Here is a 226,156-nt window from a genome sequence, read left to right on the forward strand (position 1 = left end):
GCTGGACGAAAGGGAGCGAAGTAGGCGATATCTGAAGATGCGAGTGTCACCCATGTGACTGAACTCGTTTGTTACCTATGTGGTTGTCTCCTACAGCCCCTCCATCCGGTTTTTCGCCTAGGCGAAAAATTCCCTCGTTGAATCGAAGTTTCAGGGGCACGCCACGAAGGGCCATCCCTGGCCCATCGTGGCTCTCGCGACATCCATGTCGCTCAACCCCTGAAACTCCGATCCAACGAGGCCTCCTGAAAGGGGCACTCCGGAGCTCGCGGACGTTTTTCTGGAAGACTTTCAGAGCCAGAGCCAGAGCCAGAGCCAGAGCCAGAGCCAGAGCCAGAGCCAGAGCCAGAGCCAGAGCCAGAGCCAGAGCCGAGGCGGGGTGGGGATCAGGCTCTTCGTAGGAGCGAGCTTGCTCGCGAACCCGCCCAACTCGGTGCCACCCCGTAGGAGCGGACCTTGTCCGCGAATTCCCCCGCGGCGTACTCCGGGGCTATGGATTGCAACAACAGCCCAAAGCATACGTAGGGCGAATAAACCCGGAACGGGTTATCCGCCGCCCCTCACCGGCGGATAACGCCTGGGGCGTTATGCGCCCTACGTTGGTGACGCCCGGTTGGCACCATCGACCTCCTGCACTCCACCCACCCGGCAAGCCTGCCGCCAACGGTTCGGCGTGCAGCCCACCAGCTTGCGGAAGCTGCGGCCGAAGTGCGACTGGTCGGCGAAGCCACATTCCTGGCTGACCTGGGAAATCGGCGCGTCGCCGCTGGCCAGCAGCTCGCGGGCGCGGTCGATGCGCAGGCGCAGCGCCCACTCCCGTGGTGCGACCCCGGTGGCCTGCTTGAAGGCGCGGGAGAAGTGGCTGCGCGACATGCCGCATTGTTCGGCGACGTCGGCGATGTACAGGCGGCTGAGCAGGCTGCCGGCGAGGATGTCCTTTGCCTTGCGTTCCTGCCAGGGGGCGAGGGCCAGGCGTTCACCAGTGTCCGCCCCGTCGTTGCAGGGCTCGGGCAACCGGTAGTGCTCCAGCAGGTGCTGGCAAAGGCGCTGACTGGCCTGGTGGAGGCCGTCTCCCTGGCTTTCCAGCTCCTCCATGAGCTGCAGGACCAGGCGGTGGGTCTGGGGGGCGAGCATGGTCGCTACCTGGTGGGCAGGTGCGGGCATGGCGTCTCTCTTCTCGTTCTGGTGGCGGCCGAAATGCCGCTCTGGAATGTAAAAAATTCAAGGTAAATCAAGGTGATCCGATGCTCAATCGGATTAAGCCAAACGGTGCGCGGATGAGCACACACGTCCAAGAAAAATGCCCGGTTTCATGATCGACTGGCGCGTCCCTTGTCTTGTGCAAAGATGCCGACTCCCACAGCCCCGAGCGACCAGCCATGAACCGAAACGACCTGCGCCGCCTGGACATGAACCTGCTGGTGATCTTCGAATCCCTGATGCTGGAGCGGAACCTCACCCGCGTCGGCGAGAAGCTGTTCATCACCCAGTCCACCGTCAGCGCCGCCCTGGCGCGCCTGCGCGACCTGTTCGACGACCCGCTGCTGGTGCGCGCCGGCCGCGCCATGGAGCCCACCAGCCGGGCGCTGCACATCTTCGAAGAGCTGCGCCCGGCGATGGACGTGATCTCCGCCGCGGTCAGCCGCGCCAAGACCTTCGAGCCCGAGAGCAGCTGCAACATCTTCCGCCTGGGGCTTTCCGACGACGCCGAATTCGGCCTGTTCCCTGCGCTGCTGGCACGCTTGCAGCAGGAGGCGCCGAACATCACCGTGGTGGTGCGCCGCGCCAACTTCCTGCTGATGCCGGCGCTGCTGTCTTCCGGCGAGATCACCGTGGGGGTGAGTTACACCACCGACCTGCCGGCCAACGCCAAGCGCCGCAAGCTGCGCGATATCGGCGTGAAGGTGCTGCGCGGCGACGACCGTCCCGGCCCGCTGACCCTCGACGAATACTGCTCGCGGCCGCACGTGATGGTGTCTTTCTCCGGCGACCTGAACGGCGCCATCGACCTGGACCTGGAGCGCATCGACCGCCGCCGTCGCGTGGTGCTGGCCGTGCCGCAGTTCGGCAGCCTGCGCGCGCTGCTGCGCAACACCGAGATGATCGCCACTGTCCCCGACTATGCCGCCTGCGCGCTGGTGGAAGACAGCTGCCTGCGCGCCGAGGACCCGCCGCTGGAGATCAAGCCCGCGGAGCTCTCGCTGGTCTGGAGCGCTGCCCACGACAACGACCCGGCCGAGCGCTGGCTGCGCGAGCGGATGGTCGAGTACATGAGCGCGCCGGTGCCCTGAGCCCCGCACAAGGCCATTCGTGGGGTGGGTGGAGTCCTTAGCGATACCCAGGCTGCGGGTGCAGGGGATTGATGGGTATCGCTGCGCTCCACGCCATCCTGCGAAGCGTTTTTCCGGATGGCCTAACGGCTGGGGGATCGATTACGTAGGGCGCATAACCTGGAACAGGTTATCCGCCGGCTCGGTAACGGCCGATAACGCTGGCGCGTTATGCGCCCTGCAGGGAAGCAGCCTGATGGTTTCAGCGCTGGGCGGGTTCGCGAGCAAGCTCGCTCCTACAAGGGGCTTTGGAGTGCTCTTCGTAGGAGCGAGCTTGCTCGCGAACAGAGCTGTGCGCCGACGCTTCCCGAGCACTCAGAACACCCCCTTGAGCGGGTACTCGACAATCACGTAGAGGCGGTCGATATCCGCGCCACCCTGGGCGTCGTTGGCGCGGTGCGAGACCTGCGCGAAGCTCAGCGCCAGGTCCCTGGCCGGGCCGGACTGCACCACGTAGCGCACGTCCAGGTCGCGCTCCCAGTGGCGGCCGCCGTCGCCGTAGGCGGGCTGGCAGGTGCCGCCCTCCACGGGGTTGTAGGCGCCGCCGCATGGGGCGTGGGTGCCGTCGATGCCGCTGCCGCGCACGTAGCGCGTGGAAAAGGTCAGGCCGGCGAGGCCGGCGCTGGCGCCGTCCCACTGGTAGCGCGCCTGCCAGGAGTGCTCGCCGGGGCCGTTGAAGTCGGCGTACTTGATCGAGTTGGCGAGGTAGATGGAATCGCCGCCGACGAAGTCGAACGGCGTGTCGCCGTCGATCTTCTGGTAGGCGAGGCTCAGCGCATGGCTGCCCAGGGCGACCTTGCCCAGCAGGCTCCAGGCCAGGGTGTCGATCTCGCCGGCGCGGGCGCTGCCGGTGTCGCCGGTCTTGTACAGGTTGGCGTCCAGCGACCAGCGGCCGAAGTGGCCGTTGAGGTTGGCGTAGGCCTGGCGCCAGACGTCATCCAGCTGGCTGGCGTAGAGTGCGCCGCCCCAGTTGGCGTCGGTTGCGCTCCAGCTGGCGCCGGCCAGGCTGAGGCCGCCGAAGCGGGTGCTGGCGCCGTAGCCTTCGAATTCGCCGTGGCTGGAGCTGGAGTCCTGGTTCTTGAAGGCGGTGAAGCGCCCGGCCTGCAGGCGCAGGTTGGGCAGGCTGTGGTCGTCGAGGAACCAGCCGGTGGCGTATTCGGGCTGCAGGCGCTTGTCGCCGGTGTCGAATACCGGGGTTTCCACTTCCATCTCGCCCCAGGCGACAGTGGTTTTCTCATGCACCAGGCGCAGCGCGGCGCCAGCGTCGGAATACTCGGCTTCGCTGCGGCCGTCGCTGTCCAGTGGCAGCAGGCCGGTCCCCGCGTGGCCGCGCCCGCCGTCGAGCTTCAGGCCGAGGAAGGCGTGGGCATCGATGCCCAGGCCGACGGTGCCGGGCGTGACGTCACTGCTGAACCTGCCGATGAAACCCTGCGCCCATTCGCGGCGCAGGCTCTGGCCGTTTGGGCCGGGGCTGCGGTAGTCGTTGTCGAGAAAGTAGTTGCGTGACAACAGCGACCAGTCGGCGGCGTGGGCCTGGACGCAGGCGAGTGCCAGTGCGCAGGGGAGCAGGAGGTTTTTCACGGTCGGGGCTCCGTCCGAAGTTCACCCAGGCGGCGAGGCAGGGCGAAGCGATAGCGGCCGGGACCGGCAATCGCCAGGCCGGCGAAGAGGATCAGCATCCACCAGGCGAACTGGCCTTCCTCCAGCGACCATTGCGGGTGCACGAACAGCAGCGCCACCAGCAGCACGGCAATCACCGGCAGGCAGGCGAGGCGGGCGAACACGCCGAGGATCAGCAGGATCGGGCAGAGCACTTCGGCGAACACCGCCAGCGCCAGGGTCGGCGAGGCGCCGAGGCCGAAGGGGTCTTCGATGTGCTGTAGCTCGCTGTGCCAATGCAGCAGCTTGGGCAGCCCGTGCACCTGGAGCAGCAGGAGGGCGGCGGCTACGCGCATGAACAGCAGCGCCAGGGCGCCGGAGCGGTCGTGGGTCGGCATGGTGGGTATCCCGGGAATGAAAAGGGGCGGCCATGCCGCCCCTTTCTGCTGCTCAGGCTCAGTGGCCTTCGCTGGCGTTGAACATTGTCTTGGCGTAGATCAGGCCCAGGCCGTAGGCGCCGCCGTGCTCGATGGAGGTTTTCACGGTCGCCTCGTAGGTTTCGCCACGGGCCCAGTCGCGTTGCAGTTCCAGCAGGTACTGCAGGGAGGTCATGGGACGTGCGCCCAGCTGGATCATTCGTTGCAGGGCCATTTCGTGAGCTTCGTCGGAGACGTCGCCACAGGCGTCGGCGATCACGTAGACCTCGAAGCCCTGGTCGATGGCCGAGAGCGCCGGGCCGACGATGCACACCGAGGTCCACAGGCCGGCGAGGACGATCTTCTGCTTGCCGAACTTGTTCACCTCCACGGCGATGCGCGGGTCCTCCCAGGTGTTCATGCTGGTGCGGTCGATGACGTTGTGCTCGGGGAAGACCGACTTGATTTCGTCGAAGATCGGCCCGGAGAAGCTCTTCTCGGCAACAGTGGTGAGGATGGTGGAAACGTTGAACTCCCTGGCTGCCTTGGCCACCAGCGCGGCGTTGTTGCGCAGGGTCACCGCGTCGATGGACTTGGTCGCGAAGGACATCTGCGACTGGTGGTCGATCATGATCAGGGTGTGGTCGGTGGGGTTGAGCAGGGTCTTGCCGGGAACGGCTTTGGCGATGGCGGTCATGGTCGGATTTCCTGGTGGATTGCGTGGGGTGGGAAGAGGGCGTCTGGCGTGTCTTTTCGGTCTGCAGGACCTGGCTGCAAAGCGTGGACACATCTTTGCCGAACGCTGCGAGGCGCGGAACAGACAGCCCTGCAGGGTGGCTTTGCAGTTCTGCAAGGGCGTCCGGGGCGCTTCGATGGGCAGACTATGGTTTCGCCGCCACGGCATTTATTGGACCTGTGTGCTCGGCCCGCCTGGCGGAGAATGATGCAAACGTGCGATTCGCCGGCGCGGCGAATGGGTACAGTGGTTTTTTCCTATACCGGGGCACGCGAGACCGCCAAGCCCCGTTTGCGTGCGAGTAGAAGAATGAAAACAGTGGCCATGGTGCTGTATGACGATGTGCTGGCGCTGGATGTGACGGGGCCGATGGAGGTGTTCTCCATGGCCAACCGTTACCTGCCGCCGGAGCGGCATTACCGCTTGCTGACGGTGGCGGCGAAACCCGAGGGCGTGCGCGCCTCCAGCGGCCTGAAGATGAGCGCCGACCTGCCACTGGAAGCACTGCTGGCGGGCGTGGACCTGCTGCTGGTGCCCGGTGGGCCCGGCGCCTACAACGGCAACAACGAGGCGCTCGACGCCTGGTTGCCGGCGGCGGCGCGCGCGGCGAAACGTTATGGCGCGGTGTGCACCGGCGCCTTCCTGCTCGGCGCCGCCGGGCTGCTCGACGGCTACCGCTGCACCACCCACTGGAACTACCTGGACCGCCTGGCGCAGCTGTATCCCCGTGCCGAGGTGCAGGCCGAGCGCATCTACGTGATCGACCGCAACCTGATCACCTCCGGCGGCGTCACCGCCGGCATCGACATGGCGCTGGCAGTGGTCGCCGAGGACCACGGCAAGGACGTCGCCCTCGAGGTCGCCAAGGTCCTGCTGGTGGTACTCAAGCGCCAGGGCGGGCAGACGCCCTTCGGTCCGCTGCTGGTCTCGGTGGTGCGCGATGGCTCGGTGATCGCTCGCGCCCAGGCCCACGTGGTGGACCACATCGACGAGCCGCTGACAGTGAATCGCCTGGCCGAACTGGTGGCCATGAGCCCGCGCAACTTCGCCCGCGCCTTCCAGCGCGAGACGAGCATGACACCCATGCAGTACGTGCAGAGCGCGCGCATCGACCACGCGCGCAAGTTGCTGGAAAGCAGCGACCTGCCGCTCAAGCAGGTGGCCAGCCGTAGCGGCTTTGGCAGCCCCCGGCACATGCGCACGGTGTTCGGCGAGCGGATCGGCATGACGCCGAGCCAGTACCGCGAGCAATTCGGCTTCGCCTGATGGCAGTGCGCCGCATTTTCAGCCGGTTGACCGTCCGGCGCACCCAAGTTGGCCGAATCCTTCCCCCCGCGGGAATTGCGCTGTCACGCGAGGGCGGGAAAATACCCTGACCAATCATCAGGGGCGCGTCACCTCGGTACTGGCCAGATCGCCTGGAGGACCCGTTGTAGAGCGATCCGTCAGATCCGCAGACGTGAGCAGGACATGAGCGCAAGCACGGAAAACCGCACCGAGACCATCCTGCAGTTCGGTCGCTTCCAGTTCCACCCCTACAAGCGCCAGTTGCTGCAGGGGGATCGCCCGGTGCGCATCGGCAGCCGGGCGCTGGACATTCTCCAGGTGCTGATCCGCCAACCCGGCGAGATCATCGGCAAGGACAGGATCATCGCCCAGGTCTGGGGCGATACCGTGGTCGAGGAGATCAACCTGCGGGTGCACATCGCCGCGCTGCGCCGGGCCCTCGGCGAGGGCCGCACGGGTGAGCGCTACATCGCCAACGTGCCGTTGCGCGGCTACGGCTTCGTCGGCGTGGTGGAGAGCGTGGTCGCTCCGGCGCAGGCAGCAGCGCTGCCGTGCGAAGTGCGCGCGAGCAACCTGCCGGTCCTGCTGATGGGGCTGGTCGGCCGGCAGGCGCTGCTCGAACGGGTGGTGAAGCAGATGCCCGCCACGCGCCTGATGACCCTGGTCGGCCCTGGCGGCATGGGCAAGACCTCCCTGGCGATCCACGCCGCCGAGCAACTCGGCAGGCACTTCAGCGAGGTACGCTTCCTCGACCTGTCCGCCGACCCGGACGGCATCTCCCTCAGCCAGAGCCTCGCCGTTCTCCTGCGCGAGCCGGCCCATGAGCCGACCCTGCTGTTGCTGGACAACTGCGAGCACCTCGCCGACCGCTGCGCCGAGGCGGTGGAGCACCTGCTGCGGCTGCATCCGGCACTGAGCATCCTCGCCACCAGCCGCGAGCCGCTGCGGGCGGAAGGGGAGCGTGTGGTGCGCCTGCCGCCTCTGGAAGTGCCCGCGCAGGACGATGCGCCGCTGGCATTGGCGATGTGCAGTTCGGCGGTGCAACTGTTCGTGATGCGCGCGCGGGAGGTCTGTGACCGTTTCGAGCTCAAGTCCGGCCAGGTGCGCGCGATCATCGACATCTGCCGGCGCCTGGACGGCATTCCCCTGGCCATCGAGATGGCCGCTCGGCAGGTGGGTATCCTCGGCCTCGCCGGGCTGCCGGCGCTGCTGGACACGCCCATGCAACTGCTGATGCCCGGTCGCCGCACCGCACCGGCGCGCCAGCAGAGCCTGCGGGCGACCTACGACTGGAGCTATGGTCTGCTGGATGCGGACGAGCAACGCTGCCTGGGGCTGCTCGCGCAGATGGCGGATGGCTTCACCCTGGATGCGGCCGTCGCCTCGCTGGACGACAAGCGCTGGTGCCGTGAGTGCGTGTTCGCCGCCGTGCGGCAGCTGGCGGACAAGTCCCTGCTGTGGGTGGAGCAGGGCGAGAGTGAAGTGCGCTACCGCGTGCCCCATACCGCCCGCGCCTACATGCGCCAGGTGACCTTGCCCGAGTTCACCATCACGGCGGCCTGATAGCCGGTAACGTGCATGTGCCCGACGATGCACGAACCCTGTAGGAGCGGGCCATGCCCGCGATCTGCCGGCAGGGGCCGGCGCTTTCTTTTGCTCTGGTGGTACGGGTCTGCTGCCTGGGCTTGGTTGTTTCAGCGCCGCATTGGCGTGTGCGTGGATTCTGTGTTTCGCCCCCTCGGGCGAGTCACTTTTCCAAACGACGGAAGGCCGCCCCCCAAAAAGTAACCAAAAGGCTTGCCCCGGACATCCGGTTTTTCGCTTAGGCGAAAAATACCCTCGTTGAAGCGAAGTTTCAGGGGCACGAACTAGGCGTCCCCCTGACGAAGGGCCATCCCTGGCCCATCGCAGCTCTCGCGACATCCATGTCGCTCAACCCCTGAAAATTCGCTTCAACGAGGCCTCCTGAACGGGGCGTTCGGCGTGCTCGGACATGTCGCTGGAAGTCTTCAGAGAGCAAAGAGCTAAGAGCGATTGTAGGAGCGAGCTTGCTCGCGAACTGCCCAACGCCGACGTTTCCCTGTAGGAGCGGGCCATGCCCGCGATCGCGCGCATGGCGCGCTCCTGCAGGTGACGCCGGTGCCGGGGGCGTAGGGCGCATAACGCGCCAGCGTTATCCGCCGCCATGGCCGGCATCGATCCAGCACATGCGTCCAATAGGCAGACCGCAGCCGCCGCCATAGTGACCGGACCTCAAGCATGAGTCCGGAACACCCATGAGCGCCGAAACCATCGATCTGAACAGCGTGGTGACGCTGGTGGTCCACCACAAGGTGCGTTGCGCAGCCCTGCCCAGTTACGAGGCCTGGCTACGCCGCACCGTTTCGGCCGCGCGCCGGCAGCCGGGGCACCTGGGCGTGAATGTGATCCGCCCGGACGGCGAAGGCGCGATGTACACCACCGTGGTGCGTTTCGCCGCCGCCGCGCAGCTGCAGGCCTGGATCGACTCCCCCGAGCGCGCCGAGCTGATCGACGAGGTTTCGCCGTTGCTGGAAGAGGGCGACCACCCGCTGATCCACAACGACGCCGAATTCTGGTTCACCCCCGCACACGGCAACGTGCGCCAGCCGCCGAAGTGGAAGCAGGCGCTGCTCACCTACCTGGTGATCAGCCCGCTGACCATGGTCATCCCGCCGCTCTGGGGGCCCGCGTTCGAACGCTTCCCGGTGCTGGCCGGGGTGGTGCCGAGCAACCTGCTGGTGACCCTGTGCATCGTCCTCCCGGTGGTCTACCTGATCATGCCCTGGGTGACCCGGCGCTGTGCCGGCTGGCTCAACGCCGATTGAAACTGAGCCTGACTTTCCCTCCCGCGGCGCCCGCAGGGCGCCCGTTCCCACATCGTCCTGCATGGCAGGCAGAGGAGTTTCCATGAGCACTTTCGTTACCCGCGACGGCACCGAGATCTATTACAAGGACTGGGGCAGCGGCAAACCCGTGCTGTTCAGCCACGGCTGGCCGCTGGACGGCGACATGTGGGAATACCAGATGCAGTACCTGAGCAGCCGCGGCTACCGCACCATCGCCTTCGACCGCCGCGGCTTCGGTCGTTCCAGCCAGCCGTGGAACGGCTACGACTACGACACCTTCGCCGATGACATCGCCGGTCTGATCGAGCACCTGGACCTGCGTGACGTCACTCTGGTCGGCTTCTCCATGGGCGGTGGCGACGTCAGCCGCTACATCGGCCGCCACGGCACCTCCCGCGTCGCCGGCCTGGTGCTGCTGGGCGCCGTCACGCCGATCTTCGGCAAGGCCGCCGACTTCCCGCAGGGTGTGGACACCGCCGTGTTTGACGGCATCAAGGCCGGCCTGCTGCAGGACCGCGCGCAGTTCATCGCCGACTTCGCCGCGCCGTTCTACGGCACCAACCACGGCCAGAAGGTCTCCGACGGCGTACTCACCCAGACCCTCAACATCGCCCTGCTGGCGTCGCTCAAGGGCACCGTGGACTGCGTCAGCGCCTTCTCGCAAACCGACTTCCGCACGGACCTGGCCAAGGTCGATGTGCCGACCCTGGTGATCCACGGTGACGACGATCAGATCGTCCCGTTCGAAACCACCGGCAAGCTGGCTGCCGAGCAGGTCAAGGGCGCCGAGCTCAAGGTCTACGCCGGCGCTCCCCATGGCTTCGCCGTCACCCACACGCAGCAACTCAACGAAGACCTGCTGGCCTTCCTGCAGCGCTGAGGGGCCCGAGCATGAGCAACGCAGAAAGAAACGCAGACCTGATCCTGTTCAACGGCAAGCTGCACACCGTCGACCCGGAACGCCCCCACGCCACCGCCGTGGCCATCGCCGACGGCAAGTTCCTGGTCGTCGGCACCGACGCCCAGGCGATGGCCTACCGCGACGCCTCGACCCAGCTGGTCGACCTCAATCGCCGCACTGTCATCCCCGGCCTCAACGACTCGCACCTGCACCTGATCCGCGGCGGCCTGAACTACAACCTCGAACTGCGCTGGGAGGGCGTGCCGTCGCTCTCCGACGCGCTGGAAATGCTGCGCCTGCAGGCCCAGCGCACGCCCTCGCCGCAGTGGGTGCGGGTGGTGGGTGGCTGGAACGAATTCCAGTTCGCCGAGCGCCGCCTGCCGACCATCGAGGAGCTGAACAAGGCGGCGCCGGACACCCCGGTATTCGTCCTGCACCTGTATGACCGCGCGCTGCTCAACCGCGCCGCGCTGCGCGTCGTTGGCTACACGAAAGACACGCCGAACCCGCCCGGCGGCGAGATCGTTCGTGACAGCAACGGCGAACCCACCGGCATGCTGATCGCCCGGCCCAACGCGATGATCCTCTACGCCACCCTGGCCAAGGGGCCGAAGCTGCCGCTGGAATACCAGGTCAACTCGACCCGCCAGTTCATGCGCGAGCTGAACCGCCTCGGCCTGACCAGCGTGATCGACGCCGGCGGCGGCTTCCAGAACTACCCGGACGACTACCAGGTGATCCAGCAACTGGCCGACGCTGACCAGCTCACCGTACGTATCGCCTACAACCTGTTCACCCAGAAGCCCAAGGAAGAACTCGCGGACTTCAAGAACTGGACCTCCAGCGTGACCTACGGCCAGGGCACCGACTTCCTGCGCCACAACGGCGCCGGCGAGATGCTGGTGTTCTCGGCGGCCGACTTCGAGGACTTCCTCGAACCGCGCCCGGACCTGCCCGGCACCATGGAAGCCGAGCTGGAGCCGGTGGTTCGCCACCTCGTCGAGCAGCGCTGGCCGTTCCGCCTGCACGCGACCTATGACGAGTCCATCTCGCGCATGCTCGACGTGTTCGAGAAGGTCAACCTGGACATCCCGTTCAACGGCCTGCCGTGGTTCTTCGACCACGCCGAGACCATCACGCCGAAGAACATCGAGCGGGTGAGGGCGTTGGGCGGCGGGATCGCCATCCAGGACCGCATGGCCTTCCAGGGCGAGTACTTCGTCGATCGCTACGGCAAGCAGGCCGCTGAGGCCACGCCGCCGATCAAGCGCATGCTGGCCGAGGGCGTGCCGGTGGGCGCCGGCACCGATGCCACCCGCGTCTCCAGCTACAACCCGTGGACCTCGCTGTACTGGATGGTCAGCGGCAAGACCGTGGGCGGCCTGAGCCTCTACCCGGAGGGCCTGTCCCGCGAGGTGGCGATCCAGCTGTTCACTCACGGCAGCGCCTGGTTCTCCAGCGAGCAGGGCAAGAAGGGCATGCTCAGGGCCGGCCAGTTGGCGGACCTGGCGGTACTCTCGGAGGACTTCTTCAGCGTCGAGGAAGAGGCGATCAAGACCATCGAGTCGGTGCTCACCGTGGTGGGCGGCAAGATCGTCCATGGCGACCGCGAGTTCGACAAGCTGGCCCCGCCGAGCATCCCGGTGGTGCCGGAGTGGTCCCCGGTGGCCATGGTCCCCGGCCACTGGCGGCCGCAGGCGCCGCTGCAGCAGGCCGTGCACCAGTGCGTCGGCTCCTGCGGCGTGCATGGCCACAGCCATGAGCGTGCGCGTACCAGGGACGTTCCGGTGAGCGACTTCGCCGGGTTCTGGGGCGCGTTCGGCTGTTCCTGCTTCGCGTTCTGATGCTGACCTGGAGCCTGCCTTGCCGTTCGGCATGAAGGGCTTTTCGTAGGACCGAGGGGGACGCCTAGTCCTTGCTCGCGAACAGTGTTTCCGGATGCTTCGGTTCCGGACCGTTCGCGAGCAAGCTCGCTCCTACAGTTCCGATTCCCGCCGATTCCCGCCGATTCCCGTGGTGCGCCCGGCCCATCCCCCGCATCGATAGCCTTTTACCGCTTCAGCCGATCAATAACTGCAATAGCAGCCTGCCCCAGTTGATCTATCTTCTGATGGGTTGTGCGTATACGAAGCGCCGCGCCAGGCGCTCACAAGGAGCCTGCAATGAGTGAAGAAAAGAAAGGTAGCTGCCCCTTCCACCAGACCGCCGGTGGTGGTACATCGAACCGTGACTGGTGGCCGAACCAGCTGCGGCTGGACCTGCTGCACCAGCATTCTTCCAAGTCCAACCCCATGGGCGAGGACTTCAACTACGCCGAGGCCTTCAAGACCCTCGACCTGGAAGCGGTCAAGGCCGACCTGCGCGCCGTGATGACCGACTCCCAGGACTGGTGGCCGGCCGACTTCGGCCACTATGGCCCGCTGTTCATCCGCATGGCCTGGCACGCCGCCGGGACCTACCGCATCGGCGATGGCCGTGGCGGTGCCGGCCGTGGCCAGCAGCGCTTCGCACCGCTCAACAGCTGGCCGGACAACGTCAGCCTGGACAAGGCCCGCCGGTTGATCTGGCCGATCAAGCAGAAATATGGCGCCAAGCTGTCCTGGGCCGACCTGATCGTCCTCACCGGCAACGTCGCCCTGGAATCCATGGGCTTCAAGACCTTCGGCTTCGCCGGCGGTCGCGAGGACGTCTGGGAACCGGACATGGACGTGTACTGGGGCGAGGAAACCACCTGGCTGGGCGGCGACAAGCGCTACACCGGCGAGCGTGACCTGGAGAACCCCCTGGCCGCGGTGCAGATGGGCCTGATCTACGTGAACCCCGAAGGCCCCAACGGCAACCCTGACCCGGTGGCTGCCGCCCGCGACATCCGCGAGACCTTCGCCCGCATGGCCATGGACGACGAGGAAACCGTCGCCCTGATCGCCGGCGGCCACACCTTCGGCAAGACCCACGGCGCGGGCCCGGCGGACAACGTTGGCGCCGACCCGGAAGCCGGCGGCCTGGAAAGCCAAGGCCTGGGCTGGGTCAGCACGTTCGGCACTGGCTCCGGTGGCGACGCCATCACCAGCGGCCTGGAAGTCACCTGGACGTCCACGCCGACGCGCTGGAGCAACAACTTCTTCTGGAACCTGTTCGGTTACGAATGGGAGCTGACCAAGAGCCCGGCCGGCGCCCACCAGTGGCAGCCGAAGAACGGCGCGGGTGCCGGCAGCATTCCCGATGCCCACGACAAGTCCAAACGCCGCGCGCCGTCGATGCTCACCACCGACATTTCGCTGCGTGTCGACCCGATCTACGAGAAGATTTCCCGCCGTTTCTACGAAGATCCCGACGCGTTCGCCGACGCCTTTGCCCGCGCCTGGTTCAAGCTGACCCACCGTGACATGGGCCCGCTGGCTCGCTACCTGGGGCCGGAAGTGCCGAAAGAGGAGCTGATCTGGCAGGACCCGATCCCGGCGGTCAACCACCCGCTGGTGGAGGAGCAGGACATCGCTGCGCTCAAGGCCCAGGTGCTGGCCTCGGGCCTGTCGGTCTCCGAGCTGGTGTCCACTGCCTGGGCCTCGGCCTCGACCTTCCGTGGCTCCGACAAGCGGGGCGGCGCCAACGGCGCGCGCATCCGCCTGGCGCCGCAGAAGGACTGGCCGGTGAACCAGCCGGAGCAGTTGGCCAAGGTGCTCGGCGTGCTGGAGGAAATCCAGGCCGAGTTCAATGCCTCCGCTACCGGCGGCAAGAAGATATCCCTGGCCGACCTGATCGTCCTGGCCGGCGATGCCGGCGTGGAGGAGGCCGCGCGCAAGGGTGGCCACAAGGTCAGCGTGCCGTTCGCCCCGGGGCGCATGGATGCCAGCCAGGAGCAGACCGACGTGCACTCGGTGGGCATGCTGGAGCCGGTGGCCGATGGCTTCCGCAACTTCCAGAAGTCGAAGTTCGCCGTGCCGGCCGAAGCCCTGCTGATCGACCGCGCGCAGCTGCTGACCCTGAGCGGGCCGGAAGTCACCGCGCTGATCGGCGGCCTGCGTGTGCTGGGGGCCAACACCGGGGGCTCGCAGAACGGCGTGTTCACCGCGCGCCCCGGCACCCTCAGCAATGACTTCTTCGTCAACCTGCTGGACATGGGCACCGTGTGGAAACCGACCTCGGCGGACAACACCGAGTTCGAAGGCCGCGACCGCAAGACCGGTGAGGCGAAGTGGACCGGCAGCCGCATCGACCTGCTACTGGGTTCAAACTCTCAGCTGCGGGCGCTGTCGGAGGTCTATGGTTGCTCGGACGGCGAACGCAGGTTCGTCCATGACTTCGTCAAGGCCTGGACCAAGGTGATGAACCTCGACCGCTTCGACCTGCCGCGCTGATCGGGCAGACAGGAGCAAAGGCCCGCGGACGAGCGATCGTCCGCGGGCCTTGTCGTTCGTGAGGGGGCTGGCCGTCGCAAGAGTTTCACAGGCCGCCGGCAGACTGGGCCGCTTATCCGTTACCCAGCCAAAGGGGTTTCGCACATGCGCCGTCGCATCATCGCTGTACTGGGCACCATCGCACTGGCCGCCGCCAGTTTCACCGCCAGCGCCGAGGAGTCCCCCGGCCGCGCCCTGAGCGCAGCGGCCGGCGTTCCCTGGCCGACGGTGATCGCCCACCGCGGTGCATCCCATGACGCTCCGGAGGAAACCGCAGCGGCCTACCTCGCCGCCCGTGACCTGGGCGCGGACTACCTGGAGGCGGATCTCCAGCGCACCAGCGACGGCGTGCTGGTGGCCGTGCATGACGACACCCTGGAGCGCACCAGCAACATTGCCAAGGTCTTTCCCGGCCGCGAGAAGGACCCGGTGAGCAAGTTCACCCTGGCCGAACTCAAGCGCCTGGACGCCGGCAGCTGGTTCAACGCCACCTATCCCGAGCGCGCCCGCTCCAAGTACGCGGGGCTACGCATCCTCACCCTCGACGAGCTGATCGACATCGCCGAAGGCGGCGGCGAAACCCCGGGCCTGTACCTGGAAACCAAGGCGCCGGGGCAGTTCCCCGGCATCGAGGAAGACCTGCGCAAGGCCCTGGAGAACCGCGGCTGGCTCAATGCCGAGGGCGAGCCGCAAGGCAAGATCGTCCTGCAGACCTTCGAGAAGAGCAGCCTCGAACTGCTGCAGAAGAGCATGCCGAAGGTGCCGAAGATCCTGCTGCTGTGGACCGGCGATGGCTACATGGCGGCGAAGAGCCCGACCACCTTTGCCCAGTCCGGCGAGAAGATCAAAGCCGACTTCTATGCCGGGCAGGAAGTGAAATCCAAGGAAGAATTCTTCGCCTGGCTGGACTGGGCCAAGGCCCATGGCGCGCTGGGCACGGGCCCCTCGGCGACCCTGACCGCCCGTGGCGACCAGAGCTACATGGACCTGGTGCAACCGTGGATGAACCAGGCCGCCCATGAGCGCGGCCTGTTCGTGCATGCCTACACGGTCGACGACTCGGTGGACTTCGACAAGCTCACCAAGGCCGGCGTGGACGGCTTCTTTACCAACCGCACCGATCAGCTGCTGCTGTTCCTCGGCCGGCCGCCGAGCCGGGATGTGGACGAGGTGCTGAAGTCGGTGGGCTACTGAGTTGGCGTGCGCAAGGCATGTCTACACTCGCAGTGGCGCTCCGTGTTGTGTCGCCCGCAACCGGGAGAGCCCCATGAACAGGAGAGTCCCATGAAGGCCCGCAAACTGATTCCCAGCGTTTTCGCCGCCGCCTTGCTGCCCTGGTCGCTGGCCCAGGCCGCCTCCCTCGGCGACGTTGCCGGCCAGCTCGGTGGCCTCGGCAACATGTCGTCGGTGTCTTCCAGCAGTAGCGGCAACGTCGCCGGGTTGCTGGAGTACTGCGCGAAGAACAACTACCTCAATGCCGACGCCGCGACCCAGGTCAAGGACAAGCTGCTGGGCAAGCTGCCGGGCAACACCACCACCAGCGACAGCGGCTACAAGGACGGTGCCAAGGGCATCCTGACCGGTACTGACGGCAAGAGCCTCGACCTGTCCGGCAGCGGCATCAAGGAAAAGGTCACCAAGCAGGTGTGCGACAAGGTGCTCAGCCAGGGCAAGTCGCTGCTCTGACGGCGTTTCCTGTCAGCCACGTGGTTTCCTGCAGGAGCGGGATTTTTCGTAGCGCACATCCCGCTCATCCACGCGTCCGGCCAATTGCCAGCCGTGGCGGCGGTAGAAGGCGTTGGCGCGAATGCCGTCGCTGCCATCGGTCACCAGCCAGATGTCCCCGTGCTCGCGGAACAACTGCTCCTCGGCCGCCGCCAGCAACCGGCGACCCATGCCCAGCCCTTCGCACTCCGGACGCACGAACAGGGCGAAGAGTTCTCCTTCCTCCCTATCCACCATGGCGAAGCCGCCGGCAACGCCGTCGATCTCGGCGATCCACGCGCAGGGTGCAGATTCGATCGCCTCGGCCAGCACCTGCGGGGTGATGCCCAGCTCGGCCATCTGCTCGCGGCTCAGGTGGTTCTCCCGCACGCTGGTGCGGATGTCGAAGAGGATGTCGATGTCCGCCGGGGTGGCGGGGCGGATCGATACGGTGCGGATCGATGGAGACATGGAGACTGTTCTCGTGGTCAGGTGGCAGAGAAGCCGATGTGGTAGGCAACCTGTCCGACAGCCTTCGAACCGTCCAGCGACAGCGCCATGAAGTATTCCGGCGGCACGCCCGAATACTGGATCGCCGGGTCCTGACGGAAGCCGAAGCGCGGGTAGTAGGCCGGGTCGCCGAGCACCACGCAGCCTTTCGCGCCCAGGGCGCTCAGGCGCTGCAACCCGGCGCGAATCAATGCCGCACCGATGCCCCGGCCGTGCAGGTTGGGTCGCACCGAGACTGGCCCCAGCCCGTACCAGCCGAGGTCCGCGCCGTCCAGGGTGACGGGCGAGAAAGCCACGTGGCCGACCACTTCGCCTTCCACCGTGGCGACCAGGGAAACGCTCAGCGCGCCGCCCGCGCGCAAGGCGTCGACGATGGCGGCTTCGGTGCCGCTGCTGTGTTCGGCCACGGCGAAGGCGGCGGTGGTCACTTCGCGAATGGCTGGCAGGTCTTCCGGGCGCTCGGGGCGAATGCTGTGCTGCATGCTGTTTTCCTCCTGAAAGGCCGGCAAGCCGGCCTCGGATGGTTCTGTCGGAATCGGGTAGAACGGACCTTTGCAGTCCGATTGACCTCGAAATGGCCGGGTCATTCTGACATCGGTTGCCCGCAATGCCGCGAATCTTCCGGGCCCTGCGGCTGGCACGGAGCTTGGAATGCCAGGTGTGCAGGCGCATTCGCCTGCACCGAGGCGCGCTGCGCCGCAGCGCCCGTCACCTGTCATCGAAGGAGAAGGACAGATGCCCAGCAGTGAAACCAGAACTCCCCTTGCCGTAATCACCGGAGCCGGCTCCGGCATCGGGCTGGCCGTGGCCCGGCGACTGTTGCGCGAGGGTACCCGCGTACTGGCCATGGCGCGACGCAGCGAGGCGCCGGCAGCGTTACAGGACATTGCCGGCGACCGCCTGCATTGGCTGGCCGGCGACGTGACGCACCGCGAAGACCTCCAGCGCCTGGCCGAACTGGCACGCGAGCTGGGTCCCGTCGACTATCTGCTGCCCAATGCCGGCATCGCTCAACTGGCCGATGGGCTCGACGAATCCGCCTTCGCGCAGCAGTGGGCGGTGAACGGCGCCGGCGCGCTGAACACCCTGCGCGCACTGCGTGAGCAACTGGCGCGCCCGGCGTCCGTGGTGTTCATCGGCACCTTCCTGTCCCAGGTGACCTTTCCGGGGCTGGCGGCCTACATCGCCTCGAAGTCCGCACTGCGGGCCCAGGCGCGAACGCTTGCCGTGGAACTGGCGGGCGAGGGCGTGCGCATCAACATGGTCTCGCCGGGGCCGACCGCCACGGCCATCTGGGGCACCCTGGGGCTGGAGGCCAGCGCCCTGGAAAGCGTCGCCGCCAGTGTCAACCAGCGCTTGCTGGGCGGGCAGTTCCTCGAAGCGGAGAGCGTCGCGGATGCCATCGTCTTCCTGCTCTCGGACCAGGCACGCGGCATCTACGGCCAGGACCTGATCGTCGACAACGGCTATACCCTGCGCTGACGCCGGACCCGTCCACCGATGGGGCCCGCCAGCTGGCGGGCCGCGTCGTCTCAGCGCTTCCAGAACCCGCGTGGGCCCTTGGGTTTGTCGCCGACGCGGGTGAAGGTCGGCAGATCTTCCAGCGGCACCCAGACTTCACCCTGCCAGTCGAGCACGGTGACGAAGCCATCCAGCCAGGTCATGCGCATGCGCCGTGGCTGGTGCGGGCATTGGGTGTGCTCGTCGCGCAACTGCGGGATCACCTCGTGGCTGAACCACTGGCGAAGGGTGCGGTTTTCCGGGTGGCTGTGGCGGTAGAACGCCATGTACAGCGCCGCTTCACTGATGACTTCGACTCGCTCCTCGTTGCCGCTGTTGTGCAGCAGGCGCACGGTCCTGGCTTCGCCTTCCTCCAGGCGGCGGGCGAGGACGGTGGGGTGGTGCAGGCCGAGCAGGCGGGCGACGTCGGTGCCGACGAACCAGGGCTGGTTGTCGATCATCACGCCGCGTACAGGGCGGTTGTGGCGCAGGAAGGTGGTGGCGGTGACGCTAATCAGGGCATCCATGGCAGGTACTCCGGTTCAAGGAGAAAACCGCCGTCCTCAAGAGGGAGGCGGACCGCGTGGGGGTGAAGAACCGGAACCGAAGGCCGGCAGGCCCGAAAGCCTCCCCACGCGATCCGCCATATCAGCGCTGCAGTTTCCTGCAGTTGCGTGGGGGCCTACAAAAACGATTCGCTGTTTTCGCATGCATTGTCGACGCAATCGCGTCGGTTAGCAGGTCTTCACACCCGACCACGGGATTGACCGTGGCGGGTTGGAATCTAGCGACGGCCCGTGTAGGCCCACAAGTCGGTTGGCGGGTGGGAATATTCGTGGTTTGTCCCGGATATCGAGGGGATTTCAGCAGCGCCTTACAGGCGCTATTCACGGGCATGGCCCGTTCCTACAACAGCACACCAGACCCAACCTGTAGGAGCGGGCCGCGCCCGCGATCCGCCGGCAGGGCCGACGTCTGGGCCAAACCGCAGGACGGATAACGAGTCAGCGCTATCCGCCGCGCGGCGACCAGCGCGGACGTCGCCCGCCCCGAGCCAAGCACATGTCGCACCGCGCGATGCGGTAAGCTCCGCAGCTTTCCCAGCGTTCCATGCGGAGAACGATCCATGGAAGACCTCAACACCCTCTATTACTTCACCCAGGTGGTGGAGCAGGGTGGTTTCGCCGCGGCCGGCCGGGCGCTGGACATCCCCAAGTCCAAGCTCAGCCGGCGCATTGCCCAGCTGGAGGAACGCCTCGGCGTGCGCCTGCTGCACCGCACCAGCCGGCACTGCTCGCTGACCGAGATCGGCCAGGAGTACTACCAGCGCTGCGTGGCCATGCGCGTCGAAGCGGAAGGGGCGTCCGAGGTCATTGAGCGCAACCGTGCCGAGCCGCGCGGCCTGGTGCGGCTGGCGTGCCCGACGACGCTGCTCAACTCCTGGGTCGGGCCGATGCTCACCCGCTACATGCTCAAGTACCCGCTGGTGGAGCTGTTCATCGAGAGCACCAACCGCCGCGTCGACCTGCTCCACGAGGGCTTCGACATCGCCCTGCGGGTGCGCTTCCCGCCGCTGGAGAACACCGACATGGTGATGAAGGTGCTGGGCAACAGTACCCAGTGCCTGGTAGGACGCCCGGACTTCCTCGAACGCATGGCCGGCGACAGTTCACCCCTGGGCTTCGGCCAGCTGCCCAGCCTGCACTGGGGCGGCATGCAGCGTGAGTACCAGTGGGAGCTGTTCAACGAGGAGGGCGAGCGCCTGCTGATCTCGCACAAGCCGCGCATGGTCACCGACGACCTGCTGGCCCTGCGCAACGCCGTGATCGCTGGCGTCGGCATCGCCCACGTGCCGCGCGTGGCGGTGCGCGAGGACCTGGCCGCCGGCAGGCTGGTGGAGCTGCTGCCGGGCTGGTCGCCCAAGTGCGGCATCGTCCATGCGATCTTCCCCTCGCGCCGTGGCCTGCTGCCCTCGGTGCGCACGCTGATCGACTTCCTCGCCGAGGAGTTCGGCGCGAGCGACATGGCCTGACGGCCCGGCGAATCAGGCTTCAGTGACTGTCTGCACTGGGCTGAGTGGGCGGGGCGATCCTGCGCATCAACGGTACCAGCAGCAGGGTCACCGCGAAGCAGGCGCCGACCAGCAGGAAGGCATCGGCGAAGGTCAGCGTCTGCGCCTCGCGCCAGGTCAGGTCCCACAGGTGTTTCAGCGCCTGTTGCGAAGGTTCGCCGTTGAGGTCCAGGGACGGCGCCAGCCAGTGGTTGAGCGCTTCGTTGCCGCTGTTCAGGTGTTCGGCCAGGCGCAGGAAGTGCAGGTTGGCGCGGTCGTTGAGCACCGTGGCACAGGCGGCGATGCCGATGGCGCCGCCCAGGTTGCGCATCAGGTTGAACAGCCCGGAGGCGAGCTTCAGGCGCTCCGGTGGCAATGAGCCCAGCGCCAGGGTCACGGTCGGCGCCACGCAGAACTGCTGCGCCATGCCGCGCAGGGCCTGCGGGAACATCAGCTGGGCCGCGCCCCAGTCGTGGGTCAGCGGGGCGAATTCATACATCGACAGGGTGAACATCAGCATCCCCAGCAACAGTATCCAGCGCAGGTCGACGCGCCGGGCAAGGGCGGCATAGAGCGGGATGCTCATGATCTGGAAGACACCGGTGGAGAAGATCGCCAGGCCGATGTCCAGCGCGCCATAGCCGCGCACCCGGCCGAGGAACAGCGGGGTCAAGTAGATGGTGGCGAAGATGCCGATGCCGGTGACGAAGCTGAACAGGCAGCCTAGGGCGAAGTTGCGTTCCTTCAGTGCGCGCAGGTCGACGATGGGGTTGGCGACAGTCAGGCTGCGGTAGATGAAGGCAATGCCGCACAGCGCGGAAACCCAGGCGGTGATGACGATGATGTCGTCGCTGAACCAGTTCCAGCGCGGGCCTTCCTCCAGGGTGTATTCCAGGCAGCCGAGGAACAGCGCCATCAGCACGATCGCCGGGTAATCGGCGCCCTTGAGCAGCGACAGGTCGGGCTTGTCGATGCGCACCATGACCGGTACCACGATGGCGACGAACAGCCCCGGCACCAGGTTGATGTAGAACAGCCAGGGCCAGGAGGAAATGTCGGTGATCCAGCCGCCGACCACCGGTCCGAGGGTCGGCGCCAGGGAGGCGATGGCGCCGATGGTGGCGGCGACTATCACCCGCTGCTTGCCGTCGAAGTAGAGGAAGCCGGTGGTGAACACCATGGGGATCATCGAGCCACCGAGGAAGCCCTGCAGCGCGCGGAAGGCGATCATGCTCTGGATGTTCCAGGCCATGGCGCAGAGCAGGCTGGTGAGGGTGAAGCCCAGGGCCGAGGCGGCGAACAGCCAGCGCGTGGAGAGCACCTTGGACAGCCAGCCGGAGAGCGGGATGACGATGATCTCGGCAATCAGGTAGCTGGTCTGCACCCAGGCCAGTTCATCGGCGCCGGCCGAGAGCCCGCCACCGATGTCGCGCAGCGAGGCGGAGACGATCTGGATGTCCAGCAGGGCGATGAACATGCCCAGGCACATGCAGGCGAAGGAGATGACCTTGCGTCTGGTGGAAAGGCTCTCCACCGGCACCACCTCGCTGCTCCAGTGCCTTTCGATCCAGCGCTTGCTGGCGGAGAGGTTCACGGCTGGTTGCTCAGGGCGACGCGCGGGTCGGCGTCGCCATGCTCGTGGGCGCGGGTGTCCACTTGCACCAGCACGGAAAGGCCGGGGCGCAGGTTGCCGAGGCGGCCGTCGGCGTCGTCCAGGTGCACGCGCACCGGCACGCGCTGGACGATCTTGGTGAAGTTGCCGGTGGCGTTCTCCGGCGGCAGGATGCTGAACTGCGCGCCGGTGGCCGGGGCGAGGCTGTCGAGGTGGCCGTGGAAGACCTTGCCGGGCAGGATATCGGCTTCGATGGTCACCGCCTGGCCGGGTTGCATGCGCGCCAGCTGGTCTTCCTTGAAGTTGGCGTCCACCCACAGGCCCTGCGCGGGCACCACGGCGAGCAACTGGGTGCCGGCCGCAACGTAGCTGCCGACCCGCGCGCGGCGGTTGCCGATGTAGCCGTCCACTGGGGCGCGCAACTCGGTGTAGCTCAGGTCCAGGCGCGCCAGGTCGCGGGCGGCGACGGCCTGCTCCAGCGCGGCCTGGGCCTGCTGCCGCTGACTCTGGATCACGTCCAGCTGGCGGCGCGCGGCCAGCAGGCTGGCACGGGCCTTGTCGCTGTTGGCGCGGGCGGATTTGAAGCTGGCGTCGGCGCGCTGCGCGGCCTCCACCGATACGGCGTTGGTGCGCACCAGGGTGGCGTAGCGGCGCTGGTCGTCGCGGGTGCGCACTTCCTCGGCGCTGGCTGCATCGATCTCCGCCTGGCTCTGGCGGATCAGCGCGTCCTGCAGCGAGGCCTGGGCGTCGACATTGCCCAGCGCCGCTTCTTCGGCATGCACCGCGCCCTCGGCTTTTGCCAGGGCGGCGCGGTAGTCGCGGTCATCGATGCGCGCCAGCAGGTCGCCGGCATGCACCAGCTGGTTGTCGTTCACCTTCAGCTCGGCGATGTAGCCGGCCACGCGCGGGCTGATGACGGTGACATCGCCACCGACGTACGCATCGTCGGTCTTCTCCAGGAAGCGCCCGTCGAGCCACCAGTGCCCGGCGTAGGCGCCCGCGCCGAGAAGGGCCGCCATGACGATGCTCAACTTGAGCACCTTGCGTGATTTCGCTCTGGCCGTGTCGACGGCGGGCGTGGCGGGGAGGGTGACGGGCTGGTTCATGGTGGCCTCGCTCAGGCGTGATCGGCTGGGGGGATGTTCTGAGGATTTGCTGGTGGGAACACGGGGACGAGCAGGCCGCCCTCGCGACGGTGAATCTGGTGCTGCGGGCCGATGGGCTCGCCGCTGTCGGCATCCACCAGGGCGATACGCACGGGGCGGCCGTTGCGGGTGTCCACCAGCTCGGCGGCGCTGGCCATGCCGGCGTGGCGCTTGCCCCACTGCAGCAGGGTCAGCAGGACGGGGCGCAGGTCGCGGCCGCGCTCGGTGAGCTGGTAGTCGAAGCGCGGCGGGTGGTCGCTGTACGGGTGGCGCTGCAGCAGGCCGCTGTCCACCAGGGCGCGCAGGCGGCGGGTGAGCACGTTGCTGGCGATGCCCAATCGTGCGAGGAACTGGTCGAAGCGGGTGGAGCCGTAGAAGGCTTCACGCAGGATCAGCACGTTCCAGCTGTCACCGATCAGGTCCAGCGCCTGGGCCACGGGGCAGGGCAGGTTTTCGAAGCGGGTTCTGCGCATGCTGCACCTCTTTACATGAGTAGTGTCATCTAATGGGGCCGCCTTGTCACGGGCCTGGCAAGGCTGCAGGCAAGGTCGGGCCGGAAAGAATTATGGTCGTAATCTAATGCGGTGGCTTGCTTTGCGCAAGTGACTCGGTGGGGGGAGGAAGGGCGCAGGGGATGAACGGTGTGCGAGGCAAGTTTTCGGCTGGCGAACTAGTTGCCCGATCCTGCGCAACTTGCCTGGCAAAGTTAAGTGAAGTTACTGGGAAGTACCGGCTGAATAACTTGGGAAGTGGCCGGGATAGTTATCCGGGAAATGGTCTGGAACGGATGTTCCATAACTTTCCTTCAGGCAAAAAAAGGCCGCCTGGGGAGGCGGCCAAACCAAAGGATGATGAAGTGGAGCAATCCTCCGGACGCTCTGGAGCGGGCATCCGGGACTCATGTTCTTCATCGGGGCGCAAGCTTAATGGCGCGGCGGGAAAATGCTTAATCATTCGTCTCGATATCGACTATCGACACTGCTGGTTGGAGACGCAGACGGCGGATTGTTATCTCTTCGCTCGCTCTGCCTAGGGCGGGGAAACATAAGAAAGTTGTTCAGAACTCACTCGATACACCTGCCAAGACAAATCCAACAAAGGGGTAGCAGATGTCCGCGTTCCGTCTTTCCGTGCTCGGTGCCTGTGTCAGTGCATCGCTGGCCGGCATTCCGTTCCAACTGGCGCAAGCCGCCGCCGTTTCCGACCAATCCGAAGCCACCGGCTTCATCGAAGGCAGCACCGCTTCGCTGCTGATGCGCAACTACTACTACAACAGCGACCGCAAGTCCGGCGCCAGTGACCGCAAGGACTGGACCCAGGGCTTCACGCTGAACTACAGCTCCGGCTTCACCCAGGGCACGGTCGGCTTCGGTGTCGAGGCCTTCGGCAACTGGGGCATCCGCCTGGACGGCGGCGCCGGCACTTCCGGCACCGGCAACCTGCCGGTGCGTGACGACGGCTCGCCGGAAAGCGAATACGGCCGCGCCGGTGGTGCGGTGAAGCTGCGCGTGTCGAAGACCGAACTGCGCTGGGGCGACCTGCAGCCTACTGCGCCGGTATTCGCCGCTGGCGGTACCCGGCTGTTCCCGCAGACCGCCACCGGCTTCAACGTGCTCAGCAGCGAGATCGCCGGGCTGGACCTGGACGGCGGCCACTTCACCGGCGGCAACGGCCCGGTGACCACCAACGGCGACCATGGTATCTGGGCCTCCTATGCCAACGTCGAGGCCAGCAGCATCGACTACGTGGGTGGCAAGTACGCGGTCAACGACGCGCTGAATTTCTCCCTCTATGCCTCCAAGCTCGAAGACGTGTGGCGCCAGTACTACGGCAACGCCAACTACACGCTGCCGCTGGCGGACGACCAGTCGCTGAACGTCGACTTCAATATCTACCGCACCAACGACGACGGCAGCGCCAAGGCCGGCGAGATCAGCAACACCACCTGGTCCGCCGCCGCCGCGTATACCTTCCTTACCGCCCACACCCTGACGCTGGCCTACCAGAAGGTCCACGGCGACACGCCGTTCGACTACGTGGCCTTCGGCGTCAACGGCCCCGGCGACACCGGCGACTCGATCTTCCTCGCCAACTCCATCCAGTACTCGGACTTCAATGGCCCGGAGGAGAAGTCCTGGCAGCTGCGCTACGACCTGGCGATGGCCACCTACGGCATCCCCGGCCTGAGCTTCATGGCCCGCTACGTCAACGGCCACGGCATCGACGGCAGCAAGATGGCCGCCGACAGCCCTTACCGCGGCTATGGCTATGGCGATGACGGCAAGCACCACGAAACCAACCTGGAGGCGAAGTACGTGGTGCAATCCGGGCCGGCGAAGGACCTGTCCTTGCGCCTGCGCGAGGCGATCCACCGCGGCAACGCCGACCAGGCCGAGGGCGACGTCAACGAGTTCCGCCTGATCGTCGACTACCCGCTGTCGATCCTGTAACGCCTGGCGGGTTCCGCTGCATACCCGTAGGGCGCATAACGCGCCAGCGTTATCCGCCGCAAGCCTTCCAGCTGCGTGGCGGATAACCTGTTCCAGGTTATGCGCCCTACGGGTGCTGCCTTCTGCAAGCCTGGAATGCGAGCGGGGCGCTACAATCGGCGCTCCGTACCCGTTCCGCGAGAAGAGTCGATGTCCAAAGAACAGCGCAGCACGCAACTGATCAATGGCCCGGTGGGCAGGCTGCACTTGCTGATCGACCGGCCGGGCGTGCCGGCAAAAGGCATCGCGCTGATCAGCCACCCGCAGCCGCTGCTCGGCGGCAGCCCGAAGCATCGCGTGCCGCTGACCCTTTCCCGCCAGCTCTGTAGTGCCGGTTGGCTAACGGTGCGGCCGAGTTTCCGTGGCGTGGACGGCAGCGAGGGCGAGTACGCCGAAGGCATCGGCGAGGCGCAGGACATGCTCGCGGTGATTGCGCACCTGCGCAGCGAATTCCCCGATCTGCCGCTGGCGCTGGTCGGTTTTTCCTTTGGCTCGTACGTGTTCGCCCGCGTTGCCAGCGAGCTTTCGCCGCCAGCCGCCGCCATCGCCCTGATGGGCTTGCCGGTAGGGACGGTCCCCGGCGGCCGCGACTACGAGGCACAGGACCTGCCGGCCGATTGCCTGCTGCTGCACGGCGAGGCGGACGAGATGGCGCCACTGAGCAACCTGCTGGACTGGGCGCGCCCGGCGCAGCGCGAGGTGGTGCTCTACGCCGGCGCCGACCACTTCTTCAAGGGCTGCCTGGAGCGCGCGGTGGAGCGGGTGCTGGAGCACCTGGCCCGCGCGATCAGCTGAGTGTTCTGAGATAGGACCAGGGGTAGATTCCCCGGTCGTGGCCGTCGTCGAACACCAGCTGCACGCCGTAGCCCTGCAGGTTCAGTTCCTGCAGGACGACCCCGGCCGCGACCAGCTCGATGCGCCCCTGAAGGCGCGCTGCCCGGCACTGCGAACAGGGGCAGGCGCCGCGCAGGCGGGTGAAGGCGATGCCCTGTTCGACGCCGTCGTCCCAGCGGATGCGCAACTCGCCGTCGGCGCTGGAGCGGTGCAGCGCGACCGGTGTGTTCATGTCGATTGGCCCAGTTGTGCGAGCGCGATGCGCACGGCCTTGCGCACTTCCGGGTCGCCGTCGTGCTCGGCGTTGCGCAGTGCGTCGATGGCATCCGCGCTACCCAGTTCGCCCAGCGCAAGCGCAGCTTCCTTGCGCAGGTTGCTGATGCCGTGGCCGAGCACGACCTTCAGGCCTTCCAGCGCCGGCAGGTAGCGCAGCCTGCCCAGCGAGCGCGCGGCGCGCAGGCGCACCTGCCAGAAGTCGTCTTCCAGTGCCTGCACCAGGGCTTCGCCGGCTTCCGGCAGGGCCAGCTTGCCGAGGGTGGCGGCGGCTTCCTCGCGCACCTGCCACGCCGGGTCAGCGAGCGCCGATTGCAAGGCCGGCAGCACGCTGGCGTCGATGGCCAGGCCGAGGGCGCCGGCCGCTGCACGGCGGACTTCGGCGTCCGGGTCGTCACGGGTCAGGCGCGCCAGGTGCGGCAGGGCGTCGGTGCGCTTGAGCCAGCCGAGGATGCCCACGGCCTCGCGGCGCACGCCGGAGTCGCTGTCGTCCAGCGCCGTCAGGGCCGGTTCGGCAGCTTCTTCCAGGCGCAATTCGCGCAGGGCGCGCAGGGCACTGCGGCGGACGAAGACGTCGGCGTGGGTCGTCCAGGGCAGCAGGCGCACGCCGGCTTCGGCGGTCTTCAGCTCGCTCAGGCTCTGGGCGGCGGCTTCGCGCACGTCGTCATCACGGTCGGCCAGGGCCTGGCAGAGGGCGTCCACCACCTCGGGCTCTTCCCAGGCCTCCAGCAGGCGCGCGGCCTCGGCGCGGACGCTGGCGGCGGCGTCATGGTTCAGCGCGTGGGCGAGCCAGGGCAGGCCGTCGGGCTCTTCCAGGTCGGCCAGCTCGATCAGGGCGATGCGGCGCACGCCGGCGTCGGCGTCCTGCAGGCGAGGCTGCAGGTCGAGGATGTCGGGGTTGTCGGTGCTGATGTTGGATGGGGGATTGAAGTCGGTCATATGGCGAATCGCGGTATCCGTTGGGGGGTGGGCAGGCCCAGGGGCGTCAGGCGGGGCAGCTGGCGGCCGTCTTCGTGGCGCAGCAGTTCCAGGCAGTGGCGCTTGAGCCGGGAGAATTCCGGGCTGGTGAGCAGGTCGGCGTGGCGCGGGCGCGGGAAGTCGAGGCGGATGTCTTCGAGGATGCGTCCGGGGCGGGGGCTCATCACCAGGATGCGGTCGGCGAGGAACAGCGCCTCGTCGATGTCGTGGGTGATGAACAGCACGCTGGTGCGCAGGCGCGTCCAGATGTCCAGCAGCAGCTCCTGCATCATCATCCGTGTCTGCGCGTCGAGGGCGCCAAAGGGTTCGTCCATCAGCAACAGGCGCGGCTGGTTGATCAGCACGCGGGCGATCTCCACGCGCTGCTGCATGCCACCGGAAAGCTGCGACGGCCAGCGGTTGGCGAAGCCGTTCAGGCCCACCAGCTGGAGCATTTCGTCCGCCTGGCGATGGCGTTCGGCGCGGGGCACGCCGCGCATCTTCAGGCCAAAGGCGACGTTGTCGCGCACCCGCCGCCAGGGCAGCAGGGTGTGGTGCTGGAACACCATGCCGCGCTCGGGCGAAGGGCCGGCAACACGGGTGCCGTCCACTTCCAGCTGGCCGGCACTGGGTGTCAGATGCCCGGCCAGGGCGCCGAGCAGGGTGGACTTGCCGCAGCCGGAGGGGCCGAGCACGCAGACGAACTCGCCCGGCTCGATGGCGAAACTCAGGGACTGCACGGCCTCGAAGGCGTCACGGCCGCGGCCCAGGTGGATCGACAGGCCGTCGACGCGCACGCGCCCCGGTGCGCTGGCGGGCAAGGTCATGGCTTGCCCCCGGCCTGGCGCTGCCAGGGCGTGACCAGCGCGCCGAGCTGGCGCACCAGCAGGCTGCTGGCCATGCCGAGCACGCCGATCAGCAGCATGCCGACGACGATGTCGGGGTAGTTCTGCAAGGTGTAGGACTCCCAGGTGTAGTAGCCGATGCCCCATTGCCCGGAGATCATCTCGGCGGTCACCAGGCAGAACCACGAGGTGCCCATGCCGATAGCCAGGCCGGTGACGATACTCGGCGCGGCGCCCGGCAGCACCACTTCGCGCAGCAACGCCAGGCGACCGGCGCCGAGGCTGCGGGCGGAGGCGAGCAGGCGCGGGTCGACTGCTTCGACGCCGTGGATGGTGTTGAGCAGGATGGGGAACAGCGCGCCGGTGAAGGTGATGAAGATCATCGACAGTTCGGAGCTGGGGAACATCAGGATCGCCAGCGGAATCCACGCCACCGCCGGGATCGGTCGCAGCACCTCCAGTGGTGGCAACAGGCTGTCGCGCGCCCAGCGGCCACGGCCAATCACAAGCCCGAGGAGGATGCCGGCGCAGGCCGCCAGCAGGTAGCCGGCGAGCACCCGCAGCAGGCTGCTGCCCAGGTGGCGGCCGAGCTTGCTCGATTGGACGAGGTTCCAGGCGGCGTCGAGCACATCGCGTGGGCCGGGCACGTTGGCGAAGGTGACCACGCCGAGGTTGACGTGGCGCGCGCTGAGCACCTGCCAGAGCGCGAGGCAGGCCAGCAGCGAGGCCAGGCGCAGGCTCCAGCGGGTGAGGGTGGTGGTGTTCATCGGCTTGTCTCCGACAGTCCCGGCGCTGGCCGGGACCGGCTTTCGGTTCAGCGGCTGGCCACGGCCTGCTGGCTGGCGGCGGCGAAGTCGGCGACCTCGCCACCATGCTGGCGGGCGAAGGCGTCGGCCTGTTCACGCAGCAGGAAGGCATCCAGTGCGCCGTCCTTGCCGCGCACGAACCAGGCCTGCCCGGCGAGCAGCTTGATGCCGCTGTCGCTGGCCTGGGCGTATACCGCGCGGATGTCCTTGCCCTGTTGCTTGAGTTCGGCCAGCTGACCCAGCGCCTCTTTTGCGGTCGCGTAGCTGCGCACCTTCGGCTCGCCGCGCACCCAGATCTGCGCGACCTTGCGGGTATCGCTGATCGGCTTGTGGGTCAGGGCGTCATTGCCCAGCAGCGGCTGTTGCGCGTAGTTCTTCAGCGCGGCGTCGTAGTCGGCACCGGAGGCCTTGAAGGCGGCGCGGATATAACGGTCGTCGACGAACTGCTCGACGTTCAGCCCACGGTCGGCCTTCTTCAGCAGCTTCAGGGTGTCGATGGCGGTGGCCACGGCCTGGCGGTACTCCGGCTTCCAGGTCAGGTCGCGGGTCTGCAGGCCGAGCGGGCCGTGGAACAGGTAGTTCACCTCGGCGGGAATGCCGGCGACCTTCTCGATCAGCTCGCTGTACTTCTCCGGGTCCTGCGCCAGCAGTTGGTTGGCCTCGTAGGTGGCGCGGAGGTAGGCCTCGACGATTTCCGGGTACTTCTGCGCGTAGTCGGCTTCCACCAGCGCGCCGTGGAAGGTCGGCGCCTTGGCCTGGGAGCCGTCGTAGATCTTGCGGGCGATGCCACGGCTTTCGAACAGCTCGGCGAAGGGCACGAAGTCGGCGTGGGCGGCGATCTTGTTGGCCTGCAGCGCGGAGCCGGCGACTTCCGGCGGCTGCGCGATGATGGTGACGTCTTTCTCCGGGTCCCAGCCTTGCGCGGCGATGGCGCGCAGCAGCAGGCCGTGGGCGGTGGAGGCGAAGGGCACGGAGATGGTCTGGCCCTTGAGTTCGGCCAGCGACTGCACCCTGGACGCGGCGGGGACGACGATGCCGTTGCCGCTGCCGTCGATGCTGCCCGAGAGCACGCTGATGAACAGGCTGCGCTTGCCGGCGGCCTCGTGGGCGACGCCGTTGAGCGAGCCGGGGAAGTCGGCCATGGCGCCGAAGTCGAGCTTGCCGGCGACCATCTCATTGGTCAGCGGCGCGCCGCTGGTGAAGTTCTTCCACTGCACGTCGTACTGCGCGTCCTTGTACGCGCCGTCGTGGGGCAGGTACTTGTCGAGCAGGCCGAGTTCGCGGATCAGCAGGCCGCCGGCGGCGCAGTTGATGGTGGTGTCCTGGGTGCCGATGGCGACGCGGATGGTTTCGCCGTGGGCAGTGATGCTGGCGATGGCGAGCGCGAGGCCGGCCAGGGTAGTGCGCAAGGTCATGGGTGTTCCCCTCGAATCATGAGTGTTGGAATCGTCTCCGCCGCAGGCCTTGCGGTGGGAAACGAGGGGCGGTGCATCAGGCGTCCGGTCGTTGGCCGGGTAGCGTTTCTTATGGTGTGCTTGGGGCTTTTCGTAGGTGCGAGCTTGCTCGCGAACAGCCCCTCTGCCGGCCCTGGTTCGCGAGCAAGCTCGCTCCTACAAGAGCACGGTACGACTCACCGAAGCAGGTACGGAATCTCGACCCGCACGGCGCCAGTCGGGCAGTCCTTCTCGCAGGGCATGCAGTACCAGCATTCGTCGAAGGCCATGTAGGCCTTCCGGGTGGCGGGGTTGATCGCCAGCAGGTCCATCGGGCAGACCTCGACGCAGACGGTGCAGCCCTTGTCGGCGATGCACTTGTCCTCGTCCACCGTCACCGGGGCGCTGGAGCGGAAGAAGATTTCCTGGGGTTGGTAGGCCATGGCACGCGGTCCTCATCGTGTTGCTTGCCGGCCGTCGTGGCGGCGGGCTGGTTGTTCAGGTCGAAGGTTCGGCGCGGTGGCTCGTTACCCTCTCCCCAGCCCTCTCCCTGAAGGGAGAGGGGGCTTGATCGTGCCGGCGGATGGCGATGAGCTCGCCGGGCAGATCTGTTTTGTTCGATGTTGCGGGCATTGCTGTGCTCGCCGGCTGAATCCGTGGTTGCCGCTCGCGCCGGACAGCTCCCTCTACCGCTTGCGGGAGAGGGCGGGGGGAGAGGGGCTCTTCGGCCAGCCGAAAACTCTCAAGCCGCCTCGCTCTTCACCCGCAGCTTCTCGTAGGCCTGTTGCTCATCCTCATCCAGCGCGATCACGTACGGCTCGATGGGCTTCTTGAAACTGCTCATCGCACCGTCCGCGTCCTTCTTCAGGTGCGCATGGCAGAACCACTCGGCGTCGTTGCGCAGCGGGTAGTCGACGCGGTGGTGGTACAGGCCCCAGCGGCTCTCGGTACGGAACAGCGAGGCGCGGGCGGCCATCTCGGCGCAGTCGCGGATCACGCTGACTTCCATGGCGCGCATCAGCTCGTGGGGGTTGCTGGCCTTCATCTGGTCGAGGTCGCGGGCGATCTCGGCGAAGCGCTGCAGGCCGATCTCCATCTTCTTGGTCACCTTGGGCGGCTGCAGGTAGTCGTTGACCATCCGCCGCAGCTTGTACTCGACCTGCGCCGGTGGCAGGCCGTGCTCGCGCTTGAGCGGGGCGAAGACGCGTTCGCGCTCGCGCTCGACCTGGGTGGCATCGATTTCACTGAAGTCGCGCCCGGCCACGTACTGCGCGGCGTTGGCGCCGGCGAACCAGCCGTAGGTGAAGGCGCCGAGCATGTAGTTGTGCGGCACGGCGGCCATGTCGCCGGCCGAGTACAGGCCCCTGACGCTGGTCTCGGCCTTCTCGTTGACCCACACGCCGGAGGCCGAATGGCCGGAGCAGAAGCCGATCTCGGAGATGTGCATCTCCACCATCTGCTGGCGGTAGTCGGTGCCACGGCCGGCGTGGAACTGGCCACGGCTGGGGCGTTCGTTGCTGTGGAGGATTTCCTCGATGGTCTGGATGGTTTCTTCGGCCAGGTGGTCGAGCTTGAGGAATACCGGGCCGTTGCCGCCTTCGAGTTCCTGGTGGAACTCCCACATCATCTGGCCGCTCCAGTAGTCGCACTCGATGAAGCGCTCGCCCTTGCTGTTGGCGGTGTAGCCGCCCAGCGGGCCGGTGACGTAGGCGCAGGCCGGGCCGTTGTAGTCCTTGATCAGCGGGTTGATCTGGAAGCACTCCAGGTTCGAGAGCTCCGCCCCCGCGTGGTAGGCCATGGCGTAGCCGTCGCCGGCGTTGGTGGGGTTCTCGTAGGTGCCCATCAGGTAGCCGGACGAGGGCAGGCCCAGGCGGCCGGCGGCGCCGCAGGCGAGGACCACGGCCTTGGCGCGGATCACCTGGAACTGCGCGGTGCGGCAATCGAAGCCGAGCAGGCCGTTGACTGCGCCGTCCGCATCGGTGAGCAGGCGGGTGACCACCAGGCGGTTGGTGATCTCGATGCGTGCGCGCTTGAGCTGGCGGTACAGCACCTTCTTGATGTCGTGGCCCTCGGGCATCGGCAGCACGTAGGCGCCCATGTGGTGAACCTTCTTCACCGCGTAGTCGCCGACTTCGTCCTTCTCGAACTTCACGCCCCAGCGGTCCAGTTGCTGCAGGGTCTCGAAACTGTGGGTGGCGTAGGCGTAGACCGCCGCCTGGTTGACGATGCCGTCGTTGGCGACGGTGATTTCCTTGGTGTACTGCTCGGGCGTGGCGTGGCCGGGAATGATCGCGTTGTTCAGTCCGTCCATGCCCATGCTGATGGCGCCGCTGCGCTTGACGTTGGCCTTGTCCACCAGCAGCACGCGCAGCTCGCGGTTGGCTTCCTTGGCCTTGATCGCGGCCATCGGGCCGGCGGTGCCGCCGCCGATCACCACGATGTCGTAGGCGAGTTCCTTGTCCGCGGGAACCTGGGAGAGGTCGAACTGGCTCATTGCTGCTGTCCCTTGTGGCGGTCGATGCGCAGGCGGTACTGGAAGGCATCGCCGCGGTAATAGAGGTGTTCGTAGTCCAGAGGGGCGCCGTCGGCGGTGTGGGTCAGGCGCTCGATGCGCATCACCGGCGAGCCTTCTTCCACCTCCAGCGCGCTGGCCAGTTCGGCATCGGCGAGGATGGCGTCGATGGCCAGGTCGGCATGGCCCAGGGGCAGGGCGCAGTCGTTCTCGAGGATCAGGAAGATGTCGCGGCTGACCAGATCGGCCTTCTCCAGGCGCTTGCCGACGTGCTCGGGCAGCCAGGTGATTTCCAGCGATACCAGCTCGCGGTTGACCAGGCGGGCACGCTTGATCTGCACCACGTTGTCGCCCTCGGCGACCTGCAGGCGCGCGGCGACCTGGGCGCTGGCCGGTACGCTCTTGAAGCTGCGCAGTCGGTTGATCACCTCGTAGCCGCGCTGGGTCATGGATTCACCCAGGCCCTGCAGCGTGCTGACGTTCTGGAACGCCTTGGGCTTGGCGACGAAGGTGCCCTTGCCGTGGATCTTGAAGATCAGCCCTTCCTTCTGCAGGTCGCCCAGGGCCTGGCGCACGGTGATCCGGCTGACCTCGAAGGCCTTGCCCAGCTCGGCCTCGGAGGGCATGCGGCTGAGCGGCGGATAGCTGCCATCGAGGATGCGCGTACGCAGGACTTCCTTGAGCTGGCTGTAGAGGGGAACCGGGGAGAGGGGGAGGAGTTGGGTCATAGTTCATAACTTGTTATGACGAGTTGGTGAAACTATAAAAGGAATAATTGATCCAGGACAAGAAACAATTTGGCATAAGCATAGAGAGCGTTGTCTTCATAGTGGCACACGGCTTTTTGTAGGAGCGAGCTTGCTCGCGAACCTGCTGGTTGCCGGCGCGGCCGGATAATCCGTTCGCGAGCAAGCTCGCTCCTACAGGGTCTCGCGGGGGAACACGGTATTTTCCGGCGGGGTCAGTTCCGTAGGGCGGATAACGCGCCAGCGTTATCCGCCGTAGATGGGCCGGCGGATAACCTGTTCCAGGTTATGCGCCCTACGGTGGCTCAGAACGGCCGGCTGCCCGACAGGCTGATGCGCTTCAGGCGCCGCTTCTCGCTCGCCGGGAAGGCGTTGCGGCCATGCAGCACGGCCTGGTTGTCCCACCAGACGATGTCGCCGGCCGACCACTTGTGGCTGTAGATCAGCTCGGGCTGCTGCAGGTGTTCGCGCAGTTTCTCCACCAGCGCGGCGCCCTGTTGCGGATCGGCGCCGGGGATTTCCACCTCGGTGTGCACGGAGAGGAAAAGCACGCGCTTGCCGTTCTCCGGATGGGTGCGCACCAGCGGGTGTTCGGTGCCCTGGATCGGCTCGATGTCCGGGGTGCGGTAGCGCACGAAGGTGCCGTTGTAGCCGCCGCTCTTCAGGCGGATGAACGGGTTGTAGTTGATCAGGCGCAGCGGGTCGATCTCGGCGCGGGTCGCCTCATCCAGCGTCTCGTAGGCGCGGGCGAGGTTGGTGAACTGGGTTTCGCCGCCGGTCTTCGGCACCTCCAGCGCGTAGAGGAAGGAGCCGGAAGAGGGCACCGGGGTCCACTGGTGATCGACGTGGGCCGGCAGGGCGAAGTTGCCCAGCTCGCCGTCCTCGGTGTTGGCCACCTTGACGATGTCCGGGGCCTTGCCGTCGGCGCCGGAGGACAGCACCGGGAAGTCCGCCGGTGGCTGGAACACCGCGCCGAACAGGGTGGCGAAGCGCAGGTACTGCTGATCATCGAGCTGCTGGTCCTTGAAGATCAGGATGTGGTGCTCGCGGTGGGCCTGCCGGATCGCCAGGATCTGATCCGGCGTCAGTGGCTCGCGGGCGTCGAGGCCGCGTACTTCGGCGCCCAGCGGGGCGTCGAGGGGGATGATGGCGAAGGGTTCCGGGGTAGATTTCTGCAGGGCGGATTGGGTCATGTTGGGGGTCCTTGTGTTGGGCGTTCCCTCTCCCCAGCCCTCTCCCTGAAGGGAGAGGGGGTATGCGAGTGAGGCATGCCAGCCGTGCTTTCCTGACACGTTCGTATCAGGAGAGAACCATGGCCGCGCTTCACACCGACCCAGTCCCCTCTCCCGCTTGCGGGAGAGGGTTAGGGAGAGGGGCTCCTGGCTTTTGTGGTTAAGGCTCAAACCTTCTTGATGGTCCGGCTGCGCTGCCCGTCGACGCCTACCGGCACGTCACCGTCGAGGGTCACGCGGCGCACGATGCGCGGCTGGGTGCCGTAGTCGTCCACGGCGTAGTGCTGGGTCGCGCGGTTGTCCCAGATGGCCACGTCGCCCGGCTGCCAGCGCCAGCGCACGGTGTTCTCCAGACGGGTGACGTGGCTCTGCAGCACGGCGAACAGGTGCGCCGAATCCTGTTGCGAGAGCCCCTTCAGCCGCTTGACGAAGTGCCCCAGCAGCAGCGTCTTCTCGCCGCTGACCGGATGTACGCGCACCACCGGGTGTTCGGTCTCATAGACAGTGGAGGTGAACACCTTGCGGTACTCCTCCAGACGCGCCGGGTCGACGTTGGGCTTGATGCTCGCGTAGTCGTACTCATTGCTGTGCACCGCCCAGAGCGAATCGGCCAGGGCCTTCAGCTCCGCCGTCAGGTCGTCGTAAGCGCTGGCGGTGTTGGCCCAGACGGTGTCGCCGCCGTGCTCGGGGGCCACCACGTTGCGCAGGATCGAGGCCTTGGGATAGGCGTCGACGAAGGTCACGTCGGTGTGCCAGGAGTTGGCGCGGCGGCCCTGGGCGCCGTCCAGTTCCAGCAGATAATGGGTGCCTTCCTGCACCGGCACGGTGGGATGCGCCACCGGATTGCCGAGCAGCTTGGCGAAGGCCTCCTGGCCCTGATCGTCGAGGTGTGTCTGGTCGCGGAAGAAGATCACCTTGTGCTTCACCAGCGCGGCCTGGATGGCGTCGGTGGTGGCGGCGTCCAGCTCGCCGGACAGCTTCACGCCGCGAATTTCGGCGCCGATGCGGCCGGCAACCGGGTGGATGTCGATGCCTACTGCGTGCTGCTGGAGTGCTTGTGCTGCATTGCTCATCTCATCGTCCTCTTGCTGTGGCAATAGAGCCGCGCGCCCGGGCGCGGCGGATGGGGATCAGAAGTCGTAGCGAACCGAGGCGCCGAGGGTGCGGGGCTGCCCCACCGAGGCGGTGTAGGAGCCATTGATGCTGGCGAAGGCGGCCAGGTAGTAGTCCTTGTCGAAGGCGTTCTTCAGCCACACCGAGGCGTCCAGCTGGCCGTCACCCAGGTCCTTGCGCAGGCCGACGGAGAAGTTGGCCAGGCCGTAGCCGTCGATCTTCGAGAGGTCGGAGTTGTCCAGCGTGCCTTCGGCCTCGGAGCGGTAGGAGTAGCTGCCGGTCACGTAGGGACGGATGCCGTCGTCGAGGTTCCAGGCGTACTCGCCGTTGAGGTTGGCGATCCACTTCGAGGCGCCGACCACGCGCTGCCCGGTGAGGTCGCAGCTCGCCGGTGCGCCGGGCTGGGTGGAGACTTCCGCCGGGCACGGGGCGTCCTTGAACGACAGGTAGGTGACGTCGTTGTAGGAGCCGTTGAAGTTCAGCGTCAGGCCGCGAATCGGCAGCGCCGTGGCTTCGAACTCCAGGCCGCGCGAGCGCACGCTGCCGGCGTTGGAGAGCACCGAGACCAGCTGGGTCGAGCCCGGCGGCTGGTACAGGGTGGTCGCCTGGTAGCCGTGGATGCCGGTCCAGAAAATGTTGGTGTTGAGCTGCAGGCGGTTGTCGAACAGGGTCGTCTTGATCCCCAGTTCGGCATCGTTGGCGCGTTCCGGGCCGACCAGCAGCGAATCCGCGCCCGCGGTTGGCGCGCTGGCCACGGCCAGGTTCACGCCGCCGGATTTCTCGCCGTGGGACAGCGAGGCGTAGCCCAGCAGGTCGTCGGTGAACTGGTAGCTCAGGCTCAGCAGTGCCGAAGGGGCGAAGCTGTAGAGGCTGAGGTCACCCGAGTCGTAGGCGCCCAGCTGGTTGTTGCGCACCACGGCGCCGACGCCGGTGACCGGCGCGCCACCGGACGGGGAGAAGCGCTGCACATTGGCGTCCTTCTCCTCGTAGGTGCCGCGGATGCCAGCGGTGAAGTCCAGCTTGTCGGTGAGGTGCCAGGTACCCTGGGCAAACAAGGCGAAGCTGTCGGTCTCGATCTTGCCGTTGGCCTTGGAGTAGGTGTTGTTCAGCGCATTCAGGTCGGTGCCCAGCAGGTAGCGGTCGGCCAGCGGGCCATAGCTGGTGAAGGTCTTGTTGCCCAGGTTCTGGTTGAACGCATAGGCGCCCAGCACGTAGTCGAAGAAGCCGCCGGTGGGCGAGGCCAGGCGGATTTCCTGGGAGAACTGGCGGTCGTGGACTTCCACGCCGGTGTTGTTGATCGCCGAGACGTCGAGCTGCTCGTCGTTGGCCGGGGTGAAGTGCCAGTAGCGGTAGGCGCTGATGGACGTCAGCTTGTAGCCACCGTTGAGGTTCCAGTTGGCCTCCACCGAGCTGCCGCCCTGGTGCACGCTGACGTGCTGGCGGGCGTTGATGTTGACCTTGTGTCGGTCCGGGTCGCGGATCGGCGAGGCGCCCACCGAGGCGGCGCGCTGCCAGAAGCGGTCGGCGGCGCCGTACACCACCATGCTGCCGTTGCTGGAGTCCTCCTCGTTGTAGTCATTGATCCATCGCAGGTCGAAGTCCTCGTTGGGCTTGAACAGCAACTGCCCGCGGATGCCCTGGCGCTCGCCGCCATTGAGGGTGTTGTCGTCGTGGATGTTCTTGATGTAGCCGTCATCGCGGGTGCGATAGGCCGAGACGCGACCGGCGAGGGTGTCGGTCAGCGCGCCGGAGACGGTGCCCTTGCCCTGGAAATAGCCATCCTGGCCACCGGAAACCTCCACGCTGCGTTCGGGGCTGAAGGTCGGTGCACGGGTGCTGATGTTCAGCACGCCGGCCGTGGTGTTCTTGCCGAACAGCGTGCCCTGCGGGCCGCGCAGCAGTTCCAGCTGCTCGATGTCCAGCAGGTCGAACACCGCCATGCCCGGGCGGCCGAGGTAGACGTTGTCCAGGTAGACCCCGGCGCTGCCTTCCAGGCCGTCGCTGGCCGGGTTGTTGCCGATGCCGCGCACGGCGATGCTCGACTGCCGCGCGTGGATGAACGCGACGTTCACGCTGGGCAGGATCTGCTGCAGGTCCTGCACCTTGTAGACGCGCTGGGTTTCCAGGGTCTCGCCGCCGACCACGGTGATCGGCGTGGGCACCTTCTGCGAGTCTTCCTCGCGGCGGCGGGCGGTCACGGTGACTTTGCCCAGGGTGGCATCGGCCTTGGCCGGCGCCGCGCTTACAGGTTTGGCGGTCTCACTGGCCGTGCTGCCGTCCTCGGCTTCCTCGGCGAATACCGGCAGGGTGCCGCCCAGGGCCAGCAGAAAAATAGCCGAGCGCAGCCGGCTTGGCTTGAACGGGAAGGGCGAATGTCTCGAAGTCATGCTGTGTCCTTATTTGCCTGCGCCAATCGCAGGCAAAACGGGGCCGCGCCAGGCAAAAGTGGCGAACGACGTTTTTCGGTAGGGGTGGGTGCGGCTTTGGCTGTCAGCGACAGCGGGACAGGCACATTCGCGAGCAAAGGAGGTGCAGGGCTGGCATCGGGCGACTCCTGGTCTGAGCTATATTCTTAGTTCATAAAAGAATAGATGTTTGTTTTATTCTTCATTGACGGAATAAGAGCTTGCATTTAAAACCAGCGCATACCCAGCGGCAAATGCCTTTGCCCTCTATTTTCAATGCCGGAAATGCATCATGGATCTGCGCCAACTCCGCTACTTCATCGCCCTCAACGAACACCGCAGCTTCGTTCGCGCGGCCGACGCCATGGGCATCACCCAGCCGGCGTTCAGCCGCAGCATCCAGGGCCTGGAACAGGAGCTGGGCTGCCGCCTGGTGGACCGTGGCAGCAAGGACCTGCGCCCGACCCCCGAAGGGCAGGTGGTGCTGCAGCACGCGCTGAGCCTGGTGCAGGGCGCCAACAACCTGAGCCACGCGGTGGCCCGGCTGAACAAGCTGGACTCCGGCGAGCTGCGTTTCGGCAGCGGGCCGGCACCGGCGCAGAAGCTGGTGTCCGATGCGGTGTCGCGTTTCGTCCAGCGCTACCCGCGCATCCACATCCAGTTCGGCGTGGACAACTGGGAGCGCTTGGCGCGCAGCCTGAGCCGCGAAGAGATCGAGTTCTTCGTCGCCGACATCCGCCATTTCGAGGCCGACCCGAACTTCCAGACCCGCGCGCTGAAGCCGCGCAGCGGGCTGTTCTTCTGCCGCCAGGGGCACCCGCTGCTGGCCAAGGAGAGTCTCTCCACCAACGACATGTTCGCCTACCCGCTGGCGGCCACGCTGATCCCGCCCAGCGCGCGGAAGATGCTCGCCAACCTCAGCGGCAAGATCGACATCACCACCAATGTGCAGTGTGAGGACATGGCTTCGCTGGTGCGCATCGTCAGCCAGACCGACGCCATCGGCATCGCCGTGGAAGAGGCGCTGAGCGAACCGATGGCGCGCGGCGAACTGGTGCGCCTGCACTTCCGCAACCTGCCTACCAACATCGACATCCTCCAGGCCCGCTGCGGCATCGTCACCCGCAGCGGCGACCGTCTCTCGGCGGCGGCGCGGGCGATGATCGAGTTGCTGGTGGACCTGGATGCGGGGGTGGAGAGCGCGGTGGCGTAAGCCGAGCTTGCTCGCGAACCACCGGCAATGCCGGCGTATGTCCTTGCCGGCGAACCGCCCGACCCATTCTTCCCCTGCAGGAGCAACTGTCTGCGTCTGAAAGTCCGTGCCTGAGGTTCCCCCTCTCCCTAACCCTCTCCCTGAAGGGAGAGGGGACCGTATGGTGCAGGTTGAGACCAAGGCGTCAGTTGGCACGGGCGGCTCCCTCTCCCTTCAGGGAGAGGGCGGGGGAGAGGGTAGGCTGGCACGATATCTCATGCAGGAGCGGGGCCATGCCCGCGAACCGCCGGCAATGCCGGCGTATGTCCTTGCCAGCAAACCGCCCTGGCTGCGGCGCTGAGCGGGCACTGAAACACAACCGGCGCGCACGGCGCCGGTTCTCGGGCCGCAGGGGCGGAGCTCGGATCGCCCGTCAGCCAGCGCCGACCGTGCCGGCCGGTATTTACCGATCCTTTACAGAGCGCCGAAGAACTCGCCGAAACAGCGCATGTCAATCTGATGGCAATCCCAAGGGTCCTGTTTACAGGCAAACCAATGGAGTGGTCAGGAGCATTGCATCATGCGCTTCCCATTCGTCGTGGTCCTTCTGGCCGCGCTGGGTTTCAACACCGCGCAAGCCGAGATCTACAAGTGCACTGTCGAAGGTCGAACGACTTTTTCCCAACATCCCTGCTCCGCCGATGCAATCCTCGTCAAACCCGCTATTTCTCCCCAGCCGACCGACGAAGAGCTCACGCAGCAGGAGGCCGCCAACCAGTCTGTTCGTGTCGCAGCAATGGGGCGCTGGAAATTCCACAAGGTGACGTTCCTGCGCAAGAGACTCAGCAGCCTCGATGGCCGCATTGCCGCATTATCAAGGGAGCGGAGCGCGCGCCTGGATAATCTGCAGCAGGATGCGCTGGCTGAAATTGACGTCGTTAACCTGCAATACAACGTGGACCTGCAGCGCTTGATGGAGGAGCGAGCGGACGTCAAATCACGCCTGGAAGGTATGCTGAGTGCGCCGAAATGAGATTCGGTCGATTCTGCCAGTTGCCACCGGGATCTGACGGATGCGATGGTCAGGTCGTACAGCTTGCTCCTGCCATGGAAACTGCAATGAGCCTCTCGCTCCGACCCGCCCGCATCACCGATGTCCCCTTCGTCCAGCGCGGCGAAGAGGCCTATATCCGCCAGTGGGAGCCTGCCCATGAGGCGCGCTGGCGAGACGACTTCGACCGCCACCTGGCGCGCTGGCTGGAGCACTTCGAGCGGCTGACCATCGCCGAGCTCGATGGCGAGAGCGTCGGCTACAGCCTCTGGTTGCCCGAAGCGGGCACTGCGGAGCTCTGCACCCTGGGCGTCAGTGTGGTGTGGCGGGGAAAGGGCGTCGGTGCTGCGCTGTTGCAGCGCTACATCGCCGATGCCCGGCAGGAAGGCTACACGCGGCTGACGCTCAGCGTGCGCCCCGACAACCCGGCGCGGCGTCTGTACGAACGCGCCGGATTCGAACCGCAGGGCAGCGACGCCCTGGGTTACCGGCAGTACGAATTGCGCATCGACTGAAGCGTCAGACCCACTCGGTGCTGCGTTTGCGGCGCACGCGCAGCATGGTCGGCAGGATCAGCCCGGCGAGCAGGCCGGCGCCGGCGATGCTGCCGCCATAAGCCATGTAGCGCATCAGCACCTGCTTGTTCTCGTCACCCAGTTGCGCCTGGGTATCGCGCAGTTGCGAGCGCGCCTGGTTCAGCTCGGCGTCCAGCGCGCTGCGCGCGGCCTGCAGCTCGTCGATCAGCTTCTTGCGCGCGTCCAGGGTTTCCTGCATGCCCTGCACGCGGTTCTTCCAGGAGTCGTCGATGGTCTGCAGCTGGGTGGTCAGTTCGGTGACCTTCTGCTCCAGCGAGGGCAGGCGCTCGGCCTGGCCCGGCTTCTCCTGCAGGTCCTTGCTGGCAATCCACACGCTGTTGCCGCTGTCGCTGCGCACCTGGCTGTAGTCGCCGGAAGTGCTGACCAGCTGGACCTTCTGCCCGGAGGTGAGGGTGCCGACGATGCGGTAGCCGTCAGTGGGGCCGCTGCGCACATAGGTACTCAGGCTGTCGTTCACCCAGCGCGCGTTGCTGGCGGGCTCCTCGGCCTGGGCCGGGGCGCCGGCGGCCAGCAGGCTGGCGAACAGGCAGGCACCGAGGGCGCGGGGCTGGAGGGGAGAAACTCGTGCGGGGAAGCGACGCGATAGGGACATGGGCAATCTTCACATGACTTGGAACGAAACCCGTCTTGCGGGAGCGAAAACGTCGGCCGGGCAACTTGTTGAGAACTGGCCGGGTGGCCAATGGCCAGAAAACCCACCCGGGGGGCCGACAGCACACAGACAGTTGTCGGACGCTGAGAGTTCACCGCTGGGAAATTGCACGGATGAGTGGTGGGAAATTGCCTGCGCTACCGCGGTAGCTCCTGCCCCGGATAACCGAATCGTCATCCTTGCCTCAGCTTCCCGTTAGCGGCGGCCGCTTAAGGTGGAGTCACTTTCAACCACCACGAGGTGACTGCCATGAAACTCTCCCGCATCTTCCTGAGCGCCGCCCTGCTGGGCGCTTCCTCCCTGGCCCTGGCCGACGGTGGCGGCGACATCACCTTTGCGCGGATGGAACAGGCCCGCCAGCAGGCCATGCTGGCGCGCCAGAGCGCACTGTCGCCGACGCAGATCGCCGAGGCGAAGCAGTACACCTACGGGATGAATCTGGACATCGCCGAAGTCGTGGCGGTGACGCCGATGAGCGCCGACTGCGGCGTGGTGCCGGTACAGCTGCGCTACAGGGACTCCCTCGGCGACGAGCAGGCCATCGAGTACCGCGCCGAGCGCGTTGCCTGCCGCGCCACTCGTTGATTCAGTCGGATGCCGCCGGAAATGTCAGGAGGAAGCGCGTCGGCCCTTCCTCCGAACGCTGCGCGCTGGCCGACCCCATTTGCCTCGGTACAGGGTTTGCTCCCAAGGGCAGGACGGTTGGTGACCGCCTGCTGTTGTTGTTTTTGCTCAGGCGTGGCGAGGGCTACGGGCATCGTGTGGGAGCGTGGATAACGGCGACGTGAGCGGCGGATGACAAATCTGTCAGCAAGGGATGGGAGAAGGGTGGAGCAGCGCTGGCAGACATACCGATGTCGAATCCAGGCAACTCGCTGCGGCGGTTCATGGCTAGGGTGGCGAACCTTCACTGCAACGACCTGGAGCTGTCATGTCCGATTTCATCACCGTGCTGCGCGACACCTGCCCGACGCCCGTGCTGGACGCCACCAAGTGGCAGCGTATCGGCGGCGACCCGCATACCGTCAACCTCAACGCCTACCTGTCGGCGGACGGCAGCAAGATCATGGGCACCTGGATCTGCACCCCCGGAAAGTTCGAGGTGAACTACGAGAAGTGGGAGTACTGCCATTTCCTCGACGGCTACTGCGTCATCACCCCCGAGGGCGAACAGCCGATCCACCTGCGCGCCGGCGATGTTTTCGTCATCGAACCGGGCATGAAGGGCACCTGGGAAGTGGTAGAGACGGTGCGCAAGTACTTCGTCTTCGCCTGACATCGGGCGCTGACGAAAAGGGGAGCCCAGGGCTCCCCTCTGTCGTTTCAGCGTGCCGGGTAGATGTTCTCGAACCACCAGCGGCGGCGCACCGCGTAGGGATCTTCCAGCAGCGTCGGCTGCTGATCCAGGCTGAGCAGGGTGCGCTGCCCGGCGTCATACAGCGGCCAAGGCGGCAGCTTGTCGCCAGGGGCTTCGCTGGCGCCCGCATAGTCCAGCAGCATGCCTTGCATCAGCCGTGACAGGCGATCGCGCTCTGCAGCGTCGGCCGCGTCTTGCGGCTTGCCCGCCAGCAAGCGGCCGACGTAGGTGTCCAGCTTGCCGAAGAAGTAGACCTGGTCGGCAGCGTGCTGGGCGCGCCGGCGCGGGTCGGTTTCGCGGTCGAAACGGTAGACCTGCACCCGGTTCTGCGCCGCCAGGCCCTCTGCGGCCCAGAGTGCGGGCATGACGAAGGCGCAGTCGCCCAGCAGGTGCATGGCGCGGGCGCCGTCGTGTTCCTCGGGGAATTGCTCGCGGTACAGGGCCTTCGCGGAGTCCCTGAGCCGCGGCGGAATGATCGCCAGGCGCTCCACCAGCGCATCGAGGCCGAGGCGGTCGAGGCTGTCGTCCCAGTTCAGCCACAGCCCCATCTCGTAGTGGGTGAAGCCGATCAGGATATCGATGCCGGTGGCGGCGCCGCGCCGGGCGAACTCGATGGGGTCCAGCGCCGCCCTGGCGTGGGTCTTCGGCCAGAACAGCGAGTCCATGTGGAACAGCATGTCGGTGCTTTCTGCCAGGGCATGCACCTTGGTCATCAGGGCGTTGGTGTCCAGTTGCTGCAACTGCCCGAGGCTGTCGATGCCACAGTCGGCGAAGAAGCCGCGCGCGAGTTCCTTCGCCGAGGCGTCGCTGAGGCCGTGGCCGAGGTCGCCGCTCAGGCCCGGCAGGCCGGCATAGCCGCTCATCATCACCACGCGCCGCACCAGCCCTTGCAGATGGCCGCCGGCGAGCAGCCAGCTGATGTCGATGCTGCCGGCGGACTCGCCCATCAGGGTGATGTTGTCGGCGTTGCCGCCGAACCGGGCGATGTTCTGCCGGATCCAGCGCAGCGCCTGGAGCTGGTCGAGCAGGCCGTGGGAATGCGAGCCGGCGAACTCCTCACCACCGAGCACGCTGATGTCGAGGAAGCCGAACAGGCCGAGGCGGTAGTTCAGCGAGACGAACACCACGTCGCCGTGCTTCGCCAGTACGTCGCCGTGGTAACACTTCAGGCGGCTGCTCTCCAGCCAGTTGGCGCCGCCGTGAATCCATACCACCACTGGCTTATCCGTGGCGCCGGGGTCGCGGGTCCAGACGTTCAGCGTCAGGCAGTCCTCCGAGCCCACCCAGGGACGCCCCGGCACTGGAGCGTGGTCGCTGAACTCCGCGTACTCGCCCTCGGTTTCATCGAACAGCTGCGCGGCCGCCGAGCCGAAACGCTCGGCGCTGCGCACTTCCTTCCAGGAACCATGGGGTTGCGGTGCGCGGAAGCGCAATTCGCCCAGGGGCGGCTCGGCATAGGGAATGCCGAGATAGCGGTACAGCCCGCTGGCTGGGTCGAAGGCGCCGCGCAGCGGGCCCTGGGCGGTGTGGACGAGGGTCTGGTCGGTCATCGCGAAGTTCCTGGGACGGGCGCAGGCACCCGTCGTTGCAGCGGAAAAGGGGAATCAGAGGCCGCTCTTGAAGCGGTTCCAGGCACGGGTCATCAGGCGCAGGTCTTCCGGCGTCGGGTTGGACTGCCAGAACATCTTCTGGCGCACCGCTTCTGGCGGGAACACCGTGGGGTTGTGCGCCACCTCTTCGGGCAGCAGCGCCTGGCTGGCGGGCACTGCGGTGGCATAGCCGACGGTGGCGGTGAAGTCGGCGCTGACCTTGGGTTCGAGTATCTGGTTCATGAAGCGGTAGGCGGCTTCGGGGTTGGGCGCGTTGCGCGGCATGGCCATGAAGCCGAACCAGGCGACCGTGCCTTCCCTGGGCGCGATGTAGCGGATCTCGTCGGCCTTGCCGGCTTCCTGGGAACGGCGGCGGGCGATTTCGACGTCGCCGGACCAGCCCAGGACCAGGCAGACGTTACCGTTGGCCAGGTCGTTGATGTAGCTGCCGGAGTTGATGTAGCGCAGGCTCGGCTTGATCCCGTCGAGCAGTTGGTTGGCCTTGTCGAGGCTCTCCCGGGTGGGTTTCTGCGGGTCGAGGCCGAGGTAGTTGAGGACGATGGGGTAGACGTCCTCGGGGCTGTCGATCAGGCCGACGCCGCAGTCCTTGAGCTGGCTGGCGTTGGCCGGCTTGAACAGCAGGTCGTAGGAGTCCAGCGGAGCATTGGGCAGGCGCTTGGCGACCTGCGTCGCGTTCACTCCCAGGCCGGTGGTACCCCAGTCGTAGATGAAGGCGTGGCGGTTGCCCGGGTCCTTGCCCTCGACGAATTTCATCAGTTGTGGGTCGAGGTTCTTCCAGTTGGGCAGCTTGCTGCGGTCCAGCTCCTGCAGGGCACCGGCTTTTGTCAGTTGCTCCAGCGAGGTGCCCGAGGGCACGACCACGTCATAGCCGCTATTGCCGGTGAGCAGCTTCACCATCAGCGTCGACTCGTTGTCGAAGGTGTCGTACTGCACGCTGATGCCGGTGGCGGCCTGGAAATCCTTGATGGTGTCCTGGCCGATCAGGTCGGACCAGTTGTACACGCGCACCTGCTGCTGGGCGGCGCCCGCAGCGGGGATCGAGAGCGCGGCGAGCATGCCGAGCGCCAGCTTGATGCCATTCATCTTCGGTGGACCTCAGGAGTTCTTGTTGTCGTGAAAACTGTATTTTTCTACAAAGTTGTAGTCAACTACAATTTTGTTGCCGTGCCCGGGTGGCTTTCCCGATGCCATGGCTTGAGTAGAATGCATCCCTGAACAAGAACCGACACGGAGCCGCCATGCCCGCCCGCAAGCCCGCCGCCGAGACCTCGCTGCGTGAACGCAAGAAGGAAAAACAGCGCCAGGCGCTGATCGACACCGCCACCGAGCTGTTTCGTGAGCGAACCTTCGCCAACACGCGGATGGAGGACATCGCCGCGGTGGTCGAGGTGGGGGTGACCACGGTCTACAACTACTTCCCCAGCAAGCACGAGCTGCTGGTGGCGATCATCGACAACCAGGTGACGCTGGCGCAGCACAAGGTCGGACGGGTGCTGGATGCGTTGCCGGAGGAGCCGGTGGAAGGGCTGGCGAAGATGATCGGCGCCGACTACGGCAACATGGACCGCATCGAGGACAAGCGCCTGTGGCGCGAACTGCTGGCGGTGATGCTGTTCGCCAGCGCCGAGCACGGCGAGATCGAGCAGTCACGCAATCGCTTCCGCGAGGCCCTGGGCCGGGCGCTGGTGACTTACATCGAGCGCGGCAGGCTGCGCGCCGAGTGCGAGGTGGAGGCGGTGGTGGACATCGTCTATGCCATCTACGCCTACCACTTCCGCAGCCTCGCCTGTGCCGACAAGGCGCGTACGCGCGACGCACTCAGGCTGGTGCGCCGGGACATCGAGGTGCTGCTGCGAGCACACCTCGTCTGAGCCGAATTACTGCGGCCCGTCGCTGACCGACCAGCTGGCCGCCGACACGTAGGGCGCCAGGGCGAGCTCGCCGACCAGGGCTTCCAGCAGGCTGTCCTTGTCGGCGGGGGCCAGCACGAGGGCGGCGACTTCCACCTCGCCGCCAGTCTTGCGCGCGTGGCTCTCCAGGCTTTGCAGGGCGAGGCCATTGGCGCTGAGGCGGCGCAGCAGGGTGGAGCGCACCAGGGCTTCCTGATGGCCTTCGGTGACGGCCTCGATGGTGTAGTAGCGCTCGCTGCTCGGCTCGATGGGCGCGTGGCGCTGGATCCAGCGGGTCACCGAGGGCAGGGTCAGGTTGCACAGGACGATCAGCAGGGTGGCGGTCAGCGCTGCCGCAAGGAACCCGCTACCCGCCAGCACGCCCACTGCGCCGGTACACCAGACCGTGGCCGCGGTGCTCAGGCCGCGCACGCTGAGGCCGTCGCGCATGATCACGCCGGCGCCGAGGAAGCCGATGCCGGTGACCACCTGGGCGGACATGCGCACCACCTGATCCTCCGCACCCATGAGGAAGGGCAGGGTGGCGAAGGTGGCCGCGCCGAGGGCGACCAGGCCATGGGTAGCGACGCCAGTGAAACGCTGGCGCCACTGGCGCTCCATGCCGATCAGCGCGCCGAAGCAGAGCGCCGCGAAGAGGTCGAGGAAGATGTCGAAGGACATGCCTTTGTACTCCGCGCCGGCCTCGTGCCGGCGCTCGTGGAATGGGGCTTCGTGCCCCCGGTGGATAGGAAGGTGCGGTCAGTCTAACGGGCTGGCCAGATAACCGGGGTGATATGTGGCAGCCCCGCCCGGACTGGACCTGTAGGAACGAGCTTGCTCGCGAACGGGCCTCCCGGCACCTCCGCCGTCAAGCGGTTTGCGAGCAAGCTCGCTCCTGCGGCGCATGGCGTTGCGAACAATGCGTGAGGCGCCCGGCCCTTGTCCGCGATCGTGCGCATGGCGCGCTCCTGCACGAGCGCCCGCGCAAGGTCGAATCCCTGTACCGATGACCGGCTTTGCCCGGTACAGTGGCCGTCCCTTTCACCGGAAGAGAGTCGGCAAGATGGTTACCTGTTACCTGCGTTATGTGCTGGATCCATACAAGCTCAAGGAATTCGAACACTACGGCCGGTTGTGGATCCCGCTGGTGGAGCGCTTCGGCGGCCAGCACCACGGGTACTTCCTGCCTTCGGAAGGCGCCAGCAACATTGCCCTGGCGATGTTCACCTTCCCCAGCCTGGCCGACTACGAACGCTACCGGCAGGCGTCCATGGACGATCCCGAATGCCAGGCGGCGTTCCGTTATGCAGAGGAAACCCGCTGCATCCTCAGCTACGAGCGCAGCTTCTTCCGGCCGGTGTTTGGCGGCTGACTTTCGTGCACCAGTGCGGCGGATAACCCGTTCCGGGTTATGCGCCCTACACGTCGCGTCGACCTGGCCGGTAATGCGCAGGGCGAATAACGCCTTGGGCGTTATCCGCCGTTGCAGGGCAGAAGATCATCGTTGCGCCGTGACGTCACCGCTCCAGCCGCCGCCGAGGGCGCGGAACAGGTCCACCAGGGCGATCTGTCGCTGGGTGCTGGTCTCGATGTAGGCCGACTCGTTGACGAAGTTGCTGCGCTGCGCGTCGAGGTAGCGCAGGTGACTGTCGACGCCGCCCTCGTAGCGTGCCTTGGCCAGCTTCAGGGTTTCGCTGGTGGTGTCGGCCAAGGCCCGGCGTGCGGCTTCCTCGCGGCGCAGGGTGTCGGTCGCGGCGAGCGCATCGGCCACTTCGCGGAACGCCGTCTGGATGGTGCCTTCGTAGGCGGCCACCGCCGAGTCCTTGCGTACCTTGGCGAGGTCGAGGTTGGCGCTGTTGCGGCCGGCATCGAAGATCGGCAGCGACAGGGTCGGCACGAAGCTCCACGAACGCGAGCCACCGTCGAACAGCCCGGACATCTCTGCGCTGGAGGTGCCGAAGCTGCCGGTCAGGCTGATGCGCGGGAAGAACGCCGCGCGGGCCGCGCCGATATCGGCATTGCGCGCCTTGAGCACGTGCTCGGCGGCGAGGATGTCCGGGCGTCGCTCGATCAGTTCCGACGGAGTACCCGGCGCGATGTCCTGGATCAGCATGGGCTTGTCCTGCGGCACCTGCGGAATGCGCTTGGCCGCATCGCTGGTGCCGAGCAGCAGCACCAGGGCGTTGAGCGCCTGCTGTTTCTGCCGGGAATTGCTTTCCAGCTCCGCGCGGGACTGTTCGACCAGCCCCAGCGCTTCCTGATAGTCCAGCGCCGTGGCCGCGCCGGCGCTGCGCCGCTGGCTGATCAGGCTCAGCGAATCCTCGCGGCTGGCCAGGGTCTGCTCGGTCAGCAGGTGGCGGCGCTGGGCGCCGTCATAGGTGAGGTAGGCCTGGCTGACTTCGGCGATCAGCGCGATGCGCGCACTGCGGGCGGCTTCCTCGGTGGAGAGGTACTGCTCCAGCGCGGCGTCGGTCAGGCTCTTCACCCGGCCGAACAGGTCCAGTTCGTATTCAGGCAGCGCCAGGCCGACCTGATAGCTGCTGCTCACCGCCGAGCTGCCGCTGTTGGACAGGTCCGCCGGCAGCCGCTGGCGATTGCCGTTGGCGGCGCCACTCAGGCCAGGCACGCGCTCCGAGCGCTGGATGCGGTACTGCGCGCGGGCCTGTTCGATGTCCAGCAGGGTCTGGCGCAGCGAGCGGTTGTTGTCCAGGGCGACGTTCACCAGCTTGCGCAGTTCGCTGTCGACGATGAAGGTCTGCCAGTCGAGGTTGCTGGCCGTGGTACCGGGCTGGGCGGCGGGGCCGCTCCAGCTCTGTGCCACCGGTGCTTCGGGGCGCTCGTAGGTGGGTGCCATGGAGCAACCGCCCAGAATTATCGCCAGCAGCAGCGCGCTGGCGGCAAAGGCGGGTTTGCGCAGGGAAGTCATTGCGCGGCCTCCGTGGGTTGATGCGCAGTTTTGGGTTGGCGACGCAGCAGCGACAGCATCCAGACGAAGCAGATGGGCACGAAGATCACCCCCAGCAGCGTGGCGCTGAGCATTCCGCCGATCACCCCGGTGCCGATGGCGCGCTGGCTGGCGGCGCCGGCGCCGCTGGCGACCACCAGGGGCACCACGCCGAGGATGAACGCCATGGAGGTCATGATGATCGGGCGGAAGCGCAGGCGCGCGGCCTGGATCGCGGCGTCGCGCAGGCTGTGGCCCTGTTCCCAGAGCTCCTTGGCGAACTCGACGATGAGGATCGCGTTCTTTGCCGCAAGACCAATGATGGTGATCAGGCCGACCTTGAAGTACACATCGTTGGGCAGCCCGGTGACTGTCACCGCGAGCACCGCGCCGAGGGCGCCGATGGGCACGATGAGCATCACCGACAGCGGGATCGCCCAGCTTTCGTAGAGCGCCACCAGCAGCAGGAACACCACCAGGATCGCCAGGGCGAACAGCTGGGTGGCCTGGCCACTGGCGACCTTCTCCTGGTAGGAGAGGCCGGTCCACTCGTAGCCGATGCCGGCCGGCAGCTCGCTCACCAGACGCTGCATTTCGGCCATGGCTTCGCCGGTGCTGACGCCGGGTGCGGCGTCGCCGGAGATGCGGATCGACGGGTAGCCGTTGTAGCGCGCCAGCTGCACCGGGCCTTCTTCCCAGCGGGTGCTGACGAAGGCGGACAGCGGCACCAGCTCGCCGGCGCTGTTGGGCACGTAGAGCCTGAGCACGGCTTCCGGGGTCATCCGGTCGCCCTGTTCGGCCTGCACCACCACGCGCTGCTGGCGACCGGCGTTGGCGAAGTCGTTGATCACCGAGGAGCCGAAGGCGGTGGACAGCGCGCTGCTGATGGACTCGAAGCTGACGCCCAGGGTGCGCGCCTTCTCGCGGTCGATCTCCAGGCGCAGCTGGGGTGCCTCGGCGAGGCCTTCCATCATGGCGTAGAGGATTTTCGGGTTGCCATTGGCTTTGCCGAGCAGCTGGTCGCGGGCTGCCAGCAGCGCCTCGCGGCCAAGGCCGGCGCGGTCCTGCAGGCGCAGCGAGAAACCACCGGAGTTGCCCAGGCCGTCGATGGGCGGCGGGGTGACGGCCATGATCGCTCCGTCGCTGATGCCGGCGAAGCGTTCGTTGATCGCCGCGGTTTCCGCTTCGGCGGACTGCGATTGGTCACGTACGGACCAGTCCTTCAGGGTCGGGAAGGCCAGCGCGGCGTTCTCGCCCATGCCGGAGAAACTGAAGCCCATCACCAGGAAGGACGAGGCCACTGCTTCGCGGGACTTGAGGAACTGCTCCAGCTCCTGGCCGGTGATGTCGGCGCGTGCACGGGTGGCGCCCGGCGGTAGCTGGATGTCGACGATCATGTAGCCCTGGTCTTCCACCGGCACGAAGGATTCCGGCAGGCGCAGGTAGCTGTAGCCGAGCAGGGCGACGATGCCGGCGTAGATCAGCATGTAGCGCCCGGCGCGCTTCACCAGCGCGGTATTGAGCAGGGTGTAGCGCTCGGTCAGGCGGTTGAAGCCACGGTTGAAGGCGCCGAAGAAACCGCGCTTCTCGTGGTGACCTTCGGGGATCGGCTTGAGCAATGTTGCGCACAGTGCCGGGGTGAAGGTCAGGGCGAGGAAGCCGGAGAACAGGATCGACACTGCCAGCGACAGGGAGAACTGCTGGTAGATCACGCCGACTGAGCCGGCCATGAACGCCAGCGGCATGAACACCGCCGACAGCACCAGGGTGATGCCGATGATCGCGCCGGACACCTGGCCCATCGCCTTGACCGTGGCGGCGGGCGGGGAGAGGCCTTCCTCGGCCATGATCCGCTCGACGTTCTCCACCACCACGATGGCATCGTCCACCAGGATGCCGATGGCCAGCACCATACCGAACATGGTCATCATGTTCACCGAGAAGCCCAGCAGGTACATCATGGTCAGCGTGCCGAGCAGGCACACCGGCACCACGATGGCCGGGATCAGCGTGTAGCGCACGTTCTGCAGGAACAGGAACATCACCAGGAACACCAGCACCATGGCCTCGAGCAGGGTGTGGATGACCTTCTCGATGGCCACGTCGACGAAGCGCGAGGTGTCGTAGGGCACCGAGTACTCGACGTCGTCGGGGAAGTTCACCGACAGCTCGGCCAGGCGTTCCTTCACCAGCGCGGCGGTCTGCAGCGCGTTGGCGCCGGGGGAGAGCTGGATGGCGCCGGCCACGGTGGGCTTGCCGTCCAGGCGCGCGGTGAAGTTGTAGCTTTCGCTGCCCACTTCCAGGCGCGCCACGTCGGCGAGCTTGACGGTGGAGCCGTCCGGGTTGGCGCGCAGGACGATGCGGCCGAACTCCGCCGGGTCGTCCAGGGTGCCTTTCACCGCGAGGGTGGCGGTCAGCTCCTGCTCGCTGCTGCCGGGGGAGGCGCCGAAGCTGCCGGCCGGCACCTGCACGTTCTGCCCGCGAATGGCGTTGCCCACGTCATCGATGGACAGCCCGTAGCCGACCAGCTTCTGCGGGTCGATCCACACGCGCATGGCAGCTTCGGAGGAGAAGAACTGCAGCTTGCCGACGCCTTGTACACGGCGCAGCTCGTTGTTGATGTTGCGCGCGGCGTAGTCGCCCAGGGCGGTGGTGTCCGTGCGCGCGGAGCCTTCCTTGTAGTTGAGCGCGTAGATCAGCAGGAAGCCGGCGCTGGTCTGCTCGACCTCCAGGCCCTGGGTGAGCACGGCCTGCGGCATGCGCGCCTCGGCTTTCTTCAGGCGGTTCTGCACGTCCACCTGGGCCAGCTCCGGGTTGGTGCCGGGCTGGAAGGTGACCACCACTTCGGCCATGCCGTTGGAGTTGCTGGTGGATTCGAAGTAGAGCAGGCCCTTGGCGCCGTTGAGCTCCTCCTCGATCACACTGGTGACCGAGTCCACCAGCACCTGCGCCGAGGCGCCGGGGTAGGTGGCGGTGACGGTGATCTGCGGCGGCGCCACGCTGGGGTACTGGGCCACCGGCAGCAGCGGAATGGCCAGCAGGCCCGCCAGGGAAATGAACAGCGCCACCACCCACGCAAAGTTGGGGCGCTTGATGAAGAACAGTGACATGGGGAATTCCTCGCGGCGACTTTCGCCTTACTGGCGCGACGCCTGCTGTTGCTGCTGGGCTTGACGGGCTTCGACCTTGGTGCCCGGCTGCAGGCCGGTGAGGCCGCCGACGATCACCTGGTCGCCGCTGGCCAGGCCCTGGCTGATCTGCCAGCGCGAACCCTGCATGGCGCCGGTCTGCACCGGGCGGGTCTCGACACGGCTGCCTTCGCCGATCACCAGCACGTGGGCGGTGCCGTCGGTAGCGCGCTGCACGGCGCGTTGCGGCACCAGGATGGCCTTGGCGTCGGTGCCTTGCGGGGCGGTGACACGCACGTACATGCCCGGCAGCAGCAGGCCGTCGGCGTTGTCGAACTTGCCGCGCAGCGAGACCTGGCCGGTGCCACGGTCCACCGAGATATCGGTGAACAGCAGCTCGCCCTGGCGCTCGTACTGCGTGCCTTCGACGCGCAGGCTCAGGGCCTGGCTCTGGCCGGCGGGGAGGTTGCCGCTTTTCAGTGCCTCACGCAGGCGCAGGGCGTCGGCCACCGGCTGGGTGAAGTCGGCGTAGATCGGGTCGAGCTGCTGGATGCGCGCCATCAGCGTGGCGTCGCCCTGGCCGACCAGCGCGCCTTCGGTTACCAAAGCCCGGCCGATGCGCCCGGAGATCGGCGCCTTGACCGAGGCATAGCCCAGGTTCAGCCGCGCGGTTTCCAGGTCGGCCTGGGCCGAGCGCACCGAGGCCTGGGCGCTGCGCAGGTCGGCGGTGGCGGTGTCGAAGTCCTGCTGGCTGACCGCTTCGATCTTCACCAGCGGCTCATAGCGCTTCACCCGTGCCTGGGCTTCCTGCTGTGCGGCCTGGGCGCGCGCCAGTTCGCCTTCGGCGCGGGACACAGCGGCCTTCAGCGGCGCCGGGTCGATCTGGAACAGCAGGTCGCCGGCCTTGACGTCGGCGCCTTCCTCGAAGCGCTTCTGCATCACGATGCCGGCGACCCGTGCACGCACTTCGGCGACGCGCATCGGCTCGATACGCCCCGGCAACTCCGAGGTCAGGGTGAGGGGTTCGGTCGAAACCGCCACCACATCCACCGGGCGAGCCGTCTCGGCGGCTGCCTGCGGCTCGGCGGATGGTCCGCAACCCGCCAGCGCCAGCGCTGTCACCAACGCACTGATTGTCCCTACTGCACGCAACCTGCCCATGTTTCACCCGGGGTCTGTCTTTCTAAGAGGTTGCGTATGATCTTTCCGAAGTTAAAATGAGTCAATATTGACTCATGTGAATCAAGTGTGAACAAAGATGTCATTTCCTTTGGTGGGTTGGGACTTTTTCTGCACAATGCACCCCATCCCACCTTTCCCTTGACCCTCTGACCGGTCACCGACCCGAGGCCCGCTGATGTCCCTGACTGCCCACGATGAAAGACTCCTCAAGGCGCTCGCCGCCGCTATCGTCGACCGCCCCCGGGCGACGCTGAAGGAACTCGCAGAGTCGGCAGGGGTGAGCAAGGCGACGTTGCACCGCTTCTGCGGCACACGCGACAACCTGGTGGAAATGCTGATGGGGTATGGCGAGCGGGTGCTCAACCAGGTGGTCAGCAATTGCGAGCTGGAGAGCGCCGAGCCCCTGACGGCATTGCGCAAGCTGATCCAGGAGCACCTGACGCATCGCGAAGTGCTGATTTTCCTGATGTTCCAATACAGCCCCGATAGCCTTGACCCCTGCATGGACGGTCGCTGGCAGTCCTACAGTGATGCGCTGGATGCCTTCTTCCTCCGTGGCCAGCAAGCCGGCGTGCTGCGCATCGACGTGACGGCGGCGGTGTTCACCGAACTCTTCCTTTCGATGATCTACGGCATGGTCGATGCGGAGCGTCGCGGGCGGGCGGCCAGTTCCAGTTCGGCGACCGTGCTGGAACAACTGTTCCTGAACGGCGCAGCGGCGCCCGCCAAGGCCTGACGCACTTCCATGCGGGATTAGCGGGTGGTGGCTGGGAGCGGTTTTCCGTACCATTGCCGGCCCTTCGTGATCCCCGCTTCCGAGTAGAAAAATGAAACCCGCCCGCCTGCGTGCCGATGTCCTGGCCGGACTCACCACGTCCTTCGCGCTGGTGCCCGAGTGCATCGCCTTCGCCCTGGTCGCCCACCTCAACCCGCTGATGGGGTTGTACGGCGCCTTCATCCTCTGTACCCTCACCGCGCTGTTCGGCGGCCGTCCCGGCATGGTCTCCGGCGCCGCTGGCTCGATGGCGGTGGTAATTGTCGCGCTGGTGGTCCAGCACGGTGTGCAGTACCTGCTGGCGACCGTGCTGCTGGGCGGTGTGGTGATGATCCTGTTCGGCCTGCTGCGTCTGGGCAAGCTGGTGCGCATGGTGCCGCACCCGGTGATGCTGGGCTTCGTCAACGGTCTGGCCATCGTCATCGCCATGGCCCAGCTGGAGCACTTCAAGGACGGCGAGCACTGGCTCAGCGGCAACCCGCTGTACGTGATGCTGGGCCTGGTGGCGCTGACCATGGCGGTGGTCTATCTGCTGCCGAAGCTGACCCGCGCGGTGCCGCCGGCGCTGGTGGCGATCCTCGGCGTCGGGCTGGCGGTCTACCTCCTGGGCCTGCCGACCCGCACCCTGGGTGACATGGCGCACATCGCCGGCGGCCTGCCGCAGTTCGCCTTGCCGGACATCCCGTGGAACCTGGAAACCCTGCGGATCATCGCGCCCTACGCTTTCCTGATGGCCATGGTTGGCATCCTGGAAACCCTGCTGACCCTCAACCTTACTGACGAAATCACCGAGACCCGCGGCTTCCCGGACCGCGAGTGCGTGGCCCTGGGCGCGGCCAACATGGTCTCCGGCGCCTTCGGCGGCATGGGCGGCTGCGCGATGATCGGGCAGACCGTGATCAACCTCAGCTCCGGCGGTCGCGGCCGGCTCTCCGGCGTGGTGGCGGGGGTGATGATCCTGCTCTTCGTGCTGTTCCTCTCGCCGCTGATCGAGCGCATCCCGCTGGCGGCGCTGGTGGGGGTGATGTTCGTGGTGTCCCAGCAGACCTTTGCCTGGGCTTCGCTGCGAGTGTTGAACAAGGTGCCGGTGAGCGACGTGCTGGTGATCATCGCGGTGACCGCCATCACCGTGGCGACGGACCTGGCCACTGCGGTGTTCTGCGGGATCATCCTGGCGGCGCTGGATTTCGCCTGGAAGCACGCCCGCGAGCTGTACGCGGACATCCATGATGAGGCCGATGGCAGCAAGCTGTACCGCGTCCACGGTACGCTGTTCTTCGCCTCCACTACGCCGTTCCTCAACCAGTTCGACCCGGCGGGCGATCCGCAGCAGGTCACCCTGGACTGCGCGCACCTGAGCTTCGTCGACTACTCGGCGATCGCCGCGCTGATGACCCTGCGCGAGCGCTACAGCAAGGCCGGCAAGCACCTGCGGGTGGTGCACCTGTCGGAGCGCTGCAAGCAGTTGCTCAAACGAGCCGGGGCGCAGCACGCCTGAGTGCTCCTGCAACAGAAAAAAAGCCCCGCGTCCGCGGGGCTTTTTCATGTCGATGCAAACCTGCAGGTTGGCCTCAATGCTGCGGCGAAGCCATCTGCTGGTAGGCATCTTCCAGCGCATCGGCGTCGCGCATCAGCTGGCGGGCGGCGCAACGCAGCCGGCGGTTGAGCTCGGCGCTGGCGATGAAGGGAGCGAGTTCGCGCAGCAGTTGCGCGGCCAGTTCGTTGTTGTAGGCGGTGGAGCGCACGCAGCGCAGCGCCTGGATATCCGGGTCTTGCATGGCGGTAGCCTCCGGTTGGCGGCGGCCGATATGCCCGGCCGCCGGTTAGCAGCTCAAAAGAGCTTGAGGAAGTTCAGGTAGAAACGCGGTGCCTTGCCGTTGTCGTCGTCCAGTTCCTTGGCGGATACCGAACGGGTCAGCGGGAAGGCGACTTCCGGCGAGACGTAGGTGTCCTTGAACACCTGCAGGTGGGCGCCGACACCGGTGGAGGACAGACTTTCGCTGCTGATCCAGCTGGGGTCTTCGCTCCAGACCTTGCCGAAGTCCCAGAACGCGTAGTACTGGGTAGGCACCGCATGGTCTCCGAAGGTGTGGAGGCGGTTGTACTGCACCTCCGTTTTCATCGCGAAACCCTTGTCGCCGGTGATTTCCGACGGGTCGTAGCCACGGCCGAACTCGCTGCCGCCGACGCCGAACTGTTCCGGCGAAAGCAGCGCCTGGCCGAACGAGGTCTGCGCGGTGCCGGCAATGTACAGGTTCATGCCGTCGATGATCTTTGAAAGGTCCTGCAGCCGCTGGGCGTCGACCTGCAGCTTGGTGAAGTCGGTCCTGCCGCCTTCGCGTGAGGGGTTGGCGCGGTCTTCCTGGCTGGCGCCCATGATCTTCAGGCCCTTGCTCAGCTCGGCCTTGACCAGGTTCGTGCCGCCGAAGTCGTCGAAGAAGTCGTAGCTGGCGCCCAGGCGGATGGCGCGGATGCGGTCGTCGCTGGACGGCGGGTTGTGCGGATCGTCGAGGTACTCGGACTTGCCGTTGTACCAGGTGAAGGCCGCCGAGGTCTTGAAGGTCTGGTCGCGCTGGCGGATCCACGGCCGGGTGATGCGCACCGCGAGCGTGTCGCCGGAGCTGTTGGCGTCGAGGAAGGAGTAGGTGTCGGCCTGGCCGTCGTTGTGCTGGGCGAGGAAGCTCAGCACATCGCCCTGGCCGCCCACCGGCAGGTCGTACTGGCCTTCGAAGAAGGTCATCTTGTCGCCCTCCACCGATTTCCCCGCGCGCACGCCCAGGTGGTCGCCACGGCCGGTGAGGTCGTTTACGCCAACCCCGCCGTAGACCTGCCAGGGGCCGAAGTAGCGGCTGTCGCGGTTGTCGAAGCCGAAGAAGCCTTCGTACTTGCGAACCTGGTTGTCGACGATCAGGTCGGTGCCCTGTGCCACCGGTGAGGCGGCGAGGGTGGCACGGCTCTGCTGGCCGGACAGGTCGTTCATCAGCAGCAGGTTGCGTTCGAGGGTGGCGCTTTTCGGCGGCACTTCCTGGCGGATGTTGTCGGCGTAGCGCTGCACGGCCTTGTTGCTGTCACCCTGCAGTTTCACATCGTTGACCCGGCCCTCGAAGACCTGGATCAGCAGCTCGCCGTTCTCCAGGCGCTGCTCTGGCAGATAGGCGCGGGCCAGCAGGAACCCGGCCTGGCGATAGCGCTGGGTGATCTGCGCAACCACCGCGTCGACCTCGCCGAGGGTGACCCGGCGGCCTTCGATCCTCGCGGTGAGTGCTGCAAAGGCTTGCGGCGCGTAGAGCGTGGTGCCGCGGATGATCACCTTGTCGACCTGGAAGCGTGTGGTGTCGTTGGGGTTCACCTGCATTTCGGCTGGCGGGGCTTCTTCGCCGGGGACTACCACGGTGTCGGGCAGTTGCAGGGTCGAAGGCATCTGCGTGGAGCTTTCACGGCCGCCGTCGGGGCGGGGGATCTCCACCCGGCCGGGGTCGAGCTGGGCGCGCGGCCCGGCGAACGCCGGAGCCTGGGCCAGCAACAGGGCGGAGCACACGGCAACCGCCAGGATGTGCAGTTTCGAAGGAATGCCTTTCATGGCTATTTCCCTCCCTTGGTTGTGCTGCCAGTGGGTTTGAGGTCGTGGGGAATCACGCTGCGGTTCCCCTCCGGAATGATGAAGTGGCCGTCCCTGAGCAGGCTGTTGGCGTAGGTCAGTACGTCGGTGAGGTCGGCAGCGGTGCTGGCCTTGCCTTCGTACGAGCGCGGTTTGCACACCAGCTGCACGGCGTAGCTGCGCACCACGGCGGGGGAGACCGAGTAGTTGGCCGCGGCCGCCGAGGGCGATTCCAGCGCGGTGCAACGGGCGTTGCCGGGGGACTGTGCGGTCATCGGCAGCGACGGCAGGCCGGGCTGCGCCGGCGGCACCACAGGGGCGAGCGGACCGGTGATGGTCAACGCGCCGTCCCTGAAGCTGACGCTGTAGTTGTTGCCGGCGCTGAAGGACTGGTTCTGGCTGATGGCGTAGCTGCCGGCGTCCTCGCCGGGGGCGCGCAGCAGCGAGCCCTGGGCGATGGACGCCTGGTCATGGCCCTTGAGGCCGCTGACGCTCCAGGTCAGTGTCGGATCGGCCGCTCCGTGGGCCTTGCTCTGGTTGTCGGCGCTGACCACCAGCGGGGCCGGGGTGACCTGCAGGTTGCCGTCCCTGAACACCATGCGGTAGTTGCCGCTGGTGAGGGTCACGTTGCCCTGGGTGATGGCATAGCCCTCGGGCGTGACGTTCTCGCCGGCGACCCGTGCCAGGCTGCCGCTCACGGTGGAGGCGGCGCTGTCGCCATTCTTCAGGCCGTTGACGCTGTAGCTGAGCGTCGGGTCGAGATCGCCATAGACCTTGGTTTGATCATCGGCCTTGACGGTCAACGTGGCGGGAGTGATGGCCAGGTTGCCATTGACGAAGGAGAGGACGTAGTTGCTGTCCCCACCTACCGAAAGGTTGCCTTGGTCAATGCTGTAGTTGCCAACGTTCTCGCCGGTAGCCCGAGAAAGGTCACCGCTCAGGCCCAGATTTGCTTCGCTGTCAGAACCCTTGAATCCGGTCACGGTGTAGCTGAGGGTCGGGTCTAAATCGCCATAGACCTTGGTGTGGCTGTCAGCAGTCACTTCGAGGGTGGCCGGGGTCACTGTGAAGGTGCCGTTGGCGAAGCTCAGTACGTAGTTCTGACCCTTGCCGCTGGTGAGGTCGACGTCACCCTGGCGGATGGTGTAGCTGCCGACATTCTCGCCAGCATCTCTGACCACACTGCCTGCAACCAGCTGATCCTCGGTGTCACCGTTCCTCATGCCGGTCACGGAGTAAGTCAGTTTGGGGTCAAAGTCGCCATAGACCTTGGTGCTGCCATCTGCAGTGACCACCAGAGTCGCCGGGGTGATCGAGAAGGTGCCTGCCTCGTAGTGCAGGACATAGTTTTTCCCGGCCCCGCCATTGAGGTCTACCGAGCCCTGGTGGATACCGTAAGTACCGACGTCCTCGCCAACCTGGCGAACCAGGGAGCCGCTGTTCATCACATCAGCTTCGACATCATTGCCCTTCAGGCCATCGACACGGTATCTGAGGGTCGGATCAGCCTCACCATAGACCTTGGTTTTGCCCTCTGCGGTGACGGTCAGCGTGGCGGGTGAGATGGTGAACACGCCATCCTTGAAGTCCAGGATGTAGTTCGAGCCAACACCGCCATTGAGATCCAGAGTGCCTTGGCCGATGCCGTAGCTCCCCACGTTCTCGCCAGCCTGACGGGCCACGGAACCACCGTTGAGTACGGAAGACTCTGTATCAGTACCCTTAAACCCAGTGACCACATGAGAGAAGGTCGGATCGGCATCGCCATAGACCTTTCCATCGTCCTTGGCGTGTACGGTCAACTTGGCCGGGATGATTGCCAACTGGCCATCGACGAAGGTGAAGATGTAGTTGCCTGATGCTGCATCTGTCAGGCCTACGTTGCCCTGCCCAATGCCATAGTTGCCGACATTCTCCCCAGCCTGGCGGGTGAGGGCGCCTTTGACCACATCAGCTTCCTGGTCGCCGTTTTTCAGGCCGCTGATCTTGTAGGTGAGCTCTGGGTCAACGTCTCCATAAACCTTGGTATGCGAGTTGGCCTCAACCTGCAAGGAGACAGGAGTGATGACGAAGTCTCCGCCTGTGTACTGGAGGATGTAGTTCTGCCCGGCGGCACCCGTGAGGCCCACGGTTCCCTGGTTGATGGCATAGGTTCCAGCGTTCTCACCCGCGTCGCGGACGACCTGGCCACTAACCAGATCCTCTGCCTTGTCATTTCCTTTGTTGCCGGACACCTGATAAGTCAGTTTCGGATCAAGATCGCCGTAGACCTTGGTAATGCCATCAGCTTGCACTTTCAAAGTCGCCGGAGTAATAGTGAATACCCCGTCGTCAAAGTGCAGGATGTAGTTCTGGGCAAGCTCTCCCGTCATTCCAAGAGTGCCTTTGTTTATTCCATATGAACCGACGTTCTCACCAGATTCTCTGGAAATGGCGCCACTCAGGATATTGCTCAGGCTATCAGTTTGCGCAAGCCCTGATACAGAGTACTCAAGGAGAGGATCAGCATTGCCGTAAGTCTTGCCGGCATCCAGTGCTCGAACCCGAAGTTCAGCTGGCGTGATGGTAATTACACCATTCATTAACGAGACTGAGTAGTTGTGCGCTATCGAAGGATCTAGATTGAAACTTTCAATCTGATTGACATAAGACCCCACGTTGGTTCCTTGACCAGAGGTTTTTACCGAATCATTTCTGATCGTGTCGCCATTCATGAGACCTTGAGCAGTGAACCATGGGGCGGCGTGCGACATGCCATCGTAGGCGTATTGCGCGCTACCGGCCGTGAGAGTCAGCGGAGCAGGAGTGATAGTAAGCAGGCCATCCAAAATCCGGAGGGTGTAGTTTGCTGATTTCGAAGGATCCAATGTCACATCATTGATCCTGGTTACATATGATCCTACGTCTCTGCCCTGTCCCGACAGGACTACATTCTTAATGACGGCTTCGTCACCAGGAATTAGTCCATAGTAAACATAACCAGTAACAGACTGAGTGGTTCCGTTATAGACGTAGTGTTCATTGCCGGCTTGCATGACAAGTTCGGCAGGCACTATTTCAAGCTTCCCGTCAACGAACTTAAGGGTATAGTTTCCACCTGGCCCGTTGTTTAAGCCCAACCCACCCTGGTTGATGGCGTATCCACCAGGAATCACATCCTCGCCAGCCTCCCTGGCTAGTGCTCCGCCATTTAAGATATCAGCACCAGTCTGACCAAGCTTCTCGCCGGATACCTCATACTCTAAAGTCGGGTCTCCAGTGCCATACGTTTTGGCTTTGTCTTTAGCAGTGACAGTCAATTCAGCAGGGGTGACTGTCAGCTTCCCAGTGCCACTGTTGAGTTCATATCGTTTTTGCGCAAACGATCCGGCAGCCAGGCCACCCTTGATGTCGTACTGCCCGACATTCGATTGCTGGGTAGCTGCAGTAGTGGGCTCAGACTGAGTGATGCCGGTACGCCCGAGCATCCGGTCGACGTAGTTGTCGATGCCGCTGACTTTCGAGGCCTGGGCGTTCTCGCTCAGTGTTTGCGAGAAGTTCGGATTGGCATCGCCATAGGTGCGGCTGGCGTCGGCCGGGGTGGCGGTAACGGCCGCCTTGTTTGAGGTGATCTGGACGTTCTGCGCAGTCCGATCCTGTGTCTTGAGGAACTGGACCTTGGCGTTCTCGTAAAGGGGATTTTGGGTTGTCCCATCGTTCATCAGCCAGCCGATCTGCGCCAGCACCGAGGTGGTGGTGGAGCCCAGCTTGATCGCCAGTTGCTGAGAGGACTGTGTCTGCTCGTTGTACTGGATTTCCGACTGCAGTTGAGCGCCGGGGATGTAATCGCCGAACACACCCCAATACGGCTTTTTCTGGGCATCCGTTGTGGTTCCGGCGACTGCTACACCGCCAACGCCAGTGAGGGAGAATCCGACGGGAGTGTCCACCACGACGCCATTGCGCAGTATTTGGGTCAGCCCATCCTTGGTGCCATCGGGAATGAACTGCCATTTCACACCGCTGGTATCGGTAAAGCTGAGTCCGTTGACCAGGTAGTCCGAACTGTCCAGATAGTTGAGCAGCGTAGCTGGGGATATTGTCTGCCCATTACGCCCGGTGTAGCTGGTGGCCTCGAAGATGATGTAGTCGAATTGTGCTCCACCAGCACTAAGGGTTACGTCCCGGTAAGTTTCATTGGCGTGCTGATAGGAGGTGATAGCCTGCGAGCCGACGACTGACAGGGTGTAGGCCTTCACCCCGGTCAGCTGCTCTCCGGTGTAGGGTGCAGTGACGGTATCGGTGGTGTTCGGCAATGAGCCTGCAGCATTCGTTTGGGTGAAACGGAATATCCCGTTGCTTGCCTGGCCTGCCAGCGTGCCGGCGTAGTTGAGACCACTTTCCATGCGCACACTCGCACCGTCCAGGGCTACCTTATCCCCGATCAGCGCAGTGTTGTTGTCCTGGAAGATCGACGCAGTGTCGCCGGTTTTCAGCCAGGCCACACCTGAGCCGACGTCGATGATTGCGCGCTTCTCGTAAGCTGCGTCCCCGGTTGCGGTGCCGGCGTTGTCGATCAGGCGGATGTCACCCGTGGCGGTGATGTAGAGGTTGCCATCCTTGAGCAGGATCGGTGCGCGGATATTGACAGCGCCATCAGTGCGGGTCTTGTCCGTCCCGGTATAGGCGGAGACCGTACCTGCGTTGCCTGAGGAAATCAGGGCGAGAGTGGATTTGCTGGTTCGCCCGTCGTTGTTAACGGTCGCGAAGTTGGTGGCAATGATCGGGGCGTTGACGTTCAGGGTGTCAGTTGCATAGATCGTCACATTGCCTTGAGCCAGGCCGGTGACGATGGCGCTGGCGGCGACTGAACCTTCGCCACTCCCATCAGTGTCCGTGGCTTCGATGTTGACCGTAGCCGGGTCAAGCAGCCATGTGCCGTCAGCCTTGCTGCCCTTGGTGGAGACGTTGGCGTCAGAGGTGACAGTCAGTTGCTTGCCGGATGTCTCGACGATCCCGCCGCGCTCGCCACCCTTGGCGCTGGCATTGCTGGCGAAGTGAGTCTTGCCATCGCTCCAGACCACCACCTGGCCGCCATCGGTCTTGCCGTCGGCTTTGAGCTGAGCGCCCTTGGCGACACTGGTGGCCTTCGCGGCCTGCTCGCTGCCCTGGCCCTGGAAGCTGCCGCCAACCAGCACCTTGCCGCCGTTGCCCTGGGAGCCGCTGGCGTCGATCTTCGCGGAACCGGCGACATTCACCTCGTCGCCCAGCACCTTGATCTGCCCGCCATTGACGCCGGTGGCGCTGATGTTGCCGGTGACGCTGGTTTTCGCCGAATTGCCCAGCACCACGGTGCCGCCATCGGTGGAGACGGAGTCGGCCAGCACGTTGCCGCCGACGTTGATCACCGAGTCCAGGTGCTTGGCTGCGCGGGCGGCGCTCATGGCCACGGTGCCGTTGCCGACATCGATCTCGCCGCTGTTGTGGACGCCGCCGGTAACGTCGGAATTGACGCTGTCCTGCTCGCCGGGGGTGCCGGTCACGGCGATGTTCAGCAGGCCGTCACCGTGGAAGTCCAGGGTGGCCTGCGGGCCGGTGGCCAGCTGCACCATGCCCTTGCGCGCCTGGATCACCCCGGCGTTGTTCACCTGGGCGCCGAGCAGGGCCACCATGCCGTTGTCGTGCACGGTGATGCGGCCCTGGTTGGTCACGCTGCCGGTGAGCTGGATATCCAGCTTGCCGCTCTCGGCGAACTGTTTGGCCTGTTCCTCGGTGAGGAAGCCGGCGCTGGCAACCAGGGCGCTGGAGCTGATGTGCGCCTTCGGACCGATCCACACGCCGTTGGGGTTCACCAGGATCAGCTGGCCGTTGGAGGTGACCGCGCCGTAGATCTTCGACGGGTCGCTGCCGATCACCCGGTTGAGGGTGACGGACTTGCCATCGGGCTGGTTGAAGGTGATGCGGTTGTCCGCGCCGACGTTGAAGCGCTGCCAGTTGATGGCGGTGCGCGCACTTTGGGTGTTCACCGTCATCTCGGCGCCGTTCTGGCTGATGTTGCCGCTGCCGGAGATGATGCTGCCACCCTGGGGCAGGGCGTCGCTGGCCATGACGGTCAGTGGCACGCCTGCACTGGCCAGCGCCACGGCGATGCACAGGATGCGCAGGCGGCTGGGGCAGGAGGTGTGGGAGTGGGGGAATGAGGGTAGGGGATTCATGATGCTGCTCCATAGCAAGTAGGCTATGGAGCAAGCATCGGATCAGCCTGGCGGCGCCCCCATCATGGGCGCCTGAAAGCCATGTAGTGCTCGCACTAGTGCGGCGAACTACTGCGCACGAGCTTGAGCTGGATCAATCCGGCGCTGGGCGGATCGCCCGCCTGCCCGGATTGGAAACTGCCGGCGAACACATCGCACAGCAGGCGCACCAGTTGCAGGCTGGGGCGATCTTCGAGGCTGGCCAGGTGTTCCGCCAGGTGCTCCTGCGGTGCCAGCAGGAAATTCAGGCGCCAGAGCAGTTCGCCGTGTGGCAGGTTTTCCACGCTGGCCTGCGCCTCCTGTACGATCAGCGCGGAGCGCTCGAACGAGAACAGCAGTGCCTTGAGCAGGTTGCGGTAGCGCGCGGAGTCGACCCAGGCGAACTGCGCTGTCGCGGTGGCTTGCAGGGGCAGATCAGCCAGCAGGCTGGCGGTCAGCTGGTTCATCTCGTACACCTGCGGCACCGTCGGCTCGCTGCCCGACTCGATACGCAGCAGCTCGCGCAGGATCAGTAGCTTCTCCTCGATCCGCCCGATGCCGATCGCCAGGTGGTCCGGATCGGTATTGCGCTGGCTGCTGGCGGGAAGCAATTGCTGCAGATGGCGAGCTTCTTCCAGCAGGTCGTCGAAGCTGTACTGCAGGTAGCGCGCCCGGGTGGCGCGCAGGCCGTCGAGATAGGCCTTGGCCTCCTGCAGGCGCTGCACTTCGAGTTCGCGCTCGGTGATGTCGACGAAGGAGCAGACCACCCCGATGGATTCGCCGGAGTCTTCGCACAGCGGTACACCGATCAGGCGGATGATGCGGTGCCTGCCGCGCAGGTTGCCGGCGATCACCTGGGTGAACGGCTTGTCACCCGCCGCGCCGGTGAGGAACTCGCGGCGCGCCAGCACGGCGTCCTCTTCGCTGACCACGCCGAGCTCGAACATGCGCGCCCCCAGCAGTTGTTCTTCGCTCTTGCCGTAGGCCTGCAGGAAGTAGCGATTGCACGCCAGCAGCTCGCCTTCGCGGCTCCACAGGCTGATGGGGCTGGGCAGGATGTCGAACAGCCGCGCCAGGTCGCGGGTCTTGCTGGAGGGTTCTGCCGGCGCGCGCACCAGGCTTTCCACCACGTTGTTGTTGAGCAGGCCCTTCACCTTGGCGGCCTGCACCAGGTCCACCAGCGAATCGGTCTGGGTCTTCTCCAGCAGGCGCGCCTTGTAGGTGCTGACGGTGCGGTCGCTGATCGCCAGCTCCTCGGCGATGTCCTTGACCCGGTAACCCTGGGACAGATAGCGCAGGACAGTCAGTTCGCGCGGAGTGATGTGGTCTTCCGCCCCCGGCGTCTCGCTGCCCGGATGCGGCGGTTGCGCGGCGAACACCTTGCGCCCGCCCAGCACCAGGCGCACGGCGTCGTCCAGTTCCTCGGGCCGCTCGTCCTTGTGCACGAAACCGCGGGCGCCGGCCTCCAGGCTCAGGCCCTGGTAGTGCGCGGCGGGCAGGTGGGTGAAGACCAGGCTCTTCTGCTGCGGCCAGTCGTGGTGCAGGCGGCGCAGCAACTCCATGCCGCCCAGGCGTGGCAGGTCCAGTTCGAGGATCAGCAGGTCCGGGTGCAGGCGCTTGACCCGTTCCAGCGCCTCGCGGCCGTCGCCCGCCTCGCCGATCACCTCATGGCCGGCCTCCGCCAGACGCTGGCGCAGGGCCGCACGCATGAAGGGCTGTGGATCGGCTATGAGGATACGGCTCATCCTGGAAGATTCCTGCGCTCGAAAATGCTGGAAGGGTAGTCCAGTTGTCGGGGATTCAGCCGGCACAAGTCAAGGGAGTCAGCAGAAGGGCGCTCAGGTACAGCCCGGCCCCGAAGATCCCATGGGTAATCAGGCTATGCAGGCGGGCCCTGGCCGGGTTTGCGGTTTTGCTCGCGGCGACGCCCAGGCCGAAAGCCGGCTGCATCAGCAGGAAGGGCAGCGCCACGGTCAGCAGGCCGAAGAGCAGCGCGGGCAGCAGGCTCGGTGCGCACAGCCAGCCGTTGCCGGTCAGCGCGACCAGGGCGAGGGCGAAGACGATGCCGGTCAGGTAGTGCGCTACCCAGCCCAGCGGCCGCTCGCCGGGCACCGTGGCGGCCTTGCCGATGGCCGCATGGCGGAAGCGCCCGCGCGGCATATGGCCGACCCAGCGGCCGAGCAGGGCATAGTCCAGTGCGGGCACACCGAGCAGGCGCTGGCGCAGGAGGGTCCAGCCGTCCATCAGCAGGGTGGCGCCGATGCCAATGGCGATTGTGAGGAGAAGGGTCGAGAGTGGCATGGCGGGTTCCTTCGAGTGGGGTCGATGGAACCAGCATCCCGGTTCAAGTGGACTTGAGGTCAAGCCTCGCTGGCGATGCGCCGGCTCAGGTTCGAGCCCAGCACGTAGAACACCCCGCCGCCGACGATGAAGGCCGCAAGCATGACGAACACCCAGTGCGGCGCGAACAGCGTGAGGAAGTAGCCCACCAGGATCGGCCCGAAGGCGCCGCCGAGGTTGGCCAGGTTCTGCGTGCCGTAGTACACGCCGCGCAGGTGGGCTGGGGCGATGCGGTCGATGAACATGTACTCGGCGGGGATCACGATGATCTCGCCCAGGGTGAACACCACCATCGCCAGCCCCCAGTGGACGAGGCTGTGGGACAGGCCGAAGCCGACGATGCCGAGCACGAACATGCCCAGGCCGACGATCAGCCAGCGTTGCAGGTGCTCGTTGCCGATGCGCTTGCCCAGCAGGTACTGCAGCGCGATCACCGTCACCGCGTTGATCCCGAGCAGGGTCTGGATCACCTGGTAGGCATGTTCCGCCGTGCCGGTGGCCACCAGGTACTGCGAGAGGTAGGCGGAGAACTGGCCGAACACCACGGCGGTGAGCACGCCGCCGATGGTGAAGTACATCAGTCGGTGGTCCTTCGCCAGCACGCCCATCACCGCGATGAACGACGGCGGCGCCACCCCTTCGGCCGGACGCATGCCACGGTCGCCGTAGCGCGCGAAGGCGAGCAGGAACAGCGCGCCCAGGCTCGCCGAGAGCACGAAGGGCAGGTGCTGGCTCCAGTGCGCCAGGGCCGCGCCGATGAAGGGGCCGATGGCATAGGCGAGGTTGATCAGGGTGTAGCGGATGGAAAACGCACGGCCCTGCTCGGCGGCCGGCAGCAGGCGGCCGAAGATGGTCTTCACCACCACGTCGGTCACCGAATAGGCGAAGTTGAAGCCCAGCAGGAACAGGAAGAACAGCCACAGCTGGGTGCTCAGTAGCATGCCGGCAAAGGCGGCGACGAAGCAGGTGCCGAAGCCGAGGATCAGGCGGAAGCCGGGCAGGCGATCGATCAGGAAGCCGCCGTAGAGGCTCAGCAACGAGCCGCCGAACAGCGCGCCGCCGAGGATCAGGCCGATGCGGCTGACGGGCAGGTCGAACTGGGTCGAGAGGTAGATCACCAGGTAGGGCAGGGTGATGGCGCGGCCCAGGGTGAGCAGGAAGGTGCCGCTGAGCAGCAGGTTGACCTGTAGCGGATAGCGTCTGAGCGCGGCGAGCATTCCATGCCTCGGCTGTCGGTAGGAGCGGATGGGCTCCCGATCCTAGCAGCACCAGCTTGGTGCATGGCAAGCGCCGGAGACTCGTTCGAGTCCCCGGCGTGCCCGCTGGGTCAGCTGTTGCCGGGCTTGCCCTTGGCCTTCAGCTCGGCGACGGTCTTGCCGCCCACGCCCCAGGAGTCGGTGGCGATTTCCTGGATCACCACGTAGGTGGTGGACGGCGGCTTGCGCAGCACGCGCTCGAGCAGTTCGGTGACGCCTTCGATGAGCTGGCGGCGTTCGTCGGCGGTGACGCCTTCGTCGGTGACCTGGATGTTCACGTAGGGCATGGAGGTTCTCCGTTGTTGTTGTGAGGGTTGGCTTACCAGACGCCGGTGGTGGAGCCACCGTCGACGTTGAGGACGGTTCCGCTGACGAAGGTCGAGTCGGTCAGGTAGAGCACCGCGTCGACGATATCCTGCGGGCTGCCGATCTCGCCACTGGGCGATAGGCCGCGCAGGAACGCATGGGTGCCTTCGTCACTGGCGTGCAGCGGTGTATCGATGATGCCCGGCGCCACCGCGTTGACCTGCACGTGGGAGGCTGCCAGCTCCAGAGCCAGGCCGCGCACGGCGCTGTTCAGACCGCCCTTGATCAGCACCGGCAGCAGCGCCGGGACTTTCACGTTGGGCTGGATGGCGATGGAGGCGGTGATGGTCACGATGTGCCCCGCGCCGTTGGCCACCATGTGCCGGGCGGCGGCCTGGGAGGGGTAGAAGAAGCCCATCAGGTTGGTGCTGACGATGGCGTTGACCTCTTCCTCGGTGTAATCGGTGACTGGCTTGGGAATGAAGATGCCGGCGTTGTTGATCAGGATGTCCACCTGGCCGAAGGCCTCGATGGCCTGGGCGAACAGGCGCCTGGCGGTGTCCGGCCGGGCGATGTCGCCGGCCACGGCAAGGAAGTTCTGCGGGTTGCCCAGCCGTGCCGCGGCTTCTTCCAGACGGGCTGCGGTGCGGGCGTTGCCGACTACGTTGTAGCCACGTTCCAGGTAGGCGCGGGCGATGGCGAAGCCGAGGCCGCTGGAGGCGCCGGTGACGATGACGGTCTTGCTCATGGTGCTGTCTCCGAGAGTGGGGCGGGGCGGTGTGCCCGCGTCTTGGAGGCCAATCTAGGCTGCAATCACGGCTTGAAAAATAAGGCTGGTGGCATTTGAATTGATACGTTGTGTAATTAATCGAGCCATGCCATGACCCGCCATTTCGACGACCTGCAACTGGGCAGCATCGAGCTGTTCTGCCTGGCGGCGGAAACCGGCAGCTTCACCGCCGCCGCCAACGAGGCTGGCATCACTCCGGCGGCGGTGAGCCGCACGGTGGCGCGTCTGGAGGAGCGCCTGGGCGTGCGCCTGTTCGTCCGCACCACGCGGCAGATGCGCCTGACCGATGACGGCCGCAATTACTTCGAGCAATGCCGTCAGGCGCTGACCCTGCTGGTGGACGCCGAGCGCGCCGTCAGCGGTGGCCAGAGCATCGCCTCCGGGCGCCTGCGCATCAGTGTGCCCACGCCCTTCGCGCATTACCGGCTGTTCCCGCGGCTGCCGGAGTTCCGCCGGCGTTATCCGCAGGTGCAGGTGGAGGTGCATGTCAGCAACCGCAATATCGACTTCGCCGGCGAAGGCTACGACCTGGCGATCCGTGGCCGCGACCCGGCGGACTCCAGCCTGGTGGCGCGGCGGCTTGAAGAGGTGGAGAACGTGGTGGTCGCAACCCCCGAATACCTCGCGCGAGCCGGAACACCGCAGACACCGGGCGATCTCGCCGGGCACGAGTGCATCCAGTTCGAACTGCCCAGCAGCGGGCGGCGCGTGCCCTGGTCCTTCCGTATCGACGGCGAGGAGGTGGAGATCGAGACCTCCGGCAGCCTCACCGTGCTGGAGGACTACCTGGCCACCGCGACCCTGGCCAAATGCGGCGGCGGGTTGATGCAGGCGTACCGCTTCACCGTGCAGGAGGAGCTGGAGCGGGGCGAACTGGTGGAGGTGCTGAAGGATTTCGGCCAGACCACGCGGCCCTTTCTGCTGATCTACCCGCATGCGCGCCATGTGCCGTCGCGGGTGCGGGCGTTCATCGAGTTCATGCTGGAGACGCGTCCCGCCCTGGCTTAGGAGTGGACTTTGTCACGATTGAATCACCGCTGCTCAGGTCTGCCAGGGAGTTGGGCGTAGCCATCGCGGACGGAGTCCGCTCCTGCGCCACCTTCAAGTTTCGCGCAGGCGCTCCTATTCGAGAAATAAGATACGAAGTATTCGCATTTACAAAGAATTTACATCTGCATACACTTTGGCTCCCCGCCGGCGTCCACCACGCTGGCATTCGCCAACCCGAGTCATTGCGCCGTCAGAGCGCAAACCTCGTACCGAAGGATCCTCCAGCAGATGAAAGACGTAGCCTCAGGCGCGCTCCTGCTCAGTCTCTCCACCTTTGCTCTCTCCGCAGTCGCCGCCCCCGTGGCTATCGACCTGCCCAAGCAGCCCCTGGCCGCTTCACTGGAGCAATTGCAATCCGCGACCGGAATGCGGATTTCCTATGACCGTGTCCAGATCGCCAAGGTTGGCGCGCCGGCACTCAAGGGCAACATGGAGCCGGGCGAAGCACTCGATCGTCTGCTGGCGGACAGCGGCCTGCAGGGCACGGTCAATGGCAACAGCGCGCAGGTCGGCGGTGCCGTGCGCAGCGGCGCCGCGGGCAACGACAGCGTCGACCTGGGGGCCACCGAGGTCGTCGGCGCCGCCCCTGTGGCGCCGGGTACCACCGAAGGCACCGGCTCCTATACCACCGGCGTGATGCAGACCTCCACCAAGCTGAACATGACCGTCCGCGAGACGCCGCAGTCGGTCAGCGTGGTTACCCGCCAGCAAATGGAAGACCAGAACATGCAGGACCTGGACGACGCGATCCGCGGCGTTACCGGCATGACCGTCCAGCAGTACGGCCCGGCGCGTGTGAGCTATGCCGCGCGCGGTTTCGACGTCGACAACATCATGTACGACGGCCTCGCCACCAGCATTTCCACCTACACCCAGGACGTGATTTCCGCCGCGGACCTAGCGATGTTCGACCGCGTCGAAGTGGTGCGCGGCGCCACCGGCCTGATGCAGGGCGCGGGCAACCCGGCCGCCGCCGTCAACATGGTGCGCAAGCGCCCGACCCGGGACTTCCACATGAGCCTGGAAGGCAGCGCCGGCACCTGGGACCGCTACCGCAGCCAGGTCGACGTGTCCGGCCCGCTGAACAGCGAAGGCACCCTGCGCGGCCGTGCGGTAGCCGCCTACGAGACCCGCGACAGCTTCCAGGACGTGGTCAGCGGCGAGCGCGGCGTGCTCTACGGCATCACCGAGGCCGACCTGAACCCGGACACCACCCTGACCCTGGGCGCGTCCTACCAGAACGACAACAAGAACGACAACTGGGTGGGCCTGCCGGCGCCGCTGGGCGGTCGTCACCTGGACCTCAAGCGCTCCGACTACTACGGCGCCGACTGGTCCTACTGGGATACCACCACCACTCACCTGTTCGGCGACGTGGTGCACCGTTTCGACAACGGCTGGCAGATGAAGGTCGCCGCCGACAAGCTGTGGGCGCGCATCGACATGCTCGGCCTGTACAACAGCTGCTACTACACCGAAGGCTGCCCGACCATGATCCAGGGGCCGGGCCAGTACGCCTACACCGATGACCACCAGAGCTACGACGCCTTCGCCAACGGCCCGTTCCAGGCCTTCGGCCGCGAGCACGAGCTGGTGTTCGGCGGCAGCTACCGCGAAGAGCGCTTCGACGGCCACGGCGGCTGGGGCGACCTGACCTACAACGACGGCTCGCCGGTGACCCCGTTCGACCCGACGAAGTGGGACCCCAGCTCGGTGCAGAAGCCGAACATCGACATGAGCCTCTGGAACATGAAGCTCGACCAGGAGCAGAAGGGCGCCTACGTCACCACCCGCCTGAACGTCGCCGACCCGCTCAAGGTCATCCTCGGTGGCCGCCTGGACTGGTACGAGGCCGACCCGCACAACGACACCGGCACCCAGAAGGTCACCCGCAACGTCACCCGCTACGCCGGCGTGGTCTATGACCTGAACGACGTCTATTCGGTCTATGCCAGCTACACCGACATCTTCAAGCCGCAGAGCAACTTCGATTCCAGCGGTAGCCTGCTCGACCCGATCACCGGCAAGAACTACGAGATCGGCCTGAAGGGCGAGCACTTCGGCGGCACGCTGAACACCCAGCTCGCGCTGTTCCAGATCGACCAGGAAAACCGCGCCACCGACGACACCAGCGGTCCCTCGCCGTGCCCCAGTTCGCCGACCTCGATCTACTGCTCGCGTGCTTCGGGCAAGGTCCGCAGCCAGGGTGTGGACATGGAAGTCAGCGGTGCGCTGACCGAGAACTGGCAGGCAATGGCGGGTTACACCTACGTCGATGCCAAGTACAAGCACGACAGCAACGAGGACAACGTCGGCAAGCCGTTCGACCCGAGCAAACCGCGCCACCTGTTCAAGCTCGCCACCAGCTACACCCTGCCGGGCGAGCTGCACAAATGGCGCGTAGGCGGCAACCTGGTGACCCAGAGCCAGACCGAGGACACCACCACCGGCTTCCAGCAGGGCGGCTACACGGTGACCAACGCCATGCTCGGCTACAAGGTCAACGAGAACATCGACACCCGGGTGAACTTCAACAACATCTTCGACAAGTACTATTACAGCGGCATCAGCTTCGGCAACCTGAACTACGGTGAGCCACGCAACCTGATGTTCACGGTGAAGTACTCGATGTGATCGGCCTGGCCTGAACGAAAAAGCCCCGCATCGCGGGGCTTTTTCTTTGCTTTTCGCAGGAGCGAGCTTGCTCGCGAACACTCTGCTGGCGGCTCCGGTGTGGAGCGGTTCGCGAGCAAGCTCGCTCCTACAGGGATGGTCACGTGCGGTCGTCAGGGCCGTAGGGCGCATAACGCGCCAGCGTTATCGCCGCGAAGTATCGGCGGATAACCTGTTCCAGGTTATGCGCTCTACGCCCCTGCAAAGGATGGAACTGCAGGAGCGGGCCATGCCCGCGAACCCGCTGGCAAGCCGCGCTTAAGCCCGGCCTTCAGCCTTCTCGAACAGCGCCAGCAGGTCCGTCAGGGTGCTTTCCAGGTACTCACCTGCACGGTACGCAGGCTTGAGCGCATCACCGCCAGCCACCACATCCAGCGGCCTTTCGATGAAGCGGCCTACCGGCTGGAAGTTGCCATCGAGCACCAGCACCACCGGAATCAGGATGCGCTCCAGCGCCATGCGCTCGCGCAGGTCATCCTCGGCGCGGCCCTTGGTGATCAGCGCCAGCTCCACACGCGGTTGCAGGCGCTGCAGGTGGTCCATCACGGTGACGTTGATCTGGCAGTCCGGGCACCACATCTCGCCGGCGATCAGCAGACGGTAGCGGCCCTCGATGGCCTGGATGCGGCGCAGGGTGTCGGCGCTGATCGTGCCGGGTTCGGCCAGCTGCTGCTGGACCTTGCGCACGCCGGCGATCTCACCGGGCAGGCCGTGGGCGACGAAGGCGTCGAAGCCCTCGCCGATGGAGAAGAGTTCCTCGAAGGAGGCCATGGGGATTTCCTTGAACGGGTGATGGCCCATCCCAGCAGAAATCCCCGAGGCGGGCAATCAGCTCCTGGCGGTCTGCGCCTTGGCTGCGGCCAGGTAGGGCGCCAGGCGGCGGCCCATTTCCTCGCCCAGGGCCTGCAGGCCGCTGAGCGGGCGGACCATCACCTCGAACTCGACGATCTTGCCGCTCTCGTCGAAGCGGATCATGTCGATGCCCTTGAGGTCCTTGCCGTTCACCGTGGCGCTGAATTCCAGCACCACGTTGAGGCCGTCGCCGGTGGCCAGTTCGCGGTGGTAGGTGAAGTTCTCGAACACCTGCAGCACGGTGTTGAGGATGGTCGAGACCACCGGCGCGCCGGGGTAGGGCGAGTGCGCCATGGGCGAGCGGAACACCGCGTTGGGCGCCAGCAGCGACGGCAGGTTGGACAGGTTCTTGGCGGCCACCATCTGGTGCCAGCTGGCCAGCGAAGCGGCGGCCTGGGGATGCAGGTTCAGTGCGGTCACGGGAATACCTCCTGAGAGTTCTTGTTGTTCACTCAGGACGATAAGGCCGGGCCTGCGAGTCGCTCAATGATCGGAAATGACAGAAGACTGATCCGCGAGCACAGGCGCTCAGTGGGCGACCGGACTGACCAGATAGCTCACCAGTTGCGGATCGTCCCCCGGCTCGATGCTCTGCACCGGGCGCGGCAGGTCGGCGAACACCGCCTTCCAGAAGGCTGCCGCCACTTCGTCCTGGGAATAGAAACGCACCAGCCAAGGGCCGGGATTGCCCAGCAGCACCTGGTTGGCCAGCGCGCGGCCGATCCCCAGGCGCCGGTACTTCTTCAGCACGAACAGGTCCGACAACTCCAGCGCGTCGATACCCGGCAGTTCGCTGCCCTCCACCAGCAGGAAGCCGGCGATGAAGCCGTCGGCGAGGATCAGGTTGGCGCTCCACTCCGGCTCGCTCCAGTAGCGCGCCAGGTGCTCCTCGTGGAGGTAGAAGCGACCATCGACCTCGACGTCCTCGTCTTCCCAGTCCGACGACTCGTAGGCGTAGTACTGGTAGAGGTTGCGGATCAGGTCCTGGTGTTCAGGGCCGGTCTGCACCAGCTGGATGGAAAGATCGTTCATGGTCGGGGCTCGCGGGGCGGCGGAAAGAGGGCGCGTGACCGCCATTGTCGCCCATTCCTGCGGCAATGCCAGTGGCCGACGGGTTTGAACCGCGCCGTGGCGGGGTGCGATGATGCAGGCGCCTTCCCCTTCGAGACCCCGCCGTGCGAACCGACAGCCGCCTCTCGCGCATGCTCCACGTGCTGCTGCACATGGCCCGCGACGACCAGCCCGTGACCTCCGAGCGCATCGCGCAGATGCTCGGCACCAATCCGGCCGTGGTGCGGCGGACCATGGGCGGCCTGCGCGAGGCCGGCTACGTGCGCTCGGAAAAGGGCCACGGTGGCGGCTGGACGCTGGACTGCGACCTGGCGCAGGTGACGCTGCTGGACGTCTACCGCGCGGTGGGCAGCGAGCGCCTGTTCGCCATGGGCTTCGATAACGTGCATCCGGACTGCCTGGTGGAAAAGGTGGTCAATGCTGCACTGCAGGACGCCATGGAGCAGGCCACCGCTATCCTCCTTGAACGCCTGGGCGCCGTTTCCCTGGCTGATCTCGCCGAGCGCTTCACCGCGCTTTACCCGAAAGACCGCTGATGTCTGATCGCTGAGAAAGCCGGTCGATGACTGGCGTTGACCCTGCGCGCCTAATCAAGTTACTTTAAAAGTAACGAAAGATTCGAAGCCCAATTCATCGTCCCCTCAGGAACCTCCCATGCTCGATCTGTTGAACTCGCCGCTGGCCGGCGCGCTGTGGACCTGCCTTGCCCTGGCCCTCGCCGCGTCCGCCCTGTCCATGACCGTCACCCAGACCGAACTCTTCGCCCCTCTGCGCGCGCTGGCCTGGAAGGTCCACCCGCAGGTCGGCCACCTGTTCCAGTGCTTCTACTGCTTCAGTCACTGGGTGGTGATCGCCGGCACCCTGGTCTACCGTCCGGTGCTGATCGCCAGCGGCTGGGCGCCGGTCGACTGGTTGGTGGCGACCTTCTTCACCGTGGCCCTCACGGCGATGTTCTGCGGGCTATTGTTCAAGGTATTCCTCACTGCCATGGCCAAGGCCGTGAGCGAACGGGAACTGAAGAAACTGTTCGCCAGTGAGTGACATGGACAGCACCGGGAAAGGACTCTGCATGACCCCCTCCGAACTGATGGCTCCCTTCCACGACCCCGAAGCTGCCGCGCGCTACGCGGAAAACCCGCCGCGTTTCGTCCCCGGCCTGTTCGACCTGCACCGCATGGCGGCCATCCTGCTGGCCGAACAGGCGCCGCGCGACGGCCACCTGCTGGTGCTGGGGGCGGGCGGCGGCATGGAGCTGCGCGCCTTCGCCGAAGCCCAGCCGGGCTGGCGTTTCACCGGCGTCGACCCCTCCGCCGAGATGCTCGCGGTAGCGGCGCAGATGCTCGGGCCCAATGCCAGCCGGGCCGACCTGCTGCAGGGCTATATCGAGGATGCGCCGCCAGGGCCGTTCGACGGCGGCGCCTGCCTGCTGACCCTGCACTTCCTGCCCGAGGCGGAACGCCTGCGCGTGCTGCGCGAGATCCACGCCCGGCTGAGGCCCGGCGCGGCCTTCGTCATGGCGCACCTGTGCGTGCCGCAAGGCGCTGGCGAGCGCGCGCGCTGGCTGTCGCGCTACGCCGAGTTCGCCGTCAGCGCGGGCATGGAGTCAGCCAATGCGCAGCAGGCACGCAACGCCGTGGATGCGCACCTGAACATCCTCACCCCCGAGCAGGACGAAGCGCTGCTCTGGGAGGCCGGCTTCAGCCGCATCGAAGCCTTCTACGTCGGCTTCGCCTTCCGCGGCTGGGTCGCGCTCGCCTGAGGCGCCTGTCTGCTAGGCTGGCGTCCCGTTTTGCGCTGGACGCCCGTCGATGCAGATACCTGCCACCCACGTCATCCACCAGACCGAGCACTGGCTGCTCAACCATCACCTGGCATCGGCCTTGCCCGGCTACCTGATGCTCGGCTCGAAGCAGCCGGTGGCATCCCTGGCCGACCTGCCGGAGGCCGCGCTGGCGGAAATGGGCGTGCTGATGGCGAAGGTCCAGCACATCCTCGAACAGACACTGCAACCCAGATGGCTGTACATCGGCCGCTTTGGCCATTCGCCAGGCTTCCCCATCCATTTCCATTTCATCCCGGTGTACGCCTGGGTCGAGGAGCTGTTCTGGGCCGATGAGCGCTATCGCGCATTAAGTCAGTTCGCCGCTATCGACGATGCCGCCACCCAGACCGACGGCGCCGAGCTGACCCTGTTCGTCTGGCGCGAATTCGGCGAAGCGCCCGTGCCGCCGGCGGTGCAGGGGCCGTCGGTCGAGCAGGTGATCGAGCGGCTGCGTAGTCGTTTTTCCTGAGCCTGCGCTTGTGCCGTAAGGTTGGCAGGAGCGACTAAGCTTCGGAGAGCCAGCGCCGCCGGGTGCTGGATCAGCGAGCGCTGGCCATGCGAATCATCCTCACCCTGTTCTTTGCGTTGCTGCTGGGCTGCACTCATTCGCCTGCATCCCGAGGGCTCAAGGTCGACAACCAGAGAGGGCTCCCCGAGCCGAAGTTGCAGTACCTGGGAGTCGGCGGCTGGCTGATCCACTGGGGAGGCGAAGGCGTGCTGATTGCGCCGATGTTCTCCAACCCGGGCCTGCCGGGCTTCCCGCCGCTTTTTGTGTCCGCCGACGAGAAGCGCATCGCCGACTACATGCCTCGCGCGGACGACGTCACCATGCTGCTGGTAGGGCACGCTCATTACGACCATCTGCTCGACGTGCCGAGGATAATGGATCGGTATACACCCAAGGCCAGGGTATTCGGTTCAGAAACGGTGGCGCACATTCTCCGCGCGCACCGCAGCGAGAACGACCCCCGGCCGCTGGTGGACCCGGCGCGTATCGTCGAGCCGGGCGGAGCCGAAATCGCGCCGGTAGGCCTGCCTGGCGTCAGGGGGACCTGGTTCTATTCGATCCGTGGCCGCATGCGTGACGGCGATACCGCGCAAAACCTCCCCGAAGGGCAGCCGCTGGGACGCATCCGGGCCATGCCGATTGCGAGCGAGCATGCCGGGCACGTGTTTCGTTACAATTTCCTGCCAGGCGCCTACGACGACGATCTGGGTCGGGTGCCCACGTACATCCGTGACTGGAAGCTCGGTCACCATACCTTCGCGTGGTTGATCGACCTGCTCGACGAAGCGGGCCGGCCGGTCTACCGCATCCATTTCCAGGACAGCGCAGCGAACCCTCCCTACGGCTTTCCGCCGCTGCTGGCGGACAGCAAAGCAGTGGATGTCGAGATACTCTGTGCGGCCAGTTGGAACCAGGTGGACTATTACCCCAATGGACTGCTGCAGGTGACCCGCCCCAGCCTCGTTCTGCTTGGGCACTGGGAGAACTTCTTCGGCAACGACCCGGGCGAACCGGCACGCACCATTCCGTTGCTGAATTACGCTGGCCTGATCGAGAACATCGAGGACTCGGGATACGCCGGGCGATACAAGGTTCTCGAACCATTGTCCGAAGTTGCCTTCCCGGCTCCAAGGTGAGCCACCATTTGGCGGGGCGCGGCAAGGTGGCCCCGCCTTTGCGGCCGGTGCTAGAAAGTGATCTTCTTTTTCTCCAGGGCGCTGCCCTTGCGGTCGTAGTAACGAACGACCAGGTCTGTGGGCGAAACCTCCAGGCGGGCGTAGTTGTCGTCCGAGTGGACCTGGGTCAGCCGCTTGCTGACGTATTGCTGCGGAGCGGTTCCCTGCAATGCGCTACCGAAAGCGAACTGATGCTCCTGCATATGTGCGGTTGGCCAGTAGAAGGACGAGGACACCACGAAGTGAACGGCAAAACTGCTGTCGTTCTTGAGCTCCAGCCGGCCGGCGAAAGAGCAGTGGACGTCGCCGGAGACGAAGACGACCTTGCGAATGCCCTTTGTCCGAATGTGTTCCAGTATGGTTTGCCGCTGCGCCTGGAAACCGCCCCACTTGTCGTCGTTCTCCGCAGCCATGTCGGGGAAGATGGGCACTGAAGTGACCACCAGTTTCACGCGGGCGGACTGGTCGTCGAGCCAGTCGAGCAAGGCTTTCATCTGCGTCTGGCTGATCATCTGGTGTCGGCTCGGGTCATCCGGCGCGATGACCCGCTCGGTGCGCGAATCCATGACGAACCAGTCGGCGCAACCATCGCTGAAGCTGTACCAATACCGGCGGGGAATCCCGTCGAGGCGGCCATCGGGCGTTACATTCAACAGCGGGCTGTGGCTGCACTGGTAGATCTGGTAGGCATACATTGCGTTGGTGAACAGTGTGGTCGCCGACTTGCGCTTGGCGCCCTTGGGCCAGTTGTCCTCGATTTCGTGATCATCCAGGATCATGTAGGTCGGCACATTCGCCATCAGTTTGCGGATGTAGGGTTGAGAGAAGACTGACCGGTAGCGTTCCAGGTACTGGAGAATGGTGGTGTCCGGGGCGATGAAATTCAGATCGTCCGCGTATATCTGGTCGCCGATCATCATCAGGCCGTCGACGGGGTCGTTCTTGCGCTTTTCCAGTATCGAGCGGAACAGTTTGTCGCCGCGGTCGTCGAACAGCGTTTGTTCGAACAGCCGCAACAGGTAGCGACAGGAGCCGACGGCGTAACGTCGTGGCGCGAGATCGTTGGCCGGGCTGGTGGTGAAACTATCGTATAGGCCATCGTCCGGGGTGGGCCATTCGAAGGTTCTCTCATCGATTGCAGGCAGGCTCTCCAGTTCAGTTTCGGCGAAGAACCAGCAAGCCTGATATTCATAGCGGGTGGCTGGAGTGAGCCCTTGTGGCACGAGCACGCCGGTAAAGTCGAAATTCAAGGTCAGCTTGTTGAACAGTGGCTTGGACCAGTTACCGCCGGCGGGGCGCCAGCGCAGTATCGCGAAGCAACGTCGGAATCCGTCGCCCTCGCGCTCCTGGCTGCCGCGCAGGAAGATGCGCACGAGGTCGGTCGAGGTATGGCCCACGATGGGACCCACGGTCGGTTGATTGAGCTTCATGAAGGGATCTCCGCTTCCTTGAAAGGGACCCGCTCCAGGAAAGCCATGCCTCGACAGGCAACGCCCGCTAAGCTCCGTTATCGTGCACGACCTGGAGGCCGCCGGTGCACGCCGGAGGGCATGCTCCAGATGGCATAGACGGTTTTCCGCGGATTTTCCTGCCAGGCTCAGATGGATCTGACCGAGGCCAGCAACCAGTCATGGAACAACTGCGCCGCCGGCGACAGCTGGCGGTGGCGCAGGGACACCAGGTACTCGCCGCGTTCGGTGACCATGGCCAGGTCGGTCACCCGCTGCATCTCGCCGTTGGCCACCGCTTCGTCGGCCATGAAGCCCCAGGCCAGGCCAATGCCCATGCCCTGCTGCACGGCGCGGTAGGCGAGGGTGAGCTGGTTGAACACCGGGTCGCTCTCCGCCGGCTGGTAATCCTTGCCGAAGTGGCCAAACCAGTCGTGCCAGTCCAGGCAGCTCCAGGCCGAAGTATCCAGTTGCACCAGCGGCGCGGCGGCGAGCTGGTCGAGGGTGGTGATGCGCGAGGCGTCGAAGTCCGGCCGGGCCACCGGGTAGACCACTTCGGGCAGCACGAAGCGGCTGTTCAGCGTGGTCCAGTCGCCCGCGCCGTAGAGGATGCCCAGGTCGAAATCCACCAGGCTGGCTTCGTCGATCTCATTGATCGCATGGACATGCACGGCGATGCCGGGATGCGCCTTGTTGAACTCGATCAGCTTGGGGAACAGCCAGAACTGCGCCAGTGCATGGGTCGCCAGCACCGACACGGCGTTGCTCTGGTGCACGTTGCGGATGCGCCGCACGCTGTGCTGCAAGCGGTCCAGCAGCATGTCCACGGTGGTCAGCAACTCCGCGCCGGCAGCGGTAAGGGTGACGCCGCGCGGCTTGCGCTCGAACAGCGGCACCTTGAGGCTGTCTTCCAGCGCGCGCATCTGCTTGCTCACCGCACTCTGGGTGAGAAACAGCTCGGTGGCGGCCTGGGTGAAGCTGCCATAGCGGCCCACGGCCTCGAAGGTGATGAGGGTTTCCAGGGGTGGCAGGGTGCGCAGGTAACGGCTGATGACGGCTCTCCGGTGAAAGGCCTGAGGTATTCCCGTGGGGAATGTCTCGGTGCGGATTTATCCTTGGTCAGAACCTACCACAACCGCTACCGTGGCGGCTCTTTATGGGCATTCACTGAAGTATCGAGGTTGTTGGAGATGAAACGCGGGGTGGTCTACGCAGGCATGGCAGGGGCGATCTGGGGCGGGGTGATCCTCGCACCGTCGCTGGTGCCGGAGTTCAACCCGCTGCTGATCAGCTCCGTGCGTTTCGCGCTGTATGGCGCCATCTCGCTGCTGATCGCCCTGCCGGTGGCCCTCGGGCTGCTGCGTCGGGTCAGCCGCGAGGACCTGTCGATGCTGATTCGCCTCTCCCTGGCCGGCAACCTGCTGTACTTCGCGCTGCTGTCGGCCGCGGTGCAGTTCGCCGGGGTGGCGGCGGCATCCCTGATCAACGGCATCATGCCGCTGGCGATCAGCTACCGCAGCCGTTCCGAGCAGGACTCGCTGCCGCTGTCGCGGATGAAGATGCCGCTGGCGCTGGTGGCGCTGGGCATCCTCTGCATCAACCTCGATCCGTCGGCGCTGATGGCTGCCGGCAGCACGCCGGGCGAGCGCATCCTCGGCATCGTCTGCGGCTTCTCGGCGGTGGTCTGCTGGTCCTGGTTTGCCACGGCCAACGCGCGCTACCTGAAGGCCAGCCACTTCAACAGCCACGAATGGTCGACGCTGACCGGCGTGGTCACTGGCGTCATGGCCGTGGTGCTGGCGGGCGTGGGCGTGCTGATTGCGCCGCAGGCGGTGCCGACCGGCATTTCCCCGGAGCGCTGGATGGTGTTCCTCTGGGTCTCGCTGTTCCTCGCCATCTTCGGCTCGTGGGTCGCCAATGGCCTGTGGAATGCCGCGACGCGCCGCCTGCCGATGAGCCTCGGTGGTCAGCTGATCGTCTTCGAAACGCTGTTCGCCTGCGCCTACGCCTACATCAACGAGCAGCGGCTGCCCGGCCCGGTGGAGGCGCTGGCGATTGTCCTGCTGACGGTCGGTGTGCTCTGGGCCATCGGCCTGCACCGTGCGCCGGCCGAGGTCCCGGCGCGCGCCGTGGAGTCCTGAGTCAGGCCTTCGGGCTGCCTTCCAGGCGTGGGCTCCAGTCTTCCACCGCGCCGTTCTCCAGGCGCCGCGTCAGGGTGCGGCGCCAGTTCGGCGGCAGCGGCAGTTCCAGGCATTCGCGCAGCACGTCGGTGTCCACGCGCTTGTCGAACAGCACGGCGGAAAGCCGTTGCAGCGACCACTCGGCATAGGGCCGCTCGACCAGTTCGAGTGTCGCTCCGGCGGCCACCGAGCCTTCCTGCAGCACCCGGTAATACCAGCCGGTGCGTCCCGATTCCTGCACGCGCAGGGCCATCTGCGCCACGTCGAAGCGGTCGTTGAGCTTCCAGCAGGGCATGCGTCCCTGGGACACCTCCAGCAAGGCCGTACCGGCGCGGATGCGGTCGCCCAGGCAGAGGTCCGCTTCGGTCCAGCCGGTGGTGCTGAAGTTTTCGCCGAAGGCTCCCGGTTGCTTCAACAGCGCATGCTCGCCCAGTTCGGCGGCCCAGTCTGCGTAGTGCTCGCGGGGGTAGTGATGGATGGCCTTTTCGATGCCGCCGTGGACGCGCAGGTCGCCTTGCTCGTCGCTCTCCAGCCCCAGCGTGGTCACCGCCAGCGTGGCCTGGCGCGGTTGCTTGGCGATGGCGCTGCGCGAGCCGGGGCGGGTGAAAGGCACGGCTTGGCCGGTGAGGAGGGTGTCGAGGGAAACGGCGGGCAGGCTCATGACGGGATTCTCGGGTCTGGAAATGGTGTCGACCAAAAACTACCTGGACAAAATCCGCCAGGACGGTAGGCTCTGTCAAGGTTTCGATTCGATACCAAGTAATTCGTCCGTTCGATTTTCGCGAGAGTCCGCCATGCACAAGTACCGCCTGATCATCCAGCGCCACGGCCAGTTGCTCGGCCATTTCGATTCCGACCTGCCCTGGGCTCGTGACGCCGTGCGCGCCATTGCCGAGAGCCTGGGCGGGCAGGGCTTTGACCTGGAGCTGCAGGTCGCCGACAGCGAACGCCGCCTGCTGGAAAGCTCGCCGGAGGGCATTCGGGTGTTGGCCAGCGAGCCTCTCTATCGGCCCATGCCGCTGGAAAGCCTCTGACGCGCGATGCCCGGAGCACTCCACGGCGGATAGCGCTCGGGCGTTATGCGCCCTACCAGAGCGTGAATAGGTGCTCTTCGTAGGAGCGAGCTTGCTCGCGAACGGATTTTCCGGCGGCGCCGGAGTTGGGCGGGTTCGCGAGCAAGCTCGCTCCTACAGGTTTGGCCCGGAGCTCGGTACGTAGAATCGTGGGCCAGGGTGGGCCGTTGTAGGAGCGAGCCATGCCCGCGATCCGGCTGGCAGGCCGGAACCTGGTCGAACCCGTTGTCCCGGCTGCGCCGGGATTTCGCGGAGAAGCTCCGCTCCTACAAGGGCAGGTGCCGCGCGCCTCACCCCAGCTTCTGCCCCAGCTCGCCGATGAACTGGCGCAGCCAGTCGTGGTGCGGTTTGTTGTGCCGGGCGATGTCCCAGAGCATGAAGCAGCGGAAGGACGGCACCGGGAAGGGCACCGGGCTGACGGTGAGGTCGGTCATCGCCGCGTAGCTCTCGGCGGCGAAGGTCGGGATGGTGGCGATCACATCGCTGCTCATCAGCGTCGTTAGCGCGCCGCTGAAATGGGTGAAGGAGGCGGTGACCCGGCGCGCATAGCCGGCGGCTTCGAACATGTCGTCGATGAAGCCGCGGCGGCCGTCGTAGGACACCCGCACATGGTTCGCCGCGAAGTATTCCTCCAGGCCGATGGGCTGGTCCGCCGCCCGGCCGCGCGGGCGGAACAGGCAGGAGTAGGACGAGGAGAACAGTACCTGGGAGGAGTAGCTGGTGCCGAAATCCTTGGGCTCGCTGCAGATCACCAGGTCCATGTCCGGGTCCTGCAGGGACTGCTTCCACAGCGAGCTGTTGCTCTGGTGGAAGGCGAAGCTCACGCCCAGACTTTGCGCGGCCGCGGCGTTGACGATGCGTGGCGCGAGGTACGCCTCGATGTCGTCGGAGAGGCCGATGTTGAACACGTAGCTGGAGTCGCGGGCGGAGAATTCCGGTTCGCTGCCCAGCACGCCGGAGATCGAGGTGAGCGCCTCGGCGATCTTCGGTGCCAGTTCCATCGCCTTGCGCGTGGGCTGCATGCCCGAGGCGGTGCGGATGAACAGTTCGTCAGCGAAATGCTCGCGCAGCCGGCGCAGCGCCGCGCTCACCGCGCCCTGGGTCACGTGCAGCACGGCCGAGGCGCGGGTGGCGCTGCGCTCGGTCATCAGGCAGTGGAAGGTGAGCAGAAGGTTGAGGTCGATCCGCGAGATATTACGTACGTTAATCCGGCTCATATTTCCTAATCGTTTGCCCTGCGCCCGCGGGGATTCCTAGTCTGGCGTCCACACAACCATAACAAGGGATGGAGAATCCTGTGGACGCGATTTCGCAAAGCATGGGTGCAAGCAGCATCCGTACCAGGGGCGGGCAGTCGGATATCCGCAAGCGGGCCATCGCGGTCGGCATCGGCAATTTCATGGAGTGGTTCGACTTCGCCATCTACGGCTACTTCGCCGCGGTGATCGGCATGCTGTTCTTCCCCTCCAGCGCGCCGGGGGTCTCGCTGCTCTCGTCGCTGGCGGTGTTCGCCGTGGGCTTCCTCTCGCGGCCTTTCGGCGCGCTGATCCTCGGCCCCATCGGCGACCGATTCGGCCGCCGCGCGGTGCTGATTATCACGGTGTTCGGCATGGGCGTGTGCACCACCATCATCGGCCTGCTGCCCTCCTATGAGGCAATCGGCATCGCTGCGCCGATCCTGCTGATCGCCATGCGCTTCATCCAGGGCATGATGGTCGGCGGCGAGTGGTCCAGCGCCGGCATCTACATCGTCGAGAGCGCGCCGTCGAACCGCCGCGCCACCGCTGCCAGCGTGATCACCGGCACCGCGGGGCTGGCCTTCCTGTTCGGCACCTTCACCGCCGCGAGCATTGCCTCGGCGCTGGACGATGCGCAGCTGGCGGCCTGGGGCTGGCGCCTGCCGTTCGTGGCCTCCATCGTGATGACCGGCATCGCCGTGTTCATCCGCCGCAAGCTGGGTGACACCCCGGTCTACGAGGAAATGGTGCGCCAGCGCGATGCGCTCAAGGCTCAGGCGCCGAGCAAGGCCGTGCGCCGCCGTGCCTTCATCACCACCTTCGCCTTTTCCGCGCTGTTCGGCGTATCGCTGTACTACTTCATCACCTACGCCAACAACCACCTGGTCAGCACCGTCGGCCTGCCGCGCAGCAGCGCGCTGTGGCTGTGCAGCATCGCGCTGGTGGTCTACGTCATCGTCAACCCGCTGATCGGCCGCCTGAGCGACGCCATCGGCCGGCGCAAGCTCCTGCTGGGCGCGGCCGCCGCGCTGACGCTGCTGGCCTATCCGATCTTCCTGCTGCTCAACACCGGCAACCCGCTGGCGATCCTCGCCGGGCTCACGGTGATGGGGGTGCTGGTGGCGATCACTGCGGTGATGGATGTGGTGCTGCTGGTGGAGGTCTTCCCGGCGTCGATCCGCTCCACCGGCGCGGCCCTGGGGCACAACCTGGCCCTGGCGATCCTCGCCGGCCCAGGCCCCTTCATCGCTGCCGCGCTGATCCGCCAGACCGGCGATGCGAACCTGCCGGCGGCCTATCTGGCGGCGGTCTCCCTGGTGTGCCTGGTGGTGCTGTGGAAGACCCTGCCGGAAACCCGCGACAACGACATCAGCCGCTTTTAAGCCAAGTGCTCAGATTTTCAGCCCAGACAGGAGTCCCCATGACCCGTGTAGCAATCATCCAGGCCGCCTCCGTGCCCTACGAACCCATGGCCAGCGTCGAGAAGGCCGCCGGCATCCTGCGCCGGGTGGCGGAGCAGGGCGCGAAACTGGCGGTGTTCCCCGAGGCCTACATCGGCGGCTACCCCAAGGGTGCGGCCTTCGGCAGCGTGGTGGGCAACCGCAGCGCCGCCGGCCGCGAGCTGTACCAGCGCTACGTCGAAGGCGCCGTGGCGCTGGACGGCCCGGAGCTGGCGGCGCTGGCCGAGAGCGTCGAGCAGACCGGCGTGACCACGGTGGTCGGCATCATCGAGCGCCACGGTCGCACCCTCTACTGCACCGCCGTGACCCTGGTGCCGGGCCGCGGCATCGCCGGCTATCACCGCAAGCTGATGCCCACCGGGCAGGAGCGGCTGATCTGGGGCTTCGGCGACGGCTCGACCATCGAGCCGGTGCAGACCGACTTCGGTGTGCTGGGCAGCGTGATCTGCTGGGAGAACTACATGCCGGCGCTGCGCCAGGCCATGTATGCGCAAGGGGTGCAGCTGTACTGCGCACCGACGGCGGATGATCGTCCGTCCTGGGCCGCGTCGATGCAGCACATCGCGCTGGAAGGCCGGGTGTTCGTGCTCTCGGCCTGCCAGGCGATCCGCCTCGGCGAGTATCCGCAGCAGCACCGCGAGGCCTTCGGGCTGGCCCACCAGGAAGACGACTACGTCATGCGCGGCGGCAGCATGATCGTCAGCCCGCTGGGCGAGGTGCTGGCCGGGCCGGTGTTCGATTGCGAGACCGAGCTGTATGCCGACCTCGACCTGGGCCTGCTGGAGCAGGGCAACCTCGACTTCGATGTGGTCGGCCACTACGCACGGCCGGACGTCTTCGAACTCAAGGTGAATACCGCGCCGCTGCGCCCGGTGACTTTCGAGGGATGACGGCAAGCGCCCGGCGCCCATTGGCGCCGGGCTTCTTCTCAGCGATCGACGCGTTGTTGCAGGTGCGCCGGGTAGCGCTCGCCAACGATCTCGATCTCGCGCAGCGCCGCTTCGATGGCGGCGAGGTCGGTGGCGTCCAGCACCAGTGAGGCCGCGCCGAGGTTCTCTTCCAGGCGGTGCAGCTTGGTGGTGCCGGGGATCGGCACAATCCACGGCTGCCGGGCGAGCAGCCAGGCGATGGCGATCTGCGCGCGGGTCGCGCCCTTGCTCTCGGCGAGGTGGCCGAGCACGTCGATCAGCCCGGCATTGGCCTTGCGGTTCTCCTCGGAGAAGCGCGGCACGACGTTGCGGAAATCATTGGCCGAGAACTGCGTGCGCTCGTCGATGGCGCCCGTGAGGAAGCCCTTGCCCAGCGGGCTGAAGGGCACGAAGCCGATACCCAGTTCGCCCAGCAGCGGGAGGATTTCCTTCTCCGGCTCGCGCCACCACAGCGAGTACTCGCTCTGCAGTGCCGCCACCGGCTGCACCGCGTGGGCTCGGCGGATGGATTGCACGCCGGCTTCGGAGAGGCCGAAGTGCTTCACCTTGCCCTCGCGGATCAGCTCGCCGACGGTGCCGGCGACGTCTTCCATGGGCACGCCGGGGTCGACCCGGTGCTGGTAGAAGAGGTCGATGCGGTCGGTTTTAAGGCGCTTGAGCGAGGCTTCCGCCACGGCGCGGATGTTCTCCGGGCGGCTGTCCAGGCCCAGGGACACGTCTCCATCCCGGAAGCCGAACTTGGTGGCAATCACCACCTGGTCGCGCACTGGCGCCAGGGCCTCGCCCAGCAGTTCCTCGTTGGCGAAGGGACCGTAGGCCTCGGCGGTGTCGAAGAAGGTCACGCCGCTGTCGAAGGCGGTGCGTAACAAACGGATGCCATCGTAACGGTCGACCGCCGGCCCGTAGCCGTAGCTCAGGCCCATGCAGCCCAGGCCCAGGGTCGATACCTGCAGGCCGTTGCGGCCCAGAGTGCGCTTGTCCATTGGGTTCTCTCCTATTGAAAGTCAGTCCTGAAGCGGGACGGGCAGGAATGCCCGGCGAAACGTCTGGAATGAACTTTACTCAAGGACTTTCGCCGTGATTAGACGGGCAAAAGCGCATTCGCCTATGAGCCTGGCTCATGGATTATGGGGGATCATTCATGAGGCTGTCTCATAGGTCCAAGCGCGTTTCTGCGCTTAATCGCCGGCGTGGCAGGGCCTAGCATGGTTCACCAGTTCACTAGCGAAGCGGAGAACACCATGAGCAAATCAGCTTCCACCGCCCACAAGGCTTTCGGCGACATTGCCCCGGCGCTGGCCGACTACACCGACCAGGTGCTGTTCGGCGATGTCTGGGAGCGCCCCGGCCTCTCGCCGCGTGACCGCAGCCTGGTCACCGTCTCCAGCCTGGTGGCGCGCTACCAGGCCAACGAACTGCACTTCCACCTGGGCAAGGCGCTGGACAACGGCCTGACCCGCGAGGAACTGATCGAGGCCATCACCCACCTGGCCTTCTATTCCGGCTGGCCCACGGCCTCCACCGCGCTGGGCGTCGCCCGCCGCGTGTTCGCCGAGCGCGATGCCGCCTGAGGAGCATTCCATGGAATACCGTTACCTGGGCCGTAGCGCCCTGAAAGTCTCGCCCCTGTGCCTGGGCGCGATGATGTTCGGCGGCGAGACCGACGAGCCGACCTCGCGCCGCATCATCGACAAGGCCTTCGAGCAGGGCGTCAATTTCCTCGACACCGCGGATGTCTATCACAAGGGGCGTTCCGAAGAGATCGTCGGCCGCGCGGTGGCCGCCCGGCGCGATGACTGGGTGATCGCCAGCAAGTTCGGCAATGCCCTGGGCGATGGCCCGAATCACCGTGGCCAGTCGCGCAAGTGGATCTACCAGGCGGTGGAAGACAGCCTGCGCCGGCTGGGCACCGACTACCTGGACATCCTCTACTTCCACCGCACCGACGTCGACGCGCCGCTGGAGGAGGGCCTGCGCGCGGTGGGCGAGCTGATCCGCCAGGGCAAGGTGCGTTACTACGGCCTGTCCAATTTCCGTGGCTGGCGGATCGCCGAGGTGGTGCGCCTGGCCGATCAGCTGGGCATGGACCGGCCCGTCTGCAGCGAGCCGCTGTACAACCTGGTGGACCGCACCGCCGAGGTCGAGCAGCTGCCGGTCGCCGGCCACTACGGCATCGGCGTGGTGCCCTACAGTCCGCTGGCCCGTGGCGTGCTCACCGGCAAGTACCGGCCCGGCGCCGAGCCGCCGGCGGACTCCCGCGTCGGCCGTGGCGACAAGCGCATCCAGCAGACCGAGTGGCGCCCCGAGTCGCTGCAGATCGCCCAGCGCATCGCTGAGCATGCTATCGCCCGTGGCACCACGCCGGCCGCTTTCGCCCTGGCCTGGGTGCTGCACAACCCCCTGGTCAGTTCGCTGATCGCCGGCCCGCGCACCGAGGAGCACTGGGACGGCTACCTGCCGGCACTGGATCTCCAGTTGACCGCCGAGGACGAAACCTTCGTGGACAGCCTGGTGCCGCCCGGCCATGCCTCCACCCCCGGCTACAGCGATCCCGCCTATCCGGTCGAAGGCCGCCCGGCCCGCCGTTGAAATCCATCCATTCGAAGCGTCAGGAGCAATGCCGATGAAGACCCTTGGATACGCCGCGCAGAACCCGCAGGACCCGCTCGGACCCTTCACCTTCGAGCGCCGTTCGCTGCGCGACAACGACGTGGCGATGGACGTGCTCTACTGCGGCGTCTGCCACTCCGACCTGCACCAGGCCCGCAATGACTGGGGCTTCAGCCGTTACCCGATGGTGCCGGGCCACGAGATCGTCGGTCGGGTTACCGCCGTCGGGCCGAAGGTGACGCGCTACCAGGTTGGCGACGCCGTGGCAGTGGGCTGCATGGTGGACTCCTGCCAGGAGTGCGACCAGTGCCGCAAGGGCGAAGAGCAACTGTGCCGCAAGGGCAACACCCAGACCTACAACGACCGCGACCGGGTGACCCGCGAAGCGACCCAGGGCGGCTATTCCAGGCAGCTGGTGGTGCGGGAGGAATTCGTCCTGCGCGTGCCTGACGGCCTGGACCTGAGCAAGGCGGCACCGCTGCTCTGCGCCGGCATCACCACCTATTCGCCGCTGCGCACCTGGAACGTCGGGCCGGGCAGCCGTGTGGGCGTGGTCGGCCTCGGCGGGCTGGGGCACATGGCGGTGAAGCTGGCGGTCGGCCTGGGCGCCACCGTTACCGTCCTCAGCCGCACGCCGGACAAGCGCAGCGATGCCCTGGAACTGGGCGCCGACGCGCTGCTGGTGTCCGCCGATGCCGAGGCGATGAAGGCTGCGGCCAACAGCTTCGACCTGATCATCGACACCGTGCCGGTGAAGCATGACCTCAAGCCCTACATGCCGTTGCTCGATGTGGACGGCACCCTGGTGCTGGTGGGGCAGGTCGGGCCCATCGACGAGATCAGCAGCATCCCGCTGCTGCTCGGCCGTCGACGCATTGCCGGCTCGCCCATCGGTGGCATCGCCGAAACCCAGGAGATGCTCGATTTCTGCGGCAAGAAGAACATCCTGCCGGAGTGCGAGATGATCCGCATGGACGAGATCAACCATGCCTATGAGCGGATGGAACGCTCGGATGTGCGCTACCGCTTCGTCATCGACCTGGCCACGCTGAGCTGAGGCAACAGGCCGGGCGCGCCCTGCGCCCGGCTTTCACTCGCGGTGGCGCAACGCGTCCACCAGCACCGTGAAGGCGCGGGATTTCTGCCGCCGGCTGGGGTAGTAGAGGTGGTAGCCGGGGAAGGTCGGGCACCAGTCTTCCAGCACCTTCTGCAGGCGTCCGGCGGCGACGTGCTCGGTGACCATGTCTTCGGGCAGATAGGCCAGGCCGAAACCATCCAGCGCGGCGCGCAGGATATGCGGGCTGCTGTTGAAGGTCAGCTGGCCTTCCACCCGTGCCTTCACTTCATGCCCGTCCTTGGCGAACTCCCAGGCCATCAGCCCGCCGTAGGTGGGCAGGCGCAGGTTCAGGCAGTCGTGGCTGGCCAGTGCCGGCACGTCCAGTGCGCGGCTTTTGCGGGCGAGGTAAGCGGGGCTGGCCACTACCGCCATGCGCAGGTCCGGGGCGATGCGCACGGCGATCATGTCCTTGGCCACCTGGTCGCCCAGGCGTACGCCGGCATCGAAGCGTTCGGCGGCGATGTCGGTGAGGCCGTAGTCGATGCTCACCTCGACCTTGATGTCCGGATAATCCGGCAGCACTTTCGCCAGCTTCGGCCAGAGCACGGTGCTGGCCGCGTGCTCGGCAGCGGTGATGCGCAGGGTGCCGACCGGCTTGTCGCGCAAGTCACTCAGGGCCGCCAGCTCCGCCTCGATCTCCTCGAAGCGCGGGGCCAGGGTCTGCATCAGGCGTTCGCCGGCTTCGGTGGGCGAAACACTGCGGGTGGTGCGGCTGAGCAGACGCAGCCCCAGGCGTGTCTCCAGCGCACGGATGGTGTGGCTCAGCGCCGACTGGGAGACACCCAGTTGCGCCGCCGCCTTGGTGAAACTGCCTTCGCGCGCCACGGTGACGAAGGCGATCAGATCGTTGAAGTTTTCCCTAGGCATCTCGGCTCCGCTGCGTCCAGCGCGGCGGGAGCCGCGCCGGGGCAGTGTATCCGATGGCTAGAGGGTGACCACGACCTTGCCGAACTGTTGGTTGGATTCCAGGTAGCGGTAGGCCTCGGCTATCTCGTCGAAGGCGAAGCTGCGGGCGATCACCGGGCGCAGGGAGCCGTCCGCCAGGCCGGCGAAGATGAACGCCTTGGCGTCCTGCAGGCGGGCCGCATCGTCCAGTACTTCATAGACACGGTAGCCGCGCAGGATCAGTGATCGACTCAGTACCTCGAACAGCGGGAAGGGCGTGGGCTCGGGGCTCAGGCCGCCGTACTCGATGAGGATGCCGCCCTCGGCCATGGCGGCGGTCAGCGCTTCGAAGATCGGCCCGCCCACCGGGTCGAACACCACCCGTGCGCCGACTTCGCCAGTGATCTCGAGCAGGCGGGTGCGCAGGTTTTCGTCCTCGCTGGCGATCACCTCGGCAGCCCCCGCTTGCAGCAGGGCCTCGCGCTTGGCCGAGGTGCGGGTCACGGCGATGGGCACCGCGCCCACGCGCCGCGCGATCTGGATCGCGGCGAGGCCGACGCTGCTGGATGCGGCGGTGATGACGACGAAGTCGCCCTCGCGCAGCCCGGCCACCTGAACCAGCGCACCATAGGCAGTGAGAAATTGCATCCAGGTGGCAGCGGCTTCGCTCCAGGCTTGCCCCGGTGGGTTCTTCACCAGGCGAGTTTGCGGGACCACCAGACGCTCGGCGTGGGTCGGGTCGGCCTTCATCGAGCTTGGCGGCAGGATGCTCACCGCATCCCCCGGAGCGAAGTCGCGCACCGCGCTGCCCACCGCTTCGACCACGCCCGTGGCTTCCAGCCCGAGGCCGGAGGGGAACTGCGCGCGCTCGATGTAGCGGTCAGTGCGCAGCAGCGATTCGGCGCGATTCAGGCCCAGGGACCTGACCCGGATGCTCACTTCATCCGCGCCGGGTTGGCGAACGTCCACGGGCTCGATGCGCAGGACTTCCGGGCCGCCGAACTGGTGGAAACGAACGGCGCGGGTCTTGGTGCTTTCCATGTGATGCTCCCATACGAAATTGATTTGACGTAAAGCGACTATCAGTCATGGGATTCAGCCAATAAATGGCGTATAGAAGCAGTGGGTCGAAATCAGGAGTTTCGAATGGATCGTCTGACCAGCATGGAAGTCTTTGTCCGCGCGGTGGATCTCGGGTCCTTCGCGGCGGCGGCGGATGCCCTGGAAATGTCCGCACCGATGGTGGGCAAGCATGTGCGCTTTCTCGAAGAGCGCCTCGGCGCCCAGTTGCTGATGCGCAGCACGCGCCGGCAGAGCCTGACCGAGGCCGGGCGGATCTACTACGAGCGCTGTCGTGCGCTGCTGGCCGATGCGGAGGCGGCGGACATCCTTGCCGCCGGCGAGGTGGCCGAGCCGCGAGGCCGGCTGCGGGTGGCGATGCCGGTGCATTTTGGTCGGCGCTGCGTGGCGCCGGTCCTGCTGGAACTGGCGCAGCGCTATCCGCAACTCGAACTGGACCTGCGCTTCAGCGACCGCCTGACGGACCTGGCGGATGAGCAGATCGACCTGGCGATCCGCACCGGCGAGCCGCAGCCCAGGGACGGCATCATCGCGCGGCGCATCGGCCGGCAGCGCATGGTGGTCTGTGCTGCGCCAGCTTACCTGGAGGAGCACGGGCGGCCGGACAGCATCGAGGCGCTGGCCGCGCACCGGGTGCTGGTCTATCACCGCTCCGGGCGGATCAATCCCTGGTTGTTCCCCGGTGAGGGGCAGCAACCGACAGCGTTCGCGCCAAGCTCCCGGCTGCGATTCGACGACCTCGCTGCCATTGCCGATGCGGCGGTACGCGGCATGGGGCTGGCGTGGTTGCCTTACTGGCTGGTGCGCGAAGTCATCAGGGACGGTGCACTGGAGGAGTTGTTGCCGGGGCAGCCGGGCTTCCTCTATGACGTGCATGCGACCTGGCTGCAGACCGCCCAGTTGCCGCGCAAGGTGCGCCTGGCGATCGACGCCCTGGTCGAGGTGATACCCGGCCTGGTGATGCCGGGCGTGCAGGAGTAGGGCGGCGCTACTGGCCGCCCCTGAGGTCAGTTGGCGGGGGTGAGCTGCAGCACGCGGTTGCGGCCGCCTTCGGCGAGCAGGTAGCCGCCCTTGCCGTCGGGCACGATGGATTGCGGCGCCTTGAGGAACGACAGGACAGTGCGCGGTTCGCCCTTGCCGTCCCACAGCAGCAGGCGGGCGCGGTGGGTGGAGTCTTCGCTGATCCACAGGCCGCGCGAATCGCACATCAGGAAGGTGGGCTGGTTCAGGCCGGAGAGCAGGATCGGGTCCTTGCCGTCGTCGCTGAACTGGTGCACGACGCCTTTCTTCTTCTCGGTGTAAAGCAGCTTGCCGTCGGTGCAACGGGTGATCGATTCGGTTTCCTGCAGCTTGTCGCGCAGTACGGTCAGCTCGCCATCGCTCCAGCGATAGCGCAGCAGACGGCCGTCTTCGCGGCGGTCCTCGATGGCATAGAGGTTTTCGCCGTCATCCCACAGGCCCTGCACGGACTGGCCCATGAACAGGTCGGTGACCTTGCCGTCCTTGAGCAGTTGTACCGGCTTGCCGTCGGATTCCTGGCTGAACACCCAGCCGCCCTGGGCGGCGATCATGCCGTCGGGCTTGGAGAGGCTGTCGACCATGACCTTGCGCTGGCCGTCGGTGGCGATGCGCAGGATGTTGCCCTTGTCTTTTTTCAGCTCCTGGCTGACCAGCAGGCTGCCATCGGGCAGCGGCACCAGCGATGCAGCTTTCTGCACGTTCTTGTGCAGCACCTCGACGGACCAGCCATCGGCGGCCTGGACGGGATAGAAGCCTTGCCAGGCGAAGAAGCCAAGGGCGGCCACGACGATGACGCCAGTGCCGGTCAGGGCAAGGCGAGTCAGCGAGCGGCGGGACGAACGCACGGAAGTCTGGGGCATGTATCGGCTGCCAAAACTGAAGGTGGGCAACGCTGGGACGAACCTTTTGGATTTATGCCTTCCTGGCATCCAGCATGCGGCCGGGCATGGTAACCAGACAGTTCATCCGCGGGCTAGGGCGAATCCGCGTGACGGACATCACGCACGGCCACGCGGAAAAACCGGGCAAGTCGTCGTTTGGCCGGCGCGATTGGCACGAATGTGCAGCGAATTGGCGGGTATTAGCCGAGGAATTTGCGGTGTTTTGTCGCGTATGTGCCGATTTGCCCTTAATGCGGGAGAACTGGGAAGACGCGCTGATGGCCAATGGCCTACAATCCTTGCGTCCTTTGCTGAGGACAATCCAGACGGCTGTTGCGGACAGGAAGTCCGCAACAGCCGTTTTCTTTTCCGCGTTTCACTGCGCCGGGCGTATCGCCTGAACCGCTTCCAGTTTCTGCAGCCGAAGCGGTGCTCCACGCAGGAAGGTGCCGATCTGGCTGGCATCCATCGGCTTGCCGAACAGATAGCCCTGCGCGCAATCGCAGTCCAGCTGCTGCAACTGGCGAAGCTGCGCGGCGTTCTCCACACCCTCGGCTATCACCCTGAGGCCCAGCTCGTGGCCGAGCGCCAGGGCGTTGCGCAGCACGATGAGGCGGCGCGGGTCACCCTTGTTCACGTCGGCCACCAGGTGGCGGTCGAGCTTCATCTCGGTGAAGGGCAGTTCCATCAGACGCTGCAGAGTGGAGTGGCCACAGCCGAAGTCGTCGATGGCCAGGCCGCAGCCCAGCAGACGCAGGCGCAGCACGTTCTCCAGGCTCAACGACGGCGCGTGCAGCGGCGAGGCTTCGGTCAGCTCGAAGGTGATGCGCTTGGGCTCGATGTCCAGCAGGCGCAGATTGCGCTCTACCGCGGCGGCAAAGTCGGTCTGGGCGATCTGCTCGGCTTCCAGGTTGAACGACAGCTTCAGCTCATCGTTGCCCTGGGATCGCAGGGCCTCGGCGGCCTGGGTCATCAGTTCGAAGAGCATGCCGTCGAGCTTGCCGGCACGGCGCAGCCCTGGCAGGAACTCGCCGGGGAGCAGGACGTTTGCGTCCTCCAGTTGCCAGCGTGCCAGCACCTCGAATCCATAAACCTGCGCGGTCGCCACGGATACCTTGGGTTGCAGGTAGGCGCGCAGACGCCCCTGCGAGGGCAGGTTGGCGGCCTCGCTGTCCTCGTCCGCAATGGCGTCGTTCAGCGACAGGCCAAGCTGCGCTTCCCGGGGCTGGAAGTCGGTGAGCAAGGCTCGCAGACGCTCCAGGGTCGCAGCCTCGTTGCCCAGCCAGAACACCCGCAGGCCCTGCAACTGCAGCAGGTGGGAGAGGGCGCTCCAGGTGCCCGGCGCCATCTCCCCGCTGACCACTACGCCATGGGCGAGGCGCTCGCGGGCTACGGCCTGGAGGAGTTCCAGGCGCGAAACCGGATCAATGCGCACATCGCAGATCAACAGGTGGACGCCCCCCTGGCTGCGCAGCCGATCCAGTGCGAAAGCATTGCTGGAAACCTCGGACAGGAAGCTGTAGCCCAGGTGATGCAGCGCAGTGACAGCGGTGGAACGGTGCAGGCCGGAAGCCTGGAGCACCAGCGCAGAGAGCGGAAGCATGGGGTTTTCTCATGGAGGATTGGCCCGGCGCATTTTCGAGATTGGCGTTTGAGCTGTGAGGTGGATCATTCCGGGTTTTCTGTAAGGGAAATCCCATCAGGTGTTGTCGGGGCACCTGCTCTGAACCCCCGGAAGCTCTGGCCTGCGCCTTGCCGGGTGGCATGCGGGTGAAACCCGAGGTCGACCCTGGCGGTCCCACATGTTAGGGTCCTTGGGCTCCCTTTCACGTCCGCACCGGCTACCCACGGCCTCGCGGCACGCCCTGAACATGGAGAAATGGCTCATGTCACGTCCCGTACCCAGGGGACCTGTCGACACCGCCATGGTCCCGCATAGCGAGGCCTCAGCCACTGCGCTGCTGAACCTCTGGCTCAGCCGACCTCAGCAGAGCGCACTGTTCCTGGATGTCGACGGAACCCTTCTGGACATCGCCGAATCACCCGGCGCGGTCGTCGTACCGCCCGGGCTGCTCGATGCCCTCACGCACCTGCATCGCCGACTCGACGGTGCCCTGGCCCTGATCAGTGGCCGCCCGGTCGAAGAACTCGACCGGCTTCTGCAACCCCTGCGTCTCGCCGCCAGCGGCGGCCACGGCGCCCATTGGCGCGACAGTGGCGACAGCCCCTTGCGCCGCACCAGCAAAGACCTGCCCGCCTGCGTGCGAGTGCAGTTGAACGCCCTGGCGAACCGGCATGTCGGAATCCATGCCGAAGACAAGGGCAGCAGCTACGCGCTGCATTACCGCTCGGCACCCTCGCTCGCCGCAGAACTGCGTGTCGAGCTGCAGGCTTTGTTGCGGGCGCCGGAGGGCGCAGGGCTGCGCTTGCTCAGCGGCAAGCAGGTCTACGAGATCGTCCCCGAAGGCGTCGACAAGGCCCAGGCGATCCAGCGACTGCTGGGCACGCCAGGCTTTGCCGGGCGCCTGCCGTTGTACATCGGCGACGACGTCACCGACGAACCCGCTATCGCGCTGATGCCCGCGCTGGGCGGCCTCGGCCTCTCGGTCGGGCGCGCCTTGCCCGGTGCCAGCGCGGTGTTCAGCGACGCGGAGCAAGTCCGTGGAGCACTCATGCAAGCAGCAGGAGGACATCACCGATGACGAACCCACAGGAAGGCGCACTGGAACTCGGCCTGATCGGCAATTGCCGGGTGGCCGCGCTGGTCAACCCGCAGGCTCGGCTGGTCTGGTGGTGTTACCCGAATTTCGACAGCGATCCGGTTTTTTCCCGGCTACTGGCTGGCGACGATGAAAAGGGCTTCGCCGACGTGGTGCTGGAGAACCAGGTCAGCAGCACATCCGACTACCAGCGCAACACGGCGATCATCACCACCGTGCTGCGTGACGGCAGTGGCGGGGCGGTGCGCATCACCGACTTCGCCCCGCGCTTCCTGCAGCACGGCGACATCTACCGGCCGGCGCAGCTGTGCCGACTGATCGAGCCGCTCGAAGGCATGCCGAAGGTCACTCTGCGCGTGCGTCCGACCCACGGCTACGGCAAGCCAAGCCAGGGTGCGACCGGCTCCAGCCATATCCGCTACCTGGAAGGCGACGAGCCGCTGCGCCTGACCACCGATGCACCGCTGGCCTACATCCAGCACGAGACGCCGTTCGCCCTGCGGCATCCGGTGAGCCTGGTGATCGGCCTCGACGAGCCGCTGGGCAATGCCCCCGGTGAAGTGGTTCGCGACTACCTCAAGCGCACCCAGAATCACTGGCACGACTGGGTGCGCGGGCTGGCCATCTGCTTCGAGTGGCAGCAGGTGGTGATCCGCTCGGCGATCACCCTGAAGCTGTGCAACTTCGAGGACACGGGCGCCATCATCGCTGCTGCCACCACCTCCGTGCCGGAGGCGCCGGACTCGCAGCGCAACTGGGACTACCGCTACTGCTGGCTGCGTGATGCCTACTTCGTGATCCTCGCCCTCAACCGCCTGGGGGCCACGCGGACCATGGAGGGCTACATCGACTTCATCACCACCGTGGCCAGCGGCGACGCCGAGCTCAAGCCGCTGTACGGGATAATCCCTAACCAGGACCTCACCGAGCGCATCGAACCGGACCTCGCCGGCTTCCTCAATCACGCCCCGGTGCGCGTCGGCAATCAGGCGGTGGAGCAGAACCAGCACGACGTGTTCGGTTCGGTGGCGCTGGCGGTGTTGCAGAGCTTCGTCGACGAGCGACTGCCCAATCCCAGCAGCGAAGGCATGTTGCAGTTGCTCGAGAGCCTGGCCGCCAGGGCCGAAAACGCGGCCTTCGAGCCGGATGCCGGCATTTGGGAATACCGCGGCCGCCAGCGCATCCATACCCATTCCGCGTTGCTCTGCTGGGTCGCCTGCGACCGGGTCGGGCACATCGCTGCGCGCCTGGGCCGCAGGGAGCAGGCGAAGGGCTGGATGGACAAGGCCGCCAACCTGCGCGAGCGCATCCTGGCCGAAGCCTGGAGCGAGAAGAAACAGTGCTTCACCGGCGCCTTCGGTCATGACGACCTCGACGCCAGTGTGCTGCTGATGAACGAGCTGGGAATCATCGCGGCGGACGATCCGCGTTTCATCGCCACGGTCGATTGCATTGGCCGCGAGCTGAACGTCAACGGGCAGATGCTGCGCTACGCCGCGGCGGACGATTTCGGCGTGCCGGAAACGGCTTTCTTGGTGGTGAAGTTCTGGTACCTGGACGCGCTGGCCGCCATCGGCCGCAGAGACGAGGCTCGCCAGCTGTTCGAACAGCTGATCGCCGCGCGTAACCGCTACGGGCTGCTCTCGGAGGACCTGCACCCGCACACCGGGGAGCTTTGGGGGAACATCCCGCAGACCTACTCCATGGCCGGGTTGGTCAACTCCGCCATGCGTCTGTCCACTGGCTGGGAGGAGGGACTATGTCGCGTCTCGTGGTGATCTCCAACCGGGTGGGCATTCCCGGCGAGAACGGGCCGGCTCCCGGTGGGCTGGCCGTAGCGGTGGACGCGGCGATGCGCAACCGCGAGGGCATCTGGTTCGGCTGGAGCGGCAGGAAGGCCGAGGAGCCGGGCCCGCTGACCATGGTGCAGCGCGACAACCTGCAGTACGTCCTGACCGATCTGCACCCGCAGGATTTCGACGAGTACTACAACGGCTTCGCCAACCGTGTGCTCTGGCCGATCCTGCATTACCGGGTGGACCTGGCCGAGTTCAACGAGGCCGAGTTCGGCGGCTACCAGCGGGTCAACGAGTTCTTCGCCGAGCGCCTGAGCCCGCTGCTGGAGGAAGATGACGTCCTCTGGGTCCACGACTACCACCTGATCCCCCTGGCCCTGGCGCTGAGGCAGCGCGGGCACGGCAATCGCATCGGCTTCTTCCTGCACATCCCGATGCCGCCGGCCGACCTCATCACCGCGCTGCCGCACCATGACGAACTGATCCGCGCACTCACCGAGTACAACCTGATCGGCTTCCAGACCGAGAACGACGCCAGCAACTTCGCCCGTTACCTCACCCGCGTAGTGGGCGCGGCGACGCCCGATGGCCGGCGCTATCACCTGGAGGACCAGCACTTCCGCGTCGGTGTGTTCCCGGTGGGCGTGGATGCAGAAGGCTTTCGCCGGCTTGCCGAAGAGGCTTCGCAGAGCCAGGCCGCCCAGGACCTGCGTGAAAGCCTGGGCGGACGCGCGCTGATGGTGGGCGTGGACCGTCTCGACTACTCCAAGGGCATCGTCAACCGGCTGGACGGCTACGAGCGATTCCTCGAGGGCAATCCGGACTGGCACAACCGCGTCACCTGCCTGCAGATATCACCCGGCAGCCGCCAGGACATCCCCGAATACGCCGACATCGATGCCGCCGTGAGCGCGCGGGTAGGGCACATCAACGGGCGTTTCGGTGCCGTGTCCTGGGTGCCGCTGCGTTATGTGGCGCGCAACCACCAGCGGGCGGACATTGCGATGGTCATGCGCCACGCGCGGATCGGCCTGGTGACGCCGCTGCGCGATGGCATGAACCTGGTGGCCAAGGAATTCGTTGCCGCCCAGGACCCGGAGGATCCCGGCGTGCTGATCCTCTCCCAGTTCGCCGGCGCCGCTGCCGAGCTGGGCGGCGCGCTGATCATCAACCCGCATGACCGCGATGCCCTGGCCGACGCCATGCAGCGGGCCCTGCGCATGCCGCTCAAGGAGCGCCAGGCGCGTCACCGCGACATGTACGCGGTGCTGGAGGCCAATGACATCCGCTTCTGGGGGCCGAGCTTCATCGACGCGCTGACGCGGCCGGGCAGGGCGCTGAACTGGCTGTCGAACCATTACCTCAGCCACTGAAACGCAAAATCCCGCCATGGCGGGGTTTTCTTCATGCATTCAAACGGTCAGGGCGCCGGTTTCTTCCCATCGGACTTCGCCCACTGCGACTTCCGCTCGACCTTCACTGCCAGTTGGCCAACGGGGATTTCCTGGATTTCGCCACCCTGGGAGAGGAAAGCGGCAATCTTTTCATCGAGCTCCGAACGTTCGCGAATCAGCTGTGAATCAGTCATGAAGTCACCTTTGCGTTGGGCGCCAAGCCGGCCCCGCCAGCCTACACGTCTTTGGCCTTTCGCGTCGTAATTGCTCGACCATTTGTCAAAATCGCACCCTACCAGCAAAAAAAGCTATGAATCGGCGCCAAACCTTGTATTCTGCATGGGCTGCCTGCCCAGTAACGAGTTCCGCGACTTGATGTTCTTCTACAAGATGCTCCATCTCCTCGGCACCTCTTCACTACGCATTCAGCTCATCGCCGGTCGGCATTCGGCCGGCCTTTAGCATTCTTTTAGGAGACAACATCATGTCCGATCGTCAAAACGGCATCGTCAAGTGGTTCAACGCTGAGAAGGGCTTCGGCTTCATCACCCCGGAAAGCGGCCCGGACGTATTCGTTCACTTCCGTCAGATCGAAGGCAACGGCTACAAGTCCCTCGACGAAGGCCAGAAGGTCAGCTTCGTTGTGACTGCCGGCCAGAAAGGCCCGCAAGCTGAACAAGTTCGCGCTGTCTAATCGACATCGCTGACGAAAAAGCCCCGCTTCGGCGGGGCTTTTTTTTGCCTGCGATTTGCCTGCGACTTGCCTCGATGTCCTTCGAGTGCACAAACAAAAACGCCCGGTGCAGTGCGCCGGGCGTTTTTCGTGGCTGGGCGCTGAGCGCTCAGGTCACTCCTGCTGCGGGTCGAACTGCTTGTCGCGGATCAGCAGCGCGGGGATCACGCCGCAGATGAAGTACGCCGCGCCCATCACCAGGAAGCCGACGCCAATGGACATCTGCGTGGCGAGGAAGCCGATCACCGCCGGGGCGATGGCCGCGCCGATGCGGCCGATGTTGTAGGCACCACCGACTGCCGTGCCGCGGAAGACGGCAGCGAAGCTCTCGGTCATGTAGGTCGCGTTCACGCCGTACGGGATGCCATAGAGGAAGCCGAACACCACCAGCATCCAGAGAATGTTCTCGGGGCTGTGGAACAGCACGATCACCGGCAGGAACACGGCGGTGCCCAGGGCGCCGAAGGAGAACACGGTGCGGCGGCCGAACCAGTCGGCGGCGACGCCGGCCAGGACCTTGCCGAGGATCATCGCGGCGTAGGTGCCCACCAGGTACGAGGTCATGGCCTTGAAGTTCATGCCCATCTCGGTTTCCAGGTAGGACGGCATCCAGTTGTTCACGCCGTAGTAGCCGAACTGCAGGAAGCCGGCCGTCAGCGCCCAGAACAGGAACATGCGGCTGGCCTTCGGGTCGGCGAAGATCTGCCTGAAGGCATTCTGCCGGGGTGCAGTGGCTGCGCGGCCGGACGAGCCTTCGGCCTTGCGCTGCTGGCGTTCAGCCTGCGCCTGGACCCAGGCGGCGGGTTCGGGGATCAGCTTGCGCATGGCGACGGCCAGCACCACCGGGATGATGGCGATGTAGAACAGGTAGCGCCAGCCATGGTCCGGCAGGATCCAGCCGGCCAGCAGGGTGGCGACGATGTAGCCCACCGACCAGCCGGCCTGCAGGGTGCCGAGTACGGTGGTGCGGTACTTGGTCGGCACGTATTCGGCCATCAGCGTGTTGCAGGCCACGTACAGGGCGCCCAGGCCCAGCGAGGCGACGAAGCGCGCGGCGGCGAACTGCCAGTAGTTGTGGGTCAGCCCGAGGATGGCGGTGCCGACGGAGAACAGCACGATGGTCCAGACCACCGTCTTGACCCGGCCGAAGCGGTCGCAGGCCCAGCCGCCGTAGATGCCGCCGAAGGCCATGCCGGCCAGGGTGACGCTGCCCAGGCTGCCGGCCTGGAGGTTGCTCAGGCCGAACTCGGCCTTGAGGCTGGTGAGGCTATAGGAGAGGAGCATCAGGTCTGCGCCATCGATCAGCAGGCCGATGAAGCAGAAGGCGAAGACCAGGACCCAGGTCTTGCTCTGGGTGGCGGCGCTCGCGGCCGGTGCGGAAGCAGTGTTTTCCATGAACGAATTACCTGTTGTAGTTGTTGGCGGGGCGGTTGGCCGACCCTCGGTAAGCGTGCGTGCGAATCCTGCCGGCAGGCGCGTGGTGCGTGGCCACGCGCCGCCGAATTGGGTGCCTCAGCGCCTATGTGTCAGGACTGGGCTTCGCGGATCATGTTGCGGGCGATGATCACCTGCTGAATCTGGGTGGTGCCCTCGTAGAGTCGGAACAGGCGGACGTCGCGGTAGAAGCGCTCGATGGCGTACTCGCTGACGTAGCCGGCGCCGCCGTGGATCTGCACGCAGCGGTCGGCCACGCGACCGCACATCTCGGTGGCGAACATCTTCGCGCAGGAGGCTTCGGTGCTGACGTTGCGGCCCTCATCGCGCTTGCGCGCGGCGTCCAGGACCATGCAGCGGGCGGCGTAGATCTCGGCCTTGCTGTCGGCGAGCATCGCCTGGATCAGCTGGAATTCGGCGATCGGCTGGCCGAACTGCTTGCGCTCCAGGGCGTATTGCAGCGCATCGGCGAGCATGCGCTCGGCGGCGCCGACGCTCAGTGCGGCAATGTGCAGGCGACCCTTGTCGAGCACCTTCATGGCGGTCTTGAAGCCCACGCCCTCGACGCCGCCGATCAACTGGCTGGCGGGGATGCGCACGTTGTCGAAGATCACGTCGCTGGTGTGCGCGCCTTTCTGGCCCATCTTGTGGTCCGGCTTGCCCAGGGAAATACCCGGCGTGCCGCGCTCGACGATGAAGGCGCTGATACCGCCGGAACCCTTGATCGCCGGGTTGGTGCGGGCCATCACGGTATAGATGCCGGCGTGCGGGGCGTTGGTGATGAAGCGCTTGGTGCCGTTGAGCACATAGAAGTCGCCATCGCGCACGGCGGTGGTCTTCAGCGAAGCGGCATCGGAGCCCGAGTCCGGCTCGGTCAGGCAGAAGGCGCTGAGCAGTTCGCCGCTGGCGAGCCTGGGCAGGTAGTGGGCTTTCTGCTCCGGCGTGCCGTCGATCAGGATGCCGATGGAGCCGATGCCGTTGTTGGTGCCGATGTAGGAGCGGAAGGCGGGGGAGGTGCGGCCGAGTTCGAAGGTGATGTTCACCTCTTCTTCCATGGTCACGCCCAGGCCGCCGAACTCTTCGGGGATGGTCAGGCCGAACAGGCCCATCTCGCGCATCTGCTCGACGATGTCCTGCGGGATCGCGTCGGTCTCGGCGACCTCGTTTTCCCGCGGAATCAGCACTTCGCCGACGAACTGGTGGATGGAATCCAGAAGTATCTGCAGCGTTTCTGGGTCTCGGATCATGTGCACTCCTCAAAAGGCCCGCGAGCGGGCCAGTCTTCCGAGGCACCGTCACCCGAGATTTCAGCGAGCGGCGGCACCTATGTTGTTGACCATGTTGATCAGGCGGGGCCCGATGTCGTCTTCGAGCTTCTCGCGTGTCAGCTGGAAGCTCGGGCCGCCGCAGTTGAAGGCCAGGAGCCCGTACTGCGGATGTACCAAGGGCACGGCGACGGAGTTGACGTCGCGGTGCCATTCGCCGATCGACAGGCAGTAGCCGTAATCGGTGAAGTCCCTGAAGGCGCGGTCCAGACCCTTGCGGATGGCCGGCCAGTTTTCCGGTTCGCGTTCACGAACGTGGTCGAGCAGGAATTCCCGCTCGTTCTCCGGCATCGCCGCGAGGCACGCGCGGCCCACCGAGCTCGCCGCCAGCGGCAGGTAGCTGCCGATCTGCCGGCGCATCGTCATGTTTCCCTGGCCCTGCACGACGTCCACGTAGACCATCTGCAGGCGGTCGCGGGCAGCCATGGCCACCGCCGCCTGGGCGTGGTTGGCCAGTTCTTCCATCAGTGGATGGGCCACCGCGCGGATCGACAGGTTCGACAGCATCGCGTAGCCGAAACCCAGCACGCCGACATCCAGCTGGTACTTGCCCGAATGCACCTCGCGCTTGAGGCAGCCCAGGCGCATCAGGGTGTTGGTCAGGCGCGTCACGGTCGGCTTGGGCAGGTCGGTCTTGCGCGCCAGGTCCTGGTTGCTCAGCACGTTTTCCCGTGGCGTGAAGCAACGCAGGATCTCCAGGCCGCGAGCCAGGGCCGTCACGAACTGGCCGCTGTTTTCCTCTTCGCTCAGTGCCGTGGCGGGGTCATACAGTCCCCGTTCCAGCAGGCCGATCTCACCTTCGTTTTTCGTCGGCGCAGCCGAGTCCATCTCCGTCTTGTTGCGGCGCATGGTAGAACCCCTATTCACGGAAAATCAATAAAATAAAATACAGTTTCGGCAGGCGAAATTGTAATGGGTCTTGGTCAGTTAGTACAGGCGTGCCCTTTAAAATATTCAATGCCGCGTATTTAAAGGCTTTTAGAGGGTGTTTCGATCTTCACCGTTTACAGGCTGGATGGGGTGTCACTATGATGAAATCGAAATACGGAATGTAGTTTCGTCAGACGAAACAAGCATGAGGTCAAAGCCCCAATGAGTACCAGCGTGGTTCATCTCGATATCCAGGCCGATGGTGTGGCGGTCGTCCGCATCGACCGTCCGGAAGCCAGGAACGCCCTGAATGCTGCCGTGCGCCAGCAACTGGCCGAGCACTTCCGTGCCGTCAGCGACCACCGCGAGGTTCGCGCGGTGGTGTTGACCGGGGGCGAGGAGTGCTTCGTCGCCGGGGCGGACATCCGCGAATTCGCCCAGGCCAGCCCCATCGAGATGTACCGCCGCCATACCGAGCTGCTGTGGGAAGCCATCTCGCGCTGCCCGAAGCCGGTGATCGCTGCGGTGAACGGTTTCGCCCTGGGCGGCGGCTGCGAGCTGGCGATGCACTGCGACATCATCGTCGCCGGTGAGTCGGCGCGCTTCGGACAGCCGGAAGTGAAGCTCGGCCTGATGCCCGGTGCGGGTGGCACCCAGCGGCTGATCCGCGCCGTGGGCAAGTTCCAGGCGATGCGCATCGCCCTGACCGGTTGCCTGATCAAGGCGCCGGAAGCCCTGGCCATCGGCATGCTCAGCGAAGTGGTGGAAGACGCGCGCACGCTGCCCCGCGCGCTGGAACTGGCCGCCGAGATCGCGGCGTTGCCGCCGCTGGCCGTGGCGCAGATCAAGGAAGTGATGCTCGCCGGCGCCGACCTGCCGCTGGAGAGCGCCCTGACCCTGGAGCGCAAGGCCTTCCAGCTGCTGTTCGACTCGCAGGACCAGAAGGAGGGCGCCGCCGCCTTCCTGGAAAAACGCCAAGCCAGCTTCCTGGGGGAATGAGCATGACCCTTACTTTCCGCATCGAGCGCATGGCCATCGTCGGCACCGGCGTCATGGGCAGCGGTATCGCCCAGATCGCCGCCCAGGCCGGCATCCAGGTGAAACTCTTCGACGCCCGTGACGGCGCCGCGCAAACCGCTCGCGACAACCTCGGCCGGACTCTCGCCAAGCTGGCGGAGAAGGGCAAGATCACAGCCGCCGAGGCAGACGCCACCCTGGCGCGCCTGCTGGTCGCCGGCTCCCTGAGCGAGCTGGCGGATTCCGACCTGGTGGTCGAGGCGATCATCGAGCGCCTGGATGCCAAGCAGGCGCTGCTGGCTGAGCTGGAAGCGGTGGTCAGCGCCAAGTGCATCCTCGCCACCAATACTTCCTCGCTGTCGGTCACCAGCATCGCCCGCGGCTGCCAGCATCCGCAGCGGGTGGCGGGCTTCCACTTCTTCAACCCGGTGCCGCTGATGAAGGTGGTCGAGGTGATCGACGGCCTGGCCAGCGATCCTCAGGTTGGCGATAGCCTGGTGGCGCTCGCCGCGCGCATGGGCCATCGCGGTATCCGCGCCAAGGACACCCCCGGTTTCATCATCAACCACGCCGGCCGCGCCTACAGCACCGAAGCGCTGCAGATACTCAAGGAAGCCATCGCCGAGCCGGCCGATATCGACCGCATCCTGCGCGAGGGCCTGGGCTTCCGCATGGGGCCGCTGGAGCTGTTCGACCTCACCGCGCTGGATGTTTCCCATCCGGTGATCGAGTCCATCTACAACCAGTTCTACCAGGAGCCGCGCTATCGCCCGGCGGCGCTGACCCGGCAGATGCTCGAGGCCGGTTTCGTCGGGCGCAAGGTCGGGCGCGGCTTCTATCGTTATGCCGACGGCAAGATGATCGATGCGCCCGCGCCGCAAGCAGTGCCGAGCGTGGCCGCGCTGCCGCCGGTGTGGATCGGCGCAGAGAACGACCAGGATCGCGAGCTGCTCGGCGAACTGCTGAAGCAGCTCGGCGCGAACCTGGAGCAGGGCGCCCAGCCGAGCAGCGAGGCGCTGTGCCTGCTGGCTCCCTATGGCGTCGATGCGACCACGGCCTGCCAGAACTTCGCTACCGACCCGGCGCGGACCCTGTGTATCGACCTGCTGCTGGACCTGCAACGCCACCGCTGCCTGATGCAGAACCCGGCGACTTCTGCCGCCATGCGCGATGCCGCCCATGCGCTGCTGGCGGCTGATGGCGTGGGCGTCACGGTGATCAATGACAGTGTCGGCTTCGTCGCCCAGCGCGTGCTGGCGCTGATCGTCAACCTGGCCGGCGACATCGTCCAGCAGCGCATCGCCAGCGTCGACGACCTCGATGAAGGCGTGCGCCGCGGCCTGGGGTACCCCCAAGGCCCGCTGGCCTGGGGCGACAGCGTCGGCCCGGCGCGCCTGCTGACCATTCTCGAACGCATGACCGGCCTGACCGGCGACGCCCGCTACCGCCCCGGCCCCTGGCTGCGCCGCCGCGCCGCGCTGGGGTTGTCGCTGCGCCATGCCGAGCCCGCGCTGGGCTGAGGCCCGGCGTCCCCCTCTTTCAAGGAGACTTCCATGCTCAATGCCTTTATCTACGCCGGCCTGCGCACCCCCTTCGGGCGCCATGGCGGCGCCCTGGCTCCGGTGCGCCCGGACGACCTGATCGCCCAGGTGATCCGCGAGCTGCTGGCGCGCACCAGCGTGCCCGGCGAGGCCATCGAGGACGTGATCCTCGGCAACACCAACCAGGCCGGTGAAGACAGCCGCAACGTCGCCCGCCATGCCGCGCTGCTCGCCGGCCTGCCGGTGACAGTGCCGGGACAGACGGTGAACCGCCTGTGCGCCAGCGGTCTGGCTGCGGTCATCGACGCGGCGCGTGCCGTGACCTGTGGCGAAGGCGAACTGTTCGTCGCTGGCGGCGTGGAAAGCATGTCCCGCGCGCCCTTCGTCATGGCCAAGGCGGAGGCCGCCTACAGCCGCGACCTGACGGTGTTCGACAGCACCATCGGCGCGCGCTTCCCGAACCCGAAGATCATCGCCGGGTTCGGCAACGACACGATGCCGGAGACCGGCGACAACGTCGCCCGCGAGTTCGGCATCAGCCGCGAACAGGCCGACCGTTTCGCCGCCCGTTCCCAGGCCAACTTTGAAGCCGCCCGCCAGGCCGGTTTCTTCGCCGGGGAAATTCTCCCGGTCAGCGTGCCCACCGGGCGCAAGACTCCGCCGAACGTGGTCGAGCAGGACGAGCATCCGCGTCCGTCATCCGATGAAGCCGCGCTGGCGCGCCTGAAGCCACTGTCCGAAGGCGGCGTGGTCACCGCCGGCAATGCATCCGGCGTCAACGACGGCGCGGCCGCGCTGCTGATCGGCTCCGCCGAAGCGGGCGACCGCCACGGCCTCAAGCCGCTGGCGCGGATTCTCTCGGCAGCGGCGGTCGGCGTGGAGCCGCGCATCATGGGTGTCGGCCCGGTGGAGGCGATCAACAAGGCGCTTGCGCGCGCCGAACTGACCCTGGCCGACATGGACATCATCGAGATCAACGAAGCCTTCGCCTCCCAGGTGCTCGGTTGCCTGCACGGCCTGGGCGTGGACTTCGACGATGCGCGGGTCAACCCCAATGGCGGCGCCATCGCTGTCGGCCACCCGCTGGGCGCTTCCGGCGCGCGGCTGGCGCTGAGCGTAGCGCGACAACTGCAGCGCACCGGTCAACGCTATGCGGTGATCAGCCTGTGCATCGGTGTGGGCCAGGGGCTCGCCATGGTTATCGAGCGCGCGTGAGCGCGCCTGCGAGGAATTGAAGATGGGTGCTTTGAGCGGATACCGCGTACTCGACCTCAGCCGCGTGCTGGCCGGCCCCTGGTGCGGCCAGGTGCTGGCCGATCTGGGCGCGGAAGTGATCAAGATCGAACGTCCCGGCGTGGGTGACGACACCCGCGGCTGGGGCCCGCCCTACATGAAGGCCGCCGACGGCTCGGACAGCTCCGAGGCGGCGTACTACCAGTCGACCAACCGCAACAAGCTGTCGGTGGCGCTGAACCTGGCGACGCCTGAAGGCCAGGCCCTGGTGCGCGCCCTGGCCTGCGAGTGCGACGTGCTGATCGAGAACTACAAGGCCGGCTCGCTGGCCAAGTACGGTCTGGATTACGACAGCCTGTCGAAGGTCAATCCGCGCCTGGTCTACTGCTCCATCACCGGCTTCGGCCAGACCGGCCCGCGCGCCGAGGAGCCCGGCTACGACTTCATCATCCAGGGCATGGGCGGGCTGATGAGCATCACCGGCGAGAAGGACGGCGTGCCCGGCGCCAGCCCGCAGAAGGTTGGTGTCGCCGTGTCCGACGTGATGACCGGCCTGTACTCGGTGGTCGCCATCCAGGCCGCGCTGCTGGCGCGGGAGAAGACCGGCCGCGGCCAGCACTGCGACATGGCGCTGCTCGACGTGCAGGTCGCCATGCTCGGCAACCAGAGCCAGAACTTCCTCGCCACCGGCCGCTCGCCGGGCCGCCAGGGCAACGCCCACGTCAACATCGTGCCGTACCAGGTGTTCAGCGCGCAGGACATGGACTTCATCATCGCCTGCGGCAACGACAGCCAGTTCGTCTCGCTGTGCGACGCCATCGGCCTGCCCGAACTGCCGAAGGATCCGCGCTTCACCCGTAACGCCGACCGCGTGCGCAACCGCGACGTGATCGTCGGCAAGCTGGCCGAGCACTTCCAGGGCGACACCGCCGACAACTGGGTGCGGCGCATCCACGCGATGAAGGTGCCGGTCGGCGTGATCAACGATATCGGCCGCGCGCTGGACGAGCCGCAGGTGGTCGCCCGGGACATGCTGGTGGAGATTCCCCACGCGCAGAACCCGGCGTTCCGCATGGTCGGCAGCCCGCTGAAGCTGTCCGACACCCCGGTGGAATACCAGCGCCCGGCGCCGATGCTCGGCGAACACACCGACGAGGTGCTCAAGCGCCGCCTGGGCCTCGACGACGCGCGCCTGGCTGTGCTCAAGGCTGAGGGTGTGATCGAGCAGCTGGGCAAACCCTGATGCGTCAATGGTTGCAAGAGAGTAGGGCGCATAACGCGCCAGCGTTATCCGCCGCTGGCCCGAATGACGGCGGATAACCGCAAGCGGTTATGCGCCCTACGGTCGTTGAGTCCGTTCGCGAGCAGGCTCGCTCCTGCGGGGCGTTCCCCCCCCATTGCTCTTCGCAGGCGTGGGCCTGCTCGCGAACCCATCCCAACCACAGCGCCGTTGTAGGGCGGCGCCAGCCAAGGAAACAACCGAATGAAAGTACTGGTCGCGGTAAAACGCGTGGTCGATTACAACGTCAAGGTCCGCGTCAAGGCGGACCACTCCGGCGTCGATCTGGCCAACGTCAAGATGTCCATGAACCCCTTCTGCGAAATCGCCGTGGAAGAAGCCGTGCGCCTGAAAGAGAAAGGCGTCGCCACCGAGATCGTTGCGGTCTCCGTCGGCCCGACCGCTGCCCAGGAGCAATTGCGTACCGCATTGGCGCTGGGCGCAGACCGTGCGGTGCTGGTCGAGAGCAATGACGAGCTGAACTCGCTCGCCGTGGCCAAGGCCCTGAAAGCCATTGTCGACAAGGAGCAGCCGCAGCTGGTCATCCTCGGCAAGCAGGCCATCGACAGCGACAACAACCAGACCGGCCAGATGCTGGCCGCGCTGACCGGCTACGCCCAGGGTACCTTCGCCTCCAAGGTCGAGGTCGCTGGCGACAAGCTCAACGTCACCCGTGAAATCGACGGCGGCCTGCAGACCGTTGCCCTGAACCTGCCGGCCATCGTCACCACCGACCTGCGCCTGAACGAGCCGCGCTACGCGTCGCTGCCCAACATCATGAAGGCGAAGAAGAAGCCGCTGGACGTGGTGACCCCGGACGCCCTGGGCGTTTCCACCGCTTCCACCGTGAAGACCGTGAAAGTCGAAGCGCCCGCCGCGCGCAGCGCCGGCATCAAGGTGAAATCGGTGGCCGAACTGGTCGAGAAACTGAAGAACGAAGCGAAGGTGATCTGATGGCTGTTTTGGTTGTTGCAGAACATTCGAATGGCGCGCTGGGCTCGGCAACGCTGAACACAGTCGCTGCTGCGCAGAAGATCGGTGGTGACATCGCTGTTCTGGTCGCTGGCCAGAACGTCGGAGGCGTGGCTGAAGCCGCTGCCAGGATCGCCGGTGTTGCCAAGGTGCTGGTCGCCGACAACGCTGCCTACGCTCATCAGCTGCCGGAGAGTCTGGCGCCGCTGATCGCGGCCATCGCCGGTCATTTCAGCCACGTACTGGCCCCGGCCACCACCAACGGCAAGAACTTCCTGCCGCGCGTCGCCGCGCTGCTGGACGTCGACCAGATCTCCGAGATCAGCGAAGTGGTCAGCGCCGACACCTTCAAGCGCCCGATCTATGCCGGTAACGCCATCGCTACCGTGCAATCCTCGGCTGCCATCAAGGTCATCACCGTGCGTGGCACCGGCTTCGACGCCGTGGCTGCCGAAGGTGGCTCGGCCGCTGTCGAAGCCGTTTCCGGCCCGGCCGATGCCGGCAAGTCCGCCTTCGTGGGCGAAGAACTGGCCAAGTCCGACCGCCCGGAACTGACCGCTGCCAGGATCGTCGTTTCCGGCGGCCGTGGCATGGGCAATGGCGACAACTTCAGCATTCTTTACTCCCTGGCCGACAAGCTGGGCGCTGCCGTCGGCGCTTCCCGCGCCGCGGTCGACGCCGGCTTCGTGCCGAACGACATGCAGGTCGGTCAGACCGGCAAGATCGTTGCTCCGCAGCTGTACGTGGCCGTCGGTATCTCCGGCGCCATCCAGCACCTGGCGGGCATGAAGGATTCGAAAGTGATCGTTGCGATCAACAAGGACGAAGAGGCGCCGATCTTCCAGGTCGCCGACTACGGCCTGGTCGCCGACCTGTTCGAAGCCGTACCGGAGCTGGAACGGACTATCTGATCCCGCTCAATCCCCTGGCCGGGCCAGCGTTATCGGCCCGGCGTTTTGCCAACACCTCAGTAGAAAGAAACAACAACAATGAATACCCGTCGACTCCCTGTGCTGGTCTCCGGACTGGCGCTGCTGCCCCCGTTCGCCCTCGCCGATTTCCTCGCCGACAGCAAGGCCAGCATCGAAACGCGCAACTTCTACTTCAACCGCGACTACCGCCAGAGCGGCGCCGCCCAGTCGAAATCCGAGGAATGGGCGCAGGGCTTCCTGCTGCGCTACGAATCGGGCTACACCGACGGCACCGTTGGCGTCGGCGTCGATGCCCTCGGCCTGCTGGGCCTGAAGCTCGACTCCAGCCCGGATCGCTCCGGCTCCGGCCTGCTGCCGTATTCCGCCAGCGACAAGCGCGCCGCCGACGACTACAGCGACCTCGGCCTGACTGCCAAGCTGCGCGTCTCCAAGAGCACCCTGAAAGTCGGCACCCTGCTGCCCAAGCTGCCGGTGGTGCAGTACAACGACACCCGCCTGCTGCCGCAGACCTTCCAGGGCGCGCTGGTGGAATCGAAGGAGCTCGACGACCTCGACCTGCAGCTCGGCCAGCTGCGCGAGGTGAAGCAGCGCGATTCGTCCAACGACGAAGACCTGTCGATGACCCGCGGCAACAAGCGCAACATCGTGGCCGGCAGCCACCTGACCAGCGACCGCTTCAACCTCGCTGGCGGCACCTACCGCTGGAGCAATCAGCTCAGCACCAGCTACCACTACGCCAACCTCGAAGACCTCTATCGCCAGCACTACGTGAGCCTGGTGCACACGCTGCCGATCGCCGAGGGCCAGTCGCTGAAGTCCGACATCCGCTGGGCACGTTCCACCGACGATGGCGGCAGCAACGTCGACAACCGCGCGCTCAACGCCATGTTCACCTACAAGCTGGGCAACCAGGCGTTCGGCCTCGGGCTGCAGCGCATGTCCGGCGACACCGGCTTCGCCTACCTGTCCGGCACCGACCCGTACCTGGTCAACTACGTGCAGATCGGCGACTTCGCCAACAAGGACGAACGCTCCTGGCAGCTGCGCTACGACTTCAACTTCGCCTCCTACGGGCTGCCCGGCCTGAGCCTGATGACCCGCTACCTGCGCGGCGACAACATCGACCTGCTGAACGGGCAGGGCAACGGCAAGGAATGGGAGCGCGACACCGACGTCGGCTACCTGGTGCAGAGCGGCCCGCTGAAGAACGTCGGCTTCAAGCTGCGCAACAGCACCTTCCGCAGCAGCTTCGGCAATGACATGGACGAAACCCGCTTCATCGTCAGCTACACCTTGCCGATCTGGTAAGTGCGGTCTGAAGCCTCCCGGTCCGCAGTGACTGGAGAGGCTTCGCTTCATGAGTGTCCGGGCGCTGCGCCGACAGGCCCGGAACGCACCCCGGCGAGATTCCGGGACGAACGGCGTGAAAGCCCGTGCTTGAGCGAGTGAGGGGATATTTCCTACGTGCTGGCTGTCTCACTGGACGAGGAAAAGTCTGGTCAGGGCCCGCGCCCTCGGCTTATAAAACCCCTTCGCCGCTGCAGACCCGCAGGGATGGCGGCCCCACGAGATCAAGGAACGATGATGCGACGAGTCACGATGATTCTGCTCGCTGCCGCCCTGTTGCAGGGCTGTGCGCACCAGAAGACCGGCAACCAGTGCGAAGACAACTTCAACACCGAAGGGGGCTTCATTGCTGGCAAGACCTTCACTTCCAACGTCCAGCTGGACATGCCGGTGGCCAAGGTCTTCGACCGGGCGCAGCAGACGCTGGTGAAGGAAGGCTTCACCATCCAGAGCGCCGACGCGAAGAGCGGCACCATCTCCGCCTACCAGGGCGTGATCCTGAGCAGCCGCAACGCACCGCTGAACGTCGTGGTGGAAAAGTCGGGCTCCGGCTCCAAGGTAAGCTATGTCTTCGTCACCCTGGGCGGCATGTACACCACCGAGGGTGCGGTGCGTGACGGCTTCTGCCGGTTCACCGACGGGATTCGGCAGTAGTCGGTAGTCTCGTGCAGGAGCGGGCCATGCGCGCGATCGCGGGCATGGCCCGCTCCCACAGGGAGCTTGGTTTGTAGGATGGGTGGAGCGCAGCGATACCCATGCTGTGGCGTGGTACGAGGCGATGGGTATCGCTGCGCTCCACGCCATCCTACGTTCGAGGTTCCCTGATATTCCTGGGCCTAAGCGCGGACCAGCCTCTCCACGAGGCGGCGCGTGAGTGGGGCGATGACCAGCACCAGCGGGAAGGCGATGCTCCAGCTGGCGAGCCACGCGCCCAGCCAGAGCTGGGCGAAGGCCGGGGCCAGGCCGACGGCGCGCCAGGTGGAGAGACCGGAGACCAGCAAGGTCATCACGCAGGACAGGATCAGCGCGAAAAGCAGCGGGCCGTAGCGGCGGGCGATCATGCGTGGGCCTCCTGCGCGTGCTCGACCTGCGGCTGATGCAGGCGGCCGAGGGTTTCGGCGAAGTGCTGGCCGAACAGCCGGGCGGTCTTCAGGTCGCCGGGGCAGAAGTCCGCGGCGGTCCTGTCTGCCTGGGCCATCAGCCCGGACCAGGAGCCGAGGCGGTTGGCGGCTTCCTCGGCGGGCACGCCCAGGTGCTGTTCGGGGAGGATCGGGTTGCCGGCCCAGAGCATCCCGTGCTGCATGCAGAAGGTGAACAGCGAGATCAGCGTGGACTGCTTGTCGCCCGCCGGCAGCGCCGACACGGTGAAGCCGGCGGCGAGGCGGCCGCGCAGCTGCTGCTGGCGCCAGAGCGGCCCGGTGGCGTCCATCAGGGCTTTCAGCGGTGCCGAGACGCCGCCCAGGTAGGTTGGTGATCCCAGGATCAGGCCGTGATAGGCGAGCAGCGCTTGCGGCTGCTCGATCAACTCCTGCGCCTTGAGCAGATGCACTTCGCAGCCGGGCACCTGGCGGGCTCCGCTGGCGATGGTCTGGGCGATGTGCTCGGTACGGCCGCTGGCGCTGTGGTAGACGATGGCGATGGTTTTCATGGTTTCTCCGCAGGTTGCACGCAAGGGGAAGGCTGCGAGTGGATTGACCTCGATGGCCTTTGGCGTGAACCTACAAGTTCAAGCGAACTTGAGGTCAAGAGGTGTTCCATGGATATCGCTGACGTGGCCAGACGTTCCGGCGTGCCGGCTTCGACCCTGCGGTTCTACGAGGAGAAGGGGCTGATCGTCTCGCTCGCCAATCCCGGCGCTCGGCGTCAGTTTGCGCCGCAGATTCTCGACCAGCTGGCGTTGATCACGCTCGGGCAGTCGGCGGGCTTCAGCCTGGAGGAAATCCGCTCGATGTTTGCCGGCGACGGCGGGACGAACATCGACCGGCAGATGCTGGCGGCCAAGGCGGATGAGCTGGATGCCACGATCAGGCGGCTGCGGGCGATGAGCCGGGGGCTGCGCCATGCGGCGGCGTGCCCGGCGCCCAGTCATGCGCAGTGTCCGACTTTCCAGAAGCTGGTGAAGGCCGCGGGGGAGAGTGCGCTGGAGGGGAAGAAGGAGCGGGGGAGGTTGAGGAAGGGGAAGGGCTGAGAGTTCGGTGCGGGGCTTGCCGGCGGGCACCAGATCCCGAATGTGCGGAAGGTTCCCAACGCCGGCCCTGCCGGCGGTTCGCGGGCATGGCCCGCTCCTACAATTTCGTAGGGCGAATAACCCGGAACGGCGTTATCCGCCGGCTTGGCGGATAACGCCGTAGGCGTTATGCGCCCTACAGGGGAAGCCCCAGCGCTTTCTCCAGCCACTCGCAGAATCCCACCGCCTGCGCATTGCGCTCACTTTGCTGATGCACCAGCAGCGACCAGTTCGGCCCGCGCACGGTCTGCTCGCTGAGCGGGGTCAGCAGGTCGTTGCTGCGGGCATCGCCGGCCAGCAGCTGGCTCACCAGGGCAACGCCCAGCCCCTGGCTGGCGGCATCCAGCAGCAGGCCGGGGTCGGAGAAGTTCAGTCCTTCGCTGCGCTGGCCGACGTCGGCGCCGCCCTGCAGTTGCCAGTGCGCCCAGTCCATTTCCCGTTCGCCGTGCAGGGTGGTGCGCGCCGCTTCCGGCTGCGCCAGCAGCGAGGGATGGCAGGCCGGGTAGAGGCGATCCTCCAGCAGCACGCGGAAGCGGCACTCGGCCTGGGCGGTGAGGTCGTCGCGAACGGCGATGTCGATGGTCTGGGTGGCCATGTCCGGGGTTTCGTCAGTGGTCAGCAGCCAGAGGTCGATCTGCGGGTGGCGCGCGTGGAAGTCGCCCAGGCGCGGCACCAGCCAGTGCCGGGCGAAGGCCGGGGTGGTGTTGACCACCAGCTGGTTCGGCTTGCGGTACTGGTCCAGGCGGCGGATGCCCACGGCCAGTTGCTGCAGCATGGATTGCGTGGTGCTGAGCAGGTCGGCGCCGGCGTCGGTCAGCGCCACCTTGCGCCCGGAGCGATAGAACAACGGTTGCTCGACGAAGCTTTCCAGGCTGCGGATCTGCTGGCTGATGGCCGACTGGGTGAGGTGCAGTTCCTCGGCGGCCTTGTGGAAGCTGCCCAGGCGTGCGGCGGCTTCGAAACCGCGCAGGGCATTCAGGGGTGGCCAGTGTTTGAGCATGATTGATAAGTCTGCCTAATCAGATTTGCGCAAAATCTATCGTTTGTTGTCGCGATTTTACAGGCCTAGCATGGTTATCAGGCGCCGCTTAATCCTTTCCTTCCGATAAAAATTCCTTACCAAAGGTTCGAGTATGCATCGCAATGACGATAGGCAGAACGGCTGGCGCATGCCCGCCGAATGGGTCAACCACGCGGCGACCTGGATGGCATTCCCGCACAACCGTCCGCTCTGGGAGGGCGGCTGGCACGTGACCCTGGAGCAGGTGCAGGAAGACTTTGCCCGCGTCGCCAACGGCATTGCCCGCTTCGAGCCGGTGAAGCTGGTGGTGGACCCGTCCGCCATGGCCCGTGCCGCCGAGCTTTGCGGGGCCAACATCGAGCTGGTGCCGCTGCCCATCGACGACAGCTGGTGCCGCGATTCGGGGCCGACTTTCGTCTGCCATCCGCAGCACGGCGTGGCCGGCGTGAGCTGGCGCTTCAACGCCTGGGGCGGCAAGTCCGAACACACCCTGGACGAAGGCCTGGGCCGCCGCATCCTCAACACCCTCGGTTTGGATTGCTTCGGCACGCCGCTGGCCAACGAGGGCGGGGCGATCCACGTGGATGGCGAGGGCACGCTGATCACCACCGAGTCGGTGCTGCTCAACCCCAACCGCAACCCGGGCGTCAGCAAGCGCGAGATGGAGGAAATCTTCAGCCGCCTGCTCGGCGTGACCAAGACCATCTGGCTGCCGGGCGACCCGCAGTACGTGACCGGCGACATGACCGACGGCCACGTCGACGGCGTCTGCGCCTTCGCTCGCCCCGGCGTGCTGCTGGTGGACGCCACCCACGATGCTTCCAGCACCTACGCCGAGGTGGCGCGCGAGAACCGTCGCGCGCTGGAGCTGGCCACCGACGCCAACGGCCGCTCCTTCGAGCTGATCGAGCTGTTCGAAGCCAGCGCGGCGGTGGACCCGGAAGCAGAAGTCTTCTGCGCCTCCTACACCAACTTCTACCTCGCCAATGGCGCGGTGATCATGCCGGCCTACGGCATTGCCGCCGACGACGAAGCCGCTGCGGTATTGGCCCGCGCCTTCCCCGGCCGTGAAGTGGTGCCGGTGCGCATCAACCACCTGGCCCACGGCGGTGGCGGCGTGCACTGCATCACCCAGCAGCAGCCGGCCTGGCCGCTGGGAGGCCTGTGATGGGCAAGCTGACCGTCGCTGTCCTGCAGTTTTCCTGCAGCTGGGACCTGCCGCGCAACCTTGCCGAAGCCGAACGCCACGTGCGCGCGGCAGCGGCAGCGGGGGCGAAGCTGATCCTCCTGCCCGAGCTGTTCGCCACGCCGTACTTCTGCATCGAACAGGACCATCGCCACCTGGCGCTGGCCCAGCCGTATGACGACAGCCCGCTGCTGCAGCGCTTCGCCAAGCTGGCGGCAGAGCTGAACGTGGTGCTGCCGATCAGCTGGTTCGAGCGCGCCGGCAACGCCTACTTCAACTCGCTGACCGTGGCCGACGCCGACGGCAGCCTGCTCGGGGTGTACCGCAAGACGCACATCCCCAACGCCATCGGCTACCAGGAGAAGGAGTACTTCAGCCCCGGCGATACCGGCTTCCGTGTCTGGGATACCGCCGTCGGCCGCCTCGGCGTGGGCATCTGCTGGGACCAGTGGTTCCCCGAGACCGCCCGCTGCCTGGCGCTGCAAGGGGCGGAAATGCTGCTGTTCCCCACCGCCATCGGCTCCGAGCCGGGCGCCGAGCAACTGGACTCCCGCGACCACTGGCAGACCGCCCAGCGCGGCCACGCCGCCGCCAACCTGCTGCCAGTGCTGGCAGCCAACCGCATCGGCGAAGAAGTGGCGTCCAGCGATGACGCTCTGCGCATGCGCTTCTACGGCTCGTCCTTCATCACCGACCACAAGGGTGCGCTGCTGGCCGAGGCCGGGCGCAACGAGGCCGCCGTGCTGGTGCGCGAGCTGGACCTCGACCTGGCCCGCGAGGAGCGCCTGACCTGGGGCGTCTACCGCGACCGCCGCCCGGAAATGTACGGCCCGCTGCTCGGCCTCGACGGCCGCCACCTGCACCCGCGCTGGCAAGGAGTCTGACCATGAACAAGCACCTGCTGATCGGCGCGCTGGGGTTGTCCCTGGCGTGCACCCTGCAACCGGCCACGGCCGAAGAGAAGGTCCTGCGCCTGTTCAACTGGGCGGATTACTTCGCCCCCGACACCCTGGCCAACTTCACCCAGGAAACCGGCATCCGCGTCATCTACGACGTGATGGACAGCAGCGAGACCCTGGAGGCCAAGATGATGGCCGGGCACAGCGGCTACGACCTGATCTTCCCCGGCGATACCGTCGCCGAGCGCCTGATGCGCGCCGGCGCCTTGCAGAAGCTCGACGACAGCAAGCTGGAGCACCTGGGCGACATCGAGTCGGGCCTGCGCGACCTGCAGACCAAGTACCCGTACTCGCGGCATGCCGTGGTGCCCTATACCTGGGGCAGCATCGGTCTGACCTACAACCAGGCGAAGATCGAGCAGCGCATGCCCGGCGCACCGGTGAACAGCCTCGACCTGATGTTCAAGCCGGAAATGGCCAAGCACTTCGCCGACTGCGGCATCTCGATGATCGATTCGCCGGACGAAGTGCTCGCCGTGGTGCTCAACTACCTCGGCCGCGACCCGCGCAGCGGCAAGCCGCAGGACCTGAGCGAGGCGCTGGCGGTGCTCAATGGCATCCGCCCGTACATCCGCAAGTTCCAGTCGCAGCCGGTGACCCAGCTGGTGAATGGCGACCTCTGCCTGTCGCTGGGTTACAGCGGCGACGTGATCCAGTCGCAACGCGCCGCCGACGAAGCGAAGAAGCCCGAGCGCTTCGAGTACCGCGTGCCGCGCGAAGGTACCTCGGTATGGATGGACACCATGGCCATTCCCGCCGACGCACCGCACCCCGAGTACGCCTACGCGCTGATCAACTACCTGATGCGCCCGGACGTGATGGCGGCCATCAGCAACGCCACCGGCTACCCGACGTCCAACGCCAAGGCGCGGCCGATGGTCGAGGCAAGCATGCGCGACAACCCGGACATCTATCTTGATGAGAAGGCGTACGCGCGGCTGTTCCCCGGCAAGGACATCCCGCAGCGCGACATGCGTGCGCGGATGCGTACCTGGACCAGTTTCAAGACCGGCACCGGCGGCTGAGGAGGCGAGGATGATGACACGCAGGAACCTGCTCGGCGCCGGCATGACCCTGGCGACGGGCCTCGGGCTCGGCCTGGGCCGCGTCGCCCTGGCGGCGAAGCCCTGGTACATGCCCGACGAGCACCGCAAGCAGGAGCGGGTGTTCGTTGCCTATGCGGCGAGCGCCGACGTCTGGGAAGACCTGGCGCCCGATGTGAACGCCACGGTGGCGCGGCTGGCCCGCGCCATCGCCGAGTTCCAGCCGGTGACGGTGCTCTGCCGGCCGGAGCAGCAGGCCGAGGCGAAGCGCGCGTGCAGCGGGGAGAACGTCGACTTCCTGCCGGTGCCGGTGGATGACATCTGGGTGCGCGACTACGGCGGCTGCTTCCTGGTCAACGATGCGCCGGGCGGCCTGGCGCTGGCCGACTTCAACTTCAACGGCTGGGGCGGCAAGCAACACGCCGAGCGCGACCGCGAAGTCTCGGCCGCCCTTGCCGAGGACGTGGAGGCGAAGGCCATCATCAGCGAACTGTGCGGGGAGGGCGGCGGCATCGAGGTGGACGGCCACGGTACGGCGATCTTCACCGAGAGCTGCTGGCTCAACGACAACCGCAACCCGGGCTGGGCCCGCCCGCGTATCGAGGCGGAGCTCAAGCGTATGCTCGGGCTGCGCAAGGTGATCTGGCTGCCGGGCATTCGCGGCAAGGACATCACCGATGCCCACGTGGACTTCTACGCACGCTTCGTCGAGCCGGGCGTGGTGGTGGTCAACCTGGACAACGACAAGCGCTCCTACGACTACGAGGTCACCCGCCGGCACCTGGAGATCCTGAGGACCGCCACCGACGCCGATGGGCGCCCGTTGAGGGTGCACACCTTGCCGCCACCGATGAAGCCCAAGCCCAGCGCGTACAACCGTGACAACCCGGACTTCGCCGCCGGCTACATCAACTACCTGCCGGTGAACGGCGGGGTGATCGCGCCGAAGTTCGGCGATGCGGCGGCGGACGAGCATTGCCATGCCTTGCTCAGCGAGCTGTATCCGGATCGCGAGATCGTCCAGCTGAACATCGACCCGATTGCGGCGGGCGGCGGTGGCATCCACTGCGTGACTTTGCAGATGCCGGCGGTTTAGCGGGGGGCTCTTCGTAGGAGCGAGCTTGCTCGCGAACAATCACTCCTGGCGGCATCACGGTTGGGCGGGTTCGCGAGCAAGCTCGCTCCTACAGACATGCCATTGCCGGGTGTACCACGGGGAGCAGCGTAGGTGGCGTGTGTGTCCTACGACGGGAAAGCTGCGTCGATCAGCGCCGGGAGCGCGACACCAGCGGCACTGGCCACCGCGAAATCACGCTCGCCATGCAACGGGCCGGGAGCGGGGTTGATGTGCAGGACGGTAGCACCGGAGCGCCAGGCGACCTGGGGAACTTCCGCTGCCGGGTAGACGACGCCAGACGTCCCGACCGAGATCAGCAGGTCGCACTGTTCGGCCGCCTGGAAGGCATGGCTGATGGCGTCCACCGGCAGGCTTTCGCCGAACCACACCACGCCGGGGCGCAGCGGGCCGCCGCAATGGGCGCAGGCCGGCGGTTGTACGCGGCGGCCGGCCACGGGCTCGTCCGGTACCGGCAGTGGCGCATCGGGCGCGCGCTGGCACTGGAAGCAGCGCGGGCGCTCCAGCTGGCCGTGCAGGTGGGTGACGTCCTGGCTGCCGGCGCGCTCGTGGAGGTCATCGACGTTCTGGGTAATCAGCGTGAGCCTGGGCACCTTGGCCGCCAGCGCGGCGATGGCCAGGTGCGCAGGGTTGGGCTGCGCGCGGTGGACCACGCTGCGCCGCCATTCGTACCAGCCCCAGACCAGCGCCGGGTCGGCGCGGAAGGCTTCGGCGGTGGCCAGGGAGGCGGCGTCGAAACGCTCCCAGAGCCCGGTGAGACGGTCGCGGAAGGTGGGAATGCCGCTCTCGGCGGAAACCCCGGCTCCGCTGAACACCACGACGTGACGGGCCTTGCGCAGCCCATCCAGGAGCGCGGGGTCGAAGATCATTGCGGGGTTCCCTGCGGCGTCGGCGCGCTTTCCAGGCGGTTGCGGCCGGCGGCCTTGGCGCGGTACAGCGCGCGGTCGGCGGCTTCGATGAGGGCCTGTGGGCTGCTGTCGCTGCCACCGGGCAGGGTGGCGATGCCGATGCTGGCGGTGATGCGCCCCAGTGGACTGCCCGCGTGAGTGAGGTTGGCGCCCTTCAGGCGCTGCATGAACTGCTCGGCCACGGCCTGGGCGCCGTCGAGGCCGGTGTTGGGCAGGATCACCGCCAGTTCCTCGCCGCCATAGCGCGCCGCGAGATCGGCGGGGCGCCGCACGCTGTCGGCGAGGACGCGGCCGATGCGCCGCAGGCAGTCGTCACCGGCGGGGTGGCCGTAGGTGTCGTTGAAGCGCTTGAAATGGTCCACGTCGATCAGCAACAGCCCCAGCGGCGAGCGATCGCGGTGGGAGCGGCGCAGTTCGGCGATCAGGTGGTCGTCGAAGCTGCGGCGGTTCTCCAGGCCGGTGAGCGGGTCGCGCGAGGCGAGCACTTCCAGCTGGCGATTGGCCTTGAGCAGCTCTTCGCGGGCGTCGCGCAGCAGGCGCTCGGTGCCGATGCGGCGCTGGATGGCGAGGATCAGCAGGCTGCCGATGACGACGACGACCATCAGCAGGCCGAAGGCGATGGCCACCGTGCGCAGGGCGTCGGCAGCCCAGGCGGCCAGGGCTTCATCCTTGCCCAGGGCGACCGAGGTCACCAGCGGGTAGCGCTCGTTCTTGCGGAAGGCGTAGATGCGCTCGATGCCGTCCAGCGAGGAGGCGAAGGTCGCGCTGCCGACCGTGGCGCTGTCCAGGTACTGGGTGAAGATCGGCGAGCGCGACAGCACGCGGCCCATGTCGCTTTCGCGGAAGGGATAGCGCACCAGCACCTGGCCGTTGCTGGTGGCCACGCCGATGGCGCCGGTCTTGCCGATGTCGATCTTGCCGAACAGGCGGAGGAAGTCCTGCACGCCGAGGGCGGCGACTATCACCCCGGCGAAGTGGCCCTGGGCGTCGTTGTAGCGGCGGCTGACGGTGATCACCCAGACGCCGGTGGAGCGGCTGTGGATCGGCTCGCCGATGTAGGCGTCCAGCGAGGGGTTGTCGCGGTGGTGGATGAAGTAGGCGCGGTCGGCGCTGTTGGAGCCCGGCGGGAAGGGTCCGGTGGAGGTCATCAGCCAGTTGCCCTGGGCATCGTAGATGCCGACGCCATTGAGCTGCACCAGCAGGTGCTGCTGGCGTTGCACGAGCTCGTTGATGCGTTGCAGTGGTGCGGTGCCGGTGCCTTCATGCTCCAGGCGCTCGGCCAGGTCGAGCAGGAGCATGGAGCTCTGGGTGACGATGCCTTCGACGTAGGTGTCCAGTGCCTGGGTGAGGTTGAGGTTGTGCGTGGTGGTTTCCGTCAGCGTGCGCTCGCGCGCCGACCACAGCTCCCAGGCCGTGGCGGCGGCCACGGCAAGGCTGATGATCGACAGCAGGAGGATGGCTAGGCGGATGTCGCGTTTCACACTGGCCTCGATGGGACATTCCCTGTGGCGTTTACCGCGTGTGGCGGGCATCGCCCGGCAGCAGAACAGGGAGACGCCGGCCACGCGTGCCGGGTTACGTGTCGTTCGTCAGACGCCCGGCATGCCGCTGAGTTGCACACGGTTGCGACCTTTCTGCTTGGCGACGTACAGGTGCCGGTCGCAGCGGGCCAGCAGTTCGCGCGGTTCGTTCAGGCCGCCTTCATTGGCCATCGCCGCGCCAAGGCTGATGGTCAGGAAGCGCAGGCTGTCGGGCCGGTACAGATGTTCGATGCCCAGGCTTGTCACCTGTTCGCGCAGCCGTTCGGCGACGCAACGCAGGTCTTCGGCACTGGTCGCCTCCAGCAGGATGGCGAACTCCTCGCCGCCATAACGATAGACGTTGGCGCGCCCGCCGCGCAGGGTGCCCACCAGGCTCTCGGCCACCTGGCACAGGCAGCGGTCGCCGGCCTGGTGGCCGTAGTGGTCGTTGTAGGGCTTGAAGTAGTCAATGTCGGCCATCAGCAGGGCGAAGGGCCGGCCGTGGGCGCGCATGCCGTGCCAGCTCTCGTTGAGCTGCAGGTCCAGGGCGCGGCGGTTGCCCACGCCGGTTAGGCCGTCGGTGGCGGCCAGCTCCTGCAGGCGCAGGTTGAGCGCGGCCAGTTCGGTGCGCTGGCGCTTTTCCTCGAGGTCGGCGAGGAAGGCCTGGTGCACGCCCTTGATGTTGGTCCAGCTGATGAACAGGCTGAACAGTGCGACCGGCAAGTAGACCAGGGTGAAGATCAGCAGCGGCTTGGTGGCGCCGTCGTGGATCAGCCAGACGTTGTAGAGAATGATCGTCGAGATGATCGCCGAGACCAGCGCGATGCCCTTGAACGAGTAGCGCACCCCCAGGTTGCCGAGCAGGATGAACACCACCGAGGCGTAGAGGAAGAACGGCACGTCGGGCGAGGCGCTGCGCTTGAGCAGCTCGAACCAGGCGATGGTGGAGATGATGTCGTGCACCGGCATCAGCAGGTCCATCACCAGCACACTGCGACTGAAGCGGAACACCAGGAAAATGTTGAGCAGGCCGAGCAGGCTCAGTCCCGTGCGCAGGAACAGCGATTCCTTGGCCATGTCCGGGATCAGCAGGGCGTCGGCGAGCACGTAGGAGTCGTAGGCGGCCATGGCGATGAAATTGATCGCCAGCAGGAAGCGCCGGTAATGCTGGACCACGTACGCCTTGTAGGCATCCTGCAGGCGTGGCGGAATTTTCCCCTGGGACTGCCGGGGCGGAGCGGCGGGGAACTCGGGTACGGTCATCGAGAGTGGGAGCCTGTGTCTGCCATCCAGGGCGAATGCTGGCCAAGGGCTAGAGTAGGGTGGCGGCACCATCGCCGTCCAGCGGGGCGATGCATAGGCTGTACCAAAATACCGGTCGCCGCCGATTGGTTCTTTCGCTTGAGCTGCTAATGGATCTTTATAGGGTTCCAATGCGGCGGCATGATGACCGCCATCACTTGCTGTCGAGGTCTTTCATGTACGTACCTGCGCATTTCGAGGAAACCCGCCCGGATGAGCTGCACCGGCTGATCCGTGACTATCCCCTGGGCATCCTGGTCACCGGCCACGACGGCCTGCTGGATGCCAACCACCTGCCATTCGAACTGGAGCTCTCCGGCGAGAAACCCCTGCTGCGTGCCCATGTCGCGCGCAACAACCCGGTGTGGCAGGAGGCCGATGGCGAGGAGGTGCTGGTGATCTTCCGTGGCGAGCATGCCTACGTCTCGCCCAACTGGTACCCGAGCAAGCACGAGGCGCACCGCCAGGTGCCGACCTGGAACTACCAGGTAGTGCATGTGCGCGGCCGCCTGAAGGTGATGGACGAAGAGCGCTTCGTGCGCGGCGTGGTCGGCCGCCTGACCCGTACCCACGAAGCCAGCGAGGAAAAGCCCTGGAAGATGAGCGACTCCACCCCGGAGTTCATCAGCGGCATGCTGGCGAACATCGTCGGCATCGAGGTGGAGATCGGCGAGATCATCGGCAAGTCCAAGCTCAGCCAGAACAAGGAAGAACGCGATCGCCTGGGTGCCGCCGAGCGGCTGGAGCAGCTCGGCAGTGGCGAGCTTTCCGCAGCGATGAAGGGTGCGCTGGGCTGAGTCCGTGCCGGTGAGGCCCGTTCCAGACATGTCCGCATGTTTCGAAGGGTTGGCGGATCGGTTGCGTGGAATGTAATAATATTACAATTCACTCGCAATCGATCTCGCCCATGACCTCCGCACTGAGCCCCGCAATACCTTCAATTGCCAAAACCGCCACGCGACTCCACTCCATCGACGCCCTGCGCGGGCTGGTGATCCTCTTCATGCTGCTGGACCACGTCCGCGAGACGTTCTACCTGCACCTGCAGGTGAGCGACCCGATGGACGTGACCCAGACCGACCCAGCGTTATTCATCAGCCGCACCCTGGCGCACCTGTGCGCGCCGGTATTTGTCTTCCTCACCGGGCTTTCCGCCTTCCTCTATGGCGAAAAGCACGAAGGCCGCGCGGCGGTCTACGCCTTCCTGTTCAAGCGCGGGCTGTTCCTGGTGCTGCTGGAAGTCACCCTGGTGAATTTCGCCTGGACCTTCCAGTTCCCGCCCAAGGTCATCTACCTGCAGGTAATCTGGGCCATCGGCCTGAGCATGCTGGCGCTCTCCGTGCTGGTCTGGCTGCCGCGCGCTGCGCTGGTGGTGCTGGGCGTGGTGCTGGTGGCGGGGCATAACCTGCTCGATGGCGTGCACTTCGCCGCCGGCCACTGGGCCCACTTGCCCTGGGCGGTGCTGCATGATCGCGGCTGGATCGAGGTGAGCGACGCGCTGCGCCTGCGCACGTCGTATCCGCTGCTGCCGTGGATCGGTGTGATCGCCCTCGGGTATGCCGCAGGGCCCTGGTTCGCTCGCTCGGCCGATGCCGCCCGGCGCACCCGCAACCTGCTACTGGCGGCGGCCATCGCGCTGGGCGGTTTCATCGTCCTGCGGCTGAACAACGGCTACGGCGAGAAGCCCTGGGGTGACGGCGACAACAGCGTGCAGCTGGCGATGAGCTTCCTCAACATCACCAAGTACCCGCCGTCGCTGCTGTTCCTGGCGCTGACCCTGGGTATCGGCCTGCTCCTGCTGGTGTTCTTCGAGCGTCGCGGGCAGGGCGCACTGGCGCGCTGGCTGGCGGTGTTCGGCGCCGCACCGATGTTCTTCTACCTGCTGCACCTCTATGTACTGAAGCTGCTCTACCTGGCCGCCGTGGCGATCTGGGGGCTGAATCAGGGGCAGTACTTCGGCTTCGATTCGGTGTGGGCCGTCTGGGTTGGTGCGCTGGTGCTGATCGTCGCGCTGTACCCGCCGGTGCACTGGTTCGCCGGGCTCAAGGCCCGTCGTCGCGACATCGCCTGGCTGAAGTACCTGTGAGGCTGCGCAGTTCCGCCGTGCTGCTGGCCCTGTCCGCACCGGCGTTTGGCGCGGCGCAGGAGGAGTCCGGCGGCTTCATCGAGGACAGCCGCTGGAGCCTGCTCAACCGCACGGTGTTCGATCAGCGTGAATACCGCCACGGCGACCGCAACAGTGGCGCGCGCAATGCCTACAAGCCTCGCAGTGAGCGCAACGGCTACGCGCAAGAATGGGCTTATGGCCTGATGGGCAGCCTGCAGTCCGGCTTTACCCGGGGCGACGTCGGACTGGGGCTGGACGCGCACCTGTACCAGGGCGTGCTGCTGGACAGCGGCGGTGGCCGTGCCGGCAAGGCCCGGCTGGTCGGCCTGGATAACGAGGGGCATCCCAAGGACAGCTTCGCCCGTGGCGGCGCGGCACTGAAGGCGCGGACGTCTTCGACCACCCTGTGGTGGGGCGAGCAGCGGGTAAAGACGCCGGTATTCAGCTCGTCCGACAGCCGCCTGCTACCGGAAACGGCCACCGGTTTCTTCCTCTCCAGCGAGGAGTTCTCGGGGCTGCGGCTGGTGGCCGGGCACTTTACCGAAAGCACCGACCGCAATGCCTCCAGCCATGATCGCGGCTTCGTGGTGAACTATTCCAACGCCCGCCAGGGCGATGCCTTCGACCTGGCGGGCTTCACCTATGCGCCAGCCAAGTCGGCAAGTCTGAGCCTGTTCACCTCGCGCTACGAGGACAGCTGGCGCCAGGACTACCTCGGCGGCACTTTCAGCCAACCACTGGGGGCGGGGCAGGACTTGTCGCTCAACCTCAATCTCTACCGCACCCGCGATACCGGACAGGCGCTTTCCGGGCGCATCGACAACACCACCTGGAGCCTGCTCGGCGGATACGGCTTTGGCGCGCACCGGTTGAGCCTCGGTTACCAGCAGGTCGATGGCAACACGCCGTTCGACTACGTGACGCGCGGCGCGATCTTCATCACCAATGCGGTGCAACTGTCGGACTTCAATGCGCCCAATGAGCGTTCCTGGCAGCTGCGCTACGACCTGGACCTGGCTTCCTTCGGTGCGCCGGGGCTGTTCATGGCAGCGGCCTACGTACGTGGCACGGACATCGATGGCAGCCATGTCGACCCGCGCGGCGGCTACGCGTACCTGGGCTACGGCGAGGGCGGCAAGCACTGGGAGCGCGACCTGCTGCTGCAATACCGGGTGCCGGAAGGCCCGGCCAAGGGCCTGCGGTTGGTGCTGATGCACAACAGCCACCGCGCCAACGCCGCGCAGGCGGAACTCAATACCGATCAGCTGCGGGTGGCCGTGGAGTATCCGCTGGACGGCGGCTTCTGATCAGAGCCCGCCGAGCAGGTCGTGGGCGTCGAGCAGGCGCCAGGCGATTTCCGGGTTCTTCTCCAGGCCCCGGCGGATCGCGGCGGGGATGGCCTGGCGGGTCTTGCGGCAGAGGCCGGGCTGCTCGTCGAAGTCGAACTCGATGCCGCGCATCGTGCGCACTTCGTTGAAACCGGGGGCGATGTGCAGGCGGATGCCAAGCTGCTCGAAGAGCTTGTGCTGAAGACGCTCGAGATCCGCCAGGTCCTTGAGGTTCTCCAGGCGATCCAGCAGGCGCTGCTCCTCGTGCCGGGTCAGCAGCAGGATGCGCAGGTCGGCGTTGGCGGTTTGCAGCAGGCGTTCCCGGTCGCAGTTGCAGGCGCCGGGCGGGCATTGCTGGCGGAGCGGGGGAGTGGCGGTCATGTCCCGATCATAGCGGGGGATCGGGAGTTTGCGCAGGGGGTTGTCAGCTTGTGGCTCACGGCGTAGCGGGTATGTCCAGCCAACTCCGTCATTGCAGGCCCGTACAGGCTGCTCCCTCTCCCTGAAGGGAGAGGGGACCGCGTTCTGAGCGCGGGCACACTCTGTCATCAGCCGGTTGGCAGTGCGGACGATCAGTGCGCCGGTTTGCGAATGGTCTTGAGCAGGTCTTCCGGGCTGATCTGCCCGACGATGTTGCTCACGCCTTCGCTGCCCGGTTGCGGCAGGCCGAGGATGTGGCCCTTGATCTTGCCGATCACGTGCATCTCGCACGGCTTGCAGTCGAACTTCAGGGTCAGCACTTCGTCGCCGTGGATCAGCTGCATCGGTTGCACCTTGGTGCGCACGCCGGTGACGCCCTTGGCCTGTTTCGGGCACAGGTTGAAGGAGAAACGCAGGCAGTGCTTGGTGATCATCACTGGCACTTCGCCGGTTTCCTCGTGGGCCTCGTAGGCCGCGTCGATCAGCTGCACGCCGTGGCGGTGGTAAAACTCGCGGGCCTTCTCGTTGTACACGTTGTACAGGAAGGACAGGTGCGACTCCGGGTACACCGGCGGCGGGCTGGTCTCGGCCTTGCGGCCACCGCGCGGGTGGGCCTGCACGCGGGCTTCGGTCAGCGCTTCGATGGCCTCGCGGCGCAGCGATTTCAGCTGGGAATTGGGGATGAAGAATGCCTGCGGGGCATCCAGCTCGATCCGGTCGGCGTGGTACTGGGTGGTGCCCAGCTGGCCAAGCAGGTCGTGCAATTGGTCCAGTGCCTGTTCCGGCTTGTTGGCGGCGCCGAACGGGCCGTCCAGGGCGACGCTGGCGGTGACGCCTTCCTCGCTGGTGGCGGTCAGCTCCAGGCGCTCTTCACGCAGTTTGGCGACCCACGACAGGCCGATGCGGCGCTCGGCAGACGTCTTCTGCAGCGCTTGCTGCCAGTTGTGGTCGAGGTTGCGCGACAGCGGGTGGTTCGGACGCAGGCGGTAGAGGCCTTCGGGCATCTCGTTGGGCTCGACGCGGTAGCGGTAGCGCTTCTCGCCGTCTTCCTCGAACTCACCTTTCGGCTCGGCGATGTTGGCGCGGAAACCGACCACTTCGCGCTTCACCAGCACGTTGAGGCCGTCGCCGTTGGACAGCGGGTCCTTGGTCACTACCAGCAGGTCGCGCTTGCCGACCTTTTCCACGGTGCCCACCGGCAGGCCGGTGAAGGTCGGCGAGTCGAAGGCGCCGATGTCGATCTTGCGGTCGCTGACGAAGTAGTCGGTGCTGCCGCGGTGGAAGGTCTTGTCCGGGTCCGGCACGAAGAAGTGGTCGGTGCGGCCGCTGGAGGCGCGTGCCAGGTCCGGGCGCTCGGCGAGGATGCCGTCCAGGCGCTGGCGGTAATAGGCGGTGATGTTCTTCACGTAGCCCATGTCCTTGTAGCGACCTTCGATCTTGAAGGAACGCACGCCGGCGTCGACCAGGGCGCTGAGGTTGGCGCTCTGGTTGTTGTCCTTCATCGACAGCAGGTGCTTCTCGAAGGCCACCACGCGGCCCTGGTCATCCTTCAGGGTGTAGGGCAGGCGGCAGGCCTGGGAACAGTCGCCGCGGTTGGCGCTGCGGCCGGTCTGGGCGTGGGAGATGTTGCACTGGCCGGAGAAGGCCACGCACAGCGCGCCGTGGATGAAGAACTCGATGGCGGCATCGGTCTCGTCGGCGATGGCGCGGATTTCCTGCAGGTTCAGCTCACGGGCCAGTACCAGCTGGGAGAAGCCGGCCTGATCGAGGAACTTCGCCCGCTCCAGGGTGCGGATGTCGGTCTGGGTGCTGGCGTGCAGCTCGATCGGCGGGATGTCCAGCTCCATGATCCCCAGGTCCTGCACGATCAGCGCATCGACGCCGGCGTCGTAGAGCTGGTGGATCAGCGCGCGCGCCGGCTCCAGCTCGTTGTCGTGGAGGATGGTGTTGATCGTGGTGAATACCCGCGCGTGGTAGCGGTGGGCGAACTCCACCAGCTGGGCGATATCGCTCACCTCGTTGCAGGCATTGTGCCGCGCGCCGAAGCTCGGGCCGCCGATGTAGACGGCGTCGGCGCCATGCAGGATGGCCTCGCGGGCGATGGACACATCGCGGGCAGGGCTGAGCAGTTCCAGATGGTGTTTGGGCAGGGACATGGTTTCTTCTTTATCAGGCGTGGCACGGGCAATCGCGCATTGTACCGGCCAAACGCCGCGCCGGCACCCGTGGCGTGCCAGGCGGCGTAACCCCCGGTCGCCCCGGCTGCCCCTGCAGGAGCGGGCCATGCCCGCGAACCGCGAACAACGTCCGCACCAACCGCCGCTCCGATCCCATCGGCTAACCCTTTGTAGGATGGCGTGGAGCGCAGCGATACCCATCGCCCCGTGCACCGGCAGCATGGGTATCGCTGCGCTCCACCCATCCTACGTGCGTGCCAGCGGACTGCGTCCGCGTTGTTTCGGCGCGGGCAGGCATGGCCAGCTCCTACAGGTCGCATCCCCACCTCCGGCAATTCTGCAACGCCCCTTCAGCCCCCCTTGCAGAACTGCAAAGTGACCCTGCAACTCTGTCTATTCCGCGCTTTGCGGGCATGGATCAAGATTCGTTCGTCCTCTCGGAACACCTCTCCCCATTTTCAAGGAACCGAATCATGAACGCCAAGAAATCCCTGCTCGCCGCCTCCCTCGCCCTGGCCATCGGCAACGTCTTCGCCGCCGGCAACCCCACCGTCGAACACAACACCCAGGCCTTCCTCGAAGCCCTGGAAGCCGGCAAGGGCCAGCCGCTGGAAACCCTCTCGCCGAAAGACGCCCGTGGGGTGCTGACCGGCGCCCAGGCTTCGGTGAAGGTCGACCTCTCCGGCACCCAGGTCAGCGAGAAGACCGTGCAGACCACCGTCGGCCCGGTGAAGCTGACCATCGTCCGCCCGGCCGGGGTGAAGGGCACGCTGCCGGTGTTCATGTTCTTCCACGGCGGCGGCTGGGTGCTGGGGGACTACCCGACCCACGCCCGCCTGATCCACGACCTGGTGGTGAACTCCGGCGCGGTGGCGGTCTACGTCGATTACACCCCGTCCCCCGAGGCGCATTACCCGGTGGCCATCAACCAGGCCTACGCCGCCACCCAGTGGGTCGCCGAGCACGGCAAGCAGATCAACGTCGACGGCAAGCGCCTGGCCGTGGCCGGCAACAGCGTCGGCGGCAATATGGCGGCGGTGGTCGCGCTGATGGCCAAGGACAAGGGCACGCCCAAGCTGCGCTTCCAGGCCCTGCTGTGGCCGGTGACCGATGCCAGCTTCGAGACCGGCTCGTACAACCAGTTCGCGCAGGGGCACTTCCTCACCAAGCCGATGATGCAGTGGTTCTGGGACAGCTACACCACCGACCCGAAACAGCGCGCCGAGATCTACGCATCGCCGCTGCGCGCCACCACCGACCAGCTCAAGGGCCTGCCGCCGACCCTGATCCAGACCGCCGAGTCCGATGTGCTGCGTGACGAGGGCGAAGCCTACGCGCGCAAGCTCGACGCCGCCGGTGTGGCTGTCACCTCCGTGCGCTACAACGGAATGATCCACGACTACGGTCTGCTCAATGTGGTCAGCCAGGTGCCGGCGGTACAGGCCGCCATGCGCCAGGCCGGTGCAGAGCTGAAGGTTCACCTGCAGTAAGCCGCTTAGCCAACCAGCCGCTTTCCTCCCTCGCCGTCGGGCGGGGGAGGCCACTTCTCCGGAGGGAACCCAAGTGCGCCAGCCCACGCCGCAAGAATCCGTCACCCTGATCATCCGCCACCGCGCCCGCCCCGACAGCGTCGCCGCCTATGAAGCCATCCTGCGCGAGCTGACCCGCGCCGCCAGCGAGTACCCCGGCCACCTGGGCGTGGACGTGATGCGCCAGGGCGAGCATTTCACTTCGGTGCTGCGCTTCGCCAGCGCCGATGAACTGCAAACCTGGCTCGACTCGCCACAACGCCATGAACTGATCGAGCGCGCCAACCCGCACCTGCTCGACGTCGAGCAGAAGGAACTGCACACCGCCCACGAATTCTGGTTCACCACCCCGGACAACCCGCAGAAACAGCCGCCGCGCTGGAAGCAGGCAGCCATCTCCTACCTGGTGATCCTGCCGCTGGTGATGCTGGTGCCGCAGCTCTGGCGCCCGCTGTTCGCCCAGGTCCCGCTGCTGGGCGGCTTCGTGCCGGCCAACATGCTCATTGTCGCGACCATCGTCCTGCTGGTGGTCTACGTTTTCATGCCACGGGCCACGCGCCTGTTCTCCGCCTGGCTCAATGCCCGCTGATCGAAAGAGGAACATCGCCATGTATGCCGACCTGATCCTGACCAACGGCCGCTTCCACACCGTCGACCGCGAGAAACCCGGAGCCACCGCCGTGGCCATCGCCGACGGCAAGTTCATCGCCGTGGGCAGCGAGGCGGAGGCCATGGCGTTCCGCGCCGGTGCCACCCGCGTCATCGACCTCAAGGGGCGCACCGCGATCCCCGGCCTCAACGACTCGCACCTGCACCTGATCCGTGGCGGGCTGAACTACAACCTCGAACTGCGCTGGGAAGGCGTGCCGTCCCTGGCCGACGCCCTGCGCCTGCTCAAGGAGCAGGCCCTGCGCACGCCGTCGCCGCAATGGGTGCGCGTGGTGGGCGGCTGGAACGAATTCCAGTTCGCCGAAAAGCGCATGCCGACCATCGAGGAGCTGAACCAGGCTGCGCCGGATACGCCGGTGTTCGTCCTGCACCTGTACGACCGCGCGCTGCTCAACCGCGCCGCACTACGCGTGGTCGGTTACACTAAAGACACCCCGAACCCGCCCGGCGGCGAGATCGTCCGCGACAGCAAGGGCGAGCCCACCGGCATGCTGGTGGCGCGGCCCAACGCGATGATCCTCTACGCGACCCTGGCCAAAGGCCCGAAGCTGCCCTTCGACTACCAGGTCAACTCCACCCGCCAGTTCATGCGCGAGCTGAACCGCCTGGGTGTCACCAGCGCCATCGACGCCGGCGGCGGCTTCCAGAACTACCCGGACGACTACCAGGTGATCGAACAGCTGGAGAAGGATAACCAGCTCACCGTGCGCATTGCCTACAACCTGTTCACCCAGAAGCCCAAGGAAGAACTGGCCGATTTCAAGAACTGGACCAGCAGCGTCCAGTACGGGCAGGGCAGCGACTTCCTGCGGCACAACGGCGCTGGCGAGATGCTGGTGTTCTCCGCCGCCGACTTCGAGGACTTCCTCGAGCCGCGCCCGGACCTGCCCGGCAGCATGGAAACCGAGCTGGAGCCGGTGGTGCGCCACCTGGTCGAGCAGCGCTGGCCGTTCCGTCTGCACGCCACCTACGACGAATCCATCTCGCGGATGCTCGACGTGTTCGATAAGGTCAACCGGGACATCCCGTTCAACGGCCTGCACTGGTTCTTCGACCACTGCGAGACCATCTCGCCGAAGAACATCGAGCGGGTGAGGGCGCTGGGCGGCGGCATCGCCATCCAGGACCGCATGGCCTTCCAGGGCGAGTACTTCGTCGACCGCTACGGCAAGCAGGCCGCCGAGGCGACTCCGCCGATCAAGCGCATGCTGGCCGAAGGCGTACCCGTGGGCGCCGGCACTGACGCCACCCGTGTCTCCAGCTACAACCCCTGGACCTCGCTGTACTGGATGGTTAGCGGCAAGACCGTCGGCGGCCTGGAGCTGTACCCGGAAGGGCTGTCCCGCGCCACCGCGCTGGAGCTGTACACCCACGGCAGCGCCTGGTTCTCCAACGAGCAGGGCAAAAAGGGAATGCTCAAGGTCGGGCAGATGGCCGACCTGGCGGTGCTCTCGGCGGACTACTTCAACGTGCCGGAGGAAGAGATCAAGGCCATCGAGTCGGTGCTGACCGTGGTGGACGGCCGCGTGGTATTCGGCAGCGGCGACTTCGAGCGTCAGGCCCCGACCGCCATTCCGGTGCTGCCGGACTGGTCCCCGGTGGCCAAGGTCCCCGGCCACTGGCGCCCGCAGGCACCATTGCAGAATGCTGTGCACCAGTGCGCCGGCTCCTGCGGCGTGCACGGCCACAGCCACGAACGCGCCCGCCAGTCGAGCGTGCCGGTGAGTGATTTCCAGGGATTCTGGGGCGCATTCGGCTGTTCCTGCTTCGCCTTCTGACCCAACCCATGGCCCGCTCCTTGTAGGAGCGGGCCATGCCCTTGACCGGCGGACAACGTCCGCACCGACAGCCCCGCTGATACCTCCGGCTAACGCTTCGTAGGATGGCGTGGAGCCCAGCGATACCCATCGATCTGTGCACCATCAGCATGGATATCGCTTCGCTCCACCCATCCTACGTTTGCTCCAGCGGACTGCGTCCACGTTGTTCCGGCGCCGGCTCAGTCGCAGGCATGGCCAGCTCCTACAGGCCGACCATGCGCTTGCCCTGTAGGAGCGGGCCATGCCCGCGATCTGCGGACAACGTCCGCGCTCAGAACCCCACCAACTGCCCAACGGCCTGCGCCTGCGGATCATCGCTGCGGCTCACCAGCGCATAGTTGTAGCCACCCTGACTCCAGTAGCGTGCCAGCAGGTCGCCATCCGTGCGCTGCCCCTGCGGCAACATCTCGTGGCGCGGGCCTGGCGGGCGGATGAAGAAGGTCAGCCGCCGACCCTGGCCATCCTCATAGATCACCAGCGCCGCTGCGCCCTGTTCGGTGGCCAGCAACCGCGCGCCGACCGTTTTCAGGCCAACCTGCTCCAGCGAGGGCGGCGGCGTGGCGTCCTTCAGGTAGCGCGAAAGCCAGCCACGCAGATCGCCGCCGTCGCGCAGGTCCAGCCCATTCTGGCCGGCGTCGGCAAACAGGCGGTAAGCCTGCACCGCGTCCTGCATCGGCAGCATGCCGCGCAGCATCGCGTCGCCGCGCATCTGCCAGCCGCCCATGCCGCCCACGCCCAGGGCGATCAGCAGGGCCGCCGCCGTGGCCAGGCGCGAGCGTCGCCGCTGCTGGAGCTGGCGGCGAATGCGCGCCGGGTCGAGCTGTTCGGGCAGCGCCCCACGCGCTTGGCCGGCGAAGGCCGCGCGCAGTTGCTGGGCGTCCTGCCGCCAGCCTTCCACGCGCCGGGCGTCGTCCGGGTGGGTGGCCAGCCAGGCTTCCACCCACTGGCGGCGCGCCGGCTCCAGCTGGTCGTCGAGGTAGGCGTGCAGATCCTGTTCCTGGGGAGTGCCGTCGGGGATGCGTTCGTTCATTTCAGTACCCGCAGAGAAGGAGTCGCCGCCTGTCCTTCGCTCAGCGCGCGCAGCGCCGTGCGGGCGCGCGACAGGCGGGACATGACGGTGCCCATGGGAATATCCAGTGCCTCGGCCACCTCGCGGTAGCTCAGGCCCTCGACGCTGACCAGCGTCAGCAGCGCGCGCTGTTCGGCGGGCAGGCGTTCGAAGGCCTCCAGCGTCGAGCGGGCGCTGACGATGTCCTCCGGCGAGGCACTCACCGCGCTGTCCGCGCCGAACAGGCTGAGCAGGCGCGCGTAGCGTTTCGCCCGGCGCTGCCCGTCGATGAAGTGCCGGTAGAGGATCGAGAACAGCCAGGCGCGCAGGTCGCCGTCGTCGCGGCGGCCGGTCCAGGCCGACAGCGCCTTTTCCAGGGTTGCCTGGACCAGGTCGTCGGCGCTGCTCGCGCTGCGGGTCAGCGACAGCGCGAAGCGCCGCAGCCGGGGCAGCAGTTCGCGCAGTGAATGGTCGTCCAGTGAGTGCATCGGGGCGCCAGGAATGGGTGGGTTCGAGCGAGACAGACGAACGCTGCGGCGATCTATTCCCTTCGCGGGAAAAAATAATTTATTCGCGGCTGACGGGAATAACCCGTCGCACGGTGCGTCGTACCGGCTCAACGCATTCAGCCTAAGCCTGAGGAGCTGGAAATGACAGAAACACCGCCCACCGCACCCAACGTGCCCCTGCGCCTGGCCGCCATCGGCGCCGTGGTGCTCGGCGTGGCCGCCGTCTTCGCCTACGTCGCCGGCTGGCTCGATCCGCAGCGGCTCACCCCGGCCAGCGTGATCAACACCCTGGAGCATAACAGCGGCGTCTACCCCGGCTACCGGCGCAACCACGCCAAGGGCCTGTGCGTGATCGGCCATTTCGACAGCAATGGCGGCGCGGCCAGTCTGTCTCGCGCCAGCCTGTTCTCCGTCGGCCGCGTACCGGTGGTAGGGCGCCTCGCCATCCCCGGCGGCAACCCCAAGGCCAGCGACGGCGCCGCGCCGATCCGCAGCCTGGCCCTGCGCTTCCAGCCGGCCGACGGCCAGGAATGGCGCACCGGGATGAACGCCATGCCGGTCTTCGTCGTGCGTGATGTCGCCAGTTTCTACGCGCTGCAACAGGCCACCGCGCCGCAGCCGGGCACCGGCAAGCCAGACCCGGAAAAGGCCGGAGCCTTCTTCAAGGCGCACCCCGAGACCCAGGCCTTCCTCAAGTGGGCCAAGTCATCGACACCGTCCTCCAGCTACGCCAACAGCGCCTACTACAGCCTCAACGCCTTCTACCTGGTGAACAAGGACGGCAAGGAACAGCCGGTGCGCTGGTCCGTGCAGCCCGAAGCGCCGGTGGAGCCGCTGGCCGCCGACAAACGTGGCGACGCCGACTTCCTTGCCGCCGAACTGGCCCAGCGCATCGCCGCCGGTCCGTTGCGCTGGCGTCTGCAATTCACCCTCGGCGAGCCCGGCGACAGCACCGTCGACCCCACCCAGGCCTGGCCCGACAGCCGCCGCACCGTGGATGCCGGCGAACTGGTGATCGAGCGTCTGCAACCAGAAATCGGCGGCGACTGCCGTGACGTCAACTACGACCCGCTGATCCTCCCCGACGGCATCCGCGCCTCCGACGACCCGCTGCTCAGCGCACGCTCGGCGGCCTACTCGGAATCCTTCAACCGTCGTACCCGTGAGCAGGCCCAGGAGACCCACTGATGAAACCCACCTACTTCCCGCTCTCCCTGCGCGTGCTGCATTGGCTCATGGCCGTGCTGGTGCTCGCGATGCTGCTGATCGGACTGGGCATGGTCGCCAGCGTCTCCCCGCGCCACGCCGCGTTGGTCGCCATCCACAAACCCCTGGGCGCCGCGCTGCTGGTACTCGTACTGCTGCGCATCGTTGTACGCCTGACCCAGCGCATCCCCGCACTGCCCAGCGACATGCCCGGCTGGCAACGCAGCTCGGCGCACCTCTCGCACCTGGCGCTCTACGGCCTGCTGCTCGCGCAACCACTGGTGGGCTGGACCATGCAATCCGCCGGCGGCTACCCCGTGGTGCTCTGGGGCGGCTTCGAACTGCCCGCGCTGGTTTCGCCGTCGGTGCAACTGCACACCCTCCTGCGCAGCGCCCACACCTTCATTGCCTACGCCTTGCTGGCAACCATCCTCCTGCACCTCGCCGCCGCGTTGTTCCACGGGCTTATCCGCCGCGACGAAGTCCTCCCCAGCATGACCGGCGCCCCCATGCCGCGTAATTCCAGCGGAGAGCGGCCATGAAGCGCCTACTCGCTGCCGCCTGCCTCTTCACCTCCTGCGCGGCCCTCGCCGCGCCGGACGCACCACCCGAGCAGGATTACCACTACGGCCAGAAACTCGACATCAAGCGTGTGGTGCAACAGCCGGACCTGGGGTTCTGCGGGATTCGCGAGGTGGAGATGACCTACGAGGACAGCGCGGGGCAGCGGCATAGGCTGCGGTATCCGGTGCGGGGGCAGGGGTGTGGGAATGAGAACTGACCCCGAGATTGGCATTCAGGGCGAGCTGGAAGTATTCCGCTTGATTGATCTGCTCAGGAAGCCGAATCACTCCTGAATAGCTTCAGGCCCAAGGCAACGCAATACGAAATGCCGCAGAACATGAATGCGTAGAGCAGATTGAAAACTGGCTGATTCTCCATCAGCAGATGCAACAGCAAATGACCGTTGCGATGTGCTGATGAGCCGCCGGCTTCGGAAAAGCCAAGGTAGAACGAGCCGCACGGGAAAAACGAATAGCTCAGCAGAGCGGCAGCCGAAGCCGCCAGCCAGCATGCGGCCGATACGCTTGCGCCATTGCGCGTTCTCATCAGCTCCTTCCTGCTGTATGTGCCCAACAGCAATAACCATGCGATCCCCGCTGCAATGAGCGGAATACCCACTGCGGGGATCAGCACGCGCGAACTGTCCAGCCAGTAATCAGCGTTGCAGCTGAACGACAGCAGTCCAGCTGCAACGCTGAAGATTGCGCCATCGCCCACTGGCAGCAGAGAGACCACTGAAACAACTACGAAGTTTGCGAGAAGTAGCAGGAAACTGACTCTTCCAATAGGCATGCCGAATCCTTGGCGTTTGAACGGGTAATCGCAGGCGGGGCAGAGTAGATTACTTCCGTTGTGTTGGAACAGGGCGCAGATTCAGCGGCTCCTGACCGGACGAGCGGAAGCCGGCGTTCTCTGGCTTCTCGCCATTCGTACTTTGCGTACCGTCTCCACGAACGGCGTAACGATCAGGCTCCACAGCGAAGAATACTTCTCGTCATCCTGCTCCCCCGCGCCGAACTGGATCGGCTCCGGCTCGCGCTGGGTGACGTAGAGCGTGCCGAACATCCAGTCCCACAGCGACAGGTTGATGCCGAAGTTCCTGTTGAAGTGGCGGGGCGCGTCGCTGTGGTGGATCTGGTGCTGGGCGGGACTGTTCAGCACGTGCTCGATCACCGGTCCGAACGACAGCCACACATGGCTGTGGCGCAGGTTCGTCGCCAGCACGTTGAACAGCAGGATCATGTAGGTCACACCGAACAGCGTGTAGGCGCTGATTTCGCCGCCGCACAGGTACCAGAAGGCGCCGGCATAGGCGCCCAGGGCGAAGGCTCCAGCCAGCTGCGCCGCAAGCTTCTCGACGAAGTGCACGCGGCTTGCGGTGATCGGCGTCAGCACCGCCGCCGAGTGATGCACCTTGTGGAACGCCCACAGCCAGCGCGAGTGGAAGGCACGGTGCACCCAGTAGTTCTTGAAGTCGCTGACCAGGAACACCCCCAGTCCGTAGAGCAGCGACAGGCCGAGGTTCGTCCCCACCTGCGGCCGCGCGCCCCAGAGATTGGTGAAGAAGGCGATGTAGTCGCCCGAGCGCAGGATGTAGGGATCGACCAGCCCGACGATGGGCACCAGCAACGCCACATTGAGGATGCCGCGCACCAGGTAGTAGCGGTAATCCAGCAGCGCTGAGCGATGCAGGTTCACCCGGCTGCCACCGATGAACTGCCAGAACGACGCCGCCTGCGTCAGCCCGCGTTGGCGGCGGAAGCGGAACAGCGCGTAGGCGATGGCGTAGGAGCACAGCAGGAACACCACGCCGACGCGGCCGCTGAGGTCGAAGAGGCCGGCGACCTGGTTGGCAACGGGATCGACCACCAGTTCGGTGAGGTGGCGGTGGATATGCGAGAGGTCAGGCATGGGCGCTGGCGCCGGAAGTCAAGTGGACAGACTTGTGCTTCGAGTGATCGCCCGCGGCGCTGAGGTGCCAGCGACTCGTGGGATGTCACGCGTTCGCTCAGCATGGAACCCGGGGGATCAGATTGTCAAAGTTCAGCGGCGCCGGGGCGGGGCAATGCGGCAGGGGGCCTTCAGCGGCCTGGTGCGCGGAGGCGCCTGGATTGGCCTGTTGAGCAGGGGAGACCATCGATCAGATGGGGATGCGCCCGCTGCCGACTAAACCGGGGCGCAACCTTGAGGGAGTCGGCCGAGCCGGTATCCGCGAAGCGGCAGGCTACGGGCGACGGGCAGGGTAAAAGAGGTTTGCCAGCAAGCAACGAGCCGCGTGGTTGACGGCTCAGGCTGCTGCAGCCAATGGCTGCTGTTGTCGATCCAGCATGTCCTGGAGTTCAGCCACTGAATCCAGGACTCTCTGCGTCCAGCGCTCATCGTCCGGACGCACGACAACGACGCGGAAACCGTGGTCGTGGCCTTCGCTCTTCACGCCTTCGGAATCATCGACATGCAGGTCGATATCGAATGCCGGCGGAAGTTTCGAGGGGGCGTTAGCCAGCCCGCGCTCGGTCAGGGCCTGGTTGTGCCGCACGCTGTTGACCACGCCGTCGACGTGGATGCCGTACAACAACAGCCAGCGCCTGATATAGGACGGTGTGCGGCCGGAGGACGTGTAGACCCAGATGCTGCAGCCCTGGCGGCGCAGTTCCCGGGTCAGGGAGCGGGTGCCGATACGCAGCGGTTCGCCCAGCCAGCGGTGGATGAATACCGGGAGCCTGCTGGGTTCGACGTCGCTGTGGTGGGGGAGGCAGGCCAGGGTGTCATCGATATCGAACGAAATCCGTATGCGCGGGCGTCCGAACCGGTAGGGCGCAACGGAACCCTTCATGGCGTCCCACAGCTGATCCTTGATGGCCAGGCAGGTTGCGAGCATGGGATGGGTAGTCATCAGGCACCTCCCTGACAGGCGGAGGCGTGTTTTTCGCCCAGGAAAAATCGGTCCGGATCCGGTGCATGATCTTCGAGGAAGGCAGCGTACTTTTTCTTGATCTTGGGCAATTCGAATAGCGCCTTTACGCCATGCTTGGCGGAGTTGCGGATGACCGATGACGGGTTGTAGTAACCCTTGGCGTTGTCCAGGGTCAGCACGAAAGGCGGCAGCCCGGCACGCAGCAGCAGATAGCTGACGATCAGCGAGCCGCTGCGGTGGTTACCTTCGATGAACAATTGCGGTTTGCTCAGAATCCGCACATAGACACCGGCCGCGCGCTTCCACACCGATTCGCTGTGATACGCGCAGTACCAGTTGTACAGGTCCTTGATGCCACCTTCGACGTTGTTGAAGAAGTGCGCCTCGGTGGCCGCCAGGTGCGGCGCGAATTCCAGCCGACGGGCAGGGTCGCGGCCGCAAAGCACGGTGGCGTTGATCTCCAGCATCAGGTTGACCTGCTGCAGATCGAACAGGTCGACGCCCCGTGCGACGTAGTCGTCGATAAGGGCGTAACCCTCCAGCACGTTGTGCAGCACCTCATCGGTGAACGGATCACGCGGCTCGGTAAAGCACTGGCTGAGCTCGCCGAAACGCCCCTGCACCTCACGCAGCGCACGTTCGATCGCTCGCAGATCAAGACGGCGCGTGGCAGGCATGGGCAACCCTGAAGAAGAGGTGTGTGGCTTCATACGTCTGCAGGTTCGACTCAGCTGAACTTGCCGCTGATGTAGTCCTCGGTCATCTTTTCCCGCGGGTTTTCGAAGATCTGCTTCGTCGCGCCCATTTCGACCAGGTAGCCGGTGCGGGTGCCCTGGGAAATGTCCACCGAGAAGAACGCCGTCGTGTCAGCGACACGGATGGCCTGCTGCATGTTGTGGGTGACCAGCGCGATGGTGTAGTCCTTCTTCAGCTCGACCATCAGCTCCTCGACACGGCGGGTAGCGATCGGGTCGAGGGCCGAGCAGGGCTCATCCAGCAACAGGACTTCCGGCTCGGTGGCGATGGCGCGGGCGATGCACAGGCGTTGCTGCTGGCCACCGGAGAGCGACAGGCCGCTCACCTTCAGCTTGTCCTTCACTTCATCCCACAGCGCAGCGCCCTGCAGGGCGTGCTTGACCCGGTCGCCGATGTCGCCCTTGTAGCGATTGAGGCGCAGGCCAAACGCGACGTTGTCGAAGATGCTCATCGAAAACGGGTTCGGCTGCTGGAACACCATGCCGATGTAGCGGCGCACCACGACAGGGTCCACGCCCTTGCCGTAGACGTCCTGCCCGAGGAAATGCACATGGCCCTCGAAGCGGAAGCCGCGCACCAGGTCGTTCATCCGGTTCAGGCTGCGCAGCACGGTGCTCTTGCCGCAGCCGGAAGGGCCGATGAAGCCGGTGATCTTGTTCTTTTCGATCGGCACGTGGCTGTCACGTACCGCCATGAAGTTGCCGTAGAAAATCTTGTCGAGTTTGCAGTCCATGACCACCTGGGTCTCGGAGCCAACCGGGGCGACTTTCTGTGCAGTAGCTGTGTTCACGATTCGGATGCTCCGTATCTCAAAACTTGGGCTTGCCAAAAATGCGGCTGATGACGTTCACGACCAGCACGATCATCACCAGCACCAGCGATGCGGCCCACGCGAGCTCGAGCTGGTTGTCGAAGGGCATGCCGGAGAAGTTGTAGATCAGCACGGAAAGCGAGGCCGTGGGGTTCATCACGGCCAGGCTGCCGTCGTGGTAGATCCAGTAGTTGCTGAACAACGCGGTGAACAGCAACGGCGCGGTCTCGCCTGCTGCGCGCGCCACGGCCAGCATGACGCCGGTGAGGATTGCCGGCAGGCCGGTGGGCAGGACGATCTTCCAGATGACCTGGGCGCGGGTGCAGCCCATGCCGTAGGCGGCATCCTTCATGATCTTGGGCACCATCTTCATCGACTCTTCGGCCGTCAGCACGACGATCGGCAGCATCAGCACGGCCAGTGCCACGCCACCCGCCGGAGCCGAATAGGTACCGGTGGTCATCACCACCAGGGCGTAGGCGAACACGCCGGCCAGGATGGAGGGCAGGCCGGTGAGCGTCTTGGCGGCAAAGCGCGCGGCGCTCGCCAGTTTGCTGTCCGGGCCCAGTTCAGCCAGGAAGACGGCGGCCATGATGCCAACCGGAACGGCAATGGCGGCGGCGATACCGACCATGACGAAGGTGCCGGCCAGCGCGTTGCCGAAGCCGCCGCCGGTCTCGAAGCCGGTCGGTGGCAGTTCGGTGAAGACTTCCAGGCTCAGGCGCGCACCACCGCGGGTGATCAGCATGTAGAGCACGGAGATCAGCGGCACGCTGGCCAGCAGGGCGCCCAGCCAGACCAGCGTGGTCAGCACCAGGCTGCGCAGGGCACGGCCCTCGAGCTTGCGCTGCAGGCTCGGAAGGGCGGAGACGGTGGGAGTGAGGCTGGTCATTACTTGGTCCCCCGCTGGGCGTAAAGCATGATCATGGAGCCGAGCACGTTGACGATCAGCGTGATGAACATCAGCACCAGTGCGGCGTACATCAGCACTTCAACCTCGTTCGGCCCGGCTTCGGGGAAGTTCAGCGCCAGCAAGGCTGCCAGCGTGTTGGCCGGGGCGAAAAGCGACAGGGAAATGGTGTTCGCGTTGCCGACCAGCATGGCCAGGGCCATGGTTTCACCCAGTGCGCGGCCCAGGCCCAGCACCAGGGAGCCGAAGATGCCGGTGGCAGCGGAGGGCACCATCACCTTGAGGATCGCTTCCCAATGGGTGGTTCCCATGCCGTAGGCGGCCTGCTTGGTCTTCATCGGCACGCTGGCAAGAGCGTCCTGCGAGACCGCGGCAATGGTGGGCAGAATCATGATGGCAAGCACCAGAGAGGCGGGCAGCAAGCCAGGCCCGCTCAACGATGTGCCGAAAAAGGGTATCCAGCTGAATTCGCTGTTCAACCACGTCGTCAGCGGACGAATGGCCGGGATCACCACGTAGATCCCCCACAGGCCGTAAACGACGCTGGGGATCGCGGCGAGCAGTTCGACGATGGTACGGAACACCGCCGCAAGCCTGGCGGGGAGGAAATCCTGGGTCAGGAAGATCGCCATGCTGACGCCGAACAGGCCAGCGATGACCAGAGCGATCAGTGCGCTGTAGAGCGTGCCCCAGATGGCCGGCAGAATGCCGTACTTGCCCTGGTTGACGTCCCAGACCGAACCCAGGAGAACGTCCAGGCCATGTTTCTCAATGCCCGGAAAGGCCTTGCGGCCGACTTCGAACACGAGGGCAACGACCAGCACCAGAATCAGGACCACACCCAGGCGTGCAATGGCACGGAAGGTCCGGTCAACCAGGAAATCCTTCGCGGATGGCGGTTGGCAGGCAGAGTCCGGATTTACCGGTACGACAAAAGGTTGGGTCATGGGGGAGTTCCGGAACAGGTGGAAATCTCATCCGGCGTGGCTGACAGCCCCCGCCGGATGAAGACTCGCAGGCGTTACTGGATGTTGGCGGAAGCTTTGCGAACCTGATCGACGACGGCTTGCGGCAGCGGGATGTAGCCCATCGAATCAGCGATCTTCTGACCTTCGGTCAGGCCGTACTCGACCATTTCACGCATGGCCTTGGCCTTGGCCGGGTTCTCGTTGTGCTTGCGGAAGATCATCCAGGTGTAGGAGGTGATCGGGTAGGACTGGGCACCGTCCGGATCGGGCAGCCAGGCCACCAGGTTCTCCGGGAACTTCACGGCAGCCAGCGCCGCGGCACCGCTTTCTGCGTTCGGCACGACGTACTTGCCGGCCTTGTTCTGCAGCTCGGCGAAGTCGACCTTGGCCAGCTTGGCGAAGCCGTACTCGATGTAGCCGATGGCGCCCGGGGTCTGGCGAACGGTAGCGGTCACGCCATCGTTCTTCGGCGACTTGATGAACTTGTCGGTGGCCGGCCAGTTGACGGTGTTGCCTTCACCCAGGGCGGTCTTGAACTCCGGGTTGATGGTCGACATGTGCTTGGTGAACACAGCGGTGGTGCCGCTGGAGTCCGCACGCACGACAACGGTGATCGGCAGGGCCGGCAGCTTCAGCTCAGGGTTGGCCGCAACGATCTGCGGGTCGTTCCACTGAGTGATCTTGCCCAGGAAGATGTTGGAGTAAACGTCGCGCGGCAGTTTCAGGCCCTTGGGGCTGCCCGGCAGGTTGTACGCCAGAACGATTTCGCCGGCGGTCATCGGCAGCAGTTGCACGCCTTCGGCAACCTTGGCGATGTCTTCGTCTTTCATGGCCGAGTCACTGGCCGCGAAGTCCACAGTCTTGTTGAGGAAATCCTGTACGCCCGCGCCGCTACCCTTGGACTGGTAATCCACGGTGACGCCAGCGGTTTTCTTGCTGAAGTCCTTGAACCAGGTCAGGTAGATCGGAGCGGGGAAGCTGGCGCCAGAGCCGGTCAGGCGGACGCTTTCGTCGGCAAAGACGACGGAAGAGGCACACATGGACAGCGTTACGGCGATCGCAGCAGATTTCACAAAGCTTTTCATCGAGGGCAATCCTTTTGATATCGGGCTGCCATACTGTGATCGGGTCCTGTGAAATATTTATGACAGCGCGGTGGCAAACGCTCTGGCTTGCCGGCTCGACTGGTCTATCTCCGGGCTCCGGCGATGCGCGCCAGGTGCATTCGCAGCCGCTGCCCGCCTTGGCTGGCGGCCATTTCGGGGCAGGGGCGGAGGTTCGGGGCAGGGGATCTCCCGCCTACTCGATGAGCTCGCTGCGCAATAAATAGTTACGGTCACTTGGCGGTGCCAAGGGATGCAGATGCTTCCGGTTGCCGCCGATGAACTGTCAGGGCGAGGACACTCGCCAGGGGCTGCTATCGGCCAAGAGCGGACAGTCATGCTGCGGCTCAATGGACATCTATTTGAGGCTTGAAAGTGACTAGGACGGCCGGGGCGATTCACTTCGTGCTTATCGGCGTAGCGCTGCCGCCGGCGCGCTGATCGCCTGCCAAAGATTCGGCAGTCGTTTCAGGCCGCGACCAGTTGCAAGACGAAATCGAGAAAAGCCCGCACCTTGGCCGGCGGGTTATGCCTCGACGGATACAGGGCGTATAGCGGGAAACGCTCGTCCGGCCAGTCCGCGAACAATTCCACCAGCCTCCCATCCGTCAGCAGCAAGTCACTGCCCAGCGCCATGATCTGGGCAATGCCGTATCCCGCCAGGCAGGTGCTGTGCAGACTGCCGACATCGTTGACCAGTAACTGTCCACGGGTATCCACCACCTGGCGCTCACTGCCACGATGGAACTCCCAGTCGAACGGCCGCCCGGTTTCAGGATCGCGAAACTGGATGCAGCGATGTCCGTTCAAGTCCTGTGGCTGCAGTGGGCGACCATGACGTTTCAGATAGGAAGGCGCCGCGACTGTAAGGATGCGCGTGTCCAGCAACTTGCGCGCGACCAGGCTGGAAGTACGCGGCTCACCGAAACGAAGCGCCAGGTCGAAGCCATCGGCGACCATGTCACCCAGTCGGTCGCGAGTGATCAGTTCCAGTTCCAACTGCGAATGGGCATCGAGAAACGCCCCCAATCGCGGGCCAAGGATCAGGCGGGCGAAGAAAGGATCGACATTGACCCTCAAGCGCCCACGCACCACCCGAGCACCAGCAGTGACCGAGCTGGCCGCCTCCTCCAATGCAGTCAGCAAAGGCAGTACCTGCTCATGCAGGCGCCGACCGTCGTCGGTCAGAGTTACCGAGCGCGTAGTGCGATCAAACAGGCGAATGCCGAGGCGTTTCTCCAACCGCGCCAACGCCCGGCTGACGCCAGGTTGGGACATGTCCAGCACCTCACCTGCACCCGCGAAGCTGCCGGTGTCGACGATGGCGGCGAACACACTCATGCCATTCAGGGTGCGCTCATCGAAGCTCACATTTAATGCCTTTATGTCATCAATAAAATGCCTTCCATGTTATCGATTGATCAATCAACTGAGGAGAGACTGCTTGCGAACCCGGCAACCGCCGGTCGCAATAGGAATTACCCCCATGTATGTGATCACTGGAATCACCGGCCAGGTAGGCGGCACCGTGGCCCGCAACCTGCTCGCTGCCGGCAAGAACGTACGCGCGGTAGTGCGCGATGCCTCCAAGGGCGGCGAATGGCTGCGCCAAGGCTGTGAGCTGGCCCTGGCGGATATGCGTGACGCTGCCGCGTTGACCCGCGCTTTCAAAGGTGCCGAGGCGGTGTTCGTGCTGCTGCCACCGAACTTCGACCCGAGCCCAGACTTCCTCGAATCACGCTATATCGTCTCGACCCTTCGCTCGGCGCTGGAGACAGCTCAGCCGGCCAAAGTCGTATGCCTGTCGACCATCGGCGCCCAGGCCAGCCAGTCCAACCTGCTCAGCCAACTCAGTGACATGGAACAACAACTCGGCCAGTTGCCGATGCCGGTCGCTTTCCTACGCGCCGCATGGTTCATGGAAAACAGCCTGTGGGACATCGCTCCGGCGCGCGACGAGGGCGTGCTGCACAGCTTCCTGCAGCCACTGGACAAAGCCGTGCCAATGGTCGCCACCGCCGATGTCGGCTGCACTGCCTCCATGCTTTTGCAAGAGTCCTGGCAGGGCGTACGCATCGTCGAGCTGGAAGGGCCGCGGCGCATCTCGCCACAACGTCTGGCCGCCACGCTCGGGCGACTGCTGGGTCGTGACGTGCAGGCACGCAGCGTACCGCGTGACACCTGGGAGCAGCTTTTCCACAGCCAGGGCATGCACAACCCATTGCCGCGCATGCAGATGCTCGATGGATTCAATCAAGGCTGGATCAACTTCGCAGGCACGGCGATATGCGGCACCACCGAATTGGAAACGGTACTCGCCGACCTGATCCAACGGCAGGCCTGAGGGAGTTCGCATGAGCACTGGCAGCACTCCGCTGACCGGTAGCGGCCGTTCATCGACGGCACTGCTGGCAGTGGCCTGTGGCACATTTGCCGCGGGCAGCTATCTGGCCCAACCAATACTTTCGGTGATCGCCACTGATCTGGGGATCGTCTCCTGGCAGGCGGGGCTAGCCGTAAGCGCCAGCCAGCTGGGTTTCTGCCTGGGCCTGTTGCTGGTGGTGCCGCTGGGCGATCTGCTGGAGAACCGTCGTTTAGTCCTGACCCTGGCGTTCGTGCAAGTGTTGGCACTGCTGGTGATGGCCAGCGCCAGCAATGTCGGCGTTCTGCTGCTGGCGGCACTCGTTGTCGGCCTGGGCTCCTGCGCCGTGCAATTGCTGGTACCCCTGGCAGCGCACATGAGTAGCGACAGCACCCGGGGGCGCACCGTCGGTAGCGTCACCGCCGGCTTGCTGTTGGGCATTCTGCTGGCCCGCCCCCTGGCCAGCCTGATCACCGATGCATTTGGCTGGCGCGCCCTGTTTGCGGCAGACGCGCTGCTGGTCAGTCTGCTCGGTGCATTACTGGCCTGGCGCCTGACACACCATCGAGCCAACTCGACGCTTAGCTATCCAGCCCTGCTCGCGTCCCTGGCACAACTGCTGGGCAGGCACGCCGAACTACGCCGACGCAGCGCGGCACAGGCCTGCTTGTTCGCCGCATTCAGTCTGTTCTGGGTTGGTGCACCTGTGCTGCTGGCCGAACGCTTCGGCCTGCATGCACAGGATATAGCACTGTTCGCCCTGGCCGGCGCCGCCGGAGCCTTGGTCGCACCGCTGGCTGGCCGCCTCGTCGACAGCGGCCATTCGAGCGCATTGCGAGGCTGGGGTGCAGTGCTGGTAGCGAGCGGCTTTCTGCTGAGCATTGCCCTGCCCACGTTGACCTGTTGGTTACTGGCGGCCCTGCTTATCGATGCCGGCGTGCAGATTAGTCACGTGGCCGCACAACGCCAGGTGCTGGCGCTTGATGTCAGGGCCCGTAGCCGACTGAACGGCCTGTATATCGCCGGTTTTTTCCTTGGCGGTGCCCTCGGCTCGGCACTGGCGATGCCCTTGTTGCAACTCGGCTGGCACTGGCTTGCCGGTATAGCCGCCCTTCTGGCGCTTATTGCCTTGGCTCTCGGCCAGATACGCAGCAACTAACCGCGGAGATACAAACATGTCTACCCAGCTTCCCGCATTGCGTGACAAGCACATCGTCATCCTTGGCGGCTCATCCGGCATCGGCCTAGAAGTGGCCCGGCAGGCTCTGACCGAGGGTGCCAGCGTGACCATCGCTTCAAGCAACCCATTGCGCCTTGAAAGTGCCCTGGCCCAACTTGGCAAAGGTGCCTGTGGCCGCTTGCTTGATCTCGCCGATCATCAAGCCATTGCGGCTTTCTTCACGGAAGTCGGGGCAATCGACCATCTGGTCTACAGTGCCGGCGACCGCTTGCTGTTGAGCCCGCTGGCCGAACTGGATTCAGTGAATGCCCGGCACGCCTTCGAACTGCGTTTCTGGTCGGCACTCGTGGCAATACGTCATGCCGTGAGGTGGATTCGTCCTAATGGGTCAATCGTGCTTTCGGGCGGTATCGCCGGCATCCGACCCAGTTCAGGTTGGAGCCTGGCCGCCAGCGTTTGCGGTGCCATCGACTCGCTCGTGAGGGCCCTGGCCTTAGAGCTGGCACCGTTACGCATCAACGCCGTGGCGCCCGGTCTGGTGCGTACCGAGTTGTGGCGCGACATGGGAGAGAGCGAACGGCAGGCGCTTTACCAAAGCGTTGCCGCTCGCCTGCCGGTCGGGCGAATAGGCGAAGTGGAGGACGTCGCCGCTGCCTACCTGTTCCTCATGCGCAGTGGCTTCGCCAATGGCCAATCGCTGGTGGTGGATGGCGGCAATGTGCTGGTGTGATGGCTCAGGCTTGTAGCGCCTCACCAATCGCGTGGTAATGCCCGCCCGCCACGTGATGCAGGCTGCGCAGGTTCGGGTCGAGCTGCGGTTGAGCAGACAGTGTTCCTTGAACTCCCAGCCAGCGCCGTCGAAACCAAGTAGGGCGGAAGTGTCTGCTTTTGGGGATGGGCAGTCGTGGTCGGTGGCTTGATTCTGTTCGCCCCGTTCGTAGCATTCATTACCTGGCTGATTCATCACAGCGCCCATTGAGCGAGCGTCCGCTATGGGTCGGAAACTGCCTGCGAATCTGAAGCTTGATCTGGACGTACCAACCGCTCCGGCTTGACCGCTGTAACTCTTCCCCATAACCTCCCGACGCCCCTGTGAAAGCGACAGGGGAACGGGTTTGGCGACCCACCTCAACCAATCACGCGACCTGCGTTGTCAGGCTCTGCGCCGTACCTTTGCGGCCGCAGTGCAGTGCTATGGCGGGCCGTGCAGGGAGACCTTCGGGTCTGCCGGGTGATGGTTGCCGGTTCGCCAACCCTGCACGGTTTCGCCTCCCAATCCGTTTGGCGACGGATGAGGAGGTTCCCATACACAACCATCTGGGTCAGCTTCCATGGACGACATCTACGTTCCCACCGTTTTCCACCGCTACAACCGTTCCCTGCGCGGCGTGTTGATCGACAACCAGCCCTGGTTGGTCGCCCGCGAGCTGGGCTATCTGATCCGCGAGCGGGTCGATGCTTATGTTCTTCGATTGGATGAGGACCTCTTTCGCGAGGCGCGCTTGGTGACGGGTAGCGGCGAGGAAGAGGTGCTGCTGGTCAGTGACTATGGCGCCTTTCATGTGCTGCACCGTTATCGCGATCCGGAGCATCGGCAGTTGCGGATGTGGATCACCGGCCATGTGCTGCCGACGCTCAGGGATCAGGAGCGGGTGGCGGCAGGGTTGCCGAGGCGGATGCTGGCGAAAGGCGAGGGGCGGTCGTTGGCTGTGCTGGATTGGCAGGGGGAGTACTGGGTGCCGATGGGGGAGGTGCCGCGGCTGATGCGCGAGGAGAGGCGCGGGAGATGGTGGCGGAGGGAGTGATTGGCGGTTTGGAGTGGGGCGGGTTCGCGAGCGAGCTCGCTCCTACGAAAAGCCTACGGCGAGGGGGAACTCGGAGCTGGGCGCGACCCTCTCCCTGAAGGGAGAGGGGGCCGTATGGCGTGTGGGGATGGGGTGGTGTTAGCCGGATAGGGCTGGATTAGCGTCTGCCAATCAAGCGGCCGGCGGGGTGCCTTCGGCGTTGGCGACTACGGCGTCGATCTGGATCAGCGCGCCCTTGGGCAATGCGCCTACGGCTACCGTCCGGCGAGCGGGAATGCCGCCGGGGAAGTAGCTGGCGTACACCTCATCGACGGCGGCGATGTCGTCGATGTTCTTCAGGTAGAGGTTGACCTTCACCACATCGGCCAGGGCGTGGTCGATGCTTTCGACGATGGCCTTGAGGTGCTTGAAGCACTGGCCGGCCTGTTCCTTGATGCCGCCGGCCACCAGTTCACCGGTCTTCACGTCCAGCGGCAGCTGGGCTGAGATGTGGTTGTAGTGGGAGAAGGCGACGGTCTGGGTGGAGTAGGGACATTTCGGCGCGGCGTCGGTGTTGTGGGCCTTGATGACGATGCCGTGGCGGTCTTCGACGGCCTGCGGGGGCGTGCCGTCGCCGTGGGAGACCACGGCCTCGACCTGCACCAGGGCATCCATCGGCAGGGCTTGCGCCTGCACCACGGTGCGTGCCGGCACGTAGCCAACGGCGCGAGCGATGGCCGAGTCGGGGAAGAAGGTGGTGTAGACCTTGTTCACGGCCTGCATGTCGGCGAGGTTCTTGACGAAGACGGTGATGCGCACGATGTCGTCGAAGGGCACGTCGATGCTTTCGAGGATGGTCTTGATGTTGCGCAGGCACTGCCGGGTCTGTTCCTCGACGCCGCCGGCCACCAGCTTCCCGGTGCGCGGGTCGATGGGCAGCTGGGCGCTGAGGTTGTTGTAGTGGGAGAAGGCGACGGTCTGGGTGGACAGCGGGCTCAGCGGCGCGCTCTCGGTGTTGCGTTCGACCTTGACCAGGTCGCCGGCCTGCGGGGCATTGGGGATGGTGCCTTCGCCGCAGGTGATGAGCGCCTCGACCTGTACCTGGGCGCCCAGCGGCAGGGCGGCCACGCCGACGGTGGTGAGGGTCGGCAGGTAGTTGGGGAAGAAGGCTGCGTGCACCTTGGCGACGGCTTCGGCGTCAGCGATGTTGGTCAGGAAGATGGAGATGCGGACGGTGTCGTTCAGGTTGTGGCCGATGCTTTCGATGACGGCCTGGAGATTCCGGTAGCACTGTTCGGCCTGCTCCTTGACGCCGCCGGCCACCAGCTTGCCGCTGCTCGGGTCGACCGGAAGCTGGGCGGCAAGGTTGTTGTAGTGGGAGAAGGCGACGGTTTGGGCGTAGGGGCCGAGGTTTTGCGGGGCCTTGTCGGTGTTACGTGCCAGAACTGCGTTGTAGCCACTCATGTTGGTGCTCCCTTGTTCGCTGGGAATCCGTGGATTGGGTGGCAAACGCTTCGTCCATTGCGATATCGGTCGTTGCCACTATCGGTTCAGACGACGGATATCAAGCTCGTCGAGAGGCGCGCAGACTATCGAGTCTTCCGGGGTGACCCCTTTGACTTAAGGCAAGCGTAGTGGGGTCTTCTTACCGGGTTGTTTCAATTGGCGATGGGAGGGTGTCGGGATATTTCGAAAGGGATTTCTGAAAGTGGGGGTGGTGGTTTTCGTGGAGGTCCGGTGCTTGGGCGATTCCCTGTCCCCAGCCCTCTCCCTGAAGGGAGAGGGCGCTTTCCGGCCGACTATCAGAAGATGTAGTCAGTAGTCAGGAAGCTGGAGTCGCGGTCGCGGATGATCTGGCTGATCAGCGCCTTGTTGGCGTCGGTGAAGCGCGTGGCCACCAGGGTGCGGATGGAGAAGGTGCGCAGGGCGTCGTGGACGGAGAGGGTGCCTTCGGCGGAGTTCTTGCGGCCGTTGAAGGGGTAGCTGTCCGGGCCGCGCTGGCACTGCGCGTTGATGTTGATGCGGCCGACCTGGTTGACGAAGGCATCCACCAGCGGGCCGATCTGCTCGGGGTCGTCGCCGAACAGGCTGAGCTGCTGGCCGTAGTCGGACTGCAGGACATAGTCGATCACCTCGTCCAGTTCGCGGTAGGGCACCACCGGCACCAGCGGGCCGAACTGTTCCTCGTTGTACAGGCGCATGTCGGCGCGCACCGGGCTGAGCAGCGCGGGGTAGAAGAAGCTTTCGCGGCTCTCGCCACCACCGGGGTTGATGACCCTGGCGCCCTTGGCCAGGGCGTCCTGCAGCAGGCCGTCGAGGTAGTCGACCTTGCCCGGCTCGGGCAGCGGCGTTAGCGCCACGCCGGATTCCCAGGGCATGCCGGGTTTGAGTTCGGCGAGCTTGGCGCTGAACCTGGCGAGGAAGCTGTCCAGTACGTCTTCGTGGACGAAGAGGATCTTCAGTGCGGTGCAGCGCTGGCCGTTGAAGGAGAGGGCGCCGGTAATGGCTTCGCTGACGGCGTTGTCGAGGTCGACGCTGGGCAGGACGATGCCGGGGTTCTTGGCGTCCAGCCCGAGGGCGGCGCGCAGGCGGTGCGGGCGCGGGTGGAGCTTCTTCAGGTCGGCGGCGCCGGAGTGAGTGCCGATGAAGGCGAAGACGTCGACCTTGCCACTGGCCATGAGCGCGCTGACGGTCTCGCGGCCGCGCCCGTAGATGACGTTGATGACGCCCGGCGGGAAGCTGTCGCGGAAGGCTTCGAGCAGCGGACGGATCAGCAGCACGCCGAACTTGGCAGGCTTGAAGACCACGGTGTTGCCCATGATCAGCGCCGGGATCAGGGTGGTGAAGGTCTCGTTCAACGGGTAGTTGTACGGGCCCATGCACAGCGCGACGCCCAGCGGTACGCGGCGAATCTGCCCCAGCGTGCCCTGTTCCAGCTCGAAGCGGCTGGAGCGGCGATCCAGTTCCTTGAGCGCCTGGATGGTGTCGACGATGTAGTCGCAGGTGCGGTCGAACTCCTTCTCCGAGTCCTTGAGGTTCTTGCCGATCTCCCACATCAGCAGCTTGACCACGGCCGTGCGCTGCTCGCGCATGCGGGCGAGGAAGCGCTCGACGTGGGCGATGCGCTCGGCCACGCGCAGGTTGGGCCACGCGCCCTGGCCGTTGTCGTAGGCGGCCACGGCGGCATCCAGCGCGGCGAGGGCGGCGTCGGCATCCAGCAGCGGCGTGCTGCCGAGGATTACCTGTTCATCGCCCTGGTCGGTGGCGAGGAAGATCGGGCTGCGCACCGGGGCCAGCGGGCCGTCCCAGCGGCGCAGTTCGCCGTTGACCAGGTACTCGCGCTGCTCGACCGGCGCGTCGGGGCGCCAGGCGTCGGGGATGTCGGTGAGGCGGGGGAACAGATGGTCGAGCTTGTTGTTGTCGGGCATGACTCATCCCTCGGGGAAGGTGGGCGACTGGTCTGTTTTAGATCGTAGCTGTCTTCAGATAAATCGATTCAGCCAATGGTGCGACAGGTGCTGTAGAAGCGGGCCATGCCCGCGATCGCGCGCATGGCGCGCTCCTACAGGTGAATGCTGAAGGTCAGTGCGTAGGGTGGATAACCGCTTGCGGTTATCCGCCGGCTTCATGGGGTGGGCAGCGGCGGATAACCCGTTCCGGGTTATGCGCCCTACGGGTGTGCCGGGCTGGGCTGTGGCGCTGGAGCGGGCTGCAGGAGTTCCTGCTGCTCGGCGTAGCGGGCGCGGATGTCGAAGTCGCGGGGCCACATGGGCTGGGCGGGCTGGGCGGGGGCTTTCGGAGTTGCGGAGGAAGTCACGGGCGATACCTCGTTGCAGGAATCCGGGGCGGGCGGTTGGTGGCGCTCGCCGGGTGATATGGCGCTGGGCGATCAATGCATCAGACGAACATCGACAGCAGCAGGATGAACAGCAGGCCGACCACCGAGAGGATGGTTTCCATCGCCGTCCAGGTCTTGAAGGTCTCCATCACGCTCATGTTGAAGTACTGCTTCACCAGCCAGAAGCCGGCGTCATTGACGTGGGAGAGGATCAGTGAGCCGGCGCCGGTGGCGAGCACCAGCAGTTCGCGGTTGACGCCGGGGATCAGGTCGATGACCGGCACCACGATGCCCGCGCCGGTGATGGTAGCGACGGTGGCAGAGCCGGTGGCGATGCGGATCACCGCGGCCACCAGCCAGGCCAGGAGGATCGGCGAGATCTGCGCCTGCACCGCCATGTGGCCGATCACGTCGCCCACGCCGCTGGCCACCAGCATCTGTTTGAAGCCGCCGCCGGCGCCGATGATCATCACGATGGCGGCGGTGGGCGCGAGGCTCTGGTCGAGCAGCTTGAGGATCTTCTTCGAATCGAAGCCGCGGGCGTGGCCGAAGGTGTAGAGCGACAGCAGCAGGGCCAGCAGCAGGGCGGTGATCGGGTGGCCGATCATGTCCAGCCAGGCACGGATCACATGGCCGTCGGCGAGCATGACGTCGGCGAAGGTCTTGAGCAGCATCAGGAACACCGGCAGCAGCACGGTGAGCAGGGTGACGCCGAAGCTGGGCAGGTTGCTGGTGTCCGGCTCGTGGGCGATCTGCGCCACCAGCTCTTCATTGGGCTGGCCAGGAATGTACTGGGCGATGAACTTGCCGAAGATCGGCCCGGCGATGGCGGCGGTGGGCAGGGCGACCAGCAGGCCGTAGAAGATGGTCTTGCCGATGTCCGCGCCGAACACGCCGATGGCCAGCAGCGGGCCCGGGTGCGGCGGCACCAGGCCGTGCACGGCGGAGAGGCCGGCGAGCAGCGGGATGCCGATCTTGATCAGCGAGACGCCGCTGCGCCGGGCGACGATGAACACCAGCGGCACCAGCAGGATGAAGCCGATCTCGAAGAACAGCGGGATGCCGACCAGGAAGGCGGCGAGCATCATCGCCCAGTGCACGCGTTCCTTGCCGAAGGCGCGGATCAGCGTACGGGCGATCTGATCGGCGCCGCCGGACTCGGCCATCATCTTGCCGAGCATGGTGCCCAGGGCAAGGATGATGCCGACGAAGCCGAGCACGCCGCCGAAGCCGTCCTGGAAGGATTTGACGATGGTCGCCACCGGCATGCCGGAAGTGAGACCGAGGAAGCCGGCGGCGATGATCAGGGCCACGAAGGGGTGGATCTTGAAGCGGGTGATCAGCAGGATCAGGCCGATGATGGTGACCACCGCGTCCAGCAGCAGATAGGTGTTGTGGGACATGCCGAGCATGGGTCTCTCCTGATGTTGTCTTGGCGCCGGAGCGGCTCTTCTTTTTCAGTGAGATTAAGATAGCGCTATCTTTTGATGGCAGGCGCTATCGGATCAGTCGTTGGCGTGCTGTCGCCACCAGATGTGCGCGGCTTCCGCCAGTTCGTCGAGCGGGCGGGTGGCGTCGAGGCAGAGAGTCAGCGGTTCGCTGGTCGGCACTTCGAGGGCGGCGAACTGGCTGTCGATCAGGCTGGCGGGCATGAAATGGCCGGGACGGGTGGCGACGCGCTGGGCGGCGGTTTCCGGGGTGAGTTCCAGGAACACCACGCCCAGGCCGGGCACGGCGCGGCGCAGGCGTTCGCGGTAGATAAGCTTGAGCGCGGAGCAGGTCAGCACCGGGCGCTGGCCGGCGGCGATGGCTTTCTGCAGCTGGGCGGCGAGGGTGTCGAGCCAGCCGGCGCGGTCCTCGTCGGTCAGCGGGATGCCGGCGCTCATCTTCTGGATGTTGGCTTCGGGGTGGAAGGAGTCGCCTTCGATGGCGAACGCGCCGCTGCGCAGGCACAGGGCCTCGCTGACGCTGGACTTGCCGCATCCGGCGACACCCATGATGAGGACGGCATCGATGGCGGGGAGCATGCAGGGCCTCGGTGTTGAGACAGCGCTATCTTTGGTGGGCGTAACGAAAAGCATCGGCTGCCTCCGTATTCTTGTCATTCTAGTCGGTGTGTCCCGGTGCTCTCGGTGAGTATGTTTCACCGGCGGGCGAGGGGTGGCGGGAGCCGGCCTCAGGCAATTGCCCTGGCTGCGAGACAGCGCTACCTTAGTGCCTCGATTTTTGTTTGGCAAGCCGCCCGATGACCGCCCAGAAGAACGATAAGAAAAACGACAGAAGTTCACGTACCACCGGCAAACCGACCCTCAATGACGTGGCGCGCAGCGCCGGCGTCAGCCCCATCACTGCCTCGCGCGCCCTGCGCGGCGTGAGCACGGTGGCCGAGGAGCTGGTGGAAAAGGTTCGCCAGGCCGCCGCCGACCTGGGCTACGTGGCCAACCCCGCCGCCCGCGCGCTGGCGTCCAAGCAGAGCCACAACATCGTGGTGCTGGTGCCGTCGCTGGCGAACCAGCTGTTCATCGAAACCCTCGAAGCCATCCACGCCGTGATGCACCCGCGCGGCCTGGAAGTGCTGATCGGCAATTACCACTACTCCCGCGACGAAGAAGAGAACCTGCTGCGCAACTACCTCGCGTACCAGCCCCGCGGCCTGCTGCTGACCGGCTTCGACCGCACCGAGAGCGCCCGGCGGATGATCGAGGCCAGCGGCGTGCCGGCGGTCTACATGATGGACCTGGACCCCGGCGCAGGCCTGCATTGCGTCGGCTTCTCGCAGATACGTGCGGGGGAGGCGGCAGCCAGGCACCTGCTCAAGAATGGGCGCAAACGCCTGGCCTACATCGGCGCGCAGCTGGACCAGCGCACCCTGCTGCGCGGCGAGGGCTACCGCCGCGCGCTGCAGCAGGCCGGCTGCTACGACCCGGCGCTGGAAATCCTCACGCCGCGCCCGTCCTCGGTGGGCCTGGGCGGCGAGCTGTTCCGCCAGCTGCTGGCCAGCCATCCGCAGGTGGAAGGCATCTTCTTCGGCAACGATGACCTGGCCCACGGCGCCCTGCTGGAAGCCATGCGCCACGGCATCCGTATCCCCGAGCAGGTGGCGGTGCTGGGCTTCAACGACCTGCCCAGTTCCGAGTTCATGGTCCCGCGCCTCTCCAGCATCCGCACCCCGCGCAAGGCCATCGGCAGCCACGCGGCCGAGCGCCTGCTCGACCTGATCAACGACAAACCGGTGAACGCCCCCGTGATGGACCTGGGGTTCGAGCTGGTGGTGCGCGAAAGCAGCTGAGGTTCATGACCGTAGGGCGAATAACGCGCCAGCGTTATCCGCCGTCGTTGGTGAGCGGCGGATAACCTGTTCCAGGTTATGCGCCCTACGGGGCAGGGCTTCGGCGCTCGAATGTAGGAGCGAACCTTGTCCGCGATCGCGCGCATGGCGCGCTCCTACAGGTTGCACTGAGTCGCCGGGAGCCCCGCTGTAGGATGGCGTGGAGCGAAGCGATACCCATCGACTCTTCGCGCGGGGGCGGGCATGCAGGGCTCTTCGTAGGACCGAGGGGGACGCCCAGTCCTTGCTCGCGAACCGCCTGACGCCGATGTAGCCTGGGAATCCGATCGCGAGCAAGCTCGCTCCTACAGGTAGTCGATGCCACTCTGGAAAAGCGACGCGCATAAAAAAGCCCGCTGGAGCAGCGGGCGTAGAGCGGAGGCAACTCTTCGTACCGGCGGGCAAGCCGCCAGAGCAATCACTCAGTACGCATCGCTCATCCCATCGGTGATGGTGATGCCCTGCTTGCGCATTGCCTGGATCAGCCCGGCGCGGGTGCCCGGCAGGTTGAGCAGGGCTTCATAGCGCGTGGCTTTGACTTCCTCGGCGGTGTACGGCTTGAACTCGGCAGGCATGCTGTCGCCGGCCATGCCGTCCTTGCGCAGCAGCCAGTTGAGCAGGTCGGCCAGTTGCGCGTCGTTCAGCGCGGACTGGGACATGCCCGGCACGCGCACGAGGAATTGCCGGCCACCGTCCACCTTCAGGAAGTTGCCGACGAAGCCGTGCAGGCGCGGCGTGTCGTTGGCCTTGCTGCCGCTGCCGGCGGTGAGGTGGCAGCCGGCGCATTGCAGCTGGTAGTTGGTGGCCGGGGTGTAGCTCTGCTGGGAGATCGGCTTCTGCACCTCCTCGTTGCCGGGCGCCGGCCGCTGGTGCGGATCGGGGATCGCACGGGCCTGAGCGATGGGGGCGACCAGACTGCAGAGCAGGGCGCCGACAACGAGACTGCGCATGGGCTTTTCTCCCGACTTCAGACCGCGACGCCGCGGATGATGGTGACGGTGCAGTTGTAGATGCGCGATTCCGCACCCAGGCACCAGTTGACGTCGTTGTTGTTGAACGGACGGTACAGCGGTTCCTCGCTCTCGTTGCGGGTACAGGCGCACTGGGAGCAGCTGTGCTTACCGCAGCAGTCGTTGTAGGAAATGATGTAGTCCTTGCCGTCCGCCGGGTTGCGGCAGGTGCCGATCCAGGTCACCTGGGAAGCATCGGTGCCGGGCGGGCAGGAGGTGGTGGTGCCGCCGCAGCAGGTGCAGAGGAAGCCGTCGATGGAGCAGTAGCGCCAGTAGTCGCAGCTGTTCGGGTCACCTGGGTCGCCGGCCTTGGGCGCCTCGGCCGCCAGGGCCTTGGAGGTGCGGTCGATCGGCAGGATGATCGGCAGGGCGGCGCCGGCCACCAGCAGCGAGCCGAAGCGGCCCAGCAGCTTGCGGCGCGAGGTGACGTTGGCCACCTGGCGGGAGGAGCGCTCGAACAGGTTGTCGAGGAATTTCATTCTTGTTCTCTCCGTGATCAGTGGCTGTGGCCGTGGCTGGCGTCGTGGGTGTGCACGTGGCCGGTGCCATTCATGTACTGCTGCAGGGTGGCGCTGCCCAGGTGCTCGACCTCGAACAGGCTGTCCAGGTGCTCACGGGAGTTCACCAGGCCCTTGGCGCGCAGGATGCCCTTGCTGTCGATCAGCGCGGCGTAGGGCAGCTTGCCGATCTGGTAGGTCATGCCGACTTCCGGGCCGACCACGTAGGCGGATTTCTCCAGGCCGTGCTCGGCGATCAGCGCCTGCTGGGCGGCCATGTCGCCGTCGCTGACGTAGATCACTTCCAGCTCGCCGGCCTTGTCCTTGGCGATGGATTTGATCGCCGGCAGCAGCGATTTGCAGATCGGGCAGGTCGGCGAGAGGAAGAACAGCAGCTGGCCGCGCTCGCCTTCATAGCCGAAGTTGACCGGACGACCGTGGCGGTCGGCGGCGGTGACTTTCGGCGCGGGCTCGTTGACCGCTACGCCCTTGTCGACCATCAGCGCGCCGGCCGGTGCAACGCGGCCGTGGAGGACGCCGATCTGGCGCACCAGCGCCATGACGGTGAAGGCGAGGGCGATGAGCAGCACCCAGAGAAGAATGTTGGAAACGATCAGACCTTCCATTTGTTCACCTTCCGATGAGTTTGAGCAGGCGGGGATGATTGGCCAGCAGGCCATCGGCCGCGGCATACAGGAGCAGGGCGACAGCGCTGGCAGCGAGGATCACGAAGGCGTCGAACACGCCCATCTCGCGGGCCTGCGGAGCGCAGGAGGCAATCAGGGCGAGCGCGGCGATGATCGCGTTGCGCAGCAGCAGTACCGGGCGCAGCGGTTGCATCTGGCCGGGGCCGGAGCAGCCGCAGTCGATGTCGCGGCGCCCGCGCCAGAGGTTGATGCCGATGGCGCCGGCATAGAACAGGATCAGCGCCGTGGCGGCCAGGGCCGCGACGTGGCGGCTCGCCGGCACCAGCAGGGCGAAGGCGACCACGCCTTCGACCACCGGCAGCACGCGGGCCACCGGGCCGACCAGCGAGGCCGGCAGCAGGCCGTAGTCTTCGACCTGGCGGGCGAAGCGCATCGGCGCGCGCAGCTTGTGGCTGGCGGCGCTGGCGAGCAGCACCGCAACGGCCACCGCACTGGCGATGATCAGGATCGGATCGGAAAACATATCCGTACCTCTCGGAGTGGTTTTAGTGGCTCAGGACCAGGATCGGTGTCTTGGCGATCTTGTCCATGGCGCCGTTGTACTTGCCGGTCTTCAGGTCGAAGATCTGCAGGCCGCCTTCGACGTCGGTGCCCAGCAGCAGCGGCTTGTCGTCGGTAGTGGCGTGCAGGCTCCACACCGGCTTGGGTGCTTCCAGGGTGCCGATCTTCTTCTGCGTCTTCAGGTCGTAGACCCAGATGAACGGGCTCGGGTCTTCCCATTTGCCGGCGCTGTGCTCTTCATGCATCAGCACGTACATGCGGTTCAGCTTGGGCGCTACGGCCATCAGCTGCCAGCCGCCGGTGCCCCAGCCTTTCTTGCGCTCTTCGTCGGTGGTCAGCGACCAGCTCGGCAGCATCTTCGGCTTGTCGCCGGAAACGTCCACCGGCTTGACCATGCCGTCGGTGGTCACGAAGAAGTAGGTCTCGCCCACGGCCAGGCCGCGTTCGTTGAGCTTCTCCTTGTTCGGGTCGAAGAAGGGCGTCTGGCTGCGGCCGGTTTCCTTGCCGTCGTCGCCGATTTTGGTGATCTGCAGCTGGCCGTCACCGCACAGCGAGGCGAAGGCGCGCTTGCCCACCGGGTAGTTGAGCACGCAGCCGCTGATGGCGATTTCGCTGGCGACCTTCTTCTCCTGGGTGTCGACCACGGTGACCGAGGTGGACGGGGTGAAGTTGTAGATGTAGACGAAGCGGTCATCCGAGCTGGTGCCCAGGGCGTACTTCTGGGTCAGGATCGAGGCGCGCTTGGCCGGGATTTCCACTTCCCACTTCGGACGCAGGTTCGAGGTGTCCCAGGCGGTCAGCACGTCGGTGCGCACGCCGCGGGTGCCACGGGAGTAGAAGGTGTCGGCGGAGTACAGGGTCTTGGCGTCGTGGCTCAGGGTGGACGGCGCCACGAAGCCGGTGCTGACCATGCCGAGCATCTTCTTCTGCTCGGGGTCGACCACGGTGACGCGGCCGGCGATGAAGTTCTCGAACTCCACGTCGACGATGTAGGCGCGGTGCGGCGAGGGCGGGAACGGCAAGACGGACTCACCGATGCTCTCGGTCGGCAGCTCGGCGTGGGCTGCGCCCATCGCGAGGCACGTGCTCAGCGCGAGGACCGATGGAGCGAGGAACCTGGCGACGCTCATTGGCGGGTACTCCCTTTTTCTTGTTGGCGGGCTATCGGTTGTTATCGGGCCGTCTGCCTGGGGCGGACAGCGGACGGAACATTGAGGAGAGTCTGCCTGCGTCGGTGTGCGCCGGACTTGTTGTCCGTGCCATTTCCTTGTCTGGGGGTGACAGGGTGTCGCAGGGAGAAAGTGCAGACTGCCGTTGCGTTTGGAGGCGGGAAATCCGCCGAACGGCACAGACATGGATCAAGGCTTCGTCAGGTTTTGGTGCGAAAAAGCTGCATCGTGCCCCGAAAATCCGCACAATGCACATTTGAGCTATCTTGAAACGCCGTTACACCCACCGGAAGTGTGCATTGTGAACAGTTCACAATGTTCGACATGCTCAAAATTTCCGCGTCGTTCCTGATTGGCTTTTCCGGCCCGCTATTTGCGTTGTGCCGGGAGTCCTCAACCAATCCTCGCGGAGATCCCCCCTGTATGAGTTCCCCCAGTGAGTTCCCCCTGAGCGCGACGCCCAGGGAAGGGCGCAAAGGCCTGCTGCCCATCGCCATGGTCCTGTTCAGCTTCACCTTCTTCACCGGCACCATGTTCGCCGGCGGCAAGATCGGCATGGCCTTCGACTTCGTCGACATGCTCTGGGTCGCCTTCATCGGCAACGTGCTGCTCGCCGTCTACGCTGCCGCCCTGGGCCTGATCGCCTCGCGCAGCGGACTGAACACCGTGCTGATGGGCCGCTTCTGCTTCGGCGAGCGCGGCAGCAAGCTGTCCGACTTCCTCCTCGGCTTCGCCGAACTGGGCTGGTACGCCTGGGGCACCGCCACCGTGGCCATCGTGCTGGTGAAGATGCTGTCCCTGCCCGAGTGGCTGAACATCCCGCTGATGGTGGCCTTCGGCCTGCTGTTCTCGATCACCGCGATCATCGGCTTCAAGGGCCTGGACATCATGTCCCGCGTGTCGGTGCCGCTGATGTTCATCCTGCTGGTGGCGTCCATGGTCATCGCCACCAACCATGCCGGTGGCTGGAGCGGCCTGCTGGCCAAGGAGCCGAGCCAGACCTTAACCTTCTCCGCCGCCGTGACCATGGTCTTCGGCACCTTTGCCAGCGGCGCGACCCAGGCCACCAACTGGACCCGCATGGCCCGCAGCGGGCGCATCGCGGTGATCGCCAGCGTGGTCGCCTTCCTCATCGGCAACGGCCTGATGATCGTCGCCGGCGCCTGGTGCGCCATCGTCTACCAGAACGCCGACATCGTCGAAGTGATGGTGCTGCAGGGCCTGTCCTTCGCCGCGGTGATCATGCTCTGCCTGAACCTGTGGACCATCCAGGGGCCGACCATCTACAACGTTTCCGCCGCCGCCTGCCACCTGGTGCGCAGCGAGCGTCGCCGGACCATGACCCTGCTGGCCGCGGGCATCGGCATCATCCTCGCCATCGGCGGCATGTACGAATGGCTGATCCCGTTCCTGGTGCTGCTGGGCTCGATCATCCCGCCGCTGGGTGGCGTGATCATGGCTGACTACTGGTACCGCAACCGCGGTGAATACCCGGCGCTGGTGGGCGCCCACATCCCGGCATTCAATGTCACGGGCCTCGTGTCCTACGCCGTCGGTGCCGGCCTGGCCTATGCCTCGCCGTGGATCGCACCGCTGGTGGGCATCGCCGCGTCGGCCCTCTGCTACATCATCCTCACCGAAGTCACCCGCGCCCGTGCGCCGGTGGCCGAGCCGCGCGCTTGAGCCTGAGCGTCGAGGAAATCCTCCGCCTGCCGGGGCTGGAAAGCCTCGTGCTGCGGGCCGGCGCGCGCAACGTGCATCGCAGCGTGCGCTGGTCCTACGTGGCGGAGAACGTCGGCATCGCCGACTGGGTGATGGGCGGCGAGCTGGTGTTCGTCACCGGCATCAACCACAGCCGTGACGAAGCCAACCTGCTGCAGTTGGTGCGCGAAGGCGTCGCCAGCGGCATCGCCGGCATCGTCATCCTCACCGGCGACGAGTTCATCCAGCGCATTCCGCCGTGCGTGGTTCACCTGGCCGAGACGGAAGGCCTGCCGCTGATCGAGCAGCCCTATGCGCTGAAGATGGTCATCGTCACCCACCTGATCGGCACGGCGCTGGTGCAGATGACCCAGGTGAAGACCTCGCGCCGCGACATCCTCGGCCAGCTGCTCAGCGGCGATTACCCGAGCCTGGAGATCGTCCGCCGCCGTGCCCGGCACCTGGAGCTGCCGCTGGAAACCCCGCGGCGCCTGGTGGCGCTGCGGCTGTCCGGCGTCGACAGGCTGTTCCAGCAGCAGGAGCCGGAAGAGGCCGAGCGCGTGCTGCAACTGACCCGCCAGCGCCTGCTCGACCACCTGGAGAACTGGCAGCAGGAACGCCCCGAGCGCCTGCCGGTGGTGATCCAGGGCGACCTGTTCGTCCTGCTGCTGGGCGATGCCGACCGTGCCGAACTGCATGCCCTGGCCGCCGGGTTGCAGCAGGAACTGGCGCCGTTGCGCGCCTATCTGGGACTGTCGGCCCGCGCCGAGTCCTGCGCCGAATTCCCCCGCGCGCTGCTCGAAGCGCGCCAGGCGCTCGACGTCGCCGAAGGCATGCAGGCGCCGGCCGGCTTCTGCGACTACCGTGAGCTGGGCGTGTTGCGCCTGCTGCGAGCGATCCCCGATCGCGCGGTGGTCGAGCAGTTCGTCAAGGACACCCTCGGTCCGCTCAACGACGCGGGCCGCAAACAGCCGCACCTGCTGATCGAGACGCTTGACGCGCTGGTCCAGGCAGACGGCAACGCGCTCAAGGCGGCACAGCGCCTGGGCATCCACCGCAACACCCTGAACCAGCGGATCGCGCGCATCGAGGCCCTCAGTGGCCAGTCCCTGGACGACGCGCAGTTCCGCCTGAATACCTCCGTGGCGCTGCTCATCTGGCGCATGTCCAATGCGCCGCGCCACGAATAGCCTGAAGAGGACCTTTGATCCCATGAAAATCATCAACGCCTCCCTGCGCAAGCAGACCGGCCTGTACACCATCCGCTGCGAAGGCGACGTCATCGCCGAGGTCGTGCAGCAAGCCGGCACCGTGGAGGCCTGCGGCGGCGACATCGACGCCCGTGGCAACCTGGCCATCGCCCCGCTGGTGGAGCCGCACATCCACCTCGACGCCACCCTGACCGCCGGCGAGCCGGAATGGAACATGAGCGGCACCCTGTTCGAGGGCATCGAGCGCTGGGCCCAGCGCAAGGAAACCATCACCTTTGATGACACCAAGTCCCGCGCCCACACCACCATCCGCATGCTGGCCGCCCACGGCATCCAGCACGTGCGCACCCACGTCGACGTAACCGACCCGACCCTGGCGGCGCTCAAGGCCATGGTGGAAGTCCGTGAAGAAGCGCGGCACCTGGTGGACCTGCAGATCGTCGCCTTCCCGCAGGAGGGCATCGAGTCCTACGAGGGCGGCCGCGAGCTGATGGAAGAAGCGATCCGCCTGGGCGCGGATGTGGTCGGCGGCATCCCGCACTTCGAGAACACCCGCGAGCAGGGCGTCAGTTCGATCAAGTTCCTGATGGACCTGGCCGAGCGCACCGGTTGCCTGGTGGACGTGCATTGCGACGAGACCGACGACCCGAACTCGCGCTTCCTCGAAGTACTCGCCGAAGAAGCCCGCGTGCGCGGCATGGGCGGTCGCGTCACCGCCAGCCATACCACGGCCATGGGCTCCTACGACAACGCCTACTGCTCCAAGCTGTTCCGCCTGCTCAAGCGTTCGGGGATCAACTTCGTTTCCTGCCCGACCGAGAGCATCCACCTGCAGGGCCGCTTCGATACCTTCCCGAAGCGCCGTGGCGTGACCCGCGTGGCCGAGATCGACCGTGCCGGCATGAACGTCTGCTTCGGCCAGGATTCGATCAAGGACCCGTGGTATCCGCTGGGCAACGGCAACATCCTGCGCGTGCTGGATGCCGGCCTGCACATCTGCCACATGATGGGCTTCGACGACCTGCAGCGTGCGCTGGACCTGGTCACCGACAACAGCGCCCGTGCGCTGAACCTGGGCGCGCGCTACGGCATCGCCGCCGGCCGGCCGGCCAACCTGCTGGTGCTGGGTGTGGAGAGCGACTACGAAGCGGTGCGCCAGCAGACCAAGGCGCTGTACTCGATCCGCAATGGCCGCGTGCTGATGAAGCGCGAGCCGGAGCAGGTGGAGCTGGTCGAGGGCTGATCAGGGGCGGATTCCCCTGCAGGAGCGCCCCATGGCCCGCTTACATTAACTCCCGCGTGGTGGTTTGCCCTCTCCCTAACCCTCTCCCTGAAGGGAGAGGGGACCGTTCGGCGCAGGATGAAACCGTGGCTTCAGCCGGCACGGTCTGCCCCCTCTCCCTTCGGAGCGGGGCGCGCAGCCAGGGCGGGGGAGAGGGAAAGCCCAGGCACGGATTTTCACAAGAAGACAGGTGTTTCCACCAGATTGTCCGGGGTATGTGGATGAAGGACGAGTGGTGCCTGCTCAGGGCACCATCGCCATGCCGACGCCAAAGCGGTTCCACGCATTGATGGTGGCAATCGCCAGGGTCAGGTTGACGATCTCGGCCTCGCTGAACTGCTCGCGCAAAGCGTCGAACTGGTCCTGCGGGGCGTGTTTTTCCGGCAGGCGGGTGAGGCTTTCCACCCAGGCCAGCGCGGCGCGCTCGCGCTCGGTGAAGAAGCGGGTTTCCTCCCAGACGCTCAGGGTCTGCAGCCGCGCCTCGGTCTCGCCGGCCTTGCGGGCATCGTTGGCGTGCATGTTCACGCAATAGGCGCAGCCGTTGATCTGCGAGGCACGCAGGCGAATCAGCTCCAGCAGCGAGGTTTCCAGTCCGGATTTGGCCAGGGCCTGCTCCAGGCCGAGCATGGCCTTGTAGGCGTCAGGGGCGGCCTTGGGCCATTCGATGCGTGCGCTCATGGTGATCTCCAGTGGGGGGCCCGCGGGAGTGCGGGAATGGAGCTAAGTTACCCCTCGCGACGCCACCTTCGAATAGCCAATTCCCGGCAATAGCGGCAGACCAATGGCGGCCATTCAGCGACCATGGCCAACCGCCGTCCTAGTACCAAGGGAGTAGACGGGAGCATCCAAAGCAGGATTCGGCCGCCGGCCGCGCGTTCTTACCATCTCATCACAGGCGTCGTTCCGGGCGCCGTGCCTTGCCAAGCATCTCGATGAGAGGATGAAGTGATGAACAACAAGAACGTGCTGTGTGGCCTGCTGTTGGTGGCCGGCCTGGGAGTTACGGGCCTGGCCCTGTCCCACGGCAATGTGACGCCCCAGGCAGTGGATACCACGGGGCTGGAACCGCTGGGCAAGGAATGGCGCGACACCAACCCCTACCGCGAACCCTACGCCAACCACGCCAAGGCGGTGGAGATCGGCGCCTCGGCCTACAACCAGAACTGCGCGCGCTGCCACGGCCTGGAAGCCAAGTCCGGCGGCATCGCTCCCGACCTGCGCATGCTCGATGTCGGCGCCGAAGGGGATGAGTGGTTCAAGGAGCGGGTGATCAACGGCGCGGTACGCGACGGGGCCGTGTACATGCCGAAGATGGCCGACTACATCAGCCAGGAAGGCCTCTGGGCGATCCGCACCTACCTGGACAGCGTGCACGTGGAAGAGTGACCGCCATGCGCCTGCCCAATCTGCTGATCGGCGCGCTCCTGGGTCTGGCCCTGTGCCTGTTGCTGGGGCAGGCGCAGGCCGGGGTTCGCCCCTACGAGGACATGGTCTCCAGCGGCGTGCTGCGGGTTGCCGTGTACGAAAACTTCCCGCCTTACAGCTTCATGCAGGGCGGGCAGCCGCGCGGGGTCGACGTCGACCTGGCAAAACGCCTGGCCAGCGGGCTGGGCCTGCGCGCGGAGTTCCTCTGGGTCACGCCGGGCGAACGGCTGGACGATGACCTGCGCAACTTCATCTGGAAGGGCCACTACCTGCGTCCCGGCGTGGTCGCCGACGTGATGCTGCGGGTGCCCTACGACCGCCAGTACGCCAACCGGCGCAACGATGTCGGCGAGTTCGCCAACGAGCAGGTGGTGATGTTCGGCCCCTACCAGCGCGAGCGCTGGCAAGTAGTCAGTGACAACCGCCGACTGCCCGAAGTCGACACCATCGCCGCGTTCCGCGAGCACCCCATCGGCGTCGAACTGGACAGCGTGCCGTCCTTCTACCTGACCTCGGTGCTGGGCGGCCAGCTCAGCCGCATGACCGTGCACTTCCCCAGTACCCAGGCGGCTTTCGACGGCATGCGCGCGGGCAAGGTGGATGCGGTGATGGCCCTGCGTGGCGAACTGGACTGGATGCGCGCGCAGGCCGCCGACGTGCACCTGAAGAACGCCGAAAACACCTATCCCAACCTCGGTCAGCCCGAGTGGGACATCGGCATGGCCGTGCATGAAAGTAACCGCCAGCTCTCCAACGCCCTGGACGGCGAGCTGGAGGAGCTGGTGCGCAGCGGCGAGATGGAAAAGCTCTACGCGGCCTACGGCGTGCGTTACGAACTGCCGGGGCTCTACCAGGACGTGCAGTGAGGGAGACAGGATGCACAGGCGCGAACTGCTGCTCGGGATCTGCGCGCTGCCGCTGCTGGCGGCGGCAGTGGAGGGCGACCCGATGCCCTCGGTGATGTGGGAGTACCACCACAAGCGCCTGCTGAACGGCGAGCCCTATGTCTTCGACGAGCGGGTGAAGCTGGGTGTGCCGCCGTTCGCCGAGGACTCCCGCCAGGTGCCGGTGGAAGTGGACGCCCGCGCCTTGCCGGGGCGCTTCGACCGCCTGCTGCTGTGGGCCGAGCTGAACCCGATTCCCCATGTGCTGACGCTCTATCCGGGCGAGCACCTGGAGCCGCTGCTGGCGGTGCGTATCCGCATCGAGCAGGCCACGCCGATCCGCGCCGCGTTGCGCGACGAAAAGGGCGTCTGGCACGTCGGTTCGGCCTGGATCGATGCCGCCGGTGGCGGCTGTACCGCGCCCAGCGTGGTGCGTGCGCAGCCGGGCTGGGAAGACCGCCTCGGCCAGGTCCACGGCGAGGCCTACCCCAGGGGCGAATACAGCCGGGTGCGCCTGTCGGTCTCGCACCCGATGGACAACGGACTGGTCGGTGGCATCCCGGAGTTCTATCTCGACCACGCGGAACTGCGCGGGCCGGACGGCGAAGTCTTCGCCCGCCTGGACCTGTTCCCGGCGGTCAGCGAGAACCCCACCTTCACCTTCGAGGTGCGGGGCCATCCGCACACGCAGCTCTGGCTGCACGACAACAACGGCAACGAATTCCAGGCCGCTCTGCGATGACACCGCAGCGAGCCGGCGCCGCCCTGTGCTGACGAGGTGCCCATGCGTTTCCTCCTGATCGCCCTGGCCTGCCTGTGCCTGCCGGCACTGGCCGACCTGCAGTACCACCTTCAACCCCGGCAGATCGCCGAAGGCACCTGGCTGGTAGAGGGCAGTACCGACAACTTCGCCAGGGACAATGGCGGTGCCATCGTCAACGTCGCCTTCATCGACACCGGCGACGGCGTGCTGGTGATCGATACCGGCCCGTCGAGGCGCTACGGCGAAGCCTTGCGCATGCTGATCCAGCAGACCACCGGCAAGCCGGTGAGGCGAGTGCTGCTCACCCACCATCACCCCGACCACGTGCTGGGCAACCAGGCCTTCACCGACGTGCCCATCGGCGCTCTGGCCGGCACCGGCAAGCTGCTGAAAGAGCAGGGCAACGCCATGGCGGAGAACATGTACCGCCTGGTGGGCGACTGGATGCGCGGCACGGAAGTGGTGCTGCCCACCGAGACGGTGACGCCGGGGGAGCTGCAGATGGGCAGCCATCGATTCCGTCTCGTGGGGCTGCGCGGGCATACCGGCGCGGACCTGGCGATTCTCGATGAGACCACCGGCGTGCTGTTCGCCGGCGACATCGTGTTCTACCAGCGGGCGCTGACCACGCCGAACAGTCCGGGGCTGGACGTGTGGCTGGGCGATATCGACACACTGCAGAAGCTGCCCTGGAAGCTCATCGTTCCCGGTCACGGCCCCATCGCCACCGACGCCGCGCCGTTTGCGCAGATGCGCGACTACCTCGGCTGGCTCGACAGCTTGATGCGCGACGGCATCGCCCAGGGCGCCGACATGAACGACCTCCTGCGCACGCCCATCCCCGAGCGTTTCGCCGGCGTCAGCCTGACCCGCTACGAGCTGATCCGCAGCGTCAGTCACCTCTATCCGCGCTACGAGCAGAAGGCCCTGCCGCGAGTCGATGAACCGTGATCCCGCGTTCGTAGGCTCGCTGACAACTCCGCTGCGGGGCCAAGCGCAGGAGCGGACTCCGTCCGCGATAGGTCAGCATCGCGCCGGATGCCATCGCGGACAAAGTCCGCTCCTACGCACGCCGCTGTTTCCGCGCCTTCGCGGCCCGGTATTGCTACCAAGGAACTAGCAAATTCGGCACTGCGTTCAATTGTTGGCCCGCCCCGGCAAACCAAGAATCTGCGACAGACCGGGAGATTTTTCCGGGTACAACAACAATCGCAGAGGCGCACCGCCATGAGACAGCTTCAACCTTTCGCCCGCACCGTGCTGTTCACCGCCATCAGCCTGGCCTCGCTGGGCGCCCACGCCGGGGTGACCGACCAGGACATCAGCGATTCCGCCAAGCGCACCGACCAGATCGTGGTCAACGGGATCAACCAGCAGGGCCAGCGCTTCAGCCCGCTGAACACCCTGAACAGCGACAACGTGAAAGAGCTGCGGCCGGTCTGGGCGCTGTCCTTCGGTGGCGAGAAGCAGCGCGGCCAGCAGGCACAACCGCTGATCAAGGACGGCGTGATGTACGTCACTGCCTCCTACTCGCGGGTGTTCGCCGCCGACGCGCGCACCGGTCGCAAGCTCTGGCAGTACGACGCGCGCCTGCCCGACGGCATCATGCCCTGCTGCGACGTGATCAACCGGGGTGTGGCCCTGTACGGCGACCTGGTGATCTTCGGCACCCTCGACGCCAAGCTCGTCGCCCTGAACAAGGACACCGGCAAGGTGGTGTGGAAGAAGACCGTGGCGGACTACAAGGCCGGCTACTCCATCTCCGCCGCGCCGCTGATCGCCAAGGGCAAGCTGATCACCGGCGTGGCCGGCGGCGAGTTCGGCGTGGTCGGCAAGATCGAGGCCTACAACCCCACCAACGGCGAGCTGCTGTGGAGCCGCCCGACCGTGGAAGGCCACATGGGCTACGTCTACAAGGACGGCAAGGCGGTGGAGAACGGCATCTCCGGCGGCGAGGCGGGCAAGACCTGGCCGGGCGACCTGTGGAAGACCGGCGGCGCCGCGCCCTGGCTGGGCGGCTACTACGACCCGAGCACCGACTCGCTGTTCATCGGCACCGGCAACCCGTCGCCGTGGAACTCGCACCTGCGTCCGGGCGACAACCTGTTCTCCTCCTCGCGCCTGGCGCTGAACCCGGAGGACGGCTCGATCAAGTGGCACTTCCAGACCACCCCGCACGACGGCTGGGACTTCGACGGCGTCAACGAGCTGGTGTCCTTCGACTACAAGGATGGCGGCAAGACCGTGCAGGCCGCGGCTACCGCCGATCGCAACGGTTTCTTCTACGTGCTCGACCGCACCAACGGCAAGTTCATCCGTGGCTTCCCCTTCGTCGACAAGGTGACCTGGGCCAAGGGCCTGGACAAGGACGGCCGGCCGATCTACGACGACGCGCACCGTCCGGGTGCTCCGAGCGAGGGGGGTGAGAAGGGCACTTCGGTGTTCGTCGCGCCGTCGTTCCTCGGTGGCAAGAACTGGATGCCCATGGCCTACAGTCAGGACACCGGGCTGTTCTACGTGCCGTCCAACGAGTGGGGCATGGACATGTGGAACGAGAACATCGCCTACAAGAAGGGCGCGGCGTACCTCGGCGCGGGCTTCACCATCAAGCCGCTGAACGAGAAGTACATCGGCGTGCTGCGCGCCATCGACCCGAAGACCGGCAAGCAGGTCTGGCGCTACGAGAACTACGCGCCGCTGTGGGGCGGCGTGCTGGCGACCCACGGCAACCTGGTGTTCACCGGCAACCCCGAGGGTTACCTGATGGCCTTCGACGCCAGGACTGGCAAGAAACTCTACCAGTTCAACACCGGTTCGGGCGTGATCGCCTCGCCGATCACCTGGGAAATGGACGGCGAGCAGTACGTCACCGTCCTCTCCGGCTGGGGCGGCGCGGTGCCGCTGTGGGGCGGCGAGGTGGCCAAGCGCATCAAGGACCTGGACCAGGGCGGGATGATCTGGACCTTCAAGCTGCCCAAGGATCTGGTGGCGAAGAAGTGATGGTTGTGTGATCGGGGCTAAGGGCCGGCCATTGAGTCGGCCCTTAGCTTTTGCGCCGGCGTGAAACTCAACCTGTAGGAGCGGGCCCTGCCCGCGATACGCCGGCAGGGCCGGCGCTTTCTTTTGCTCCGGTGTTGCCGTTCTGCTGCCTTGGCTTGGGTGTTCCTGCGCCGCTTTGGTGTGTGCTCAGGCTTCCTGTTTCGCCCCCTCGGGCGACCCACTTTGGAAAGACCCAAAGTGGGCAAAGGTCTTGCCCCAATCATCCGGTTTTTCGCTTAGGCGAAAAATTCCCTCGTCGAAGCGAAGTTTCAGGGGCACGCCACGACGGGCCATCCCTGGCCCATCGTGGCTCTCGCGACATCCATGTCGCTCAACCCCTGAAACTTCGCTTCAACGAGGCCTCCTGAACGGGGCGTTCGGAGTGCGTGGGTATTTCTCTGGAAGTCTTTAAGAGCCAAACCCAAAGCCAAACCCAGTGCGAGAGTTGTTGCTCCTCGTAGGAGCGAACTTGCTCGCGAACCGTAGCACGGCCTTTCCCTGTAGGAGCGGGCCATGCCCGCGATCCGCCGGCAAGGCCGGCGTTTCAGGCGGCTCGGCGGTTGGCCGGAATTGCCGGGCAGCGTCCATGGGCGCCATCGCGGGCAGGGCCCGCTCCTGCAAACAGTATCGTAGGGCGCATAACGCGACAGCGTTATCCGCCGTCGCGGCGTCGGCGGATAACCCGTTCCGGGTTATGCGCACTACAACCAGCGACGATCGCCAGTCTACTACCAAATGAGTAACCCACCACGCCCATGGGTGCATTCCGGGGTGGGAAGGGCGCTGCCTAAGATCGCTCCATGACCCGGCCGATTCAGGCCGGGAACCGACAGGAGAGCACCCCATGATCTACGCCGCACCCGGAACCCCAGGCGCCGTCGTCACCCTCAAGCCGCGCTACGGCAACTTCATCGGCGGCGAGTTCGTCGCGCCGGTGCTGGGCCAGTACTTCAGCAACACGTCGCCGGTGAACGGTGAAGTCATCGCCGAGTTCCCGCGCTCCACCGCCGAAGACATCGAGCGCGCCCTCGACGCCGCCCACGCCGCAGCCGGCAGCTGGGGCCGTACCTCGGTGCAGGATCGCGCGCTGATCCTGCTGAAGATCGCCGACCGCATCGAGCAGAACCTGGAGCAGCTCGCCGTCGCCGAGACCTGGGACAACGGCAAGGCCGTGCGCGAGACGCTGAACGCCGATGTGCCGCTGGCCGCTGACCACTTCCGCTACTACGCCGGCTGCATCCGCGCGCAGGAAGGCGGCGCCGCCGAGATCAACGAGAACACCGTCGCCTACCATATCCACGAACCGCTGGGCGTGGTCGGGCAGATCATCCCGTGGAACTTCCCGCTGCTGATGGCCGCGTGGAAGCTGGCCCCGGCCCTGGCCGCCGGCAACTGCGTGGTGCTCAAGCCGGCCGAGCAGACCCCGCTGTCGATCATGCTGCTCGCCGAGATCATCGGCGACCTGCTGCCGCCGGGCGTGCTGAACATCGTCCAGGGCTTCGGCAAGGAAGCGGGGCAGGCGCTGGCCACCAGCAAGCGCATCGCCAAGATCGCCTTCACCGGTTCCACCCCGGTCGGCTCGCACATCCTCCACTGCGCGGCGGAGAACATCATCCCGTCCACCGTGGAGCTGGGCGGCAAGAGCCCGAACATTTTCTTCGAGGACATCATGCAGGCCGAGCCGGCCTTCATCGAGAAGGCTGCCGAGGGCCTGGTGCTGGCGTTCTTCAACCAGGGCGAAGTCTGTACCTGCCCGTCGCGGGCGCTGGTGCAGGAGTCGATCTTCGAGCCGTTCATGCTCGAGGTGATGAAGAAGATCAAGGCGATCAGGCGCGGCAACCCGCTGGACACCGAGACCATGGTCGGCGCCCAGGCCTCGCAGCAGCAGTACGAGAAGATCCTGTCCTACCTCGACATCGCCCAGAGCGAGGGCGCCGAGCTGCTGACCGGCGGTTCCAGCGAGCGCCTGGAGGGCGATCTGGCCAGCGGTTACTACATCCAGCCGACCCTGCTCAAAGGCCATAACGGCATGCGCGTGTTCCAGGAGGAAATCTTCGGCCCGGTGGTGGGCGTGACCACCTTCAAGGACGAAGCCGAAGCCCTGGCGATTGCCAACGACACCGAGTTCGGTCTCGGTGCTGGCGTCTGGACCCGCGACATCAACCGCGCCTGGCGCATGGGGCGTGGCATCCAGTCCGGCCGCGTGTGGACCAACTGCTACCACCTGTATCCGGCCCACGCCGCGTTCGGCGGCTACAAGAAGTCCGGCGTCGGCCGCGAGACCCACAAGATGATGCTCGACCACTACCAGCAGACCAAGAACCTGCTGGTCAGCTACGACATCAACCCGCTGGGCTTCTTCTAACAGTCAGCAGTAAACCGGCGAGCCTTCTCCCATCAGGCTCGCCGGCCCTTCCTGGTGTACCCCGCCTGGCACTCCACCAGGCATCCCTTGTGTCGACGCGCCCGTTCGGGCGGCCGTCCGCTTCCGTGCCCACTTCCATGGGCGACGGCCTTCGTCGAACGCGGCATCTGCCGCGTTTTCTTTTTTCCGGCGCCTGTGTCGCGGTTCGTCCCCGCGTAGGAGCGGACTCCGTCCGCGATTGGCCCCACTTCGCGCCGGACACCATCGCGGATGAATCCGCTCCTACAAGAGCGTTCGCAACGTCCCGCTTGCGCAACAGCTGCCGCGGTCCCGTGCAACACCTGTAGCGCCCGCAACACCTGCCTCGGCGCCGGCAGAAAGCGCCGGAAGCCCCGAACGGCAGGCCCTCCAGCCTATTCCGCCAACCCTGGCACAGCGGTTGCTCTGAGCCTTGCAAGCCGCGGCGAACGATCCGCGGCACCAACAAGAATCGGAGAACCTCCATGAGATCGATTGGCCTGCACGTGCCTTCCGTTCGCCTGCAACCCACTCTGCGCCATTCCCTGCTGACCGCCTCGCTGCTGATGGCCGGTCTGTCCCCGAATATCCACGCCGCTGAAACGCCCGCCAACGTCGATGGCAAGCGCATCGCCGCTGCCGACAAGGAGCCGGGCAACTGGATGACCACCGGCCGTACCTACGACGAGCAGCGCTACAGCCCGCTCAAGCAGATCGACCAGAGCAACGTCGGCAGCCTGGGCCTGGCCTGGAGCCACAAGCTGGACATCGACCGCGGCGTGGAAGCCACGCCCATCGTGGTCGATGGCGTGATGTACACCACCGGGCCGTTCTCCATCGTCTACGCACTGGACGCCCGCACCGGTGAGCAGCTGTGGAAGTACGACCCGCAGTCCGACCGCAGCCGCGCCGGCGAAGCCTGCTGCGATGCGGTGAACCGTGGCGTGGCGGTGTGGAAGGGCAAGGTCTACGTCGGCGTGCTCGACGGTCGCCTGGAAGCCATCGATGCCAAGACCGGCAAGCGCGTGTGGAGCGTCGATACCCGCACCGACCCGTCGCGCAGCATCACCATCACCGGCGCGCCGCGCATCGTGAAGGGCAAGGTGATCATCGGCAACGGCGGCGCCGAGTTCGGCGTGCGCGGCTACATCACCGCCTACGATGCCGAGACCGGCAAGCAGGACTGGCGCTTCTTCACCGTGCCCGGTGACCCCAAGGAGATGCCCAAGGGCAAGGGCATGGAGATCGCCGCCAAGACCTGGTTCGGCGACAACTATGCCAAGCAGGGTGGTGGCGGCACCGTGTGGGACTCGATGTCCTACGACCCCGAGCTGAACCTGCTGTACATCGGCGTCGGCAACGGCTCGTCGTGGAACCCGCGGATCCGCAGCGAAGGCAAGGGCGACAACCTGTTCCTCTCGTCCATCGTCGCGATCAACCCCGACAACGGCGAGTACGTCTGGCACTACCAGACCACGCCGGGAGATGCCTGGGACTTCACCGCCACCGCGCACATCATGCTGGTGGACATGGAGATCAACGGCAAGCAGCGCAAGGTGCTGATGCAGGCGCCGAAGAACGGCTTCTTCTACGTTATCGACCGTGCCACCGGCGAACTGCTCTCGGCCAATAACATCGTGCCGATCAACTGGGCTACCGGTGTCGACCTGAAGACCGGCCGGCCGATCCGCAACGAGAAGGTCTCCGACTACTGGAAGGACCCGGAGAAGAAGGCGCGCCTGATCCAGCCGGCCTTCTGGGGGGCCCACGACTGGCAGCCCATGTCTTACAACCCCAACACCGGCCTGGTGTACATCCCCGCGCACATCATGTCGGCGATGTACCAGGATGTGGACGGCGCGCCGCCGCGCTCCAAGTTCAAGAGCATCTACCAGCTCGACGTCAACACCGGGATGATGCCCGAGGATCCCGAAGGCCTGCGCAAGATCGCCGACACCTGGACCGGCAAGCTGATCGCCTGGGACCCGGTGAAGCAGGAAAAACGCTGGGAAGTGCCGTACAGCACCATCTTCAACGGCGGCACCCTGAGCACCGCCGGCAACCTGGTATTCGAAGGCACCGCCGACGGCCGTGTGGTGGCCTACGCCGCCGAGAACGGCAAGAAGCTCTGGGAATCCCCGGCCAACACCGGCGTGATGGCCGCACCGATCACCTATGAGGTGGATGGCGAGCAGTACGTGACCTTCATGGCCGGCTGGGGCGGCGCCTTCTCCACCTTTGCCGGGGCCCTGTCGCTGCGCGCCGGGGTCAAGCCCAACGCCCAGGTGCTGACCTACAAGCTGGGCGGCACCGCGAAGCTGCCGGACATCAACTACAAGTGGGCCGACCGCAAGCCCGAGCCGCCGGCGCTGACCGGCACCACCGCGCAGATCGACCAGGGTCGCGAGCTGTTCAACGGCAGCTGCTCGCAGTGCCACGGCATCAACGCCATCAGTGGCGGCGTGGTGCCCGACCTGCGCACCCTCAGCGCGGAAAACCACCAGCGCTTCCTCGGCATCATCTACGGCGGCCGCATCCCCGATGGCATGCCTTCGTTCCAGGGCCACCTCGACCTGCAGCAGGCCGAGGCCGTGCACCAGTACCTGATCAAGCGCGCCTACGACCTCAAGGAACAACTGGCCGGCGCGCAGAAGACCGCCGCCAAGTGACCGTCTAAAAGGAGACCAACCCCATGACTGACGTGACAACCTACCAGCACTACATCGACAACCGCTTCGTTGCCGGCGAGCCGTTGATCGAGGTGCACAATCCAGCCAACGGCGAGTTGCTGGCGCGCATTCCCGAGGCCAGCGCGGCCCAGGTGGACAGCGCCATCGGTGCCGCCCGCCAGGCGCAGAAGGCCTGGGCGGCGAAGCCCGCCATCGAGCGCGCCGGCTACCTGCGCAAGATCGCCGAGAAGGTTCGCGCCAACGCGCCGCGCCTGGCGAAAATCATTACTGCCGAGCAGGGCAAGGTGCCGGCGCTGGCGGAAGTGGAGGTGAACTTCACCGCCGACTACCTCGACTACATGGCCGAGTGGGCGCGCCGCCTGGAAGGCGAAGTGCTGACCAGCGACCGCGCCGGCGAGCACATCTTCCTGCTGCGCAAGCCGCTGGGTGTGGTGGCGGGTATCCTGCCGTGGAACTTCCCGTTCTTCCTGATCGCCCGGAAGATGGCGCCGGCCCTGCTGACCGGCAACACCATCGTCATCAAGCCCAGTGAAGAAACCCCGATCAACTGCTTCGAGTTCGCCCGCCTGGTGGCGGAAACCGACCTGCCCACCGGCGTCTTCAACGTCGTCGGCGGCACCGGGGCCAGCGCCGGTAGCGCGCTGACCAGCCACGCCGGGGTGGACCTGATCAGCTTCACCGGCAGCGTCGCCACCGGCTCGCGGATCATGGCCGCGGCCGCGCCGAATATCACCAAGCTGAACCTCGAACTGGGCGGCAAGGCGCCGGCCATCGTCCTCGCCGATGCCGACCTGGAACTGGCGGTGAATGCCATCAAGGCCTCGCGGGTGATCAATACCGGGCAGGTGTGCAACTGCGCCGAGCGCGTCTACGTGCAGCGCCAGGTGGCCGACCAGTTCATCGAGAAGATCGCCGCCGCCATGGCCGCCACCCGCTTCGGCGACCCGAACGTGCAGGCCGACCTCGACATGGGTCCGCTGGTCAACCAGATCGGCCTGGACAAGGTCGCGCAGATGGTCCGCACGGCGACCGGGCAGGGCGCCCAGATCATCACCGGCGGCGCCGTCGCCGACCTCGGCAAGGGCTTCCACTACCAGCCCACCGTGCTCGCCGGCTGCAAGGGCGACATGGAGATCATGCGCAAGGAAATCTTCGGCCCGGTGCTGCCGATCCAGGTGGTGGACGACCTCGACGAAGCCATCGCCCTGGCCAATGACAGCGACTACGGCCTGACCTCGTCGATCTACACCCGCAACCTCAGCGCCGCCCTCAAGGCCAGCCGCGAACTGGACTTCGGCGAGACCTACATCAACCGCGAGAACTTCGAGGCGATGCAGGGCTTCCACGCCGGCACCCGCAAGTCCGGTATCGGCGGCGCGGATGGCAAGCATGGGTTGTACGAGTACACGCACACGCATGTGGTTTATGCGCAGGAGTGAGCTACCGGTTAGTCCGTGACTGGGCGTAGGCCCTCTCCCCAGCCCTGGCGGGGGAGAGTGGGCCAGGGCGCGCACGGTGTTTCCTGGGAAAGAGAATGCCGTACCGGTAAACCCATCACCGTTTTGCTTGGGCGGGCCTTCCTTGCCAGGTGAGGCCCGCTCCTTTTTCCCTGCGCCTGGATGCGTGCCTTGCGCAGGAGGTTGCCGCGCAAGGTCTGTCGCGGGCATGGCCCGCTCCTACAGGAGTGCGGGGCATGCCGGCAACAAGCGGGCGCAGGGAAAAGGGAAAGGATCAATACAGCGCATTGGGCTGCACGATGCCGTGCTTCTTCATCTTCCGATACAGGGTCGACCGGGCAATGCCGAACTGCTGCGCCACCGCACTGATATTCCACTGCTGCTCACGCAGCGCCGCCAGCAGGTGGCGGGCTTCGTCGTCGTCCAGGCGGGCGGCGAGGGCGGTGGCTGCCGGCGGTGTTTCGCAGGCCACGGCGGGAGCGGCCTGATGCAGTTCCATCGGCAGGCAGTCCAGGTCGATGCGGCCGTCCTCGGCGAGGGCGGCAGCGTAGCGCAGGCAGTTCAGCAACTGGCGGATGTTGCCCGGCCACGGATGGCCGCGCAGCCGCTCGCGCACCGCGGCATCGAGGTGCAGCTTGCCGCCCAGGCCGGCCAGCAGGCTGTCGATGAGCGCCTCGCGGTCTGTGCGCTCGCGCAGCGCTGGCAGTTGCAGGGTCATGCCGGCGAGGCGGTAGAACAGGTCCTCGCGGAAGCCCTTGGCGCGGATCATCTCGGCCAGGTTCTGGTGGGTCGCCGAGACCACCTGCACGTCCAGCGCCACCGGCGCTTCGGCGCCCAGCGGGAGGATTTCCCGCTCGGCCAGCACGCGCAGCAGGCGCGTCTGCAGGTGCGCGGGCATGTCGCCGATCTCGTCGAGGAACAGGGTGCCGCCATTGGCCAGTTCCAGCTTGCCCTTCATGCCCTTCTTGCTGGCACCGGTGAAGCTGCCGCCGCGGTAGCCGAACAGCTCACTCTCGATCAGGCTCTCCGGAATCGCCGCGCAGTTCAGTGCGACGAAGGGCCCGGCGTGGCGTGCGCTGGCCTGGTGGATGGCGCGGGCGAAGGCTTCCTTGCCGGTGCCGGTCTCGCCGGTGACCAGGATGGAGATGCCCTTGTCGAGCACCTTGCGCAGCTTGCGCACGCCGTCCTGCAGGCGCGGGTCGGCGCCAGCGAGTCGGGCGAGGTCGGGATGCTCCGGACTCTTGGTTGCACCCGTGGCCGGTGCACTGCGGCGCGGTGGGCTGGCCGGAGTGCGCAGGCCGACGTCCACCAGCGCGTGATCAGCGAGGGTGCGCAGGCGGATGCCCCGTGCGCCGCCCTTGCTCAGGTCGAGCAACTGATCGACGTCCGCTTCCAGCAACTGCTCGATGCGGCTGCCCAGCAGCTCGCCACGGCAGGCGGTGAAGGCGGCGTGGTTGCCGCCGATCACCCGGCCCTGTTCGTCGAGGGCGATCAGCTGTTCGTTGGCCAGGTCCGACACCTCGTCGCGGGCCTTCACCGAGAGGGTCAGGCGGTCGCGGTAGCGCTGGCGGAAGCTGGCGTTCTCGATCAGCCGGGCGTACAGGATCACCAGCTGCAGGGTCAGGTACTGCGCGTCCTTGGGCCCGTCGTTGTACAGGCAGGTGGCGTTCAGGCAGCCGCGCAGGCGGTGCTGGGCGTCGAAGATCGGCGCCACCGAGCAGCTCAGGCGGAAGTTGCTGACCAGGAAGTGTTCCTGGCGGTGAATGGTCAGCGCCTCGCCGGCGGCCAGCGCGGTGCCGATGCCGTTGGTGCCGGCGATGGATTCGTCCCAGCGCGCGCCGACGATCAGCCCGGCCTGGGTGTAGCGGTCGCGCTCGCTGGGCAGGCGCGCATCGAGGGTGATGCCGCGCTCGTCGCTGAGCAGCACCGCGAAACCTGCCGGCAGCACGCGCCGGGCGAGGCCGGTGACGCCCTGGCTGGCGATGGCCAGGTAGTCCTGGTGCAGGCCCTGGTGGTCGCGGATTTCCCCGGCGGTGAGGATGTGTTTTTCCGCCCGCGCGCGCGGGTCGAGATGGTGCTCCATCACGCTGCGGTACCAGGAGCGCGCGATGGCGCCCTCGGGCTGGATGTCACGCTCGCCGAAGTGATCGGCAATAAAGGCAGCAAGGTCGTTCGGGCAGTTTTCCAGGGATTGCGGGTGCATGGTCACTCCCGGCGGCCGTCAGCATGGCTGCGGCGCATTGTTTTTGTAAGGGACCGGCTCCGTGTAGGACCGTTCCTAGGAAGAGCCAGTCTAGACCGGTCGGTCACGGGCGACGAGTGCCCGAGCAAGGCCTGTGCCGAATCACTCCACGTGGGGCGTCCAGCCCCACGCCAGAGCGTTCGCCCCCGGAGGGCGCGAGCGCAACCGGGCAACGGCTGTCGCAGCGATGGGACAGTTGTAGCGGCGGGGCGCGACAGCTGTCGCGGGCCCGCTACCAAATCAGGGGGGAATCTCCTTCGAAAGTATCATTCGGAGTGTCTGACCCTGGTGTTTAACTCGACTTGCCGGTCCTGCCGGCACCTTGCCTAACAAAAAAAGAGGACAGACCCATGTGGACCAAGCCTAGCTTCACCGACCTGCGCCTTGGCTTCGAAGTGACCTTGTACTTCGCCAACCGCTGATCCACTGCGCCCCGGTCCGCCGGGGCCCCTGCCCACGGGGCACTGTCATGCACATCCGAATTCTCGGGTCGGCCGCCGGTGGCGGCTTTCCCCAGTGGAACTGCAACTGCCGCAACTGTCGCGGCGTACGCGACGGCAGCGTGATCGCGCAGCCACGCACCCAATCCTCCATCGCGCTGTCCGACGACGGCGCCAACTGGATTCTCTGCAACGCCTCACCCGACATCCGCGTCCAGCTGGCGTCGTTCCCGGCGTTGCAGCCGGCGCGGCGCCTGCGCGATTCGGCGGTTGCCGCGATCATCCTGCTGGACAGCCAGATCGACCACACCACCGGCCTGCTCAGCCTGCGTGAAGGCTGCCCGCACGAGGTGTGGTGCACGGAGATGGTTCACCAGGACCTGTCCACCGGTTTCCCGCTGTTCCCCATGCTGTCGCACTGGAACGGCGGGCTGAAGCACCGGCTCATAGAGCTGGACGCGAAGCCCTTCAGCATCCCGGCCTGCCCGGGCCTGCGCCTCACCGCCATCGCCCTGCGCAGCAGCGCGCCGCCGTATTCGCCGCACCGGGGCAACCCGCATCCGGGCGACAACATCGGTCTGTTCATCGAGGACCTGTCCACCGGCGGCAAGCTGTTCTACGCACCCGGCCTGGGCCAGGTGGACGACCAGCTGCTGGGCTGGATGCGCCGCGCCGACTGCCTGCTGGTGGACGGCACGCTGTGGCGCGACGACGAGATGCGCGTCTGCGAAGTGGGCGACAAGCTCGGCAGCGAGATGGGCCACCTGGCCCAGAGCGGGCCGGGCGGGATGATCGAGGTGCTCGACGGCCTCGACGGGCCGCGCAAGGTGCTCATCCACATCAACAACACCAATCCCATCCTCGACATCGCCTCGCCGGAACGTGCCGAACTGGACGCCCGCGGCATCGAGGTGGCCTTCGACGGCATGGGCATCCAGCTCTAAGACGCTGAAAGGAAAGCGCGATGACCCGTGAAGCCATGAGCCCTGCCGAGTTCGAACAGGCGCTGCGCGCCAGGGGCGCCTGCTACCACATCTACCACCCGTACCACGTGGCCATGTACGAAGGCCGCGCCAGCCGCGAGCAGATCCAGGGCTGGGTGGCCAACCGCTTCTACTACCAGCTGAACATCCCGCTGAAGGACGCGGCGATCCTCGCCAACTGCCCGGACCGCGAGGTGCGCCGCGAATGGCTGCAGCGCATCCTCGACCACGATGGCGCGCCCGGCGAGGAGGGCGGCATCGAGGCCTGGCTGCGCCTGGCCGAATCCGTGGGGCTGGACCGCGAGCAGGTGCTGTCCGAGGAACTGGTGCTGCCCGGCGTGCGCTTCGCCGTGGACGCCTACGTCAACTTCGCCCGCCGCGCCAGCTGGCAGGAAGCCGCCAGCAGCTCGCTGACCGAGCTGTTCGCCCCGCAGATCCACCAGTCGCGCCTGGACAGCTGGCCGCAGCACTACCCGTGGATCGACGCCAGCGGCTACGACTACTTCCGCAAGCGCCTGTCCCAGGCGCGCCGCGACGTCGAGCACGGCCTGCGCATCACCCTGGAGCACTACCGCACCCGCGAGGCCCAGGAGCGCATGCTGGAAATCCTGCAATTCAAGCTCGACGTGCTCTGGAGCATGCTCGACGCGATGAGCATGGCCTATGAACTGGGGCGCCCGCCGTACCACACGGTGACGAGCGAGCGCGTATGGCACAGGGGGTTGCTGTGATGAGTCTGCCTTCGCTGGACAGTATCCCGGCGCTGCGCCGGGGTTTCCGCCTGCAGTTCGAACCGGCCCAGGGCTGCCATGTGCTGCTCTATCCTGAAGGGATGGTGAAGCTCAACGACAGCGCCGGGGCGATCCTCGGCCGGGTCGACGGGCAAGCTGACGTCGCCGGCATCATCGATGGCCTGCGTGCCGATTTCCCCGGCGTGCCGGGCATCGACGAAGACATCCTGGCATTCCTCGAGGTGGCCCATGCGCAATTCTGGATCGAGCTGCGCTGAGGCGCCGGTAGGCCCGCCACTGTGGCTGCTGGCCGAGCTGACCTACCGTTGCCCGCTGCAGTGCCCGTACTGTTCCAACCCGCTGGACTTCGCCAAGGGCGGCGAGGAGTTGACCACCGCGCAGTGGATCGAGGTGTTCCGCCAGGCCCGCGAGATGGGCGCGGCACAGCTGGGCTTCTCCGGCGGCGAGCCGCTGGTGCGCCAGGACCTCGCCGAGCTGATCGCCGCGGCCCGCGGGCTGGGCTTCTATACCAACCTGATCACCTCCGGCATCGGGCTCAACGAAAAGCGCCTGAAGGAGTTCGCCGACGCCGGCCTGGACCATATCCAGATCAGCTTCCAGGCCGCCGACGAGGAGGTGAACAACCTGCTCGCCGGCTCGCGCAAGGCCTTCGCCCAGAAGCTCGCCATGGCCCGCGCGGTGAAGGCCCACGGCTACCCGATGGTGCTGAACTTCGTCACCCACCGGCACAACATCGACAGCATCGACCGGATCATCGAGCTGTGCATCGAGCTGGAGGCCGACTTCGTCGAACTCGCCACCTGCCAGTTCTATGGCTGGGCCGAGCTGAACCGTGCCGGCCTGCTGCCGACCCGCGAACAGCTGCAGCGCGCCGAGCGCATCACCGCGCAGTACCGCGAGCGTCTGGCTGCCGAGGGCAACCCGTGCAAGCTGATCTTCGTGGTGCCCGACTACTACGAGGAGCGCCCCAAGGCCTGCATGGGCGGCTGGGGCAGCGTGTTCCTCGATGTCACCCCGGACGGCACCGCGCTGCCGTGCCACAGCGCGCGACAATTGCCGGTGAAGTTCCCCAACGTGCGCGAGCACAGCCTGCAGCACATCTGGTACGAGTCGTTCGGTTTCAACCGCTTTCGCGGCGACGCCTGGATGCCCGAGCCGTGTCGTTCCTGCGACGAGAAGGAGCGCGACTTCGGCGGCTGCCGCTGCCAGGCCTTCATGCTTACCGGCGACGCCGAGGCCACCGACCCGGTGTGCGCCAAGTCGGCCCACCACGGCATCATCCTCGACGCCCGTCGCGAGGCGGAAACCGCGGCTGCGCCGCTCAGCGCGCTGACCCTGCGCAACGAGCGTGCCTCACAACTGATCTGCAAGGCCTGAGGATGGACCGCAGCGCCTGGAGCGCCGAACGCGCGGTAGCCGCCGCCGGGGATTTTGCCGAGCTGCACGTGGCCCACGGCGGGCTGCTGTGGGCCGCCTTCGATCCCGCCAGCGCGCGCTGCCGGCTGTTCCTCCGCCGCGAAGGGCAGAGCGTCGAGCTGACGCCGGCCGGCGCCTCGCTGCGCAGCCGCGTCTACGAATACGGTGGCGGCGCCTGCTGCGCGACCGCCGACGGCGTGGCCTGGGTCGAAGAGGGCGACCAGCAGGTGCACTGGCTGCGCCTGGGCGGCGCGCCACGGCCGATCACCCATCGCGACGACTGTCGTTATGGCGACCTGCACTACGTGCCGGCGTGGAATGCGCTGCTGGCGGTGGAGGAGCAGAATGGCAGCGACGGGGTGATCCACCGGGTTGTCCGCCTCGATGCCGATGGCCGGCGTCGGGTGATCGCCGCCGGCGCGGATTTCTACGCCTCCCCGGTGGTCGACAGCAGCGCCGAGCGGATTGTCTGGGTGGAATGGGATCGCCCGCACCAGCCCTGGACGCGCACCCGCCTGTGCGAGTCCTTCGCCGGGGAGGAACGCTGCCTGGCCGGGCAGGCCCGCCACGAATCGATCCAGCAGCCGCGCTTCGCCGAGGACGACCGCCTGCACTGGCTGAGCGACGGCGACGGTTACTGGCAGCCCTGCCACGAAGGCCCCCGGGTTATTCCCCGTGCTGCCGCCGACCATGCCGGCGCACCCTGGCAACTGGGCGGGCGGACCTTCCTGCCATTGCCCCACGGCGCACTGCTGGCGACCCGTTACGAGGACGGCCGCGGCGTACTGGTGCTGTATGACGGGCGGGGCGGCGAACGCCGGCTGGCCCCGGAATACAGTCGGTTTCGCTCGCTGGCTGCGGATGAGCGGCATTTCTACTGCATTGCCGCCGCGCCGGACCGCCTGCCGACGCTGCTGGCGATCCGCCGGGTGGACGGCTCCATCCAGGTGCTGGCCGGTGGCGACCGACCGCTACCCGAGGCCGAGCTGTCCCGTGGCGAAGTCTTCCATTACCCGGTGGGCGAGGATGAATGCGGCCACGGCTTCTTCTATCCGCCCTTCGCCGCGGAAGGGACGCCGCCACTGGTGGTGTTCCTGCACGGCGGGCCGACCTCGGCCAGTTACCCGGTGTTCGACGGGCGCATCCAGTTCTGGACGCGCCGGGGCTTCGCCGTGGCGGACATCAACTACCGCGGCAGCAGCGGCTACGGGCGCGCCTACCGCGAGCGCCTGCACCTGGGCTGGGGCCAGGTGGAAGTGGAGGATATCGGCGCGGCGCTGGATTTCCTTGGCAAGACCGGGCGCATCGACCGCCAGCGGGTGTTCGTGCGCGGCGCCAGTGCTGGCGGCTACAGCGCGCTGATGGCCCTGGCGCGGCTGCCGGGCCTGCGTGGCGGCGCCAGCCTGTATGGCGTCAGCGACCCGCAGGCGCTGGCAAGGGTCACCCACAAGTTCGAGGCGGACTACCTGGACTGGCTGATCGGCGACCCGCAACAGGACGCCGAACGTTACCGCGAGCGCACGCCGGTGCTGCAGGCCGAGCACATCCACGCGCCGGTGATCTTCTTCCAGGGCGAACTGGACGCCGTGGTGGTGCCGGCGCAGACCGATGCCATGGTCGACAGCCTGCGCCAGCGTGGTGTGCCGGTGGAAGTGCACCGCTACGCAGGGGAGCGCCATGGCTTCCGTCAGGCCGCCAACCTGGCCCATGCGCTGGAGGCTGAGTGGCGCTTCTATCAGGCGCTGCTGGCGGGCTGATATCTGTCGGATCGGGCTGTCAGAACCGTCTGCCAAGGTCGCATTGCAATACCTGACGGATGCAGTAGGCTGCCGGAAACATCCCATAACAATAACGACAGAGCCCCCGATGTCCCACGAGCTCAGCCAGCTGCGCAAGTTCGTCTCGCCAGAGATCATTTTCGGTGCCGGATGCCGGCACAATGTCGCCAATTACGTGAAAACCTTCGGCGCCCGCAAGGTCCTGGTGGTATCGGACCCCGGTGTAGTCGCCGCCGGCTGGGTCGCCGATATCGAGGCCAGCCTGGCCGCCCAGCACATCCCCTTCTGCCGTTACACCGAGGTGTCGCCCAACCCGCGCGTGGAAGAAGTCATGCGCGGCGCCGACGTCTACCGCAGCGAAGGCTGCAACGTGATAGTCGCAGTCGGCGGCGGCAGCCCGATGGACTGCGCCAAGGGCATCGGCATCGTCGCCGCCCACGGCCGCAACATCCTCGAGTTCGAGGGCGTGGACACCCTGCGTGTGCCCAGCCCGCCGCTGATCCTGATCCCGACCACCGCCGGCACCTCGGCGGATGTCTCGCAGTTCGTGATCATCTCCAACCAGGACGAGCGGATGAAGTTCTCCATCGTCAGCAAGGCGGTGGTGCCCGACGTGTCGCTGATCGACCCGGAAACCACCCTGACCATGGACCCGTTCCTCTCCGCCTGCACCGGCATCGACGCGCTGGTGCACGCCATCGAGGCCTTCGTTTCAACCGGCCACGGTCCGCTCACCGACCCCCACGCGCTGGAGGCCATGCGGCTGATCAACGGCAACCTGGTGCAGATGATCGCCAACCCGGCGGACATCGCCCTGCGCGAGAAGATCATGCTCGGCAGCATGCAGGCGGGGCTGGCGTTCTCCAACGCGATCCTCGGCGCGGTGCACGCCATGTCCCACAGCCTGGGCGGTTACCTCGACCTGCCGCACGGGCTGTGCAACGCCGTGCTGGTCGAGCACGTGGTGGCCTTCAACTACAGCGCCGCGCCCGAGCGCTTCAAGGTGATCGCCGAGACCTTCGGCATCGACTGCCGCGGGATGAACCACGCGCAGATCCGTCAGCGCCTGGTGGAGCACCTGATCGCCCTGAAGAACGCCGTGGGCTTCCACGAAAGCCTCGGCCTGCATGGCGTGGGCAGTTCCGACATTCCCTTCCTCTCGCGCCACGCGATGCAGGATCCGTGCATCCTTACTAACCCTCGTGAATCCAGCCTGCGCGATGTCGAGGTGGTGTATGGCGAGGCCCTCTGACGAGCAGCAGCAACAGGCCCTGGCCGGGCTGCTCGGCCTGGGCAGCCATTCCGCGCGCAAGAGCCACTACCCCGAGCTGGTGGCACGGCTGGATGAGCTGGAAGCCGAGCGCAATCGCTACAAATGGCTGTTCGAACACGCCGTCCACGGCATCTTCCAGGCCAGCCTGAACCAGGGCCTGCGCGCCGCCAACCCGGCGCTGGCGCGGATGCTCGGCTATGAAGACCCGCAGCAGGTGCTGTTCAGCCTGCAGGACATGGCCAGCCAGCTGTTCGTTGGCGGCGAGACGGAGATGCGCCGCATCCGCGCGCTGCTGCGCGAGCGCGATGGCCTGTTCGGCTACGAGACCTGCCTGCGCCGCCGCGACGGCAGCCATGTCGTCGTGTTGATGAACCTGTTGATCAAGCCCGACGAAGACGGCCTGGTGGAAGGCTTCGTCGCCGACATCAGCGAGCGCGTCCAGGCCCAGCAGCGCCTGCAGAGCCTGAACGAGGAGCTGGAGCAGCGCGTCGCCGAGCGTACCCGCGAGCTGGAAGGCTTGAATCAGCAGCTGCGCGCAGCCCGCGACGCCGCCGAGGCCGCCAACAACAGCAAGGACAAGTACCTGGCCGCTGCCAGCCACGACCTGCTGCAACCGCTGAATGCCGCGCGCCTGCTGGTTTCCACCCTGCGCGAACGCAAGCTGCCGAACGCCGAGCAGGTACTGGTGGAGCGCACGCACCAGGCGCTCGAGGGCGCCGAGGACCTGCTCACCGACCTTCTGGAGATCGCTCGCCTGGACCAGAGCGCGATCCGTCCGGACCTGGATGTGTACCCGCTGGACGAACTGCTCGGCCCGCTGGTCTCGGAGTTCGACGAAGTGGCCCGCGCCGCCGGACTGCAGCTGCGCTCACGGATTCCCGCGCTGGCGGTGCGCACTGACCACCGTCTGCTGTCGCGCATCCTGCGCAATTTCCTCAGCAATGCCTGCCGCTACACCGAGCGCGGCAGTGTGATGCTCGCTGCACGCCGGCGCGGCGATAGCGTCAGGCTGGAAGTCTGGGACACCGGACGGGGGATTCCGGCGGAGCAGTTGCAGGCCATCTTCCTCGAGTTCAACCAGCTCGACGCCGGCCGTGCAGCAGATCGCCGGGGTGTCGGACTGGGTTTGGCGATTGTCGACCGCATCGCCGGCATCCTCGGGTGTCGGGTGCAGGTGCGCTCGGTGCCGGGGCGCGGTTCGGTGTTCGCCATCGAAGTCCCGCTGGTGCGGGACCTGCCGCAGCCGGGGTTGGTGGACAGCGGTCCGCGCCCGGTGACCGGCGATCCGCTGCCGGGGCGACGCCTGCTGGTGATCGACAACGAGGAGGCGATCCTCGCCAGCATGGCTGCGCTGCTCGGGCAGTGGGGCTGCGAGGTGCTGGTGGCGACCAGCTACGAGGAAGCGCTGCAGGCGCTGGATGGCAAGGCGCCGGAGGTGATCCTGGCCGACTATCACCTCGACCATGGCCGTACCGGCTGCGAGGCGGTGCGGGGCCTGCGCGAGCATTTCCGCCGCGAGCTGCCGGCGCTGATGATCACCGCCGACCGCAGCGACGAGTGCCGCCGCGCGCTGCAGCGGCTGGGGATGCCGCTGCTGAACAAACCGGTGAAGCCGGGCAAGCTGCGCGCGACGCTGAGCGTGCTGCTCACTCATTGAAGTCGTTCAGCGGTCCTTGCGCCCGAGCATGCCGTTGACCTTGTCGCGCAGCGCGTCGATGGAGAACGGCTTGGCGATCATCGACATGCGCGTGGCCAGTTCGCTGCCATCGATATGGACGATCTCGGCGTAGCCGGTGGCGAACAGGATCGGCAGCTCCGGTCGCGCCTCGCGCGCGGCCACGGCCAGTTCCTCGCCGTTCATGCCCGGCAGGCCGACATCGGTGAGCAGCAGGTGGATGGTGGTATCTCCCTGCAGGATCGACAGCGCCTCTTCGGCGTCCTCGGCCTGCAGCACCTGGTAGCCAATCTCCTCCAGCACTTCGACGGTGAGCATGCGCACCAGGTCGTTGTCCTCGACGACCAGGACGCACTGCTGCTCGTTGGCCGGTTCATTGGGGGGCGTAGGGGCGTCGGGAATGCTGACCACTGAGTTGCCTCTCGGGAAATAGAGTGTGACGCAGGTGCCCTGGCCGGGCTCGCTGCGCAGGCGGATGTGCCCGCCGGATTGTTTGATGAAGCCGTAGACCATCGACAGGCCCAGCCCGCTGTTGGGGCCGATGCCCTTGGTGGTGAAAAACGGGTCGAAGACGTGAGTCAGGGTCGACGGGCTCATGCCCTGACCGCTGTCCTGCAGGGCGAGGGCGAGGTAGTCGCCCGCCGGCAGCTCATGGTCGCCACTGACGATTTCCTGGTGCTGCAGGCTGATTTCCAGGCTGCCACCGCCGGGCATGGCGTCGCGGGCGTTCTCCACCAGGTGGAGCAGGGCCTTGTGCAACTGGTCGCGATCGGTGAGTACGCTTTGCGCCTCGCTCAGTTCCAGCGTCAGGGTGACCTCCGGCCCGGCCCGTTCGATCAGCTCGTCCTGCCATTCACTGAGATGCTGGCCGAGGTCCACCGGGTGCATGGCCAGCGCCTGGCGACGGGCAAAAGCCAGCAGGTTGTGGGTCAGTTCGGCGGCGCGCTCGGTGGCCTGGGTGGCGGCCTGCAGGATGTGGCTGAGCTCGGGCTGGGCGTTGGCCGGTGCGCGGCGGTTGATCAGATCGAGACTGAAGCGGATGCTCGCCAGCAGGTTGTTGAAGTCGTGGGCGATGCCGCCGGTGAGCTGGCCGACAGCCTCCATGCGCTGGGCGTTGAGCAGGGCGGTCTGCGCCTGCTCCAGCAGCAGTGCGCCGCGCTTCTGCTCGGTGACGTCGCGGCCGCAGCCGTAGATCACGCCGTTCTCCTCGGTGGCGTGCCAGGAAATCCAGCGGTAGCTGCCGTCAGCGTGGCGCATGCGGTTGACGAAGTGCTGCAGGCGTTCGCCCTGCGCCAGTGCGGCGCGGCCGTCGACGCTGGCCGCGAGGTCGTCGGGGTGCACCAGATCTTCGCTGTTCAGCCCGCTCAGCTGCTCCTCGCTCCAGCCGAGGGTGCTGGTCCAGGCCGGGTTGACGCTGCGCAGCAGGCCGTCGTGTTCGAGCACGCAGAACAGGTCCTGGCTTACTGCCCAGACGCGGTCGCGTTCCAGGGTGCGCAGGCGGGCTTCTTCCTGCACTGCGGCCTTCAGTCGGCGCTCTTCCGTGCGCAGGCTGGCAGCAGCCAGGGCGTGGCCGAGGAGGGCGGCCAGCTCGTTGAAGAAAGTTGCGTAGTTCTCGTCCAGGCGCCGGCGCGGGCTGATGCCGAACACCGCGAGGCTGTCGGCATGGCCGTGCAGCGGGGTGGCGTAGGTGCTGTCGAGCAGTTCCGGCCAGGGCGCGAAGGCGCGCACGTACTGGCTGCCCAGGGGCGACTGATGGGCTTGCGTGAGGCCGTTGAACAGATGCAGCGGGTCGTCTTCGGCGCTCAGCTGTGCCGGTGCGAAGCGGTCTTCAGGCGCGGTGCCGCAGGCGCCAAGCAGGATGCCGGCTTGGTAGATCAGGCAGAAGGGCACGTCGTGGCTGGCCTCGGCGAGCAGGGCAAAGGCCTGGGCGCAGATCTGCGTGCTGTCGTCGGGCTGCCCGAGGCGTTCGGCCATGCGCGTGAGCAGGCGCTGGCGGCGTTGCTGGATGACGTTGCCGGTGGTCTCCACGGCGGTGTTGAACAGGCCGATGGGCTTGCCGTCCTCGCCGAAGATCGGGCTGACGTTGTAGGTGAAGTAGGCTTCCTCGACGTAGCCGAAACGCACCATGGGCAGCAGGCGGTCTTCCTCGTGGGCGGCGACGCCGGTCTGCAGGATGCCGTTGTACATGGGGTCGATGATCGGCCAGATGTCCGACCAGGCGATGCGTGCCGGCTGGCCCAGGCAGGCGGGGTGCTTGTCGCCGGGGATGACGCTCCAGGCGTCGTTGTACAGCAGGATGAATTCCGGCCCCCAGTAGATGCACACCGGCAGCTTCGAATTGAGCCCGACTTCGAGAATGCCCTTGAGCGTCGCCGGCCACTGATCCATCGGGCCAAGCGGCGTGGCTGCCCAGTCGTGCTGGCGGATCAGCGGTGCCATGGCGCTACTGCTGTTGAGGAAGTCGCCCTGGCCCTGCACTGACGAAATGGGGGTTTCCCCCGGTGAGCTTGGCATCGAGCAAACCCTGCGACCGATTGATCTTCTGTTCCTTGTCGGACGTTGGAAAGGCACCGTGAGAGATAATTCCACTTTTCTCTCAGCTTGTTCCGCGAAAATTTCGAACGTCCTGCGGGAGTGGCTGTCAATTCGCCAGCTGGTGTGTAGCCTACAACGCTTAGCGTTATTATTTCCGCAGTTTAAAGAACGTTCTTACAATAACTTCAAATACTTACCTGGCATCTGTCGCAATCTCCGAGCTGCGAGTGGATTGCGCCCAGGGAAGAAACGCCATCAGGGACCCTGCAGATGAACCAGAAAGCTGTCGCCGACGAAAGCGCCTTCCGCCGCATCCTGGCGCGCAACATGGCGCTGCCGCTGGGCATCTGCCTGCTCGGCGCGGTGCTGTTCATCGGCCTGATCCTTTATATGCTCGACGTGCTGGGCTGGGTCGAACACACCGACCGGGTGATCTCCAGCGCCAACGAGATGCAGCGCTTGAGCGTCGACCAGGAGAGCGGCCTGCGCGGCTTCCTGATCACCGGCGATCCAGGTTTCCTGGAACCCCTGGAGCAGGCGCGGCCGCGGATCAATTCCGGCCTCAAGAGCCTCTCCGAGCTGGTGGCGGACAACCCTCCGCAGGTGGAGCGAGTAGGCCGCCTGACCTCGATGCAGGACGAATGGATGACCTTCGCCCAGCAGATGATCGAGCAGCGCCGCCAGGGCCAGGACACCTCCGACGCCATAAAGGCCGGGCGCGGCAAGAGCATGATGGATGCGATCCGCGCCCAGTACGCCTCACTGATCAATACCGAACAGCAGCTGCGCCACGACCGCAACCAGTTCGCCTCCAGCCTCTCCACGGGCGTGGTCGTCCTCTACCTGGTGTTCAGTATCGTGGTCGGCACGCTGCTGGCCTATTTCGGTCGCCGCCAGCTGGTCAGCCTGTCCGAGTCCTACTCCGAATCTCTGCGCCGCCAGGTGGCGCATAACGAACACCTGGCGCGCCAGGCCTGGCTGCGCGACGGCCAGAGCCGCCTGGGCGAGCAATTGATCGGCCAGCAGTCGCTGCCGACCCTGGGGCGCAGCCTGATGGACTTCCTCGGCGAGTTCGTCGCCTCCCCGGTGGGCGCGCTGTATGTGCGTGATGATCGCGGTGGCCTGCGCCTGTCCGGCACCTTCGGCTTCGCCACCGATGCCTTGGGCGAGGACTACTTCGCCCCGGACGAAAGCCTGATCGCCCAGGCCGCGCGTCAGCGCAAGTTGCGCGTGGTCGACGGCCTGCCGCCGGATTACCTGAAGGTGAACTCCGCCCTGGGCAACGGCCAGCCGGTGAGCGTGGCGCTGCTGCCGCTGCTCAACGACGGCGGCGTGGTCGGCGTGCTGGAGCTGGGCTTCCTGCGCGAGCTGGAAGAGCGCGACCAGGCCTTCCTGCAGAACGTCGCCGAGACCCTCGGCAGCGCCATCGCTTCGGCGCAGCATCGCCAGCGCCAGCAGGATCTGCTGGCCGAGACCCAGCAGCTCAACGAAGAGCTGCAGGTGCAGCAGGAAGAGCTGAAGACCGCCAACGAGGAACTGGAAGAACAGTCGCGGGTGCTCAAGGAGTCCCAGGCGCACCTCGAGGCCCAGCAGGCGGAACTGGAGCAGACCAACGAGCGCCTCGCCGAGCAGACCCAGGAGCTGGCCGCCCAGCGCGACGATCTCGACGGCAAGAACACCGAACTGAACCAGGCTCGCCTGGACCTGCAGGGCCGCGCCGACGAGCTGCAACGCGCCAGCCGCTACAAGTCCGAGTTCCTCGCCAACATGTCCCATGAGCTGCGCACGCCGCTCAACAGCTCGCTGATCCTCGCGCGCCTGCTGGCGGACAACGAGCAGGGCAACCTGGACGACGAGCAGGTGAAGTTCGCCGAGTCGATCTACGGCGCCGGCAACGACCTGCTCAACCTGATCAACGACATCCTCGACATCTCCAAGGTCGAGGCCGGCAAGCTGGAAGTGCGCCCGGAGAACGCCAGCGTCCGTCGCCTGGTGGAAGCGGTGGAAGGGCTGTTCCGCCCGCAGGCCGACGACAAGGGCCTGCGCTTCGTCGCCGAAGTCGCCGAGGACGCGCCGGCGCTGCTGTTCAGCGACCGCCAGCGGGTCGAGCAGATCCTCAAGAACCTGCTGTCCAACGCCTTCAAGTTCACCGACAGCGGGGAAGTTGCCCTGCGCGTGAGCGCCGCGCCCGAGGGGCTGCGCTTCGATGTGCGTGACAGCGGCATCGGTATCGCCGAAGACCAGCTCGCGCGCATCTTCGAAGCCTTCCAGCAGGCCGACGGAGCCACCAACCGCCGCTATGGCGGCACTGGCCTGGGCCTGTCGATCTCCCGCGACCTCGCACACCTGCTGGGCGGCAGCATCATTGTCAGCAGTGAGCCGGGCAAGGGCAGCGTGTTCAGCCTGCTGCTGCCGCTCAATTACCAGGCGCCAGCGGAGGACGTCGTCAGCACGCCCGCGCCGATCGTTGCCCTGGCTCCGGCGCCGGTCGCGCCACCGGTGGTGCGTGCGCCGGCCGCTGCCGCTTTCGCCGACGACCGCGAACAGGTCAACGTCGGCCAGCGCTGCGTGCTGGTGGTGGAGGACGAGCCGAAGTTCGCGCGGATCCTCTATGACCTGGCCCGCGAGCTGGGCTATCGCTGCCTGGTGGCCATGGGCGCCGAGGAAGGCCTGCGCCTGGCCGACGAGCACGGCCCGGACGCCATCCTGCTGGACATGCACCTGCCCGACGAATCCGGCCTGGCCGTGCTGCAGCGCCTGAAGGCCAACCCGCGCACCCGCCACGTGCCGGTGCATGTGGTCTCCGTGGAGGATCGCAGCGAAGCGGCCCTGCACCTGGGCGCCATCGGCTACGCCCTCAAGCCCACCACCCGCGAGCAGCTGCGCGAGGTGTTCGGCAAGCTGGAGGCCAAGCTGACCCAGGAGGTCAAGCGCATCCTGCTGGTGGAAGACGACCCGCTGCAACGCGACAGCGTCTCGCGCCTGATCGGCGACGACGACATCGAGATCACCGCCGTGGAGCAGGGCGAACAGGCCCTGGAGCTGCTGCGGCAGAATATCTACGACTGCATGATCATCGACCTCAAGCTGCCGGACATGCAGGGCAACGAGCTGCTGCGACGCATGGGCGAGGAGGACATCTGCTCGTTCCCGCCGGTGATCGTCTACACCGGGCGCAACCTGACCCGCGACGAGGAAGCCGAGCTGCTCAAGTATTCGCGCTCGATCATCATCAAGGGCGCGCGCTCGCCGGAGCGCCTGCTGGACGAGGTGACGCTGTTCCTGCACAAGGTCGAATCACAGCTCTCCAGCGAACGCCAGCGCATGCTGCGTACCTCGCGCAACCGCGACCGCGCCTTCGAGGAGCGGCGCATCCTGCTGGTGGACGACGACGTGCGCAACATCTTCGCTCTCACCAGCGCCCTGGAGCACAAGGGCGCCCGCGTGGAAGTGGCGCGCAACGGCCGCGAGGCCCTGGAGAAGCTCGCCGAAGTCGGCGACATCGACCTGGTGCTGATGGACGTGATGATGCCGGAGATGGACGGCTACGAGGCGACCCGGCTGATCCGCCAGGACGCACGCTTCAGGAAGTTGCCGATCCTCGCGGTGACCGCCAAGGCGATGAAGGACGACCACGAACTGTGCCTGCGCGCCGGCGCCAACGACTACCTGGCCAAGCCCATCGACCTGGATCGCCTGTTCTCCCTGATCCGTGTATGGCTGCCCAAGCTGGAGCGCATCTGACATGCCTGATCGCAGCCAGGACATCGAGCTGCGCCTCCTGATCGAGGCGATCTACCTGAAGTACAGCTACGACTTCCGCGACTACTCCGGAACCTCGCTGAAGCGCCGCGTGCTGCACGCCACCAAGCTTTTCGAGTGCCGCAGCATCTCGGCTCTGCAGGAGCGCATCCTGCATGATCCGCATGCGTTCCATGAGCTGTTGCAGTACCTCACCATCTCGGTGAGTGAGCTGTTCCGCGACCCCAGTTACTTCCTCGCGCTGCGCCAGGAAGTGGTGCCGGTACTGCGTACCTATCCGTCGCTGCGCCTCTGGGTTGCGGGCTGCAGCACCGGTGAGGAGGTGCATTCGCTGGCCATCCTGCTGCACGAGGAAGGCCTGCTCGAACGCACGCTGATCTACGCCACCGACATCAACCCGCGTTCGCTGGAGCAGGCGCGGCGCGGCATCTACGCGGTGGAAGACCTGGCCCAGGCCAGCGAGAACTACCGCGCCGCCGGCGGCAAGGGCTCGCTCTCGGACTACTACACGGCGGCCTACGACGGCGCGCTGTTCGACAAGATGCTGCGTGCCAACGTGACCTTCGCCGACCACAGCCTGGCGACCGACAGCGTGTTCTCCGAAACGCACCTGGTCTCCTGCCGCAACGTGCTCATCTACTTCAACCGCCAGCTGCAGAACCGCGCCATCGGCCTGTTCCACGAATCGCTGTGCCACCGCGGCTTCCTCGGCCTGGGCAGCAAGGAAAGCCTGGATTTCACCGACTTCGCCTCGGAGTTCGAGGTGGTGAACCGCCGCGAACGAGTGTTCCGCAAGCGATGAACGCGCAACGCAAGGTCGAAGCCGTGGTCATCGGCGCCTCCGCGGGCGGCGTGGACGCGCTGTTCCAGCTGTTCGGCGGGTTGCCGGAGGATTTCGCCCTGCCCATGGTGGCGGTGCTGCACCTGCCGGAAAACCACGAGAGCCAGTTGGTGGAGCTGTTCGCCCGGCGCCTGGCGATCCCCGTGGCAGAGGCCCGCGACAAGGCGCCGGTGGAGGCGGGCACGCTGTACTTCGCCGCTGCCGGGTATCACCTGTCCATCGAGCGCGAGCGCAGCTTTGCCTTGAGTCGCGAGGCGCCACGGAATTTTTCCCGGCCGTCCATCGATATCCTCTTCGATTCGGCGGCGGACGCGTACCGCGAGAATGTCGCCGGCATCCTGCTGACCGGAGCCAACCAGGACGGTGCCGAAGGGTTGGCGCACATCCGCCGCGAAGGCGGGCTGACCATCGTCCAGGACCCGGCCGAAGCCGCCGTGTCCACCATGCCGGAGGCGGCCATTGCACTGCACGCCCCGGACCACATACTTGCGCTGCGTGAAATTCACGCGCTACTGACCCGAATGGGCACCCGACATGCTGCGTAACCAGGGAAGCAAACTGCTGATCGTCGACGACCTGCCGGAGAACCTGCTGGCACTGGAGGCGTTGATCAAGGGCGAGGGACGCGAGGTGTTCAAGGCCTCCTCGGCGGACGAAGCGCTGTCGCTGCTGCTGGAGCACGAATTTGCCCTGGCCATCCTCGATGTGCAGATGCCCGGCATGGACGGCTTCGCCCTGGCGGAACTGATGCGCGGCACCGAGCGCACCAAGAACATCCCCATCGTCTTCGTCACCGCTGCCGGGCGCGAGCTGAACTATGCGTTCAAGGGCTACGAGAGCGGCGCGGTGGACTTCCTCTACAAGCCGCTGGACAACCATGCGGTGCGCAGCAAGGTGAACGTGTTCGTCGACCTCTACCGCCAGCGCAAGGTGCTGGCGCGACAGCTGGAGGCGCTGGAGCAGGCGCGCAGCGAACAGGACGCCCTGCTCGCCGAGCTGCGCGAGACCCAGGTGGAGCTGCAGCGCGCGGTGAAGATGCGCGACGACTTCATGTCGATTGTCTCCCACGAGCTGCGCACGCCGCTCAACGGCCTGATGCTGGATACCCAGTTGCGCCGCCTGTACCTGTCCAAGGGCAAGCTGGAGCACTTCGCGCAGGACCGCCTGGGCGTGCTCTTCGAGCGCGACGAGCGCCAGCTCACCGGGCTCAACCGGTTGATCGAGGACATGCTCGACGTCTCGCGCATCCGCACCGGCAAGCTGTCGATCCGCCCCGAACCGGCCAACCTCGTCGAGATCGCCCGCCGCGTACTGGGCAACTTCGCCGTGCAGGCCCAGGCCGCCGGCTGCGAACTGAGCCTGGAGACGCCCGAGGTGGTGGAAGGCGTGTGGGACGCCTACCGCCTGGAGCAGGTGATCAGCAACCTGGTCAGCAACGCCCTGCGCTACGGGCCCGGCCAGCCGGTGGACGTGACCGTCGCGGTGACGGATGGCCGCGCGCAGCTCTGCGTGCGCGACCATGGCGATGGCATCAGCGCCGACGAACAGCGGCGCATCTTCCAGCAATTCGAACGGGGCGCCGGCGCGGCCCGCGTCGCCGGCCTGGGCCTGGGGCTGTTCATCTCCGAACAGATCGTCCTGGCCCACGGCGGTCGCATCGAGGTGCGCAGCGATCCGGGGCGGGGCGCGGCGTTCAGCATCTTCCTGCCACTGGACTGAGCGCCGTCCGGCGGCGCCCGAAGTGAGGTGGCTGCGCCTATGCTTTGCTCCAATGAGCCAAGAGAGCAGACTTGATGCCCGATACGACCGCCAGCACCGCCCAGCTCGTCGAGGATGCGCGTTACCGCCTGTTGGTCGAGGCGGTGACCGACTACGCCATCTACATGCTCGACCCCGATGGTCGCGTCAGCAGCTGGAGCTCCGGGGCGCAGCGCCTGAAGGGCTACGCCGCGGACGAGATTCTCGGCCAGCACTTCTCGCGCTTCTACACCCCCGCCGACCGCGAGGCCGGGCTCCCCGAACGGGCGCTGGGCGAGGCGGCGCGGGTTGGCCGCTACGAGAGTGAAGGCTGGCGCCTGCACCGCGACGGCAGTTCGTTCTGGGCCCACGTGGTGATCGACGCCATTCGCAGCAGCGAGGGCGAACTGCTGGGCTTCGCCAAGATCACCCGCGACCGCACCGAGCAGCACGAGACCGAGCAGGCGCTGCGGCGCAGCGAGCAGCACTTCCGCCTGCTGGTCAACGGCGTGACGGACTACGCGCTGTACATGCTCGACCCCGACGGCAACGTCACCAGCTGGAACTCCGGGGCCGAGCGGATCAAGGGTTACCACCCCGAGGAGATCATCGGTCGGCGCTTCGACTGCTTCTACTGCGATGAAGACCGCCAGGGCGGCGTCCCTGAAACCAGCCTGAGCACCGCACTGACTGAAGGGCGCTACGAGGAAGAGCGCCTGCAGATGCGCAAGGACGGTTCGCGCTTCTGGGCCAATATCGTCATCGATCCGGTGTTCGACGATACCGGCAAGTTGCTGGGTTTTGCCAAGATCACCCGCGATATCACCGACAAGCGCCACGCCCAGGAAGAGCTGGAGCGCGCCCGCGACGAGCTGATTCAGTCGCAGAAGATGGAATCCCTCGGCCAGCTCACCGGCGGTGTTGCCCATGACTTCAACAACCTGCTGACGGTGATTCTCGGCGGCCTGCAATTGCTCGAACGGCAACTGCCCAAGGACAACGAGAAGGTCCAGAGCATCTGGCGCAACGCCCTGGAGGCAACCCGCCGCGGCGCCCAGCTGACCCAGCGGATGCTGGCCTTCGCCCGCAAGCAGCGGCTGTTCCCACAGCCGATCCAGTTGCCGGTATTGCTGCAGGACATGAGTGAACTGCTGGTCAGTTCCCTGGGGCCGACCATCAGCCTGGAAACCCGCTTCCCGCTTCAACTGGATTGCGTGATGAGCGACCAGAACCAGCTGGAACTGGCGATCATCAACCTCGCCACCAACGCCCGGGACGCCATGCCCGGCGGCGGCAGCATCACCTTCTCGGCACGCAACGCCCAGGTTGGGCCGCGTCAGAGCGGCAAGCTGCCGCCGGGGGAGTACGTGTGCCTGGCCGTGACCGACTCGGGGCAGGGCATGGATGAGGACACCTTGCGCCGCGCCGCCGAGCCGTTCTTCACCACCAAGCCGACCGGCAAGGGCACCGGGCTGGGATTGTCCATCGTCCATGGGCTGGCCCAGCAGCAGGGCGGGGCGCTGCTGCTGCGCAGTACGCCGGGGCAGGGCAGCACCGCAGAAATCTGGTTGCCGGCGGTGAAGGCAAAGGTGGAGCCGGAGGCGGCCGATGACCTGCCAATCGCCACGACACTGGCCGAACCGACCGAAGCGCTGGGGCTGCGGGTGCTGGTGGTGGATGACGATGCGCTGGTGCTGGCCGGCACCAGCGCGCTATTGGCCGATCTCGGCTGCCAGTTCGCGCGCACCGACTCGGCGCGGGCGGCCCTGCAACTGCTCGAGCAGTCGGGTTTTGACCTGCTGATCACCGACTTCGCCATGCCGGACATGGACGGCATGCTGCTGATCCAGCAGGTGCGCCAGTCCCATCCGGCGCTGACCTGCGTGCTCACCACCGGCTATGCCGGGCGGCTGGACACCCTGGCCGATTCGGTGCTGCGCCTGCCCAAGCCATTCGACCGCAACCAGTTGCTCGCGCTGCTGTTGCAGGTGAAGAGCGCCGGGTAAGAAAATCCGAACCTACGCGACGGCTGTGCGCCCAATGGTGACTGCCAGTGTCCCGGAGGACTTGCCATGTGCACCCGTATCCAGGCCCAGCGACCGGAACCCCTCGACCCGCCAGCGGAGCGTGAAAGCCAGGTTCCCGAGGACTTTCCCGAGGAAGTGCCGATGCAGCAGCCGCCCGAGGAACCGCTGCCGCGGCCCGAGCAGTAGCTGCCGGCAGCGCGCCATGCCCGGGGCCGGGTACATGGCGCGCTGCTGCTCAAGGTCGCTGGTTGTCGTGCGGGGCGATCTCAGTTCCCCGGGGTCCTTCGTGCGGGTCGCAGGCCTTCGGCGACTTCCATCTCGATCAGCGAACCCGGGTCTTCATTGCCCGGGTCGTTGATGGCGGGCTCGGCCATGGCAGGGTCCAGGCTGCCCTGTGGCATCAGGCCTTCGCTGCGGTCGCGGCGGTCGAGCAGTGGCAGCAGGTCATCATGGAATTCCTGCTGCTGCGCCTCGGAAAGCGCGGCGAAGCCGTGGTTGAGGATGTAGCGGGCAAGGACTTCCTGGCGGCTGTCAGCATCCAGCGCTCCTTCGTCGAGCAGGCGGCGAAGGTCCTCTGAGCGTTCAAGGTCGCGGTGTTCGTTGCAGCCCATCGTTCGCACCTCCCAGGTCGGTTCCAACGAGAGTGGTAAAGCGTGAGCGGCTCGCTAAGAGCACTGGCAGTGGGCGACGTCTGTCGCGCCGCCTTATTGGAAGACCGGCGCCAGGGGCGACTGTTCGCGGCGAGGGACGAACGGTCCTGCTGCTGCCGGTCCGGCCCGTCGCGTCAGGCGGCCATCGCATTCCGGCATGGCCGGCATCGACCTATGGTATTGGCCGGACGCGGCGCGCGGCTCTTAGCATCTCGGACGTCTTCCCCCGACAACGAGAACAACAAGTGGACCTGGGTAAAATCCTGCGCCGTAGCGCGCTTTACTGGCCTGACCGCGAAGCCGTGGTCGATTCCCGCCAACGCATCACCTTCGCCGGCCTCGAACGCCGCACCAATCGACTGGCCTCGGGCCTGCTGGCACTGGGCCTGGAGCCGGGCGCCCACGTGGCGATCCTGGCGCTCAACCGCGTCGAGCTGGTGGAGGCGGAAGTCGCCCTCTACAAGAACGCCATGGTCAAGGTGCCGATCAACGCGCGCCTGGCCCCTGATGAAGTGTTGAGCGTGCTGAAGGATTCGCGCAGCCAGGCGGTGATCGCCGATGCGGCCTTCGCTCAGCTGATCGACCAGCGCCGCGCCGAGCTGCCGGACCTGAAGCTGATCGTCCCGCTGGCGGACGAGGGCGCCGACGTACCCTATGAGCAGGTGCTCGAGCGCGGCAGCGAGGCGCCTATCAGTTGCGACCCGGCGGACGACGCCCTGGCCGTGCTGCACTACACCTCCGGCAGCTCCGGTGTGCTCAAGGCCGCCATGCTCAGTGTCGGCAACCGCAAGGCGCTGGTGCGCAAGAGCATCGCCAGCCCCACCGGCCGCTCCGGTCCCGGCGATGTGATGGCCCACGTCGGCCCGATCACCCATGCCAGCGGCATGCAGATCATGCCGCTGCTCGCCGCCGGCGCCTGCAACCTGCTGGTGGAGCGCTACGACGACCGCCTGTTGCTGGAAACCATCCAGCGCGAGCGCGTCACCCGGCTGTTCCTGGTGCCGGCGATGATCAACCGCCTGGTCAACTTCCCCGGCGTGGAAACCTACGACCTGAGCAGCCTGCGCCTGGTCATGTACGGCGCTGCGCCCATGGCACCTGCGCTGGTGCGCCGCGCCATGCAGGTGTTCGGACCGATCCTCGCCCAGGGCTATGGCGCCGGCGAGACCTGCTCGCTGGTCACCGTGCTCACCGAACAGGACCACATTGCCGCGCTGGACGATCCGAAACGTCTGGCCTCGTGCGGGCGCTGCTACTTCGACACCGACCTGCGGGTCGTCAACGAGGACTTCGAGGATGTGCAGGCCGGCGAGATCGGCGAGATCGTCGTGCGCGGGCCGGACATCATGCAGGGCTACTGGCAGGCGCCGGAGCTGACCGCCGAGGTCATGCGCGACGGCTACTACCTCACCGGCGACCTCGCCACGGTGGACGAGCACGGCTACGTGTTCATCGTCGACCGCAAGAAGGAAATGATCATTTCCGGCGGCTTCAACATCTACCCCACCGAGGTGGAACAGGTGCTCTACAGCCTCCCGGAAGTCTTCGAGGCGGCGGTGGTCGGCGTGCCCGACGAGCAGTGGGGCGAGGCGATCAAGGCGGTGGTGGTGCTCAAGCCCGGCATGCAGCTGGACGAGGCGCGGATCATCGAACTGTGCGCCGCGCAGCTGGCCGGCTTCAAGAAGCCGCGCAGCGTGGACTTCGTCCGCGAGCTGCCGAAGAACCCCAACGGCAAGGTGGTGCGCCGCCTGGTGCGCGAACCCTACTGGCAGAACCAGGATCGGCGGATCTGAGGAACATGACCATGCAAGCGATTCAACCCAGCCCCAAGGCGCAGGCGATCATCGACGACCTGCGCGGCTTCATCCGTGAAGAACTGCTGCCGCTGGAGCAGCGCGAGGGCATCCGCTTCGGCGAGAAGCACTCCCGCGAGCTGCTGCGCAACCTGTGGCAGCGCTCCTGCGAGCGCGGCTTCTACAACATCATGCTGCCCGAGGAGCTGGGCGGCGCCGGCCTCGGTATCGCCGACCTGTGTGCGGTGAAGGAAGCCGCCGCCAGCAGTGGCGCAGTGCTGGCCGCCCACGTGCTGGGCGAGCTGAGCGGCCCGCCGCGGGTCGGCCACCTGTTCCGCGTGGCCAGCGAGGAGCAGATCGAGCATTTCCTGCGTCCGGTATGCCGCGCCGAGAAGGCCGTGTGCTTTGCCCTGACCGAAGCCGAGGCTGGCTCCGACGCGACGGCGATCAAGACCAGCGCGCGCCTGGAGGGCGACCACTACGTGCTGGACGGCGCCAAGCGCTACATTTCCGGCGCGCCCTACGCGGACTTCGCCGTGCTGCTGGCGGTGACCGGGCCGGGCAAGGGCGCGGACGGCATCTCGGCGTTCTTCGTTGACCTGTCAGCGCCGGGCGCCAGGGTGGTCTCCGACTACCAGGCCATGTCCGGCCCCGGCACCCACGGCGACATCCTCCTCGACGGGGTGAAGGTGCCAGTGGCGCACCGCATCGGTGAAGAGGGCAAAGGCTTCAAGCTGGCCATGGGGCGCATCACCCTGAACCGCCTGCTGCATTGCGCGACCATGCTCGGCATGGCTGATCTCGCGCTGAACCTGTCGCTGGATTACGCCCGCACCCGGGTGCAGTTCGGCCGGCCGATCGGCATGTTCCAGGCGGTCAGCCACATGCTCGCCGACATGGCCACCGAACTGTATGCCGCGCGCAGCATGATGTACGCCACGGCGGCCAGCTATGACAGCGGCGGCGACATCCGCACCCAGTCGTCGATGTGCAAGGTGTTCAGCTCGGAAACCGCCTTCCGCATCGCCGACCGCGCGGTGCAGGTGCACGGTGGCGCCGGGTTGATCAATGGTCATCCGGTGGAGTGGCTGTTCCGCGCCACCCGTATGATGCGCATCCTTACCGGGACCAGCGAAATCCAGCGCAACACCATCGCCAAGGGCATCCTGATGCCCGATTGACCGGCTTGATGTAGCGCGAGCGCAGCACCCGACAAGAACAAGAGAGACAAGCAACATGCACGATTACGATGCCCAAACGCACGCCTATCAGCCCCGCCAGGCCTGGACGGTCGCCTTCCTGCTGGCGGCGATGATGCTGGTGAACTTCCTCGACAAGGTGGTCACCGGCCTGGTGGCGGTGCCGATGATGAAGGAGTTGAACCTGACCCCGGCCGAGTTCGGCCTCGTCGGCGGCAGCCTGCACTGGCTGTTCTCCCTCTCCGCGGTGGTCGGTGGCTTCCTCGCCAACCGCCGCTCGACCCGCTGGATGCTGCTGGGCATGGGCGCCTTCTGGGCGCTGGTGCAGTTGCCGATGCTCTATGCCACTTCGCTATGGACGCTGGTGGCCTGCCGTGTGCTGCTGGGAGTGGGCGAGGGTCCGGCATCGCCGGTCGCCACCCACGCGCTGTACAAGTGGTTCCCCGACGAGCGCCGCAGCCTGCCGGTGGCCCTGCTGCACTCGGGCAGCGCCATGGGCCTGCTGATCGCCGGGCTGATGATCCCGTGGATCAGCACCCACTACGGCTGGCGCAGCAACTTCGCCATCCTGGCGATTCTCGGCGCGGTCTGGTGCGCGGCCTGGTTCTTCTTCGGCCAGGAAGGCCGGCTGGGCGAGGTTCGCCAGGGCCGGTCGGGTGGCGAGCGCCTGCCGTACCGTCGCCTGCTGGGCGACAGTACGGTGCTGGCCAACTACTTCTGCCACTTCGCCGCCAACTGGTCGCTGGCGCTGACCCTGACCTGGGTGCCGGCCTACCTGGAAAGCGGCCTGGGCCTGAGCGGAATGAACGCCGGGCGGCTGTTCGGGCTGTTCGTGCTGGTGACCATGCCACTGAGCCTGTTCATGGCCTGGCTGTCGCAACGAATGCTGCGTGCCGGGGTGTCGTCGCGGGTGGCGCGGGGTGTGTTCGTCTCGGTCTGCCTGTTGGCCAGCGGCGTACTGTCGATCAGCCTGTTGGCGGATCTGCCGGTGGCCCTGCGCATGACCTACATGACCCTGAGCGGCGGCCTGGCGCTGGTGATGTACTCGGTGGGCCCGGAGATGCTGGCAGAGGTCACGCCCACCGCCCAGCGCGGCAGCATCCTTGCCATCGGGAATGCCTTCTCCTCGCTGGCGGGGCTGAGCGCGCCCATCGTCACCGGCTTCCTGGTGCAGCGCTCCGGCGGCCTGGATGGCAGCGGCTACGCCCACGGCTTCGCGGTCAGCGGCGTGTTGCTGGTGGTGGCGGGGCTGGTTGGGTTGGGCTGGCTGCGCCCGCAGCGTTCGCGGGCCCAGCTGTCCGGTGAGCTGGCTGCGGCCAGCTGATCGGCGCCGTTGAAAAAATGGTCAATCGCCGAGATTGACCGCCGGGAAGGGCGAGCGCTCGATCAGCTCGCCTTTCCACGTTCCGTTGCGCACCGATTCCACCAGCAGCTCGCGCACCAGGTCGTGCACGCAGGACGCTGCAAAACTCAGCGGCTTGTGCGCCGAGTGGGCGATGGACACGGTGCGCTCGATCTGCGGCTCGACGATGCGCCGTGCCAGGGCTTGCGAGCCCACCTCGATGGGCGGCCAGTTGCTGATGGAGGCTGCCAGCCCGCTGACCACCAGACCGGTGATGCCATAGGCGGACTGCTGCTCGTACTTCACGTTCAGTTCCAGTCCGGCCGCCATGGCCGCCTGCTCGATGCGCCGGCGCAGGTGCATCCCCCGTGGCGGCATTACCAGCGGCTGGCTGAGCGCCTCGGCCAGGGTGATGGTGTCGCCCTCGTTGGCCAACTGCATCTGACCCACCCAGTAGAGCTGCTCGACGAAGATCGGCTCGGCGACCACGCCATCCAGCTCCTCGGCATTGGGCACGATGCCGAAATCCACCTTGCCCAGCTCGATGGCTTCGCCGCCTTCCTTGCTCAGGCCGTCGCGCACCACCAGGTCGATGCCGGGGAAGCGCGCCTGCACGCGCTGGATGATCGCCGGCAGCAGCAGGGCCGAGGTGGTCACGGGGATCGCCACGGACACCCGCCCGCGCGGATCGCCCCGGCTGGAGACCAGCTCGTCCTTGACCGAATCGATCTTCTGCACCACCGAGCGCGCCACTTCGTAGAGGCGCCGGCCGGCGTCGGTGAGGTCGACGCCGTCGTGCTGGCGCAACAGCAGTTGCACCTCCAGTTCACTTTCCAGCATGCCGATCTGCCGGCTCAGCGCCGGCTGGGCGATATAGGCCTTGCGCGCGGCGGCGGAGAAGCTGCCGGCTTCGGCGATGGCGATCAGGTAACGCAACTGTTTGAGGGTCATGGTCGTGCCTTTCCGGCCATGCCGGTTTGATATGGGGGCCATCTGAAGACGATATTTGTTCGCACTTCAGGGGCTATTTAGTATCGACCCGTCACGGTAAAGCAAGGGTCGGTAACGATAAGCCAACAATCCGCAAAGTGTTCCGGAAGTTCATTCGGAGAATAATTCTTCGATAATAAATTTCCAGACAATTCAATGTCATGCACTCGAAACCTCATGTGACCTCATGTGCTTTCGAGGTGGGCCTTGTATTGCCTGAAGATCGCTCGAACAAGAATAAAGAGGATAAGAGTGATGACGCCGAAAGTTCGCATCATGGTGCGAGGCTCATGGCTATTGGTCGCAACTTGCACCTGCCATTCCGCCTGGGGTTACAACTTCGAAATCGGGGAAATCCAGGGTCAGCTCGACTCTGCGCTGTCGCTGGGCGCCAGCCTGTCCACCCACAACCCGGAGCAGCGCCTGATGCACAGCGCCTCGGGCGATGACGGCCGGCGCAACTACCGCGCCGGGGATGTCTTCTCGAAGATCTTCAAGGGTCGTCACGACCTGGAGCTCAAGTACAACGACAGCGGTGTATTCCTGCGCGGCAGCTACTGGTACGACTACGCCCTGCGCGACGAGAGCCAGCGCTTCAAGGACGTCGAGGACAACGGCCGCAAGAACGCCAACAAGTCCGCCGGTTTCGAATTGCTCGACGCCTTCGTCTACCACAACTTCCAGATCGCCGATGAACCGGGCTCGGTGCGCCTGGGCAAGCAGGTGGTCAACTGGGGCGAGAGCACCTTCATCCAGGGCGGCCTGAACGTGGTCAACCCGACCAACCTGTCGGCCATCCGCCGGCCGGGTTCGGAGGTGAAGGACGCGCTGGTGCCGGTGAACCTGTTCTACGTCACCCAGAACCTCAGCGAGAACCTCTCCGCCGACTTCTTCTACCAGCTGGACTGGGAACAGACCAACCTGGACAACTGCGGCACCTTCTTCTCCAGCAACGACTACATCCCCGAGGGTTGCTATGGCCTGGACGTGGGCAGGAACCTGCAGGGCAATGCCGCTGCCGTGCGGGCCCTGTCGCCGTTCGGCGTCGAGCTGACCAGCGAAGGCATCCGCCTGCAGCGCGCCGCCGACCAGGACGCTCGCAACAGCGGGCAATGGGGTCTGTCGCTGCACTGGTTCGTGCCGAGCCTGGACACCGAGTTCGGCGCCTACGCCGCCAACTACCACAGCCGCCTGCCGTACACCGGCTCGATCAGCAGCCCGTACCTGACCAACAGCAACTTCGTCCCGCAGCTGTGCGGCAACCTCGGCCTGTCCGGCGCAGCGTGCAATGGCCTGATGAGCAGCAGCGCCGGCAAGACCCTGACCGACGCGTTGCGCATGGGTACTTCCAGATACTTCGTCGAGTACCCGGAAGACATCCGCCTCTACGGCCTGACCTTCGCCACTACGTTGTCGACCGGCACTGCGCTGCAGGGCGAGATCAGCTACCGGCCGAACCTGCCGCTGCAGCTCAACGGCCCGGATCTGATCCAGTCCGGCCTCGGTGACCCGTCGCGCACGCCGTTGTACGACAGCGGTGTCGTCGCCTACGCCGACAGCAACGCCACCGACGGCTACCGCCGCAAGGAAGTGACCCAGGCGCAGATGACCGCCACCCAGACCATCAGCCAGGTCATGGGCGCCGACCAGCTGGTGCTGGTGGGCGAGGTGGGCGCCACCTTCGTCGGCGGCCTGGAAGGCAACGGCGGTCCGCGCTACGGGCGCAACAGCACCTTCGGCTCGGGCGAGCTGGCCAACAACGCGGTGTGCATCGCCAACTCGGCCACCCCGGAGAACTGCAACAACGAAGGTTTCGTCACGTCCTTCTCCTGGGGCTACCGCGCACGGGCGATCTGGAGCTACGCCAACGCCATCGCCGGTATCGACCTCAAGCCCGGCCTCTCCTGGTCCCATGACGTGAAGGGCTACGCCCCGGCGGAGGTCTCGGGCTTCAACGAGGGCTCCAGGGCGGTCGGCGTCTCGCTGGATGCGGACTTCAACAGCACCTACACCGCCGGCATTTCCTACACCAACTATTTCGATGGCGACTACGGCAACCGCGGCGACCGCGATTTCGTCTCGCTGTCGGTCGGCATCAACTTCTGACGGAGCCTGCCCCTTGAAACGCATCTACTGCCTGTTCTCCGCCATCCTCCTGGCCCACGGCGCGCATGCCGCCGTGCCGGCCGGGGAGGCTGCCAAGCTGCAAAGCTCACTCACCCCGCTGGGCGCCGAGCGCGCCGCCAGCGCCGACGGCAAGGTCCCGGCCTGGCAGGGCGGGCTGTCCGGCGAGGGACTGAAGATCCAGGGCAATGGCACGCCGGCCGACCCATACGCCGGCGACCAGCCGCTGTTCACCATCGATTCGGGCAACTACCAGCAGTACCAGGCCAACCTCACCGCCGGCCAGATCGCACTGCTCAAGCGCTACCCCGGCCAGTACAAGCTGCCGGTGTACCCGAGCCGCCGCAGCGTGGGCATCTCGGACTCGGTGAAGGGCTGGGTGGCGCAGAACGCCACCGGCGCGAAACTGGTCAATGAAGGCAACGGCATCGAGGGCTTCCACGGTGCGGTGGCCTTCCCGATCCCGCAGAACGGCCTGGAAGCGATCTGGAACCACATCACCCGCTACCGCGGCGGCAGCCTGTTGTCGGTCAATGACAGCGCCGCGCCGCAGGCCGGCGGCGACTACGTGATCACCACCACCGAGCAGCGCTTCACCATGGCCGACCAGGTGAGCAACTACGAGCCGGGCAAGGTGGACAACATGCTGTTCTATTACAGCCACCGCATCACCGCGCCGTCGCGCCAGGTGGGCGAGGTGGTGCTGGTCCACGAGACGCTGGACCAGGTCAAGCAGCCGCGCCTGTCCTGGGTCTACAGCTCCGGCCAGCGCCGCGTGCGGCGCGCCCCGGACAACGCCTACGATGCCGCCGGGCCCACCACCGCGGGCCTGCGTACCGCCGACAGCCGCGACATGTACAACGGCGCCCCGGACCGCTACGAGTGGAAACTGATCGGCAAAAAGGAGCTGTACATCCCCTACAACAGCTACCGCCTGGCCTCGCCGAGCCTGAAGTACGCGGACTTCCTCAAGCCCGGCGTGATCGACGCCGCGCCGACCCGCTATGAACTGCACCGCGTCTGGGAAGTGGAAGCGACCCTGAAGCCCGGCGCGCGGCATATCTACTCCAAGCGCCGCTTCTACCTCGACGAGGACAGCTGGACCGTGGTGGAGAACGATCAGTACGACAGCCGTGGCGAGCTCTGGCGGATCGGCGAGAACCACACCTTCTACCGCCCCGACGCCCAGGTGCTGCTGTCCGCCGCGCAGGTGTCCTACGACCTGCAGGCCGGCCGCTACATCGCCTCGAACCTGACCAACGAGCAGCCGCGCGGCTATGACTTCGGCTTCCGTGCCACCACTTCGGACTTCTCGCCGGGCGCCTTGCGCGGGCTGGGTATCCGCTGATGGCGCAGCCGCAATGAGCCGCGGCCGCAGCCGCCTGGCCGACCGCCTGCTGGGCGGCGGCCAGGAGCCGGACCCGCGTTTCACCCTGGCCAACGAACGCACCTTTCTGGCCTGGATTCGCACCTCGATGGCTCTGCTGGCCGGTGCCATCGCCGTGGACGCCTTCGCCGCCCCCGCGCTGACGGGCTCCGCGCGGGCCTTTCTTGCGCTGCTGCTGGCCGGCCTGGGCCTGCTGACCGCCGGCGCGGCCGGGCTGCGCTGGCTGGGCGTGGAGCGCGCGCTGCGCCAGGGCCGTCCCTTGCCGGTTCCGCTGCTGGTGCCCGTCCTGGCGCTGGCCTGCATGGTGCTGGCTGCCGGGCTGGTCGGCTATCAGCGATGAGCTGTCGCAGATGACGGACAACGGATTGCAGGCCGAGCGCACCAGCCTGGCCTGGACGCGAACCCTGCTGGTGCTGCTGGTCCTGGCGGCGCTGGTGCTGCGGCGGATCGGCGAGCTGTCGCTGCTGGCCCTGCTGCCGGCGGCGCTGCTGGCCGGCTGTGCTCTGGTCTGTCTGGTCGGGCAGGGCGGTCACTACCGGCGCTGCCGTCTCTCCCTGACCGGCCTTGCGCAAGGTGGCAACGTCCGCGCCGTGGCCTGCCTGTGTCTGGCTTTGATGCTGGCGGCCGGCCTGCTGCTTGGCCTGATCCTGTTGCACGACGAAATCTGACCATGCACGACCTCTACGACCTCGACCTGAACCTGCTGTCGGTGTTCGACGCCATCTACCAGCAGCGCAGCATTACCCGCGCCGCGCGGCTGATGGGCCTGAGCCAGCCGGCGGTGAGCAATGCCCTGCGGCGCCTGCGCCAGCACTGCGGCGACCCGCTGTTCATCAAGAGCCATCTCGGGGTGACGCCGACCGTGGCCGGGCACCGCCTGGCCGACCACGTGCGGCTGGCCTTCGAGAGCCTGCGCGAAGGCTGGCGGAAGGTGCCGGGCCGGCAGCCGTCCACACCCGAACTGCGGGTCAGCTGCATCGACTGCCTGCAGCCGCTGTTCCTCGATACCGCGTTGGCAAGGCTCGGCGAGGACTGGCGGGTGACCTTCTACCAGCCGCAACGCCGCGTGGTCTTCGATGAACTTCGCGGCGCCCAGCTGGATATCCTGCTGGACATCGATCAGGTGGTGCCGTTCGGCTATGGCATCGAGCGCATCCCGGTGCCAGCGGATCGCTATGTGTTCGCCCACGGCACGGCTCTCGAACTTCCGCCACAGACACTTGCCGAGTACCTGCGTCAGCCGCAGATTCAGGTCTCGGCAAGACGCGGCGGCCTGTGCCCGGTGGACCTGCAACTGGGGCTGCGCGGATTGCGCCGCAACGTCGCCTGCCGGGTGCAGAGTGCGCTGGCTGCGCGGCTGATGCTGGACCGTCATCCCCTGGGCGTGACGCTGCCCGAGCGCATGGCGCGGCTGCTGGGCCTGAGCATTCAGCCGTTGCCGCTGGAGGAGGCGGTGGCGTTTCCGGTGGCTATCTACATCGCTCCGTCGCTGGGCGATGGCGGGCGCATAGCTGCCCTGGCGCGGACACTGGCGTCGCGCCTGGCGTCACTGGATTCCCGGGCCTAGCTGGCGTCGCCGCTGTCCACCCGATTGCGGCCGCTCTGCTTGGCGTTGTAAAGGCGCTGGTCCGCCAGCTTGAGCACGGCGTCCGGGGTCAGCGCCCAGGCGCCCAGATTGGCGACGCCGATGGACAGGGTGATCAGCCCCACCTGCGGTATTTGCGTTACCTCCACCGTTGCGCGGATACGCTCGGCGATGCCGGCGGCGGTTTCCAGGGACGTCTGCGGGAGCAGCAGGACGAACTCCTCGCCACCGGCGCGGCAGGCCAGGTCGCCGGAGCGCGACGAGTCGCGCAGGATCGCGGCGATCCTGCGCAGGGCTTCGTCGCCGGCATCGTGGCCCCAGGTGTCGTTGACCCGCTTGAAGTGGTCGATGTCCACCGCCAGCACCGAATAGGGCTCGCCGGACTGCTCCAGCGCCTCCAGCGCCACACCCAGCGCGCGACGGTTGGCCAGGCCGGTGAGGGCGTCGCTCTGCGCCTCGTGGCTGAGCTGGCCGAGCTTCTGCTGCATCAGCCCGACACCGGTCAGCAGCGCCTTGCGGATCGCCGCCGCTTCGCGGTACCAGGTCTTGATGCCCTGCAGTTCGCGGGGCGTTTCCGGGTTCGACAGCTGCTCGGCGCTCAGCGCCAGCTGGCGCAGTGGACGGGTGATCAGCAGGGTGCCGGCCCAGATCGCCAGCACCCCCAGCAGGCTCGCCGGGATCAGGCCCAGCAGCATGTCCTTCATCAGCAGGCGCAGCGGTGACAGGCTGAGATCGCGCGGCTGCTGCGCGACCACCGCCCAGTTGGCTTCCGGTACCTGGGCGTAGCCGGCGAGCATGGGTATGCCCTGGTAGTTGACCACTTCCATGGAGCCGTTTTCGCCGCGCAGGGCGGCGTCGATCGTGCTGCTGTGCTGCACGACTTCGCCCACGCGCTGGCGGTTGGGGTGGTGCAGCAGCCGGTGGTTGGCGTCGGCGACGAAGGCAAAAGTGCCTTCCTGCTGGAAGTGGCTGCCGATGATGCTGTGCAGCACGCTGGGCTTGTAGATGTAGACCGAGCCTCCGACCAGCCCCAGGTATTCGCCTTGCGGGCTGACGATCGGCTGGGAGATGAGCACCACCAGGTTGCCGGCGATGGACACGTAGGCCTGGCTGACATTCGGCCGTTTCAGGCGCAACGCTTCCTGCACGCTCTCCGAGCGCAAGGTGGTGCCGACAATCTGCAGGGAATCCGGGTGCGCCTGCAGCACCTTGCCGCTGGCGTCGACGATGATGATGGAGTTGAAGTAGGTGTCCTGGGCCTGCAGGCGCATCGCCTCGGCGTGCAGCACCGGCGGCTCGTCGAAGTGGTTGGCGAGTATCCCGGAGCTGTAGGCCAGGTTGCGCCGCGCGGAGTTGAGGAACTCGCTGATGCTCGAAGCCACCTTGGCGGCATAGGCGCGGTTGGCTTCCAGGGTCGAGTGGATCAGCGCACTGCGCTGCACGTTGTAGGCGACCACCAGGCTGTTGCCGAGGGTGGCCAGCGCGGCGAGCAGCACGAAGACCAGTATCAGAACCCGCAGGGTCAGTGGCTTGCGGCTCCAGCGCTTCATGGCCTGGCCTGCCGGGTGGAGCCTGATCGGGATGTCGGGGTCTGGTCCATGCAAGCGCCGGCTCGGGTAAGGGACATGCAGCCTACCCGCCGATCCTCGACGGGGCGAGGTTCAGGATAGGCAGGCTTGCGGCCCGCGTCACATCGGAGGCGATGGAACAGGTAGCTGACCTGCGCAGCTCACCTGCACCATCGTCTTTACCGACCGCCTCCCTTGCAGGATGGGTAGCGCTGCGCTCCACGCCACTCTGCGTTGACGCCCTTCAGCGAGCTCATCGAGCGGTCACAAAAAAGCCCCGCACAAGGCGGGGCTTCTGGGTTACCGATCAGCCGATCAGTTGCCGGCGGCTGCGGCGGCAGCCATGTCCGACACGCTCTCGCCGCGGTGCACGCTGAACTGCGGAGCCAGGGAGCCGATGATCATGCCGATGGCGCTGCAGATCAGGCCCACCAGCTGCGGCGGCCAGAAGTCGCCTTCCTGGTGACCCAGTTCCAGCGAGACCCAGCCGATCAGGCCGCAGGCGATGGCGGTCAGGGCGCCCTGGGTGGTGGCGCGCTTCCAGAACAGGCCGAAGAACAGCGGCACCACGGCGGCGACCAGGGTCACCTTGTAGGCGTTGCCGACCATCTCGTAGATGCTGGCGTTGGACAGCAGGGCGAACAGGCAGGTGGCGACGGTCATCGCCAGTACGCTGCAACGCATGGCCAGCAGGGCCTGGCGGTCGTTCATGTTGGGCAGGAAGTGCTTGACGATGTTCTCGGTCAGGGTCACCGACGGGGCCAGCAGGGCACCGGAGGCGGAGGACATGATCGCCGAGAGCAGGGCGCCGAAGAACATGATCTGGGCGAACAGCGGGGTGCGTTCCAGGATCAGGCGCGGCAGGATCTGCTGGGAGTCTTCGGTCAGCCAGTGCTTGACCATCTCCGGCTCGATCATCTGCGCGGCGTAGATCAGGAAGATCGGCAGCATGCAGAAGACCAGGTAGCAGCAGGCACCGGTCATGGTGGCGCGCTTGGCGATCGTCTCGGTCTTGGCCGACATCACGCGGGCATACACGTCCTGCTGCGGAATGGAGCCGAACATCATGGTCACCGCAGCGCCAAGGAAGGCGACGATGTCCTTGGCCGAGGTGCCGTGCAGGAAGGTGAACTTGCCTTCGCTGGCGGCGTGGCTGATCACGTTGACCGGGCCGCCGGCCATGTCGCCGATCAGCCAGACCAGGTAGAACAGACCGCAGACGATGATGATCATCTGCAGGAAGTCAGTCAGTGCCACCGACCACATGCCACCGAACAGGGTGTGCAGCAGGACGATGATGGTGCCGATGATCATGCCCTGGGTGGTGGTGATGCCGCCGTCGGAGAGCACGCTGAACACCACGCCCAGCGCGGTGATCTGTGCGGCGACCCAGCCCATGTAGGAAATGATGATCACCAGGCTGGTGAAGATTTCCACGTGCTGGCCGAAGCGCTTGCGGAAGAAGTCACCGATGGTGAGCAGGTTCAGGCGGTACAGCGGGCGGGCGAAGACGACACCCACCAGCATCAGGCAGCCGAAGGAGCCGAACGGGTCTTCGATGATCCCGGAGAAACCTTCTTCGAGGAAGGTGGCGGGAATGCCAAGGACAGCCTCGGAGCCGAACCAGGTGGCGAACACCATGGTCACGACGAGGGGGAAGGACATGCTCCGGCCAGCGGCGGCATAGTCCGAGGAGTTGTGCACGCGGGTGGTGGCGTAGAAACCGACAGCTACGGTGATCACCAGATACACCGCTACAAACCAGATCAGCATTTGTTCGTTCCGTTGGCTCGCCGGGAACCGTACTGCCGAGACAAGGCTCGGGCAGGCAGGCCACGACTGACAAAGTTGTTTTTGTTGGGTTGCGCGGCCAAGGTCATCCGGTGCGCCAGGCAGTGGAGCCGGAAAAACGTAACCAGTTGCGACAACGGGCCGCAGTCTGCCAAATCCGTCAAATATGTCAAACACTTGAATGAGTGATGAGTGAAAAAAATTACATGGGATGACGAATGGTGTAGGCAACCTGCTGATTTGATTGGTTGCTAACGAATCTGACTGACTGGTTAGTCGTTTATTTTTTACAGCGCATGTTCAATAAGCAGAACATCCTGCAAGCCGCTAGGCTCTTGGCACTGGCCGTTTTCAAGGACCTGCATGTTCGATCACCTGGATCTTGCGCAACTGCTTTCCAGCTACGGCTATCTGGCTCTGTTCGTCGGCTGCCTGCTGGAAGGGGAAACCATCCTCATCCTCGCCGGCCTTGCGGCCCACCAGGGCCTGCTGGGTTACACGCCGGTGGTGTTCTGGGCGACGGTGGCCGGCACCCTGGGCGATCAGTTGCTCTACTGGATCGGCCGCCGCGCCGGCGACCGCGCGGTGCCTTGGCTGCAGCGGCGCGGCCTGGCCGTCGAGCGGGTCACCGGGCTGATCGAGCGGCACCCGCTGCTGGCCATCTTCTCCGTGCGCTTCCTCTACGGCATGCGCCTGGCCGGTCCCTTGCTGATCGGCGCAAGCCGGGTAGGGCCGCTGCGCTTTCTGTTGATCAACCTGCTCGGCGCCTTCTGCTGGGCACTGCTGTTCGCCAGTGCCGGCTACTGGGCCGGTGAGGTGCTGGAGCGCTGGCTGGGCAACCTGCGGCCTTACCGGCTGCCGATCTTCCTCGCGGTGCTGGTGCTGGTTGGCGGGCTGGAGTGGTGGCGACGTCATCGGCAGCGCCGCAAGGCGCAGTCGGCCGCATCCTCGGACAGTTTGCACAAGCCTTGATACAGAGCGGTTTGGATTCGCGCGCGGCGCGATTAGAATCGCCGCTCTTTCGTTCAAGGACGCTGTCATGAGCCTTTACCAGCCCGGCATTCTCGCCACCCCGGTTCCCGCCCACGCCCGCCACCTGTTCTTCGATCTGAAGTCGCTGCAGGACCTGCCCGCCGCACTGGATCGCCTGCTGCAGTTCGCCGATGGCGAGCGCGCGGTGGTTGGCTTCGGCGAGTCGCTGGTGCGTGCTCTGGGCCGGCGCATCGACGGGCTGCGCGAGTTTCCGGCGATCGCCGGCGTCGGCGTCGACAACCCTTCCACCCCGCATGCCCTGTGGGTCTGGCTGCGTGGTGAAGAGCGTGGCGAGCTGCTCCTGCGCACCCAGCAAGTTCAGTCGCTGCTGGCCCCGGCGCTTGAGCTGGGCAGCCTGACCGAGGCCTTCCGCCATGGCAGCGGCCACGACCTGACCGGCTACGAGGACGGCACCGAGAATCCGCAGGACGACGCTGCCATCGCCGCCGCCATCGTTGAAGGTGATGCCGGGCTGGCCGGCGGCAGCTTCGCCGCGATCCAGCAATGGCGCCACCAGTTGCAGGACTTCGCCGCGCTGCCGCAGCACGAGCGCGACGACATCATGGGTCGCCGCCTGAGCGACAACGAGGAGCTGGACGACGCGCCGGAATCCGCCCACGTCAAGCGCACCGCCCAGGAGAGCTTCGAGCCGGAAGCCTTCATCGTGCGCCGTTCCATGCCCTGGACCCTGGGCCAGGACGCCGGCCTGATGTTCCTCGCCTTCGGTTGCACCCTGGATGCCTTCGAAGTGCAGCTGCGCCGCATGAGCGGGCTGGAGGACGGCATCACCGACGCGCTGTACCGCTTCAGCCGGCCGCTGACCGGCGGCTACTACTGGTGCCCGCCGCGCAAGGACGGGATGCTCGACCTGAGCGCGCTGCTGGGCTGAGCCTGCCGTAGTAACGCCAAAGCCTCGCCAGCGTGCGGGGCTTTTTTGTGGCCGCTGCGCGGCCAGATCGCGGGCATGGCCCGCTCCTGCAGGGTGTCGCGTGCTGTTGCAGGAGCGGGCCATGCCCGCGAACCCGGTGTGGCACACACCCGCCGGCGACCTCAATGGCCCCCCGATCTTCCGCCGAATTGGCTGTTGGCCCTCACCGGCGCCGGGCGTAGCGTGGACTCATCTCCCCACTGCCGAGAACGCCGCCATGCCCGCCACCACTTCCCTGAAATGCCTCCTTGCCGGCCTCGGCCTGGCCCTGAGCCTGCCGCTCTTCGCCCACGACGCCACCCAGGAAAAGATCGAAGTCCAGCAGGAGCAGAAACTCCCCGACGCCGCCGGCAAGAAGGGCCTGATGATCACCGTTGCCTATGCGCCCGGCCAGGCCTCCGGCGCCCACGTGCACAGTGGCTCGGTATTCGCCTACGTGCTCGAAGGCGCGGTGATCTCCCAGCTGCAAGGGCAGAAACCGGTGACTTACCAGGCCGGCCAGTCCTGGTACGAGGCGCCGAACACCCCGCACCTGGTGTCGCGCAACGCCAGCAACGAAAAGCCGGCCAAGCTGCTGGTATGGATGTTGCTGGACGAGAAGGCTCCGGTGCTGACGCCGCTGAAACAGTGAGGCTGACGGCGCCTTGAATGAGCCCCCGCTTTGGCGGGGGCTTTTTTCTGTCAGAGAGTCCTGTGAGTTTCGCGCAAAGCCTTGTAGGACGTGCCTTACAACTGTTTCAAGGCTAACAAAACACCTTTCTTTTATTGGGGTTTTTCTTTGTTGTAGATCTGGTCAAGAGTGTCCGTGGCAGGTCCGCTCACTGCCTGAAAACCGCGTTCTGACAGAGAGGTTTTCCACACACCATGGACACTCCAATTCCTCCCTTCACCCGCCGCACCCTGTTGCGCGCCACTGGCACCCTCACGCTGGGCCTGGCTCTGTATTCGGTAAACCGTCATCTGCTGGCAGACGAAGGCGGCGATGAGAGCCTGCTGCGCCTTTCGCTACTGCTCACCGGCCGACCAATGTTGAACAGCCTGCAGGCGGCGCGCATCAACGATGCACTGACCGCCAGCGATCCCTCCTTCCCACAGCGGTTGACGCAACTCTCCTGCGCGGTGGCTGACGATGGTTTCGACGACATGCGGCAATTCGCTGAGTTCTGCGCCCGTCATGAGCCCGCCGTGAAGGTCACCGCCATGGCCATTCTCTCCGCCTGGTACCTGGGCTACACGGGCACGCCCAGCGCCTCGTCCAGCGAAGATGACGCCCGCTTCATCGCCTTTCGCTCGGCGCTCATGTATGCGCCGACGCTCGACGCCACGGTGATCCCGAGTTTCGCCCGTGGCCGCACCGACTACTGGGACCAGCCCCCGGCCACCATCGCCAACGACTGATCCATTCCCTCGCGGGCGCCGCCCGCCTCACTGCACCGGCAGGAACTCCCCATGGCTAGCGAATACGACGCCGACGTCATCGTCGTCGGCTCGGGCGCGCTTGGCAGCAGTGCTGCCTATGAACTGGCGCGTCAGGGTCGATCGGTCATCATCCTCGAAGCGGGCGAGCACATCCCGCGCTGGAAGATCGTCGAGAATTTCCGCACATCGCCGCGCAAGATCAACAACAACGACCCCTATCCGAACCAGCCCTGGGCGATGACCTCGTTCACGCCGGGCTACATCGACAATACCGGCTCCTTCGACCTGCTGCCGGGCATGCTCAAGCTGGTCGGCGGCACCACCTGGCACTGGGGCGGCGCCACCTGGCGCTACGTTCCTAATGACATGAAGCTGAACTCGATCTACGGCGTAGGGCGCGATTGGCCTATCGATTACGACGAACTGGAGCCCTGGTACGTGCGCGCGGAGTACGCCCTTGGCGTGGCCGGCAGTGACACGGATGACCAGAGCGGGCAGGGCGGTACGACCTTCCCGCCACGCTCCAAGCCTTATCCGGTGCCACCGGAGGCCGATACCTACTACTTCCAGCGCCTGAGGGACCGTATCGGCCCGGACTACCACTTCATCCACGAACCCAACGCCCGCACCAACCGGCCCTGGGATGGGCGGCCGGCGTGCAGCGGCAACAACAACTGCATGCCGGTGTGCCCCATTGGCGCCCTCTACTGCGGTGAAGTGCACGCACGCCACGCGGTGGAAGCGGGGGCGCGGCTGCTGACCGATGCCACCGCCTATCGCCTGGAGAAAGGCCCGGACAAACGCATCGTCGCCGTGCACTACCGCAGCTCCAAGGGCGATGACGTGCGCCTGACCGCGCGTTACTTCGTGATCGCCGCCCACGGCCTGGAAACACCCAAGCTGCTGTTGATCTCCGAGGTGGCCAACTCTTCCGACCAGGTCGGTCGCAACCTGATGGATCACTCCGGCATCGGGCTGCAGTTCCTCGCCGACGAGCCGCTGTGGCCCGGGCGCGGGCAGCTCCAGCAGGGTGGTATCTTCAACTGGCGCGACGGCGAATTCCGCCGCCGCCACGCGGCGATCAAGCACACCCCGACCAACAGGGTGCCCAACGAGGCAGTCACCCTGCGCCTGTTGCAGGCCGGCGTGGTCGGCCCCGAGCTGGACCGCCGCATCCGCCACGATGCGGCGCGCTGGGTGGATATTTCCACGGTCTTCGAAATGCTCCCGCACCCGACCAATCGTGTGAGCTTCCACCCTGATCGCAAGGATGCCCTGGGCATTCCCACGCTGCGGGTGAACTACGACGTGGACGACTATGTGAAGGCAGCCCGGGAGGTTGCCCTGGCGGACTACCGCGTGTTCGTGCAGCGCCTGGGCGGCGAAGTGGTGACGGACGATACCGGTTGGCAGAACCGCGACCACCTGATGGGCTCGGTAATCATGGGTCATGACCCGAAGGATTCGGTGGTCAACGGCGAGTGCCGTTGCTGGGATCATCCCAACCTGTTCCTGGCCACCACTGGGGTAATCCCGGCATCGGGGGTGATCAACCCGACGCTGACCGGTGTCGCCCTGAGCCTGCGCATCGCCGACATCATCGGTAGGGAGGTCTGAGCATGAAGACGCTCAGTTTCGGATTCCTGCTGTGCCTGACTGGAGCCGCCCACGCGGCGCCGGCTGCAGATGACAGCAACCGTGAGCTGGTGGAACAGGGTCGCTACGTGGCGCTGCTCGCCGACTGCCAGGCTTGCCATAGCGCACCCGGCGGCAAGCCTTTCGCGGGTGGCTATGAAATCCACACACCGATGGGGCCGATCTTCGCGAGCAACATCACCCCATCGCAGCGATACGGCATCGGCGCTTATAGCGAGGCCCAGTTCAGTGCGGCGCTACGCAAGGGCAAGCGGGCCGATGGCGCCAACCTCTACCCGGCCATGCCGTACACCGCCTACCGCGGCATGAGCGACAAGGATATCCATGCGCTCTACGTCTACTTCAAGCAGGGCGTGGCGCCGGTAGAGCAGGCTGCGACGCTGACCAGTCTGCCGTTTCCGTTCAACTGGCGCCCGCTGATGAGCCTCTGGAACGGCCTGTTCCTGGGCGCCGCACAGGCTCCGGTCAACGGCGCTCAGCAGCCGATCGAGCGAGGGCGCTACCTGGTCGACGTGCTTGGCCATTGCGGCACCTGCCATACGCCGCGCAACGCTCTGCTGGCCGAGATGGGCGGCAGTTACCTGGGCGGCGCTGCGGTGGGTGGCTGGTATGCGCCGAACATCACTTCCGACCCGGTCAGCGGCATTGGTACCTGGAGTCAGGAGGATCTTGTGCATTACCTGCGCACCGGCCATCTGGAGGGCAAGGGGCAGGCCGGGGGTGGCATGGCAGAGGCGGTCAGCGAGAGCCTGCGGCACCTGGACGAAAGCGACCTGCAAGCCATGGCGACCTACCTGCGCACGGTGTCGCCGATTCGTGACCCGGTCCAGTCGGTGCAACGTTCCACCTTCGCCGGGCGCCAGGAACCGCCGAGTGAGCTGGAGCCATTGCTGGATCGCCACCCCCAATCGCTGGCAGACAGCACCGTGCTCGATGGCGCACGGCTCTACAACGCCGCCTGCGCCAGTTGTCACCAGATCGACGGGGCCGGTACGCAGAACCAGTTCTACCCTTCGCTGACGCATAACAGCGCCACCGGTGATGTGCATGCCGGCAGCCTGGTCATGGCCATCCTGCGGGGCGTCGAACGCAACACCAACAGCTACCAGGTCGCCATGCCGGCCTTCGCCGATCAATTGGACGACGGACAAGTGGCGGCCGTGAGCAACTATGTGCTGCAGCACTTCGGCAATCCGGCGTTGCAGGTGACTGCCGAGGACGTGGAGGAGTCCCGCGCGGGAGGTGGTCGGCCTTTGCTCCTGCGGGCAATGCCCTATGGGGTGATGCTGCTGGTGTTGGTCCTGCTACTCGCAGGCTTGGCGCTGGGGCAACGCTTGCGCAGAAGAAAGGCCTGAGGCCACGAGAAGAAGGCCCCCGCACAGGGCGGGGGCTGCTGGGTCACGCCGGCGCGCCGGGCACCTTGCGCGGAGCCATGAAGAACATCCAGACCAGGGCCAGGAAGTACATGGTCGGGATGATGGTGAAGAGGATGGCGTAGTTGTTGTGGGTGACGGTAAGGATGTAGCCGACGATCTGGGTCATGAACATGCCGCCAATCGCGGCGAACATGCCGCCAAAGCCGAACACCGTGCTCATCAGGTGCTTGGGCGTGTAGTCCATCACCAGGCTCCAGATGTTCGCCGTCCACGCCTGGTGCGCGCCGACGCCCAGGGCGATGGCGGCCACCGCGACCCACAGGCCACTGGCCTTGGCGGCGAAGATCACGCCGATGATCGCGCAGGCACAGATGAACATCGACAGCAGGCGCGCATGGATGGAGTTCATGCCACGGCCGATCAGCCAGGACGAGAGGATGCCGCCGCCGATGCTGCCGAAGTCCGCGGTCAGCCAGATCAGCATCAGCGGGATGCCCATCTGGGTGACGCTGATGCCCAGGCCGTATTGCTGGTTGAGGAACGGCGGCAACCAGTAGAGGTAGAACCAGAACACCGGCGCGGTCAGCGAGTAGGCCAGGGCGAAGGCCCAGGTGCCGCGCATGCGCAGGATGGTGGAGAAGGGCACGCGTTCGGCGGGCGGCTCGTCGGCCTCCTGGATGTAGTCCAGCTCGCTCTGCTTCACCGTCGGATGCTCTTCGGGGTTGAAGTACTTCAGGCTCCACAGCACCACCCAGACGAAGCCCAGCGCGCTCATGCACAGGAACGCCGCCTGCCAGCCCCAGGCCGCGAGGATCAGCGGCAGCAGCGCGGGAGTGACCATGGCGCCGACGTTGGTGCCGGCATTGAAGATACCGGTGGCCATGGCCCGCTCGCCGGCTGGGAACCACAGGCGGGTGGTCTTCACGCAGGCCGGGTAGTTGGCGGCTTCCGTCAGGCCGAGGATGAAGCGGCAGACCATGAAGCCGGCCGCCGAGCTGGCCAGACCGTGGGCGCCGGTGGCGAAGCTCCACAGCAGCACGGCGAAGAAGAACGCGCGCTTCACGCCGATGCGGTCGATCAGCCGGCCCTGCAGCACGAAGCCGATGGCGTAGCCGACCTGGAACCAGAAGTTGATGTTGGCGTAGTCCATGGCCGTCCAGGCCATCTTCTCGGCGAGCACCGGCTGCATCACGCCCAGGGCGGCGCGGTCGATGTAGTTCAGGGTGGTGGCGAAGAACACCAGGGCGAGCATGCCCCAGCGCACCTTGCCGACCGCCATGGCGCCACGCACCTTGCCGAAGAACGAGGAACCGTGCGGGGAGACCGCGGCGAGGGGAGCGGATTGCGTATGGATCATGATCGGGGCCATCCGTTATCGGGCTGACGCGCAGCCTCAGGAATTATTGTCGTGCCGCAGGCATCCCGCGTGCTCCACCGCCGATCGGCGTGGGCAACAGGAAAGACGTGCGGTGGCTGGCGAAAATCAGTGCGCGCGGTGGCGCCCGAGCAGGCAGCACAGACCTGGCATCAGGCGTGCCAGGACGGTTTGCCGGTGGGGGATGGAGGCAGCGAGGCGAGGGTGGGGGATGTACATGAGCATTTACCCGTTCTTGAAATTGTTATGGATGACACGCAGGCCATCTCGCAGCGGCTTTGTGTACTTCTCCAGGCAAGGCAGGTGGCTGGAGAGCAGCCGGGTTGCGTCGACGTGGCTAAATCTTGAGCAGCGGCCGGAACAGCGTCAATTCGATAAACGGCCTTTGGTTCGGTAATCGAACACAAAACTAACCAGTTAGTACACTTTAAATTGCTGCCGGCCCCGACCGCCAGAATAATCAGACTCAGCCGGAGACCGATTCCAGAAAGCCCTCACCCCGCCCGGCAGGAGTTCCCCAGATGCAACGTTCGATCGCCACCGTTTCCCTGAGCGGGACCCTGCCGGACAAGCTCGAAGCCATCGCCGCCGCCGGTTTCGACGGCGTGGAAATCTTCGAGAACGATCTCCTCTATTACGGCGGCAGTCCGCGCGACGTGCGCCGTCTCTGTGCCGACCTGGGGCTGGCGATCACGCTGTTCCAGCCGTTCCGCGACTTCGAGGGCTGCCGCCGCGACCGCCTGCCGCGCAACCTCGACCGCCTGGAGCGCAAGTTCGACCTGATGCAGGAGCTGGGCACCGACCTGGTGCTGATGTGCAGCAACGTGGCCGCCGATTCGCTGGGCGAGCGCGAATTCCTCCTCAAAGACCTTGGCCTCGCCGCCGAGCGCGCCGGCGCCCGTGGCCTGCGCGTGGGCTACGAAGCCCTGGCCTGGGGCCGCCACGTAAACACCTGGCAGCAGGTCTGGGACCTGGTGCGCGAAGTGAATCACCCGGCGCTGGGCGTGATCCTCGACAGCTTCCACACCCTCTCGCTGAAGGGCGATCCGGCCGGGATCGCGCAGATTCCGGGGGAGAAGATCTTCTTCGTGCAGATGGCCGATGCGCCGATCCTGGCCATGGACGTGCTGGAGTGGAGCCGGCACTTCCGCAACTTCCCCGGCCAGGGCGAGTTCGACCTGGCGGGCTTCCTCGCGCCGATCCTGAAAAGCGGCTATCGCGGCCCGCTGTCGCTGGAAATCTTCAATGACGGCTTCCGCGCCGCGCCGCCGCGCGCCAACGCCGCCGACGGCCTGCGCTCGCTGCTCTATCTCGAAGAGAAGACCCGCGCCCGGCTGGAAAGCGACGGCACGCCGAAGGAGCAGCTCGACTGCCTGTTCGCGCCGCCGCCAGCCAGCCAGCTGGATGGCGTGGAGTTCCTCGAATTCGCCGTCGACGAAGCCCTCGGCGCACGCCTGGGCAATTGGCTGGAGCGCCTGGGCTTCGCCCGTGCCGGCGAGCACCGCTCCAAGGCGGTAAGCCTGCTGCGCCAGGGCGACATCAATATCGTGCTCAATACCGAGCCCTATTCCTTCGCCCACAGCTTCTTCGAGGCCCACGGCCCGTCGCTGTGCGCCACCGCCTTGCGCGTGCGTGACGCCGCCAGCGCGCTGCAGCGTGCACAGGACTACAAGGGCCAGCCATATCGCGGGCTGGTCGGCCCCAACGAGCGGGAGATTCCCGCCGTGCGCGCGCCGGACGGCAGCCTGATCTATCTCGTTGAGGAACGCGCCACCGGGCAGACCATCTACGACGTGGACTTCCGCCTCGATCCCGCTGCAATGCCGAGCGGAAAGCTGCAGCGCATCGACCATATGGCCATGGCGCTGCCGGCGGACGGGCTGGACAGCTGGGTGCTGTTCTACAAGGGACTGTTCGACTTCGAGGCCGATGACGAAGTGGTCCTGCCCGATCCCTACGGCCTGGTGAAGAGTCGCGCCTTGCGCAGCGCCAACGGCAGCGTGCGCTTGCCGCTGAACATCTCGGAGAACCGCAACACGGCGATCTCCCACGCGCTGTCCAGTTATCGCGGCTCCGGCGTCCATCACATCGCCTTCGCTTGCGAAGACATCTTTGCCGAGGTGGCGCGGGCGAAGGACGCCGGCGTGCCGTTGCTGGAAATCCCGCTGAACTACTACGACGACCTCGCCGCGCGCTTCGACTTCGACGACGAGTTCCTCAGCGAGCTGGCCTACTTCAATGTCCTCTACGACCGCGACGCCAGCGGCGGCGAGTTGTTCCACGTGTACACCGAGCCGTTCGAGGAGCGCTTCTTCTTCGAGATCATCCAGCGCCGCGGCGGCTACGCTGGCTACGGCGCGGCCAACGTCGCCGTGCGCCTGGCAGCCATGGCCCAGGCGCGAAACGGCACCACCCGTCGACCGAAGGTCTGAGCCGCCGCGCTTTGCGTGCAGGGTGTGGGGGCGCGCATAATCCGCGCATCCCTTCACCCCCCAGCGGGCGCCCCTGGCGCCTGCCCGACGATGCAAAGCCATGACCGACAGCGCCGCCCAGCCGACTCCCGCCGAACCCGCCCGCCGCGGCCGCAAGAACAACCCGGAGAAGACCCGCGAGGACATCCTCCAGGCGGCCATCGTCGAGTTTGTCCAGCAGGGGCTTTCCGGCGCGCGGGTGGATGCCATCGCCGAGCGCATGAACACCTCGAAGCGGATGATCTACTACTACTTCGGCAGCAAGGAACAGCTCTACCAGGCGGTGCTGGAGAAGCTCTACGGAGATATCCGCGGCACCGAGCAGAGCTTGCACCTGGCCGAGCTGGAACCGTTGGAGGCCATGCGCCGGCTGGTGGATTTCACCTTCGACCACCATGACCGCAACGTCGATTTCGTGCGGATAGTCAGCATCGAGAACATCCACTACGGCCAGTTCGCCTCCGGCTCCGAGGCGATTCGCTCGATGAACAGCAACATCCTGCGCACCATCGAGGACATCCTCCAGCGCGGTGCTGCCAGCGGGGCGTTCCGCGACGGCCTGCAGGCCATCGACGTGCACATGCTGATCAGTGGGTTCTGCTTCTATCGCGTGTCCAACCGCCATACCGTCGGCTCGCTGTTCCAGGTCGAGCTGGAAGACCCGGCGATCAAGGCGCGGCACAAGGACATGATCATCGAGGCGGTGTTGCGCTACGTGCAGCCGTAAGGTCGGTTGGGGCACTGCCCATTATTGCCGGCGAACACCTGCGTAGGATGGCGTGGAGCGAAGCGATACCCATCGCGGGTACCGCGCCCGATTACATGGCGGCGAAATGCGTGAGCATCCGTTCAGCGTCTGCCTCGACGCCACTGAACAGCTCGAACGCCTTCACCGCCTGGAACACCGCCATGTTGCCGCCATCCAGCGTGCGGCAGCCGAGGCTGCGGGCATGCCGGAGCAGTTCGGTCTCCAGCGGGAAGTAGATGATCTCCGCCACCCACAGGCCCGTGTGCAGCAGCTCCAGCGGCAGGGGCGCGCCGGGCAGCTTGGCCATGCCCACCGGGGTGGTGTTGACCAGCCCGTTTGCCTCCGTGACGGCGCCGGCAAGGTCATGACCGACCCGCGCGCGCTGGCCGCCGAAATGCGCGTTGAGGTTATCCACCAGCGCCTGGGCGCGGGCCGAGTCCACTTCGAAGAGAGTCAATTGCTGCACACCTTCGCTGAGCAGCGCGTGGGCCACTGCAGCGCCTGCGCCGCCAGCGCCCAGTTGCACCACGCGTTCGCGCGGTGCATCGCTGAGGTTGCGCCGGAAACCTTCGGCAAAGCCCAGGCAGTCGGTGTTGTGGCCGATGCGTTTGCCATCGCGCAGCACCACGGTATTCACCGCACCGATACCCCGCGCCTCGTCGGACAGCTCA

General features: G+C 66.1%; 199 protein-coding genes (1 of these 199 cut by a window edge). 109 read left to right on the forward strand and 90 right to left on the reverse strand.

All coding sequences use genetic code 11. The features are described from left to right. Positions 1-594 precede the first annotated feature (594 nt). The gene (locus J2T47_RS18310; RefSeq protein ID WP_253449724.1) at positions 595-1,164 is read right to left on the reverse strand and encodes a helix-turn-helix domain-containing protein; all 570 of its coding nucleotides are present in this window, start codon (positions 1,162-1,164) and stop codon (positions 595-597) included. 215 nt (positions 1,165-1,379) lie between these two features. Here J2T47_RS18310 and J2T47_RS18315 point away from each other — a divergent pair, with 215 nt between their 5' ends. Further along, on the forward strand, positions 1,380-2,291 hold the full coding sequence (locus J2T47_RS18315) for a LysR family transcriptional regulator (RefSeq protein ID WP_253449727.1): 912 nt from the start codon (positions 1,380-1,382) through the stop codon (positions 2,289-2,291). Positions 2,292-2,645: 354 nt separating this feature from the next. On the opposite strand, the gene J2T47_RS18320 is transcribed toward J2T47_RS18315, so the two are convergent. Genes J2T47_RS18320 through J2T47_RS18330 form a run of 3 tightly spaced genes read right to left on the reverse strand, consistent with a single transcriptional unit; the run spans position 2,646 to position 5,042 of the window. Beyond that, entirely contained in the window at positions 2,646-3,911 is a 1,266-nt protein-coding gene (locus J2T47_RS18320; protein WP_437180995.1) for an OprD family porin, read from the reverse strand. Further along, positions 3,908-4,327 (reverse strand): DoxX family protein, encoded by a 420-nt coding sequence (locus J2T47_RS18325; protein ID WP_253449729.1) that lies wholly within the window; start codon positions 4,325-4,327, stop codon positions 3,908-3,910. Before J2T47_RS18325 ends, J2T47_RS18320 begins: the two co-directional genes overlap by 4 nt. 58 nt (positions 4,328-4,385) lie before the next feature. Next, positions 4,386-5,042 (reverse strand): hydrolase, encoded by a 657-nt coding sequence (locus tag J2T47_RS18330; RefSeq protein WP_253449732.1) that lies wholly within the window; start codon positions 5,040-5,042, stop codon positions 4,386-4,388. A 348-nt stretch (positions 5,043-5,390) separates the two neighbouring features. Between J2T47_RS18330 and J2T47_RS18335 the strand changes: the two genes are divergently transcribed. From J2T47_RS18335 to J2T47_RS18370, 8 genes are all read left to right on the forward strand, one after another. Then, positions 5,391-6,347, forward strand: coding sequence for a GlxA family transcriptional regulator (locus J2T47_RS18335; protein ID WP_253449734.1), 957 nt, complete (start codon positions 5,391-5,393; stop codon positions 6,345-6,347). A gap of 204 nt (positions 6,348-6,551) precedes the next feature. Next, a complete protein-coding gene (locus J2T47_RS18340; RefSeq protein ID WP_253449737.1) occupies positions 6,552-7,931 on the forward strand; it encodes an ATP-binding protein in 1,380 nt (459 codons plus the stop codon). 713 nt (positions 7,932-8,644) lie between these two features. Next, complete coding sequence (locus tag J2T47_RS18345) at positions 8,645-9,214, forward strand: antibiotic biosynthesis monooxygenase (RefSeq protein WP_253449740.1); 570 nt, start codon at positions 8,645-8,647, stop codon at positions 9,212-9,214. 82 nt (positions 9,215-9,296) lie between these two features. Further along, positions 9,297-10,115 (forward strand): alpha/beta fold hydrolase, encoded by an 819-nt coding sequence (locus J2T47_RS18350; RefSeq protein WP_253449743.1) that lies wholly within the window; start codon positions 9,297-9,299, stop codon positions 10,113-10,115. A gap of 11 nt (positions 10,116-10,126) precedes the next feature. Further along, positions 10,127-11,980 (forward strand): amidohydrolase, encoded by a 1,854-nt coding sequence (locus tag J2T47_RS18355; protein WP_253449746.1) that lies wholly within the window; start codon positions 10,127-10,129, stop codon positions 11,978-11,980. Positions 11,981-12,298: 318 nt separating this feature from the next. Next, positions 12,299-14,491 carry a catalase/peroxidase HPI gene (gene katG / locus J2T47_RS18360; RefSeq protein WP_253449749.1) on the forward strand — a complete coding sequence of 731 codons (2,193 nt, stop codon included), beginning with the start codon at positions 12,299-12,301 and terminating at the stop codon, positions 14,489-14,491. A gap of 144 nt (positions 14,492-14,635) precedes the next feature. Beyond that, the gene (locus J2T47_RS18365) at positions 14,636-15,724 is read left to right on the forward strand and encodes a glycerophosphodiester phosphodiesterase (protein WP_253449752.1); all 1,089 of its coding nucleotides are present in this window, start codon (positions 14,636-14,638) and stop codon (positions 15,722-15,724) included. A gap of 90 nt (positions 15,725-15,814) precedes the next feature. Beyond that, on the forward strand, positions 15,815-16,216 hold the full coding sequence (locus J2T47_RS18370; RefSeq protein WP_253449755.1) for a DUF2501 domain-containing protein: 402 nt from the start codon (positions 15,815-15,817) through the stop codon (positions 16,214-16,216). Between the two features lie 12 nt (positions 16,217-16,228). Here J2T47_RS18370 and J2T47_RS18375 read toward each other — a convergent pair whose 3' ends face one another. Together J2T47_RS18375 and J2T47_RS18380 are read right to left on the reverse strand one after the other, a co-directional pair. After that, entirely contained in the window at positions 16,229-16,705 is a 477-nt protein-coding gene (locus J2T47_RS18375) for a GNAT family N-acetyltransferase (protein ID WP_253449758.1), read from the reverse strand. Positions 16,706-16,722: 17 nt separating this feature from the next. Beyond that, complete coding sequence (locus J2T47_RS18380; protein ID WP_253449762.1) at positions 16,723-17,226, reverse strand: GNAT family N-acetyltransferase; 504 nt, start codon at positions 17,224-17,226, stop codon at positions 16,723-16,725. 253 nt (positions 17,227-17,479) lie between these two features. Between J2T47_RS18380 and J2T47_RS18385 the strand changes: the two genes are divergently transcribed. Next, positions 17,480-18,226 carry an SDR family oxidoreductase gene (locus J2T47_RS18385; RefSeq protein ID WP_253449765.1) on the forward strand — a complete coding sequence of 249 codons (747 nt, stop codon included), beginning with the start codon at positions 17,480-17,482 and terminating at the stop codon, positions 18,224-18,226. A gap of 50 nt (positions 18,227-18,276) precedes the next feature. Here the strand turns inward: J2T47_RS18385 and J2T47_RS18390 are convergent, their stop codons facing one another. After that, on the reverse strand, positions 18,277-18,771 hold the full coding sequence (locus J2T47_RS18390) for a BRO-N domain-containing protein (protein ID WP_253449768.1): 495 nt from the start codon (positions 18,769-18,771) through the stop codon (positions 18,277-18,279). Between the two features lie 599 nt (positions 18,772-19,370). Here J2T47_RS18390 and J2T47_RS18395 point away from each other — a divergent pair. Beyond that, positions 19,371-20,276 carry a LysR substrate-binding domain-containing protein gene (locus J2T47_RS18395; RefSeq protein WP_253449771.1) on the forward strand — a complete coding sequence of 302 codons (906 nt, stop codon included), beginning with the start codon at positions 19,371-19,373 and terminating at the stop codon, positions 20,274-20,276. A 19-nt stretch (positions 20,277-20,295) separates the two neighbouring features. Here the strand turns inward: J2T47_RS18395 and J2T47_RS18400 are convergent, their stop codons facing one another. The 3 genes from J2T47_RS18400 to J2T47_RS18410 all read right to left on the reverse strand — a co-directional run bounded on the left by J2T47_RS18400 (position 20,296) and on the right by J2T47_RS18410 (position 23,524). Then, the gene (locus J2T47_RS18400) at positions 20,296-21,783 is read right to left on the reverse strand and encodes a DHA2 family efflux MFS transporter permease subunit (protein ID WP_253450387.1); all 1,488 of its coding nucleotides are present in this window, start codon (positions 21,781-21,783) and stop codon (positions 20,296-20,298) included. Positions 21,784-21,884: 101 nt separating this feature from the next. After that, complete coding sequence (locus tag J2T47_RS18405; RefSeq protein WP_253449775.1) at positions 21,885-23,012, reverse strand: HlyD family secretion protein; 1,128 nt, start codon at positions 23,010-23,012, stop codon at positions 21,885-21,887. A gap of 11 nt (positions 23,013-23,023) precedes the next feature. Next, positions 23,024-23,524: a winged helix-turn-helix transcriptional regulator gene (locus J2T47_RS18410; RefSeq protein WP_253449778.1), complete on the reverse strand. Its 501-nt coding sequence runs from the start codon at positions 23,522-23,524 to the stop codon at positions 23,024-23,026. Positions 23,525-24,160: 636 nt separating this feature from the next. On the opposite strand from J2T47_RS18410, the gene J2T47_RS18415 reads away from it, so the two are divergent. Continuing rightward, the gene (locus tag J2T47_RS18415) at positions 24,161-25,501 is read left to right on the forward strand and encodes an OprD family porin (RefSeq protein ID WP_253449781.1); all 1,341 of its coding nucleotides are present in this window, start codon (positions 24,161-24,163) and stop codon (positions 25,499-25,501) included. A gap of 189 nt (positions 25,502-25,690) precedes the next feature. Next, positions 25,691-26,335 carry an alpha/beta hydrolase gene (locus J2T47_RS18420; RefSeq protein WP_253449784.1) on the forward strand — a complete coding sequence of 215 codons (645 nt, stop codon included), beginning with the start codon at positions 25,691-25,693 and terminating at the stop codon, positions 26,333-26,335. Here the strand turns inward: J2T47_RS18420 and J2T47_RS18425 are convergent. The 11 genes from J2T47_RS18425 to J2T47_RS18475 all read right to left on the reverse strand — a co-directional run bounded on the left by J2T47_RS18425 (position 26,328) and on the right by J2T47_RS18475 (position 38,678). Then, positions 26,328-26,606 carry a DUF971 domain-containing protein gene (locus tag J2T47_RS18425; RefSeq protein WP_253449787.1) on the reverse strand — a complete coding sequence of 93 codons (279 nt, stop codon included), beginning with the start codon at positions 26,604-26,606 and terminating at the stop codon, positions 26,328-26,330. The genes J2T47_RS18420 and J2T47_RS18425 overlap by 8 nt on opposite strands. Then, complete coding sequence (locus J2T47_RS18430) at positions 26,603-27,586, reverse strand: HEAT repeat domain-containing protein (RefSeq protein ID WP_253449790.1); 984 nt, start codon at positions 27,584-27,586, stop codon at positions 26,603-26,605. Before J2T47_RS18430 ends, J2T47_RS18425 begins: the two co-directional genes overlap by 4 nt. Then, positions 27,583-28,431, reverse strand: a complete 849-nt coding sequence (locus tag J2T47_RS18435; RefSeq protein WP_253449792.1) for an ABC transporter ATP-binding protein — start codon at positions 28,429-28,431, stop codon at positions 27,583-27,585. The genes J2T47_RS18430 and J2T47_RS18435 overlap by 4 nt, the downstream gene beginning before the upstream one ends. Beyond that, positions 28,428-29,216: an ABC transporter permease gene (locus J2T47_RS18440; protein ID WP_253449795.1), complete on the reverse strand. Its 789-nt coding sequence runs from the start codon at positions 29,214-29,216 to the stop codon at positions 28,428-28,430. Before J2T47_RS18440 ends, J2T47_RS18435 begins: the two co-directional genes overlap by 4 nt. A gap of 47 nt (positions 29,217-29,263) precedes the next feature. Further along, positions 29,264-30,670 (reverse strand): ABC transporter substrate-binding protein, encoded by a 1,407-nt coding sequence (locus tag J2T47_RS18445; protein WP_253449798.1) that lies wholly within the window; start codon positions 30,668-30,670, stop codon positions 29,264-29,266. A 215-nt stretch (positions 30,671-30,885) separates the two neighbouring features. Further along, positions 30,886-31,131: a 4Fe-4S dicluster domain-containing protein gene (locus tag J2T47_RS18450; protein ID WP_253449801.1), complete on the reverse strand. Its 246-nt coding sequence runs from the start codon at positions 31,129-31,131 to the stop codon at positions 30,886-30,888. Positions 31,132-31,430: 299 nt separating this feature from the next. Continuing rightward, positions 31,431-33,182 carry a fumarate reductase/succinate dehydrogenase flavoprotein subunit gene (locus J2T47_RS18455; protein ID WP_253449804.1) on the reverse strand — a complete coding sequence of 584 codons (1,752 nt, stop codon included), beginning with the start codon at positions 33,180-33,182 and terminating at the stop codon, positions 31,431-31,433. After that, on the reverse strand, positions 33,179-33,928 hold the full coding sequence (locus J2T47_RS18460; RefSeq protein WP_253449807.1) for a GntR family transcriptional regulator: 750 nt from the start codon (positions 33,926-33,928) through the stop codon (positions 33,179-33,181). The genes J2T47_RS18455 and J2T47_RS18460 overlap by 4 nt, the downstream gene beginning before the upstream one ends. 323 nt (positions 33,929-34,251) lie before the next feature. Continuing rightward, positions 34,252-35,139 carry a TauD/TfdA dioxygenase family protein gene (locus J2T47_RS18465; protein WP_253449810.1) on the reverse strand — a complete coding sequence of 296 codons (888 nt, stop codon included), beginning with the start codon at positions 35,137-35,139 and terminating at the stop codon, positions 34,252-34,254. Positions 35,140-35,345: 206 nt separating this feature from the next. After that, entirely contained in the window at positions 35,346-36,251 is a 906-nt protein-coding gene (locus J2T47_RS18470) for a TauD/TfdA dioxygenase family protein (protein ID WP_253449813.1), read from the reverse strand. 57 nt (positions 36,252-36,308) lie between these two features. Then, a complete protein-coding gene (locus tag J2T47_RS18475; protein ID WP_253449816.1) occupies positions 36,309-38,678 on the reverse strand; it encodes a TonB-dependent receptor in 2,370 nt (789 codons plus the stop codon). 310 nt (positions 38,679-38,988) lie between these two features. On the opposite strand from J2T47_RS18475, the gene J2T47_RS18480 reads away from it, so the two are divergent. The 3 genes from J2T47_RS18480 (at position 38,989) to J2T47_RS18490 (ending at position 41,454) form a co-directional block, all read left to right on the forward strand. Continuing rightward, positions 38,989-39,909 carry a LysR family transcriptional regulator gene (locus J2T47_RS18480; RefSeq protein ID WP_253449819.1) on the forward strand — a complete coding sequence of 307 codons (921 nt, stop codon included), beginning with the start codon at positions 38,989-38,991 and terminating at the stop codon, positions 39,907-39,909. Between the two features lie 559 nt (positions 39,910-40,468). After that, positions 40,469-40,921, forward strand: a complete 453-nt coding sequence (locus J2T47_RS18485; protein ID WP_253449822.1) for a DUF4124 domain-containing protein — start codon at positions 40,469-40,471, stop codon at positions 40,919-40,921. 86 nt (positions 40,922-41,007) lie between these two features. Continuing rightward, a complete protein-coding gene (locus J2T47_RS18490) occupies positions 41,008-41,454 on the forward strand; it encodes a GNAT family N-acetyltransferase (protein ID WP_253449825.1) in 447 nt (148 codons plus the stop codon). 4 nt (positions 41,455-41,458) lie between these two features. Here the strand turns inward: J2T47_RS18490 and J2T47_RS18495 are convergent, their stop codons facing one another. After that, positions 41,459-42,127 carry a TIGR04211 family SH3 domain-containing protein gene (locus J2T47_RS18495; protein WP_253449827.1) on the reverse strand — a complete coding sequence of 223 codons (669 nt, stop codon included), beginning with the start codon at positions 42,125-42,127 and terminating at the stop codon, positions 41,459-41,461. Positions 42,128-42,436: 309 nt separating this feature from the next. On the opposite strand from J2T47_RS18495, the gene J2T47_RS18500 reads away from it, so the two are divergent. Together J2T47_RS18500 and J2T47_RS18505 are read left to right on the forward strand one after the other, a co-directional pair. Beyond that, positions 42,437-42,772, forward strand: a complete 336-nt coding sequence (locus J2T47_RS18500) for a DUF2790 domain-containing protein (protein WP_253449829.1) — start codon at positions 42,437-42,439, stop codon at positions 42,770-42,772. Between the two features lie 346 nt (positions 42,773-43,118). Next, positions 43,119-43,463, forward strand: coding sequence for a cupin domain-containing protein (locus J2T47_RS18505; RefSeq protein WP_253449831.1), 345 nt, complete (start codon positions 43,119-43,121; stop codon positions 43,461-43,463). 47 nt (positions 43,464-43,510) lie between these two features. Here J2T47_RS18505 and J2T47_RS18510 read toward each other — a convergent pair whose 3' ends face one another. Next, on the reverse strand, positions 43,511-45,094 hold the full coding sequence (locus J2T47_RS18510) for a carboxylesterase/lipase family protein (RefSeq protein ID WP_253449833.1): 1,584 nt from the start codon (positions 45,092-45,094) through the stop codon (positions 43,511-43,513). A 54-nt stretch (positions 45,095-45,148) separates the two neighbouring features. Beyond that, positions 45,149-46,237: a polyamine ABC transporter substrate-binding protein gene (locus tag J2T47_RS18515; protein WP_253449835.1), complete on the reverse strand. Its 1,089-nt coding sequence runs from the start codon at positions 46,235-46,237 to the stop codon at positions 45,149-45,151. Positions 46,238-46,392: 155 nt separating this feature from the next. On the opposite strand from J2T47_RS18515, the gene J2T47_RS18520 reads away from it, so the two are divergent. Beyond that, on the forward strand, positions 46,393-47,025 hold the full coding sequence (locus J2T47_RS18520) for a TetR/AcrR family transcriptional regulator (RefSeq protein WP_253449837.1): 633 nt from the start codon (positions 46,393-46,395) through the stop codon (positions 47,023-47,025). Between the two features lie 6 nt (positions 47,026-47,031). Here J2T47_RS18520 and J2T47_RS18525 read toward each other — a convergent pair whose 3' ends face one another. Continuing rightward, the gene (locus J2T47_RS18525; protein ID WP_253449840.1) at positions 47,032-47,724 is read right to left on the reverse strand and encodes an MgtC/SapB family protein; all 693 of its coding nucleotides are present in this window, start codon (positions 47,722-47,724) and stop codon (positions 47,032-47,034) included. A 382-nt stretch (positions 47,725-48,106) separates the two neighbouring features. On the opposite strand from J2T47_RS18525, the gene J2T47_RS18530 reads away from it, so the two are divergent. Further along, positions 48,107-48,415: an NIPSNAP family protein gene (locus J2T47_RS18530; RefSeq protein WP_253449843.1), complete on the forward strand. Its 309-nt coding sequence runs from the start codon at positions 48,107-48,109 to the stop codon at positions 48,413-48,415. Positions 48,416-48,541: 126 nt separating this feature from the next. On the opposite strand, the gene J2T47_RS18535 is transcribed toward J2T47_RS18530, so the two are convergent. The 3 genes from J2T47_RS18535 to J2T47_RS18545 are packed head-to-tail and all read right to left on the reverse strand — an operon-like array spanning position 48,542 to position 54,276. Further along, positions 48,542-49,960 carry an efflux transporter outer membrane subunit gene (locus tag J2T47_RS18535; protein WP_253450390.1) on the reverse strand — a complete coding sequence of 473 codons (1,419 nt, stop codon included), beginning with the start codon at positions 49,958-49,960 and terminating at the stop codon, positions 48,542-48,544. Between the two features lie 5 nt (positions 49,961-49,965). After that, positions 49,966-53,097 (reverse strand): efflux RND transporter permease subunit, encoded by a 3,132-nt coding sequence (locus J2T47_RS18540; protein WP_253449846.1) that lies wholly within the window; start codon positions 53,095-53,097, stop codon positions 49,966-49,968. Between the two features lie 27 nt (positions 53,098-53,124). Then, on the reverse strand, positions 53,125-54,276 hold the full coding sequence (locus tag J2T47_RS18545) for a MexC family multidrug efflux RND transporter periplasmic adaptor subunit (RefSeq protein WP_253449849.1): 1,152 nt from the start codon (positions 54,274-54,276) through the stop codon (positions 53,125-53,127). Between the two features lie 196 nt (positions 54,277-54,472). Here J2T47_RS18545 and J2T47_RS18550 point away from each other — a divergent pair, with 196 nt between their 5' ends. Together J2T47_RS18550 and J2T47_RS18555 are read left to right on the forward strand one after the other, a co-directional pair. Next, positions 54,473-55,033: a TetR/AcrR family transcriptional regulator gene (locus J2T47_RS18550; protein ID WP_253449853.1), complete on the forward strand. Its 561-nt coding sequence runs from the start codon at positions 54,473-54,475 to the stop codon at positions 55,031-55,033. A gap of 91 nt (positions 55,034-55,124) precedes the next feature. Continuing rightward, positions 55,125-56,570 carry a SulP family inorganic anion transporter gene (locus tag J2T47_RS18555; RefSeq protein WP_253449856.1) on the forward strand — a complete coding sequence of 482 codons (1,446 nt, stop codon included), beginning with the start codon at positions 55,125-55,127 and terminating at the stop codon, positions 56,568-56,570. 73 nt (positions 56,571-56,643) lie between these two features. On the opposite strand, the gene J2T47_RS18560 is transcribed toward J2T47_RS18555, so the two are convergent. The 8 genes from J2T47_RS18560 to J2T47_RS18595 form a co-directional block, all read right to left on the reverse strand. Next, a complete protein-coding gene (locus J2T47_RS18560; protein ID WP_253449861.1) occupies positions 56,644-56,850 on the reverse strand; it encodes a hypothetical protein in 207 nt (68 codons plus the stop codon). 53 nt (positions 56,851-56,903) lie between these two features. Next, on the reverse strand, positions 56,904-58,652 hold the full coding sequence (locus tag J2T47_RS18565; protein WP_253449864.1) for a ShlB/FhaC/HecB family hemolysin secretion/activation protein: 1,749 nt from the start codon (positions 58,650-58,652) through the stop codon (positions 56,904-56,906). Positions 58,653-58,654: 2 nt separating this feature from the next. Further along, positions 58,655-64,864, reverse strand: a complete 6,210-nt coding sequence (locus tag J2T47_RS18570) for an MBG domain-containing protein (protein ID WP_253449867.1) — start codon at positions 64,862-64,864, stop codon at positions 58,655-58,657. Between the two features lie 95 nt (positions 64,865-64,959). Next, positions 64,960-66,627, reverse strand: a complete 1,668-nt coding sequence (locus J2T47_RS18575; protein ID WP_253449870.1) for a response regulator — start codon at positions 66,625-66,627, stop codon at positions 64,960-64,962. A gap of 55 nt (positions 66,628-66,682) precedes the next feature. Then, positions 66,683-67,183 (reverse strand): DUF2938 domain-containing protein, encoded by a 501-nt coding sequence (locus J2T47_RS18580; protein ID WP_253449873.1) that lies wholly within the window; start codon positions 67,181-67,183, stop codon positions 66,683-66,685. Positions 67,184-67,242: 59 nt separating this feature from the next. Continuing rightward, positions 67,243-68,439 (reverse strand): MFS transporter, encoded by a 1,197-nt coding sequence (locus tag J2T47_RS18585; RefSeq protein WP_253449876.1) that lies wholly within the window; start codon positions 68,437-68,439, stop codon positions 67,243-67,245. A gap of 110 nt (positions 68,440-68,549) precedes the next feature. Beyond that, entirely contained in the window at positions 68,550-68,765 is a 216-nt protein-coding gene (locus tag J2T47_RS18590) for a tautomerase family protein (protein ID WP_253449880.1), read from the reverse strand. A gap of 32 nt (positions 68,766-68,797) precedes the next feature. After that, positions 68,798-69,532 carry an SDR family NAD(P)-dependent oxidoreductase gene (locus tag J2T47_RS18595; RefSeq protein WP_253449884.1) on the reverse strand — a complete coding sequence of 245 codons (735 nt, stop codon included), beginning with the start codon at positions 69,530-69,532 and terminating at the stop codon, positions 68,798-68,800. Positions 69,533-69,664: 132 nt separating this feature from the next. Here J2T47_RS18595 and J2T47_RS18600 point away from each other — a divergent pair, with 132 nt between their 5' ends. Beyond that, a complete protein-coding gene (locus J2T47_RS18600; protein ID WP_253449886.1) occupies positions 69,665-70,582 on the forward strand; it encodes a LysR family transcriptional regulator in 918 nt (305 codons plus the stop codon). Between the two features lie 270 nt (positions 70,583-70,852). Then, positions 70,853-73,258, forward strand: a complete 2,406-nt coding sequence (locus tag J2T47_RS18605) for a TonB-dependent siderophore receptor (protein WP_253449889.1) — start codon at positions 70,853-70,855, stop codon at positions 73,256-73,258. A gap of 297 nt (positions 73,259-73,555) precedes the next feature. Here J2T47_RS18605 and J2T47_RS18610 read toward each other — a convergent pair whose 3' ends face one another. From J2T47_RS18610 to J2T47_RS18620, 3 genes are all read right to left on the reverse strand, one after another. Then, the gene (locus J2T47_RS18610) at positions 73,556-74,068 is read right to left on the reverse strand and encodes a thioredoxin family protein (protein WP_253449892.1); all 513 of its coding nucleotides are present in this window, start codon (positions 74,066-74,068) and stop codon (positions 73,556-73,558) included. A gap of 57 nt (positions 74,069-74,125) precedes the next feature. After that, the gene (locus tag J2T47_RS18615) at positions 74,126-74,569 is read right to left on the reverse strand and encodes a nuclear transport factor 2 family protein (RefSeq protein WP_253449895.1); all 444 of its coding nucleotides are present in this window, start codon (positions 74,567-74,569) and stop codon (positions 74,126-74,128) included. A 108-nt stretch (positions 74,570-74,677) separates the two neighbouring features. Then, positions 74,678-75,181: a GNAT family N-acetyltransferase gene (locus J2T47_RS18620; RefSeq protein WP_253449898.1), complete on the reverse strand. Its 504-nt coding sequence runs from the start codon at positions 75,179-75,181 to the stop codon at positions 74,678-74,680. Positions 75,182-75,324: 143 nt separating this feature from the next. On the opposite strand from J2T47_RS18620, the gene J2T47_RS18625 reads away from it, so the two are divergent. The 5 genes from J2T47_RS18625 (at position 75,325) to J2T47_RS18645 (ending at position 78,686) form a co-directional block, all read left to right on the forward strand. Then, positions 75,325-75,756: an Rrf2 family transcriptional regulator gene (locus J2T47_RS18625; RefSeq protein ID WP_253449901.1), complete on the forward strand. Its 432-nt coding sequence runs from the start codon at positions 75,325-75,327 to the stop codon at positions 75,754-75,756. A 118-nt stretch (positions 75,757-75,874) separates the two neighbouring features. After that, positions 75,875-76,261: a DUF1360 domain-containing protein gene (locus tag J2T47_RS18630; protein ID WP_253449904.1), complete on the forward strand. Its 387-nt coding sequence runs from the start codon at positions 75,875-75,877 to the stop codon at positions 76,259-76,261. Between the two features lie 28 nt (positions 76,262-76,289). Further along, a complete protein-coding gene (locus tag J2T47_RS18635) occupies positions 76,290-76,979 on the forward strand; it encodes a class I SAM-dependent methyltransferase (protein WP_253449907.1) in 690 nt (229 codons plus the stop codon). A 49-nt stretch (positions 76,980-77,028) separates the two neighbouring features. After that, on the forward strand, positions 77,029-77,511 hold the full coding sequence (locus J2T47_RS18640) for an HIT family protein (protein ID WP_253449910.1): 483 nt from the start codon (positions 77,029-77,031) through the stop codon (positions 77,509-77,511). Positions 77,512-77,597: 86 nt separating this feature from the next. Continuing rightward, entirely contained in the window at positions 77,598-78,686 is a 1,089-nt protein-coding gene (locus J2T47_RS18645; protein WP_253449913.1) for an MBL fold metallo-hydrolase, read from the forward strand. Positions 78,687-78,736: 50 nt separating this feature from the next. Here the strand turns inward: J2T47_RS18645 and J2T47_RS18650 are convergent, their stop codons facing one another. Both J2T47_RS18650 and J2T47_RS18655 read right to left on the reverse strand, forming a co-directional pair. Continuing rightward, the gene (locus J2T47_RS18650) at positions 78,737-80,155 is read right to left on the reverse strand and encodes an alkaline phosphatase D family protein (RefSeq protein ID WP_253449916.1); all 1,419 of its coding nucleotides are present in this window, start codon (positions 80,153-80,155) and stop codon (positions 78,737-78,739) included. 167 nt (positions 80,156-80,322) lie between these two features. Beyond that, complete coding sequence (locus tag J2T47_RS18655) at positions 80,323-81,225, reverse strand: LysR substrate-binding domain-containing protein (RefSeq protein WP_367399510.1); 903 nt, start codon at positions 81,223-81,225, stop codon at positions 80,323-80,325. A 138-nt stretch (positions 81,226-81,363) separates the two neighbouring features. Here J2T47_RS18655 and J2T47_RS18660 point away from each other — a divergent pair, with 138 nt between their 5' ends. Further along, the gene (locus J2T47_RS18660) at positions 81,364-82,314 is read left to right on the forward strand and encodes a DMT family transporter (RefSeq protein ID WP_253449921.1); all 951 of its coding nucleotides are present in this window, start codon (positions 81,364-81,366) and stop codon (positions 82,312-82,314) included. A gap of 1 nt (position 82,315) precedes the next feature. Here the strand turns inward: J2T47_RS18660 and J2T47_RS18665 are convergent, their stop codons facing one another. Beyond that, positions 82,316-83,014 carry an MOSC domain-containing protein gene (locus J2T47_RS18665; RefSeq protein WP_253449924.1) on the reverse strand — a complete coding sequence of 233 codons (699 nt, stop codon included), beginning with the start codon at positions 83,012-83,014 and terminating at the stop codon, positions 82,316-82,318. Positions 83,015-83,147: 133 nt separating this feature from the next. Between J2T47_RS18665 and J2T47_RS18670 the strand changes: the two genes are divergently transcribed. Then, positions 83,148-83,387 carry a cytoplasmic protein gene (locus J2T47_RS18670; RefSeq protein ID WP_253449927.1) on the forward strand — a complete coding sequence of 80 codons (240 nt, stop codon included), beginning with the start codon at positions 83,148-83,150 and terminating at the stop codon, positions 83,385-83,387. 329 nt (positions 83,388-83,716) lie between these two features. Here J2T47_RS18670 and J2T47_RS18675 read toward each other — a convergent pair whose 3' ends face one another. Continuing rightward, positions 83,717-84,643 (reverse strand): LysR substrate-binding domain-containing protein, encoded by a 927-nt coding sequence (locus J2T47_RS18675; protein ID WP_253449930.1) that lies wholly within the window; start codon positions 84,641-84,643, stop codon positions 83,717-83,719. Between the two features lie 101 nt (positions 84,644-84,744). Here J2T47_RS18675 and J2T47_RS18680 point away from each other — a divergent pair, with 101 nt between their 5' ends. Both J2T47_RS18680 and J2T47_RS18685 read left to right on the forward strand, forming a co-directional pair. Continuing rightward, on the forward strand, positions 84,745-86,046 hold the full coding sequence (locus J2T47_RS18680) for an MFS transporter (RefSeq protein WP_253449933.1): 1,302 nt from the start codon (positions 84,745-84,747) through the stop codon (positions 86,044-86,046). Between the two features lie 38 nt (positions 86,047-86,084). Further along, on the forward strand, positions 86,085-87,014 hold the full coding sequence (locus J2T47_RS18685; RefSeq protein ID WP_253449936.1) for a carbon-nitrogen hydrolase family protein: 930 nt from the start codon (positions 86,085-86,087) through the stop codon (positions 87,012-87,014). A 38-nt stretch (positions 87,015-87,052) separates the two neighbouring features. On the opposite strand, the gene J2T47_RS18690 is transcribed toward J2T47_RS18685, so the two are convergent. Continuing rightward, positions 87,053-88,036, reverse strand: coding sequence for an aldo/keto reductase (locus J2T47_RS18690; protein WP_253449940.1), 984 nt, complete (start codon positions 88,034-88,036; stop codon positions 87,053-87,055). A gap of 258 nt (positions 88,037-88,294) precedes the next feature. Between J2T47_RS18690 and J2T47_RS18695 the strand changes: the two genes are divergently transcribed. From J2T47_RS18695 to J2T47_RS18705, 3 genes are read left to right on the forward strand one after another with little or no spacing between them, the layout of a single operon-like run. Further along, positions 88,295-88,624 (forward strand): carboxymuconolactone decarboxylase family protein, encoded by a 330-nt coding sequence (locus tag J2T47_RS18695; protein ID WP_253449943.1) that lies wholly within the window; start codon positions 88,295-88,297, stop codon positions 88,622-88,624. Positions 88,625-88,634: 10 nt separating this feature from the next. Then, positions 88,635-89,642: an aldo/keto reductase gene (locus J2T47_RS18700; RefSeq protein ID WP_253449946.1), complete on the forward strand. Its 1,008-nt coding sequence runs from the start codon at positions 88,635-88,637 to the stop codon at positions 89,640-89,642. A 34-nt stretch (positions 89,643-89,676) separates the two neighbouring features. After that, positions 89,677-90,720, forward strand: a complete 1,044-nt coding sequence (locus J2T47_RS18705) for an NAD(P)-dependent alcohol dehydrogenase (RefSeq protein WP_253449950.1) — start codon at positions 89,677-89,679, stop codon at positions 90,718-90,720. A 33-nt stretch (positions 90,721-90,753) separates the two neighbouring features. On the opposite strand, the gene J2T47_RS18710 is transcribed toward J2T47_RS18705, so the two are convergent. Together J2T47_RS18710 and J2T47_RS18715 are read right to left on the reverse strand one after the other, a co-directional pair. Further along, positions 90,754-91,647 (reverse strand): LysR family transcriptional regulator, encoded by an 894-nt coding sequence (locus J2T47_RS18710; RefSeq protein ID WP_253449953.1) that lies wholly within the window; start codon positions 91,645-91,647, stop codon positions 90,754-90,756. A 57-nt stretch (positions 91,648-91,704) separates the two neighbouring features. Then, positions 91,705-92,706, reverse strand: coding sequence for a zinc-dependent alcohol dehydrogenase family protein (locus tag J2T47_RS18715; RefSeq protein WP_253449955.1), 1,002 nt, complete (start codon positions 92,704-92,706; stop codon positions 91,705-91,707). A 105-nt stretch (positions 92,707-92,811) separates the two neighbouring features. Here J2T47_RS18715 and J2T47_RS18720 point away from each other — a divergent pair, with 105 nt between their 5' ends. Then, positions 92,812-93,726, forward strand: a complete 915-nt coding sequence (locus J2T47_RS18720; RefSeq protein WP_253449958.1) for a LysR substrate-binding domain-containing protein — start codon at positions 92,812-92,814, stop codon at positions 93,724-93,726. A gap of 26 nt (positions 93,727-93,752) precedes the next feature. Here the strand turns inward: J2T47_RS18720 and J2T47_RS18725 are convergent, their stop codons facing one another. Next, entirely contained in the window at positions 93,753-94,625 is an 873-nt protein-coding gene (locus J2T47_RS18725; protein WP_253449961.1) for a hypothetical protein, read from the reverse strand. Positions 94,626-95,022: 397 nt separating this feature from the next. Further along, complete coding sequence (locus J2T47_RS18730; RefSeq protein ID WP_253449964.1) at positions 95,023-96,249, reverse strand: EAL domain-containing response regulator; 1,227 nt, start codon at positions 96,247-96,249, stop codon at positions 95,023-95,025. A gap of 283 nt (positions 96,250-96,532) precedes the next feature. On the opposite strand from J2T47_RS18730, the gene otsB reads away from it, so the two are divergent. Genes otsB through otsA form a run of 3 tightly spaced genes read left to right on the forward strand, consistent with a single transcriptional unit; the run spans position 96,533 to position 100,535 of the window. Next, complete coding sequence (gene otsB / locus J2T47_RS18735; protein ID WP_253449967.1) at positions 96,533-97,348, forward strand: trehalose-phosphatase; 816 nt, start codon at positions 96,533-96,535, stop codon at positions 97,346-97,348. Beyond that, a complete protein-coding gene (locus tag J2T47_RS18740) occupies positions 97,345-99,144 on the forward strand; it encodes a glycoside hydrolase family 15 protein (RefSeq protein WP_253449970.1) in 1,800 nt (599 codons plus the stop codon). The genes otsB and J2T47_RS18740 overlap by 4 nt, the downstream gene beginning before the upstream one ends. Then, complete coding sequence (gene otsA, locus J2T47_RS18745; protein ID WP_253449973.1) at positions 99,126-100,535, forward strand: alpha,alpha-trehalose-phosphate synthase (UDP-forming); 1,410 nt, start codon at positions 99,126-99,128, stop codon at positions 100,533-100,535. The genes J2T47_RS18740 and otsA overlap by 19 nt, the downstream gene beginning before the upstream one ends. A 47-nt stretch (positions 100,536-100,582) precedes the next feature. Here the strand turns inward: otsA and J2T47_RS18750 are convergent, their stop codons facing one another. Further along, complete coding sequence (locus J2T47_RS18750; protein ID WP_167523180.1) at positions 100,583-100,750, reverse strand: hypothetical protein; 168 nt, start codon at positions 100,748-100,750, stop codon at positions 100,583-100,585. 290 nt (positions 100,751-101,040) lie between these two features. On the opposite strand from J2T47_RS18750, the gene J2T47_RS18755 reads away from it, so the two are divergent. Beyond that, the gene (locus J2T47_RS18755; RefSeq protein WP_017518411.1) at positions 101,041-101,250 is read left to right on the forward strand and encodes a cold-shock protein; all 210 of its coding nucleotides are present in this window, start codon (positions 101,041-101,043) and stop codon (positions 101,248-101,250) included. A 153-nt stretch (positions 101,251-101,403) separates the two neighbouring features. Here J2T47_RS18755 and J2T47_RS18760 read toward each other — a convergent pair whose 3' ends face one another. The 3 genes from J2T47_RS18760 to J2T47_RS18770 all read right to left on the reverse strand — a co-directional run bounded on the left by J2T47_RS18760 (position 101,404) and on the right by J2T47_RS18770 (position 104,897). Next, positions 101,404-102,684 carry an MFS transporter gene (locus J2T47_RS18760; protein ID WP_253449976.1) on the reverse strand — a complete coding sequence of 427 codons (1,281 nt, stop codon included), beginning with the start codon at positions 102,682-102,684 and terminating at the stop codon, positions 101,404-101,406. Between the two features lie 131 nt (positions 102,685-102,815). Next, positions 102,816-103,970, reverse strand: coding sequence for an acyl-CoA dehydrogenase family protein (locus tag J2T47_RS18765; RefSeq protein WP_253449980.1), 1,155 nt, complete (start codon positions 103,968-103,970; stop codon positions 102,816-102,818). Between the two features lie 60 nt (positions 103,971-104,030). Further along, positions 104,031-104,897, reverse strand: coding sequence for an IclR family transcriptional regulator (locus tag J2T47_RS18770; RefSeq protein WP_253449983.1), 867 nt, complete (start codon positions 104,895-104,897; stop codon positions 104,031-104,033). 243 nt (positions 104,898-105,140) lie between these two features. On the opposite strand from J2T47_RS18770, the gene J2T47_RS18775 reads away from it, so the two are divergent. From J2T47_RS18775 to J2T47_RS18810, 8 genes are all read left to right on the forward strand, one after another. Further along, positions 105,141-105,917: an enoyl-CoA hydratase gene (locus J2T47_RS18775; RefSeq protein WP_253449986.1), complete on the forward strand. Its 777-nt coding sequence runs from the start codon at positions 105,141-105,143 to the stop codon at positions 105,915-105,917. Next, positions 105,914-107,455 carry a 3-hydroxyacyl-CoA dehydrogenase gene (locus tag J2T47_RS18780; RefSeq protein WP_253449989.1) on the forward strand — a complete coding sequence of 514 codons (1,542 nt, stop codon included), beginning with the start codon at positions 105,914-105,916 and terminating at the stop codon, positions 107,453-107,455. The genes J2T47_RS18775 and J2T47_RS18780 overlap by 4 nt, the downstream gene beginning before the upstream one ends. A 33-nt stretch (positions 107,456-107,488) precedes the next feature. Continuing rightward, positions 107,489-108,691 (forward strand): 3-oxoadipyl-CoA thiolase, encoded by a 1,203-nt coding sequence (locus J2T47_RS18785; RefSeq protein WP_253449992.1) that lies wholly within the window; start codon positions 107,489-107,491, stop codon positions 108,689-108,691. A gap of 22 nt (positions 108,692-108,713) precedes the next feature. After that, complete coding sequence (locus J2T47_RS18790) at positions 108,714-109,952, forward strand: CaiB/BaiF CoA transferase family protein (protein ID WP_253449995.1); 1,239 nt, start codon at positions 108,714-108,716, stop codon at positions 109,950-109,952. Positions 109,953-110,192: 240 nt separating this feature from the next. Further along, a complete protein-coding gene (locus J2T47_RS18795) occupies positions 110,193-110,942 on the forward strand; it encodes an electron transfer flavoprotein subunit beta/FixA family protein (RefSeq protein ID WP_253449997.1) in 750 nt (249 codons plus the stop codon). Continuing rightward, positions 110,942-111,871, forward strand: a complete 930-nt coding sequence (locus J2T47_RS18800) for an electron transfer flavoprotein subunit alpha/FixB family protein (RefSeq protein WP_253450000.1) — start codon at positions 110,942-110,944, stop codon at positions 111,869-111,871. The genes J2T47_RS18795 and J2T47_RS18800 overlap by 1 nt, the downstream gene beginning before the upstream one ends. A gap of 78 nt (positions 111,872-111,949) precedes the next feature. Further along, a complete protein-coding gene (locus J2T47_RS18805; protein WP_253450004.1) occupies positions 111,950-113,200 on the forward strand; it encodes an OprD family porin in 1,251 nt (416 codons plus the stop codon). A gap of 276 nt (positions 113,201-113,476) precedes the next feature. Beyond that, complete coding sequence (locus tag J2T47_RS18810) at positions 113,477-113,893, forward strand: hypothetical protein (RefSeq protein ID WP_253450007.1); 417 nt, start codon at positions 113,477-113,479, stop codon at positions 113,891-113,893. A gap of 182 nt (positions 113,894-114,075) precedes the next feature. Here the strand turns inward: J2T47_RS18810 and J2T47_RS18815 are convergent, their stop codons facing one another. Then, positions 114,076-114,300, reverse strand: a complete 225-nt coding sequence (locus J2T47_RS18815) for a DUF2798 domain-containing protein (RefSeq protein ID WP_192296104.1) — start codon at positions 114,298-114,300, stop codon at positions 114,076-114,078. After that, the gene (locus J2T47_RS18820) at positions 114,297-114,887 is read right to left on the reverse strand and encodes a flavodoxin family protein (RefSeq protein ID WP_253450010.1); all 591 of its coding nucleotides are present in this window, start codon (positions 114,885-114,887) and stop codon (positions 114,297-114,299) included. Before J2T47_RS18820 ends, J2T47_RS18815 begins: the two co-directional genes overlap by 4 nt. A gap of 108 nt (positions 114,888-114,995) precedes the next feature. Here J2T47_RS18820 and J2T47_RS18825 point away from each other — a divergent pair, with 108 nt between their 5' ends. Beyond that, complete coding sequence (locus tag J2T47_RS18825; RefSeq protein ID WP_253450013.1) at positions 114,996-115,427, forward strand: helix-turn-helix domain-containing protein; 432 nt, start codon at positions 114,996-114,998, stop codon at positions 115,425-115,427. Positions 115,428-115,602: 175 nt separating this feature from the next. Here J2T47_RS18825 and J2T47_RS18830 read toward each other — a convergent pair whose 3' ends face one another. Beyond that, entirely contained in the window at positions 115,603-116,466 is an 864-nt protein-coding gene (locus tag J2T47_RS18830) for a LysR substrate-binding domain-containing protein (RefSeq protein ID WP_253450016.1), read from the reverse strand. 133 nt (positions 116,467-116,599) lie between these two features. Between J2T47_RS18830 and J2T47_RS18835 the strand changes: the two genes are divergently transcribed. Genes J2T47_RS18835 through J2T47_RS18850 form a run of 4 tightly spaced genes read left to right on the forward strand, consistent with a single transcriptional unit; the run spans position 116,600 to position 120,771 of the window. Continuing rightward, positions 116,600-117,655: an agmatine deiminase family protein gene (locus J2T47_RS18835; protein ID WP_253450018.1), complete on the forward strand. Its 1,056-nt coding sequence runs from the start codon at positions 116,600-116,602 to the stop codon at positions 117,653-117,655. Continuing rightward, a complete protein-coding gene (gene aguB, locus J2T47_RS18840; protein ID WP_253450022.1) occupies positions 117,655-118,557 on the forward strand; it encodes an N-carbamoylputrescine amidase in 903 nt (300 codons plus the stop codon). Before J2T47_RS18835 ends, aguB begins: the two co-directional genes overlap by 1 nt. 2 nt (positions 118,558-118,559) lie before the next feature. Continuing rightward, positions 118,560-119,657 carry an extracellular solute-binding protein gene (locus J2T47_RS18845; RefSeq protein WP_253450025.1) on the forward strand — a complete coding sequence of 366 codons (1,098 nt, stop codon included), beginning with the start codon at positions 118,560-118,562 and terminating at the stop codon, positions 119,655-119,657. Positions 119,658-119,667: 10 nt separating this feature from the next. Beyond that, positions 119,668-120,771, forward strand: coding sequence for an agmatine deiminase family protein (locus tag J2T47_RS18850; protein WP_437180996.1), 1,104 nt, complete (start codon positions 119,668-119,670; stop codon positions 120,769-120,771). Between the two features lie 146 nt (positions 120,772-120,917). Here J2T47_RS18850 and J2T47_RS18855 read toward each other — a convergent pair whose 3' ends face one another. The 3 genes from J2T47_RS18855 to J2T47_RS18865 form a co-directional block, all read right to left on the reverse strand. Next, complete coding sequence (locus J2T47_RS18855; protein ID WP_253450028.1) at positions 120,918-121,679, reverse strand: SIR2 family NAD-dependent protein deacylase; 762 nt, start codon at positions 121,677-121,679, stop codon at positions 120,918-120,920. Beyond that, positions 121,676-123,199 carry a sensor domain-containing diguanylate cyclase gene (locus J2T47_RS18860; protein WP_253450031.1) on the reverse strand — a complete coding sequence of 508 codons (1,524 nt, stop codon included), beginning with the start codon at positions 123,197-123,199 and terminating at the stop codon, positions 121,676-121,678. The genes J2T47_RS18855 and J2T47_RS18860 overlap by 4 nt, the downstream gene beginning before the upstream one ends. A gap of 108 nt (positions 123,200-123,307) precedes the next feature. Further along, positions 123,308-124,501, reverse strand: coding sequence for a GGDEF domain-containing protein (locus tag J2T47_RS18865; protein ID WP_253450034.1), 1,194 nt, complete (start codon positions 124,499-124,501; stop codon positions 123,308-123,310). 215 nt (positions 124,502-124,716) lie between these two features. Between J2T47_RS18865 and J2T47_RS18870 the strand changes: the two genes are divergently transcribed. The 3 genes from J2T47_RS18870 (at position 124,717) to J2T47_RS18880 (ending at position 127,954) form a co-directional block, all read left to right on the forward strand. Next, positions 124,717-125,337, forward strand: a complete 621-nt coding sequence (locus J2T47_RS18870; protein ID WP_192382276.1) for an FMN-binding negative transcriptional regulator — start codon at positions 124,717-124,719, stop codon at positions 125,335-125,337. A 110-nt stretch (positions 125,338-125,447) separates the two neighbouring features. Next, the gene (locus J2T47_RS18875) at positions 125,448-126,626 is read left to right on the forward strand and encodes a DUF1624 domain-containing protein (RefSeq protein ID WP_253450037.1); all 1,179 of its coding nucleotides are present in this window, start codon (positions 125,448-125,450) and stop codon (positions 126,624-126,626) included. Further along, complete coding sequence (locus tag J2T47_RS18880; protein WP_367399509.1) at positions 126,623-127,954, forward strand: OprD family porin; 1,332 nt, start codon at positions 126,623-126,625, stop codon at positions 127,952-127,954. Before J2T47_RS18875 ends, J2T47_RS18880 begins: the two co-directional genes overlap by 4 nt. On the opposite strand, the gene J2T47_RS18885 is transcribed toward J2T47_RS18880, so the two are convergent. Continuing rightward, the gene (locus J2T47_RS18885) at positions 127,955-128,356 is read right to left on the reverse strand and encodes a hypothetical protein (RefSeq protein WP_253450039.1); all 402 of its coding nucleotides are present in this window, start codon (positions 128,354-128,356) and stop codon (positions 127,955-127,957) included. 191 nt (positions 128,357-128,547) lie between these two features. Beyond that, on the reverse strand, positions 128,548-130,551 hold the full coding sequence (locus J2T47_RS18890; RefSeq protein ID WP_253450042.1) for a peptidase U32 family protein: 2,004 nt from the start codon (positions 130,549-130,551) through the stop codon (positions 128,548-128,550). 494 nt (positions 130,552-131,045) lie between these two features. On the opposite strand from J2T47_RS18890, the gene J2T47_RS18895 reads away from it, so the two are divergent. The 3 genes from J2T47_RS18895 to J2T47_RS18905 all read left to right on the forward strand — a co-directional run bounded on the left by J2T47_RS18895 (position 131,046) and on the right by J2T47_RS18905 (position 134,548). After that, complete coding sequence (locus J2T47_RS18895) at positions 131,046-132,062, forward strand: alpha/beta hydrolase (RefSeq protein ID WP_253450045.1); 1,017 nt, start codon at positions 131,046-131,048, stop codon at positions 132,060-132,062. Positions 132,063-132,135: 73 nt separating this feature from the next. Continuing rightward, positions 132,136-132,690, forward strand: a complete 555-nt coding sequence (locus tag J2T47_RS18900; protein ID WP_253450048.1) for an antibiotic biosynthesis monooxygenase — start codon at positions 132,136-132,138, stop codon at positions 132,688-132,690. Between the two features lie 19 nt (positions 132,691-132,709). Next, positions 132,710-134,548 carry an amidohydrolase gene (locus J2T47_RS18905; protein ID WP_253450051.1) on the forward strand — a complete coding sequence of 613 codons (1,839 nt, stop codon included), beginning with the start codon at positions 132,710-132,712 and terminating at the stop codon, positions 134,546-134,548. 313 nt (positions 134,549-134,861) lie between these two features. Here J2T47_RS18905 and J2T47_RS18910 read toward each other — a convergent pair whose 3' ends face one another. After that, positions 134,862-135,620 (reverse strand): anti-sigma factor family protein, encoded by a 759-nt coding sequence (locus tag J2T47_RS18910; RefSeq protein ID WP_253450054.1) that lies wholly within the window; start codon positions 135,618-135,620, stop codon positions 134,862-134,864. Further along, complete coding sequence (locus J2T47_RS18915; RefSeq protein WP_017520898.1) at positions 135,617-136,126, reverse strand: sigma-70 family RNA polymerase sigma factor; 510 nt, start codon at positions 136,124-136,126, stop codon at positions 135,617-135,619. Before J2T47_RS18915 ends, J2T47_RS18910 begins: the two co-directional genes overlap by 4 nt. A 162-nt stretch (positions 136,127-136,288) precedes the next feature. On the opposite strand from J2T47_RS18915, the gene J2T47_RS18920 reads away from it, so the two are divergent. The 3 genes from J2T47_RS18920 to J2T47_RS18930 are packed head-to-tail and all read left to right on the forward strand — an operon-like array spanning position 136,289 to position 138,134. Beyond that, positions 136,289-137,335, forward strand: coding sequence for a catalase family peroxidase (locus J2T47_RS18920; RefSeq protein WP_253450057.1), 1,047 nt, complete (start codon positions 136,289-136,291; stop codon positions 137,333-137,335). Continuing rightward, positions 137,335-137,895, forward strand: a complete 561-nt coding sequence (locus J2T47_RS18925; protein ID WP_253450060.1) for a cytochrome b — start codon at positions 137,335-137,337, stop codon at positions 137,893-137,895. The genes J2T47_RS18920 and J2T47_RS18925 overlap by 1 nt, the downstream gene beginning before the upstream one ends. Next, entirely contained in the window at positions 137,892-138,134 is a 243-nt protein-coding gene (locus J2T47_RS18930; protein ID WP_253450063.1) for a DUF2790 domain-containing protein, read from the forward strand. Before J2T47_RS18925 ends, J2T47_RS18930 begins: the two co-directional genes overlap by 4 nt. Before the next feature lie 53 nt (positions 138,135-138,187). Here the strand turns inward: J2T47_RS18930 and J2T47_RS18935 are convergent, their stop codons facing one another. From J2T47_RS18935 to J2T47_RS18975, 9 genes are all read right to left on the reverse strand, one after another. After that, the gene (locus tag J2T47_RS18935; RefSeq protein ID WP_253450066.1) at positions 138,188-138,709 is read right to left on the reverse strand and encodes a hypothetical protein; all 522 of its coding nucleotides are present in this window, start codon (positions 138,707-138,709) and stop codon (positions 138,188-138,190) included. Positions 138,710-138,790: 81 nt separating this feature from the next. Further along, positions 138,791-139,828 carry a sterol desaturase family protein gene (locus J2T47_RS18940; RefSeq protein ID WP_253450070.1) on the reverse strand — a complete coding sequence of 346 codons (1,038 nt, stop codon included), beginning with the start codon at positions 139,826-139,828 and terminating at the stop codon, positions 138,791-138,793. Between the two features lie 376 nt (positions 139,829-140,204). Further along, positions 140,205-140,750 (reverse strand): hypothetical protein, encoded by a 546-nt coding sequence (locus J2T47_RS18945; RefSeq protein WP_253450399.1) that lies wholly within the window; start codon positions 140,748-140,750, stop codon positions 140,205-140,207. 59 nt (positions 140,751-140,809) lie between these two features. Further along, the gene (locus J2T47_RS18950) at positions 140,810-141,508 is read right to left on the reverse strand and encodes a hypothetical protein (protein ID WP_253450074.1); all 699 of its coding nucleotides are present in this window, start codon (positions 141,506-141,508) and stop codon (positions 140,810-140,812) included. Between the two features lie 50 nt (positions 141,509-141,558). Next, on the reverse strand, positions 141,559-142,320 hold the full coding sequence (pstB, locus tag J2T47_RS18955) for a phosphate ABC transporter ATP-binding protein PstB (RefSeq protein WP_218189953.1): 762 nt from the start codon (positions 142,318-142,320) through the stop codon (positions 141,559-141,561). Between the two features lie 76 nt (positions 142,321-142,396). After that, positions 142,397-143,290: a phosphate ABC transporter permease PstA gene (pstA, locus tag J2T47_RS18960; protein WP_253450077.1), complete on the reverse strand. Its 894-nt coding sequence runs from the start codon at positions 143,288-143,290 to the stop codon at positions 142,397-142,399. Further along, on the reverse strand, positions 143,290-144,255 hold the full coding sequence (gene pstC / locus J2T47_RS18965; RefSeq protein WP_253450080.1) for a phosphate ABC transporter permease subunit PstC: 966 nt from the start codon (positions 144,253-144,255) through the stop codon (positions 143,290-143,292). Before pstC ends, pstA begins: the two co-directional genes overlap by 1 nt. A 74-nt stretch (positions 144,256-144,329) precedes the next feature. Beyond that, positions 144,330-145,361: a phosphate ABC transporter substrate-binding protein PstS gene (gene pstS / locus J2T47_RS18970; protein WP_253450083.1), complete on the reverse strand. Its 1,032-nt coding sequence runs from the start codon at positions 145,359-145,361 to the stop codon at positions 144,330-144,332. A gap of 486 nt (positions 145,362-145,847) precedes the next feature. Further along, the gene (locus tag J2T47_RS18975; RefSeq protein ID WP_253450086.1) at positions 145,848-146,750 is read right to left on the reverse strand and encodes a LysR family transcriptional regulator; all 903 of its coding nucleotides are present in this window, start codon (positions 146,748-146,750) and stop codon (positions 145,848-145,850) included. Positions 146,751-146,865: 115 nt separating this feature from the next. Between J2T47_RS18975 and J2T47_RS18980 the strand changes: the two genes are divergently transcribed. The 4 genes from J2T47_RS18980 (at position 146,866) to J2T47_RS29250 (ending at position 150,726) form a co-directional block, all read left to right on the forward strand. Beyond that, entirely contained in the window at positions 146,866-147,723 is an 858-nt protein-coding gene (locus J2T47_RS18980; protein ID WP_253450402.1) for an NmrA family NAD(P)-binding protein, read from the forward strand. A 10-nt stretch (positions 147,724-147,733) separates the two neighbouring features. Then, the gene (locus J2T47_RS18985; protein WP_253450089.1) at positions 147,734-148,900 is read left to right on the forward strand and encodes an MFS transporter; all 1,167 of its coding nucleotides are present in this window, start codon (positions 147,734-147,736) and stop codon (positions 148,898-148,900) included. A gap of 16 nt (positions 148,901-148,916) precedes the next feature. After that, a complete protein-coding gene (locus J2T47_RS18990) occupies positions 148,917-149,651 on the forward strand; it encodes an SDR family oxidoreductase (protein ID WP_253450092.1) in 735 nt (244 codons plus the stop codon). A 601-nt stretch (positions 149,652-150,252) separates the two neighbouring features. Further along, on the forward strand, positions 150,253-150,726 hold the full coding sequence (locus J2T47_RS29250) for a BRO-N domain-containing protein (protein ID WP_301295614.1): 474 nt from the start codon (positions 150,253-150,255) through the stop codon (positions 150,724-150,726). 171 nt (positions 150,727-150,897) lie between these two features. On the opposite strand, the gene J2T47_RS19005 is transcribed toward J2T47_RS29250, so the two are convergent. The 5 genes from J2T47_RS19005 to J2T47_RS19025 all read right to left on the reverse strand — a co-directional run bounded on the left by J2T47_RS19005 (position 150,898) and on the right by J2T47_RS19025 (position 156,570). Beyond that, positions 150,898-152,169, reverse strand: a complete 1,272-nt coding sequence (locus tag J2T47_RS19005; protein WP_253450095.1) for a RidA family protein — start codon at positions 152,167-152,169, stop codon at positions 150,898-150,900. A 338-nt stretch (positions 152,170-152,507) separates the two neighbouring features. Continuing rightward, positions 152,508-154,133 (reverse strand): NADP-dependent glyceraldehyde-3-phosphate dehydrogenase, encoded by a 1,626-nt coding sequence (locus J2T47_RS19010; protein WP_253450097.1) that lies wholly within the window; start codon positions 154,131-154,133, stop codon positions 152,508-152,510. A gap of 242 nt (positions 154,134-154,375) precedes the next feature. Further along, positions 154,376-154,522, reverse strand: coding sequence for a hypothetical protein (locus J2T47_RS19015; protein ID WP_253450100.1), 147 nt, complete (start codon positions 154,520-154,522; stop codon positions 154,376-154,378). 80 nt (positions 154,523-154,602) lie between these two features. After that, complete coding sequence (locus J2T47_RS19020; RefSeq protein WP_192223339.1) at positions 154,603-155,955, reverse strand: GntP family permease; 1,353 nt, start codon at positions 155,953-155,955, stop codon at positions 154,603-154,605. 93 nt (positions 155,956-156,048) lie between these two features. Then, complete coding sequence (locus J2T47_RS19025) at positions 156,049-156,570, reverse strand: gluconokinase (RefSeq protein ID WP_253450103.1); 522 nt, start codon at positions 156,568-156,570, stop codon at positions 156,049-156,051. Between the two features lie 218 nt (positions 156,571-156,788). Here J2T47_RS19025 and J2T47_RS19030 point away from each other — a divergent pair, with 218 nt between their 5' ends. Continuing rightward, complete coding sequence (locus J2T47_RS19030) at positions 156,789-157,832, forward strand: LacI family DNA-binding transcriptional regulator (RefSeq protein ID WP_253450106.1); 1,044 nt, start codon at positions 156,789-156,791, stop codon at positions 157,830-157,832. Between the two features lie 461 nt (positions 157,833-158,293). Here J2T47_RS19030 and J2T47_RS19035 read toward each other — a convergent pair whose 3' ends face one another. Genes J2T47_RS19035 through J2T47_RS19055 form a run of 5 tightly spaced genes read right to left on the reverse strand, consistent with a single transcriptional unit; the run spans position 158,294 to position 161,716 of the window. Next, positions 158,294-158,821, reverse strand: a complete 528-nt coding sequence (locus J2T47_RS19035) for a cytochrome c (protein ID WP_253450109.1) — start codon at positions 158,819-158,821, stop codon at positions 158,294-158,296. Positions 158,822-158,838: 17 nt separating this feature from the next. Next, entirely contained in the window at positions 158,839-159,360 is a 522-nt protein-coding gene (locus tag J2T47_RS19040) for a methylamine dehydrogenase light chain (RefSeq protein WP_045217996.1), read from the reverse strand. A 17-nt stretch (positions 159,361-159,377) separates the two neighbouring features. Next, entirely contained in the window at positions 159,378-160,004 is a 627-nt protein-coding gene (gene mauD, locus J2T47_RS19045; protein WP_253450112.1) for a methylamine dehydrogenase accessory protein MauD, read from the reverse strand. Between the two features lie 4 nt (positions 160,005-160,008). After that, positions 160,009-160,548, reverse strand: coding sequence for a MauE/DoxX family redox-associated membrane protein (locus J2T47_RS19050; protein ID WP_192296067.1), 540 nt, complete (start codon positions 160,546-160,548; stop codon positions 160,009-160,011). 22 nt (positions 160,549-160,570) lie between these two features. Next, positions 160,571-161,716, reverse strand: a complete 1,146-nt coding sequence (locus J2T47_RS19055; RefSeq protein ID WP_437180997.1) for an amine dehydrogenase large subunit — start codon at positions 161,714-161,716, stop codon at positions 160,571-160,573. A 462-nt stretch (positions 161,717-162,178) separates the two neighbouring features. Between J2T47_RS19055 and codB the strand changes: the two genes are divergently transcribed. The 3 genes from codB to codA are packed head-to-tail and all read left to right on the forward strand — an operon-like array spanning position 162,179 to position 165,910. After that, positions 162,179-163,438 carry a cytosine permease gene (gene codB / locus J2T47_RS19060; RefSeq protein WP_253450118.1) on the forward strand — a complete coding sequence of 420 codons (1,260 nt, stop codon included), beginning with the start codon at positions 162,179-162,181 and terminating at the stop codon, positions 163,436-163,438. Then, positions 163,435-164,646, forward strand: a complete 1,212-nt coding sequence (locus tag J2T47_RS19065) for a PucR family transcriptional regulator (RefSeq protein WP_253450122.1) — start codon at positions 163,435-163,437, stop codon at positions 164,644-164,646. Before codB ends, J2T47_RS19065 begins: the two co-directional genes overlap by 4 nt. Positions 164,647-164,668: 22 nt before the next feature. Continuing rightward, positions 164,669-165,910 carry a cytosine deaminase gene (codA, locus tag J2T47_RS19070; protein WP_253450125.1) on the forward strand — a complete coding sequence of 414 codons (1,242 nt, stop codon included), beginning with the start codon at positions 164,669-164,671 and terminating at the stop codon, positions 165,908-165,910. A 282-nt stretch (positions 165,911-166,192) separates the two neighbouring features. Here the strand turns inward: codA and J2T47_RS19075 are convergent, their stop codons facing one another. Then, the gene (locus J2T47_RS19075; protein ID WP_253450128.1) at positions 166,193-166,627 is read right to left on the reverse strand and encodes a carboxymuconolactone decarboxylase family protein; all 435 of its coding nucleotides are present in this window, start codon (positions 166,625-166,627) and stop codon (positions 166,193-166,195) included. A gap of 270 nt (positions 166,628-166,897) precedes the next feature. Between J2T47_RS19075 and pedF the strand changes: the two genes are divergently transcribed. The 8 genes from pedF (at position 166,898) to aldA (ending at position 178,572) form a co-directional block, all read left to right on the forward strand. After that, the gene (gene pedF, locus J2T47_RS19080) at positions 166,898-167,335 is read left to right on the forward strand and encodes a cytochrome c-550 PedF (RefSeq protein ID WP_253450131.1); all 438 of its coding nucleotides are present in this window, start codon (positions 166,898-166,900) and stop codon (positions 167,333-167,335) included. Between the two features lie 5 nt (positions 167,336-167,340). Beyond that, positions 167,341-168,240, forward strand: a complete 900-nt coding sequence (locus tag J2T47_RS19085; protein ID WP_253450134.1) for a substrate-binding periplasmic protein — start codon at positions 167,341-167,343, stop codon at positions 168,238-168,240. A gap of 10 nt (positions 168,241-168,250) precedes the next feature. Continuing rightward, a complete protein-coding gene (locus J2T47_RS19090) occupies positions 168,251-169,000 on the forward strand; it encodes a quinoprotein dehydrogenase-associated SoxYZ-like carrier (RefSeq protein ID WP_253450137.1) in 750 nt (249 codons plus the stop codon). A 42-nt stretch (positions 169,001-169,042) separates the two neighbouring features. Continuing rightward, positions 169,043-169,972, forward strand: a complete 930-nt coding sequence (locus J2T47_RS19095; protein WP_253450140.1) for a quinoprotein relay system zinc metallohydrolase 1 — start codon at positions 169,043-169,045, stop codon at positions 169,970-169,972. Between the two features lie 276 nt (positions 169,973-170,248). Then, complete coding sequence (locus tag J2T47_RS19100) at positions 170,249-172,021, forward strand: methanol/ethanol family PQQ-dependent dehydrogenase (protein WP_253450143.1); 1,773 nt, start codon at positions 170,249-170,251, stop codon at positions 172,019-172,021. Between the two features lie 883 nt (positions 172,022-172,904). After that, positions 172,905-174,425, forward strand: coding sequence for an acetaldehyde dehydrogenase ExaC (exaC, locus tag J2T47_RS19105; protein ID WP_253450147.1), 1,521 nt, complete (start codon positions 172,905-172,907; stop codon positions 174,423-174,425). A gap of 503 nt (positions 174,426-174,928) precedes the next feature. Next, positions 174,929-177,112 carry a PQQ-dependent dehydrogenase, methanol/ethanol family gene (locus J2T47_RS19110; protein ID WP_253450149.1) on the forward strand — a complete coding sequence of 728 codons (2,184 nt, stop codon included), beginning with the start codon at positions 174,929-174,931 and terminating at the stop codon, positions 177,110-177,112. 23 nt (positions 177,113-177,135) lie between these two features. Next, the gene (gene aldA / locus J2T47_RS19115) at positions 177,136-178,572 is read left to right on the forward strand and encodes an aldehyde dehydrogenase (protein ID WP_253450152.1); all 1,437 of its coding nucleotides are present in this window, start codon (positions 177,136-177,138) and stop codon (positions 178,570-178,572) included. Positions 178,573-178,864: 292 nt separating this feature from the next. Here aldA and J2T47_RS19120 read toward each other — a convergent pair whose 3' ends face one another. Further along, on the reverse strand, positions 178,865-180,793 hold the full coding sequence (locus J2T47_RS19120; RefSeq protein WP_253450155.1) for a sigma-54-dependent Fis family transcriptional regulator: 1,929 nt from the start codon (positions 180,791-180,793) through the stop codon (positions 178,865-178,867). Between the two features lie 389 nt (positions 180,794-181,182). Between J2T47_RS19120 and pqqA the strand changes: the two genes are divergently transcribed. The 8 genes from pqqA (at position 181,183) to J2T47_RS19160 (ending at position 189,131) form a co-directional block, all read left to right on the forward strand. Beyond that, positions 181,183-181,254 carry a pyrroloquinoline quinone precursor peptide PqqA gene (gene pqqA / locus J2T47_RS19125; RefSeq protein WP_003106462.1) on the forward strand — a complete coding sequence of 24 codons (72 nt, stop codon included), beginning with the start codon at positions 181,183-181,185 and terminating at the stop codon, positions 181,252-181,254. Positions 181,255-181,301: 47 nt separating this feature from the next. Then, positions 181,302-182,216: a pyrroloquinoline quinone biosynthesis protein PqqB gene (gene pqqB, locus J2T47_RS19130; protein WP_253450158.1), complete on the forward strand. Its 915-nt coding sequence runs from the start codon at positions 181,302-181,304 to the stop codon at positions 182,214-182,216. 20 nt (positions 182,217-182,236) lie between these two features. Next, positions 182,237-182,986: a pyrroloquinoline-quinone synthase PqqC gene (gene pqqC / locus J2T47_RS19135; protein ID WP_253450161.1), complete on the forward strand. Its 750-nt coding sequence runs from the start codon at positions 182,237-182,239 to the stop codon at positions 182,984-182,986. Next, complete coding sequence (gene pqqD, locus J2T47_RS19140; RefSeq protein WP_024762490.1) at positions 182,986-183,264, forward strand: pyrroloquinoline quinone biosynthesis peptide chaperone PqqD; 279 nt, start codon at positions 182,986-182,988, stop codon at positions 183,262-183,264. The genes pqqC and pqqD overlap by 1 nt, the downstream gene beginning before the upstream one ends. Beyond that, a complete protein-coding gene (pqqE, locus tag J2T47_RS19145; RefSeq protein ID WP_253450164.1) occupies positions 183,236-184,384 on the forward strand; it encodes a pyrroloquinoline quinone biosynthesis protein PqqE in 1,149 nt (382 codons plus the stop codon). Before pqqD ends, pqqE begins: the two co-directional genes overlap by 29 nt. Positions 184,385-184,386: 2 nt before the next feature. After that, positions 184,387-186,180 carry a S9 family peptidase gene (locus J2T47_RS19150; RefSeq protein ID WP_253450168.1) on the forward strand — a complete coding sequence of 598 codons (1,794 nt, stop codon included), beginning with the start codon at positions 184,387-184,389 and terminating at the stop codon, positions 186,178-186,180. 109 nt (positions 186,181-186,289) lie between these two features. After that, a complete protein-coding gene (gene ercA / locus J2T47_RS19155; RefSeq protein WP_253450171.1) occupies positions 186,290-187,453 on the forward strand; it encodes an alcohol dehydrogenase-like regulatory protein ErcA in 1,164 nt (387 codons plus the stop codon). After that, on the forward strand, positions 187,437-189,131 hold the full coding sequence (locus J2T47_RS19160; protein ID WP_253450173.1) for a PAS domain-containing hybrid sensor histidine kinase/response regulator: 1,695 nt from the start codon (positions 187,437-187,439) through the stop codon (positions 189,129-189,131). Before ercA ends, J2T47_RS19160 begins: the two co-directional genes overlap by 17 nt. Positions 189,132-189,137: 6 nt before the next feature. On the opposite strand, the gene J2T47_RS19165 is transcribed toward J2T47_RS19160, so the two are convergent. After that, positions 189,138-191,588: an ATP-binding protein gene (locus J2T47_RS19165; protein ID WP_253450176.1), complete on the reverse strand. Its 2,451-nt coding sequence runs from the start codon at positions 191,586-191,588 to the stop codon at positions 189,138-189,140. A 366-nt stretch (positions 191,589-191,954) separates the two neighbouring features. Here J2T47_RS19165 and J2T47_RS19170 point away from each other — a divergent pair, with 366 nt between their 5' ends. The 6 genes from J2T47_RS19170 to J2T47_RS19195 all read left to right on the forward strand — a co-directional run bounded on the left by J2T47_RS19170 (position 191,955) and on the right by J2T47_RS19195 (position 200,237). Further along, on the forward strand, positions 191,955-195,428 hold the full coding sequence (locus J2T47_RS19170; RefSeq protein ID WP_253450179.1) for a response regulator: 3,474 nt from the start codon (positions 191,955-191,957) through the stop codon (positions 195,426-195,428). A gap of 1 nt (position 195,429) precedes the next feature. After that, the gene (locus J2T47_RS19175; protein WP_253450182.1) at positions 195,430-196,248 is read left to right on the forward strand and encodes a CheR family methyltransferase; all 819 of its coding nucleotides are present in this window, start codon (positions 195,430-195,432) and stop codon (positions 196,246-196,248) included. Next, entirely contained in the window at positions 196,245-196,832 is a 588-nt protein-coding gene (locus J2T47_RS19180) for a chemotaxis protein CheB (RefSeq protein ID WP_253450185.1), read from the forward strand. The genes J2T47_RS19175 and J2T47_RS19180 overlap by 4 nt, the downstream gene beginning before the upstream one ends. After that, a complete protein-coding gene (locus tag J2T47_RS19185; RefSeq protein WP_253450188.1) occupies positions 196,822-198,006 on the forward strand; it encodes a hybrid sensor histidine kinase/response regulator in 1,185 nt (394 codons plus the stop codon). Before J2T47_RS19180 ends, J2T47_RS19185 begins: the two co-directional genes overlap by 11 nt. Before the next feature lie 74 nt (positions 198,007-198,080). Next, on the forward strand, positions 198,081-200,030 hold the full coding sequence (locus tag J2T47_RS19190; RefSeq protein ID WP_253450191.1) for a hybrid sensor histidine kinase/response regulator: 1,950 nt from the start codon (positions 198,081-198,083) through the stop codon (positions 200,028-200,030). Between the two features lie 66 nt (positions 200,031-200,096). Continuing rightward, the gene (locus J2T47_RS19195) at positions 200,097-200,237 is read left to right on the forward strand and encodes a hypothetical protein (protein WP_253450194.1); all 141 of its coding nucleotides are present in this window, start codon (positions 200,097-200,099) and stop codon (positions 200,235-200,237) included. Between the two features lie 80 nt (positions 200,238-200,317). On the opposite strand, the gene J2T47_RS19200 is transcribed toward J2T47_RS19195, so the two are convergent. After that, positions 200,318-200,662, reverse strand: coding sequence for a hypothetical protein (locus J2T47_RS19200; protein WP_253450197.1), 345 nt, complete (start codon positions 200,660-200,662; stop codon positions 200,318-200,320). Between the two features lie 284 nt (positions 200,663-200,946). On the opposite strand from J2T47_RS19200, the gene J2T47_RS19205 reads away from it, so the two are divergent. Genes J2T47_RS19205 through J2T47_RS19215 form a run of 3 tightly spaced genes read left to right on the forward strand, consistent with a single transcriptional unit; the run spans position 200,947 to position 205,017 of the window. Then, a complete protein-coding gene (locus J2T47_RS19205) occupies positions 200,947-202,494 on the forward strand; it encodes an AMP-binding protein (RefSeq protein WP_253450200.1) in 1,548 nt (515 codons plus the stop codon). Between the two features lie 11 nt (positions 202,495-202,505). Further along, complete coding sequence (locus J2T47_RS19210; RefSeq protein ID WP_253450203.1) at positions 202,506-203,675, forward strand: acyl-CoA dehydrogenase family protein; 1,170 nt, start codon at positions 202,506-202,508, stop codon at positions 203,673-203,675. Positions 203,676-203,730: 55 nt separating this feature from the next. Continuing rightward, positions 203,731-205,017: an MFS transporter gene (locus J2T47_RS19215; protein ID WP_253450206.1), complete on the forward strand. Its 1,287-nt coding sequence runs from the start codon at positions 203,731-203,733 to the stop codon at positions 205,015-205,017. A gap of 21 nt (positions 205,018-205,038) precedes the next feature. On the opposite strand, the gene J2T47_RS19220 is transcribed toward J2T47_RS19215, so the two are convergent. Next, positions 205,039-205,986: a LysR family transcriptional regulator gene (locus tag J2T47_RS19220; RefSeq protein ID WP_253450209.1), complete on the reverse strand. Its 948-nt coding sequence runs from the start codon at positions 205,984-205,986 to the stop codon at positions 205,039-205,041. A 315-nt stretch (positions 205,987-206,301) separates the two neighbouring features. Between J2T47_RS19220 and J2T47_RS19225 the strand changes: the two genes are divergently transcribed. From J2T47_RS19225 to J2T47_RS19245, 5 genes are read left to right on the forward strand one after another with little or no spacing between them, the layout of a single operon-like run. Then, the gene (locus J2T47_RS19225) at positions 206,302-208,131 is read left to right on the forward strand and encodes a DUF1302 domain-containing protein (protein WP_437180998.1); all 1,830 of its coding nucleotides are present in this window, start codon (positions 206,302-206,304) and stop codon (positions 208,129-208,131) included. 13 nt (positions 208,132-208,144) lie between these two features. Beyond that, positions 208,145-209,497 carry a DUF1329 domain-containing protein gene (locus J2T47_RS19230; protein ID WP_253450216.1) on the forward strand — a complete coding sequence of 451 codons (1,353 nt, stop codon included), beginning with the start codon at positions 208,145-208,147 and terminating at the stop codon, positions 209,495-209,497. 13 nt (positions 209,498-209,510) lie between these two features. Further along, positions 209,511-209,876, forward strand: coding sequence for a YidH family protein (locus tag J2T47_RS19235; RefSeq protein ID WP_253450219.1), 366 nt, complete (start codon positions 209,511-209,513; stop codon positions 209,874-209,876). 10 nt (positions 209,877-209,886) lie between these two features. Beyond that, positions 209,887-210,204 (forward strand): DUF202 domain-containing protein, encoded by a 318-nt coding sequence (locus J2T47_RS19240; protein ID WP_253450222.1) that lies wholly within the window; start codon positions 209,887-209,889, stop codon positions 210,202-210,204. A 2-nt stretch (positions 210,205-210,206) separates the two neighbouring features. Beyond that, positions 210,207-211,103 (forward strand): LysR family transcriptional regulator, encoded by an 897-nt coding sequence (locus J2T47_RS19245; RefSeq protein ID WP_253450225.1) that lies wholly within the window; start codon positions 210,207-210,209, stop codon positions 211,101-211,103. Here J2T47_RS19245 and J2T47_RS19250 read toward each other — a convergent pair. Continuing rightward, positions 211,100-212,671, reverse strand: a complete 1,572-nt coding sequence (locus J2T47_RS19250; RefSeq protein WP_253450228.1) for a sensor domain-containing diguanylate cyclase — start codon at positions 212,669-212,671, stop codon at positions 211,100-211,102. The genes J2T47_RS19245 and J2T47_RS19250 overlap by 4 nt on opposite strands. Before the next feature lie 333 nt (positions 212,672-213,004). Beyond that, positions 213,005-214,462, reverse strand: a complete 1,458-nt coding sequence (locus J2T47_RS19255; protein WP_253450231.1) for a sodium:solute symporter family protein — start codon at positions 214,460-214,462, stop codon at positions 213,005-213,007. A 381-nt stretch (positions 214,463-214,843) separates the two neighbouring features. Here J2T47_RS19255 and J2T47_RS19260 point away from each other — a divergent pair, with 381 nt between their 5' ends. The 6 genes from J2T47_RS19260 to J2T47_RS19285 all read left to right on the forward strand — a co-directional run bounded on the left by J2T47_RS19260 (position 214,844) and on the right by J2T47_RS19285 (position 220,870). Beyond that, entirely contained in the window at positions 214,844-215,452 is a 609-nt protein-coding gene (locus tag J2T47_RS19260) for a DedA family protein (RefSeq protein ID WP_253450234.1), read from the forward strand. A 67-nt stretch (positions 215,453-215,519) separates the two neighbouring features. Next, the gene (locus J2T47_RS19265; protein WP_253450237.1) at positions 215,520-216,401 is read left to right on the forward strand and encodes a Dyp-type peroxidase; all 882 of its coding nucleotides are present in this window, start codon (positions 215,520-215,522) and stop codon (positions 216,399-216,401) included. A 256-nt stretch (positions 216,402-216,657) separates the two neighbouring features. After that, a complete protein-coding gene (locus J2T47_RS19270) occupies positions 216,658-217,071 on the forward strand; it encodes a cupin domain-containing protein (RefSeq protein ID WP_253450239.1) in 414 nt (137 codons plus the stop codon). Positions 217,072-217,304: 233 nt separating this feature from the next. Further along, positions 217,305-217,838: a sorbitol dehydrogenase family protein gene (locus J2T47_RS19275; RefSeq protein ID WP_253450242.1), complete on the forward strand. Its 534-nt coding sequence runs from the start codon at positions 217,305-217,307 to the stop codon at positions 217,836-217,838. 51 nt (positions 217,839-217,889) lie between these two features. Beyond that, the gene (locus J2T47_RS19280; protein WP_253450245.1) at positions 217,890-219,476 is read left to right on the forward strand and encodes a GMC family oxidoreductase; all 1,587 of its coding nucleotides are present in this window, start codon (positions 217,890-217,892) and stop codon (positions 219,474-219,476) included. Between the two features lie 2 nt (positions 219,477-219,478). Then, on the forward strand, positions 219,479-220,870 hold the full coding sequence (locus tag J2T47_RS19285; RefSeq protein WP_253450249.1) for a cytochrome c: 1,392 nt from the start codon (positions 219,479-219,481) through the stop codon (positions 220,868-220,870). Between the two features lie 43 nt (positions 220,871-220,913). Here the strand turns inward: J2T47_RS19285 and J2T47_RS19290 are convergent, their stop codons facing one another. Continuing rightward, the gene (locus J2T47_RS19290; protein ID WP_253450252.1) at positions 220,914-222,248 is read right to left on the reverse strand and encodes an MFS transporter; all 1,335 of its coding nucleotides are present in this window, start codon (positions 222,246-222,248) and stop codon (positions 220,914-220,916) included. Between the two features lie 539 nt (positions 222,249-222,787). On the opposite strand from J2T47_RS19290, the gene quiC reads away from it, so the two are divergent. Both quiC and J2T47_RS19300 read left to right on the forward strand, forming a co-directional pair. Then, positions 222,788-224,698: a 3-dehydroshikimate dehydratase QuiC gene (gene quiC, locus J2T47_RS19295; protein ID WP_253450255.1), complete on the forward strand. Its 1,911-nt coding sequence runs from the start codon at positions 222,788-222,790 to the stop codon at positions 224,696-224,698. Between the two features lie 100 nt (positions 224,699-224,798). Then, positions 224,799-225,464: a TetR/AcrR family transcriptional regulator gene (locus J2T47_RS19300; RefSeq protein WP_253450258.1), complete on the forward strand. Its 666-nt coding sequence runs from the start codon at positions 224,799-224,801 to the stop codon at positions 225,462-225,464. Between the two features lie 91 nt (positions 225,465-225,555). On the opposite strand, the gene J2T47_RS19305 is transcribed toward J2T47_RS19300, so the two are convergent. After that, on the reverse strand, positions 225,556-226,156 hold the 3' portion of the coding sequence (locus J2T47_RS19305; RefSeq protein ID WP_253450261.1) for a shikimate dehydrogenase. The gene runs 248 nt beyond the window's last position; the window shows 601 of its 849 coding nt (coding positions 249-849); its start codon lies off the right edge, out of view — the gene reads right to left on this strand; it ends in the stop codon at positions 225,556-225,558.

The organism is Pseudomonas nitroreducens (assembly GCF_024170165.1).
In the GTDB taxonomy this organism is placed as follows: domain Bacteria; phylum Pseudomonadota; class Gammaproteobacteria; order Pseudomonadales; family Pseudomonadaceae; genus Pseudomonas; species Pseudomonas nitroreducens_C.

What these genes read in the sequence shown, in the direction of transcription:
- J2T47_RS18310 (WP_253449724.1), bottom strand. Translation starts at nt 1,164, where the DNA reads ATGCCCGCACCTGCCCACCAGGTAGCGACCATGCTCGCCCCCCAGACC.
- J2T47_RS18315 (WP_253449727.1), top strand. Translation starts at nt 1,380, where the DNA reads ATGAACCGAAACGACCTGCGCCGCCTGGACATGAACCTGCTGGTGATC.
- J2T47_RS18325 (WP_253449729.1), bottom strand. Translation starts at nt 4,327, where the DNA reads ATGCCGACCCACGACCGCTCCGGCGCCCTGGCGCTGCTGTTCATGCGC.
- J2T47_RS18330 (WP_253449732.1), bottom strand. Translation starts at nt 5,042, where the DNA reads ATGACCGCCATCGCCAAAGCCGTTCCCGGCAAGACCCTGCTCAACCCC.
- J2T47_RS18335 (WP_253449734.1), top strand. Translation starts at nt 5,391, where the DNA reads ATGAAAACAGTGGCCATGGTGCTGTATGACGATGTGCTGGCGCTGGAT.
- J2T47_RS18340 (WP_253449737.1), top strand. Translation starts at nt 6,552, where the DNA reads ATGAGCGCAAGCACGGAAAACCGCACCGAGACCATCCTGCAGTTCGGT.
- J2T47_RS18345 (WP_253449740.1), top strand. Translation starts at nt 8,645, where the DNA reads ATGAGCGCCGAAACCATCGATCTGAACAGCGTGGTGACGCTGGTGGTC.
- J2T47_RS18350 (WP_253449743.1), top strand. Translation starts at nt 9,297, where the DNA reads ATGAGCACTTTCGTTACCCGCGACGGCACCGAGATCTATTACAAGGAC.
- J2T47_RS18355 (WP_253449746.1), top strand. Translation starts at nt 10,127, where the DNA reads ATGAGCAACGCAGAAAGAAACGCAGACCTGATCCTGTTCAACGGCAAG.
- katG (WP_253449749.1), top strand. Translation starts at nt 12,299, where the DNA reads ATGAGTGAAGAAAAGAAAGGTAGCTGCCCCTTCCACCAGACCGCCGGT.
- J2T47_RS18365 (WP_253449752.1), top strand. Translation starts at nt 14,636, where the DNA reads ATGCGCCGTCGCATCATCGCTGTACTGGGCACCATCGCACTGGCCGCC.
- J2T47_RS18370 (WP_253449755.1), top strand. Translation starts at nt 15,815, where the DNA reads ATGAAGGCCCGCAAACTGATTCCCAGCGTTTTCGCCGCCGCCTTGCTG.
- J2T47_RS18375 (WP_253449758.1), bottom strand. Translation starts at nt 16,705, where the DNA reads ATGTCTCCATCGATCCGCACCGTATCGATCCGCCCCGCCACCCCGGCG.
- J2T47_RS18380 (WP_253449762.1), bottom strand. Translation starts at nt 17,226, where the DNA reads ATGCAGCACAGCATTCGCCCCGAGCGCCCGGAAGACCTGCCAGCCATT.
- J2T47_RS18385 (WP_253449765.1), top strand. Translation starts at nt 17,480, where the DNA reads ATGCCCAGCAGTGAAACCAGAACTCCCCTTGCCGTAATCACCGGAGCC.
- J2T47_RS18390 (WP_253449768.1), bottom strand. Translation starts at nt 18,771, where the DNA reads ATGGATGCCCTGATTAGCGTCACCGCCACCACCTTCCTGCGCCACAAC.
- J2T47_RS18395 (WP_253449771.1), top strand. Translation starts at nt 19,371, where the DNA reads ATGGAAGACCTCAACACCCTCTATTACTTCACCCAGGTGGTGGAGCAG.
- J2T47_RS18400 (WP_253450387.1), bottom strand. Translation starts at nt 21,783, where the DNA reads ATGTGCCTGGGCATGTTCATCGCCCTGCTGGACATCCAGATCGTCTCC.
- J2T47_RS18405 (WP_253449775.1), bottom strand. Translation starts at nt 23,012, where the DNA reads ATGAACCAGCCCGTCACCCTCCCCGCCACGCCCGCCGTCGACACGGCC.
- J2T47_RS18410 (WP_253449778.1), bottom strand. Translation starts at nt 23,524, where the DNA reads ATGCGCAGAACCCGCTTCGAAAACCTGCCCTGCCCCGTGGCCCAGGCG.
- J2T47_RS18415 (WP_253449781.1), top strand. Translation starts at nt 24,161, where the DNA reads ATGTCCGCGTTCCGTCTTTCCGTGCTCGGTGCCTGTGTCAGTGCATCG.
- J2T47_RS18420 (WP_253449784.1), top strand. Translation starts at nt 25,691, where the DNA reads ATGTCCAAAGAACAGCGCAGCACGCAACTGATCAATGGCCCGGTGGGC.
- J2T47_RS18425 (WP_253449787.1), bottom strand. Translation starts at nt 26,606, where the DNA reads ATGAACACACCGGTCGCGCTGCACCGCTCCAGCGCCGACGGCGAGTTG.
- J2T47_RS18430 (WP_253449790.1), bottom strand. Translation starts at nt 27,586, where the DNA reads ATGACCGACTTCAATCCCCCATCCAACATCAGCACCGACAACCCCGAC.
- J2T47_RS18435 (WP_253449792.1), bottom strand. Translation starts at nt 28,431, where the DNA reads ATGACCTTGCCCGCCAGCGCACCGGGGCGCGTGCGCGTCGACGGCCTG.
- J2T47_RS18440 (WP_253449795.1), bottom strand. Translation starts at nt 29,216, where the DNA reads ATGAACACCACCACCCTCACCCGCTGGAGCCTGCGCCTGGCCTCGCTG.
- J2T47_RS18445 (WP_253449798.1), bottom strand. Translation starts at nt 30,670, where the DNA reads ATGACCTTGCGCACTACCCTGGCCGGCCTCGCGCTCGCCATCGCCAGC.
- J2T47_RS18450 (WP_253449801.1), bottom strand. Translation starts at nt 31,131, where the DNA reads ATGGCCTACCAACCCCAGGAAATCTTCTTCCGCTCCAGCGCCCCGGTG.
- J2T47_RS18455 (WP_253449804.1), bottom strand. Translation starts at nt 33,182, where the DNA reads ATGAGCCAGTTCGACCTCTCCCAGGTTCCCGCGGACAAGGAACTCGCC.
- J2T47_RS18460 (WP_253449807.1), bottom strand. Translation starts at nt 33,928, where the DNA reads ATGACCCAACTCCTCCCCCTCTCCCCGGTTCCCCTCTACAGCCAGCTC.
- J2T47_RS18465 (WP_253449810.1), bottom strand. Translation starts at nt 35,139, where the DNA reads ATGACCCAATCCGCCCTGCAGAAATCTACCCCGGAACCCTTCGCCATC.
- J2T47_RS18470 (WP_253449813.1), bottom strand. Translation starts at nt 36,251, where the DNA reads ATGAGCAATGCAGCACAAGCACTCCAGCAGCACGCAGTAGGCATCGAC.
- J2T47_RS18475 (WP_253449816.1), bottom strand. Translation starts at nt 38,678, where the DNA reads ATGACTTCGAGACATTCGCCCTTCCCGTTCAAGCCAAGCCGGCTGCGC.
- J2T47_RS18480 (WP_253449819.1), top strand. Translation starts at nt 38,989, where the DNA reads ATGGATCTGCGCCAACTCCGCTACTTCATCGCCCTCAACGAACACCGC.
- J2T47_RS18485 (WP_253449822.1), top strand. Translation starts at nt 40,469, where the DNA reads ATGCGCTTCCCATTCGTCGTGGTCCTTCTGGCCGCGCTGGGTTTCAAC.
- J2T47_RS18490 (WP_253449825.1), top strand. Translation starts at nt 41,008, where the DNA reads ATGAGCCTCTCGCTCCGACCCGCCCGCATCACCGATGTCCCCTTCGTC.
- J2T47_RS18495 (WP_253449827.1), bottom strand. Translation starts at nt 42,127, where the DNA reads ATGTCCCTATCGCGTCGCTTCCCCGCACGAGTTTCTCCCCTCCAGCCC.
- J2T47_RS18500 (WP_253449829.1), top strand. Translation starts at nt 42,437, where the DNA reads ATGAAACTCTCCCGCATCTTCCTGAGCGCCGCCCTGCTGGGCGCTTCC.
- J2T47_RS18505 (WP_253449831.1), top strand. Translation starts at nt 43,119, where the DNA reads ATGTCCGATTTCATCACCGTGCTGCGCGACACCTGCCCGACGCCCGTG.
- J2T47_RS18510 (WP_253449833.1), bottom strand. Translation starts at nt 45,094, where the DNA reads ATGACCGACCAGACCCTCGTCCACACCGCCCAGGGCCCGCTGCGCGGC.
- J2T47_RS18515 (WP_253449835.1), bottom strand. Translation starts at nt 46,237, where the DNA reads ATGAATGGCATCAAGCTGGCGCTCGGCATGCTCGCCGCGCTCTCGATC.
- J2T47_RS18520 (WP_253449837.1), top strand. Translation starts at nt 46,393, where the DNA reads ATGCCCGCCCGCAAGCCCGCCGCCGAGACCTCGCTGCGTGAACGCAAG.
- J2T47_RS18525 (WP_253449840.1), bottom strand. Translation starts at nt 47,724, where the DNA reads ATGTCCTTCGACATCTTCCTCGACCTCTTCGCGGCGCTCTGCTTCGGC.
- J2T47_RS18530 (WP_253449843.1), top strand. Translation starts at nt 48,107, where the DNA reads ATGGTTACCTGTTACCTGCGTTATGTGCTGGATCCATACAAGCTCAAG.
- J2T47_RS18540 (WP_253449846.1), bottom strand. Translation starts at nt 53,097, where the DNA reads ATGTCACTGTTCTTCATCAAGCGCCCCAACTTTGCGTGGGTGGTGGCG.
- J2T47_RS18545 (WP_253449849.1), bottom strand. Translation starts at nt 54,276, where the DNA reads ATGGGCAGGTTGCGTGCAGTAGGGACAATCAGTGCGTTGGTGACAGCG.
- J2T47_RS18550 (WP_253449853.1), top strand. Translation starts at nt 54,473, where the DNA reads ATGTCCCTGACTGCCCACGATGAAAGACTCCTCAAGGCGCTCGCCGCC.
- J2T47_RS18555 (WP_253449856.1), top strand. Translation starts at nt 55,125, where the DNA reads ATGAAACCCGCCCGCCTGCGTGCCGATGTCCTGGCCGGACTCACCACG.
- J2T47_RS18560 (WP_253449861.1), bottom strand. Translation starts at nt 56,850, where the DNA reads ATGCAAGACCCGGATATCCAGGCGCTGCGCTGCGTGCGCTCCACCGCC.
- J2T47_RS18565 (WP_253449864.1), bottom strand. Translation starts at nt 58,652, where the DNA reads ATGAAAGGCATTCCTTCGAAACTGCACATCCTGGCGGTTGCCGTGTGC.
- J2T47_RS18570 (WP_253449867.1), bottom strand. Translation starts at nt 64,864, where the DNA reads ATGAATCCCCTACCCTCATTCCCCCACTCCCACACCTCCTGCCCCAGC.
- J2T47_RS18575 (WP_253449870.1), bottom strand. Translation starts at nt 66,627, where the DNA reads ATGAGCCGTATCCTCATAGCCGATCCACAGCCCTTCATGCGTGCGGCC.
- J2T47_RS18580 (WP_253449873.1), bottom strand. Translation starts at nt 67,183, where the DNA reads ATGCCACTCTCGACCCTTCTCCTCACAATCGCCATTGGCATCGGCGCC.
- J2T47_RS18585 (WP_253449876.1), bottom strand. Translation starts at nt 68,439, where the DNA reads ATGCTCGCCGCGCTCAGACGCTATCCGCTACAGGTCAACCTGCTGCTC.
- J2T47_RS18590 (WP_253449880.1), bottom strand. Translation starts at nt 68,765, where the DNA reads ATGCCCTACGTGAACATCCAGGTCACCGACGAAGGCGTCACCGCCGAC.
- J2T47_RS18595 (WP_253449884.1), bottom strand. Translation starts at nt 69,532, where the DNA reads ATGAGCAAGACCGTCATCGTCACCGGCGCCTCCAGCGGCCTCGGCTTC.
- J2T47_RS18600 (WP_253449886.1), top strand. Translation starts at nt 69,665, where the DNA reads ATGACCCGCCATTTCGACGACCTGCAACTGGGCAGCATCGAGCTGTTC.
- J2T47_RS18605 (WP_253449889.1), top strand. Translation starts at nt 70,853, where the DNA reads ATGAAAGACGTAGCCTCAGGCGCGCTCCTGCTCAGTCTCTCCACCTTT.
- J2T47_RS18610 (WP_253449892.1), bottom strand. Translation starts at nt 74,068, where the DNA reads ATGGCCTCCTTCGAGGAACTCTTCTCCATCGGCGAGGGCTTCGACGCC.
- J2T47_RS18620 (WP_253449898.1), bottom strand. Translation starts at nt 75,181, where the DNA reads ATGAACGATCTTTCCATCCAGCTGGTGCAGACCGGCCCTGAACACCAG.
- J2T47_RS18630 (WP_253449904.1), top strand. Translation starts at nt 75,875, where the DNA reads ATGCTCGATCTGTTGAACTCGCCGCTGGCCGGCGCGCTGTGGACCTGC.
- J2T47_RS18635 (WP_253449907.1), top strand. Translation starts at nt 76,290, where the DNA reads ATGACCCCCTCCGAACTGATGGCTCCCTTCCACGACCCCGAAGCTGCC.
- J2T47_RS18640 (WP_253449910.1), top strand. Translation starts at nt 77,029, where the DNA reads ATGCAGATACCTGCCACCCACGTCATCCACCAGACCGAGCACTGGCTG.
- J2T47_RS18645 (WP_253449913.1), top strand. Translation starts at nt 77,598, where the DNA reads ATGCGAATCATCCTCACCCTGTTCTTTGCGTTGCTGCTGGGCTGCACT.
- J2T47_RS18650 (WP_253449916.1), bottom strand. Translation starts at nt 80,155, where the DNA reads ATGAAGCTCAATCAACCGACCGTGGGTCCCATCGTGGGCCATACCTCG.
- J2T47_RS18660 (WP_253449921.1), top strand. Translation starts at nt 81,364, where the DNA reads ATGAAACGCGGGGTGGTCTACGCAGGCATGGCAGGGGCGATCTGGGGC.
- J2T47_RS18665 (WP_253449924.1), bottom strand. Translation starts at nt 83,014, where the DNA reads ATGAGCCTGCCCGCCGTTTCCCTCGACACCCTCCTCACCGGCCAAGCC.
- J2T47_RS18670 (WP_253449927.1), top strand. Translation starts at nt 83,148, where the DNA reads ATGCACAAGTACCGCCTGATCATCCAGCGCCACGGCCAGTTGCTCGGC.
- J2T47_RS18675 (WP_253449930.1), bottom strand. Translation starts at nt 84,643, where the DNA reads ATGAGCCGGATTAACGTACGTAATATCTCGCGGATCGACCTCAACCTT.
- J2T47_RS18680 (WP_253449933.1), top strand. Translation starts at nt 84,745, where the DNA reads ATGGGTGCAAGCAGCATCCGTACCAGGGGCGGGCAGTCGGATATCCGC.
- J2T47_RS18685 (WP_253449936.1), top strand. Translation starts at nt 86,085, where the DNA reads ATGACCCGTGTAGCAATCATCCAGGCCGCCTCCGTGCCCTACGAACCC.
- J2T47_RS18690 (WP_253449940.1), bottom strand. Translation starts at nt 88,036, where the DNA reads ATGGACAAGCGCACTCTGGGCCGCAACGGCCTGCAGGTATCGACCCTG.
- J2T47_RS18695 (WP_253449943.1), top strand. Translation starts at nt 88,295, where the DNA reads ATGAGCAAATCAGCTTCCACCGCCCACAAGGCTTTCGGCGACATTGCC.
- J2T47_RS18700 (WP_253449946.1), top strand. Translation starts at nt 88,635, where the DNA reads ATGGAATACCGTTACCTGGGCCGTAGCGCCCTGAAAGTCTCGCCCCTG.
- J2T47_RS18705 (WP_253449950.1), top strand. Translation starts at nt 89,677, where the DNA reads ATGAAGACCCTTGGATACGCCGCGCAGAACCCGCAGGACCCGCTCGGA.
- J2T47_RS18710 (WP_253449953.1), bottom strand. Translation starts at nt 91,647, where the DNA reads ATGCCTAGGGAAAACTTCAACGATCTGATCGCCTTCGTCACCGTGGCG.
- J2T47_RS18715 (WP_253449955.1), bottom strand. Translation starts at nt 92,706, where the DNA reads ATGGAAAGCACCAAGACCCGCGCCGTTCGTTTCCACCAGTTCGGCGGC.
- J2T47_RS18720 (WP_253449958.1), top strand. Translation starts at nt 92,812, where the DNA reads ATGGATCGTCTGACCAGCATGGAAGTCTTTGTCCGCGCGGTGGATCTC.
- J2T47_RS18725 (WP_253449961.1), bottom strand. Translation starts at nt 94,625, where the DNA reads ATGCCCCAGACTTCCGTGCGTTCGTCCCGCCGCTCGCTGACTCGCCTT.
- J2T47_RS18730 (WP_253449964.1), bottom strand. Translation starts at nt 96,249, where the DNA reads ATGCTTCCGCTCTCTGCGCTGGTGCTCCAGGCTTCCGGCCTGCACCGT.
- otsB (WP_253449967.1), top strand. Translation starts at nt 96,533, where the DNA reads ATGTCACGTCCCGTACCCAGGGGACCTGTCGACACCGCCATGGTCCCG.
- J2T47_RS18740 (WP_253449970.1), top strand. Translation starts at nt 97,345, where the DNA reads ATGACGAACCCACAGGAAGGCGCACTGGAACTCGGCCTGATCGGCAAT.
- otsA (WP_253449973.1), top strand. Translation starts at nt 99,126, where the DNA reads ATGTCGCGTCTCGTGGTGATCTCCAACCGGGTGGGCATTCCCGGCGAG.
- J2T47_RS18750 (WP_167523180.1), bottom strand. Translation starts at nt 100,750, where the DNA reads ATGACTGATTCACAGCTGATTCGCGAACGTTCGGAGCTCGATGAAAAG.
- J2T47_RS18755 (WP_017518411.1), top strand. Translation starts at nt 101,041, where the DNA reads ATGTCCGATCGTCAAAACGGCATCGTCAAGTGGTTCAACGCTGAGAAG.
- J2T47_RS18760 (WP_253449976.1), bottom strand. Translation starts at nt 102,684, where the DNA reads ATGGAAAACACTGCTTCCGCACCGGCCGCGAGCGCCGCCACCCAGAGC.
- J2T47_RS18765 (WP_253449980.1), bottom strand. Translation starts at nt 103,970, where the DNA reads ATGATCCGAGACCCAGAAACGCTGCAGATACTTCTGGATTCCATCCAC.
- J2T47_RS18770 (WP_253449983.1), bottom strand. Translation starts at nt 104,897, where the DNA reads ATGCGCCGCAACAAGACGGAGATGGACTCGGCTGCGCCGACGAAAAAC.
- J2T47_RS18775 (WP_253449986.1), top strand. Translation starts at nt 105,141, where the DNA reads ATGAGTACCAGCGTGGTTCATCTCGATATCCAGGCCGATGGTGTGGCG.
- J2T47_RS18780 (WP_253449989.1), top strand. Translation starts at nt 105,914, where the DNA reads ATGAGCATGACCCTTACTTTCCGCATCGAGCGCATGGCCATCGTCGGC.
- J2T47_RS18785 (WP_253449992.1), top strand. Translation starts at nt 107,489, where the DNA reads ATGCTCAATGCCTTTATCTACGCCGGCCTGCGCACCCCCTTCGGGCGC.
- J2T47_RS18790 (WP_253449995.1), top strand. Translation starts at nt 108,714, where the DNA reads ATGGGTGCTTTGAGCGGATACCGCGTACTCGACCTCAGCCGCGTGCTG.
- J2T47_RS18795 (WP_253449997.1), top strand. Translation starts at nt 110,193, where the DNA reads ATGAAAGTACTGGTCGCGGTAAAACGCGTGGTCGATTACAACGTCAAG.
- J2T47_RS18800 (WP_253450000.1), top strand. Translation starts at nt 110,942, where the DNA reads ATGGCTGTTTTGGTTGTTGCAGAACATTCGAATGGCGCGCTGGGCTCG.
- J2T47_RS18805 (WP_253450004.1), top strand. Translation starts at nt 111,950, where the DNA reads ATGAATACCCGTCGACTCCCTGTGCTGGTCTCCGGACTGGCGCTGCTG.
- J2T47_RS18810 (WP_253450007.1), top strand. Translation starts at nt 113,477, where the DNA reads ATGCGACGAGTCACGATGATTCTGCTCGCTGCCGCCCTGTTGCAGGGC.
- J2T47_RS18815 (WP_192296104.1), bottom strand. Translation starts at nt 114,300, where the DNA reads ATGATCGCCCGCCGCTACGGCCCGCTGCTTTTCGCGCTGATCCTGTCC.
- J2T47_RS18820 (WP_253450010.1), bottom strand. Translation starts at nt 114,887, where the DNA reads ATGAAAACCATCGCCATCGTCTACCACAGCGCCAGCGGCCGTACCGAG.
- J2T47_RS18825 (WP_253450013.1), top strand. Translation starts at nt 114,996, where the DNA reads ATGGATATCGCTGACGTGGCCAGACGTTCCGGCGTGCCGGCTTCGACC.
- J2T47_RS18830 (WP_253450016.1), bottom strand. Translation starts at nt 116,466, where the DNA reads ATGCTCAAACACTGGCCACCCCTGAATGCCCTGCGCGGTTTCGAAGCC.
- J2T47_RS18835 (WP_253450018.1), top strand. Translation starts at nt 116,600, where the DNA reads ATGCATCGCAATGACGATAGGCAGAACGGCTGGCGCATGCCCGCCGAA.
- aguB (WP_253450022.1), top strand. Translation starts at nt 117,655, where the DNA reads ATGGGCAAGCTGACCGTCGCTGTCCTGCAGTTTTCCTGCAGCTGGGAC.
- J2T47_RS18845 (WP_253450025.1), top strand. Translation starts at nt 118,560, where the DNA reads ATGAACAAGCACCTGCTGATCGGCGCGCTGGGGTTGTCCCTGGCGTGC.
- J2T47_RS18850 (WP_437180996.1), top strand. Translation starts at nt 119,668, where the DNA reads ATGATGACACGCAGGAACCTGCTCGGCGCCGGCATGACCCTGGCGACG.
- J2T47_RS18855 (WP_253450028.1), bottom strand. Translation starts at nt 121,679, where the DNA reads ATGATCTTCGACCCCGCGCTCCTGGATGGGCTGCGCAAGGCCCGTCAC.
- J2T47_RS18865 (WP_253450034.1), bottom strand. Translation starts at nt 124,501, where the DNA reads ATGACCGTACCCGAGTTCCCCGCCGCTCCGCCCCGGCAGTCCCAGGGG.
- J2T47_RS18870 (WP_192382276.1), top strand. Translation starts at nt 124,717, where the DNA reads ATGTACGTACCTGCGCATTTCGAGGAAACCCGCCCGGATGAGCTGCAC.
- J2T47_RS18875 (WP_253450037.1), top strand. Translation starts at nt 125,448, where the DNA reads ATGACCTCCGCACTGAGCCCCGCAATACCTTCAATTGCCAAAACCGCC.
- J2T47_RS18885 (WP_253450039.1), bottom strand. Translation starts at nt 128,356, where the DNA reads ATGACCGCCACTCCCCCGCTCCGCCAGCAATGCCCGCCCGGCGCCTGC.
- J2T47_RS18890 (WP_253450042.1), bottom strand. Translation starts at nt 130,551, where the DNA reads ATGTCCCTGCCCAAACACCATCTGGAACTGCTCAGCCCTGCCCGCGAT.
- J2T47_RS18895 (WP_253450045.1), top strand. Translation starts at nt 131,046, where the DNA reads ATGAACGCCAAGAAATCCCTGCTCGCCGCCTCCCTCGCCCTGGCCATC.
- J2T47_RS18905 (WP_253450051.1), top strand. Translation starts at nt 132,710, where the DNA reads ATGTATGCCGACCTGATCCTGACCAACGGCCGCTTCCACACCGTCGAC.
- J2T47_RS18910 (WP_253450054.1), bottom strand. Translation starts at nt 135,620, where the DNA reads ATGAACGAACGCATCCCCGACGGCACTCCCCAGGAACAGGATCTGCAC.
- J2T47_RS18915 (WP_017520898.1), bottom strand. Translation starts at nt 136,126, where the DNA reads ATGCACTCACTGGACGACCATTCACTGCGCGAACTGCTGCCCCGGCTG.
- J2T47_RS18920 (WP_253450057.1), top strand. Translation starts at nt 136,289, where the DNA reads ATGACAGAAACACCGCCCACCGCACCCAACGTGCCCCTGCGCCTGGCC.
- J2T47_RS18925 (WP_253450060.1), top strand. Translation starts at nt 137,335, where the DNA reads ATGAAACCCACCTACTTCCCGCTCTCCCTGCGCGTGCTGCATTGGCTC.
- J2T47_RS18930 (WP_253450063.1), top strand. Translation starts at nt 137,892, where the DNA reads ATGAAGCGCCTACTCGCTGCCGCCTGCCTCTTCACCTCCTGCGCGGCC.
- J2T47_RS18935 (WP_253450066.1), bottom strand. Translation starts at nt 138,709, where the DNA reads ATGCCTATTGGAAGAGTCAGTTTCCTGCTACTTCTCGCAAACTTCGTA.
- J2T47_RS18940 (WP_253450070.1), bottom strand. Translation starts at nt 139,828, where the DNA reads ATGCCTGACCTCTCGCATATCCACCGCCACCTCACCGAACTGGTGGTC.
- J2T47_RS18945 (WP_253450399.1), bottom strand. Translation starts at nt 140,750, where the DNA reads ATGAAGGGTTCCGTTGCGCCCTACCGGTTCGGACGCCCGCGCATACGG.
- J2T47_RS18950 (WP_253450074.1), bottom strand. Translation starts at nt 141,508, where the DNA reads ATGCCTGCCACGCGCCGTCTTGATCTGCGAGCGATCGAACGTGCGCTG.
- pstB (WP_218189953.1), bottom strand. Translation starts at nt 142,320, where the DNA reads ATGGACTGCAAACTCGACAAGATTTTCTACGGCAACTTCATGGCGGTA.
- pstA (WP_253450077.1), bottom strand. Translation starts at nt 143,290, where the DNA reads ATGACCAGCCTCACTCCCACCGTCTCCGCCCTTCCGAGCCTGCAGCGC.
- pstC (WP_253450080.1), bottom strand. Translation starts at nt 144,255, where the DNA reads ATGACCCAACCTTTTGTCGTACCGGTAAATCCGGACTCTGCCTGCCAA.
- pstS (WP_253450083.1), bottom strand. Translation starts at nt 145,361, where the DNA reads ATGAAAAGCTTTGTGAAATCTGCTGCGATCGCCGTAACGCTGTCCATG.
- J2T47_RS18980 (WP_253450402.1), top strand. Translation starts at nt 146,866, where the DNA reads ATGTATGTGATCACTGGAATCACCGGCCAGGTAGGCGGCACCGTGGCC.
- J2T47_RS18985 (WP_253450089.1), top strand. Translation starts at nt 147,734, where the DNA reads ATGAGCACTGGCAGCACTCCGCTGACCGGTAGCGGCCGTTCATCGACG.
- J2T47_RS18990 (WP_253450092.1), top strand. Translation starts at nt 148,917, where the DNA reads ATGTCTACCCAGCTTCCCGCATTGCGTGACAAGCACATCGTCATCCTT.
- J2T47_RS29250 (WP_301295614.1), top strand. Translation starts at nt 150,253, where the DNA reads ATGGACGACATCTACGTTCCCACCGTTTTCCACCGCTACAACCGTTCC.
- J2T47_RS19005 (WP_253450095.1), bottom strand. Translation starts at nt 152,169, where the DNA reads ATGAGTGGCTACAACGCAGTTCTGGCACGTAACACCGACAAGGCCCCG.
- J2T47_RS19010 (WP_253450097.1), bottom strand. Translation starts at nt 154,133, where the DNA reads ATGCCCGACAACAACAAGCTCGACCATCTGTTCCCCCGCCTCACCGAC.
- J2T47_RS19020 (WP_192223339.1), bottom strand. Translation starts at nt 155,955, where the DNA reads ATGCTCGGCATGTCCCACAACACCTATCTGCTGCTGGACGCGGTGGTC.
- J2T47_RS19025 (WP_253450103.1), bottom strand. Translation starts at nt 156,570, where the DNA reads ATGCTCCCCGCCATCGATGCCGTCCTCATCATGGGTGTCGCCGGATGC.
- J2T47_RS19030 (WP_253450106.1), top strand. Translation starts at nt 156,789, where the DNA reads ATGACCGCCCAGAAGAACGATAAGAAAAACGACAGAAGTTCACGTACC.
- J2T47_RS19035 (WP_253450109.1), bottom strand. Translation starts at nt 158,821, where the DNA reads ATGCGCAGTCTCGTTGTCGGCGCCCTGCTCTGCAGTCTGGTCGCCCCC.
- J2T47_RS19040 (WP_045217996.1), bottom strand. Translation starts at nt 159,360, where the DNA reads ATGAAATTCCTCGACAACCTGTTCGAGCGCTCCTCCCGCCAGGTGGCC.
- mauD (WP_253450112.1), bottom strand. Translation starts at nt 160,004, where the DNA reads ATGGAAGGTCTGATCGTTTCCAACATTCTTCTCTGGGTGCTGCTCATC.
- J2T47_RS19050 (WP_192296067.1), bottom strand. Translation starts at nt 160,548, where the DNA reads ATGTTTTCCGATCCGATCCTGATCATCGCCAGTGCGGTGGCCGTTGCG.
- J2T47_RS19055 (WP_437180997.1), bottom strand. Translation starts at nt 161,716, where the DNA reads ATGAGCGTCGCCAGGTTCCTCGCTCCATCGGTCCTCGCGCTGAGCACG.
- codB (WP_253450118.1), top strand. Translation starts at nt 162,179, where the DNA reads ATGAGTTCCCCCAGTGAGTTCCCCCTGAGCGCGACGCCCAGGGAAGGG.
- codA (WP_253450125.1), top strand. Translation starts at nt 164,669, where the DNA reads ATGAAAATCATCAACGCCTCCCTGCGCAAGCAGACCGGCCTGTACACC.
- J2T47_RS19075 (WP_253450128.1), bottom strand. Translation starts at nt 166,627, where the DNA reads ATGAGCGCACGCATCGAATGGCCCAAGGCCGCCCCTGACGCCTACAAG.
- pedF (WP_253450131.1), top strand. Translation starts at nt 166,898, where the DNA reads ATGAACAACAAGAACGTGCTGTGTGGCCTGCTGTTGGTGGCCGGCCTG.
- J2T47_RS19085 (WP_253450134.1), top strand. Translation starts at nt 167,341, where the DNA reads ATGCGCCTGCCCAATCTGCTGATCGGCGCGCTCCTGGGTCTGGCCCTG.
- J2T47_RS19090 (WP_253450137.1), top strand. Translation starts at nt 168,251, where the DNA reads ATGCACAGGCGCGAACTGCTGCTCGGGATCTGCGCGCTGCCGCTGCTG.
- J2T47_RS19095 (WP_253450140.1), top strand. Translation starts at nt 169,043, where the DNA reads ATGCGTTTCCTCCTGATCGCCCTGGCCTGCCTGTGCCTGCCGGCACTG.
- J2T47_RS19100 (WP_253450143.1), top strand. Translation starts at nt 170,249, where the DNA reads ATGAGACAGCTTCAACCTTTCGCCCGCACCGTGCTGTTCACCGCCATC.
- exaC (WP_253450147.1), top strand. Translation starts at nt 172,905, where the DNA reads ATGATCTACGCCGCACCCGGAACCCCAGGCGCCGTCGTCACCCTCAAG.
- J2T47_RS19110 (WP_253450149.1), top strand. Translation starts at nt 174,929, where the DNA reads ATGAGATCGATTGGCCTGCACGTGCCTTCCGTTCGCCTGCAACCCACT.
- aldA (WP_253450152.1), top strand. Translation starts at nt 177,136, where the DNA reads ATGACTGACGTGACAACCTACCAGCACTACATCGACAACCGCTTCGTT.
- J2T47_RS19120 (WP_253450155.1), bottom strand. Translation starts at nt 180,793, where the DNA reads ATGCACCCGCAATCCCTGGAAAACTGCCCGAACGACCTTGCTGCCTTT.
- pqqB (WP_253450158.1), top strand. Translation starts at nt 181,302, where the DNA reads ATGCACATCCGAATTCTCGGGTCGGCCGCCGGTGGCGGCTTTCCCCAG.
- pqqC (WP_253450161.1), top strand. Translation starts at nt 182,237, where the DNA reads ATGACCCGTGAAGCCATGAGCCCTGCCGAGTTCGAACAGGCGCTGCGC.
- pqqD (WP_024762490.1), top strand. Translation starts at nt 182,986, where the DNA reads ATGAGTCTGCCTTCGCTGGACAGTATCCCGGCGCTGCGCCGGGGTTTC.
- pqqE (WP_253450164.1), top strand. Translation starts at nt 183,236, where the DNA reads ATGCGCAATTCTGGATCGAGCTGCGCTGAGGCGCCGGTAGGCCCGCCA.
- J2T47_RS19150 (WP_253450168.1), top strand. Translation starts at nt 184,387, where the DNA reads ATGGACCGCAGCGCCTGGAGCGCCGAACGCGCGGTAGCCGCCGCCGGG.
- ercA (WP_253450171.1), top strand. Translation starts at nt 186,290, where the DNA reads ATGTCCCACGAGCTCAGCCAGCTGCGCAAGTTCGTCTCGCCAGAGATC.
- J2T47_RS19160 (WP_253450173.1), top strand. Translation starts at nt 187,437, where the DNA reads ATGGCGAGGCCCTCTGACGAGCAGCAGCAACAGGCCCTGGCCGGGCTG.
- J2T47_RS19165 (WP_253450176.1), bottom strand. Translation starts at nt 191,588, where the DNA reads ATGGCACCGCTGATCCGCCAGCACGACTGGGCAGCCACGCCGCTTGGC.
- J2T47_RS19170 (WP_253450179.1), top strand. Translation starts at nt 191,955, where the DNA reads ATGAACCAGAAAGCTGTCGCCGACGAAAGCGCCTTCCGCCGCATCCTG.
- J2T47_RS19175 (WP_253450182.1), top strand. Translation starts at nt 195,430, where the DNA reads ATGCCTGATCGCAGCCAGGACATCGAGCTGCGCCTCCTGATCGAGGCG.
- J2T47_RS19180 (WP_253450185.1), top strand. Translation starts at nt 196,245, where the DNA reads ATGAACGCGCAACGCAAGGTCGAAGCCGTGGTCATCGGCGCCTCCGCG.
- J2T47_RS19185 (WP_253450188.1), top strand. Translation starts at nt 196,822, where the DNA reads ATGCTGCGTAACCAGGGAAGCAAACTGCTGATCGTCGACGACCTGCCG.
- J2T47_RS19190 (WP_253450191.1), top strand. Translation starts at nt 198,081, where the DNA reads ATGCCCGATACGACCGCCAGCACCGCCCAGCTCGTCGAGGATGCGCGT.
- J2T47_RS19195 (WP_253450194.1), top strand. Translation starts at nt 200,097, where the DNA reads ATGTGCACCCGTATCCAGGCCCAGCGACCGGAACCCCTCGACCCGCCA.
- J2T47_RS19200 (WP_253450197.1), bottom strand. Translation starts at nt 200,662, where the DNA reads ATGGGCTGCAACGAACACCGCGACCTTGAACGCTCAGAGGACCTTCGC.
- J2T47_RS19210 (WP_253450203.1), top strand. Translation starts at nt 202,506, where the DNA reads ATGCAAGCGATTCAACCCAGCCCCAAGGCGCAGGCGATCATCGACGAC.
- J2T47_RS19215 (WP_253450206.1), top strand. Translation starts at nt 203,731, where the DNA reads ATGCACGATTACGATGCCCAAACGCACGCCTATCAGCCCCGCCAGGCC.
- J2T47_RS19220 (WP_253450209.1), bottom strand. Translation starts at nt 205,986, where the DNA reads ATGACCCTCAAACAGTTGCGTTACCTGATCGCCATCGCCGAAGCCGGC.
- J2T47_RS19225 (WP_437180998.1), top strand. Translation starts at nt 206,302, where the DNA reads ATGGTGCGAGGCTCATGGCTATTGGTCGCAACTTGCACCTGCCATTCC.
- J2T47_RS19235 (WP_253450219.1), top strand. Translation starts at nt 209,511, where the DNA reads ATGAGCCGCGGCCGCAGCCGCCTGGCCGACCGCCTGCTGGGCGGCGGC.
- J2T47_RS19240 (WP_253450222.1), top strand. Translation starts at nt 209,887, where the DNA reads ATGACGGACAACGGATTGCAGGCCGAGCGCACCAGCCTGGCCTGGACG.
- J2T47_RS19245 (WP_253450225.1), top strand. Translation starts at nt 210,207, where the DNA reads ATGCACGACCTCTACGACCTCGACCTGAACCTGCTGTCGGTGTTCGAC.
- J2T47_RS19250 (WP_253450228.1), bottom strand. Translation starts at nt 212,671, where the DNA reads ATGAAGCGCTGGAGCCGCAAGCCACTGACCCTGCGGGTTCTGATACTG.
- J2T47_RS19255 (WP_253450231.1), bottom strand. Translation starts at nt 214,462, where the DNA reads ATGCTGATCTGGTTTGTAGCGGTGTATCTGGTGATCACCGTAGCTGTC.
- J2T47_RS19260 (WP_253450234.1), top strand. Translation starts at nt 214,844, where the DNA reads ATGTTCGATCACCTGGATCTTGCGCAACTGCTTTCCAGCTACGGCTAT.
- J2T47_RS19265 (WP_253450237.1), top strand. Translation starts at nt 215,520, where the DNA reads ATGAGCCTTTACCAGCCCGGCATTCTCGCCACCCCGGTTCCCGCCCAC.
- J2T47_RS19270 (WP_253450239.1), top strand. Translation starts at nt 216,658, where the DNA reads ATGCCCGCCACCACTTCCCTGAAATGCCTCCTTGCCGGCCTCGGCCTG.
- J2T47_RS19275 (WP_253450242.1), top strand. Translation starts at nt 217,305, where the DNA reads ATGGACACTCCAATTCCTCCCTTCACCCGCCGCACCCTGTTGCGCGCC.
- J2T47_RS19280 (WP_253450245.1), top strand. Translation starts at nt 217,890, where the DNA reads ATGGCTAGCGAATACGACGCCGACGTCATCGTCGTCGGCTCGGGCGCG.
- J2T47_RS19285 (WP_253450249.1), top strand. Translation starts at nt 219,479, where the DNA reads ATGAAGACGCTCAGTTTCGGATTCCTGCTGTGCCTGACTGGAGCCGCC.
- J2T47_RS19290 (WP_253450252.1), bottom strand. Translation starts at nt 222,248, where the DNA reads ATGATCCATACGCAATCCGCTCCCCTCGCCGCGGTCTCCCCGCACGGT.
- quiC (WP_253450255.1), top strand. Translation starts at nt 222,788, where the DNA reads ATGCAACGTTCGATCGCCACCGTTTCCCTGAGCGGGACCCTGCCGGAC.
- J2T47_RS19300 (WP_253450258.1), top strand. Translation starts at nt 224,799, where the DNA reads ATGACCGACAGCGCCGCCCAGCCGACTCCCGCCGAACCCGCCCGCCGC.